Raw genomic sequence first — 176,486 nt, forward strand, 5'->3', positions numbered from 1 at the left:
TTACTTTTTGATGCCAAAAAGTAAGAGCCCTTCGGCGGCGGTGAGCCGAGGCAAGACTGTGCTGTATGGCATAAGAAATCAGTTACGTCATTTATATTGATTTTTATACCATAAATTATTCCTACCATTGACGTTATTTTGTAATTATTTGATAGTTAAACATTTATGAAATATGCATTTCCATCCAAAAAGGCCTTCGCACTGTGCCCCCCGTTCTACTTAAGTCCGGCCTAACAAATTTTTCGGATTCTACTGACCAAGCCCTATTACTTGCTTTAAAAGAAAAATTTTCAGCCGGCATTTTATTAATGTTTGTCTATTGTTTTTTATCTGTATTAATGAGCTCGGCAATGCCTCGGTTTTGTTACTTTTTGATGCCAAAAAGTAAGAGCCCTTCGGCGGCGGCGAGCCGAGGCAAGACTGGGCTGTATGGCATAAATAATTAGTTACGTCATTTATATTGATTTTTATAAAATAAATTATCCCTCAGGATGACAGGGTGACAAAAAGATTGCAGTGGAATGGCGGGACTACCGTAACCAACTGGCACAGAACCCTGCTTTCCAAAAAACAATGAATCTTTTAAAAGTGAATCGTGGAAACCTATACCGACGGGATAATCTTATCCAACTTACTATAATCCATTACCAGTTTACCTTCTTCGTTATGGTAAAACATTTTTTCAAACTTTGCATCCATTTCTATATCTTCATCCTGGTAGCTGGTGCGCGTATGAATGGTTTGGGAAAATGTATCATCAAATGCCTTAAGCATGACGAAAACTTCGACCTCTGCCTGTTGCAGTTCCATTAACGATTTTTCGTATAAAGGACTTTCTTCGGTGATAGGGTGTACCAAAGTCCAGTTTAAAGAGAGGATGCCGATTTTATCGCGTTCTAATGTCAAAGGATAAAACCTGCGCACATTTTTGCCATCTACGGTTTCATTGTACGACATTACCATCTGCACTTCTACCTCGATAAGTTGGTTACGGCGTAAATTAACCAAACGGCACATTAAACCATGACCTTTTTCGTAAGGTGCAATCACCATTTTTTTACTGAAACTCACTTTAGAAGTAGGCCGGCTAAAGCGCCCATACAATAATCCTGTAGCCAATGCGAATGCCAACAGCCCAAGCATACTTTCGAAAGCAGCTAAAATACTGGTTGCAAATCCCTGTGGAGAAATATGGCCATAACCCACCGTAGAAATGGTTTGGGCCGAAAAGAAAAAGGCATCAAAAAAGTGATCACGAAAGGTAAGACCTTTAGCACCTTCTAAATTTTCAATCCCGACAACGTTATATAACACTGCAAATATGGTATTTACAACCAGGTAAGCTATCAGAATGACAAAGAAAAACCTCGCCCAGCTCATCGTGACCAGGCGGGTGTAGGTATCATCGAACTTAAACCAGGGCAGGCCGGTACGCTCGATATTTGCAGAACCATCCGGGTTTAGCATGCGCTGATTTTTGGTCACGGGATTGGAACCGAAACCGAAATCATCATTAAACTGTACTTTTCTTTTAAAGAAAACCATATATTTTTAGAAAGATTTTGGAATATTAAAAAACAATGTCAATATTTGCTTTATACAAACATGATCATTAAAAACTTAAATAACAATTGGTGGTGGCATAACGAAATTCGTTAGGCAAGTTCTATTGTTATATATTTTTAAAATATTTTAAATACAACGAAGAGGATTGCCCAAAAAGCAATCCTTTTTTTATGCAATTTTTTAAAGATCGCCATGGCTCACGTCTCCAGAGACCGGAACGGACACAGATGGTTTGTGGAAACATAAACTATGGCTTAGATAAATTTTTGAGTGATCGTCATGCTGATCCGATAGCTATCGGATTTATTTCAGCATCCGGACTGAAGATTCTGAAACAAGTTCAGAATGACGATAAGAAGTAAGAAACATGAAAAAAATATTAAACCATTTATTCGAGAACAAGAGCTTTAGCAGGGAAGAAGCCAAAAATATTTTAATTTCCATTTCTGAGGGAGCATTTAATTCTTCGCAGATTGCCGCTTTTATTACTGCTTATGCCATGCGGAATATCACGGTACAAGAGTTACAGGGCTTTAGGGACGCCATGTTGGATATGTGCGTAAAGGTTGACCTTTCCGCTTACGATCTGATCGATCTTTGTGGTACCGGTGGTGACGGGAAAGATACTTTCAACATTTCTACCTTGTCCTCATTTGTGGTAGCAGGGGCAGGGCATCATGTGGCTAAACATGGTAACTACGGGGTTTCATCGGGCTGCGGATCATCAAATGTGATGGAATACCTGGGCTACAGCTTTACCAACGATGAAACTACTTTAAAGCGCAATCTGGATGCGGCAGGCATTTGCTTTTTGCATGCACCGCTTTTTAACCCCGCCATTAAAATTGTGGCACCGATCCGGAAAGAATTGGGCGTAAAAACATTTTTTAATATGCTTGGGCCAATGGTTAACCCAGGGCAACCAAATTACCAGATGGTAGGCGTTTTTAGTTTGGAACTGGCTCGTTTATATGCTTATTTATACCAGGATACCGATAAAAATTATACCATTGTACATGCACTGGAGGGTTATGATGAGATTTCGTTAACCTGCGATGTGAAAACCTTTTCGAATAAGGGAGAACAGATTTTAACCCTTGGCGATATGGGCTTTGAAAAAGTGGATGTCAATGGAATTAAAGGTGGTGATACCGTAGAGTCGTCAGCTAAAATATTTGTGGATGTGCTTAATGGCGAGGCGACTGATGTGCAGAACAATGTGGTATTATGCAACTCTGCACTCGCTATCCGGACCATCAAGCCTGAACTTTCATTTGCCGATTGCTACTATGAAGCAGAAGAATCGCTGATGAGCAAAAAAGCTTTAAACAGTTTTAAACAGTTACTGGCATGCTGAAATTAAAGGTTTGCGGCATGCGTTTAGCTGCTAACATTGCGGCCGTCGCTGAGTTACATCCGGAATATCTGGGTTTTATCTTTTATGGTAAATCGCCCAGGTTGATCAGCGATGTTTCTGCCGAACTGATTAAATACATTCCTGCAGAAATTAAAACCGTGGGTGTTTTTGTAAATGAAGACCTTAAAAAAGTAAAAGATAAAGTAAACTTACTGAAGTTAAAAGCTGTTCAGTTACATGGCAGCGAATCGCCTGAATACTGTGAAGCATTAAAATCAAGCTTCTCATCGTTAGAGGTTATCAAAGCGTTTGGAATAGACGAAGATTTCGATTTTTCGACTTTGGAAGCTTATTTAAAGGTGACAGATTATTTCTTGTTTGATACCAAGACAAGAGCACATGGCGGATCAGGAAAAACATTTAACTGGTCTGCTTTGGACCAATATACATACACAAAACCATATTTTTTAAGTGGTGGGATTGATTTGGAACATACCACTGCGATTAAAAGCATAAACGATGATCGTTTATATGCACTAGACATCAACAGCCGGTTCGAAACTGAACCCGGGTTGAAAGATGCTGAAAAGATTAAAGAATTTATTAAAGAAATGAATACAAATTAATGTCATCCTGAGCCTGTAGAAGAAATCCTAGTAAAGAATTTCGACGAGCTCCATGTGACAGACTAGTTGATAGATATCATGAAATACAAAGTAAACGAAAAAGGATATTACGGGGATTTTGGCGGTGCGTACATCCCTGAAATGCTTTATCCGAATGTAGAAGAACTGCGTCATAATTATTTAAAGATCATTGCTGATCCTGATTTTCAGAAGGAGTTTCATCAGCTGTTAAAAGATTATGTAGGGCGTCCTTCGCCTTTATACCTGGCCAAAAGATATTCGGAACGCTACGGCGCCAATATTTTCCTAAAAAGAGAAGATTTAAACCATACCGGGGCGCATAAAATCAACAATACCATCGGGCAGATTTTACTGGCCGAAAAACTGGGGAAAAAACGGATTATTGCCGAAACCGGTGCCGGCCAGCACGGTGTGGCTACCGCGACGGTTTGTGCATTGCGCAACCTGGAGTGTGTGATTTACATGGGTGAGGTGGATATCGAGCGACAGGCACCAAACGTGGCCCGCATGAAAATGTTGGGTGCAAAAGTAGTTCCGGCAAGTTCTGGGAGTAAAACTTTGAAAGACGCTACCAATGAGGCCATGCGCGATTGGATCAACAATCCGGTTGATACGCATTATATTATCGGTTCAGTTGTGGGGCCACATCCTTACCCTGATATGGTGGCGATTTTCCAGTCGATTATCTCCGAGGAAACCAAAAAACAGCTTCTGGAACAAACCGGAGGCGATCAGCCTGATTATGTATTAGCCTGTGTGGGTGGTGGAAGTAACGCCATGGGCATGTTCTACCACTTCATGGATGATGAACATGTAAAACTGATCGCTGTTGAAGCAGCAGGAAAAGGTGTTTCAAGTGGATTATCAGCAGCCACTACCTATCTGGGCAATGAAGGGGTTTTGCATGGCAGTAGAAGTATTTTAATGCAGACGCCAGACGGTCAGGTAGTAGAGCCTCATTCGGTTTCGGCTGGACTGGATTATCCAGGCATTGGTCCTCAGCATGCACATTTGTTTAAAACCGGTCGTGGGCAATATGTTTCCATTACTGACGATGAAAGTCTGGAAGCAGGTTTATTGTGTACCAAACTGGAAGGCATTATTCCTGCGATAGAAAGTGCACATGCCCTGGCTTATTTGGAAAAAATGGAATTTAAAGGTGGCGAAAATGTAGTGGTTTGCCTTTCCGGTCGCGGCGATAAGGATCTGGATACTTATATTAAATATTTTAATTTATAATCCCTAAATCCCCTAAAGGGGACTTATGAGGTAATTTTTCACACAATTAATAAAGCCCCTTTAGGGGTATGGGGTATGAACAGAATTAAACAACTCTTTCAGGAGAAGAAAAATATATTATCAATTTATTACACTGCCGGTTATCCTAACACCGGCGATACCATTCAGATTGCTGAAGCACTGCAGAAATCAGGCGCAGATATACTGGAGATAGGCTTTCCATATTCAGATCCTGTTGCCGATGGACCAGTGATCCAGGCCAGTAGCAAACAGTCTTTAGATCAGGGCATGACCCTTAAACTGCTTTTTGAGCAACTGAAAGACTTACGTAAACACGTAACTATCCCGGTTTTGTTAATGGGGTATGTAAATCCGGTTTTGCAGTTTGGCGTAGAGAATTTTTGTAAAGCTTGTGTCGAAGTTGGGGTAGACGGCTGTATTGTACCGGATTTGCCAATGGTAGAGTATGAGGAATTTTATAAAGATTGCTTTGAGAAATACAATTTAAGCAATGTGTTTTTAATTACTCCTCAAACCACTGAGGAGCGTATTCGTAAAATTGATGGTTTGACGAATGGATTTATCTATCTCTTGTCATCTTCTGCTACAACAGGTAAAAACTTAGAGGTAGGTGATACCACTGAAGCTTACTTTGGCCGCATCAAAGCCATGAACCTTAAAAACCCAACCATGATCGGTTTCGGGATCAGCGATAAACAAACTTTCGATAAGGCATGTTCTTATGCAGATGGAGCCATTATTGGTACGGCTTTCGTTAAAGCCATTGCTGATGGGAATTTAGAAGAAAGTATAAGCAATTTCATGAAGAAATTTAAGGATTAAAATTCTAATTCCTTTAACGATCGTCGTCTTACGGAGTAGCGCAGTAGTGAAATTTAAAAATGGATATCTCACCAGGTGTTCTTCAGGAGATGACGATCATTTATAACCGTCATTTGATAGATTTTAGTTGATTCCGTGGTTCAATATCAAATCGTCAATAATGCCAGAAATTATCTTCGCATTTTGATAAACCATAAAATGCGTTCCATTTTCGATTACGAAATCAGGCATTGCCTTTGTCGAATAGAGGATTTTATCATTCGTGCCGTGGATGTGAAAAATCCTTTCCGGTTTAGTTTTATTTTGCCAGCTTAAAATGCTTCCAATTGCCCATTTAAGAAAATGAGGATCAGTATCTTTTATAATCCTGCCCAGCAGTGTTTTCTCACTACCAGACCGTGTGCCAAAATAATAATGCTGCGTAAGTTGGTTAGATGCTTTTAAAAGCCTGGCCGGGATAAACTTTAACAGTTTAAGCTTTCCGGCAAAGCGGTATAATGCTGGTAAATGTTGACTTAACATGGTGCTAGACACAATAATCGTTGCTACAGGCTGTAATATTTTAGCAATTTCCACTGCAATCATCCCACCAAACGATACACCTACCAAAGCAAACGGCTGGCAGGTATCAATAACCCGGCTTAGTCGTTCAGCATAAGCTTCAAGTGACTCATTTTTATGAGGATCAATCCAGTCAATATGGATAACTTTGATCTTTTCACTAAGTTTTAATTTGGAAAAAATCCGCCGATCAGCTCCGAGGCCGCTAATAAAGTAGGTATTCATTAGGCCGGTAAATTCCAGTCGATCGGTTTTAAATTATTCTGCACCAACAATTGATTGGCTTTAGAAAAATGTTTCGATCCAAAGAAACCATTATAGGCTGAAAATGGCGACGGGTGAGCAGCTGTTAATACATAATGTTTTTTCTGATCGATTAGTGCAACTTTTTGCTGTGCATATCTGCCCCACAATAAAAATACAATATGTTCGCGTTTCTGAGATAAAGCCTTGATCACTTCATCAGTAAAAATTTCCCAACCGCGGTTTTGGTGTGAGCCAGCTTCTGAAGCGCGAACGGTTAAAGTCGCATTCAATAACAATACACCTTGTTCTGCCCAGTGCGTTAAATGACCGTGGTTTGGCGTCTTAAAACCTTCAATATCAGTTTCCAGCTCTTTGTATATGTTTTTTAACGAAGGCGGAACCGCAATACCGCGTTGTACCGAAAATGATAAACCGTGTGCCTGTCCCACACCATGATAAGGGTCCTGGCCCAAAATCACAACTTTTACTTTATCAAATGGCGTCGTATTTAATGCATTAAAAATATCCGCACCCTTGGGATAAATAGTTGCACCCCTCTGTTTTTCCTCCTGTAAAAAAGACTTCAGTTTAATCATATAGTCTTTTTCAAATTCTTCTTCTAAAACGGCTAACCATCCCGGTTCTAGTGCTGCTGACATAGTGCTGATGTATATTAAATGTAAGATGTATGATTTAAAATGGATTATGGGTAATGTCTGTAAATAAATTTTAGTCAATGGTTTGACAGACTATAATCAATCGTCAGGGTAGATCGACATAGGCCAATAGGTTGTCTGTTATCAAATACTTCCGCAATCAACCATGAACTATCAAACTATGAACCATGAACCAAAAAAAACTCAGAAAAATTTAAGATTTCTTCTTGTATATTTCCAATAAATCTCCCTCTAATGTGGTCTTAGGTCCTTCAATAATCCGTCCCAATTCTTTGTCTTTTTTATCAAAAACAATGAAAGTTGGTACCATTTTAATATCCAGGCCATTCAATAGTCCATTCTCGGCTTTTTTGTTTCCATCAACAGCAATAATCTCTACGTTTTTCTCTTTAAAGTGCAGGGCATCTAATATTTTAAGAAAATTGGGTACGTTAGCCTTACTGTCGCCACACCAGGTTCCTAAAACAATTTTGATTTTTTCGTTCCTGACTAATTTTTTTAGTTCGATCATTGTTGCGGCATCAGGCACATATGCCTCATAAAGTGGATCATACATTTCCTTAAATTCGGGGAAAGTAGTAATGCCTTCTCGCGTACAAGCGTTAATTAGTATATCCTTGTTGTGGACTTCGTCGTGTATTTTTTTATTCAAATCTTGTGCAGAAACGTTCATTGCAAGTATGATTAGGGTTATGGATAAGAACATTTTCATAGTTTACAGATGTTTTTTTTGAGCTTTTAAATTTTTATTGAAATTATTGTTTTAAAATCTAATTTGTGCCATTTAAACACGATATTTGCAAAAAAAATAATTAGGATAAAATTTATGCCAAATATCATCAGATTAATTGCGGGGTTTGCTTTACTGGGTGGCGCAGTAGCTTTATTTATTTTCGGTTTCTGGCCTTGGGGTATTATTGCCATTTTATTGGGGATAATTGTACTGGTAACATATTTCTTTAATGAAAACATGCTTTTAGCACAGTGGTTTCTTAGAAAAGATAACATGCCCAAAGCAAAAATGTTTTTAGACCGCATTACCAATTATGAAACCCAGTTGATTAAAGTGCAGCACGGTTATTATAACTTATTGATCGGCTTGATTGAAAGTAGAACAGCGCCGATGCAGAGCGAGAAGTATTTCAAGAAATCACTTGCATTGGGTATGCAGATGGATCATAATATTGCGCTCGCAAAATTAAGTTTGGCAGGTATTGCCATGGCTAAACGCAATAAACGTGAGGCAACCATGTACCTGGCTGAGGCTAAAAAAGCAGATAAGAATAAATTGCTGGCCGATCAGATTAAACAAATGAAAGATCAGATGGGTATGATGGATAAACAGCAGCAGGTCCGTTACAGATAGTCTTGATTGTATCGTATACAGAGCCATTTCAGAAATGAGGTGGCTTTTTTTTTGGTGTCTAATCTTTATGTATCTGGTGTTTTACAGAGCGCTTCTTTGATGATAATATTTTGGATTAGGAAATGAGCGTTCGTTAGTTCTTGGCGGCTTGCAGCCCCGCTTTCGCTTATAGTCCTCGCTGCGCTCCGGGCTATTCCGCTTAATCGTGTTTAGGAACAGGGGTTTGTGCGACATACAGCCCGATAAATGGAATACTGTTGTAGACACTTAGCAGCGGTTGCAGCTATGATTTCTTATACAGTTTAATATCTTGGGAGATGATCTGTATGTAGTTGGCGGGTCGCTGATACAGTTTCCGATCGTTCCTTCTCGCAATGACGACTTTTTTACAGCAGATCCGCCATAGTCAAAAAATCAAAACCAAACTCAACTTTCCATTGTAGTTTATATAAAATTTCAAAATTATGGCAATATCACAAGAGGGGAGTACAAACAATACTCAGGAAGAAAATAATATCCAGGATTTAGGCGGTAAAGAAGCTGTCGAAAAACTGAGAACGCTGGCTGAGAAAGCTGAAAGCTGCTTTTTTTGTACCAATATCAAAACAGGCGTGCCGCTATCAGTCAGGCCAATGGCCATTCAGCAGGTTGATGATGAAGGTAATATCTGGTTCATGAGCATGAAAGACAGTCATAAAAATGAAGAGATTTCGGCTGATCCTTTTACACACTTATTATTTCAGGCCGGCGCCCATTCAGGTTTTGTAAACATATATGGTATTTCAGAAATCAGCAGGGATCAGGCTAAAATAGACGAACTTTGGAGTCCGTTTATTAAAACGTGGTTTCAGGGAGGGAAAGACGACCCGAATATTACGCTGATCAAAGTAATTCCATCAGAAGGCTATTACTGGGACACCAAACATGGCACCGCTGTTGCCTTTTTAAAAATGGCTGCATCCGTAATTACCGGAAAAACGATGGATGATTCAGTAGAAGGATCTTTGGATGTTGACTAGAAAGGTTAATTGTTCAAACTGGTTAATCGGTTAACTGTTTAAAAAAAGTTAACTGGTTAATCGTTATTTGAACCTTTAACCGCTTACTGCCAATTGCGAACTGACTATTTATCACCCAAATAATCAAAACCTTCAAAGTCTTCTCTTTGGGCTCTTTTGCTTAAGATATCATCTTCTTCAACCTGTTTTCTGGAGAAGAACAAAGCTTCGGCCTGGATTCTTTTGATTAATTGACGAACCAGTGTTAAATCGAATGCATCTTTACTCAATTTTATGCAGTACTCTCTTTCGTTGATTTCTAAACTTGATGTATTCATATCGCAAATGATTTTATTTATCGATTGCTGTAAATATAGAAAAGGCTTGCTAAACAATTATTAGCAAGCCTTTTAAGTTTATGTTATGTTTTTGTTAAAAACCAGTCCGGTATTTTACCGGTGGGTTAACAAATGCTATTTATGTGATAGGAATAAGCCGTCGTCTGTTTTGGCAACTTTCAAAATACCTTTACCTGTTAATGCCTTTAAGGTGGTATCCCATTTTTTATTGCTCCAGTCGGTCAATTTTGCTTTTACGTCAGTTAACAGGTACTGTTCGTTTTCTTTTACCAATGCATACAATTCACTTTCTTCAGCGCTCATCTCAATTTTCTTTTTCTCCGGGCGCATCTGCGGGAAGAAAAGAACTTCCTGGATCGTACTTTGGTTAGTCATTAACATCACCAAACGGTCTATACCAATACCTAAACCTGATGTTGGCGGCATGCCATACTCTAACGCACGTACAAAATCATCATCCATCGCCATCGCTTCATCATCACCTCGGGCAGCTAATTTTAACTGATCTTCCAAACGTTCTTTCTGGTCAATCGGATCGTTTAATTCTGAATAAGCATTGGCGATTTCCTTACCATTCACAAATAGCTCAAAACGCTCCACCAAGCCTTCAGCCGTACGGTGTTTTTTAGCCAGTGGCGTCATTTCGATCGGGTAATCGGTAATATAGGTTGGCTGAATTAAATTTGCTTCTACTTTCGCACCGAAAATCTCATCGATTAATTTACCACGCCCCATGGTATCATCTATTTCGATACCAAGATCTTTACAGGTTTGTGCAATCTCATCCTCGGTCATTGCAGACACATCAATACCCGTATATTTTTGGATGGATTCGTACATGGTCAGTTTCTCGTAAGGCCCTTCGAAATTTATTTCATGCTCACCTACTTTAACCAATGCTGAACCTGTTGTTGCAATAGCTACTTTTTCTAAACATTCCTCAACCATGGCCATCATCCAGATATAATCTTTATAGGCCACATAAATTTCCATTGAGGTAAATTCAGGATTATGGGTACGGTCCATGCCTTCATTGCGGAACATTTTACCAAACTCATACACTCCATCAAAACCAGCCACGATTAATCTTTTTAGATAAAGCTCATTTGCTATGCGCAGATAAAGTGGCATATCTAAAGTATTGTGGTGTGTGGCAAACGGACGTGCCGCTGCACCACCATGAATAGGCTGTAGGATTGGGGTTTCCACTTCCATCCAGCCCTGGTTATCAAAATAACTGCGCATGGTATTAATCACCTTGCTGCGTTTGATGAAAATCTGTTTGTAATCAGGATTTACCGTTAAGTCTACATAACGCATACGGTAACGCAGTTCCGGGTTGGTAAATCCGTCATATACGTTTCCTTCATCATCACGTTTTACAATTGGTAATGGGCGTAATGACTTAGAAAGTACTTTAAATTCAGTTACATGTACGGAAATTTCTCCGGTTTGCGTAGTGAAAACATAACCTTTAACGCCAATAAAATCGCCGATATCCAAAAGTTTTTTAAATACCGTGTTGTATAGTGTTTTATCTTCCCCCGGACAAAGTTCATCACGTTTTAAGTAGATCTGAATCCTGCCGGTAGAGTCCTGTAACTCCGTAAAAGAGGCAGCGCCCATAATATTTCGGCTCATAATTCTACCGGCTAATACTACTGTCTTGTATGCTGTCTTATCTACTTCATAATTAGTTAATATGTCTGCTGCATAAGCATTTACTTCATAAGCTTCTGCAGGATAGGGTTCAATGCCTAATGCACGTAGTTGTTTTAGCGACTCACGTCGTAATTGCTCTTGTTCTGATAATCCTATACTCATCTCGGGTATTTTTTGCAAAAGTAAGAATTTGCAATGTGTTTATTGTAACAGATATCATTTCAAACATCATTCTTTGAAAAGACACCTTCTGGCAAAGATAAGAAAGGTATTGTAATTAATAAATGCTTTGTTTAGATAAAAATGGCTTTTAGGACGTGAAAAAACAAGGAGATAAAAACGTGAAATTTAAGATACCCAAGGTATTTATTCTACGATGATAGAATGGAAGCAAGAATGCTTTTAAGGTGAATCATTGCAATTTTATGGGTACGCGATATGAATTTAGTGCTTTATGGATATTATATTTGCCTGAATGATTTAGCCCTTAAAAACTATGCCCGATATAAAACAAATACCACTTTCTAGTTTTGAGTTTTTAAGATTGTTAAAAAATAACAATGAACGCAATTGGTTTAATGATCATAAAATGGCCTATCAGAAGGAGCTAGGCTACATAGAATCTTTTGCGCAGCAGTTGTTGGATTTAATGAATACCCATGATGTAATTGAAACAGCATCCGGAAAGAAGAGTTTATACCGGATTTATCGGGATACGCGTTTTTCAAATGATAAAACGCCCTACAAAACACATTGGAGCGGAAGTTTTAAACGTGCTGGCAAACTAAGGAGAGGTGGCTATTATTTCCATATCGAACCAGGCAATAGCTTTGTGGCAGGTGGCTTTTTCGGGCCTTCGCCGCAAGATCTAAAACTAATAAGGGAGCAGATCAGTTTTGATGCCGCGCCTTTGCGGGAAATACTAAGTGTAGAATCTTTTGCTTCTTTTTTCGGGTCATTGAAAGGAGAACAATTAAAAACAGCTCCAAAAGGCTTTGATGCAGATCATCAGGACATCGATTTGCTACGCTACAAACAATTCTTGTTGATTCATCAATTTACCGATGAGGAGGTTTTGAGTACGGACTTCCTCGGCTACTGCAATCAGGGATTTAAAAATATGCGCCCCTTTTTTGACTACATGAGCGAGATATTATCAACTGATGCAAATGGAATGGATCTGTAACTGATGCTTTATAAATAAAGGGCCACAATTAATTTATAATGATGGCCCTTTTAATTATGATTCCGCTTCCACGCCTTCCTCGTACATTTCGTCAATCGCTTCTGCATATTTCTTCTCAACGATACGGCGTTTAACTTTCAGGGTAGGGGTGATTTCTCCCTCGTCTATATTGAAAGGATTGCGCTTGATCTTAAAGTTTTTGATGCGCTCAAATTTGGCCAGTTCGTTAGATATTTTTTTGATGTCCTGTTCCATCCAATCTATAATTTCCGGATTTCGGATAAAAGGATCGGCTTCTTCAAAAAATGAAGGTTTAAGTTTAAAGGTTTCTTCTAGAGTTTCGCGGTTGGGAATAATGATGGCGGTAATAAACTCACGTTTATCGCCGATCAAAAACAATTGATCGATTTTCGGACTCTTTAAGTAAATGTTTTCCACCGGCGTAGGATATACGTTTTTACCGTAGGCATTTACGATCATATTTTTTAAACGATCCGTGATCTGAAGATTACCTTTATAAAAACGGCCAATGTCACCCGTGTGGAACCACATATCCTTATCTATCGCTTCGGCAGTTTCTGCAGGTTTATTAAAATAACCTTTCATCACGCAATGGCCACGTACAATTACTTCCCCTTCAGCACATTCGAAATCTTCGCTGAACGTATGGTGGGTTTGGATACTGATCATTTCTTTACTATCCACATCCTGTATGGCTACTTCAATGCCAGGGATAATGCGGCCAACAGTACCATAAACCTGTCTGTGGTATTCGGTAACCGACATTACCGGCGATGTTTCGGTCAATCCAAAACCTTCCAGTATTTTTATCCCCAGATCGCCAAAAAACTCGCCTACATTTTTGGGCAGTGCAGCACCGCCCGAAATCATGAATTTTAAACGTCCACCGGTTTTTTCTTTAATTTTACTGAACACCAGTTTCTCGGCAATGCCTTTTTTTGCCGATAGGATCAGACCTGGGTTTTCACCTGCTTCTTTTACTAGCCTATACTTATTGCCAATTTCCAGTGCCCAGGTAAATATTTTCGCTTTTGTGCCGCCGCCTGCAGTACCACCTTTAATTGCTTTGTCATGTATGCGTTCCAGTAATCGCGGCACACAACTCATTACAGTAGGACGAACTTCGCCCATGTTTTTGGCCAGTAACTCTAAACTTTGTGCAAAAGCTATCTTACAGCCCTGGGCGCAGCAAACATGGTAAGTTGCGGTACGTTCGAAAACGTGCGATAACGGTAAGAAAGAAAGGAATGTCTCCGTCTGATCGATTACCGGAATCTGCTGCAGACAAACCTCTACATTTTTTACAAAATTATAATGGGTAAGCATTACGCCTTTAGGCGTTCCGGTTGTTCCTGAAGTGTAAATTAAGGAAGAAACATCCTCAGGTAAAACTAAACTTCTACACTGCTCAATTTCAGCCCTTTCTGCGGCCGTAATCTGATGTTTGAGTGCCAGAATATCAGAAAAGGCGATCACTTCTACCTCTACATCTGCAGGAATGGTCACTTTTTCAAAATCTTTGAACGCAGGGATAATATATTTTAATTGCCTGCAGTTGGCCGCTACCTTTAATACTTTGCGATAAAGGAAGTTATTTCCAACCAGAATAGCTTTTATACCAGAGTCGTTAATGATATAAGCTACTTCCTGCTCAGAGAGTGTAGGATAGATGGAAACATTGATTACGCCAATCTGCTGGATGCCCTGGTCATAATATACATATTCCGGAGAATTCTCAATCATCAAACCTAAACGATCGCCTTTTTTTATGCCTTTTTCCAGAAAGAATGCAGAAACTGCATCGGCTCTTTTTAAAGTATCTTCATAGGAAATTTCAGTCCATTCCGCGCCCTGTTTGTGGATCAAAAAGGTTTCCTGAGGTTTATGAATATTTTTTACAACATTCCGCAATAAGGTAGGAACAGTTGAAAATTCGTTTATTAATGGCATGCTCGTAATTTGGTCTGCTGATTATAATTAACAATTATAAGGCTTTTTGGTTTAAAAATGGCAACAGGATGATCAACCTGTTCTAAAATTAGATAAAAAGTAAAATTAGTCGTGTACACAGACTGTAAAAAACAGGCAGTAATCTCTTTAAAAGCTAAACTCAACTACTTGATTTTAGGTAGCTCTATATAGTGGTTTGTCGTTATTTTTCGTCCATTAGCCTTAAATAATTGCTAGTGGCACTACAGTTGCAACGGGCTTTTTACAACTTAAAATTAAAAAATTGCAAGATGAGAAAAACAATAACAAAATTAACGATGGTAGCAAGAGGATGCGCATTTGCTTTAATAGCGGGTGACGCTGCAATTTACGGCTTGCTCTAAAAACAACGATGTTAATCCGAGCGATGAAGAAATCTTGACCAAGAAAATAGAAGACATTATCCCGCAAAAGTATGTAGATAGCCTGACCAAACTGGGATTTACTGTAAATAAGGGGACCACGCCTCCAAATGTAAATGGCGCTTATCTATTTAAACCTTTTACCATAAAAAGCAGTAATATACCCTACGATACCTATCAGCCTGGTTATGTGCTTAATGATGGCGTGGTTAAACTTTATGAGCAAAGTACCAGCGATTTTAGCATAAAAATGTTGGGTAAAAACTTTATTGGTGCGGCAGATACGAGTGTTGTAACCGCGATTAGTGGCAATGGAAATAGGTTTACCGTTTACGGAAAGGTAAAAGCGTACAGAAACGGTGGTTACAATTTTTATGCTTTTTTAATGTCAGGAGAAAAAGACGGCATTAATATTAAAAACGGAATCGCAGGTATTATTAATATTGATGATTCTCATTCAGGACCAAATACCATCAAAGAGGGGCAGGGCAGAGTTGCCTATGATGGCGATTATACTTCCGGACCTACAGATTTTAATAGCAAAACTGTTGCTGTTAGCGAAAGAAATACTTTTAGCAGTAATCCATCTCTATTTAAATAAAGAAAGCGGCTTCGGAAGGATCCAAAGCCGCTTTCTTTTTTGCTTTTAAAATTTACACGGAGAAACTTTCGCCACAGCCGCAGGTACGGCTGGCATTCGGATTTACAAAATTGAAACCTTTTCCGTTCAAACCATCAGTGAAATCGAGTTCAGTTCCGGCCAGGTAAAGGAAAGATTTCATATCTAAAGCAATTTTAATTCCTTTATCCTCAAAAAACTGATCTCCTTTTTGTTCCTCGTTATCGAAATCTAAATTGTATGATAAACCAGAGCAACCACCACCTTTTACTGAAACACGTAAAAAGTAATCAGAACCCATTTCCGAATCCTGCATTAGGTGCTCAATTTTGTCTTTTGCTTTATCTGTTATCGTAATCATAGTAATAAAGATTTGTGATTTGAGAGATGAGATTTGAGAAGTATCTGTACGCCTAAGTTAGCTGGCCTCACATCTCAAATCTATTGTCTCACATCTAGTCTAGTGGTGTGATTTTTCCAGCGCAATTGCTTCTAAACCATTTTTAACACGGTAATCGTTAATAGCAGATTTGATTGCATCTTCTGCCAAAACTGAGCAGTGGATTTTTACCGGAGGCAAAGCCAATTCTTCCACAATATCCATGTTATCAATAGCCAATGCCTCATCTATTGTTTTGCCTTTCAACCATTCTGTTGCTAAAGATGAAGAAGCAATAGCTGAACCACAACCAAACGTTTTAAATTTGGCGTCGGTAATTACGTTATCTTCTCCAACCTCAATCTGCAGGCGCATTACGTCGCCACACTCAGGCGCACCAACTAACCCGGTGCCTACAAATTTACTGTCTTTATTTAAAGTACCTACATTACGTGGGTTATTGTAATGATCAATTACTTTTTCTGAATATGCCATGTTTTTATTTTTTAATCTCCTTACGGAGTAAATTTTTAATTAATTTTCAATTATCAGTTTTCAATTGCCAGTTTAGTTATGCCAAACTGCAAACTCCCAACTGGCTTAGTGTTCTGCCCACTCAATTTTACTCAAATCGATTCCTTCTTTAAACATTTCCCAAAGTGGAGAAAGTTCTCTGAGGTGATTTACCGCTTTTTGCGTTACTTCAATGGCCTGGTCTATTTCTGCTTCAGTAGTAAACCTTCCTAAACCATAACGGATGGAAGAGTGTGCCAAATCATCAGATAAACCCAAACTTTTCAATACATAAGATGGCTCTAAAGAAGCCGAAGTACAAGCTGATCCTGAAGATACCGCCAAATCGCTCATCGCCATCATCAAACCCTCACCCTCAACATATTTAAAAGAAATATTGGCTACATGCGGTAAACGGTGTTGGGTATTACCATTAACATAACTTTCTTCCATTTTGCTTAAAGTAGACTCTAATTTATCGCGTAAAGCCGATAAACGAATAGCTTCACTTTCCATTTCCAGGCGGCAAAGTTCGCAAGCCTTACCTAAACCTACTATACCTGGAACATTTAAAGTACCAGAACGCATGCCGCGCTCGTGGCCACCACCATCCATTTGTGCAGTAACTTTAACCCTTGGGTTTTTACGGCGAACGTAAAGTGCACCAACACCTTTCGGGCCGTACATTTTGTGAGCCGAGAAAGCCATTAAATCAATACCATCGGCATTTACATCAACCGGGATTTTACCTACTGCCTGCGTAGCATCGGTCATAAATAATGCACCATGTTTATGTGCAATAGCCGCAATTTCTTTAACCGGTTGAATTACACCGATTTCGTTATTGCCATACATGATTGAAACTAAAATCGTTTCAGGCGTCATGGCCGCTTCCAATTCAGCTAGGTCAATTAAACCATCTTCTTTAACACCTAAATAAGTAACGCGTGCGCCATTTTTTTCTAAGTGTTTGCAGGTATCTAAAACTGCTTTATGTTCAGTAACCGCGGTGATAATGTGGTTACCTTTTTCTTTGTACATTTCAAATACACCTTTAATCGCCAGGTTATCGGCTTCGGTAGCACCTGATGTAAAAATAATTTCTTTTTCAGTACAGCCGATTAATTTGGCTACCTCCTCGCGGGCGTAATCTACACCCTCTTCAGCCACCCATCCAAAGGCATGGTTACGGCTTGCGGCGTTTCCAAATTTTTCGGTAAAGTAAGGTAGCATGGCTTCCAGCACACGTGGATCTAACGGTGTTGTAGCATTATTATCTAAATATATCGGCTGTTTCATCTCTATTCTGTTAATTATACCACAAAGATACGAAAAAACTTATTTAACAATTATAAATAATAGCTATGAGCTTATAGAGAAAAGCTGCATTTTTACATTAACATAACCTTATATTCTATGAAAAAGATAGAACACATCGGTATCGCGGTAAAAGACCTTAACCGTTCCATTGCCATTTATGAAAAACTGCTTAATACCGATTGTTATAAAACGGAACAGGTGGCATCCGAATTGGTCAATACCGCTTTTTTTAAAACCGGCGAGAACAAGGTAGAGTTGCTTCAGGCTACTGCTCCTGACAGTGCAATTGCGAAATTTATTGAGAAAAAAGGAGAAGGCATTCATCATATCGCTTTCCTGGTTGATGATATTCTGGCCGAAATGGAAAGGCTTCACCAGGAGGGGTTTGTATTGCTTAGCGAATCGCCCAAAAAAGGAGCAGATAATAAAATGGTATGTTTTGTTCATCCAAAAGATACCACTGGCGTGCTGATTGAAATCTGCCAGGAGATTAAATGGATTTAGAGGATGTAAGATGGAAAAGGCAAGATGGAAAAGGCAAGATGGAAGATGGGAAAGGTAAAAGGGAAAGTGGCTTAATTTGTCGTCGAGTTTATATTATTTTCGAATTTGGTACCCGCGATAACCGAAAGTATCTCTGCATCATGCGATCTGCTACCTGGCCTGGCAGATTTCCGCCGGAAAAAGCACGAAAATCTTTGCAGTTTCCCTCTCGTAGCCTACAGCCCGAGGCAGGATCAAAGCGGGAGCGGTGGACTAAGCAAAGGGTAAAAGCCTCGATGCTGCCGTTATCGAGATTTCCGTAGCTTTTTACAAGGAATTGCGCAGCAATCTTTTATACCGATAAAAACAACATTAGCGAATAAAAAACGCTGCAAGCCTTGATCTTTTGTTGCTTTTGGATCAAGCCAAAAGTAAGAGCCCTCTCGGCGGCGGCGAGCCGAGCCAAGACCGGGCTGTATGGCATAAGGAATCAGTTACCTCACTCATATGGAAATTCAGTATTTTATATATAACCTCACTTGAAAACGAACGGTTCCGCATTTTATAGCATCTACAGCCCTGCTAACCGCTATAGTCCCGATGAAGAATCGGGTGCTGCCGCTTTTATCAGGTTTATTTAAATTTGGCCTGTGGTTCTAGGGCGGAACAATTGCATAAAACAGATAATTTTAAAGCTCCTGATCCTGAAATCCTGTAATCTTAAAAATCCTATTCTATGTCACTAATCAATATCATCAGCAAAGATTTCGATATTCCAGATCAGCTTTCCGAAAATCAATTGCGTACGGTTCTGGTTGATGCCTTTGCTTACCTCATCGATAACGATTTTCCTAAACTGATCCAGATTTTATATAAAGCGGATGTGGATCAGTATAAATTAAAGGAATTGCTGGAGACGGTTGAAGACTCCAGTTCAGCTGAAGTCATTGCTGATGCTTATATTGCCCGGCAGAAGGCCAAAATAGAAACCTGGAAGAAATATAGTCCGAAAAAGGATTAAATTCGCTTCGTCGTGCCTTTTCCAATAATGTTTTATCTATAACGATACCTTAATGATAAACCTGATGGGACGGAAGCCGATCCTTTAATCGGCAGGAGGTACAGCAGGGAAAACCCACTTCTATGAAACATAGTTCTTTCATTTCCAAAACAAAAAAATGAAATATGTTCCGTTATCTTTAGCTGATCTTGGCACGTGTCTAATTTTTATAAAACACTATGTTTACAATATTTGGATGGTAGAGATATCCGTTTTTTATCGTCAGTGAAAACTATATCATTTCTAAACGTGTGCTTATTCTTGCGAAGGATTAAAGCGGTTATACATATCCATATCGAAAAATGAAACCGAGTTGATCTTATCTGCTTTCAGCACAAGATCCGTTTTCAGCTCATCGGTATTTGCTACGGATCCATCCTCAATATAACTGGCATAAACGGTTAGATACTGCGTGGTAAAAACCAATTCCCTATCATCAGCCTTGCGGTAACCGCTAAAGGCAGGGGTAATGCGGATATAACTGGTGGTAAACGGTTTTGGCAATTCTTTTACCCATCCAATATAGAATTTGCCGCTATCCATGGTAAACTGTAAAAGATGGGCATCAAAAAAAGACGAACTTAGTAGCAATTCAAACTCATTTCCTGAAGTCGCTATCGCTTTTTTAATGGCTTTAAGGCGATTGATAAATAGATTAGCTATTTCTGTGGCCGCAACTGCAACGAATAATGACAAGCTTGTGGTGCCGAAATAAGGTGCATGGATGGGGAGTAATTTGCTAAGGTATTCAACTGCTTCTGGCCAGATGGCAATAAAAATTGCCCTTAATATAAAACATGCGCCAAGTAATAAGATGCCTGCAAAAGCGGAATTTAATAAGATACGCTGACTTTCGAGCCGGTATTGTACATAGCGTAAATACCTGAACCTGATTAATATATAATAGCCGCCTACAAGAGGAAACAAAAGTAGGTTAAAAGGCATTTATCAGGCTATTTTTTGTTTTTGTCCTTTTCTATCTTTTTGAAGATATTTGATTGCATTAATGCACCCACCATCTGGATAACTCTTGGCTGTGCAAAAAAATCAGGACTTTTTATATAGAGCTTCCCGCTGCTATCTGCATGGATGATGCTCTCTAATTCGCCGTGTTTTCTCATATCTCAAATTTACATATATTTTTTAAATATCTGAAAAACAATATTAAACTTTAAAAGTTTACTTTTGCCCCATTCGGCTACGGTATGTTTTTGCTCCTCCGCAGGCGGAAAAAACATATAATTTAAAATTCTTTATTTAGGCTTGTAAATCAAAAATAAAATTAGGATATTTGCATCCTCTAAAATAGAGGTAGAAAGACTAATAGGAAATGTCATAAGCGTTGTTGCCAGCAAATTGCAAGAATGTTCTTGATGCTTTCACACAAATAACTAAAAATAATATTCAAATGAAAAAAGATTTGCACCCATCAAGCTACAGACCAGTTGTTTTTAAAGACATGTCTAACGAATATGCTTTCTTAACAAAATCTTGTGTAGATACTAAAGAAACAATTAAATGGGAAGATGGTAACGAGTATCCGCTTTATAAATTAGAGATTTCTCACACTTCACACCCTTTTTATACTGGTAAAATGAAATTGGTTGATACAGCAGGACGTATCGATAAGTTCAAAAACCGTTACGCTAAGAAATAATTTTAGCAACAAAAAGCATTTTTTGAAGTCCCTTTGCCAAAAGCATCGGGACTTTTTTTATTTTTGCTGCTTATGACAATCAATTTATTTGATGATGCTTCCTGGATGTCCTTACGTCCGCTTACGTTTACCAGGCCTGTGGCCGATTTACGGATTGGTATTCTAACCATTGCCGAAAAATGGGCAAGATATTTAAATGCTGATTTTGGTTTTTATACCCAGGATTACCTTTCCATTAAATTTGCACCAAAACCCAATGCCGATTTATTTATAAATGGCGCTGTGTGTCCTGATGAATCCTTAATTGAGGCAATTTCTGGGCTAAAAGCAGGTGAAGCACTTCATAAAAATGATATTGTTGTAGCTTACATTTCTGATCAGCACGATCCCGAAGCCGTTAAGTTGTTAAAACAGATTGAATATCCCGGAGATTTTACCCGGATTGTTTATCCGGAGCATATTTTTGGAAATAACCCGGCAGAGATCAGAAAAGATTTTAAACTGTTAACCGAAGGACGCAGCTCTGCAAAACTAAGCAGTACCAATCAGTTGTTAGGCGACGATATTTTTATGGAGGAAGGTGCAAAGGCCGAATGCTGCGTGTTTAATAGTACTTATGGGCCAATTTACATCGGTAAAAATGCAGAGGTTTGGGAAGGCTCTTTAATCAGGGGATCTTTTGCATTATGCGAAAATTCGTCCATAAAAATGGGTTCGAAGATATATTCGGGTACCACAATTGGTCCCAATAGTCGTGCCGGTGGTGAAATTAACAATGCTGTAATCTGGGGTAATTCGGCCAAAGGCCATGAAGGGTATCTGGGCAATTCGGTAATGGGCGAGTGGTGTAATATCGGCGCCGATACCAACAATTCAAATTTGAAAAATAATTACGCAGAAGTGAAACTTTATGATTATGAAGATCGGAAGATGCGGAATACCAGCCTGCAGTTTTGTGGCCTGATTATGGCCGACCACGCTAAAGCTGGCATAAATACCATGTTTAATACCGGTAGCGTAGTAGGGGTTGGGGCCAATGTTTTTGGAGCTGGTTTTCCACCAAATCACATCGCCGATTTTAGTTGGGGCGGTGCCGCCGGTTTCGATACCTATAAATTGCACAAAATGTTCGAAACAACCGGAAAGGTATTTGCAAGAAAAGATGTGGCTTTTGATGAGGCAGAAAAAAACATTTTGACAAAAGTATTTGAATTAACCGAATCGTATAGGCGATTTTAATATAAAACCTGATCTAAAAAGATCAACCAACCATTAAATAATACAAAATGAGAAAAAAGATTGTTGCCGGTAACTGGAAAATGAATTTAGATTATAATGAAGGTGTTTCGTTGTTCAGCGAAATCGTAAATATGGTTAAAGATGAGCGTAAAGGCGATCAGCTGGCCATCATTTGCTCGCCATTTATTCATTTGAACAGTCTGGCAAAATTGGGTGGTAACGATGTTAAAATTGGCGCTCAAAATATCAGCGATAAGGAAAGTGGCGCCTATACAGGCGAAATTTCGGCTAAAATGGTTAAATCCGTTGGCGCAGAATATGTGATTTTGGGTCACTCAGAACGCAGGCAATATTTCGCCGAAAGCGATGCTTTATTGGCTGAAAAAACTAAAATTGCTTTAGCCAATGGTTTAACCCCAATTTTCTGCATCGGCGAAACCTTAGACGAGCGTAATAACGGCAGTTATTATGAAGTGTTGAAAAAACAATTAGTAGGGGGGATCTTTAGCTTAACTGAAGAAGATTTCAAAAAAATTGTGATCGCTTACGAACCTGTTTGGGCTATCGGAACGGGATTGACTGCTTCGCCGGAACAGGCACAGGATATCCACGCTTTTATCCGCAGTGAAATTGAAGCCAATTATGGATTCAATGTGGCTGATGACACGACTATTTTATATGGTGGCAGCTGTAACCCGGGCAATGCAGCAAGTTTATTCGCGCAAAAAGATATTGATGGTGGACTGATTGGTGGTGCATCGTTAAAATCACGCGATTTTACAGATATTATTAAAGCATTAAACAGCTAATGCAATACATAAAAGCAATATTTACTTTCAAAGGTATCGAAGATTATCAACAGGATCTGCTCATTAGCGATCTTGCTGACCTGGGTTTCGATACTTTTGAAGATAGTGATGGTGGTTTTACGGCTTTCGTCATCAGGGATAATTTTAATGAGCAAGAATTAAAGAATTTATTAGGCAATTACAGGGAAGAGTTTGTAACAGAATACACTTTAGAAGATGTTGCCGACGAAAACTGGAATGCCGAATGGGAAAAGAATTTTAGTCCGTTGATTATTGATGATGTGTGTTATGTAAGGGCAACCTTTCATGAACCACAACCGTCATATCCTTACGAGATTGTGATTGATCCCAAAATGTCTTTCGGCACTGGTCATCATCAAACGACTACCATGATGATGCAATATATTTTAGCCGCCGATTTAAAGGATAAAAATATCCTGGATATGGGCTGTGGAACCGGAATTCTGGCAATCCTGGCGGCAAAACTCGGTGCTAAAACTTTAATGGCCATTGATTATGACGATATCTGTTACGAAAGCACTGTAGAAAATGCTGAGCTTAATCAGGTGTATAATTTAAAAGCACTTTGTGGCAGTAAGGAAGTCATTCCGGATGATGAATACGATGTGATTTTTGCCAACATCAACAGGAATATCCTTTTAGATCAGATCCATCGCTATGCGGATGTTTTAAAAGGCGGAGGACGAATTTTCTTCAGCGGTTTCTATTTAGATCCTGATTTAGGAATGATTACTGATGAATGCGCTCAATACGGAATAAAATACGTTGACCATAAACAGAATGGTGATTGGGTAGCCGCACAGTTCGAGAAGAGGTAGAAGGGTGGAAGGTTTAGGGTTTAAGGTTTAAGTTTTAGGGTTTAGGGAATGGTTTCCATGTTTCAAATGTTGTATATCCTATCGTATTTTCAATCCAGCATCTCACCCCTGATGTCTCCAATCTCATATCTCCTGTCTCACACCTAAAATAAAAAAATATGCGTATACATTTTATCGCGATCGGTGGGAGTGCCATGCATAACCTGGCCATCGCCCTACATAAAAAAGGTTACCAGATTTCAGGATCCGATGATGTGATCTTTGAACCTGCAAAATCACGTCTGGATAAATACGGTTTATTGCCAATTGAAATGGGCTGGGATGAAAACCGCATTTCAAATGATCTGGATGCCGTGATTTTGGGTATGCATGCCCGTATCGACAATCCTGAGTTATTGAAAGCACAGGAGTTGGGTATTAAAATCTATTCTTATCCTGAATACATTTACGAGCAGAGCAAAAATAAACTGCGGGTAGTAATTGGTGGAAGTCATGGTAAAACGACCATCACCAGTATGATCCTGCATGTGCTTAATTATTATAAACGTGATTTCGATTATTTAGTTGGTGCGCAATTGGCAGGTTTCGAAACCATGGTAAAGGTTACGGAAGAGGCACCTGTAATGATTATAGAAGGAGATGAATATTTGTCTTCACCAATTGACAGAAGACCAAAATTTCATCTGTATCAAGCAAATGTTGCGGTAATTAGTGGTATTGCCTGGGATCATATCAACGTGTTTCCGACCTATGCTGATTATGCCCTGCAGTTTGATAAATTCATCGATACCATTGAACCAAAAGGCGTATTGATTTATTGTAAAGCGGATGCTGACCTGAATGAAATGGTATCGCGTTCAAAATCTGGTGTGACGAAGATCGGTTATGCTATTCCTGAACATGCGATCAGAAACGGTATCACATACCTCCTGCCGGAAGAAACGGCGCTTAAGATTTTTGGCGATCATAACCTGATGAACCTTAATGCTGCGAAATTGGTTTGTAAGGAATTGGGCATCAATGAAAATGAATTTGATGCTGCAATTGCTTCGTTTACAGGTGCTTCCAAGCGTTTAGAAGTGATTTCAGCAGATGAATCGACCAATGTTTACAAAGATTTTGCACATTCACCATCAAAATTAAAAGCTACGATTGATGCAGTTAAAGCGCAGTTTACCGACCGTAAATTAGTAGCCTGTATTGAATTACATACTTTTAGCAGTTTAAACAAAGATTTTTTGAAAGAATATACGGGTGCGATGGATAAAGCTGACGAGGCCATTGTGTTTATCGACATTAAATCTTTCGAACAAAAACGCATGGAGCCGTTTTCTGAAGATGATGTACAACAGGCTTTCGCCAATCCAGAACTGAAGTTTTTTAACGATGCAGTTAAGTTAAAAACTTATTTATTGAGTTTGCATTACAAAGATACCAATCTGTTGATGATGAGTTCTGGTAATTATGCAGGTTTTGATCTGCCTGAACTGGCGGCTGCTCTAAAGAAATAGACATGAAATATTAGACGTGAGATTTGAGAGGTATCAGTCTCCGATTTCAAGTCTAATATCTCAAATCTAAAAAAGGATGAAAAGCATTGGAGATCATATCAAACAAACTAGATTGTCTCTGGGGTTAAGCCAGGCTGATGCTGCTAAAAAATTAAATATCTCTACGCCGGCTTTCTGTAAAATAGAAACCGGACAAACCGACATCAATATCTCCCGCTTACTGCAGATTTCTAAAATATTTAAGGTTCCGGTAATACAATTAATTACGGGGCAGCCGGGGGTATCAGAATCTGATTTCTCGCAAGAGCTCATTGCACTTAAAAAAGAACTGATCGAAAAGGAAGAAGAACTTAATAAACTAAGAAAAAAAGTAATCGACCTGTACGACAAACTTGGGATGTAAGATTTGATATCGTCTATTGAACCGATTTATTATCATTAAAAAGCTATTTAATAGAATAAAATTCATTTTTATTTAAAATATTTTGAATTATATTCTTACTATCAATAGCTTTGAAGAATGGTAATTGAAAGCAATTTTAATCTGGATCATATTGATCTGGCGATACTCAGACTCATGCAGGATAATGCCCGGATCTCAAATGTAGATTTAGCGAGGGCGTTAGATCTTGTTCCATCGGCAGTACTGGAACGTGTAAAAAAACTCGAAAAGAAGAATGTCATTACCGGATATCATGCGAAGGTAAACCCCGCTGCGGTTGATTTAAAATTATTGGCGTTTATCTCCATGAAATCATCACAAAGTTTTAGTTGTAATGATACCGCAAGCGAGCTGGCTAAAATTCCGGATGTGCAGGAAGTACACGTCATTGCTGGCGATGATTGTTTCCTGGTGAAAGTGAGAACAACTGATTCAGCATCTTTAATGGCTTTGCTACGCGATGAATTTAGTAAGGTTCCCAATATTTTATCCCTGAAGACTACCATTGTGTTAGAAACAGTAAAGGAACAGCAACAATTGATCATCCCCGAAAATTAAAAATGGCAGATTTAAGTAAAAAAGCATCTCCGGTAATGGTTTACCTGGCTTTTGCGATCGTATATATTGTTTGGGGTTCTACCTATTTTTTTATTCAAAAAGCCCTGGCCGGTTTTCCACCTTTTATTTTAGGTGCATTTCGTTTTTCTATTGCAGGCATGCTGATGTTGACCTGGTGCAAGCTCAAAGGAGAAGATATTTTCAATCTGAAAACCATCAGGATTGCTGCGGTAAGCGGTATTTTAATGTTGGGTTTAGGTAATGGAATCGTAATCTGGGTAGAGCAGTTCATTCCTAGCGGTTTAGTGGCTATTATGGTGGCTTCGGCAGCCATATGGTTTGTTATTTTAGATAAATCGCATTGGAAAGAAAACCTAAGCAATAGGTATATCGTTTCGGGTCTGATCATTGGATTTTTAGGTGTGTTGCTCTTGTTTGGTAATCAAATCAGGCAAGCACTGGATAAACCGCAAAGTAACCTGCAGATTTTAGGCATGATACTGCTGGTGTTTGGGCCGATTGCCTGGGCCGGAGGATCGCTTTATTCAAAATATAATCTTACTACACAGCGTTCAGTTTCGGTAAATACAGGCTGGCAGATGTTAATAGCGAGTTTGGCTTTTTTACCCGGTGCATTATTGAAATCAGAATTTGGATTATTGGATTGGGCTGGCATATCGCCGGATGCCTGGCTATCTATTATTTATCTCATTTTATTCGGTTCCATTGCAGGATTTAGTGCCTATGTGTGGTTGCTGAAAGTACGTCCGGCCACACAGGTGAGTACTTATGCTTATGTAAACCCTGTTGTTGCTGTATTGTTGAGTTTAATATTTACCAATGAAGTGATTGGCTTAATACAAGTGGTTGGATTAGTCATAATTTTAGGCAGCGTACTGTTGATTAATTTGCCGAAGTATAGAAGTGTAGATTAATTATTTAGTCGAGCCTTAAAAAGTCAATAAAGAAAGCTTGATACTGTAATAGTGTTGTTGTGATAATGTTTGGACAAGCTGAATAAAGTGTAAAATGTAAAAACAGTGCCAAAAGATTGTCTTTCCAGATATTCATCATTCTTTTGAAGTTCATTGCAGCAGCAGCCAGCATCACATTGATGTTATCGCCTTTAATTCCTTTGTAAAAGTTGCGGCTTAGACGGTGATCTGCTTTCAGATGACCGATTTTAGGCTCGATGGCGGCTCTTTGGGTGAAGCCTTCCTTTAATTTGGTTTTTCGATATCTTGTTAGCTTGCTGCTGAAGGTTTTGGGGGTATGGATAGTGGTTCCCAATACATCTTTCCTTCCCCGGTAGCCCCGGTCAACGAAGGCTTCTTTGAGTTTATGGCCGGTAAGCCTTTGCTGTTGTTCAAGGGCTGCATCCAGCGTATGCCCGTCGTAATCATTTCCTGCGATGTTCAGCGCCCCGATGATTACGCCACTTTTTTGGGTAACGGTGATCGACACTTTACTTCCAAACTCGTATTTCTTATGCTCTTTACCTTTGCTGATGCATACCACCTCCGGCTCATGGAGGCTATAAACCTTGTTTTTGTCCTGACGTTTTTGACGAAGTACACGCCCGAACAGCTCCAGGTCGGTCTGGTAACTCTCTGCTGGTAATTTCCTTTGGAGTTCCCTTACCAGTCTGCCGGCTATAGTCTTTACTTTCTTATCGGCTTTCCTTGCTTTTGCCCCGTTTTTGGGATGATTCCTGAAGCGCTGGTCGATGCCCAGCTTCTTTAAGGTACGCGTATAACGCTGGCGAAGTTCCAGCCCTTCCCTGTCGGCTATCCCAATACACTTTTTGATGATCTTCCGGTGAAGTTTGCTATCGGTAGGATAGGTAATGTTCTTCTCCTGGACGGTCGTATCTATGCTCGCCTTATCTTCTTTGCCGCATTTGCCGTTGATGCGGATACTCTCCCTGAAGATCAGTTCCACTCCTTCTGCACCGATCCGGTTACGGAAATGCACTAATTCGGATGCTTCGCAGGGGGCTTTTGCGGTAAATACCAGCGCTCCACTAAAGTATTGATAGTAACCATTTTCAGCCCATTGCTCCACTACGCTTTCATCGCTCAGGTTACGAATGTGCTTCAGCATCAAAAGTGCTACCATCAGCCGTATCGGCTTGGCCGGGCGGCCAAAGTCTTCCCGGTAATGCTTCCTGAAAGCGTCCTGAAATAATTGCCAATCAAGCGTTTCCGCTAAAATGTAAAGCGGATGTTTATTAGATAATTGTTCTTTCAAGCCAGGCTGTAAAAAACTCAATTGCGTAGTGATTATCGGTTTGTTAAGCATAAATATCTGCAAGCTTTTGACACTAATATCAGGAAAACCTGCAGATATTTATACCTGATTTTACCAACAAAGTGTTGGTAATCAAATTTTTATACACTTTTTAAGGAACAACTATTTAATCTAATGTCATTTCGACTGCAGCGCAGCAGAATGGAGAAATCTGCTGAATAAAATTTAGAAAGGTGAAATCTGGTTACTCCATGTTTTAGTGGATCCATGACAAAAAAGGTTCGTGGAGACACGAACCTTGGCAGGTGGAAATATTATGTACCGTAGAGTTTCTTCAATTCGCTTACGGTTATAAATCAATATAATCCGATCGAAATTGGTGACGACAAATCAAAAAACTTTTCGCATGGTTAAATGCTTTTTGCCAAAAGTGGCACCGGTAGCTTTATGGATGGCAATCATCTGTTCGTTGAAATCGCCCACCCAGCTCAATTCGAGTTCTTTGTACTGATTTTTAGGTAAAACATATTCTCCTAAGCGTATAAAAAGTACCGATTCTAAACCGTGTTTTTGGAATTTAGGTTTAGTACCCATTACAATCGCCCTCATGCGGGTAACGCCCACCCAACGGCGGTAAGCAAACTTTAATTTTTCAATTAAACCCAGTTTCCCGTTAAAACCTTTTATCATTTGGTTTGCATCCGGAATCAATACGACAAATGATGCCGGTTCGCCGTTAAAGTAAGCAAACTGAATCAGATGTTCGTCCATAATGGGTTCCATACTTTTAAAACTCTCTTCGAGGGTTTCTCTTTTAATGGGAACAAAGTTTTCAAAATTTTGCCAGCCATCATTGTAAATTTCCATTAAATCATTGATGTATTTGCCGGAATTGGCTTTGCTGAAATATTCGAAGGTATAACCTGGCTTGTTTCTTACCCAGTTGGCAATTTTTGTAAAACGCTCCGGAAAGGGAATGGTCAGGTTAATATGATTGGTTAACTGCTCATATTCTGTAATAAAACCATACTTCTCGAAAAATTGATGATAATATGGAAAGTTATAGTTCATGCCAAAGGAAGGAGGAGTGAAGCCTTCAACCAACAGCCCCCAGAAACTATCATTCTCGCCAAAATTAATCGGACCATCCATCGCTTTCATGCCGTTTTCGGTTAGCCAGTTTTTGGCCGTATCGAATAACATAAAGGCAGCCTTTTCATCATCAATACATTCAAAAAAACCCATGCCACCTGTTGGTTGGTCGTAATGGTATGCTTTTTTCTCATTTATAAAAGCCGCTACTCGTCCAATTAGTTTTCCTGCATCATCTTTTAATACCCAACGTGTGCATTTTCCGTGTGTAAAAAAGGTGTTTTTTTCAGGATCGAAGACATTTTCAATTTCACTATCCAGTGGGCAGATCCAGTTTTTGTCGTTTTTATATAAGATTTTGGGGGTATTTAGAAAGTCTTTTTTTAATGATGAATTGCTTACGGGTATTACTTGCATGGGCAGATTTTAAAATTAAAAAGCATCCTACCAAGCGGGCGGATGCTTTTTCAAATATATGTTTTTTAAATATTAATAATCGTCGTCGTCATCGTCAAAATTATCGAAGTTGTCAAGATCATCTAACGGCATGTCAAAATCATCATCGTCATCATCTTGAGGCTTCTTTTTTGTTGTTTGAATATCGTCATCTTCAAAATCATCATCTTCGTCTACCTGTTTTTTGGCAGTCGGTTTAGTTGGGAGTTTCTTTGGCGCTGTCATAACACAAAAATAAAAATTGCTTTTATAGTTTAAAAATACAAAAAAACTTTTTTTAATAACAATCTGTGAATAAATAAATTAATTTATTTACTCTGCATTTTCTCCTACAGAATTTTCTTCTTTAACGATATCTTTTAACTGCGGAAGCTGATTTAGGTTATTTAAACCAAAATAATCCATAAATGATGTGCTGGTACTATAGAGGATAGGCCGGCCCGGAGTTTCCGCTTTTCCATCAATACTGATCAGCTCTTTCTCCAGCAGGCGTTGTACCGAATAATCAGAGTTTACCCCTCTGATCTGTTCAATTTCCAATTTAGTAATGGGCTGGCGGTAGGCGATAATGGCAAGCGTTTCCATCGCCGCCTGGCTTAATTTTTTTTTGGAGCGATGTAACTGCAGTTGGTTAACCGTTTCATGGTAATCTTTTTTGGTTAAAAACTGATAACCATTATTCAAAAATACCAATCCGATTGCCAAATCATCATGGCTATATTTTTCCTTGATCTGCTCGATACTTTCGAAAACCTGTGCTTCTGTAAATTCCTCATTAAAAACTGCATTCAGGGCAAGTATAATTTCTGACGTGCTGATGCTCTGGCTGGAAGAGAATATAAGGGCTTCGATGTGTTTGGTGATGTTATGATTGGGCATATACAAAAATAAAATTTTCGACATAAAAAAAGCGGTCTCGCTTTTAAAAACAAGACCGCTTTCAACACACAAATGAAACCTGAATTAAGATATAGTTTTAGGTTAGGTTATTAAATATCTATATCAATTCTATAAGAACGTCTTTGATAAACACTATCGTTTATTTCTAACACAAGTTTAAGGCAAAATCGGGTTCGGCCAAGATTCTATTTAGTAAGTGGTATTAATAATTGAGTAAACGGTAAATTACCTGTTTAACGGTATGGAAATAGATACGGTTGTGCCATTTGTGGCATTCTGCCTTACCTCCAGGTGTATAGGTTTTGCTCCAATCTGACCTAAAAGGTGTAACCTTTCTTTGGTTAGCTGCATGCCCTTACTAATATGTGTTTCTTTTTTATCTTTTAAAGAATTGTCTATTCCAATCCCATCGTCAATAATTTCGATGTTAAGATAGAATTCATCCATTAATTTAATATTGATCAGAATTTTTCCGCCGGTTTCTTTTGGCATAATGCCATGCCATATGGCATTTTCTACGTAAGGTTGTAATAACATAGAGGGGATAAAAGTTTCTTCCCGGTCTATATTTTCATCCACATCGAAAATATAGCCTAATTTATCACCAAAACGGTTCTTTTCTAACTTCAGGTAGAGGTTTAAGTATTCTAATTCTTCTTCCAATGAGATATAACTTTTGGTACAGATTTCCAGGTTTTTTCTGATCAATCTGGCAAATCCGGTTAAAACTTTATTAGCAGAGGCTGTATTCTGCGTATTAATATAATGCTGAATGGAATTCATGACATTAAATACAAAGTGCGGGTTCATCATCGCCTGCAGCGCTTGTTGTTCTAACATCAATACTTTGTTTTTTAACAGCAATTGTGCTTGCTCCTTATCTTTTTGCTTGCGGGTAATGTAAACAGCTACCTTGTAAAAAATATAGGCCACAAGTAAGATCAAAATGGATAAAAACCACAGGCTTTGCCAAAAGTGCTTTTTAATGGTAAAGGCAATTTTTGCCGGTTCGCCCCAATTGCCATTCTGCCTTTTTGCACTTACTTCGAATACATAATCGCCAGATTGGAGTGAAGAAAAATCCAATCGTCTTGTACGTGTTTCTACCCAGGCCGAGTTCCCGTTTAAGCGGTAGCGATAGGTAATATCACTCGTGGTAAAATCCACCGCGCTAAACGTAAAAAGAATGGTGTTGTTACCCGTTTCGAAAGTAAAATTGTCCTGGTCAACAGGTAAGCGCTCATTATCTTTGACAATGGAAGTAACATATACCTTGGGAAGATTCTTAACAAAGTTTTTATTGTTGTATTTAAATAAAATCAAGCCTTTATTTGTGGCAAAATAAGCGGTGCTGTCATCAATGAATAAACTGTTTACATCATCACTTAAAAGGTCTTTTCCATAGTCGAAATTGGCTACAGTGGGGTCGTTAGGATAATCGGCTATTTTATTAACGCCTTTATTGGTTAACACCCAGATTTCGTTGTTTTTAATAAATATCCTGGTACATATATTATTGGTCAGCCCATCCTTTTGGGTAATTTGCCGGGTAATCTGGCTGTTTTTATAAAATATTAAGCCATAGCCATCAGTAGCCAGAATCAAGGTGCCATCAGCAAGCTGTTGAATATCGTTTATCCTTTTGGTAAGCAGGGGATGATTTTCATAGTGTTTGACCAGTTTACCTTTGGAAAATTGAGAAAGTCCGTTAACATTTGAAAACCATAGATTACCTTCGCGATCATAAAAAACATGGTAAGATCTGTCTTTAAAAAAATCTTCTTTTTCTTTGTATTTTGCCGCGTTAAATTCGAATTTATTTCTTCTGTCTGATAAGAAAACAACACCCGAGGATAGGGCCAAGGCAAGATGATTGTTGTTTTCACCGACGCTGAAGTGTTTAATTACAAACATGGAGTTATTAGACTCCCTCAAATAACTTACATCATTACTGCCGTTGTAGATATTATTGAAAACACCCATTCCATAATCGGATGCGAAATATATAGATTGGTCTTTTGGGTCGAAAGTAATTTGTTTAATGGTTTTGTACTTTTTAAAATCATCTAACCCAATTTCATCAACCTGGTAATTGTTAATGGTCAGTACATCAATTACTGCATCGTCTGTACCCAGCCATAGCCTGTTTTTGCCGTCTTTGGTGATGCTTTTGATTACATTGCTGCTCAGGCCAGATTCTGCATCAATAATTGATAAACGGTTATTCGCATTGGGCAGCATGTATATGCCCTGATTGGTGGCAAACCACATGTTCTGATTATTGTCTTTGAGTACCTGATTTACCGAAATGTCCTGGAGATACTGCACTGTTTTTCCGCTTTTATCCAGTGCAAAAGCCCCGTTGGCATTAGATAACCAAACCTCTTTAGCGGTTACATCATAATAAAAATATCCCGACATGTTTTTGATCAGGTTCTGCGGAATGGGGATTAGTTCGTTAATGTTTCCATGCCTATATTGTTTTAGCCCTTCACTATCCAGGTAAAATAGTGATCTGTGGCTGCTATTTGCAGCAGTCATGTAAGAGAGCGGCTGCACTTTTGACCTGATCATGGAAAAAGTTTTTCCGTTAAATTGCTGCACGCTCATATCGCTGTATGCGAATATATTACCTTGTTCATCTTCATGAATGAAGGCATTGATAAATTTATCTTTAGGATTTGGCGAAATATATTTTTTAATTTTTTTTCCGTCCCAGCATACAATCAGGTTGGCATTTGTTCCTAGCCAGATCCGACCTGATTTATCGATCAGAAAGGAAACAATTACAGTATTGAAGTTGAGCTTTTTTAGCAGTTCGTCGTTGCTCTGGTTGTAAAATTTGCCTTCTTTTAAATAGCTCAGCTGACCATTTAGCGCAAAAAACCACAGCCGGCCCGCTGCATCTTCTTTCATCTGAAGGATCTGGGTATCGGGCAGGCCATCTTCAATGGTGAAATTTTGGAAGTTTGTACCGTCAAAACGGCTCAATCCATTATCGGTAGCGATCCATATAAAACCTTTTTTATCCTGTAAAATGTAATAACAGTTATTGCTGGCAAGCCCGTTTTTGGTGTTGTAATGAGGAAGGTAAGTGGTTTGCGAAAAAAGTTTTTGAGGCACACTAAAAACCAGCATCAAAACTAAAAAGACCATAAGAATATGGTTGAAGCGGAGCTTCAGCATAGCGTTTTGCGCTAATGGTTGCACGCTTATCTGCTGGTTAATGATCACTGTTGGCTTTAGTAAATAACTTTATTTTTTCAAAAAAATCGCTTGCCCTTCTTCTTGAAATGTTGATGCTTTCGCCATTTTTCAGGAAAACCTGCAGTCCGTTTTTGGAGTTATATTCCTTTAAATGGTTCAGGTTAATAATACTTGATTTGTGGATCCTGACAAACTGATCTGTGGGTAATAATTCTTCAAACTCTCTTAAAACTTTAGAAACGGTAATTTTTTCGTGATTGTTTAAGTGTACTATAGAATAATTACTATCAGCTTCAATGTAAATGATATCATCAATATCAATCATTTTGAAACCTTGCCCATAAGGAAGGGTAAGTTTCCTAATCTCTGATCTCGAACTTAAGCTGGAAGCCAGGTTGTTGATTCTTTCATCATTTTCGTTCTGGCTTTTAGATAATCTGATGTGTTGCGAAACTTTATCTACCGCTATCGTAAGTTCATCAATATCAATCGGTTTTAAAAGGTAATCCAATGCATTAGCTTTGATCGCTTTTAGCGCGTATTGATCGTAGGCTGTTGTAAATATAACGGCGGCATGGTGTTTCTGTGCGTCAGGAATTAATTCAAAGCCATTTCCTCCGGGCATGGCAATATCCAAAAAGATGAGATCAATAGGATGGTGGGCCAAAATATCTTTTGCTTCGGCCACAGATCTTGCAATACCGGTAATCTCTACCTGTGTACAGTTCTGCTGCAACAAAAAAAATAATGACGAACGTGCAAACTCCTCATCATCAACAATAATGGCCTTTAATGTAGTCATAGTTATAGGTTGGTGAATGTATTAAAATGGTCTTATAAAAAAAAATGCAAATTGAAAAAACCAGTAACCAAATTGTCACGTATGTATCATCAAACGTATTCAAAACCACTAAAACATAGATGACTATGAAAAACAATGAACTAGAAACAAAAAGCGAGCTTCAGGAGAAGAGTTTGTTTGACAAAACTGTGGGCAGAAGATCTTTTCTGCAGTATGCAGGTGCAGGTGCTGCAGGTATTGCTTTAGTTGCTGCTGGTTGTAGCAAAGATCGCGGTTACGGTAACCCAACAATGAACGGTGCAACACTGGATTTTAAAGATGATTTCGGGGTGTTAAATTATGCTTATGCTTTAGAGCAACTGGAAGCTGCATTTTATATCAAGGTTGCGAACAGCAATACTCAATTTACAGGAACAAATGCTGCTGCCAAAAAAGCGTATTTCCAGGATATCCAGTTTCATGAAATAGCGCATAGAGAGTTTTTTAAAGCTGCTTTAGGAACTGCTGCGATTGGAAGTTTAGAAGTTGATTTTTCATCAATTGATTTTACCAGTGAAGCAAGCGTTTTAGCTACTGCGATGGCTTTTGAAGATTTAGGTGTTGCGGCCTACAATGGTGCAGGACCAAGACTTAAAAACGGCACATTTTTATTGTTAGCAGGTAAAATTGTTTCAGTTGAAGCCCGTCACGCTGCTTATGTTCGTGACATCATTTCAAATGGATCATTTGCAGATTTGAATAGCTTGGCTTCATTGGGCGCAAACAACTCAGGTGGTTTGGACGCGGCCTTAACACCGGATAAGGTTTTAGCTGTTGCTTCAAAATACATCAAAACCAAAATTAATGTAATCAATCTTTAAAACTTTAAACTAGAAATCATGAATATCGTAAATATATTAGAAGAAATTGAAAAAGTTGATGCTGAGGTTTATGAGCGTTTAAACCCGAGAAGGGCTGCCATGAAAAGCTTTTTCAACATCGGCAAAAAAATCTCTCTGGCTGCTATGCCGCTAGCTTTGGGTTCTATGTTTCAAAAAGCATACGGACAATCAACTTTACCATCAGGTGTTGCTGATGTACTAAACTTCGCTCTGGCGTTAGAATATTTGGAATATCACTTTTACAACCACACTATTGTTGGTATAACCAAGAAAAATCAAGATGGTAGTACTAACAACAGTGTAACCGATGTTACATTTGCATTTCCTAATGCAGCCAGTCAGGCTGCCATCACAACTATTCGTGATCATGAAAAAGCACACGTAGATTTATTGGTAGGTGCTTTGGGAAGTTCTGCACGTACGCCAATTGCCTATGCGGATACTGATTTCAGGGCCGGTGGCGCATTTTCAACAGTATACTCTGATTATAATACCTTCTTAGCTGTAGCACAGGGTTTTGAGGATACAGGTGTTAGGGCATATAAAGGCCAGGCAGCGAATTTAATGGCGGCTCCAGGTGTATTACAAACTGCACTTCAGATCCATTCTGTTGAAGCCCGTCACGCTTCACATATCCGTCAAATGCGTACTGCTGCGGGTTCTGCCGTTTATAAACCTTGGGTAAGCCTTGGTGCTTCCGGACAGGCGAACGATTCAGGTGTAGCAGCTGTTGATGCTGTTTATGCAGGTGAGGATTTAACGGTACAAGCCGGAGCAAATATTGTTGGGATTGGTGGTTTCTCAGGTATCACTAAGGCAGCTGCTGTAGAAAGCTTTGATGAGCCTTTAGATAAGGCTAGCGTGGTAACCATTGCCAACCTGTTTTTACAGTCAGGTAAAAAGTTATCATAATCATCCAAAATACTGACATTATTAATGAAATAATGTTTCGTTTAAGGTAGGGGGAGGTAGAACTTATGTTTTACTTCCCTTTGTTTTATCAGAGTTTTTAGGATTACCAGATCTTAAGATTATTAAAAGAGAACTTCCTTTGCTTCTTGCAAGATTACGGAATTAAAATTTACTAAGTAATCTGTTGCCAACTGGAGTTCGATTGAAAATTTAGTTTTAAATGGCTTCTCTGAGATACCTTCAATTCAGAATCGTCACCTCGACCTGTAGCGCAGCGGAAAGCTAAGTGGTAAATTCATTTCCGGGTCTTTCATATTAAAAAGATGCTGACCATATGACAGCTACGAGGCCATGGAAAATACTATTCCTTGCTTTTAAATATATTCAGCAAGATAAATAGCGCAAAATCAATTGCCGTTAAAGCAGTATTTTTGACAAATAAATATAGAATTCGGGTTAATTGATCACTAATAATCGGCAGTGATCTTTTCCCTCATCCATTCGCCATTTTACCTCATCCCTTTAATAAGTAATCACTTGTTCTTCCAAATGTTCTGGCAAATCCCTGTAATTGTATTTTTGTCCGCGTAACTGTGGTTCAAAACCAGCAGCTTTGATGGATTGCTGGATGCCACTGGCTGTAAAACGGTGTGGTGCACCAGCAGCAGATACTACATTTTCTTCGATCATGATTGATCCAAAATCGTTTGCTCCGGCATGCAAACATAATTGAGCAGTCGTTTTACCAACGGTTAACCAACTGGCCTGGATGTTTTTGATATTTGGCAACATGATGCGGCTTAAAGCAATCATCCGGATGTATTCATCAGCAGTTACGTTGTTACTGATTCCACGGAGCCGTTTTAATAAAGTACCGTCGTCCTGGAAAGGCCATGGAATAAAGGCGAGAAATCCATTTGCATCGGCTGGTTTTTCGCTCTGTACCTGACGGATCCATACCAAATGTTCAAAACGTTCCTCAATGGTTTCTACATGCCCGAACATCATAGTGGCAGAGGTGGTAATATCCAACTGATGACAGGCGCGCATGACATCAAGCCATTCCTGGCCGCCGCATTTGCCTTTAGAGATTAAACGCCTTACCCGGTCATTTAATATTTCGGCACCAGCACCTGGTAAAGAGTCCATTCCGGCTTCTTTTAGCGTTTTTAATACTTCCGTGTGCGTTAGGCCTTCGAGCTTGGCTACGTGTGCAATCTCTGGCGGGCCTAAGGCATGAAGTTTTAAATCAGGGTATAATTCCTTTAATTTTTTGAATAGATCGGCATAAAAAGCCAAACCCAGATCAGGATGGTGGCCGCCTTGCAATAATAACTGGTCTCCACCTAAACGGAAAGTCTCTTCTATTTTAACCTTATAGGTCTCTATGTCGGTAATATAACTTTCCTCGTGGCCGGGCCTGCGGAAGAAATTGCAAAATTTGCAGTTTGCAATACAAACATTGGTAGTATTTACATTACGGTCGATCTGCCAGGTTACTTTACCGCTGGGCACTTGAATTTTTCTTAGCTCATTGGCTACAAACATTAAAGATGCAGTATCGGCATGGTGATATAAGTGTACACCTTCCTCTTGCGTTAAAAACTCAAAATGTAGCGCCCGTTGCAGTAAATCGGCTGTATTCATGAAGCAAAAATACTCGAAATAAGTATCACTATAATCACAGTTTTATAAAAAAACAGTGTAGTGTTAATTATTTTTGGTGGTATCAGCCTTGCGTTTGAATAGGTTTAGCAGATCATTGCCCTGCTTTTTTATCTCTTCTAAACGTTTTTTAGTGCTATCATTAACTTTTTTCAAGCCTTCATTGGCCTTTATAACATTATTCCTAACGGTGTTTTGGCCAACAGCAACTGCATCTGAAACCTGTTTAACCTTGTTTTCACCGGTCGCGATAGCGCCTACAACCTCCTTTACTTTTTTATCAGCATTAACTTTGGTGCTATCCATAAATTTCTCGGCAGCAGCGGCCACAGTGGTTGTATCTTTAGCTGGTTTACCTAACGATGTATTGGCTTTGGCAAGCAGTTGATCATCTTCTGCTTTAACGACGCCTCCATTGGCCGTATAATAGGTTTTACTGGTTAAATAATTGGTTTTGGCAGTTTCTAACTGGATTTTTGCAGCAGCTATTCTTGCAGTATCCTTACTCGCTACTGCAGCATCATAATTTAGCTGGGCATCGGTAAGTGCAAGTGCCGCAGTTTCATAAGATTTAGTGAAATCAATTTTTTCTTCTTTTTTTGTAGCTGTATTGCAGGCTGTTAAGCTGAAAGATAATAAACAGATTATAATTACATTTTTCATATTATTTCGATGTCGTAAATTGGTCAACTATTTTCTTTAAAGAGCTGGTTTCCTGCTCTTCTGTGAGGTTTCCACCAAGTCTTTCAATCTCTAGATTATTAATGCTTTTAGCAAATTCCAAATACTTCAGATACCGGTTAAGAATCTCAATTTTTGTTCCATTGTTGTTCTGTTCGGTATTGCTTAAGTTTTTAACAAAGGTTTCCATGTTATCTATACAAACAATATAAGCCTGAAAAGCATTTGGCGTAAAGTAATCATTAACCAGATTATTGGTTGCCAGTTGTGGATATAACTTAGGCAGTTCCACAGGTGTTTTCTTTAAAGTTTCAGTTAAGTTTAATCCAGAATTTGATGTATTTAAATACATTCCCTTTGTCTTCATCTGGCAGTTTTCTATCGCTAAATTAGTTGTGTTCAAGAGCTTAATCAAGTTCTTCTTTTTATCGATATTATCTAAAAAAGTATTTACTGACAGGGCAATAAATAATCCGGTAAAAGTGGAAATTAGCGAGATGATAAAACTAAATGTATCATTATTGTTTTTACGCCATTTACTTTCTCGTCTAAAATTGAGTAAAAAAAGACTTGTAGCTACTAAAATCAGTGATATTACAGCATAGGTGAGCATATTTTTTTGGTTTAAATTTTTTATAAAATTATATAATTACAGGTAATAAAAAAATTACAAATTAGTTTTGCGACATTTTTTAAAAGATAAAAAATAAATAATAATCAGTTCACCGGATTAAATTGATTAAACAATTTAGCAATTCAACAATTCGATTATCTTTGTCACTTATGGTAGATTTTAATCGTTTTACACTTGCCAATGGGTTAAAAGTTTTGGTGCATGAAGATGCTACGACCCCTATGGCAGTTTTAAATATTTTATATGATGTAGGTGCGCGTGATGAGGATCCTGAAAAAACGGGCTTCGCACATTTATTCGAACATCTGATGTTCGGTGGATCGGTAAACATTCCCAGTTATGATGAGCCTTTACAACGGGTAGGAGGAGAAAATAATGCTTTTACGAGTAATGATATTACGAATTACTACATCACTTTGCCTGCAGAGAATATCGAAACTGCTTTTTGGCTGGAGAGCGATCGGATGCTGAGCCTGGCGTTTTCTGAAAAAAGCTTAGATACGCAGCGTAATGTGGTAAGTGAGGAATTTAAACAGCGTTATCTTAATCAGCCTTATGGTGATGTTTGGTTAAAGCTCCGTCCTTTGGCATATAAAAAGCATGCTTACCGTTGGGCAACCATAGGCAAAGAGCTTTCGCACATTGAAAATGCCACCATGGATGATGTAAAATCATTTTTTAAGAAACATTATACGCCACAAAATGCAATTTTGGTTGTTGGTGGAAATGTGAAAACTGCCGATGTGAAAAAACTGGCCGAAAAATGGTTCGAACCAATTCCTGCAGGTGAAAAATATCACCGGAATTTAATTCAGGAGGAGCCTCAAACCGAACCCAGAAAAGAAACAGTAAAGGCAAATGTGCCTCTAAATGCGATTTATATGGCTTTTAAAATGCCCGGGCGGTTAAGTCAGGATTATTATGCTTTCGATTTACTGTCTGACATTTTATCACGCGGGCAGTCTTCACGGTTGTACAATAGCCTGTTAAAAGAACAGCAGCTTTTTAGCGATATCAATGCCTATATTTCGAGCAGTTTGGATCCGGGTTTATTTATTGTTGAGGGCAAATTGGTGGAAGGGGTAACCATCGAAGCCGCGGAAAAAGCCATTTGGGCCGAACTTGGAAAATTAAAAACCGAACTGGTTTCTGAAACTGAATTAACAAAAGTGAAAAACAAGGTAGAATCTGTACTTGTTTTTTCTGAGATGAACCTGCTTGATAAAGCAATGAACCTGGCCTACTATGAGCTGTTGGGCGATGCAGCCATATTGAACCGTGAAACCGAAGCGTTTTTAAAAGTAGCGGCAGAAGATATCAAAAGGATATCCAATGAAACTTTTAATCCTGATTCATCATCTACTTTATATTACTTAACCGAAGAAAATGCTTAACAGACAACAGGCACCTGATTTTAAGCAGGTATCGACCATAAATTTTATCCAGCCGGAAAAAAAAGTATTGGATAACGGGGTACCCGTTTACACCATTTATTCCGGAGAACAGGATCTGGTGCGAATCGAATTTATTTTTGATAATGTAAACTGGAATCTGGAAAAACCATTGCAGGCTATTGCGGTTAGCGCATTAATAAACAATGGAACAAATAAATTATCAGCAAAAGAAATAGCTGAACAGATTGATTTCTATGGTGCATTTTTTCAAACAGAATATATGCAGGATCAATCTTCTGTAACATTGTACACCCTCAATAAACATTTGCACTCGGTATTGCCTATTGTGAAAGATGTTTTATCAGAAAGTCAGTTTCCGCAGTATGAACTTGATATTTATGTTCAGAACCAGAAGCAAAAGCTACAGGTTAACCTGAAGAAAAATGATATCCTGTCGAGAAAGGAATTTGCCCATGCTTTGTTTGGCGATACTGCGTATGGTGTAAATATCAAAGCCGAACATTATGACGCTTTGAAGCGCGAAGATTTGCTTGATTATTTTAAGGCTGCTTATGCCCCGAATAATTGCACGGTAGTCATATCAGGAAAGTTTGATGATGCGGGATTCGATCTGTTGAATGAGTTTTTTGGCCGCAATTGGGAAAAAAGCGAAGCGGTAAAGAATAGTTTTAGTTTTAAGGCCACTGAAAAAAAGGTGGTTTATACGGAAAAACCGGACGCATTACAATCCGCTATCCGTATTGGCCAGCTGGCCATTAACCGTAAACACGAGGATTTTTCCGGACTTCAGATCCTAAATACAATTTTAGGTGGATATTTTGGTTCGCGTTTAATGAACAACATCCGCGAAGACAAAGGTTATACCTACGGAATAGGTTCTGGTATTTCTTCGCTGCAGCAGGCCGGTTATCTTTTTATTGCTACAGAGGTTGGTGCTGATGTATGTTCGGCTGCGCTGACAGAAATTTACAAAGAAATCGAGCTGCTTAAAAACGAACCTGTAGGAGCAGAAGAGCTGGATCTGGTTAGGAACTACATGCTGGGATCGATGTTAGGTAGTTTGGAGAATGTTTTTTCGCATGCAGATAAATTCAAGAACATCTATTTTGCGGGACTCGATTATGGTTATTACACCAAATATATTGAAAAGGTAAGGACCATTACTGCCGAAGAGTTATTGGTATTGGCCAATAAATACCTGACTACAGAAAATTTTACGGAAGTAGTGATCGGGAAGAAGTAAGGCATATTTCCCTCCCGCTATTCATCATATCGATTAAAGCATAGTTTCGCTATCGGCGCCAGTTCATTAGCGTAATCGTCATTTCTGCGCAGGCGGGAATCTTAACGTAATAACATTAAGATTCCCATCCGATAACCATCGGATCAAGTTGGGAATGACGATTCATCGCAACCTGTCAATTCTTTAAAATCATAGTGTCATCCATATTGTTTTTATGAAATAAATTCAAACTTGGCTGACCCTAAAGTCAATCTATCTATACTGGCACAGATAAGCGGTTTGCACAACCGCTTTTAATTTAAATGAAGCATTGGCTGGCACTTCGAAAAAGTTTCCTGCAGTGATGCTGATCCATTCGGTAGCATCTGGTAAAAGTACTTCCAATTCGCCCTCTATAACATGCATCATTTCTTTTTGAGCAGTACCGAAGGTATATTCTCCCGGATTGATCACACCAATGGTCGATTTTCCTTCAGCAGTTTCATAGCCTAACGATTTCACTTTGCCATCAAAATATTGGTTTTCAGTAATCATTGCAATTTATAAAGTTCTAGTCAAAATAGCTTTTTGTTTATCAGCCTGGTAAATCTTTCTGTAAAAAAATCTCTAAATCCTGGCATTTTCGCTTTTTGTATACAAGCCTGATCAAATTTAATTAATTAGGCTGTTAAAACTAAAACTTAAATATTTTTAACCTGATCAGGTTGTGTAATTGCAATTGTCAGGCGAAGTCAATATTTAAGCATTTTCAATTTAACCCTTTTAATTTCATTCAATTTTCGTATCTTTGCCTGGCAAATAATAGATCCTAATTTATTTGCTATGCAACTCGATTCCACAAAGTTTATTGCCACAGGTTTAACGTATGATGATGTACTATTGGTACCTGCATATTCTGAAATTCTGCCACGTGAAGTAAATACAACCACTTTTCTAACAAAAAAAATCAAACTTAATGTTCCATTGATTTCTGCTGCAATGGATACCGTAACCGAAGCTGAACTGGCCATTGCCATTGCGCAGAATGGTGGGATAGGTATGTTACATAAAAACATGACGATAGACAGACAGGCTGCTGAAGTACGGAAGGTTAAGCGTTCAGAAAGTGGCATGATCAAAGATCCGGTAACCTTATTGGAATCAGCTGTAGTTGCTGATGCTTTCAAAATTATGAAAGAGCATAAAATAGGTGGTATTCCGGTAGTAAGTAGCGATAATAAACTGGTTGGTATTATTACAAACCGGGATCTGCGTTTCCAAAAGGACATGAAACGCCCAATTTCGGAAGTAATGACCAAAGAAAATTTAATCATTGCTCCGGAAGGAACTACTTTGATTCAGGCAGAAGAAATTCTGCAGAACCATAAAATTGAGAAACTTCCTGTTGTGAGCAAAGATGGTTACTTAAGTGGTTTAATTACCTTTAAAGATATTTCAAAAGTTAAAAATTATCCGGTAGCCTGTAAAGATGAACATGGCCGTTTAAGGGTAGGGGCCGCTGTAGGGGTAACTGCCGATACTTTGCAACGTGTAGATGCTTTGGTGCACGCTGGTGTTGATGTAATTACCATTGACACTGCTCATGGACACACCAAAGGGGTAGTAGATAAACTAAAAGAAGTTAAAGCAAAATATCCTGATTTACAGGTTATTGTGGGTAATATCGCTACCGGTGCAGCTGCGAAGTTTTTGGCAGATGCCGGTGCAGATGCCGTTAAGGTAGGTATTGGCCCGGGTTCTATCTGCACCACCAGAATTATTGCTGGCGTCGGTGTTCCTCAGTTATATGCGGTTTACGAATGTGCCAAAGCCCTGAAAGGTACAGGAGTGCCCGTTATTGCCGATGGTGGTATCAAACATACGGGTGATATTGCAAAAGCAATTGCTTCAGGTGCAAGCACCGTGATGGCAGGTTCTTTATTTGCAGGAGTAGAAGAGTCGCCAGGTGAAACCATTATTTATGAAGGACGTAAATTTAAATCTTACCGTGGAATGGGCTCAATTGAGGCAATGGAACAAGGTTCTAAAGACCGATATTTCCAGGATGTAGAAGATGATATTAAAAAACTGGTTCCGGAAGGTATTGTTGGTCGCGTACCATTTAAAGGTACTTTGGCAGAGGTAATGTACCAATATATCGGCGGTTTACGTGCAAGCATGGGCTATTGTGGAGCAGCTAATATCGAAGCCTTACAGGAAGCGCAATTTGTACAGATTACCGCTGCAGGCATGCGCGAAAGCCATCCACATGATATCACCATTACCAAAGAGGCACCGAACTACACCAGATAGGGTTTAGGGTGTAAGGTTTAAGGCATAGGGTAAAGTATAATATCCTGGTATTTAAAATAATAGGACGGGGCGTCAGTTGATGATAGCCCCGTTTTTTTGTGCTGATCGTCATGCTGAGGAATAATTTATGGTATAAAAATCAATATAAATGACGTAACTGATTTCTTATGCCATACAGCACAGTCTTGCCTCGGCTACCGATGAAAAATCGGTACAGGTCCACCGCCGCCGAAGGGCTCTTACTTTTTGGCATCAAAAAGTAACAAAAAATGCCGGCTGAAAATTTTTCTTTCAAAGCCAGTAATAGGGCTTGGTCGGTGGAGTCCGAAAAATTTGTTAGGCCGGACTTAAGTAGAACGGGAGCACAGTGCGAAGGCCTTGTTAGACGGAAATGCATTGCGCACAAGTGTTTAACTATCAAAAGATAACAAAATAACGTCAATGGTAGCTTGTCGAAGGATCTTTTTTAAATGTCTTAAGTTGTTTCGATACTTCGTCAAGCTCAGCACAGGCTAAGCTCAACGTTACAAATTCGATTGAATAAAAATTTGTAATAAAGCTTAATGACGACCAATCTCAAGATGCTTTATCCTAAAATATTTATTTTAGCCTCATGCTTAACCATTCCTTGCTCGAAACCATTAAAACCACTCTCCAAAAAAGTAAAGTAGAAAAATTAGCGGCTATCGCCTCAGCAGATACCTTTTCGGTAAAAGACCTGATCGATTTAAGTTTTTATCAGGAGGAACAGATCGGATTTCGGGCAGCATGGATTTTGGAAAACGTATTTACTAACCACCAGCAGCGGTTTTTGCCCTATGCACTTTATTTTTTAGAGAAGTTTCCGCAACAAAGCAATTTATCGGCATTAAGGCATTATGTAAAAATCTTAGCACTCATTACCAAAAGAAACGCTTCTATAGACAGCAAAAGTATTATTGACGATTATAATACTGATCATTTGGTTGAAGTTGTTTTTGCCTGGTTGATTGATGAGAAAATCCCTGTGGCCATAAAATCACATTGTCTGAATATTTTAGCTAATTTAACAATTAAACACAGCTGGATTAGGGAAGAACTTTTTCAAACCATGGATTTTCTGGTGGATAAAGAAAGTATAGGTTTCTTTGCCAAGGTTAAGCAGATCAGGAAACAGTTGTCAGTTGGCAGTTAACAGTTGGCAGTTAATAATTTTCAGTTACCAATTAACCAATGACTAATTAACCAATGACCAATGACCAATGAACCAATGACCAATGAACCAATGACTAATGAACCAATGTCTAATCACTAATTTTCAGTTAATAAAAAGTCAAATCTTCAGGGCTTTAGCCTTAAACCCTACACCTTCAACCCTACACCTCACCAAACCTTCGGCCTTTTACCTTATCTTTACCACATGAGTAACACATACGATATCATCTCGAAAGTTATAAAAGAACGTCGCAGTATTTTCCCGGCAAGCTATATTAAAAAAGAAATTCCGGTTGAAGTTATCAACCATATTTTGGAAACGGCCAATTATGCTCCTACACATAAATTAACCCAGCCATGGCGTTTCGTCGTAATCAGGAAAACCGGACTGGCCAGGTTGGGAGCGGAATTGGGTAAACTATACAAGGCATTAGTTTCTCCACAGCAGTTTTTACAGAAAAAGTATGATAGCTTTGCTGAGAAAACAAGTCAGGCTGATTGTATTATTGCTATTAATATGCAAATAAGCGGTAAAATACCCGAGTGGGAAGAGCTTGCTGCGGTTTCCTGTGCGGTACAAAATATGGCCTTAACAGCAGAGAGTTTGAAAGTTGGCGCCTATTGGAGTTCGCCACCGTTGATTGATCAGCTAAGCGATTTCTTAAGCCTTGGCGAAAACGAAAAGTGCATCGGTTTATTCTATATGGGATACCATAACGAAAAACCCTGGGCGCCAAACCGCACACCGATGGAAGATAAGGTGAGGTGGATAGAGGGATAGTTTTAGTCCAGAGTCATCAGTCTTTTAGTCTTCAGTCCCTAGTCTATAGCCTCAAGTCTGGTTAAGGGTTTGATCATTCATGGCTATCGTGCTGTGAACCATTGACCATTATTCCCATCTATTGACCATTTTATATCATTAATCATCCATCACCTATGTCTGCTTTAAAATCTAAACTTTACCAGCTTTGTTTTGCTTTCATCCAAAAAAGGATAGAAAATATCGAATATTCCTTACAGCAGGCCAGGCAGGCATCTAACGATGACACCAAAAGTAGCGCGGGCGATAAATATGAAACCACACGCGAAATGATGCAGCAGGAAATGGACCGTAACAGCAAACTATTGTACGAAGCAGGGCAGCAGAAAATTGCTTTGCAGCAAATTGAAAATGTAACGTCAGACCGATTGGTTAAAAACGGGAGTTTGGTGCTTACTTCCGGAGGTAACTTCTACATTAGCATTAGTGCCGGGGAGTTAAATACGGACGGCCAAAAATTCTTTGCGGTCTCACAGGTTTCGCCTATTGGCAAGCTTTTGATCGGAAAAGCTGTAAATGACAGTTTTAAGTTTAATGGGAAAGAGTATATCGTAAAGGAGATACTGTAGCAGTTTTCAGTTGGCAGTTTTCAGTTGGCAGTTTTCAGTTGACAGTTTTCAGTTGACAGTTTATATTATACCGATTAACCAAAAATATGAGCTCAATAATTTTTATGAATACTGCTTTATAAATGCATCTGACTAAATTAATTCGTCGTGCTGAATTCATTGCAGCATCTTTTTATCGGGCAAGACCCTGCCATAAATTACCTTCGGTGAGCTCGCTAAGGCTCGGTTCAGGGTGATGACATATGAATTATCAAAGTCAGATTGAGACATCTCCGCTGATTTAAGATGATCTACACAGAAGGTTTTAATAACCAGGTTTCAATTCACAGTTAACCAGCAATTATTGCAAATTTATTTGATTTTCATTCTTTGCTTAAATGCCGGTACTAAATAATTCTTCACATCCGAATAAGGAATAAATATTACAATCTGTCCTTGGGCATAACTGGCCACTTCATACGGATTGTACATAAAGGCAATACCATTGGCATTGAAGTAGAAGTTGTTATTGGGCTTAATAAAATCATCAAAAAGAAAAGTGCTTAGTGCATCTTTTGCTTTGATATTATATTCCTTACGTAGATTGCGTTCCAAAATGCCTGACAAAGCATTTGAATCTATTTTGATGATATCATTTAGTTCGAGCTGTTTTTTGTTCGGCACATCTAAACAGATCATGCTGCTGTTGTAATTTCCGTGCGCACCGCCAGTGTAAGTGTCGGTAAGGAAATCAACTACCACATAACCATTATCATTGTAATTAACCGTTTGCTGACTATTGTCTGTATAATTCATCCAGGCTTCAAATTCACTTCCCCGGCCATCTTTTTGCTGTTCGGCAACGTCGGTTTTATAATCGCTGAAATAGGTAGCTGCCAGATTTTTGAAACCGGTTAAGCGATCAACTTTTTCCAGACCGAAGATTTTTTTTAGTTCTGAATCCAGCCATTTGCCATTTTCATCCCGGTTTTTGCTTTCAAGATATTGAAAACTAATTTCGGCGGTAGGAGATTTTGCCCGGTTAGCAAATGCATTGACTGAATCTCTGTAAATTCCGATGCTGAACGGATAGCTGCCTTCCGGATATTTTTCTGTCAAAATTACCGGGTATTTTTTTGTTTTATCGCCACTTTCCCATATACCATCAAAACCGTTCCCGGTCCATTTCAATTTTAAGAGCGGTGATTTTGAATTTTCATTAAAGTATGATTCATAGAAATTATATTCCGCCAGTATTATACTATCTTTTCCTATCACCGTATCAGTAGAAAGATTAAGCCATGATCCATCATAATAATAGGTGCCACTTACCTCATCATCATCAACTTTTTGCAGGTGCATTACTACTTTTTTACCGGCTATTGTCCCTTCTAGTCTTTTGTAAAAGCTCTTTCCAAGCGCTTTTTTGGTCACGTTTTCACCATCAGTCGTTACACTGCTATCGTTTCCGTTTTTAGGATTATTACAGGCGAACATTATTGCACATCCAAAAAGCAGAAAAAGAGAAGAATACTTCATAAGGTCATAATTAATGGGTTTAAATGTCGGGAAGATTGTGGCGCAGCATCAATTTCTCCAACCTTTAACCTTTTAATACTTAATTTTAATCATTAACCCCTTTGCTAAGATTTTGTTTTATTAAAACTCTTATTGATGCTGTAATAAAGGTTTTTCGCAGTGTATCTTCCCGGATCGATAATTCTCCTGATGGTGTAAAGCGGATAATTTTCATCTCGTGCGGTCGAAAGGATAAAAGCAGCCTTAAAACCATGTTCTTTCAGTTTATGCAGGGTAGATGATTTGTAAACACCATAGGGAAACGCAAAATATTCTACTTTTTTACCTGTAATCTCTTCCAGTTTTTTGGTAGGTTCATCAATCTGTGTCGTCCAATCTGCGTCAGTAAATTGTGCAAAATTTTTATGGTCGTACGTATGGCTTGCAATGGTATTTCCTTCGTCAGATAGTTGTTTGATCTGCGCTTTGGTCATGTAATTGATGCGCCCCTTTCTGCCTATGGATACTGTCATGATAAAATAAACCCCTTTAAAGCCATATTTTTTCAATGTAGAATTGCCAACTGTAAATTGGTCTTCATCTGTATCATCGAAAGTGATCATAATGGGTTTTTCAGGTAATTTAGCGCCGTAAACCAGGTAATTATACAACTGATCGGGCAGAATAGTATGGTAGCCACTATCGGCCAGCATTTTCATGTGTTCCCTGAATTTTTGGGGTGCAATGATATCATCATGTGCTCTTTTGCTATCGCTGGCAATGTTGTTTCTGATCTGATGGTAACACAGAACGGGTACCTCTCTGCGTGCCAAAATGGTTTTATTATCGGCAGGTTTGGTGTTTGCAGAATCTATTTTAACTACAGACGAAGTGTTTTTTGTGATGGCCTTTTCTTTTTGCTTATTGCCCGAACAGGCAAATGAAAATAATGATAATCCCAGAGCGTATAACAGGCTGGTTGCCATTGGCTTTAAATGTGAATTCAAGGTTTTTAACTATTTATTTAATCAAAGATACAGCGTTTTCAGAAATGATAAAGTTTTTTTCGTAAGCATCCCACTCTTTATGAGTCACACCAGATTTCAGCGCGTTCCTTTTAAAGAAACTGTAATCGGTTAATTCATTTGTAGAAGTTAAGCAGGTATTCAAGAATTTAAACATTCGTTTTTCGCCGATCATCTGCTCTAAACCACGGAGTAAAAACGGGCCGTAAGAATAACGGTAAGTTCCGGAGATTTCATTGGCATCTTTAATATCATTTAAAGGTTTGGCCTTAAAGTTTTTTAATTGCTTGCCTCTGTCTGCAAAGTATTTGGTGCTGAACGTTTTTCCAAATTTTTCTTCAGCCGCTTTAACTGCCAGATATTCGGCAGTTGATTCTAGAAAGAACCAAAATAAAGTAGAATTTGGCTGCAGCACATTTCCGAAATAGTAATGGCCAATTTCATGTGCGATAAATGGATAATCGGTTGAGTCTTTAAGTTTGTTTTGCTGTACATCAATCATATCGCCCAATTTGATACCCGCAAAGGCAATTGTTGGGAACGACACAAAGCCCCAGCTTCTGCCTTTATTAAATTTTTCAACAGGTGAATGTTCTATAAATACATTTCTGGTATCATACGGAATATTTAAGACATTGAAATAATAGGCTTTCATTTCCGCTATGCTATTTTCGAAAACTTCCAGTTGTTTATCATCCATCTGGCTGTTTAAGAATAACGCTCCCTTGGTTTTTTGCACACCATAATCCCCCGCAAAAATCATGGGCGCAATAGGCACTTCAGATTTAAAACGCGCAACTGGTCCTGCTTTTGGCTGGTCGCCGTTGATGAAGATCATTTTGGCATCTTTGCTGGTTACCTGAATATCAAAGGTCATCTGCTCAATTTGTCTGTCATTTTTGATGTCGTAAATAACAGGGTACCATTTGGATTGATCGGTGGCGCGCATTGTTTTACCATTAAAGGCAATCAAACCCTTAAAATCAACAAAGTTTAAGGTGTCGGTATAAATCGGAAAAGCACCGGTATAGGTAATGTGCAGTTTTCCCGGATTGATCAGTGTGCTGTCTTTATACAATGGCGTGTAGGTTAAACCTTCGCCGCGCATGGCTCCGCCATAAAAACCACTGTATTTTAAAGTCTGATTGGCAGCATCTTTTATGGCTTTAATGTTAAAACCTTTGTTCAGTAGTATTTGGTAGTCTTTACCAAGGTTAGGGATATTGCTTAAAACAAAATCGCAGGTAATTTGCCCCGTAGCCATAACCACTTCAACTTTTCCACTTAGATGGGGTGTCTGGGCATTGAGCTTAATAATCTGGGATAACAATAAAACAATCAAGGCTATTTTTTTCATGTTGATGCGGTGGTTCATGTAAAAAAGAAAATCCCGATTTTAAACCGGGATTTTTATTAGAAGCTGTTTTTAATGCTGTTGCTTAATGTTTTCGGCGACCAGTAGCCACTGGCGATAATCCGGCGGATGGTAAACAGCGGGTCTTTTTCATCACGTTTGGTTGATAATTGGAAGGCCATTCTAAAACCACGTTTTTTAAGCTCGGGAATACCTTCAGCATTCCATAAACCAAATGGATAAGCAAATTCGGTCATTTTTTTGCCCGTAATTTCTTCCAGTTTTTTGGTTGGTTTGTCTAACTGTTCTTCCCAATCCTTACCGGCGTATTTTTTGAAGTTTTTATGATCGTAAGTGTGGCTGCCAATCACATTTCCTTCGTCAGCAAGTTGTTTAATCTGCTCTTTCGTCATGTAATCTACAAACTTACCTTTTCTGCCGATGGAAACGGTCATGATGAAATACACTGCCTTATAACCCAGTTTTTCTAGAGTGGGGCGCACAACGGTAAACTGATCCATGTCGGTATCATCAAAGGTTAACATGATGGGTTTACTCGGCAGGGCGGCACCCGTATTGAGGTAGGCGTAAAGCTGATCGGGTAGAATGGTATGATAACCGCTATCGGCCAGCATTTTCATCTGATCTTTAAAATTCTGGATTTCTACGATATAGTCTTTACCTACTTTTCCATCGGTCGGTTTCCAGTTTCTTACCTGGTGGTAACATAGAATAGGAACTTGTTTTCTGGCCAGGATGGTTTTGGCATCAGCCACTTTTATTTTCGATACATCAACGGCTGCGGCTTTGGCATCCTGGCTCGTTTGTACTGTTTTTTCAGTGGAGTTTTCGCCTGTTGAATTGTCTGTTTGTGATTTAGATTTGCAGCTGGCCAATAAGATGGTGCCTGCCGTGAGTAAGGTTAAAAAGCTGTATTTCATTGTTAGTATATATGGGTACAAAACTATAAAATCCTTCAGTTATTTATCCATCAAAATAAATGGTGTTAATAATTAATGCCGGTTGTAAGAAATTACACTAACTATCGCATTTATTACACATGAAAGCTTATTTAATATCCTTTAATTAAATAATTTAGCAGCTCAAACAAATTTTAATGAACAAATTCTACAAATTTCTGCTGGGCGCGCAGTTTTTATCCTTAACTGTTGCTGCACAAAATAAAACATTTACCATAACCGAAAATATTCAGCCACAGGCTAAAGCAAATTATCAGCTTGCTTCTCGCTTTTCGCCAAATAAGCTGAAAAAAATGGTTTATTCTACCGCTGTAGATCCACATTGGCTAAAGTTGAGCAACCGTTTTTGGTACACTTTCGAAAGTCCTAAAGGAAAATTCTGGTATTTGGTAGATCCTGCAGCCAAAAGCAAAAGGTTGATGTTTGATAATGCTAAACTTGCTGCAGATATTACGCTGATTGTTCGCGATCCGTTTGATGCGGAACATTTGCCACTTGAAAACTTAAAATTTGCCGCCGACGAAAAAAGTATTTCCTTCGAAGTTAAAAGTACGGTTGAAGAGCTAAAAAAAGATAGAAAAGATAAAAAAGCCGCAGATTCTATGCAGAAGAAGATATTTTCTTTCAAATATGAACTGGCCAGTGCAAAATTAACCGAGATTCCAAATTTTAGTAAACCCAAGCCCAAACCTTCATGGGGATCTGTTGCGCCCGATTCTTCTGCAATTATCTTTTCCCGCAATTACAATTTGTATTGGATGGATAAAGAGAACTACAAAAAGGCCGTTAACAACGAGGAAGACAGCACCATTGTAGAACATCAGCTGACTAAAGACGGGGTAAAATTTTATTCTTATGGAAGTGATGGCGATGGTGAAAACAACGTAGAAAACGAAAAAAACAATAAAAAACGCCGTGGCGCTTATGTGCTCTGGTCACCCAATTCGAAATATTTTGTATTAGACCGGACTGATTCGCGTAAGGTGAAAGACCTTTGGGTAATTAACAGTGTTACACCAGGTCGCCCGACTTTAGAAACCTATAAATACCAGATGCCGGGAGAGGCAGAAGCCCCTCAGGATGAAGTTTTGTTGTTCGATTTTGCCGCAAAATCCTATAAAAAACTAAATGTAGCTGCATTTAAAGATCAAAGTGTATCTGTTTGGAGCAAACCTGCCTTAAATAAAGACCGCGATAACGAATTCCGTCCGTCTATTTGGCTAGGCAACAATAACAGGTTTTACTTTTCGCGTACCAGTCGCGATTTAAAGCGTATCGACATTGGTACCGTTGATATTGCCACAGGCAAAGTTACGCCATTAATTGATGAACGTTTCAATACCTACGTTGAAGTGAACCGCCCTGGTTTGGTTAATGATGGTAAAGAATTAATTCACTGGAGTGAACGCGACGGTTGGGCACATTTTTACCTTTTTGATGAGAACGGCAAGCTGAAAAATCAGATTACTAAAGGCGCTTTCCACTGCGAGAGCATTGTAAATATTGACGAGAAAAAACGCATCCTTTATTTTACTGCAAATGGCAGGGAAGGTAAAGAAGATCCTTATTACTTGCATTTATACAGCATCAATTTCGATGGCTCGAATATGAAATTGTTAAATGCGGGAGATTTCGATCACCTGGCCAATGTGAATGATAACAATACTTTTTTTGTTGATAATTACTCGAGGGTAAATACTGCACCAAAAGCTACACTTTATGATGGAACGGGCAAAAAAGTAATGGATCTGGAAACAACAGACCTTTCATTGCTCATGGCTGCGGGCTACAAATTTCCTGAGCCTTTTAAAGTAAAAGCGGATGACGGCATAACTGACCTGTATGGTGTGATGTATAAACCTTTTGATTTTGATCCGAATAAAAAATATCCAATCATCGAATATGTTTACCCAGGGCCACAAACCGAAGCGGTGAATAAGGCTTTCAGCAAAAGCATGGACCGTACCGAACGTTTGGCTCAATTTGGCTACATTGTGATTACGGTAGGTAACCGTGGAGGAAACCCTTCGCGTTCTAAATGGTACCATACTTATGGTTACGGCAATCTCCGTGATTACGGATTGGCAGATAAAAAAACAGCTGTGGAGCAATTGGCAGCCAAATATTCGTATATCGACGAATCAAAAGTGGGTATCACCGGTCACTCTGGTGGTGGTTTTATGTCTACTGCAGCTATGCTGGTTTATCCCGATTTCTTCAAAGCGGCTGTGTCAAACGCCGGGAATCACGACAACAGCATTTACAACCGCTGGTGGAGCGAAAAACATCATGGTGTAAAGGAAACCATTTCTTTAAAAGGCGATACCTCATTTAAATACAGCATTGATAAAAATCCTGATCTGGCAAAAAACCTTAAGGGGCATTTATTACTGATGCATGGTGACGTAGATAACAATGTGCACCCGGCCAATTCGATCCGTGTAGCCAATGCTCTGATGAAAGCGGGCAAACGTTTCGATTTTCTGATCATACCAGGGCAGCGCCATGGTTTTGGAGATATGACAGAATACGCTTTCTGGAAGCTGGCCGACCATTTTAACAAATATTTAATAGGTGATTTTTCTGAACCTGGCGATGTTGATATGGTAGAAATGGACCGGGATATTGAGCAGAACGGTAAGTAATTAACCACAGATGAAAAGGATAAGCACAGATCAATATTGTTAGCTGTGTTAATATCTTTTGTTGGAGTTCATAATAAAGCCGTGGTTCGTGTCCTCACGAACCACTCATCCATTAAATGATTGTCTTAAGCAATCAGCATCTTTTGCAATGATCCGTATCTTCACTAACCATCTGTTTTTAAACATTGTTGTTTTTCGGAAAGCAGGCTTGGGTGGTTCTTGGGCTATTCCAGTCCTGCTATTGCCCATAGTTTGGCGCTATCGGGTTTATATAACTATCGCCTTGGTTCGAGTCCTCACGAACCATTAATTTTAATCATTTCTATTTTAGGTAAAGCAAGCTCCGGTGTTCTTCGGTTAGTTCAGTCCTGCTATTGCCCATAGTCCCGATTGAGTTTTCTTGAATATAATTTTTGCTTTAAATCGGGAGCTATTTGGCGCTATCAGGTTTATATAATTGGGGTTTGTGTTCCAAAGGGAAACGGTTTCGATAGCAAAAAACTGTCTCCCGTCATGTAGCCGTAGCAAAATTAACAGATTTTGAGCTGGCAAAATAATTACGTTGGCGGTGTCAACATGCTACGCTTAACATGGTATCTTTTTCGCCATGGTTCGCGTCCACTATCGCCATGGTTTGTGTCCACTATCGCCATGGTTCGTGTCTTCACGAACCATTATTACTGCTACACAGCCAGGCGGCTTTTCTACCTCAAAAATGAAATGATGCCCTGGCCACCTAGCCCCCTAGCCGTTTCAGGCGGGCGGTTGAAGCGATACCCTGCAGCAACGAGGCAGCGAAGCGTATAAGCGTAAAACAGGAAGAAATTAACTGTTTTGCACTGGCTGCGCGATGCAACCCCAACATTACCAATACCTGACTTTTGGAGCGTCTGGTCCGTAAACTTCCGATCATCTTTAATTTTAAATGAAAAGAGCCTTCCGAATGATTAAATCGGAAGGCTTTTCATATCTAAAGTAATCCTTTTATTTGATCTTATTTGTAAAGGTAATTCACGGCAATGACATCATTTGAATTGAAGGTACGGTTGCCGCCGTTAGAGCAAGCTAACATAAATGATGCTGCATCAGGACTTGATGGAGTTCCAGGGATTCGGATTGCACCCACATTTGATGCACCTTCATTGCCTGCACCGCTCGAACCACAGCTGAAAGCACGGTTCATGTAATCAGTATGACGGAAACCAATGCAATGACCAACTTCGTGCTGGATCACTGATGCCAGATACAATAAATTAGGGTTAGAGCCATAGGCCGCCGAATTGGTATTCATTCTGATCTGGTTATAAGGCTGACCTGATGAAGTTGGGAAACCAGCAGAGCCCAAGGTAATAAAACCACCGCTCGGACCTTCGTTGAAACCTACAACGTCGATATTTCCGGTTGTGCCGGCATTTGCCCTTTGGAAAGTGATCCGTAAACCTAACGAGTTGTATCTCGAAATCATGGTGTTTACCGCATCGCTATATACCTGCGGCAAGTTGGTTACCGAGACTGTGATTACGCGTGGTAAAGATTTAACAATATTTGTGGTTCTGTATTGTTCGGTTTCGGCAATATTTAAATTTGCGCCGGTAGCAGGTTCAGCTAAATTATCGTCGGTTAAAAGGATATCTCCCTCTACCAGATAACCTTCATCTATTTTACGGATATTATCGGTACTGAAACCTAGTGCTTTGATCTGTGATAATTTGTTTGCTGAAATCTCAGTCTTGTTTTCTACTGCGTTTTCTGTATTATTACTTTTACAAGAATATAAGTTTGTAAGTAGAATGCAGGCTGTTGCAATCGATAAAAAATGGGTTGTTTTCATCTTAGTTAGAATAAAATTAGTTTAGGTTGAATAAGTTAGTTAATAATGTTTGTGGATTACCTTATAAATCCTAATTTAGTGAAGATATATGATGTAACCAAAATTTTATAATAAAATAATTATTGAAAGTCAGTACTGTATTTTTAGTTTTATGTTTTTGTCTGTTTGTTTTTAGTTTAAACGCACAGGTACAACCTGGTGGAATAGATAAAAAAAATGAAAAATATATTTCAAAAACGGGCAATATTTCAAATTTAAGCAGCGATCAGTCTGTTTTGGTCAGGTTCAACCATTCGCTAACAGCAGCCGAAATTCAATTGTTAAAACCTCAGAAAAGCCTCTCAGGGGATTATTACATTGTTCAAAAATCAAATGTTTCTAATTTTTCGAACAGTATCATTTATCAGGAAAAAGCTAACGGACTTTGGAAGCTTAGTGATAGGTTGATGAAAGTGCTGAGTAAAGGCAATAAAAAAAATGATTCGGTGCTGGTGAGACTGGCCTTCAAAAATATAAATGCGCTCCCAAAAGCTGTTGCAGGTTTAAATATTAAATCCACTGATCATATCAATCAAATTTGTACTGTTTACCTATCTCCAGGTGATTTTATGTGGCTGCTGGAACTTGATGATGTTTTATACGCAGATGTTTTGCCTGTGGCTAAAGAGGAGGTGGTGATCAACGGTCTCGATCTTAGCCTGAACCAGATCTCCAATGCCCGAAACCTTTATCCTGATATTGATGGTGGAGGCATCAATGTTTCTTTTAAAGAAGGAATGTATGATGCCGCCGATCTTGACTTGCTGGGAAAAACTGTTCCCGGCGCCACTATTGGTAAAACGCCAACTACTCATGCCACCATTATGGCGACCCTGGCTTTGGGAAAAGGAAATTCCTTTATCCGTGGCCTGGGTGCAGCACCAAAGGCCAGATTGGCTTATTCAGATTTTACTAACCTGATGCCCGACCTGGCTACCGATTTAAACAAGCTGCAGGTTAAGGTTCAAAATCACTCTTATGGTACCGATATCGATAACGATTATGGGATGGAGGCTGCGGCATACGATAAACAGATTTTTGAAACCGATACGCTGATCCACGTTTTTTCAGCCGGAAATAAAGGAACTGCTACGCCAACCGCAGGCTTTTATCAGAACATTACCGCCCGTGCCAATTTAACCGGCAATTTTAAGCAGGCCAAAAACCTATTGGTGATAGGGGGGATCAACAGAGAAAACATTGCTGAAAATTTGAGTAGCAAGGGACCTGCGTATGATGGACGCGTAAAACCTGAATTGGTTGCCTTGGGTGAAGACGGAACATCTGGCGCTGCAGCCATTACCAGTGGATCTATTGCTTTGGTAGAACAGTTTTATCAGCAGAAATACAAAAAACCGGCATCCGCTTCGCTCATCAGGGCCACCTTAATTAATGCTGCGGATGATTTGGGAACCCCACAGGTTGATTTTATATATGGTTATGGAAAACTAAATGTGGCCCAATCATTAAAAACGTTAGATGAAAACAGGGCATCACTATACGAAGTGGCTAAAAATCAGGATATGCTCATTCCATTGACTATTCCGGCTAATGTGGCGGAAGTGAAAGTAACCATCGCCTGGAATGATCCTCCTGCTATTGTAAATGCCGCGCAAAGCCTGGTAAACGGATTAGACTTAAGCCTCGAAACGCCTGCGGGGAATTTAATGCTGCCCTGGGTATTAAGCAGTTTTCCCCATTTAGATTCACTTTCAAAACCAGCGGTTCGCAAGGCAGATCTGCTCAATAATGTGCAGCAGGTTACGCTCGATCAGCCATCTGCCGGTGCTTATACTGTTCACGTTAGAGGGAACCGGATTAATAGCGGCAATACGCAACCTTTTGCATTGGCTTATCGTTACACATTTAAAAACACTTTTTCCTTTGTTAGCCCTGTAAAAAACGAATACTTTTTTGCCAATGAAGATAATTATATCCGGTGGGAAAATACTTACACGGGAAAAACAGGAAACCTGTCGGTTAGTTACGATGAAGGTAGTACCTGGAAATCTATTGCCGCCGGTGTTGATTTAAGTAAAGGCGTTTACCATTGGGTTCCACCAGATCTGTTTGTTAAGGCCATAATAAAAATGGAAGTGGGAGACAATGTCATACTGAGTCAGTCGTTTGTTATTTCCCGCCCGAGGGTGTTGAACGTTGGTTATGCCTGCAAAGATGGCCTGGTACTCAGCTGGAATCCACAACCTGGGGCAAAAGATTATACATTGTATAATATCAAAGATGATATCCTTTCGCCGGTTTTAACGCTTGCTGATACCATCGTTAAGCTTGATGCCAGCAAGATCAATAGCAACTATTTTGCTGTAGCCGCAAATGGCGCAGGTTTTACCGGATTAAAAAGTTATACGATCGATTATACACAACAAGGCATTGCCTGTTATATCAAAAACTTATCGGCATCTGTAAACGAAGATCAGATCAGGCTTGATCTGAATATCGGAACGACCCTTGATTTAAAGAACATTATCTGGGAAAAACAGACCGGACCAAATACTTTTAGCGTTTTGCAGCAAACCAAACCCATTTCAAATCAGCTGGATTATACGGTTTTTGATGATAAGCCAAAAACCGGCATTCAATTTTACCGGGTTACGTTCGAAACGGCCGGCGGTCGGGTACAGAGCGATCTGGTATCGGTAGTGTACCTGAAGGAGAATGAATTTTCGTTTTTTCCTAATCCTGTAACTGATTATCTTACAATTCTGAGCGGTTCATTTGAAGATTACAGCTTGTCCATCTTCAATATGCTGGGACAGAAAGTTTTCGAAGAAAAAGCCACCAGTTCGAATAAATTTGCGCTTAATGCTTTATCAACAGGGGTGTATGTGGGAGTGATCAATAAAAATGGCCAGCAACTGAAAAAAATTAAGCTGATTAAGAAGTAATTAATGATAAAACTTGTTCTCTGTAGACAGTAGTCATCCGGATTTGAAAAATCAGGAACCGACACGCTAAGCTATCATCCTAGGTAAATTAAAATCTAAGTCAAAATGAATGCTGATATTTTTTACTACATTGGCCATAGCTAAATTAACATTCTTAATGCGTATCCAAATTAAATTCCTGATCACAGTAGTTGTTTTCTACTTTTTTGCCATCAATGGTTATTCACAGCCAGCTCAAATTACGAACAGTATCATATCGGCTTCAGAAAATACGGTTAAAGCCTATCATAAGAACACGCCGAAGACCAATAATGTGGTTAAGGTGGTGTATTTTTATGGAAAAGACCAAAAGTTGTCTGCCGATTTGCAAGAGCGCTTAAACCGCGTATTGACCGCTGTGAGTGATTTTTACAGAGACGAGTTCCAGCGATACGGGATTAAATGCGATGGCGTAAATTTTGATAAATCCGGCAACAGGTATCTGATCACTCCAGTTGAAGGAGATTTGGATTCAAAAAGCTATAATGTCAACTCCGCTAATCAGCTGCAAGCGGAAATCTCAAATAAAGCAGGTGGAAAAATTGATTTTTACAAAGATCATGTGCTGATCATAACCGGGTTATATTATAGGAAAGATAGTATAACCTATGTTTTTGATTCTCCGTATATGGGAATCGGTTCATCAGTTAACGGAGTAAGTTTTGCCGCCGATTGCCCGTTGCTTGATCCAAAGTTACTTACGGATAAGGCCGATCGGATTAAGTATGCCGAACCGGGCAGGACCGACAGGGAATGTAGTGTAGCAGAGTTTAACAGCTGGTACATTGGTGGTATTGCGCACGAAATGGGACATATGTTCGGCCTGCATCACGATTTTGGTAACCCTTCCGAATTAAAGCCGTCATCAATATCCTTAATGGGGGAGTATGGAAGCCGTCATTTTAAGGGCAGCGTTTGGGGCGATACCCAAACTTCTTTTATTTCAGCAGCAGGATTATTGCAGCTGCTCAGCCACCCCGTATTTACCGGATATGCAAAATACAATAAGACAGATACGCAACTAGCATTAAATAACATTGCTTGCAGCGATACTGGTAATGGCATCCTGTTGAAAGCTGACATTGTCGGTAAATTAGCCCCTTACGCGCTTTCAGTCCTGATTAGTCCCTTAAATCAAACAGAATATTTCAATGAAAGCACGGTTTACTCCATTAACAGTACCGGATCGATCGCTGTGCCTTTAAAAAAATGGAAAGAAGGAAATTACCGGATGTATTTACTTTTTATGCTTCCTAATGGGATGGTGTATCCTTTTTACAAAATTTTTGCAGTTGGACCTACCCATGCACAGGTCTTAGAAATTCCAACAGGAAAGGCAGTAGACCTTAAAGAACTTCATACTCGCTTATCGGTAATGGAGAAGAGTGAGGAGGTAAAGAAAAAGCTTAGCATTCTGGAGGGTGTGATGAATCCCATCGCACCCGCCGATCCTGCGACTTATAGCGGTGACAGCCTTTACCTTTCCGACGCAAAATGGGAAGTGGCCAAGGTTGGTTGGGAAAAACCTGCCCGCAATTATTTTACCACGGAGTCAGAAGATGTTTTTTTTCTTGCTAATATGGAGGAGCTTTATGAAAAAGGATTATTTGCGCATTCGCCTTCAGTTTATTCATTCCTGTTAAATAAGAAATGGAAACGGTTTTCTGCTATTATTGGTTTGAGGGATTATGCTCACCAGCAGGGGTCGGCGAAATTTACCCTCATCGGCGATGGTAAAGTGCTTTATCAGTCGCCGGCACTTAGAGTAGGACAGCGAAGCAGGGTAGACATCAGTATCGGGAATGTAAATAAAATCGAGCTTCGGGCTGAAGGAACAGAAGGGCACAACTATAATTCGTGGGCGATCTGGCTTAATCCATTGCTTAGCCGTTAAAGTTTTTAGCTACTGGCCTGCCTACCGTAACGCATCTTTACACCAAATGGTCTGCAAAACAAAAAGCGTCCCGATTTAACATCGTGACGCTCTTTGAAAAAAGTCATTTATTAATTGTCTCCTTAGGGAGAATTAATTAAAAGTAGAATTGTACACCTAATCTTGGTGAAAAAGTATCAGCGTTTAAGCCAAATGTATTGGTTTTAACTTTAGCACCGGTTCCTTCAGCTTTAACAGTATAATTGTCGTAGCTTAAACCTCTAACTGAAAGTTCAATACCGATCTTTTTGGTTGGAAAGAAAGCAAAACCTGGGGCAAGTTCTACGCCGATATTGGTAGTAGTACCTAATTTTACTGCGTTATCGCCGTTAGCATCAGTTGCTTTTAACTCACCGAAAGCCAAAGGCACTGATAATTGACCGAAGAATTTAAACTGATCTGATAAACCAACATAGTAACGGCCAAAAGGGGCAACTTTAAAAGCGCCGGTCTGTGTTCTGTTGCTTACTTTTTTATCGTATTCGTAACCTACACCTGTACCAATTGCAAAGTTGTTGCCAACAAAATAGCCAACACTAGGTACTACGCTGAAGTTGAAATCGGCTTTTGGAGCGCCATCTACTTTTGTAGAGTTTACACCTACGTTACCACCTAACATAAAATTTCCTTTTTCAGTTTGTGCTTGTGCACCATAAACTAAACCAGCTACTGCTACTAAAGATAATAATAATTTTTTCATCTTTTTTATTATTTATTTGTGATTAAAATATAGTCAATTTTACTATTTTAATTTCTGACTATATTTGCTTAAAAGTCAACACTTGTGCCAAAAAGCTTGCTTAAAGTCATCAAAAATTCAGTTTTTGATTAACTTATTAGCTTACAAACAGATGTAAATTCAGTGTTAATTCAATATTATTTTCGTGTGACGAAAAATCAATCGATTGATTAATTTTTTAGGTATGACAAATTGACAATCTGACTTTTTTTGTAGAAATGTCAGATTGTTGTGTAGCAAAAATGGCAGGTTTCAGAAAAGGGTTTACCCGGAGTGGCTTAAACTTTACAGGCTGAAATGAGGTTGTCTATTTTCTTTTGAATAATGGAAATCGTTTTTTCGTCATTCAGATTTCCGTCGCTATCGAATTTATTCTGGGCCTGTGCAATCAAAACTTCTGGTTGTAAAACCGGATTCATATTAAGGAAAGTAAAAACAGGCGAAAATGCATGCTGCATTCTAACCGTTCCCCACATGCCCTGCGTTGCGCCCATAATAGCAACCGGTTTGTGCATCAATGGCGAATCTTTCCCTCGGCTGGCCCAGTCAATTACATTTTTTAGTCCACCGGGAATAGAATAATTATATTCGGGAGAGGCAATGATAAAAGCATCTGCAGTAGCCAAGGCATCCCTGAATTTCACCACACTTGCTGGTCGTTCCTCCACATTTGGTATATCGTGATCTTCATTGTAAACAGGAAGGTCATCAAAACCAACGATTTCGAATTCGATATCTTTCGGGATCAAGCTTCCTGCAACTTTAAGTAACATCGCATTAAAAGAGCCTTTCCTTAAGCTTCCACATAAGCCAACAATTTTTCTGTTTTTTTCCATGTTTATAAAACCAGCACTTTATCAAAATGTTTGCTTTTACGAGGCAAAACAGGAACTGTTAAAAAATATAATCGCTAATTTTGACAGATAAGCTAGCCGTTATGACTGAAAATACATCTACCGCCTCCATTATTGAAAAAACCGTTTTCCCGATACTTTTTGCACTGAGTTTTTCGCATTTGTTAAATGATACCATACAGTCATTAATCCCTGCTATTTATCCCATTATTAAAAACAGCTATCATTTAAGTTTTTCGCAGATCGGGCTCATCACCTTGACCTTTCAATTGGCCGCATCACTATTACAACCATTTGTGGGCTTGTACACTGATAAAAAACCTCAGCCCTATTCTTTGGCAATAGGTATGGGCTTTACCCTCCTTGGTTTAGTTTCACTTTCGCTATCCAGTCATTTCTACACCATATTAATTTCGGTATCGTTTATCGGGATCGGTTCATCGGTCTTTCACCCTGAAGCCTCCAGGATGGCACATGCCGCATCAGGGGGGAAGAGGGGACTGGCGCAATCCGTTTTTCAGCTGGGTGGTAACGCAGGTAGTGCTTTGGGTCCGCTATTGGCAGCCTGGATTATTGTTCCCTATGGACAGATCAGCGTCATCTGGTTTTCGGTTATTGCGCTTCTGGCAATTGTGATTTTAACTTATGTTGGCAATTGGTACAAGGGATTTATGCTTTCAAGAAGCAAAAAGATCAATATTCAAACGGTTGTGAATCAGTTTTCAAGAGGAGAGGTGGTCTTTTCCGTGTGTATTTTACTCTTGTTAATTTTCTCGAAATATTTCTACATGGCGAGTCTAACGAACTATTTTACCTTTTATCTGATCGATAAATTTAAAGTTTCAGTACAAACCTCGCAGCTTTATTTGTTTGTATTCCTGTTTTCGGTAGCTGCCGGAACGTTATTGGGAGGACCGATAGGCGATAAGATCGGGCGAAAATATGTTATCTGGGTATCTATATTGGGTACCGCGCCATTTGCTTTATTGCTTCCGCATGCCAGTTTATTCTGGATCGGTGTCCTTATCGTTCCCATCGGGATGATTTTAGCTTCGGCTTTTTCAGCTATATTGGTTTATGCACAGGAATTAATCCCCGGGAAGGTAGGTTTGGTTGCAGGATTGTTTTTTGGCTTTGCCTTTGGCATGGGTGGCATCGGATCAGCCTTATTGGGCAAACTGGCAGATTCTACCAGTATCGAATATGTATTTAATGTTTGTGCGTTTCTGCCTTTAATCGGTTTATTAACGGGCTTTTTGCCTAATATAGAAACGAAGAAAAGATAAAATAATATGATGACAGGAAGTTTTAACGATCGGAGTACCGCAAAAGATCGTTATTCCCAACCCGATCCGATAGTTATCGAATAGGAATGTTTTGATTATCAGTGTTAAAAAAAACACCGACCTTATGATTAGATCGGTGTTTGGTGATAATAATGAATAGTTTGTATTTTACTTTAAATTTGCATTCAGGATAAAGTAATAAAGTTCAGTAGGAGAGAAATTGACATCGCCGCCTATCTTACCTGTAATTGATTTGAGCTTCCCATTTTCTTCTGGAAAGATGCTTCTGTAGTATTCAATCTGAGCACCGCCAATTGATTTGATTTTCCCGTTTTCTTCGGGGAAAATACTTCTGTAATATTCGATCGTAACATGACCAATTGATTTTATTTTTCCATCTTCTTCAGGGAAGATGCTTCTATAATATTCGATAGGCGTATCTCCGATTGATTTGACTTTCCCATTTTCTTCTGGAAAGATGCTTCTGAAATATTCAATTTTTTGATCACCCACAGATTTAATTTTACCATTTTCCTCGGGAAAAATACTCTTGTAGTATTCAAATTTTTTATCTCCAATAGATTTAATCTTACCGTTTTCTTCGGGAAAGATGCTTTTGTAGTATTCAAAATTGGTGTTGCCAATTGATTTGATCTTTCCGTTTTCTTCGGGGAAAATGCTTCTGTAATATTTTATTTCTGTATTTGCTTCGGTTTGTGCTTTTACATTAAATGGATAAGTTAAAAGCAGGGCTAAGCTTAAAACAATTAATTTTAGCCAGGTAAATCTATTTTTCATTTTATTGCAGGTTAAAAATGGTAATTGAAGGTAAACGTTGGTGTAAAATTTTGTAGGGCGAGCCTCAAATTATTGGTTTTATCGTAGTTGTAAAGCGATTCTTCAGCGTAATAATTTTGATGGAAGAAAGAGACAACAGGTACGGAAAACTCCAGGGCCGCATGTTTCGATATAAAATAACTAAAGCCAGGGCTGATGCTTGCGCCCCATCCTTTTATTTTGGCATCGGTACGGATCAGGTAACCTTCATCATCAATGCGGTTGAAGGTATTGATCTGTAAAAGCAGGTTGGCCTGCATGAAAAACTTAAAACGATCTTTAACATCGATGTATTTGCGTAAGAAAGGAGAAATGCCAAAACTAAATTCCTTTACCCCACGCTGTTCTTCGTAATAACCGTATTCATCATTCCATGCGATATAACTTTCGCCCCTGAGCTTCGAAAGATTTAAGGGGAGTTCTAAACCAAGGGCAAAATTATTGGCTAAAAAATAACCTCCTCTTGGCGTTAAGGTAAAAGTGTTTAAGCTGGGAGATGAACTGTTTTGTCTGGAGGTTCCAAAACTCAGGCTTCCGCCAATAAAGCCGGAGCCTTTTTCGGTTTGGGCATAGCTGCGCCAGCTAACGGCACATAGCAGTGCCATAATGATTAATTTAGGTTTCATTTTATTTGTGTTTTTGTGTGTAATCAATAATAATCATTATTGAAAAAAAAAGCAAGAAAAATGAACTGCTGGGTTAGTTGATTTTTTAAACGGAAAATCCCACAGTAATCGCTTCTGTGGGATTTGATATTTTGGCGATGATCAAACTAGTGCGGCAGGTATATAGCAAACTCTTGAGGGATCCATGTTTCATACTTTTTCGTCGCTGTTTTTGCTTTTTCACTTACCGGTATTTTCCATATTTCGAAAAACGAAGATAGATTGGCATTGGTCGTTTTACAGATGGTAGTATACCAGAGATCAATCCGTTGTTGGTTACTCAGCGAATGGCCGTAGTATTTTCTGGGATCCATTTCGCGGTATATTTTATTGGCTTTGATGATAGACTCCCATCCGAAATGTTCAATAATCTGGATATACATGCACAAAGCGGTGAAGGGTTCCTTTCCCCATTTTTCAAAGGTAGGCTGGTTTTGGAGATAGCTATTAATTTTCTGCTTTACTTTATCCTTGCTCTCCATACCCTCGTGATTATAGAGACCCTTTTTTAGTACTTTATCATATACATACATGGTATAAAGGTTGGTGGTTACTTCACCAACTTCATCCATATCAAGCCCCCAAAATTGATGGCGATGGCCGAGCTCGTGGAAATGGCCCCAGCTTCCTTTTTCTTTCAGCATTTTATCATTAAGCATTAATCCACAACTTTCATCGTTGGGGACCACAATTTTATCCCAAACCGTAAACATATAACCATAGGCAACCTGATTATCAACGACAATCCTTTCAGGATGTGTTCTGGTACGATTAATGATAGCTAAATCGGCATCTGCATCCATTATCTGGTCCCATAACTTTAGTAAGTAATCAGGATTTTCCAAATTTTTAATGCGATAGGTGGGTACCGTGAGTATAATTTTATCTGTCGCTAGTTCTGTCCATGGCGCAGGATTATTTTTGATGTTTGCCCACTCGGTCAATTTATTTTTTTCCAGTTTGTAATAAGGCGCTTTTACCACACCATTGGCGGTAATACTGATTGATTTAAGCGTAGAACTGTCTGGAATTCTAATGTATAACAATCCGCCATATGGTGAAAAAATGGTTGTGGTATCTTTTTCCAGTTCAAATGATCTGGTGAGGTCAAAACCCGATCTTTCCAGCTGATCCAGATGTCTTAAATCATCATTATGGATACCGATCTGTGCCTTTAAATATTGGCTTTTATATTTTGGGTCGATCACGATGTTTACTTTTTCGCCGGCCGGAACATAAACGCCTGTACTGTGTAACCTGAAATAATTTGGATAAGGATCAGCTAAGCCTTGCGAACCTACCTGTACGGCTATATCAATCAATTCTGTGCCTCGCCTGGCATTTTTGGGTACTTCTCCTGGAAACGACTTACTTTCCGGATAAATAAAATCGCTTGAATTTTCTTTATTGTGAGATTTTTCGAAGAGATATTTTGAAAATTGATAACCTGCTTTTTTGGCTGCTGTTGAAATATCCAGTGGTTTTTTCAATGTTGGTATCGGAAGGGAATCGCTTATTGAAAGTACCGATTTTATTTTCTTAATCATCCTGCTCGTATCTGGATTGTTTGAAAAAGCCAGGTCGAGTGTAGGCTCTATTCCATAAGCATACTCGGTGGGGCTGGTCGCTTGAGGAGAAGATTTTCCAAGCTCACTCAAAATATTCTTCAATAGCAGGTAAAAAGGTTCTTTTGTTAGCGTCAAACTATCTTTGGCTTGCTCAGTCATTAATAGGGTATAGGAATTAAATATTCCGGCCTTACTTAATAAAGCATTAATTTTTATCAGATCATTTAAATATGATTTATTGGGATCTCTGTTTTTGAAAATATTTGGATATGGTGAGCCATAAACCAAACTTCCTCCATCAGCTATGTATTTTTCAATGACTTTAAGCGCTGCTGTATCCTTCACATCGTTTGTTAAAAAGTAAATGTCTGTATGGGGCTGTAATTTATTGCTATCGGCTATATAAACTTTAGCTTTGTTTGCCTTTAATGCATTGATCAATGCTGCATCAGCTGTTTTGGTAACAGCTACTTTAAGTTTGTTGGCATGAGTCCGTGCGTTTTGGATAATATTCTTTAATAATTTTTGGACATTTTGATCGCTCAATAATTTACTCTCGAAATATTCGGATGAACCTATGGCAAAAATCTGTCCCTTTCCGAGAGCACCTGTCATGATTATCGTAGCCGAAACTTCTACTTGAGCAGCCAGGTTATGCGTAGCTATGATATGAGGTTCTTCATTAGTGCTAAAGAACACTGAAACGAATTTACCCGTATCAGGCATGGGTAAGGTATTAATGCCTTTCAAAATCGCGGATTTTTGAAATTTTTGAGCAAAACTTTGAGTAGCAAAAGATACCAAAATAAGAAGCAGAGTAGTTTTTAGATTCATTTTCAGATATTTATATCCGCAATTTTAAATATCTAAAATCGTTGCAACAATATGCTTTATGTTAAAAAACGCTAAATAAATCAGGTTTTTAGTGGAACAGATCAATTTTGGTAACAAAAAAAATCCCGTCCTGAAACTCTGGACGGGACTTAATCGCTATATTTAATCCGCTTTTTGGTTCAGGAACACAAATTTATGATCGAACATGTCTAATTTAATTTTGCTGTCCTTATCAACTTTTCCGGCCAATATCTCTTTCGAGAGCTCGTTTAAGATTCTTTTTTGGATGACCCTTTTCAATGGCCTTGCACCAAACTGCGGATCGTAACCCAGTTGGGCCAGCCAATCTAAAGCTTCGTCGCTGGCCTCCATTTCTATGCCCATTTCGGCCAGGGTTTGCTGTACCTGTTTAAACTGCAGGCTTACAATATTTCTGATTTCGCTTCGGTTTAACGGCGTAAACATAATCAGCTCATCAATCCTGTTCAAAAACTCCGGACGAATGGTCTGTTTCAGTACCTCGAACAATTCGTTTTTGGTTTTCGCTATCACCTCCTCGCGGTTATCGTCGCTTAAATCTTTAAAGTTATCCTGAATTAAATGTGCACCAATGTTTGAGGTCATGATGATAATGGTGTTTTTAAAGTTCACCGTTCTACCTTTATTATCCGTTAAACGGCCATCATCCAATACCTGCAACAGGATGTTAAATACATCCGGATGTGCCTTTTCAATCTCATCGAGCAATACCACTGAGTAAGGTTTACGTCTAACGGCTTCGGTTAATTGTCCACCTTCATCATAACCCACATATCCCGGAGGCGCTCCGATTAATCGCGAAACGGCGTGTCGTTCCTGGTACTCACTCATATCAATACGGGTAAGTGCATTTTCATCGTTAAATAAAAATTCGGCCAGGGCTTTGGCAAGCTCTGTTTTACCCACACCGGTAGTACCTAAGAAAATAAAGGAACCAATAGGTTTGCGTTTATCCTGCAAACCGGCACGTGAACGGCGGATGGCATCAGAAATGGCTTCAATGGCCTCGTCCTGACCAGCTACACGTTGGTGCAGCTCTTCTTCCAGGTGTAATAGCTTTTCGCGCTCACTGGCAATCAGTTTGGTAACCGGAATACCGGTCCAACGGCCTACCACACCTGCAATATCATCTGCCGTAACCTCTTCTTTGAGCATACGGCTGTCGGTTTGCTGGCTTTCTAGGTCGGCTTTCAGTTTTTCAACCTTATCCTGGGCTTCTTTGATTTTACCGTAACGGATTTCGGCTACCTTGCCATAATCTCCGGCACGTTCGGCTTGCTCGGCCTCTAATTTATAATGCTCAATCTGCTCCAATTCGTTATTCACTGCATCTACCAGGTCTTTTTCGCCCTGCCATTTCGCCTTAAATTCATCCCGCTCTGCAGATAAATTGGCTATTTCTTCTGAAAGCTCTTTAACTTTCCTGTCGTCTTTTTCGCGCTTAATCGCTTCGCGTTCAATTTCCAGACGCATAATCTCGCGGTCCAAAGCATCCACATGTTCAGGTACACTGTCCATCTCCATGCGCAGTTTGGAAGCGGCTTCATCCATCAAATCGATGGCCTTGTCGGGTAAAAAGCGGTCAGAAATATAACGCTGACTCATTTCTACCGCTGCAATAATGGCTTCATCTTTAATCCTTACCTTATGGTGGGTTTCGTAACGTTCTTTTAAACCACGAAGAATCGAAATGGCATCCTGGGTATCGGGTTCCTCAACCATCACCTTTTGGAAACGGCGCTCCAACGCTTTGTCTTTTTCTAAATATTTTTGATATTCATCTAAAGTCGTTGCACCAATAGCGCGCAGCTCTCCACGGGCAAGGGCAGGTTTTAAGATGTTCGCCGCATCCATGGCACCCTCACCGCCTCCGGCACCCACCAGGGTATGGATCTCATCAATAAATAAGATAATATCGCCATCACTTTGGGTAACCTCTTTCACCACAGCTTTTAAGCGCTCTTCGAACTCACCTTTATATTTGGCACCAGCAATTAATGCGCCCATATCAAGCGAATAGACCACTTTACTCTTTAAGTTTTCAGGTACATCGCCTTTGATAATCCTAAAAGCAATTCCCTCTGCAATGGCGGTTTTACCAACACCAGGTTCACCAATCAATATCGGGTTGTTTTTGGTTCTGCGCGATAGAATCTGGATCACACGGCGGATTTCCTCGTCTCGCCCGATTACCGGATCCAGTTTTCCACTTTCCGCATATTCATTCAGGTTACGGGCATATTTGCTCAATGCCTGATATGTGGCTTCGGCATTTTGATCGGTTACCCGGTTGTCGCCACGTAATTCTACAATGGCTTTTTTGAGGTCTTTCTCGTTAACACCTTGTTCTTTTAATAACTTGGAAGTGCTGTCATTAACAGCTAAGATGCCTAATAACAAGTGTTCTACAGATACGAATTCATCTTTAAATTCTTTTAAAAAAGTTTGCGCTTTTTGCAAAACGCTATTGGCATTAGATGACAGGTATACATTGCTTCCGCTCACTTTCGGGAACCTGGCAATCTCTGTATCCAGATTTTGATTTAACACATTTAGATTCACGTTTAGTTTCTTTAAAACATAAGAAACCACGTTTTCATCAACAGTAAGCAAACCTTTAAGCAGGTGTGCCGTTTCAATAGCCTGTTGCTGATTGCCTTGGGCTATTTCAGAAGCCTGTTGAACTGCTTCCTGGGCCTTTATGGTAAAATTGTTGAAGTTCATACCCCTTTTCATTCAAAACAAATGCCATATTAGTTTTGATTTTTAAATCGGAAATTTTGTCGTTAGGTGTTATTTTTTAATGACTAAATTGCTGATATATAGTGTTTTGTGCTGAAAATTTGTCTTGTTTTGCTACTGTCACCCTTAACGTAGTGAAGCATCTTTAAAAGATGGGTTTATATTAAGAATCTGTGACTGTTAACTAATTTGGGCGTTCCCTAATCCAGATGAAAAATCGGGCAAGGGGCGGGCTCATACAGAAAAGATTTTTCACTGCGTTCAGAATGACAAGTTGTGGACTTTTACGCATAAAAAAAGACGAAGTTTAATTCGTCTCTTTATCTTTTTTACTAAGTAAATATTTAATTAAATACTATCCCAAGATTTCTTTAAGTTTCGCTGTTTGATGATCAGCCAGTTTTTGAAGCGGGCCGGATGCCAACATTTTCATCATCATGTTCAAATCAGCTGAAATGATGTGTTTTGCTATGGTAGTTCCGTTTCCATGATCTGCTATTGTCCACTTTAATTCTACATCAAAAGGCGCTTTTTCGCTTGGGATTGCTGTTATTTCCTGGTTCTCTACACGGCTCGAAATTCTGATGGCCAATTTGGCCATGTTCTGGATGGTAAACCGTGCATCATCTTCTGTTGATTCCCAGTTGTAGATGTTTTCCGGCATCAGCTGCTGATGATTATTCATGTTGGATAGAAAAGCATAAACCTCAGCAACCGGTTTATTAACTTCTACTGTGCTCTCGATAACAGTCATGATATATTTATATAGATTTTATTTATTCCGACCTAAGACTCTGAACTCAAAATTGGTCCTTTTCCCCATTCTGATGGATTTAAGCGCCATTTGCCTAATAATTCCATATCACTTTTGGCAATAATGCTGTGTTCTGCAGCATAATCGATCAATGCTCCATAGTTTGATAAGGCTAAATAACGACATTTAGCAGCTGCGAAGTTTTCGTCTGCTTTTTCGAAACCGTAGGTAAAAATTGCTGCTAAGCCAGCTACCGATAATCCGGCAGCTCTTAATGCTTCAACGGCCTGCAAACTGCTTTTTCCGGTTGAAATTAAATCTTCGATCACCACTACGCGTTGTCCTTCTACTACTTCGCCTTCAATTAAACTTCCTGTACCATGTTCTTTAGCTTTCGCCCTCACGTAAATAAATGGTAAGCCAAGTTCCTGGGCAACTAAAACGCCCTGTGGAATTCCGGCTGTTGCCACACCTGCAATCACATCTACCGAACCAAATTCTTCCTGTATGGCTTGTGCAAGTTTCTGACGGATGTAGGTTCTAACCTGAGGATGGGAAAGGGTAATTCTGTTGTCGCAATAAATTGGCGATTTCCAACCAGATGCCCAGGTGAAAGGATTGTTTGGTTGTAATTTAATTGCTTTTATCTGTAATAAAAATTCCGCTACCTTTAATTCAATATCACTTTTATTATACATGGCTCAAAATTACAGATTTATTTGTGTTTGTCATAACGTTTATTAAGCCCCAATATTTTGCATTGAGGGAAAGAAAATATAATAATCGGGATTCGATTCCGGCATTTCAACCATACAAATATTGTAAATTTTGACGGATGCTAAAAGCGGTTTCTCATCACTTACTGTAAATCAGTAGGATAAAGAATAGTCGAGTTTAAAAATAGATTATAATCAACCATGATCAGCTTGAAGAAATGTGAAAGAGCCCGTCAGTCAAGGGTAACGTTCTCAATACTCGTTTATCAAAGCCTTACCGAATATACAGCTATCCCTTTTGATTCAAATTCCTTTATTTCTGGCCCACTGAAGTTGGTTACCAAAATATTCACCATTGATAAATCATTAAATTTCAAATAAGATGTTTTTCCTACTTTGCTGGCATCACAAAGCATGTAAATGCAATCACTTTGCGACGCCATGGCCATGGTATTGGACGCCTCATGTTCACTGCCGGCATATAATCCTTCAATAGTGATCCCATCAACACCCAAAAAAGCTTTTGAAGCCCGATATCGCACAATGTGCTCGTGAGCCATGCTGCCATGAACAGCTTGCCTGTTGGGGTTAACTTCGCCACCAATCAGGTTAATGCTTACAGCGCTATGCTGCAGCTCATTTACCACAGGTAATGAATTGGTAATGACCTTTATCTTTTTATTTTTGATAAACTGGCATAATCTAAAGGCTGTGCTGCCACAATCTATAAATATAACATCGCCTTCTGCAATGTCTTCTGCAGCCTTTTTGCAGATTGCATCTTTTGCTTTAATGTTAACTTCAGCTTTATTGGCAAATGAAACGGGCTTTATCAGGTCGCTTGTTTTCATTGCTCCACCATGAGTACGGTAGAGCAGTTTATTAGCCGCCATTGTGCTGAGATCTCTTCTAATCGTCACTTCAGAAGCTCCGGTTTTTTGAGCTAACTGCCGGATTTCTACTTCGCCATATGCCTCTAAAAGTTCGAGAATTTTTTGCGCTCTTTTTTGAAATGTCATATGTAATGATGTAATTCGATCAAAAATAATCATTATTAATCAAAAGTAATCATTCATGAAAAATATTAATATTCTGAGCACACAAATTCTATCCGATAACTGGTATACGCTTAAAAAAGTAACTTACGAAATGATCAGTATGAACGGGCAAAAAACGATGTTAGAGCGAGAAGCCTACGATAGGGGTAATGGCGCCACCATCTTATTATATCATAAGGAAGCTAAAACAGTGATCCTCACCCGTCAGTTCAGGATGCCGACATTTATTAATGGAAATGATACAGGGTACCTGATTGAGTGCTGTGCCGGGTTATTGGATCAGGACAATGCGGAAGATTGTATCAGAAGGGAAACTGAAGAAGAAACCGGATTTAGGATTGATCAGGTAGAAAAGGTTTTTGAGGCCTATATGTCGCCTGGTTCTGTTACCGAACTGTTGCACTTTTTTATCGCAGCGTATTCGGGGGATATGAAACTGCATGAAGGAGGAGGATTACAGCAGGAAAATGAGGATATAGAAGTTTTGGAATTAGGCTTCGAAAAAGCATTGGAAATGATAAAAACCGGTGAAATAAAAGATGGTAAAACCATCATGCTGCTGCAGTACGCCCAGTTAAAAGGATTGATGTGATAGCTGATTGTTTGAATTTTGCAAGGTTTTATTTGATTTCTGTAACTATTCGCAACAAACAGCTATCTACATTTGTTAAAGTCTAATTAATTTAATTTTTTTTATGATAGCAACTAAAGGATATGCGGCACAAAATGCTGAAACGGATCTCGCGCCCTGGAATTTTGAACGCCGGGATGTAGGGCCTCATGACGTTCAGTTTGAGATACTTTTTTGTGGAGTTTGCCATTCAGATCTGCACCAGATCAAAAATGATTGGTTTGAGGGAATATTTCCTATGGTTCCTGGTCACGAAATTGTAGGTAGGGTAGTAAAGGTTGGAGACCATGTAAAGAAATTTAAAGTGGGCGATTTGGCCGGGACAGGATGTATGGTAGATTCCTGTCAGGTGTGTGAAAACTGTAAGCAAGATTTAGAACAATATTGTTTAGAAGGCAATACGCAAACTTATAATAACTTAGCAAGAGATGGTAAAACACCAACTTATGGCGGGTATTCGGATACGATTGTAGTAAGAGAAGAATTTGTACTTCATGTATCAGATCAATTAAATCTGGCTGCTGTAGCACCACTTTTATGCGCCGGTATTACCACTTATTCTCCATTAAGACACTGGAAAGTTGGTAAGGGACATAAACTAGCGGTATTAGGCTTAGGCGGTTTAGGCCACATGGCGGTAAAATTCGGTGTGGCCTTTGGCGCTGAAGTGACGGTATTAAGCACTTCTCCAAAAAAAGAAGAAGATGCCAAAAAACTGGGGGCACATCATTTTGTAGTCACTACCGATGCTGAACAGGTTAAAGCAGCAAGAGGTACGTTTGACTTTATACTGGATACGGTATCAGCTGAACATGATTTTAATATGTATCTGTCCCTATTAAGAACAAACGGCGTGCATATCTGTGTGGGTGTGCCGCCTAAACCAGCAGAAATTGCAGCTTTCAGTTTAATTGGTGGCAGAAAAAGCCTGGCTGGATCTGGTATTGGCGGTATTGCCGAAACTCAGGAAATGTTAGATTTCTGTGCAGCAAATCATATTGTATCGGAAATTGAATTGATTGATATGAAGGATATCCATATCGCTTACGATAGGATGCAGAAAGGCGATGTACGTTACCGGTTTGTGATCGATATGGCTACATTGTAGTTCAGGTCTTAACAAAAGTGAAGGGGATTTAGCAAATAGTCATATTTCTAAATCCCTCTTTGTTAAGTGTAGCTAATCATTTAAAGCCTGGCTACTTTCCTTGATAAATTCGGACAGGGAGCTGTGGTATTCTGACTCTATTTTAGCCAGCTGCCTTTTGTTTTCATTGAAAAGATTATCCAATATGTTCAGCGAATCTTTAAGATAAGTGAGGGATAACATCCATGAAATCCTGTTTCTGATTTTATCGGCAAGGAATAATTCGATTAATATCAAACTGATCAGAAAGATGTAATGATTGAAGATGATGTTATTTGAACTTTTGGAGAAAGTAAGGAAGCCTATTATGCCAAAAAATAAATCTATAATTAAAGGAATACCAATAATAGCAAGGAGCGAAAGTCCCCGGGTTTTTAACGTAATTCCTTTTTCAGCATTCCTGATCTGTTCATTAAAAGCGGAAAACTTGCCTTTAAACGGAGTTTCTCCGTTTTTCTGTTGCTGTTCTAACTTTTGAAGTGCTTTGCCATGTTCAATATCGATTTTTCTTACTTCCTCTACGATATGTGTTTCGGCATTATTCAGCTTTTCCTGGTCTTCTACAATAGATTCCTGTTCGGCAATAATTTTGTCCATCACCACCAGGTCATCAGGAATACCATGTCGAAGTTTCTGATCTGCCGCTACAATCCGGTTATCTAATTGTTTAAACTGTTTTTTAAGCTCAGCAATTTCTTTGTTAAAAAGTTCTTTTTTGGAGATATAGTTACTCTCGAGGCTGTTAAGTGCCGAAACATATCCGAAATCTGCCAGCAGCTGTTCATTATTGGCAAAACGTTGATAGAGCCCATTTAAAGTGATAAAGAGCTCACCTGTTGATTTCTCCGGATTGGAAAGATCATTTCGGTATGCTTCCAGATCTTTTTCTGATAGTGAAGGTAAGGGCATAGTAAATTAAAAAGTTAAAATTATAAAAAAAATATTATCGTTGGTGAAATTACTAACCATCATTTCCGTCTGAAAGTTCTAATATCGGATATGCCTTATGCTTTTAATTTTAATTCATTGATTTTCATATACATAAAATTATAATGAATTAAATATTATTTTTTTTTCTACTCTTTAATAAATTGTTATATATTTGTATCAAGCAAGGGGTGAGAGCCTTGCATCAATCTTTGATTGAGAGCGTTAATTTAGATAAGGTTACAACATTAATTGTTGTAACCTTTTTTTTATACCTTATAAATAACTCCACAATTTTTCTACTTTAGGCAAAGCAAATATATCATACCAATAAATAGCCTTTAATAAGGTTATAGGAGAGAGGAGTATCTTTGCTACAGACGCCATTTATGCTCCAGTTAAATATGCTTTAAACTATATGCCAAGAAATTATAGAATCTATATCAACGATAATACTTTGTTTATCTCAGATTTTTTGCCTGAACAAAAAGAAAAAATTCAACAATTGGAATTTCAGGATTTCAATCTGGAAACCTTTTATAAAAAGTTAAAAAATGGTTCCAGAAAGAGCTATATCTTTTTGACAAAAAATCCAAAAGAAACCTTTCAGAAGTTAAAGAAAGACTGTACCATTATTAAAGCTGCAGGTGGTTTGGTAGAAAGTGCGAAGGGCAATTACCTGTTTATTTTCAGGAACAAAAAATGGGATCTGCCAAAAGGAAAGTTAGAAGAAGGCGAAAAAATGAAAGAAGCTGCTGTTCGTGAGGTAGAAGAGGAATGTGGAATCAGGGTTTTTAAACGGGAAGAAAAGCTTTGTAAAACTTACCATGTTTATCCGGTGGGCAATAAAATGGTCATCAAGAAAACGAACTGGTATAAAATGAAGGTTAAAGGCGAACCTAAACTGGTTCCTCAAAAAGAAGAGGGTATTGAGGAAGCGGTTTGGCTGGATCAAAACCATATTTCGCCGGTTGTTAAAAACACTTTTCCATCTATTATGGATGTGTTGAGGGCCGGTGGAATATTGTAGTTCGAATGAAATCTGATCGTGGTGTCAGGTATTTCTATCTGACACGGATCGGAATAAACCGATGAATTGATGGAATTGCTATCTTCAAATTATGCATATGCCTTGCTGTGAGATGTTTACGTCTGACAGCACCCGGCAGCCAATCATGAAAAACTATAAAAATCCAATTGCCTCTTTGGGAACAAAGGGACTTACATCACCTTGGTTTCGTAAAATATCGCGGACTATTGTTGAACTAATAGCTGAATATTCGGGTTTGCTCAAAAGTAAAATGGTTTCTACTTCTGGCATCATGGTCTGGTTTATTTGTGCAATGGCACGTTCATATTCAAAATCAGCTGCCGAACGGATACCACGTACCATATAGGTGGCATTTATCTTTCGGCAGAAATCAACAGTTAAACCTTCGTAAGTTTGGATATCGATGTTCTGATAACCTTTGAAAACTGTTTGCAAGATCTGAAGACGCTGCCCGGCACTTAAGTAATTTTGTTTAGCACTGTTTAGTCCGATGCCTACAACAATTTTATCGAAGAGTGGGGTAGCACGTTGTAATATATTGACGTGCGCAATAGTGATCGGATCAAATGAGCCTGGAAAAAGCGCTATCTTCATGGTTCAAATATAAAGTATTAATGTTAAAAGAGGAATAGTTTAGCGCCGGGCGTTTGGCGGGGGTTAGCGTAATGCATATAGCAGAAGTGAACTACAGTATAGAATAGATGATGCGAAATAAATAAATGATCTAAGATAGCCCGGGAAAAACGCAAAGATAGGTTATGGAGGTGGCAGAAGAAACTATAGGAGACTAAGGAAAATCGGAGCAAAAGGGTTAGGGAACTAAAAGAGGTTTGACAATGAAAGGGGGAAGATCGTTGGGGAGGTTCAGTCCCGCTCTCTGCTAAACCCGGCTGAAAAAAACTTCGTACCGCTGAAGATCGGGTTTATAAACAAAGGTAAGTTCCTTTGAGGATACATTGTTTAGATCCGGATTCCTTCGGGAGCATGGATCATTTGAATAAGTCAGTTATCAGTTATCAATTACCAATGACCAACAAACCAATGACCAACAAACGAATGACCAATGACTAATGAACAATTTCACTAAACTCGAAAAAGCTAAAGGAAGAGTTTCCGTATTTTCTGGTTTCAATATATCCTGGCTGGGTGTTCAGTTTCATATTGCTCTGGTGTTCTACAATAAGCAAGCCATCGGGTTTAAGCAAATGTTGCGCTGCAACCATTACCGGAATCTGCGGAATATTAGGCATATGGTAGGGAGGGTCGGCAAAGATCAGGTCGTAAGTTCCGGTCATTTGTTTTAACAGTTTAAAAACATCTCCTCTACGTACATCGATCTGATCAAATTGATGCTGTTTAGCTGTATTTTTTACCCAGTTAATGCAGCCATAATCCATATCAACCGCTAAGATACTTTCAGCCCCACGTGAAGCAAATTCAAAGGTTAAATTTCCGGTTCCGCAAAATAAATCCAATACCGCACAGGTTTCGAAATCGTATTTATGGTTTAGGATATTGAAGAGTGCTTCTTTAGCCATATCCGTAGTTGGGCGTACCGGTAAATTTGCGGGAGGTTGCAAACGGATGCCTTTTAATTTACCACCAATTATCCGCATAAATCTAGAGCAAGGAGACCGCTAAAATAGTGTTTAGGCATATCCGCCAGTAATTCACTATTCTGTTTTCCGGCCGGAAGGAAGAAATAGAGTTGGTTAAAATATTTTAATAAGCAGTTATAGTGCTCATCATCTTCATTGATAATGCCTTGTAAATAAACAGGGATACCATCATTTAGTCCCAATTGTTCAATCATCAGCAACAGAAAATAGTTGAATTCTTCTGCATTTTCTGATTCGTAGTGGTTTTGGAAAATAACCTTTTTATCTTTTACATAAAGTACATTAAAAGATACTGCAGTAAAATCGATTAATAAAGATTCGTCTGCCAAATGGTTAAATAAAACTATTAATGGTTCAGATTGTGGAAATAAATCTGTTTTTTCAGGCAGGTTTGCTTTTAAATTGTCATTTACACAAAACACAGTGTTAAAACCAAGCTGCTCATTGTGTTTGGTATAGACCTTTGCATCAGACCCTAGATATTGGCTGTAAACAGCAAGACTGTCTTCATCAAACCATTCGTTAGGGATAAAAATGAAATTGGACGTATGGACGGCTGCCTTTATTTTGGCATAGTTTAATGATAAATGACTATCCGTTTCAAACGCAGCTTTTAGTTCTTTCTGTACATCCTCGCAACCTTGCTGATCAAAAATGACATAAATTTCTGCTGTATCCTGATTTACCACAGCATAAGAAAAGCTATCATTTGTTATTTTTAATAATAAATGGCATTGAGCGGCTGTGGAATTAAAACCTGGGTCGACCAATAAGAGACTATTGTTACGCATTGAAACAAAAATAGACTTTTTTGAGGATTAACGCTAAGATGTATTGAATTTTTTGGTTTTGCCACAATTGATTTAGTCTTTCGCCACGGAAACACGGAAGAACATGGAATAGTTATTTTAACTTATTTTAACCAGGTTTTCGATGAACAAGTTAACTCATGAACCACATTTTTTTACCAAAATCAAACCTTTCATCTATCCAAAAAACGAAATATTCAGCTTAAATTCGGAACATGAGTTATAAGCCTACCTATAGAGCGGCAAACACCATTGCAGCAACTATTGAGCAACATTTTATTAAACTTCATCAAAATGCCATTGCCAAGGGTGAGGTAGATCTGGCTACTCAACCAGATCAAAAAATAATTGAAGCCATTATTGACGTAGCCTTTTGGAGCAGTTTACGTAAGGAGGAAGGGCATTCGCCACGGATTTCGATTGCTTTTTTACCTCCAGAGCAAACCTCTAAACCATTGCGTTTTGCCAAAAAACTGGCATTGAACGCCAATACTTTAACCAAAATAGCTCCCGGGATTGAACGTTCCGGAATTCATTTAGGCGTGTGGGAAGAAGATGGTGAACTTTACATCTGGGGTACAACCCTTAACATTCCGAATTTTTGTTTTGTGGTTGATGTTTCTGAACCGGGATTAATTGTGATTAAACACCGCAGGATTTATGGCATTGGCAAGTTTACCAACGTAGCGGTGCTAAAAGGTGAGCAGATCCGAATAGTAGATGATCGGAGCTGTAACAACAGAGATTGCCCTCCAATTTTGCAGGCCTTATTAGATTTAACCGTTTTGGCCAGCTGGAACGATCCGATCAATATTTTGATCCAGTTTTCGGTTTCGATGCGTGCGCATGGCAGGGGCGGGGCCTTATTAATTGTGCCGAAAGATGATACGAAATGGGAAGAATCCATTATTCATCCTATACAGTATTTGATTGAGCCTCCTTTCTGTGGATTATCGAACCTGGCGAAACAGAACGGCAACCAGAGCGAAATTTTCTCGCAGGGAGCTGTACGCCGTGAGGTAGAGCATTTGGCAGGTTTAACTGCGGTTGATGGTGCAACGATCATCAACGAAGAATTTGATCTGATTGCATTTGGTGCCAAAATAGGACGTGCAAAAGGGAAGCCTACCGTAGAGCAGATTGCATTTTCTGAGCCGATTGTTGGTGGAGAAGATAAAATCCTTTATCCCGGACAGCTTGGTGGGACACGCCATTTTTCTGTTGCCCAGTTTGTGAACGATCAACCTCAGGCTATCGGCTTGGTAGCCTCCCAGGACGGCCACTTTACGATTTTCAGCTATAGTAAAAAACAAAATATGGTTATGGCACATCGTATTGAAACGCTGCTTTTGTAAAAGCAGGAAGCATAGGGCATAGCGCGATTGCAATTATTTGGAAAGGTACCTTACTGCTAATCGGATACTGTATTCCGCCTTTCCGCTAAATTCCCGATCACACTTTTGCTAAAAAAAAAAATGACTATTGAGATCGGGAGATATCACTTCAATACGGTTTAGTTAAATAGGGCTGTGCTGGAAACCCCCATTACTGTTTCATGTATACTAAGCAGTTAACCGATTAACCGTTTAAACAATTAACCATTAGAGATGATCTACGACAAAAGCCAGCTTATCGCTGCAGCATACGAACATCAACCTACCAAAGAGCAAATGCTGTTTTGCGAAAGGATGTCGGCATTTTTGCAACAGGAAGATGAGTATCGTTGTTTTGTATTGAAAGGTTATGCAGGTACTGGTAAAACTACTTCCGTAGCAGCGCTGGTAAAGGTGTTAAGGCAGTTTAACCTGCGCAGCGAACTGCTTGCGCCAACGGGAAGGGCGGCAAAAGTGATGAGCCAATATTCCTTTCGTAAAGCTTTAACCATACATAAACGCATTTACCGGAAACGTTCGGCCGCATCGCCCGAAATGCAGTTTCAGCTTGCACCAAATCTTTCTGAAAATACGCTTTTTATCATTGATGAGGCTTCGATGATCGCTGATGAATTTAATGAAACAGGCTCTTCGATTTTACGTGATCTGCTGGAGTTTGTGTATAATACCAAAAACTGTTTACTGCTTTTCGTGGGGGATACGGCTCAATTACCTCCGGTTGGAAGTTTGGATAGCCCGGCACTAAATGAACAGTACTTAACAGATACATTCGCCTTAACGGTTTCGTCTGTTGAGTTAAAGGAAGTGGTGCGTCAGGGAAAAAAATCCGGAATTCTGGCCAATGCCACCATGTTGCGGAACCAGATTGCCAAAAATCCTGAACATCCTTTCCCTAAATTTCTGACTAAAAACTACACCGACATTTACAACATGGCCGGTGCACGTTTAGTAGAGGGCCTGGAGTATGCTTACCGGAAGTTTGGTATGGAAAATACTTTGGTCGTTTGCCGTTCCAATAAATCGGCCAACGTATATAACCAGCAGATCAGGGCAAGGTTGCTTTACCGTGAGGAGGAATTAACGGGTGGCGATCAGATTATGGTGGTGCGGAACAATTATTTCTGGCTGCCTGAGAACGAGGATACCGCCTTTATAGCCAATGGCGATATGGCGAAAGTGATCCGCGTGAGGGGAGAAGAAGAACGTTATGGTTTCCGTTTTGCGGATGCTACCCTGGAGTTTATGGACTTTCCGGCGGCCGGGCAGATTAGCTGCAAGGTAATGCTGGATACTTTGAACTTAGAAAGTGCAAACCTGCCTTACGAACAAAATAAAAAGCTTTTTGATGGCCTTAATGAAGATTATGAACATATTGCCAATAAAAGGCAACGGATGTTGGCCATAAAGGCCGATCCGTTTTACAATGCCCTGCAGATTAAATTTGCTTATGCGGTAACCTGCCATAAAGCACAGGGTGGACAATGGGATGCTGTTTTTGCTGACCAGGGTTATCTTACGGAAGAAATGATCGATCTTGATTTTCTGCGCTGGTTATATACTGCTGTAACCCGGGCAAAAAAAGAGTTATATTTAGTTAATTTTGCGCCACAGCTTTTCGCAAAAACAGCACAGGAGGATTATTTTTAGCGTTTCTCGTCATGCTGAATTTATTTAAGCATCTTTCCATCATAAATCCTAAAATGAATCCTATAGCTGCTGAGTCAGACGACGATTAAACAAAATGAAGCCAAAAGAATTTAGAAACTAACCGGTTGTTATATTATGAAATTTGCTTTTAGCCTGAAAAATAAATTGAAAACTGCTTTTTTGCTGTTCTGTATCATGTGTTGCACGCTGATGATCCGTTTTTTAGAGGACAAAAGTGTAGAGAAAATCAATAATTCATTTATCTCGATGTATAACGACAGGCTTGTTCCGGCTACAGATTTATATTTAATTGCTGAAAATCTATACCATAAAAACGCAATCCTTCAGGAAGTCTTGCTCGGAAACGATACTGCAAAAGGTTCAACTGTACTTATAAATATGAACGCTTTTGACCGGAAAATAGATTCAGTAATTAATAAATATGAACTTACTTTTTTGGTAAAACAGGAGAAAAATTATTTAAATGAGTTTAAAAAAGCCTTGTTTGTTCAGCAACGTGTAGAAGCCAAAATGCTGAGTATTAGCAGTGAAGATGAGGGAAGAACAATTTACGAATCGACAGGAAAACACGCAGTTAATCAAACCCTGGCTAGGCTTTCTGCACTGATTAAAATACAATCTAAGGTGGGTAATGATTTGATTAAAGATTCAAGGATTTTTGTTTCGGGAACGAAAGTTTACTCTACATTGCAGGTAATTCTGGCTATTGTGATCGGAATTATGATTGTGAACATCATTTCGGCTTCGAATATGGTTAAGATTACAAACGATAAATTTAATCTGAATTAGATTCTCCTGTCGGCCGGTGCGACACCAAGCAAAAAAAATTGCTACTGGTTGGTGTCGCACCAACCAGCAGAAAATAAGGTTAGTCAGCGTCTTCGTCGGTTAGCAATCTAATCGAATCGTCAGAAAGCATAATCAGGCGTTCCTTGTACAAGGAGCCGATCGTTTTTTTGAATGCACTTTTACTGATCTGAAAGCGGTGATAAATATCTTCAGGAGAGCTTTTGTCGCCCAGTTCAATCACACCGCCGCTTTTTCTAAGTTCTTTTAATATCATCTCTTTCGAATCGAGGATATGCCCATAACCGCTGGGTTGGAGTGTCAGATCAATCTTTCCCTCCACGCGGATTTTCTTGATCCAACCTTTACGCCTGTCGCCAGGCTGGATATCATCGAAAACCTCATTATTGTAAAGTAAACCGATGTAGGTATTGTTGATGATGGCATTATAGCCAAGGTCAGTCTCCTCGGTAATCAATAAACTCACTTCGTCACCCTCCTCAAAATCGAAACCATCTTCTTCCACAAAATCGTACAATTTCGATGAAGCCAAAAGTCGGTCGTTATTTTCATCCAGGTACAGGTAAACCACATACTTGTAGCCTTTTTGCATGGGCCTTTTTTGTTCGCGTTTAGGCACATAAACGTCTTTATCAATTCCCAGATCCATAAAAACGCCCTCATCGCCGTCAGAAACCACTTTTAAGAAAGCAAAATCGCCCACTTCGGCATATGCTTTTTGAGTAGTTGCAGTCAAACGGCCATCTTTTTGTATAAATACAAAAACGTTAATGTTATCTCCAATTTCTATACCATTCGGAACGTATTGGTAGGGTAGCACCACCAGTTTATCGCCGTCAGTTAAGTTTAATCCGGCTTCTGTTTTACTTTGAATCCTTAATTCGTTGTATTTTCCTATTTCAATCATTAATTTTGGGTTTAACCATTCTCTCCAATGGCTTTTATTACAAAGGTAGTAATGTTTAATGGCAAATTGGTTTTAAATCATAAGCAAACAACCTGATGTGCTCGTTTATGAATATCTTTCTTCTTTAGTATCTTTCTTACAAATGATATCAATTAATTCGGCTAAATTTGGAAACTACAACTAAGGTATCTTCATTGATATGAAAAAAACCAAAGAAGCCAAAAAGCCGGGTATTTTCAGTTTGCTTGGAAATTACAAGGGCTTAATTTTTATGCTGATCCTGTTTGCATTGCTCAGTAATGGCATCAACTTACTTTTGCCCAAGATTATTGCCAGCGGTATCGATTCTTACACCAATAAAACTTTCGATCTTCAATCCACTCTGCTTCAGTTTTCGCTGGCCATTGTGCTGGTTTTTATCTTCACTTATTTACAAAGCATTGTACAAACCTATGCTTCTGAACGGGTGGCCAGAGATTTACGAACGAGGTTATCTGATCAGATTTCGCGGCAAAGCCATGCCTACATTATTCAGGCTAATCCGTCAAAACTGCTAACCAACCTTACCGCTGATGCCGATTCGATCAAAATGTTTGTTTCGCAGGCTATCGTTTCTATCTGTTCGTCTGTTTTTTTAATTGTTGGAGCAAGCATCCTGTTGCTTACGATCAATTGGAGACTGGCCCTTTGTGTAATCGCTATAGTACCTATTATTGGCGGTGCATTTTTCTATGTGTTAAGCAAGGTGAGAGTACTTTTTAAAAAGAGCAGGGAAGTAATCGATTGGCTGAATAAGGTGATTAGTGAAAGTATTATGGGTTCAGCTTTGATCCGCATCATCAATTCGCAGATGCTGGAATACAACAAGTTTTTAGATGCGAATGCGAAGGCGAGAGATTTGGGCATATCCATCCTCAGGATGTTTGCAGCTTTGGTTCCGGTTATCGTTTTTACGGCCAATTTGTCTAGCTTATGCATTCTGGTACTGGGTGGTCATTTCGTTATTACCAATTCAATGACTTTGGGGGAATTTACTGCTTTTAGCAGCTATCTTACGCTTATTATATTTCCCATTTTAGTGATTGGTTTTATGAGCAATGTTATTGCACAGGCTACAGCTTCGTATCAAAGGATAGAAACCGTACTCAACGCCATGGAAATTAACCATCCCGGAACCTTAAGTTCCTCCTTAAAGGGAGACGTGGAAGTGAAAGACATCAGCTTAAGCTTTGGTCAAAAACCAGTTTTGAAATCAATTTCATTTTCCGCAAAAGCAGGCTCCAGAACGGCCATTATTGGTCCTACAGCTGCTGGAAAAACGCAACTGCTTTATGTTTTAACAGGTTTGATTGATGCTGATGCTGGAACTGTATTGTACGATGGGCAAGAGATTAAAAAGTATAAACAACAAGATTTTCACAAACAGGTTGGTTTTGTATTTCAGGATAGCATTATGTTTAACATAAGCATTAGGGAGAATATTGCCTTTAGTGATACCGTCACAGATGAATCGCTGGCTAAGGCCATTGCTACAGCTGAATTGAAAGATTTTGTAAATGCTCTGCCCGATCAGCTGAACACGGTTATTTCAGAACGGGGAAATAGCCTTTCTGGCGGACAAAAACAACGGATTATGCTGGCCAGAGCCCTGGCGTTAAATCCCAGGATTTTGTTACTGGATGATTTTACGGCCCGTGTTGATGCTCATACGGAGAAAAAGATCCTGGAAAATATCCGGCAAAATTATCCGGGTTTAACTTTGCTTTCCATTACCCAAAAAATAGCTTCTGTAGAACGTTACGACAAAGTGATCCTGCTGATGCAAGGCGAAATCATTGCAGAAGGAAACCACCAGGAACTGTTGAAAAGCAGTCCTGAATATGTTCAGATTTACCATTCACAACAGAGCACCAGTAATTATGAACTACAATCTTAATCAGCCTGGCACCGGGCAGGAAAAACAGTCGACTTATAAAGCGCTGAAAAGCCTGCTAAAATTGATTTCTGCTGAGCATAAGACACTTTGGCTGGCGTTGGCTGCTATTTTGGTGAATTCAGGCTTATTGCTTCTGGGGCCTTTACTGGTAGGCCATACGGTTGATACCTATATCCGTACCAAACAATTTCACGGTGTACTTACTTTCGGCAGTATACTATTGGTTATGTATCTGATTGCCATGGTTACAGGTTATATACAAACCAGGTTAATGGGAGGAGTGGGGCAGCGGATGTTGTATACCCTACGCAATGCCATTTTTAATAAATTGCAGGAATTGCCCGTTTCTTTTTTTAACCAGAATAAGGCCGGCGACCTGATTTCGAGGGTAAATAACGATACCGATAAACTGAACCAGTTTTTCTCGCAATCCTTAATGCAGTTTATCGGCAGTATTGTAACCATGATCGGTGCCGGTATTTTCCTGCTTTCCATTAACATCGAATTAGGTTCAGCTACGCTTGCGCCTGCTGTAGTGATCGTACTTTTTACTGTGGCTTTATCACCCTGGGTGAAAGGAAAAAATGCCAGAAATTTAAAAAGCGTTGGGGGAATGAGTGCTGAAATACAGGAAAGCCTGAATAATTTTAAGGTGATCATAGCCTTTAACCGCAGAGATTATTTCAGGAGACGTTTTGACGAGGCTAATGCCGAAAATTATAAAACAGCAATCAGCGCGGGGTTAGCCAACAATATTTTTGTGCCTGTTTACGGGCTGTTATCGGGCATTGCGCAATTAATTACGTTGTTATTTGGTATTTATTTAATTGCTAATGGCCATTTTACCTTGGGTTTATTGGTCAGTTATATTTCTTATACCACCAATTTTTATAATCCGCTACGGCAGTTGGCTGCACTTTGGACCAGTTTTCAGGTAGCCATGGCCAGCTGGGACAGGATTTCGCAGATTTTATCTTTAGAAAGCAATTTAAAACAAACAACATTAACTGAAAAGATTACTTCCAGTGCCTTGCTGGAATTTAAAAACGTTCACTATTCTTATGATAACAGTAAAGAAATCTTACATAATATCAATTTGAGGTTCGAGAAAGGCAAAACTTATGCGTTAATCGGGCCAACTGGTGGTGGGAAAACCACAACAGCTTCACTTATTTCCCGTTTGTACGATCCTACCAGCGGAATGGTTTTGTTAAACGGTAAAGATATCAGGACGTTTTCTGCAGCAGAAAGGACACAAAAAATTGGTTTTATATTGCAGGAGCCATTTCTATTTACCGGAACGGTAAAGGAAAACATTTTATATGGTAACAGTCGATATGAAGCGGTAACTGATGCCGAATTAGAAAAAATAATTGAAGAAGCGAACCTGAATGCGCTTTTAGCCATATTTGATGAAGGATTGAATACACAGATTACTTCAGGAACAGACGGTATCAGTTTAGGACAGAAACAGCTAATTGCCTTTATGCGTGCGGTACTCAGAAATCCTGAATTGTTGATTCTTGATGAAGCTACAGCGAATATTGACACAATAACCGAGCAACTTTTAGGGAGTATTTTAAATAAACTTTCTAAGGAAACCACATTGGTGATTATTGCTCACCGTTTAAACACCATCGAAAATGCAGATGAAATTTATTTTGTAAACGAAGGTGAGGTACAGCAGGCAGGAACACTTAACGATGCATTGAATATGTTACTAAAAGGTAAGCGCGTAAGTTGATATATTTACTTTAGGTTGTTTAAAATTTGCAATTTCGAACTGATCAATTATGAATTTGCAATCCACGTAAGGGATTAGCAATTCTTAAATGGACGGGATTATAAATCCCGATTCATACGGACTCGCATTAATAACAAACATAAATGAAAAAATATTTTCTTTCTCTGGTCTTTTCGGCTTTAAGCATTACTTCTTTTGCACAAAATGCAGAGCTTCTTTTTGTCCAGGATAGTTTGAAATTGATTTCTTCACAGTTTAAGTTTACCGAAGGTGCTTCGGTTGATGAAGAGGGAAATGTTTTTTTTACCGACCAACCAAACGATAAAATCTGGAAATACGATATCAATGGTAAACTGAGCTTGTACATGGACAAATCAGGCAGGGCAAACGGGACTTATTTTGATAAAAAGGGAAACTTAATTGTATGTGCCGATGAAAATAACGAGATCTGGTCTATCGATAAAAATAAGAACATCAAGATACTTTTCAGTGATTATGAAGGTAAAAAAGTGAATGGTCCGAACGATATCTGGCTGGATGCTAAAGGTGGAATATATTTTACCGATCCTTATTATCAGCGCGATTATTGGACACGGAAATCGCCCGAAATTCAGGGCCAAAGAGTGTATTATTTACCGAAGGGGAAGAAAGAAGCGACGGTAGTTGCTAACGATGTAATTAAACCAAACGGTATTGTCGGTACTCCGGACGGGAAATTTTTATATGTAGCCGATATGGATGCAAATAAAACTTATCGTTATCGTATTGGTGCCGATGCCAGATTAACCGATAGGCAGCTTATTCTTACCCAGCATTCTGACGGAATGACTTTAGATCATAAAGGCAATATTTATGTAACGGGCAAAGGCGTGACTATTTACAAACCAACAGGAGAAAAGATTGCGCATATTGAGGTTCCGGAAGCTTGGTGTGGTAATATTTGCTTTGGTGGGAAGCAGAGAAATATGCTGTTTATCACGGCTTCAAAATCGATTTATACCATTCCGATGAATACGAAAGGAGTTGAATAGTTTTTTTATTTTCAGTAAATATTGAAAGTTTAATATTTTTATTCGATATTTGGCAGTACAAATATTAAATCATGAAAGCAGTTGTAAATAGAAAAATTTTAGGTTTTCTGGTCCCCAATTTTTTAATTATCGGCATCATCGGGGTAAACAGATTCGTACTCCAGGCTGAGAGTGGGGGTATTTTAGTTTTTTCCGAATTTATAATCCTCCCGATATTGATGGGGATATTAGCTGCTTGGTATTGGCGCGATTTAAAATTAAACAGTAAAAAGTTGATCTGGTATTCGATATTAAACGGCTTTTTTGCTATTATACTGAGTTTTTTATTTCTTGGTGAAGGAACCATCTGCCTGATTATTGTATCTCCGCTTATTTTTGCTTTTGTTACTACGGGTGCTTTTATTGGAAAGGTTATGTTTAAAAAGAACAAACAAACATTAAACATAAGCTTCGTTTCATTGTTGTTTGCTGTTTTTGTAATAGACTCGATATCAGATCACCACTATGAAAATATGGTTTCGGATGAGGTGATTATTAGGGCCAGACCTGAAAAAATCTGGAAAAATGTGGTCGCTTTTGATAGAATAAAGAAACCAAACAACTACTGGCTTTTTAGAATAGGGATGCCAAGCCCTATGCAAACAACAGTTTCGGGATATAAAAACGGCGCAGCTCGTAAATGTATTTTTAGCAACGGCTATACTTTCGATGAAAAGGTTATAACCTACGAAGAAAATAAAAATCTAACTTTTGATATTATTAACCAACCAAAAGATCCCGAAATAATGGGGCATATTGATATTGACCGCGGGCAATTTTTATTACATGATAATGGCGATGGGACCACAACATTGATTGGAAATAGCTGGTATAAGCTACACGTTTTTCCAACCTGGTATTACGATTTATGGGCCGAAAGTATTACCAGGAATGTACATCTGAGGGTAATGGAACACATTAAAGCCCTTAGCGAAGAATAATGTTTCATTTTATTGTTTATCGGCTGAATTTCCTCAAAGGCGTACCTTTGTTTGCACTGATTTATGATAGCTGTTTAAAAATTGCCATGTTTCTGGCTGCGCCTGAAAGACTAGGCTGGTTTGACGACATTGAAAATGAGGTGCTGAGTTGGGACGGGACAAACGTAAGCTTACACAAATTTGGCGGAACGCAGTTTAATTACGGACGAAAAGAGATCGGTCATTTACACAGTAACGGGTTATTAGATATTTTGGTCGGCCGGCAGGTTAAGCAAGAGCTACTGGCTTCAGGAAAGGCAGAAGTGCATCATATTTTTAAAGAATCTGGCTGGATCAGTTTTTATATTTTAACTGAAAAAGACCTGATAAATGCGAAGTGTTTGTTGAAAGAGGCTTATCAAAGCAGAATGTAGCTGCCTTTACGATAACTGCAAATAGTAAGATAATTTTTATTCTGTTCAGTTTATTCATCCTCCTAAAATATGAATCACATTAGTTAGTTTTGAGTTTCCTACTTATAGGGATAGACGACTATGAAAAAGCCCGCTCAGGATTGAGGGGCTTTTTTACTTTACTCCGCTACTAAAAAAAGCGGATCTGATACTTTCTGCGTTTACAAAACCACTGCGTTCAGGTTTGTTGGTGCTAATTTATCTGGACTGTAAAAGTTTTTTTGATTTTCCTGGCTCTTGGTATTGACAGCGTGCCTGGTTAAAATCCGTGCTTTATTAAAGTTGCTTAGCAAAATGCCTAAACTTTTCTCAAAAAGGTGTGTCCACCAGGTAGGACCGCGCGGGAATGATATGATGGAAGAGCCCTCTATAAATCGGAATCTCGTTTTTTCAGCATATTCTAATGATTTAATTAATTGTATAGGTACTGTTACATTTAATTTTGCCTGGAATAATTTCTTAAATTAGCCTATATCAAAAACCTGATGAGCTTATGGAAAATCTAAAAGAAGAAACCAAAATCAAAGCTTTTCTTACCAGGATCAAAGCGGAGTGGCCAGGAGTGGTAGAGCGCTTTGAGTTTAAAACTGGCAGTGTAATATATGTTCATTTAAAAGAAGGCATATCAAGCGTGGATTTTTTAGGTAAACTTTCCAGACAGGTAGAGCGTTTTGTCGATTTCAGTAAGCCTATCATCTTATATCATATTGAAAGTGATGGCATGAACTTAAGATCGCATCCCATTAACTGGTACTCGACGCTTAGATAGGTAATCTTGATGTTCACCAATCTTTCCGGAGCCCACTTGTACTGTAAATGTTTATTTTTATTTCTAGGGTTTTGAATCTTTTTACAGATAAAACGTAATTTTATCTGTCAGTAATTTTGGTTTATGGGTTTTAATCCTATTTTTGATTTTTAATTTAAAACATCCAGTATAATGAAAAACGGAACAGTAAAATTTTTTAACTCAGAAAAAGGCTTTGGCTTTATTAAAGAAGAAGGCGGATCTGAGATTTTTGTGCATGCATCAGGCCTGATTGACGAAATCAGAGAAAATGATACAGTTGAATATGATGTTCAAGAAGGCAAAAAAGGCCTTAATGCAGTGAAAGTAAGAGTTGTTTAATTCTTTCTCCAAAAGATTTTGAGCAGGATTTATTCCTGCTTTTTTTTTGGCCAAAATTTTTGGGATGATTTAATTTAGCCGTTACCGATAATGAACAAAAAGGTTGAAAAAATTTCCTGCTCATTTCTAGCTGATTACTTTTTTGAATATTTTTATCACCAAACCCTTATTGTAGTTTTCTGAATGGATTTTTATTTTTGCCGATGTCGACACAGTCGGCCCGAACCAAACAAATTAAATATTTTTGCAACTTTCTATTTTTTCAATCCAGGAACCTGTTACTCCTAACAAACCTGCCGACCGGGGTACCTTTATGGCGGCTGCACAATTTGTAATGGCGCTGAACTTTGCTGATGAATTTGAACTTTTAAGTTTATCGGCTATTCATATCCAATCTGGTGTTGCTAAAAAAGGCGGACTGGTATTTGTACGTAATGGCAAACTGAAGATGCATCCCGGAATTTATGACCATTTGGCGCTGATATCGATATCGTCTATCTGTGCCGGAAGTATTTATACACATGGTTTAGCTACAATAGCTGCAGAAATTGTAAATCTGCCTTACCATGATGGCTTTTTAAATTTAACAGGTGCAGAAGAAGATTATATGTCATTTAAACGCTTATGCAGCCCGATATCACGATTTTTTTTGCTGCATACCAAAAAAGTCCAGTGGTCTGCAATCCTATCGGTCTTTCGGTTTTTTATGGTAGATGGTATCTGGGATGTGGTTAATTTTGTTGCAGCGGAACTCCAACAGTCTGATGCAGACGTACTGGCTTGTGTACAACTTTTAGAAAATATGCAGAAACAAGCGTGGTATTCTGGATTTTATCAGTCGCTGCGGGATTTCCATGCCTCACGTTACCCTCTAAGTAAAGTTGGCTTAGCGTCAGAATTGCCCGAAATGGCCTAAATTATTTCAGATAATTTTCCAATAATGCATTTAGGTCTTCCCCAACAGCTCTATTGCCCATGTTATTGAGTTTTTGTTGTGAAGAATTATGCTTTTCGATGTAGGTAGCTTCTGTTTTATTAAATTTAAGATAACCTTGTTCAAAGTAACGTTCTTCTATTTCTGTAGACGAATCCATCGATCGAAACCATAATTTGATTAATGATCCTGTAATTTTATCAAAATAAAGCCAGTGGTAGGTCGCCTCTGCATCGGCATGATCAGCCAGGTCAAGACGCTGAATTTCTATGATGGTAGTATCGGAATTTTGGAAAAAGTATAAAATCTTATATTTAGGCAGCATGGCGCAAAAATAGAACTTAAATTTGATCACAAAAAAGAATTTTGTGGTTTAAATTTAATTGTGGATGATGGTGTTCGCTAGGATCTGTGATCTTGACCTTTCATCTTCTTAATTCTTCCGTCGGAACTAAAAATCATAGCTGACACTACAATATTCTTTTTCTTTGAAAGATTCTTCACTGTGTTCAGAATGACAGCCGTTACGATTTACGATCCTGATCTTTGACCCCGGGATTTTTAATCCGGTATATCATTGAGGTTATTGCTTAAAAAGATTACAACTCTCCGGACGGGCTTATAAAGCCCGGCGAATTAATGTTTCTCACCCTTAATTACCTTAAATAAATGCAAAACCTGTGGGAATAGTGCATCCATACTTTCTTCTGCGCCACTTTTGGAACCTGGGAAAGTAAGTACCAGTGTTTCTCCGATAAAACCAGCTATCCCACGCGAAAGCATGGCATAGGGCATACGTTCTTGTCCATAACGTCTGGCAGCTTCCATAATCCCTTCAATATTTCTGTCCATTAACGGTGCAATAGCCTCCGGGGTTACATCGCGCGGGGATAGGCCGGTTCCTCCCGTAAAAATGATCAGGTGATAACCATCTTTACTTAATTCAGTTGCTTTGTTCCTGATCATATGGATTTCATCGGGAACGATCTCATATTTCTCCGTATGAATTTCCCATTGTTCCAGGCGTGCGATAATGGCTTTGCCTGCCGTATCCTGGGCCTTATTTTCGAAAATAGAATCTGAACAGACGATGACTGCCGCTTTTATTTCAGGGAATCTGGCGTGTTTAAGGTCTGATTTTCCCCCTGATTTTTTTAATAACCTGATGTTTTCGATCTCAACACCTTTGTCAATGGGTTTTAACATGTCGTACATGGTTAAAGCGGTAACGGATGCACCATGCATTGCTTCCACCTCTACGCCTGTTTTGTAAATGGTGTGTACTTCAACCTGAATAATGATGGTTAAACCCACAATCTCATAGGTAATAGCCGTATATTCAATGGGAAGCGGGTGACAATCAGGAATCACATCACTCGTTTTTTTTACCCCGAATAAGCCTGCTGCACGGGCAAATTCAAATACATCTCCTTTGGGTATTTTGCGTTGTTCAATGGCATCAATGGTTTCCTGCTTTGATACCTTAACAGTAGCTCTTGCAATGGCGATCCTTAAGGTATTGGATTTTTTTGTGATGTTTACCATGTTAAATATTTTCTTTCCACTGATGGGTTTCGTCTTCGAATATTTCTTTGCCCCAAATTGGCAATTCTGCCTTTAATCGGTCTACGATTTCACTGCAGGCAGCTATTGCGGGTTTACGGTGCGCTGAAGAGGTAAAAACGAAAAGGCAAATTTCGCCTGTTTTAACTGTGCCTAAGCTATGGTAAATATGCATACAACTGAGTGGGTATTGTTCGAAAATTTCTTCCCTGATCTGATGCATTTTTTCAAGGGCGAGTTCCTCATAGGCCGTGTAGGCTATCGCGGCGACAAATTTGCCGTCAATTTCATCTTTTCTCACCTGGCCCATAAAAATACTATGGCCACCAATAGCCGTCTTGCTATTATGTTTGGCAATGCTATCGGCTATAAAAGCGGGTGTTATGGGGCCCTTGACGAAGATATTTTTTATTTTTTTTTCGCTCATGTTAAGATTTGAGAAAATGATCCCTCCATTTAATGATGCCACCTTTTAAACTGTAAATCTTTTTGGTATCACCATATCTTTCCTGCATGGCCTCTGCTGCAGCTACACTTCTAACGCCATGCTGGCAGATTAAAACGACCTGTTTTTGGTAAAATTCTTTGCCCAAAAAAGTGCCAAACTCCGACATTGGTACCTGTATAAAGATTTGTTTATCCAATACCGGTACTTCGTGTCTTTCGCGTACATCAATTAGTATCGTCGATTCCAACTGTTGAAGTTTCACCAGTTCGGCAACATCAATTTCTGTGTAACCTTGCGGGCCTTCGCTTGTGTCCTGATAATCCATATTTAGAAATTCATCAACAGTTTTAGGCAGCGTATAACCGTCGCCATGGGTGATGCTGACGGTATATTGTTCTTGTGTAAGTAAATTGTAGCTTAATATTTTATTAGTCAAAGGTAGTCCGATTTTGGCGATCAGTTTGATGGTTTCTGCCGCTGCCATCGTACCTAAAATACCGGGTAATACGCCGATAACACCATTTTCGGCACAATTAGGTACTTCATCTCTATGGGGTGGAATAGGAAAGATATCGCGGTAATTGGTGCCTGGAGTGAACTGATCAGGAACATTAAATAGGGCTAACTGTCCCTCAAAACCTGATACTGCAGCAAATATAAGTGGTTTATTCAAGAGCGCACAGGCGTCATTAATCAGGTATCTGGATTCGAAATTGTCTGTACCATCTAATATGTAATCATATCTGGATAAGATATCAAGGATATTATTTTTCTGCAACCGGATGGGGTGACGGACGATTCCAATCTGGGGATTCATTTCCTGCAGGCGCTTTGCCGCTATCTCTACTTTCAGCTTTCCGATATCAGCCGTGGTAAAAAGAATTTGTCTGTGTAAATTGGACAATGAAATAGTATCATCATCAACAATACCAACATGGCCGATACCTGCAGCAGCCAAATATTGCAATGCAGGGCAGCCTAAACCACCGGCACCAATAACCAGAACTTTTGACCTTAAAAGCTTTTGCTGTGCTTCCTCGCCAAATCCTTTTAGGATAATCTGCCTGTTGTATCGCGCTGTACTCATATTTCTTAACCACCAGAAAATGGCGGCATAATGGCTATTGTAGCCCGGTTTGTAATTTCTGTATTTTGTTGAACAATGTTCTTGTTCAGGGCAAGTTTGTATTTTATATCCTTTAAAGCTGGAAACCTGTTTTCGAGGTATTGTTTAAAGGCATTGGTGTCAGCAATACCATCAACTTCAATTTTTTGATTATTGATGAATTCGGTAATCTGGCCAAAACTGATAATTTCAATTTCCATGCTGCTAATTTACCTTTAAGATGCTACTTTATGTAGTATAAATTGATTGAAAATTGTCATACTATCTCAACTAACGGAGTTATAGGCGCTTAAATTGTTTATGGAGATGGTGAACGGGCTTTAGCCTTTCCTTTAAAATAAACTGCCTGCTTTATTAAGCATTAACAGCAAAACTTAAAAATAATAAAACAATGGTAAGGTATTTCCTGTCAGGCGTGCGTAAATAATAGTTTATAAGCAGCCAGAGCCAATACACAAGCCAGCACATTTTTTAAAACAGTTTGTGGAAATTTCAAGGCACCAAAGTAAGCGCCACAAATGCCTCCAACAAAAGCTACTCCCACATAAGCGAGCATATGACCGTTAAATTCGAAACCTTTAATCAGCTGACCACCTAAACCAGCAACTGAATTCACAAAAATAAATGCTGCACTGATGGCTGCGGTCTGTTTTTGATCTGTCCACTTTAAAAGCAATAGGATAGGAGAAAGGATAATCCCCCCACCAATACCGATCATACCCGAAAGTAAACCGATGATGCCTCCAATAGTCAGCGATAAGGGAATATTTGATGATCTGAGATCTTTAGAGGCAGTGTTTTTAAAAAAGAAAAAACGGATAACCGGGATCAGTAGAAGTAATCCTAAAATCTTTTTATAAATCGCACTTTGAATAACCATCATACCACCAATAAAAGAAAGCGGGATGGAGACCAGTGCAAAAGGCCAGAAGATTTTCCATTTAAAATGGCCACCACGGTAAAACTGGATAAAAGAAGTGGAAGAAACAAACAGGTTGAGCAATAGCGCTGTGGGTTTCATAATGGATGGCGAAATGGCAAAAATAGCCATAAGTGCAAGATAGCCGCTGGCCCCGCCATGCCCAACCGAAGCATATAAAAATGCAACTATAAAAAGTAAACAGTAAAAGAGGATAAAGCTTTCTTGCATGGTTTAGCCCGGTAAAATCAATACGGTTATCATTTCGTTTTCTTTGAATTGATCTTTTGCTTCATCAAGGCAGATGAGGCAATTGGCCTGCGCGAAAGAGCTTAATCGGTAAGATTCCTGCGCGTGAAGTGGAGTAACCAGTCCATTTTCATATTTACCTTTCAGAAAATGTGTTAGCCCCAAAGGTTTAGTATAATCATGAGTAAGCCTGGCCTCAATAGCTATTACATTGTTGCTTTGATGAGATAAAGCTTTAATTGCCGGCAATACATAATTATAATAACAACTGAGTACGGATGAAGGATTGCCGGGGAGTCCGAATATGAGTTTTTGATCCTTTGTTCCAAAAAAAAGCGGTTTGCCAGGTTTCTGTTTCACTTTATGGAAAATCTGTTTGATGCCACAACGTGAAGCTGCGTCAATTACAAAATCATAATCGCCTACACTTACGCCGCCTGTAAGCAGTACAATATCGCTGTTCGTCAGTGCAGTTTGTAATACTTTTTTAAGGATATCAAGGTTGTCATCGGATGCGCAAACTTCAATTTGTTCGATACCTTCCTGTTTTAAAGCAGCAGACAGCGAATAAGAATTTGATTCGTACACCTGCCCAAATCCCAAAACCTCCCCGGGTTGTTGTAATTCCTTTCCTGTTACAATAATCGAGATTTTGGGCATGGGATAAACACTAACTTTATTTATGCCGATCCCGGCCAGAAAGCCAATAGCTGCAGGACTAAGAAAATTACCTTGTTCCATTGCCAATGCCCCAGCCTTAATTTCCGAACCCTGGTCCCGTACATTTAATCCTATTTTTAAATCCGGATCATGTAAGGTGATTTTTCCATCTATTCTCTTGACTTTTTCCTGCATTACAACGGTATCGGCACCTGTAGGTAGCGGAGCACCGGTAAATATCCTGCTGGTTTCTCCATTTTGTATAATGATTTTGGTCGTTGTTCCGGCAGCCATTTCGCCAATTAAGCGGAGTTCTTGTGCATGATCTTCAAACTTTAATGCATAACCATCCATTGACGATTGGTTAAATGCCGGGATGTCGTATTTTGCATAAACATTGGCCGCAAGAACATGTCCCGATGCGTTTGCCAGATCAACTGAAATGGGATTTAGCGTAATGATGTTTTGAGAAATTAGATGTTTTGCTTCTTTAACGCTAATCATGAAAATATTATCCTCCAATGGTAATCATACTTCTGTTTTGAATGGTAGTTACATCAATTTTTTCGAAATCACTTACCAACTGTCCGCCTAATGTTTTCTTTTTGCTCCAAATGGCCGATTGGATGAGTGGAACTACATCTTCATTTTGACGCAATTTGCTCAGCAGATCGGTTTCGCTATCCGAAAACAGGCAGTTTTTTAATTTTCCATCCGCAGTCAGGCGCATGCGGTTACAGGTGTTACAAAAAGGATGGGTCATGGTGCTGATAACGGCAAAGGAACCTTCGTGGCCAGGAATCATGTAACTTTTGGCCGTATCATGAGCTTCGCCCTTAACAGGTAATATCGAAAAATCTTTTTCAATCACAGCCAGTATTTCACCCAAAGAAAACACCTGGTTGCCCGTCCATTTATTACCACTAAAAGGCATAAATTCAATAAACCTGACCTGGATGGGATTAAATTTGGTCCAACTGATGAAATCGTTGATCTCATTATCGTTAAGGCCTTTCATCACAACCATATTTATTTTTACCTTTATTTTATGTTGCAAAAGAAGTTCGATATTGCTGCGTATCTGATGGAAAACATCCCGTCTGGTGATCATAAAAAACTTTTCAGGTTGTAAGGTATCCAGACTGATGTTAATGGTTTTAATGCCCGCTTCTTTTAATACGGGCAACATTTCAGCAATGCGGGTTCCGTTTGTGGTCATCACCAGTTCTACCGGAAGTTTGCCCAGCGCCGCCATAATTTGGGCTGCATCCTTTCTTACCAAAGGTTCGCCACCGGTAAGCCTGATTTTTTTTACGCCGTTGGCCACGAAAATCTCCGCCAGTTTGATAATTTCGTTGGTTTGCATGAGTCGCGACGAAGGAGTAAAATCGTACTCTTCTTCGGGCATGCAATAAAAACAGCGAAAATTACAGTTATCGGTAAGCGATATCCGCAGGTAATCGTGTATTCTTCCAAAAGAATCTGTTATCATCGCCGGCTAATTAAATGATTATAATCTGTTTCTGTATCAATATCAATCCCTCCCCACTCAAAAACCACTGTTTCCAGATCTTCTGAATATTGTTTTAATATATTTTTTGCTCCCTCTGCGCCTTTGAGCAATAAAAGCGCTTCAAAATAGTTTTTTTTGAAAAGAACAGGGGTTCCTATTGCATTGTTGTACGTACTGGCAATAATATTTTTACCTGTTTCTTTCTGCTTTTCAATTAAGTTATTAAAGTTACTCTTTTTTATAAAAGCCTGGTCGGCCACAGCAATAATAATACATTCTACATCGCTATTGTTTTTGATTAAGGTAGATAAGCCAGCAACAATACTTGAGCCCATTCCGCTTTCCCAGCTTTCATTTATAACAATTTTGATTTCATTGTGCCTGTGGTGTTCAGCAATTTCTTTTGCGTATGCGCCTAAAACAGTAATAACGGGTTTGCAATCTGTTGCTAAAGCTTCATCAATTACTGTTTGTAAGAGTGTTTTTCCTTTATAATCCAAAAGCTGTTTTGGTTTTCCCAAACGGGAGGAATTGCCCGCTGCCAAGATGATGATGCCCGTTTTCAATGCTCATTACAATTTATTCGTAAACATGAATCGGTTTTTTCTTATCTTTTAAAAACATAACCGAAGCACCGGTAAATACAGATTTGATCTCTGCCAGGATAGAAATACCAATTTCTGCTGCAGTTTCTGCACCAATATCAAGCCCGATCGGACCATGCACCCGCATTTCATTTTCGGCTGTTGCCAAATTCAGTTCATCTAACATCCTGAGCAGCTTTTGCCTTGGCCCTAAAGTACCCACATATGGTGCGTTTGTACCTAACAGATAATGAAGCAGTTTGAGATCATAATTGTAATTATGTGTCATGAGTACGAAAGCCGTTTGATCATCTATATGAATATGAGAAAAAAGGCTTTCCGGTTTACTCACTAAAATTCTGGTTGCATTTGGAAAACGTTGAGGTGTAGCATGTGTTGGCCTGCCATCGATTACCGTTACTTCCCAACCCAACTGGTCAGCCATTTCTGCCAAAGGCTGTGCATCATTGCCTGCACCGGCTATCATTAATGAAAGGGGTGGTTTTATAAATTCCAAAAAGGCGTCAATCTGCTGATTGTTTTGTTTATAAACATTAAAGGAAGAAGTTTTATTTTCAAAAATTTCCCGGATATCTTCAATTACTTCATCGCTGATTGATTCTGGGATTTTAGAAAGAACAGGTTCATTTCTGAAAAGCATCCCTGTACCCAGTTGATGCCTGTTGCTCAATGAAAAAAATGTTGCCAATACAGCACTTTCCCTTTTGCTTTTCAAAGCAGTTAAAATAGCCATTGGATTTAACTTATCCGTTTCTATAATCGGTTCGAACAAGATATGGATAATGCCATTACAGCCCAGCTGGACACCAAATTTGGCATCATCTTCATCAGTGGTATCATAAGTGATAAGCTTATTTTCCTGTTGTACGATCGCTGAAAGTGCTTTCCGAAGAGCATCTCCCTCTAAGCATCCACCGCTAATGGCACCTGTTAACTGGCCATCTTCAGTAATGAGCATCCTGGCGCCGGGTCTGCGATAGGCAGAACCTTCTACCTTAACTACAGTTGCCAGAGCAGTTTTTCTATTTTCTTTAGTCGCCTTTTGGTATGCCTTTACAATATCGGTAATTTCTTTCATTAGGAATCGATGCAATAGAAGAGGCAATGTAATGATAATCTATTATAAATTGGTTAAAGCTATAAGGGAAGCTGCAAACTTTAAAGTATTGTGACTGGCAACCTTGCCGTAAGATGTTACCATCTGACGGATAAAATGAAAGCTGATGATCTTGAATAACAGAAATCTAAATGCTGTGGTTAAAAAGGCGCTGAATGAAAAACCTCAAGATTGGTACAATGTAAACCAATGCTGTTGAAGAGTTCAGTAATTTCTTTTGTCCAATCTTTTGTCGAATCTACCCGAAGAATTTTATCGGCATCCCACAAATCAATATTCCATTTAATTTCTTTGAAGTGGCTGTTTAGCAACGGACTGATTACGCTTAATTCGCTGTCTGTAGATACATTTGTTTTGAAAACGGCTATCATAAAGATAATTTTTAGGTTTGTTATGAGCTGTAGACGGACAACTTTAAAAATTACTTTACATCGAAGTGATTTTTTTAAATTTTCGGGCAATCGGTCAATAAACCGCTTAAAAAGTCTGAAATAAACTGTAAGGATATTTCAATTTTTACGACTAACATTATATTTATAGGAGTTAATACTAAAATATGCAAGACGAAACCGATAAGCAAGATGTGGTTCATAACCTCCATTTGCATCCATTAAGCTGGGTGGAAAAATATGCCGATTACCTGTTTGGCTTCGCAATGTCGAGAACGAGGGATGAAAATACAGCTAAAGATTTAGTCCAGGATACCTTTTTGGCAGCTTTGCAGAAGATAGATGAATTTAAGGGCAACAGTAAAGAAAAAACATGGCTAACTGCAATTCTTAAAAACAAAATAGCCGATTTTTATCGAAAGCGTTCAGGTAACGGCTTAACGGTAGCGGGTACCGCAGGTGAATTGAGTGATTTTTTTGATCGAGCATCAGGGCATTGGACCGGAAAAAATTATCCGAGAGCATTTGGTTTAGAAACGTCTAATCCGCTAATGATGAAAGAACTGGGAAATGTATTGAATGATTGCCTGACCAAACTTCCTGGTTTATGGTTTTCCGTGTTTTCAATGAAACATATGGACGATCTTGCCTCAGAAATGATCTGTAAAGAATTGAAGCTTACCAATGCTAATTTTTGGGTAATTATGCACCGGACGAAAACTAACCTAAGAGCCTGTCTTGAAAAAAACTGGAATTAATATGATGTGGGCACTAAAAAATATAATGAACAATTGCAGGAGGGCCACTTTTTTAACTGAAAAGAAAATAGCCGGAAAAATTACCACAATAGAGCGCATACAGTTGAATTTTCATTTGGCTGCTTGCCCTTTATGCAGGATTTATCTGCAACAAAGTGTATTGATTAATGAAGCCTTTGTAAGCTTTCAGCATACTAGCTTTACATTGGATGATGCCTTTAAGAAAAAATTAATCGAAAAAATTGAATTGGAAATAAAAAAAAATAATTTTTTGCTGTAAGGTTAATGCTTTAAGTTCGACTAAGGGATAAAAAATATAAAAACATAAATGAAACAAACTATTTTAATTGCAGCAATAGCCGTTGTGCTATCGTTACAAACAAAGGCACAACAGGGTTTGAAAGCGGGTGATAAAGCTCCGGGGTTTAGTGGAGTAGATCAACACGGCAAAACAGTGACCTTACAAAATGCACTCAAGGCGCACCGCAATGTGGTATTATTTTTTTACCGCGGGCAATGGTGTCCTTATTGCAATAAACACATTAAGGAACTTCAGGACTCATTAAACTTGTTAACCGAGAAGGATGCTTGTGTTATAGGTGTTACACCCGAAACAAAAGATAATATCGCCAAAACCGTAACAAAAACAAGGGCTGGTTTTTCTATCCTTCAGGATAAAGACGACGATATTATGAAAGCCTACCATGTTAACTTTGTTATGGACGAAGCAACATTTACAAAATATAAGGGGTATGGGATAAACTTAGAAGAAAACAACGGGAATACCAGGCATACGCTGCCAGTACCAGCAACATATATTATTGATCGTTCGGGGAAAATTAAATATGTGCATTTCGATCCCAATTATCAAAAAAGGGCTTCCGTAAGGCTTTTGCTTTCGAAACTTTAGGCCAACTTGGTATTAATACCTCTTCGGAAAGGGATAAAGTTAGTATGCCAATTAATTATTGTTGAGTTATTACAACCGTTCGATATTCAAATGGCTATTGATAAAGGTTGTCAGCATCAATGGATCTTGCCATGGTTAAATGATTAACATCTCATTGTAACATGTGTATTCGCTTTACTTACGGGTAAAATCATCCATTAATTTCATGGTAATTAAGGCATCCTCACCACTACATGGATTTGGTCCTTTATCTAAAAAATAATCAACTACCTTTTCGATCATGGGTTGTTGCACGTGCGCTAAAGGCTCAAATGTATATTCATCGGTTTTTTGATCGGTTGTAACCGTAATCTTATTCCCAAAAACGGAGAACCTGATCTGACCTTGGGAACAATAGATGATACAGCTATCGGCCTGGTCTTGTGGCGCTACAGAGAAACACCAGTTGCCGCTGAAAATAACTCCGCTTTCAAAGAGAATATTCCCTACAACAAGATCATCAGCTTTAGTATTTTCCTGTTGCCTGGTGGCCAGGCCCATGGCGTTTCTTACTGCGCCGAAATAGTAAGTCATCAGGTCTAATTGATGTGGTGCCAGATCATGAAACAAACCACCACCAGAAATAGCTGGGTTAATCCGCCAATTATCGGTTGTTTTTGCAACGAGAGCCGGATTAGGCGATTGAAGCATTTTTAACCGGACAAAACGTACATCGCCGATCAAATGTGTATCTAACAGCGCTTTAATTTTTAAAAACATGGGTTGAGCACGCCGATAATGTGCTACACAAAGCTTTACTTTTAATTTGTTGGCGGTATCAGTCATGCGTTGGGCAGATGCAGCATCAAGAGTCATTGGTTTCTCCACATATACCGGCTTTCCTGCTTTTAGGGCCTGAATAGTGTAAGCTTCATGTGATAATGGTGGAGTAGCAATATAAATGGCATTCACCTCCGGATCGTTAATCAGTTGATCCGCATCATCATACCATTTAGGTACATGATGCCGTTGAGCATAATCAGCAGCTTTTGCACCGTTCCGGCGCATTACCGCAACGAGTTTGGACTGGTTTACCTTATTAAAAGCAGGTCCGCTTTTAACTTCGGTCACATCTCCGCAGCCAATAATGCCCCATCTGATTTCTTTCATTTTATTTGATTTTAAGAGGCTGAATTTAAAATATTTTCAGATCAATCTTCTGATAGACAATTTTGTAAAAAAAAAGGGATTCACTTTGAGTGTGATCCCTAATCAACTAACCAAACAAATCTATTCCGGAAACCACGCCGGAATCAATGTATAAACGAGAGAACGAGGGGATTGTTTTAAAATATTTGTCTTTTTTTATTTTTTCAAAAACGGAAAAAATAAAATGAGTTAATCTGAAATTCATCTCTGCTTTTTTTAGCTTTGTGTTATGCAAAACCTGTCAGAAAAGCTTCAAATCGATCTTATAGAACTTAAGGCAAAGTACGCCTTTATCATGGAAGAGCTTGAAGTAACATTCGCAGAAGCTTATTTAGCGAAATTACAAGCCAAACAACGGCTGGCCGAGCAAATGATGATAGAGATGGAACGCATACTAACCGGAGAGGCCGGCGCGCATGAAAATTGATCTGTTGGGATAATGAGATCAGTTTCTGATATTGACCTTAACGAAGTCTGCTTTTATTTATGAGTTCAATCAAAATGAAATTATACGCTTTTTTAATCTTAAGTATTTGTTTTTTAGGTGCTTGTTCATTTAAAATCAACAAGCAGGTTGAATCCAAACGCAGTAGAATATTGCGTGTTATGTCTTATAATATTCACCATTGCAATCCGCCATCAAAACAGAAAGAAGGCCTGATCGATGTTGATGCCATTGCCAGGGTAATCGCAAAGCAAAAACCAGATCTGGTAGCCTTGCAGGAGGTAGATGTGAACACCAAAAGATCGGGTAATGTTAACCAGGCTGTTTTACTGGCAACCCAATTGAAGATGAATTTCTATTTTGGCAAAGCAATTGAACATGATGGGGGCGATTATGGCGTAGCCATTTTATCACGTTTTCCTTTATCTGAACAACAGACTTTTAAGCTGCCCAAAAATAATGAAGCCAAAGCAGAGCAAAGGGTTTTGGCTATTGCAACAATAAAAATTGCCGACGGGCTTTTTGTCCGTTTTGCTTCTACCCATCTTGATGCACAACGTTCTGAAGATAATCGTATCCTTCAGGCTAAAGAGATCAACCGGTTAACCGCAAAAGAAACCTTACCTCTAATTCTTGCCGGTGATTTAAATGCTGAGCCAGGTGCAGAACCTGTTAAGATATTTGATTCAAGTTTTACCAGAACATGTAGCGATTGTGGTTTTACCATTCCGGTGGTTAACCCGCGGAAGACCATTGATCATGTTGGTTTTAAAACCGGAAGTCCTTTTAAAATTGTTTCCCACGAGGTTATTCCCGAACGTTATGCCTCAGATCATTTGCCGATCATTGCCCTGCTCGAACTGGAAAAGTAAGAGAAACGAGATGACTTAGGCTACCTTTTTATTAAAGCAGGGGGAATGTTAAACGTGGGTTTTTTGTCCGCATCTTTAAAATCTACTTCCATAAAGTAGCGTTTGTGTTTAATAATGTAATTGTCTATAAACCAGAGGATATCAGGTAAGTTTTCAACCATTGGCGAACCGGCTATTTCATGGCCCATGTTTTGCACATACTGGAAATAATAGGGGTAGTCATTTTTTTTAAAGGTTTTGGCAAGATATTTTGACCCAAAAAAGCCTCTGTTTAACAATCTTACTTTATTGTACGGTACAAGTTTATCGGCCGTGCCGTGGAAAAGCATTGTGGGTGCTGGTGCTATGGCATATTTTGGGGCACCACGATAACTTAATATTGCCCCGGCAAAAGAAATCACACCTTTGTATTGAAAATTTCCTGGTAACTTGGCAGATAATGCAGTGGCATTCCGCTTGTTATAGTCGGTATGCAGTGCCGTAATGGCGCCCGCACTTGATCCTGATAGGATGATCATGGCTGTATCGATACCCAGGTCTTTAGCATTTCTGATCAAATAAGCTGTTGCATCAAAAACATCTGCTGTAGCGGTATCGATTGCCGCTTTTAAGTTAGCGGTATTAAACGGACCTGGAAATTTCTTTCCCTTTAGGCCCAATCGATAATCAACTGAAACTACCTTGTATTGATGTGCAATTAGCGCGTTAAAATACTGATCGAATAGTTTGCTATCTCTGCGTCCCATTACAAAACCACCGCCAAATATGAAAAGCACTGTTGGTTTGGTTTCTGTTATTTTTCCACTATAATAAATATCCAGTTTCAGTGAGCCGGAATCCGTTTTTGAAAATACTTTAGTGTCTAAATGAAAGTTCTTATCCTGGAGTATAATTTGTCCGCTTGAAGATAGAGAACTGAAAAAAAGTACCAGAAAAAGCGAGCTTAGCGGATATATTTTATTATTGCACATCGTTTATTATGAGAATGAGATTTGCTATCAGCCATCGGATCAGCTTTTCTATGCTAATTTATTGCTTTTTTAGCTGATGTGCAATTAATATACAAGATATACATCAAGAGTTTGCTGTTATAATCGCTATTATGTTATTTTTTATAGCCATTTAACTTAAATAATAAAATGTTTTTGCATACAGCGCCATTTCTGAAAATGGGAAGGATGATTGGTGATGTACAACGCTTAAATTGAGACCTGACAAAACTGATGCTGTTTTCATCGTAAAGATTAGAAGGTAGAATGTAATACGCATTGTCGCCCGCTGTTAATTTTGGTTTGCTTTGGTTAGACCAGTAATATTCATGAAGATCGAATATTTCTCCAATGCCATAAGTATGCAAACCAGTTTTGCAGCCAACATAAAAATCTAAATGGGCTGCAGGAAACCATTTTGTAACTACAATGGTATGGACTGGTTTGTTCTTTGCTAATAACTGATCCACGTAATAAATGGAATCAATCATTTTCCCCGTTTCCTTCCAGCCGTATAAATCCAGAGTGGGATCGCCGGTACCCAATTGTATAGCATCTTTATGTGTTGAAAATGTACCTTTATAAAAATTAATCGCAAATAGCCCCGTACACACCACCAGTAAGAAAAACAGTAGCCCTGCGCCCATAACGGTTTTTACTTTTGGCAGGCTAAAAGATTCCAGTTTCAATGCAGAAAGAAATATTAAACAGCTGTATGCCGGACCAGACCAGTGCGGTAAAGTATCTCTGAAAATGGAAAGAAAAACAAGCGTTACAATAAGTGGAAGTGCGCAATACACTAATAATTGTATTTCGTTCTTATGATGTTGATTTTTGGTTTTGATGAAATTAAAAACGGCCATCCAGGCCAGAATGGAAACAACGGGATTGTTGTAAAATAGTTGTCCGCCGATTTCTCTGGCAAAAGCTAACGGGTTTAAACCGGCATGGAACAAACTAACCCGGTTGCTGTGGTAGGTATAAGTAATAAAATGATTCCGGATGTTCCAGATGATCACAGGCGATATTATAATTAAGCTGATGAGCATAGCAATATAAATGCCCTTTTGTACCCATAATTTCCTATCGCTCACCATCGCGAAGAGGATAATACCCACCCATAAATAAACACCATGGATCTTACACATCATGCAAAGCCCTGCAGCCAGCCCAAACCAGCACCAGAGGTTTAAAGTAGGTAAACCTTGTTTAGCGTATCTGATTATTTTGAGTAATAAAAAAATACTCCAAAGCCAGAAAACCATTTGCGGACTATCGGGCAATATAAATGTTCCGGCAATGATGCTGCAATAAAAAGACGATGAATAAAGTAAGACTGCATACCAGCCCACACGGTTGTTTAGGAGAAGTTTACCCGTTTGATATACGATGATAATACCAATTGTTGAAGATATTATGGCTCCAAGCCGGACTGCCAATTCGTTGTGGAGATATAAATCTGCGGTTGTTGTCCTGATCAGCCATGCTACGAATGGAGGATGGTCGAAATAATTCCATTGGAGATTTAAAGCATATGTCCAATAATATACCTCGTCATTTCCAAGCGCTGTTGTAGAGGCAATGATCAGTTTAATCAACGTCATTGCCATTATAAACAACCATAATTTACCAGGTATGTCTCTCATTTACCTGGAATTATGATGATTGGCCATTTTGAGTTGTTGATACCTTTTTCTGATCTGAGCTGATTTGAAGATTTTAAGATCGTATACCTGATGATAGCTTATAATTGCACAAATAATACCGGTTATTGCACCAAAAATTACGTCAACAAGGAAGTGTTGAGCCAGGTATATCCTTGAATAACCAACTGATAATGCTAAGAATAAGCAATAAAAAGAAATTTGCTTTTTCTTAAAAATCATGACCAATGCTGTTGCCAGCGCAAAAGCTGATGCAGTATGTCCTGATGGAAAAGAATTTTGATTGTGTGTGCTTAGCCCTTCAATAAAGTGGGTATAATGAAATAAGGTTTGCTCAAAAAAATATTTTGGCCTGGGCAGGTGAAATATTCTTTTCATAAGCTGAACAAGCAATCCGGAATAGATATAAGCAAGAGCTACTGTCATTGCTTTTTTCCTTTTTTGGAATAAAAGGAGGGCGATTGCTGCCAGAATACTGATTAAGCCATCTCCGAGATTAGTGAAATATTTGAAAAATATATCCAGCCATGTTGGATGGAACTGATTAAAAATCAGGAATCCATTTGTTTTCGAAAAGCTAAAATTAAAAATAACGGCCAGGAGCAGTATTGATGTTGCAGAAACGAAGTAATAGCGTAATCTGTTCAGTCTTTTTATGGTACGCATGAGTTTTTATTTATGCAAAACTATTAGCTGTACATGATCTGAAAGTTAAGCAAATATGATGTTTATTTCAGCGAAGGTTATTGGTAATTAGCAGTTTGATAAAAAACGCGGTTTCACGGTGTTGTAATCAATTGAATTTGAAAAGATCCTTCATTAACATTTTTTAATAAGTTAACACTGAACTGCTCATAACTTAAAACAGATTGTGTTGCTTTGCGGCCATAAAACTGAATTAATTATGCAGAGCAATCAGGTAAAAATCAGTCCAGACCTACAGCAGTTTATTGATAAATTTGAACCCAGCAAATTTAAATTAATACCCGGTGGTATCGAAATCAGGGGAATAAATGATATACACCGGAATATTGCACAAGCCAGAGAAATTATAGCAAGATTAAAGCTCCGTTTAATTGTTTCGCATAACGCCGAGATGCTTAGTTACAGAGGATTTGAGGTAAATAACCTTTAGTTTGCCTGAAAATGAGTCTTTAGAGAAAAATTTTGTGAAAATGGTATACGGTCTGATAATCTTGATTTACAGTGATGCAAGAAAACTGCACTGTAAATTTTAACGGCTAAGAACCAGATTAGCGGATACTTGTTTTAAATTCAAGCCTTATTTAGCTCTAATACTATACAGTCTTAATCGGTTTCAAGTAAGTTAATGGTGATGTGCACTTCAAAATACTTGCCTCTGAGATTTGAGGAGAGTGCGGCCTTTTGTGCATAAGTGTAAAGTAATCTCTGCCTGATATTTTCCAGACCTGTATGAAAACCAGTATCGTTGAGGCCGGTGTTAATCAGGTTACTTGTCTGGATACTAAAGAGGCCTTCCTGCAACGTGACTGTAATTTTTCCAGGATCTTCGGGCTGGCTAAGATTTCCGTGTTTAATCATGTTTTCGGTTAGGGAAAGTACAAGTAATGGAATTACCCTGGTCGATTCGATTTTCTGATCATAAACAAAGTCTACAAACAAGTCTGGCTGTTTAGTTCTGCAGAGCTGAAGAAGATTTTCCACCTGGCGGATTTCTGCTTCAAGTGGCATAATTTCCGGGCCATGTTCACATTCCAATGCATAACGCATCAGCTTAGAAAGATATCGCACCGCTTCTGCAGCACGCGGCTCACTTTTGTGGGTACTGTTATAAATATAGGTTAAGGTATTGAATAAGAAATGTGGATTAATTTGTGCTTTGAGATAGGCATTTTTGGCATTGGCCAATTCAAGTGTTATCTGTTTCTGCTTCAACATTTCTTCAATTGCTTTTTTTTCCAGCTCGGTTGTTCGGTTTTTCTGATGGATATAACTTTTGATAAAATAATATGCTGTTGAGAACAACATAAAGTAGATTCCACGCCAAAGTGTTGACGACATAAATTTCCAGTCTGTTAGCCTATTAATAGGAGCTATAGCAGATTTTGAAAGAAAATGGTCTGTATAGTATGCGATTACAGTATACGACAATATTTCAAGGATTGTTAGGATGATTATACTTAGGTAAGCAGGTTTTTGTGCTTTCAAACCTTTTCCCAGTACCCATTCAGCATGGATGTAGAAAAGTGTTATATTAATAATGTAGTGAATACAATAGCTTAATATAGTGGCATTTATTTTAAGAATTAAGGAGACCAGTATATATTCATAAAGAATGAAGGTAACCCATGCAATAATATGCCAGCGATAATTTCTGAGCCAGGTTTTCATTTTTTCTTTGGTTAAAATTTGGTTTCACAACAGTCAACATTTGCTTTGCGTAATATAGTCTTTTGACGGTTTTGAGGCGGCTAATTTTCGCTTATGAAAAAAATAGCAGACCTAAAAACGACCCGGAAAACTGTGTTTGTTTTCCGTTCACAAAAAGCAGCAAATATGCGCTTTCAAAAGAGTGATCCGACTACGAGTACAATGACTGTGATCACAACAATGACTACTCATTCAGATATGCAAATGTTAGTCCCTTAAACGTTTTGAGATCAGGGTTTGGTTTTCAACGTAATCCATAAACGCCTCTTTGTATTGTGGAGTCATGAGCACTTCATACTTGCCAAGGTCGATTTTATGCCCATTGATTTCCTTTACATAGGAGGTGTTTATCATGTATGATTTGTGAACGCGGTAAAAGTGCTCATTTTCCTGGAGTTTTTCTTCCATTTCCTTGATGGTCATGTACACAGAATAATCATTTGTTGGGGTGTAAATGTGTACATGGTTGTTTGAGCCCTGTAAGTATATGATATCCTTTTTGAGCACTTTGGTCAATCTGCCGCGTTCACCATTGGTTCGCAAGAAAAATGCCCCTTCATTTTCGTTTACAATGTGCTGTGCACCATAACACTCCGAAAGCACTTCATTAACAACTACTGCAAAATCTCCCATGTTGAAAGGTTTTAACAGGTAGTGTTTTGCCCTCACCTTAAAAGCTTCCAATGCAAATTCCGGGTAAGATGTGGTAAAAATAATATCATGTAACTTGTGCTTGAGGTTTTCAGCGAGCCTCAGGCCAGACATTGCCGGCATATCGATATCTAAAAAAATCAATTGTTTATTACGCTCTGTACTGATTTCACTAAGTGCTTCTATTGGTTTTGTAAAAACACGGTTAACCTTTAACCTGGGCATTTCTGCAATATGATCTTGCAAAATGTTAATTGCGGTAGGATCATCATCAATAATGATGCATGAGATAGGATTTTTCATTAAGATCAGTTTAAATTAGATAAAGGCAATTTAACAATTTATCCTTAAATGAAATAGTGAAATATTCAGAACATCATAAGCAAAATCTGAGCATAGTTTGATGCTGTTTTAGCAGAAGCAAAAACATACATCCAAGAGCGTTCGTGAAGGACATTAAGTTGCTTATTAGCTCAACCTTGCTGTCATTTCTAAAAGCTGTAAATAATTTTTCGAATTTTTTACCTACCGAAAAATCCTGGCAAGGGCTTTTAGCGATTTATCATTGCCTGGCATGATAAATCGCTGGTAAATCACCTCATCTGGTTTACATTTCTCTGTCATTGATCCGCACCGGCATCATTTTATCTACTTTTTTGCGGTACGACCAATAAAATACGATCGGATAAACAAAAAGATTAAACAAAGTATTGGTAATCAATCCGCCGATCACTACGATGGCTAATGGTTTTGAAGCCTCTGAGCCAATTCCGGTAGAAAGTGCTGCGGGCATCAAACCGATAGCGGCCATTAAAGCCGTCATCAATACGGGTCTGAACCTGCTGGCAATTCCATCGCGCATGGCATCGGTAAAAGTCCAGTTTGGATGGTATTTCAGTTCGGTGATGTTGGTTTTGAAACGGGTAATCAGAATTACACCGTTCTGCACACAGATGCCAAACAATGCGATAAAGCCAATCCCGGCAGAAATATTAAAGTTTACACCAGCAGCAAGGAGGGCTAAAATGCCACCAATCATAGCAAAAGGCACATTATTTAATACCAATAGCGCATCTTTGATGTTTCCAAAAAGCACAAATAGGATAAAAAAGATCAGTAATAAACTTACCGGAACGGCCTGCGATAACCTTGCAATAGCCCTTTGCTGGTTTTCAAAATCGCCAGCCCACTCCAGCTGATAACCCTGAGGCAATTTGATTTTTGCATTTACCTTTTGCTGTGCTTCGGCAATTACACTTCCCATATCCCTTCCGCGGATTGAGAATTTAATGGCCCCATAACGTTTATGTTTATCACGGTAAATCATACTTGGCCCCGTAATCTTACTGATGCTTGATATTTCGCCTAATTGAACATTTGAACCGGAAAGGGTTGGTACACGTAATTTACCGATCGAACTTTCATCGTTTCTAAAATCTTCAGGATAACGGATAATGAGATCAAATTTACGTTCGCCTTCATAAATTTGTGTGGCGGATTTACCGCCAATGGCCATTTCAATTACGGCATTGGCATCTGCAGTACTTACCCCATATAAAGCCATTTTTTTCTGATCGAGGTTGATCTGCAGTTCGGGCTGGCCAAGATTTCTTAAAATACCCAGATCTTCGATACCATCAACCGTTTTTAAAATATTTTCTATTTTCTCCTCTTCCTGTTCAATGTATTCAAAGTTTTCCCCAAACAATTTTACCACAATGGAACCCTTTACACCCGAAACCGCTTCTTCTACGTTATCTGAAATGGGTTGAGAAAAATTGAGGCTGATACCAGGAAAACTCTTTAATTTCTCCTGCATGCGTTCAATCAGCTGTTCTTTGCTTTGTTTACGTTTCCATTCTTTCCGCGGATAGATATCCACATGAAACTCCATGTTATAGAAACCGGTAGCATCCGTTCCATCGTTCGGACGGCCGGTTTGCGACATCACCTGTTTTACTTCCTCAAAACTTAAAAAGATTTTCCTCATCTCGTTTGAAAGTTTTTTGGTTTCATCCAACGATATACTCAAAGGCCCGGTAGCACGAACATAAATGGAACCTTCATCCAAACTGGGAAGGAATTCGGTACCCAAAAATTTAAAACTGATAGCACCTAAAAGCAGTACAACAATAGAGAGGCTAAAAACAAGCCTCTTTTTTTTGAAACAGCTATCATAAAATCTGAGGGTTGCTTTGGTAATCCACTCTAAAAAGATGTTATGTTTCTCTTTTACATTTTTTTTCAAAAGTACGCTGGCCATAGCAGGAACTAAGGTAAAGGTCAAAATTAGCGCACCCAGTAAGGCAAAACTTAAAGTCCAGGCCAATGGAGAGAACATCTTACCTTCAACTTTTTCAAAAGTAAAAATGGGTAGTAAACCAGTAATAATGATTAGTTTAGCAAATAAAATTCCCTTTCCGTTTTCGAGACTGGCTTTTTTAATAAAACCGAGTTTGCTCATTTTATTGAACTTTTCCATACCCAGTTTTTTGGCCTGGGCATCTAATACCACAAAAATTCCTTCAACCATCACCACAGCACCATCTATAATAATTCCGAAGTCGATGGCACCCATGGAAAGCAGGTTAGCCGGCATACCTTTCAGTTTAAGGCAGATAAAAGCAAAAAGCAGGGCCAATGGGATAATAATCGAGACGATCAGGGTAGTGCGCCAATCGGCCATGAAAAGAAATACAATCAGGGTAACAAACAAAATTCCTTCCAGCATGTTGCCCATTACTGTGTGTACAGAATAATTGACCAGGTCTTCCCGGTCATAAAATGGTTTGATTTTTACATCGTCTGGCAAAATGCTGCTGTTGATGGTATTGATCTTGTCTTTTAATCTCGCGATTACCTCAGAAGGATTACCACCTTTTCTCATCACGATAATGCCTTCTACCACATCCGGATCCCGATCGCGGCCAACCTGACCCAATCTTGGCAGGGCAGATTCGGCTACATCAGCAATGGTCTTGACATAAATAGGTGTGCCATTAATGTTGTCAACTACTACATTTCTGATTTCGTCGATATTGTTGAGTACGCCTATACCCCGTACCACGTAGGCCTGTCCGCTCTGCACAATCACGTCACCACCCACATTGATATTGCTTTTCGATACCGCTTCGAAAAGTTCGGTTGCACTTACACCGTATTGAATTGCCTTCTGCGGATCGACTGTGATCTGGTAGGTTTTAACCTCTCCACCAAAGCTCACTACATCGGCAATGCCCGAAACGGATAAGAGTTCGCGCTGGATTACCCAATCCTGTAAGGTTTTTAACTCCCTGGCCGATTTCGTATCACTTGTTAAGGTATAGCGGAAAATTTCTCCGGTTGGTCCATATGGCGGCTGCACTTCAGGGCTGATCCCTTCTGGCAGGTCGGCTTCATCCAGATGATTATTTACCTGAACACGTGCCTCGGCATAATCTACATCATCTTCAAAACTAACCTTGACGATGGATAAGCCAAACAGGGAGGAAGACCGGATGCTGGTCCGCTTCTCGGTGGGGTTCATGGCAATTTCCAATGGTCGGCTCACAAATTTTTCTACCTCTTCGGCACTACGTCCCGGCCATTGGGTTATAATGGTAATGTTGGTATTGGTTACATCAGGGAAAGCATCAATTGTAGTATGTTTGAAGCTTAAATAGCCGGCAAGTATTAAGATAAAAGTGGCAAAAAAGATGAAATATTTATTCTTCAGTGCAAAGCCAATAATGCTTTTTATGAATTTATTCATTTTTAAAATCTAGGATGATGAAAAGAAATTATTGAGTTTTCAGGCTTTCGAACAGGAAAACCTGTTTGGAGGCAATAATGCGGTCGCCAGCCTGCACACCTTTACTGATGTAGATTTTGTCTGCAGTTTTACGGCCAATTTCGATTTCCCGGATCTTCACTTTATGATCCTGCCCCAAAACGAGTACATAGTTCTTGTTTTCATCGAAAATTACCGCCCTTGCGTTTAAAACGGGAAGATCAACTGCGGAATTCGCGGAAACCTTTACCGTTCCAAGCATGCCTGGTTTGAGCAAAAATCCCGGATTTGGGATCACAACCCTGGCATTCATTACTTTACTGTCCTGATCAACCTGGTTATATAATTTCTCTATTTTTCCTTTAAAAACCTGGTTTGGATAGGACAGGGTTGATAAACTCACCTCATCACCCGCTTTAACCCGTGAAATATCCGATTCGTAAATATTGATCATGGCCCAAACATTGGATAGATCGGCAATAGTGAAAAGGCTTTTGTCGTTATCGCCACGCAACTGCATGTTCTGCGTCACATTTTTTTCGATCACAAAACCGCTAACCGGCGATTTAATCGCGTACAATCCTGTACTGCTACCACCGTTGAGTGTTAATACGGAACTGGCCCTTTTTGCCTCTGCTTTTTTGATCTGATAGTCATTTTTGGCCTCTTCCAGTTCTTTGGCTGATGATAAGCCACTTTGGAAAAGTTGTTCGGCCTGTTTTACGGCTCTTTCTGCATTTTTAAGTTCGGCATTTGCGGCTATCACATCTTTATCGAAACCTGCCATTTCCGAACTGTTGAGCGTAGCCAGTGTCTGTCCGCTCGAAACCTGATCGCCCAACCTTACCGCAATATGGTTTACCGTTCCACTTACCATAGGGAAAAGTTCCGATCTTCGTTCTTCATTTGCAGTAATTTTAGCCGAAAACATCAGTTCGGTTTTGCCATTTGCCTGTTGCACCGTATCAATGAGTAATCGGCTGATCAAAGAATCGGTAATGGCAAATTTATCATTTGTTACGGCCGTTTTGTGTTCGCTACAAGCCAATAACAAACTGGTTGCAGTAATGATTACGGTATATTTATAAAGATTTTGCATGAGATTTATTTAAAAATGTTAGAACCAGTTACATAATTGATTTCAGCGCGTGTACTCATTCTTTCGTATTGAAGTTTATTAAGCTGAAGCGTATTTTCTTTATAGGCATCGTAGAGGTCCAAAAATTCGATCAGACTGATGTTTCTTGCCTTAAAGTTTTTAATCAGGCCAGAAATAAGTGTATTAAAATCAGTACTGAAAGCAGGATCAATCTCAGCATATAGTTTTTCATTGCGTAAAGCAGTCTTGTAACTGTTAAATACCTCATGCTCCAATAAGGCTTCCTGTTTTTTAATATTTACATCTGCTGCGTTTATGCCAATCTGAGCCTTTTTAATTTCTCCCTGATTTCTGGAGAAAAGCGGAATGGGAATTTTAATGCCTAAACCGGTATATTTCTCCGGATAATTCCCTTTGAGGTCGTAGCTGAGTCCAATTTCTATATCAGGAATTGCCATTGCTTTCTGAAGCTTTAAATTACGTTCGTTGTAAAGCAGATTGGTTTTGGCCACTTTCAGGTCAGCACGATTGGCTTTTGCTGAATCTAGCAATGCCTGGTAGGGGATTTTATCAATGGCAGGGGAAGTGAGGGCTGATTTATCCAAAACCAAAGAGACCGACGTGGAAGCACTGATGCCACAAAGTAACTTCAGGTCTTTATAGTAATCTTCCAGGTCATTCAGTAATTCAGCCTGTTCTGCTTTGAGGTTAATCAATAACGATTTAATCCTGATCACATCCTTTGCAGCAACATTGCCCATCTTTAACTGAAGATCATAAGCTTTCGCCAGCTGATCGGTAGAGCTGATCTGTTCCTGATATACTTTAACGGATTGTGCGGCGAAATAAGTTTTGTAAAAAGTATTCTCAAGTTCAAATTTGAGTGTTCTGATCAGGTCAAAATATTCGTATTCGGCCATCTTAACTCCGGTTTCGGCCAGTTTTATATTTTTGTTGCGCTTGCCTGCAAGTTTAAAGAGTTGGGAAATTGATCCGGCATACTGGCCATAGGCATAAGAAGTTTGCAGGAATTTTTTTGTTTCGTGATTGTAAAAAAGATTTTCGTATTCTAGCGTTGGATTTTCGAAAAGTTTGGCTGTAATAATTTCTGCCTTGGCCTGATCAATTTCATAATTGCTGGTCAGCAAATCGAAATTGTTCCTTAAAAACAGGCTTTCGGCCTGGCTTAAATTTAAACTTAATGTATCGCTTTGTGCGAAAGTTGCACGGATTGTTAATGCCCAAAAAAGAATGAGCCATGAAAATATCCTTATCATAACGGCAAAGCTATTTTTACCACATTAAAAGGGGATTAAATCGGGCTTAAAAAGGGATTAAAGTTGGGGTTGACCTCATTACTCATCACAATCATTTCGAGCGGAGTGCAATGCAGTCGAGAAATCTGTTTTGAGGTAGATCTCTCCCCGCCCGCACAGGCGGGCACTCCGCTGCATTTCGGTAGAGATGACGACTTTTTTATGGAAGAGGGAGAGTAATTACTAAAGTTTTCTCAACTTCACCGAAAAAATGCTGCCCCCTTTTTCTGGGCTGCTAAGGGTAATCTCACCTTTAAGCAGATCGATAATTTTTTTGGCCATGTAAAGTCCCATGCCTTCGCCATGTTGGCCCTGCTGTTTTGCACGGGTATAGAAAGGTTTAAAGATAGCTGTCTGATCATCTGGCAGAATACCCGATCCATTATCGGTAATATGGATGAACAACTGGTCGTTAATGGTTTCTATCAGAACATTCACTTGCTGGTTATTGGAAAATTTAAAAGCATTGGAAATGATATTATCCAGGGCAATCTGTAGCAGAGTAGCATTTGCCAGTAGCTCAGGTTCTGGATCAATGGGGTTTTGATAAGAAATGTTAAGGTCAAGGTTTTTTTGTGCTTTCCATTCGGTTTGGATCTTGGAAAGCAGATCATCAAGTTTGATCGGAGCAAGTTGCGAGTTGATCAGATCAAGGTCCATTTTTGCGAGCGCCACTAAACCCGTAATGGTATGTTCCATTTTTTCGGCATCATCAAGCATCGAAGCGATCACTTTTTGATAGGCAATCTGATCTCTTTCTTTCGATAGTGCCAATTCGGCATTCATCATGATCCGGGTAACAGGTGTCCTAAGTTCATGCGAGGCGTTGGCTACAAAGGTTTTCTGCAGGATAAAAGCCTGTTCCAGCTCTTCCATTAAATGGTTAAAACTTTGGGCAATGAGGTTAATCTCATCTTTATTCTTTTTTTCTTCTACCCTGAATTCCATGTTGTGAGCACTGGCCTGCTTTACTTCGATCATAAATTTCTGCAGCGGTTTCAGCATTTTTTGTGCAACCCACCTGCTCAAAAGTAATACCAGAAGTGAAATAAGAATAAAGATAAAAATCATGATCTTCAACAGTTTGTCGAGCCTGTTGTGCGAACCCTGGTCGTTAGCCGAAGCAAGGATCACAAAGTTGCCCTGATTATCTTTATAATAAATACCCACTACCTGTCGCTGACCATCCGTATATTTTAAACGGCCTTTCCGGCGTACCTGATCAATCGTTGCAGGGGTCCAATATTGAGCAGTATCGCCGATAAAAGTAGCATTGTTATTCTCGTCATAAATACGGATTACTTCACTGTTTAATTTTTGAAGGTATTTATGGCGTACCGTGTTCAATACATCGCGACTAATTTCATCAGCTTCGAGGTACAGTTTAGCGGTAACCATCGTACGGTCGGTAAGGCGTTCGAAAAAGTCGGCCTCCAGAAATTTCATAAAAGTAAAGTACACTGTACAAAGCACTGCAAAAAGCATCGAAGTGCTGATTAGTGTAAAATATAGTGCTATGCGATCTTTAATTTTCATTTACTTCAGGATATATCCCATATTGATTTTGGTATGGATAAGTTTCCGTTCAAAACCTTTTTCGATTTTTTTTCGCAGAAAATTGATGTAAACATCTATCACATTGGTCCCGGTTTCGAAGCTGATATCCCAGGCTTGCTCAGCTATAAATTGTCTGGAGAGTAAACGGTTTGGGTTGCGCATAAAAAGTTCCAGCAGGATAAATTCTTTAGCACTTAATTCGACCGGTTTACCTGCGCGGCTAACTTCTTTGCTGTAGGTATCAAGTATAAGGTCTTCAAAATATAATTTATGGGCTGTTTTCGTTTCAATAGGTGGCTGCCTTCGCAATAGCGCGGTAACCCGGGCTAAAAGTTCCCTCAGGTGAAAAGGTTTTACGAGATAATCATCGGCACCGGCCTCTAAACCGATAACTCTATCATCAATGGTACCCATGGCGGTAAGCATGAGTATCGGGGTTTGCAATGCATTTTCTCTAAGGTGCTTACAAAGCTGGATGCCGTTTAAGCCTGGCATCATGACATCGATAATCAGGAGATTAAAACTTTCACTTGAAAAAAGATTTAACGCATCAATCCCATTGGCTACAGTAAGTACCTGATAATCGTTTTCTTCAAGTGCCGACTTCAAAAGTTCAGCAATTTTAAGGTCATCTTCAGCTATTCCAATCTTAAGCATCTAACAAAAGTAATTATCTCATCTTAAATTGGGATTAAAATTGGTTTTTTCCGTTTTCTCAGGAGGATTTGAGTCTGGATTTAATTTTCCACACCGGATGGGAAGCTTGCGAAGGAATAAAGCTATATTGCATGCTGTTGACCAATGTTTTACTCAGGGCAGCCAATTTTTTTATCAAACATTCCCTTTATATTTGAATAAAACATTTATGTTCGAAAAATTTGATCAGGCTAATTATCATCAGCTCTGCGATTTATCAGGTAGCCTTCACCCGGAATTACAATTGATTTTGGATCGATACGGTTATCCGCCCTTTTGGTCGCGGCCAAATACTTTCGAATCATTGGTGCATATTATTTTGGAACAACAGGTCTCTTTGGCTTCGGCACTCGCCGCATTGAATAAGCTGAAAGAGAAAATTAAAGAGGTTACGCCTGCCAGGTTTCTATTACTTACCGATCAGGAATTAAGAGACTGCTATTTCAGCCGACAAAAAACAGCTTATGTCCGCCATTTAGCCGAAAATATTGTTAGCGGAGAATTGTCTCTAAGCGAAATGGAGGAAATGGATGATCGGACGATTAGAAACCAGCTTAAAAGTATCAAAGGCATTGGTGATTGGACTGTTGACATTTACCTGATTTTTATGCTGCACCACAGGGATATTTTCCCGATAGGGGATCTGGCTGCGGTAAACTCGTTAAAGAAAGTAAAAGGCTTGGTAACAGGAGTGACTAAAGAAGAAGTGTTATTAGAGGCTGATCAGTTTAAACCTTATCGTACCATTGCAACCATGATATTATGGCACGCATATTTAGCAGAGAGGAAGCAGAAATAGGCAAAAGACAACACGGCGGGATTACTGTATATAGTTAAGTTTCGGTCTGTGGGGACACAGACCGAGGGGTGGAGGAAATAGATTACTGAAACGTGTTAAGTCATTCCCAACTTGATCCGATGGCTATCAGAGGGGAATCTTAAGAAATGCATTAAAGATCAGCTTCGCGGGGCACTTTGTGGTTCCTGGCTGCGCTCGAATGACATATCTTGTGGAACTGAACGTACATATTTTACAACAGCGCCCTATCCAGATGTACATAACCGCCATCTACATGAATCAGTTGTCCGGTGGTATGACTCGATTTATCTGACAATAAGAACACGGCGGTATTGGCAATTTCTTCTACAGTGGTCATCCGGTTTTCAAAAGGGATTTTATCAGTGATATTTTTCAGCTTTGCATCACGATCATCAAAAAAATTTATCCATTTCTCGTATAGCGGAGTCCAGGCTTCGGCAACAATAATGGCATTTACCCGGATGCTAAAGGGCAATAATTCTACGGCCCATTCGCGTGTTAAAGCATTCCTGGCACCATTCGATGCTGCATAACCGGATGTTCCGCCTTGACCGGTTTCTGCTGTTTTGCTCCCGATATTTAAAATTGAACCTTTGCTTTGTTTTAACGCAGGCAGGGCATATTTGGCCAAAAGATAATAATGTACCACGTTTTTATGTAGTGATTCTATAAAGCCTTCGTAGGTACCATTCTCCAAACCTACACCGTCATTAACACCTGCATTGTTCACCAAACCATCAATTCTGCCATACTTGGTTAATATGGCATCGATAATGTTTTTACAATGCTCTGGCAGGGTGAGCTCAGCGGTGAAATAATCGGCTTTTAAACCTGTATCTGTTATTTCCTTCAGCATTTTTATATTATCATTTTCACTGCGGCCAATAATGATCGGAAAAGCATTTTCAATAGCCAGGGCTTTAACAATTGCTCCGCCGATGCCTTTTGCTCCACCACTTACCAGAATTATCTTATCGTTTAAATTTAAATTCATATTCGGTTATGTTTTTCTTTTATTACTTAGTCATTGTGCATACCGCTTTTTGCAGAGGGCATAGTGATGGACTTAGCGATGTAGATTTCCTCATTCCTTTTTACTCTACTTGCTCTACTTGATAGCTTAGGGAGTTAATGATGGTTTTTATTATTAACTTTTCCATCTTCCATCTGACATCTCACCTTTCCTTATAAGCTAACCCCTCTTTTCCAGGGGATAAAATCATCCTGGTTGAGCTGTACGGCTTTTGGCATTTCTTCTCCACTGGCTACTTTAATACAGTATTCCAATATATCTTCGCCCATTTCGTTTATGGTTTTTTCTCCGTTAATTACAGGTCCGGTATCGATGTCAATGATATCACTCATTCGGTTGGCCAGAACAGAATTGGTAGCGACTTTAATGGTCGGGCAAACCGGGTTTCCTGTCGGTGTGCCTAAGCCCGTGGTAAATAAAATTAAGGTCGCTCCGGCAGCGGCTTTACCCGTAGTGGCTTCCACATCATTTCCCGGGGTACATACTAAACTTAAACCGGGTTTGGTTACAGGTTCAGTATAATCTAAAACATCTACAATAGGCGAGGAGCCTGCTTTTCGGGCAGCACCTGCTGATTTGATGGCATCGGTAATTAAACCGTCTTTGATGTTTCCCGGAGAAGGATTCATATAAAAGCCGGATCCAACTTTATGTGCCAAATCATCGTATTCAGTCATTAAGCGGATAAACTTTTCAGCAGTTGCCTGATCAACAGATCTGTCGATCATTTCCTGTTCTACACCGCAAAGTTCGGGGAACTCTGCCAACAAAACTTTCGCACCCAGTGCAACCAGCAAATCTGCACAATAACCAACTGCCGGGTTTGCGGAAATGCCACTGAAACCATCGCTGCCGCCGCATTTAACCCCTACGCACATTTTGCTGAGCGGTGCTGCTTTACGTTCCTGTTTATTAATAAACATCAATCCTTCAAAAGTATTGCGGATTGCATTTTGGATCAATTGTTCTTCACTTTGTGCTTTTTGCTGCTCAAAAATTAAAAGGGGTTTATCAAAATCCGGATCCAGGGCAAAAAGATCGCGTTTAAAATCCGCTACCTGCAAATGCTGGCAACCCAAACTTAAAACGGTTATTCCGGCCACATTGGGGTGATGGGCATAAGCTGCCAGTAATTTGCTTAGCGTATCAGCATCCTGTCGTGTTCCGCCACATCCACCATTATGCGTCAGAAATTTAATGCCGTCTACATTTTTAAAAGTGCGGTTGGGCCGATTTACCTTAGGCTCAAAAGTAATCTTATTGATGTCCTCTCCATTTTCAAAAGCCTGAACCAGTTTGTGTGTATAAGATTTATACTTATCGCCCACAGCATAACCCAATTCACCATAAAGCGATTCTTTGATGATATCTAAATTCCTGTTTTCGCAAAAAACAGTAGGGATAAACAGCCAATAATTAGCCGTACCCACCTCGCCATTTTTACGGTGATAACCGTTAAAGCTGCGGTCTGCATATTTGTGCACATCAGGTGCATTCCATTTATAGTCAAAATTGCGATAGGCAAATGGTTCAGCAGCATGTTTGGTATTATCAACGTTCATTCGCATACCCGCTTTTACGTCAAACTGCACTTTTCCAACCAGAACGCCATACATCACTACTTCATCACCAGCTTTCATGTCATGCATAAAAAATTTATGTTTGGCTGGAATTTCATCAGCAATAACATAGGTATTTTCTTCATGCAATATTAAGGTACCCGTCGGCAGGTCTTGTAACGCAACTAAAACGTTATCAGCATGGTTAATTTTGATGACTAATTTTTTCATTGTCAATTTATACTTCTAAACTTATTTCTTTTTCTACATGATCGGGTTTCCATCCTTTCCAGCCAAAGTAAAACACTACCAGAAAGCATACAAAAGGAACCAGGTAGCCATACTGGATGTTGTGGGCCGCGTCAGATATAAGGCCTAAAACCGGAGGCAAAAATGCACCACCAACAATAGACATTACGATTAAAGAGGAACCCAGTTTTGTATCCTTACCCAAACCGGCAATGCCCAACGAAAATATGGTTGGAAACATGATCGACATAAAAAAGGCGACACCAATCAATGCATAAACGGTAATCATTCCGCTTCCAAAAATGGCTAAAAGGGTAAGCAAAGCACTGATTAATGCGTACAACATCAATAACTTATGTGGCGCGATACACCTCATAAAAATGGTGCCTGCAAATCTGCCGATCATAAAAGCTAAACCTGCTGCACCAGCATACCACTTTGCTTCGTACTGACTTATACTGGCTGATGAGGTTACGAAACTGATGAATAAACTCAAAACGCAAACCTGTGCGCCTACATAAAAAAACTGACCAATAATTGCCCAGCGTAAATGGCTGTGGCCTAATACATGGCGAAAGCTGCTTTTTTCCTCAACATTTTCTTCTTCCTTGATGTCAGGCAGTTTGGTGAAAATGAATAGGATAGCGACTATTATAATCAGGATGCCTAAAATTAAGTACGGTGCCTTTACAGTCGACGCTTCTTCGAGCATATAAGCCTGTTTTTCCAAAGGGAACATTTTCGCCAATTGTGCATCGGTATACTTTACTTCGGTAAAAATAAATTTACCTCCGATTACCGGTGCTAAAAAAGCCGCAAAACCATTAAAGGATTGAGAGAAGTTTAATCGCTGCGTAGCAGTTTCGGGTGGCCCCAGTACGGTGACGTAAGGGTTTGCCGCCGTTTCCAGAAAGGTTAAACCGCAAGCGATGATAAAAAGAGCACCTAAGAAAAAAACATATTGTGCAGTATTGGCCGCAGGTATGAATAGTAAACAGCCAATGGCGAATAAAAAAAGTCCGAGAATAATACCGCTTTTGTAACCGTATCTGCGCATAATATAGCCTGCAGGTAGTGCCAGTAAAAAATAGGCAATAAAAACAGATGAATCGACCAGGGTTGATTCGAAGACATTTAGTTGAAACGCCTTACGTAAATGTGGAATCAATATCGGATCGAGATTGTGGACGAAGCCCCAGAAGAAAAACAAACTGGTAACTAAAATTAGGGGGAATAAATATCCGCTGCCATTTTTTGATTGACCGGATACTTTAAAATTTGCAGGTGTAATTTGGCTCATGTTTATTTGGTTATAAAATGGTTTAAGCAGTTGTTGCTAAAATAAAAATAGTTAAACTTTGGGAACCTCCGGCTATTAACTACCAACTGATTAAGACCAGGCAAAGTTTTTTCTGACCGGGCTGTGGAGCTAAAGGCAAATTTAGCGTACAATTTATTTATATAACAAAACGAAAATAATCCAACTTCATATGGCGTTTCTGGTGAATTGCAGCTTTACAAATTAAACCGTTCAGCATTAATAAAAATTTAACCTTATCATCTAATTATTAAATGATATTAGCTTGATTTTTCGCATTGTAAATTAATTTTGCATATTAGATTGATTTTTTAGATTTTATGAAACCGCATTTACTTAATGTATCGACCAATTCTGTAGATTCTTTTAGCGCGAGAAGAGATGTTATGCCCGACGTAAATAACCGTTGGCATTACCATTCTGCTTTGGAATTGATTTACATTAAAAAAGGAAGGGGTACGCAGTTTATCGGCGATAGCATCAAAAATTTTAAGGATGGCGATGTAATTTTGCTGGGGAGCAATCTGCCGCATTACTGGCGTTTTGATCCGGAATTTTTTGATGATAAAGTTTGTGAACCAGTTGATGTTTACGTGATTCATTTTAAAGAAGATTTTTTGGGAAGAGACTTTCTGGAACTACCCGAAAATCAGGAAATCAGAAAGGTTATGCTGCAATCAACACAGGGAATTCAGCTGCAAGGTGTTTCGAAAGAAAAAATTGCCGGTTTAATGCCGCAGATTATTGACGCAAAAGGCACCATGCGGATTATCAAAATACTCGAAGTATTAACAGAAATAGCCAATTGTGAAGAAAGAAACACGTTGGTATCATTGGGTTTTAAACCTAATTTTTTAGATAATGAAAAAGACAGGATCCAATCTATTTATAATTATACCATTAGCAATTACAAGAATAAGATAGAACTAAAAGAAATCGCTGCAGTAGCTAAAATTAGCCCAAATTCGTTCTGTAAATTCTTTAAAACCAAAAGTAGAAAAACCTATACGCAGTTTCTAAATGAGATCAGGGTAGGGCAGGCCTGCAAATTATTGATCGAAAATAACCTGACTGTGAAAGAAATCTGTTATGATTGTGGATTTTACAATTTCACCAGTTTCCACAAATATTTTAGGGAAATAACAGGTAAAACGCCATTGAAATATCAGCAGGCTTTTTCCAGGCAATAATGTATCTTAATGAGTTTTTTAATATCATTTTCCTGTTGGAAATACCGGAAGTTAAAAATATTCGCACAAATATTGTTGATGTCCGGTTAAATCAGGTTCTGTTCTTCGATTGAAAACTGATGCAGCCGAATGTTGAAACTTATTTTTGATAATAATAGGTTTATAACTTAAGTTTGTACTCTAACCGAATATTTTATGAGCAATACCTCTAATCCGAAACCCAAAGAAAAAGGTGATTGGATAGACAATGACCATAATAACCTTAATAACCCTTATACGACTGGCTCCAAACACAAGTTTGAAGGATGGCCGATTTTATGGATTCTCATTGCTATATTTTTAATTGCCGCAGTTTTATGGTATACAGGAGCTGCTCCCTATTTAATTAAATGGCTGGCCGGATAAATAAAATTATTGTTGAGCTATATTGAATGCAGATTTGATGAAAGACATAGATAGGTTTTTCTAAAAGTTGATGTGTAACTTAAGGGAGAGGCTAACTTGGATGACAGAGAAAGGCTAATTAAAATTTTTCATCATCGCTGGGAATCTGTTCAGCGGAAAAATAACAGTACAACATTAATCCAAAAGAAATAAAGTAAAATACCGCAATGACTAAAAGGAATGTGCTCATAAAGTTTGTTATTTGGTTAGTGTAATTATAACGTTAAGTTATCCTTAATATGATATTATTGTGCATTTATTTGACGCAAATTATCAACAAAATTGATTTTTCGTGTTGAAAACTATTAATTTAGTTTTTGTGTAACATGCTTTAGCCTTCAATTAAGTTTTATTTCGGCTGAAATTTATCCCGGTATTGGGATGGTGTCATCCCTACAGATTTTCTAAATACTTTCCTAAATGCTTTTGGGTCATTATACCCCGAATTGTAAATAACCTCTGTCATTTGCTGTGCGGTTTGCTCCAACAGTTTTTTAGCGGCTTCGATCCGGGTTTGTTGAAGATACTCAATAGGGGTAATCCCAATTACCTGCTTAAAGCGGCGTACTATATTTCTTCTGCTGGAAGGAATATCTTTGATCATCTCTTCAATAGTGGCTACATCCTGATAATTATTTTCAATTTTCTGCTGAGCAGAAGCAACAAGTTCGTCATTATGGTGGCGCAACGGTTGGAAGGTGCTAAAATAAGACTGGTTTACGCGGTCCATATCAATGGCAAAAATTTTGGCTACTTTAACGGCCATATCTTTTCCGCAATGAAGCTGTAACAGGTGCAACAACAAATGAAAAGTAGAGGTAGCGCCGCCGCTGGTAAATAATCTGCCGTCTTGTGTTACCGTTTTATCAGCCTTTAAATGCACCAATGGAAATGCAGTAGAAAAAGCAGCACAGGCATCTACATGTGTAGTGGCCGTTTTGCCATTCAGCAATCCAGATGCGGCCAGTAAAAATGCACCGGTGCAAAAGGTGGCGATTTCGGCTCCTTCGGTATATTGTTTAGTTAACCATGGGAGGTATTCACTGTTGGCGTGGATACAATCTTTTATATCAGGGTTGGCAAATGACGGGATTAAAATTAATGCCAGCCGACCTGTATCTTCCAAGGGTAAATGGGGATGTGTGCTAAAGCTATAATGATGATGGCCGAGGGTGATTAAATTAATGTTAAATGGGGCTTCCTGACCATCTTTTGTGTAAAAACCATTTACGGTGTCAAATACATCTAAAATTGCTGCTATGCTTAAGAGTCTGAAATTATGGGGCAGTAAAATACCAACTTGCATCATTTGGTTAAAATTTAGGTATCGTAAATATATATACAATTTGTCTGAAATGCCCCTCAAAATTGACTTTTATGGCAAGGGTGTTCACTTAAATTAACCACTAACTTTATTGCAGGTAAATGATCTGGTTCACAATGCCTGTAGGGTACTATAATTATGCTTACCTCATAAAATAGCATCAATATGTTACGTGCCGATGGAAAGCATATCATTTTAAATGATCGGTTTTTGCAACTACATCAAGCCTATGGAGATATGGTGAATTGCCCAATAGATAACCAGATACGAACTAATTACAGTTGATCGGAAATAATAGTATAAGAAGCCAATGAAATATATTGGCATTTTGAAAAATTTATGAGAAACAATAAGCTTGATCTATTAAATCCATATATCGGCAAATGGAAAACAGAAGGTTTAACAAAATCAGGGGTGGTAATTGCCGGGACAGATACCTATGAGTGGGTTGACGGCGGCTTTTTCCTGAAACATGAGGTTGATGTGAAGTTTGGCAACAAAACTATCCGCTCTTTGGAAATTATGCACTATGATGATATGGAAGATGTGTTTCGGTCGCAATCTTTCGATAATGTAGGCCGTACTTCAATAGCTACCCTTAAAATTTATGCTGATATCATTTTAATATTTGGTGATGCGGAAAGATTTAAAGGAAATTTTAAAACCCATACAATTGAGGGTACATGGGAGCAATTTGATGGTCAAGACTGGGGGTGTTGGATGGATGTAAAGTTGACGAAGATTTCCTTGTAACGTCTTGCTTAACTTCCGACCGGCCGGTGGAAATTAAGCAAGACGCCCTTTGTTCACAAGAATATATATATAGATAGAACCAAATCATAACAACCCACATTAAAGGAATTAAAACAAAAAACAATGGCAACACTTAACACATATTTAAATTTTAATGGCAACACCGAAGAGGCATTCAACTTTTACAAGTCGGTTTTTGGTGGCGAATTTTTGGTTGTACAACGTTATAAAGATGCTCCGGGATGCGGCAGCATGCCAGTAAGCGATCAGGAAAAATTGATGCACATTGCCCTACCTATTGGTGGCAATATGCTAATGGGTACTGATGTCACCAATCCGATGCCGCCGGCAACATTTGGTACGGGCATATCACTCTCTGTTGACGCCACTAGCGAAGAAGAAGCAAAACGTTTGTTTGATGGTCTGTCAGCCGGGGGTACCGTAACCATGGCCTTAGAGAAAACCTTCTGGAATGCACTGTTTGGCATGGCCACTGATAAATTTGGTATTCAATGGATGGTGAATTATGATTATCAGTAGAGTTTTAAATCTCAAGCTCAAAGTGTAAAGCCTGGAGTTTCTGGTCGAATATTGCCGGTAGATTAAAGATCAATTTATCCTTAATCAACGGCTAGTGATTAATTTCAGGATGAATTATTTGACAACAAATAACCAGATCATCAGGCGGTGATGAATGTTAGGGTTTGATTCATTATGCTAAGATATCTGGCCATGAACAAGCAACCTATAACACTAAAACGGCGGCTTGAAATTCTGCACTTATTGTCAATCAGCTAATAACCAACAACCAATGCGCGAATGACTAATGACCAATGAACTGATAACCGGTTGAATCAATAGATTTTATTATTTTTAAAATACAAACTAAAACTTAACCCTTATGAAAATAGCAGTAATTGTTGTACGCGTACTTCTGGCCGCCATGTATCTTTTCGCCTCAGTAAGCTTTTTCTTTAATTTAATGCCTAAAGAGGCTCCTGCGATGTCGGCAGCTCAAACTACATTTATGTCGGGTATTATGGCATCTGTTTATCTAATGCCTTTAATCAAGATAACAGAGCTGATAGGTGGGATACTCTTGCTGATTAACCGTACCGCGCCATTGGCTGCGCTGATCATTTTTCCGGTTACCCTTAACATTTTTCTTTATCATGCATTTTTGGATCCGAAAGATTTACCGATGGCAGGCGTCATGCTTTTATTTAATTTGTTCCTGTTTTATGCCTATCGGGCGAAGTATCTGCCCATAGTTTCCAGATAATTTGCAGTTTTAAAAACTTTCTCATACTTTTTCCCTTTATTTACTGTTTCGATATCAGGCGTAATGATTATCTTTAAAAACTAACTAGAAATAAAAAAAATATGAGAAAGTTTCCATTTTTGATGCTACTCTTTGTAGCCCTGTCATTTTCTGCTTCGGCGCAGAATAAAGATGCAATTATTGGCAAATGGCTTAATCCATCAGGTGAAGGACAAATAGAAATCTATAAAAAAGGTGATAAATTCTATGGAAAACTGGCCTGGATGAAAGAACCAAACCTAAATGGTAAACCTAAACTGGATGCCAAAAACCCTAATGCCAATCTGCAGAAACGCGCTTTGCTAAACCTGGAAATATTAAAAGATTTTGTTTATGAAGATGGCAAGTGGACTGACGGGACAATTTATGATCCAAAGAGTGGTAAAACCTATAGCTGTAACATGACTTTAAAAAGTGCTGATGTACTTAATATCCGCGGATATGTTGGTATCTCGCTTTTAGGAAGATCAGAAACTTTTAAACGGGTAAAATAAGCTATCAATGAGAAAAATGATATGGTGCCTTTTATTGGCACCTTTTTTTTGCGCTGCGCAGTCGTATTCTTTAAAGCCTTTAAATGAACGTGCCAAAACCAGTTTACGTGGGTTAAGTGTGGTATCAGATCAGGTGACCTGGGTAAGCGGAAGTAATGGTACGGTTGGCAAAACCACCGATGGCGGCATCACCTGGAAATGGGTAAACCCGAAAGGTTACGAAAAAATCGATTTCCGGGATATTGAAGCGTTCAATGATAAACAGGCCATTATTGTAGGAATTGCCTCTCCGGCCTTCATTTTAAAAACCATCGATGGAGGTGAAACCTGGACAGAAAATTATAAAAATATAGATTCGGCAATATTTTTGGACGGTTTAGGCTTTTGGGACAAAAATAGAGGAATCATTTTCGGTGATCCCATAAATGATAAAATGCAATTACTTAAAACCACTGATGCAGGTAACAGCTGGCAGGATATTTCTACAAATTTGAAAGTCAGTATGGCTAAAGGTGAAGCTGGTTTCGCCGCTAGCGGAACTACCATTAAAACATTACCCGGAGGTAAAACCTGGGTGGCAACCGGTGGTATGGTATCGAATATTTATTTTTCTCCTGACTATGGAAAAACCTGGCAAGTGTTTAAATGCCCGATTTTACAGGGTGAGGGAAGCACAGGCCCTTTCTCCATTGATTTTTTTAACGAGAAAACAGGTATAACCGTTGGCGGTAACTATTTAAAGGATAAAGAAAATGCCAATAATGTACTGTTCACGAACGACGGAGGCAAATCCTGGCAAAAGTCGGTTACACCGGTTTCAGGTTTTCGGTCGGGTGTAACTTATATTGATGCTAAGACTTTAGTTGCAACGGGTACTTCGGGCACTGATATTTCTGCCGATGGGGGGCTGAACTGGAAACACATTTCCGATAAGAGTTTTAATGCTGTTCAAAAGGCAAAGAAAGGTAAGGCGGTTTTGTTGGCCGGGAATAATGGTGTCATTTATCAGTTAGATGCCGCTCATTAATATTCGGCTCCAGATCTGTAACAATTCTAATAACTGTCGTTCTAACCATAAAACACAATATAACTAGCAGAAATGATAAAATTTTGTTTCTTTGCTTTTAACTAGAAGTTTAATTTAAAACATACACACAATCGCTCCATGGATTTTTTGCACACAATTTTAGGTGATGATATACAAGCTGGATTATTAATTATTTTAAATTTAATTGTAATAGAAAGTTTATTATCCGTTGATAATGCTGCCGTTCTGGCAACTATGGTCATGGACCTGCCGAAATCTCAAAGAGAAAAAGCATTAAAATATGGTATTATCGGTGCTTATGTTTTCAGAGGGATCTGTTTATTTCTGGCAGCATGGTTAGTAAAAATCTGGTGGTTAAAACCACTTGGCGGTTTATACCTTTTATACCTGGCTTTCGATTATTTTAGAAAAAAGAACAGTAAAAAGAATGAGGAAGAGGAGGAAGTAGATAAAAGTAAAAGCTGGATTTATAAATCTACCGTTGGTTTGGTTGGCAATTTTTGGGCTACAGTTGCTTTAGTAGAGGTGATGGATTTAGCTTTTTCCATTGATAATGTTTTTGCTGCGGTAGCTTTTACCGATCATATCTGGTTAATTTACATTGGTGTTTTTATCGGGATTTTAGCTATGCGTTTTGTAGCACAGGCCTTTGTAAAACTAATGGAAAAATTTACCTTTTTAGAAACGGTGGCCTTTATTGTAATTGGTGTTTTGGGTATTAAACTCACCTCCTCCATATTTACGCATTTTTATCCCGAGTCGCCGGTTTCTCATGCCATTGAAGGAGAACAAACAGATCTTTTTGTTTCTATTTTTACGGTAGCCATTTTCCTCATACCGGTATTAACCTCGCTTCTGTTCAATTATCCTAAAAAACACAAAAGTGATGTCATGATCTCTGAACAAGCCGAAGACGTATTGGATAAATCATAATCAAAGGCTTATCTGTCATAAATCTTACAATCAACCGCTTCTAATTGTACAATCAAATTTGTAATATTAGCACTTATTAAACAGATTATGAAATAGAAGGCGATGGCTTTTTACAAACACTACTCATTCGATCTTTGGTTAACGTTAATTAAATCTAATCCAACTTACAAGCAGGAGCGGGTAGCGTATTTTTTCAGAAATTTTAACAGTAAGCATAAAAGCATTGACGAAATTGCCATTACTTTTCGCCAGGTAGATTTGATGGTAAATGCCATTAATGAAAAAGCAGGTAAAAATGTTGATGCGGATGAAATGTATTTAATGATCATCAGTATGATCAATGATCACGATTTTAACTTTAATGATGTCGATCTCGAAGTGCTCGATAAGGATATGGAGCAGATCGTATTTAACCATATGCCGCAACTTTACTGTGATAATTGTTTAGCCGTATTGGCCAAGATTAAAGACTCAGGAAATTGCTCTACCAACATATTGAGTAACACCGGTTTTATTAAAGGTAAAACCTTAAAAAAAGTCATTGAACATTTAGGCATTGGCCAGTATATCGATTTCCAGCTTTATTCTGATGAAGTACGCATGTCTAAACCCAACGCAGGCTTTTTTCAGCTGATGTTGGATCGTATCGACAGAGCCAAACACCCTGAATTATTATTAACGGACGTTATCCATGTTGGAGATAACCCCCATGCCGATATCCGTGGAGCGCAAGCAATAGGGATTAACAGTATGCTCATCAATTCCAATAAATTATCTATTTTAAACCTACTCTATGATACCGTATAACTTCTCTCTTCATAAAATAGACAATACAGTCGACTTCGGTTTTAATGCCGATGATTACAGCCGCTTTAAATTTGGCGACGATCTGGTGGCGCGATCTTTTGGTAAAGACCTTGCCGACGGCTTTATCAGGTATTACCTGGCGGATAATTTAATTACTGACCAGATTGTGGTGATATCCAGTCCTTATAGCTTTATCCCAACGGCAACTTTTGCCATGAAAAACTATTTCGTTTGCCAGCTTAACCGTTGGCTGGTCGAAAACGGTGGTTTAGCCGTACAGGAAACAAAAGTGCATAGAACCATTACCTATAAAGAGGATTACGGCGAATTGAGTGCTGAAGAAAGGCTTTCGCTGATCGGTAATGATTCATTCCATATCGATAAAGAGTTTCTTACCGGCAAAACGCTTTTATTTCTGGATGATATCAGGATTACCGGGAGCCATGAGCGGATGATCTTAAAAATGGCAAAAGAGTATGGTCTAAAAAATGAAATGCACATGCTTTATTTTGCCGAACTGGTGAATAAAAATATCCATCCCAATGTAGAAAACTTCCTTAATTACCATCAGGTCAAATCTATTTTCGATCTGGAAGAGATTATCGATAGTGGCAATTTCAGGTTCAATACCCGTATGGTGAAATACATTTTAAATGCGACATCGAGCAGTTTTACCATCTTTTTAGAGCGCCGGAGCACTGATTTTATCAATGAGCTTTACGATCTTTCACTAGGGAATAATTACCATATGATAGAGGCATATTCGAAAAATTTACATCTCATAAAGGACTATATCAAAAACAACAACTATAAATTAATTTAAATATGGCTATTAATTTGCAAAAGGGGCAACGTGAAAACATCGATGCGCCTAAATTTACAATAGGTTTAGGTTGGGACACCAACAGCTCTTCAACAGGTTCTGCATTCGATTTAGATGCATCAGTTTTTATCTTAAATGATCAGAAGAAATTGATTTCTGACGAGAATTTTGTTTTTTACAATAACCTGGTTTCACCAGATGGAGCAGTAGAACATACCGGCGACAATTTAACCGGCGATGGTGATGGCGATGATGAACAGATCAAAATTGATTTAACCAGGGCCGATTCAAAAGTAAATGAGATGTGTATTGTAGTCACCATCCATGAGGCGGATAGCAGAAGACAGAATTTCGGTCAGGTTAGAAATTCTTTCATCCGTATTTTTGATGCGGTAACCAATGAAGTGATCTTAAAATATGAATTAGAAGAAGATTTCTCTATTGAAACAGCAGTAGAATTCGGCAGGATTTACAAACGCGAAGGCAAATGGAAATTTGAAGCCGTTGGCGTGGGTATGAAAGGTGGTTTACAGGATTATTTAAATAAATATCAATAATATTATGGCAATCAATCTTCAAAAAGGACAGCGCATCAGTCTGGAAAAAAGCAATGGAAGCACACTTCAACAAGCTTGCGTAGGGATAAACTGGGGTGCAATTGAAAAAAAGGGTTTATTTGGCTTTGGATCATCAAAAGAGGCCGTAGATTTAGATGCAAGCTGTGCTTTATATAATGAAAACAAACTGCTTTTAGAAGTCGTTTACTTTGGCAACCTTAAATCCAAAAATGGCTCGGTAAAACACAGCGGTGACGATTTAACCGGCGATATGGGGGGCGATGATGGTTTAGATAACGAAATTATCACCATTGATTTTTCACAACTGGATGCCAGTGTGAGTTATGTTGCCTTTGTATTGAACAGTTTCAGAGGGCATGATTTTGGTACGATCCCGTTTGCTTCTATCCGCATTTATGAAGGCACGACTAAACGGGTGAACGAGGTATTTGCCAAATTCGACATTGCCAACGGAGCCAATTTTAAAGGCCATGTATCCATGGTGATGGGGGTTTTTTATAAGAAAAACGGCGAATGGAAATTTAATGCCATTGGCGAACCAACCAGAGATAGAAAACTGGAAGATACTGTTAAAACTGTAACCCAAAACTATTTGTAAGCTGTAAAGCTGGTAATTGATCAAACTATGGAAACCAACCCAAACGTTACTCAGGCCCTTACTCCGGTTAAGCTGGATAAGGACGGAAATGTTGACCTCGAAAAAATAACAGCTGAAGAAACGGCTAAATACCAGGAAATTGGCAAATCGTTAGAACCATCGGATGTAAATTCGATCCTGAATTATGGAAGCGATGCCCAAAACTCCATGGAAAAATACAGTAACGATTTTCTATCGTCTGTACGTACCTATAACAGTGGTGAGGTTGGCGGTTTAATTAACGAGCTGCTAACCGAACTGAATTACATCGATGTATCTGAACTGGAGCAGAGCGGCTTTAAGAGTTTCATCTCGAAGATTCCGTTCTTAAAAAATTTAGTGGTTGATGTGAAAAAGCTTTTCCAGAAATATGATGTGGTGGTTAATAACATCGATAAGATTACCAACAAAATTAAAGCTGGAAGGTTAAATTCTATTAAGGATAACAGTTCGCTGCAAACCATGTTTGATAGCAATGTTGGGTACATCCACCAAATGGAAGAACTCATTATTGCCGGACAACTAAAATACAACGAACTGAGTATTAAACTGGCCGAAATGGAAGGGCGTCCGGCTGATTATCAGGATTATGAAATTGCCGATTTGAGGGATTTCATCAGCCGGTTGGATAAAAGACTGGCCGATATGAAGATTGTGCGTTTTATCATGTTACAATCTTTGGCACAGATCCGTGTGGTTCAGAACAACAACACTTCCATTGCAGAAAAAGCGCAGTCGATAGTTTCTACCACCATTCCGGTTTGGAAAAATCAACTGACAATTGCAGTTGCGCTACAAAGGCAAAAGGCCAATGTAGAGATGCAGAAGAAAATTTCGGATACCACCAATACCATTTTACAGAAAAATGCAGAGATGCTGAAACAAAACAGTATCGATGTAGCCAAGGAGAATGAAAAAACAGTAGTATCTTTGGAAACCCTGAAACGAACCACTTCATCGCTGATCGAGACACTGAACGAGGTAAAACAGATCCACGAAGCAGGCGCACACAGCAGAAGGGTATTAGATGGCGAACTTAAAACGCTGGAAGCAGAGCTGAAAAAGAACGTAACGAGGGTGAATTAATTAAAGTATGGATGAATTCCGTTTAAATATTCTCAAGAAATCAAGCGCAGAGATCAACCGTTTACAGTTGCTCTCTGTGTTTTTTGATGATGAGGTGATTTATAAAATTTACTTACGGAGCCAGGTTATTCATCAACTTTTTGCCAATAACGAAGAACTGGAGATCGAAAAATTAGATCTCTTCCACCTTCAGTTTACCGATAGCGTAATCGATCTGCTCAGAAAGATTAAAAAGAGCAATGAGAAAAACGTATCGCTTATCTACGATGAAATTGACCTGAATGAAGAACTGATTGACCGGATGACGGGTACGCTTGCTGGTCAGAAAAACTTTCAGCAGGATAAACAAAAGCAGTCGCTTAAAATTAATTTATCGCTGCGGAAGTTATTTAGTGTATTGTCTGAGCTGAGTTCAGATTTTCCTTTTTCTAAGAACATCAACGTTTTTAGTTCCAGGTACGCCAACGATTTTTATTTCGATCTTACCACAGATCAATTTTCAAAATTGATTGATTTTCAAAATAGGCAAGTATATACCAATGTGTATGCAACCATCGAGAAGAAATTAATGGGCAAGCTTTGCAAACATGATTTCAGGACTGAATTTTATATTGGTTTAAAATCAGGCGAACTCGTGATTGAGGTTTATAGATTTTTGGATGAAGATTATTATTATCTGTTTTTCCCCAGTAGAAATCTCTTCCTATTCTGCGATTTAACGATTTTGAAAAACCTGGACACAACAAACAACCTATCTGAGAGGGAGCGGATTATACAGGAACTACAATATAAAAACGATAAGTTGAAAAGCAACGCTGCGGTTTTAAAAACAGCCATTCCGAATGAGGTTGTTCAATTATTGGAAGATAGCTATGCTAAAATATCGGATATCAACTTCCTCAATCACCTCAATAATTTTGATGTTCAATCAAATATTTTAAAGACTATGCTGAAAACGGATTTGTTTTAGATCTAGAACCGCTCATCATTTCAACTGAAACTTACCAATTTTCATTGGTAGCGAAACGTCTGCCTGTACAGGCGGGGAGAAATCTTTGAACTGTATTATCAGCAACTTTAAAAGATTTAGCTTCGCTGAGTCTTCGGGTTCTCGACTGCGTTGCACTCCGCTCGAAATGGCGGGTATGCGAAAGGCATCATTTCGACTGAAGCTCACCGAGCTTACGTCCGCTATGCTTCATTCGAAAGGACGGAATCAATTAAAGAACCCTGGTCGCAAAAGAAGGATTTACCTAGTCAATACCGCCAATTTGTGTTTAAACAAGTCAATCGTTCTGTTCCAGGCGAGTTTTGCTGCGGCCTCGTTATACCTGGTGGGTGAAGTATTGTTATTAAATGCATGATTTACACCGTCATAGATGTAAATCTTGTAATTAATTTTATTGTCTTTTAGAGCCTGCTCGTAAGCTGGAATCCCGGCATTAATCCTTTCATCCAAACCAGCGTAGTGCAACATTAAACTCGCCTTAATTTTAGGAACATCGGCAGCATTGGCCTGCGCACCATAATATGCCACAGCGGCCTGTAGTTTCGGGTCGTTCACCGCTAATTTATTAGCCATGCCACCGCCCCAGCAAAAGCCAACACAACCTACTTTGCCGTTACCATCTTTTCTCTTTCGTAAATAATCAAGTCCCCTTAAATAATTCTCCAGATTTTTTTCAGGATCTAATTTACCGATTAGCTCGCGTCCTTTATCTTCATCTGCTGGCGTTCCACCAAGCGGGGAGAGCGCGTCAACTCCCAAAGCCAGAAAACCTTCACTGGCAACACGTTTGGTAACCTCAATAATATGTGGATTTAAGCCTCTGTTTTCGTGGATCACCAGTACACAGCCCAGATTCCTTTTACCTTTTGGCTTAGCCAAAACTCCCTTCATTTCACCTTCAACACCCTGATAGGTGATATTTTCCACTTCGATATCATCACGGTTAAAATCTGCTGCGGCGGCATAATTATTCTCCAGCATTGGGAGGATCGTCATGGCCAATGCTGTGCTGCCAGCCAGGACGGCCAGCTTTTTCATAAAATCTTTTCGGCTTAGCTGGCTGTGGGTATACTCATCGTAAAGGTTTATTATTTTCTGATCCATCTTATTAATTTTTGAAATTGCTATACAAGATAAAAAAGCCTATCGACATTAAAGCCGGATTGCCTAAAAGTTACAATATGTTTCTTCCCATTTTTTAATCAATGCCACGCGGTGTTTGGTATATCGGGGGGTTAAAAAACCATTTGACCAATCATCGTAATTGTCATAAAAGAACTTTAAAAAGAAAATATGGAAGGTAATACCCAGATAAGGAATGGCATTTAATTCATCATTTGTTAACGGTCTGACTTTTTGATAGGCATTTAAAAAAGTATCGAAATCCTTCTCTGCCTGTTCTTTGGAAATTTGGTTATTCAGCTGGTGGAAGAAATAATGGTTCAGGAACGACATCAAATCGTTAATTAAATAACCTTGTCCCGCAAAATCGAAATCAAAAAAGGTGATTTTCAACTCTTCATCAAAATGGAAATTTTTCGGGAAGAAATCATAATGACAATAACCATAACTGAATGTTGAAGTATCGAATTCTTTAAACTTTTGAACTACTTTTTCTGAAACGTTCTTTAAGTACTCATATTCTTCCTTCATTTCTGAAAAATGAGGTTTGAAGTCTTTTAAAGGCTCAAATAGGGTGGTTTCGAAATTGAATATCGGCCGCGGATTGCTCAGTTTTATCGATGAAGTACTTTGATGTAATTTAGCTATATCATGCCCCAATTGATTGAGGTGCTTATCCTCTAGGTCTAAAACTACTTTCCCCTCTGCAAAAGAAAATAGGATACCATTTCTTAAGCCTTCAATAGCATTAAACTGTTGGATCTGTTTTCCTTCCACATCCCGGATTGGATAAGAAACTGAATTTCCATTTGCGTTTAAAATGTTTAATAATTCTACTTCAGCTTCAATTTCGTTGCGTTTACGGTGCGCACCGCGGTAAATTTTGAAGATATATTTCTGGTTCCGATTTTCCAGGATATAGGTGTCGCTTACATTTCTGATGAGTAACCGGCAGGTTGTAGATGGATCCAGCCCATAAGCTTCAATTAAATAATCTTTTAATACGGCTGCTGATAAAGTGGAATATTGAGCGGGAAAGAAATTCTGCATGGAAATAAAGGTATTGTAACGATAAATATAAATTTTTAAATAGAAATCTTATCCCGGCTCGTTCAGTCAGATTAAAACTAAATGCTGTTAATCCGCTATATCAAGTAATTGTTTAATTATACCTTTATAATTTTTACCGACTGGAACTTCCTGGCCATTCTTAAGTACAATGGTACTTCCTTCCAAATAGTCGACATACTTTTTATTAAGTATAAAAGATTTATGTATCCTGACGAAATCTGTTGATACCTGATCTTCAAAACTGGTCAACGTTCTGGGCGTTAACAGAAAATCACCGTTTTTCCAAACTTTTACAAAATTACCCAGGCTTTCCAGATATTGTATTTCGGCTAATTTGATTAAGATGTGCTTTTTGTCAACCTTAATCGAGATTAGCTCATTGTTTATTTGTACTGGTTTTTCAATTAAAGCAGGCTGAGCTTTTTGCCCTTTAAGTTTGTGCAATTCAAGCGCACGGTTTACCGCTTTGATAAAACGATCAAGCCTGAAGGGCTTTAAAAGATAATCGCAAACGGCCAGATCAAAACCTGCTAAAGCATATTCTTCGTACGCAGAGGTGATGATTACCAAAGGTTTATGTGCTAAAGTCTTTAAAAATTCCAAACCATTTAGTTTCGGCATCCGGATATCCAGGAAAATGAGATCTACTGGTTGTTTACTTAAAAAATCCAATGCTTCTGTAGCACGGTAACAACTGCCTATGATGTTAATAAAAGGAAGATCTTTTGCATACTCCATAATTACACCATGTGCAAGTGGTTCATCATCTACTATCAAACAACGTAAGCTCATGTTAGCTGAAGTTTAAGTTCTGCCTTAAAGATATGATCAGTGGCGGTGATATCCAACGTATGCTTATTAGGATAAAGCAATTCGAGTCTTTTTCTTAAATTATCAATCCCAATCCCTTGATGATGGACATTTTCTTCAGGATCGAAGGAATTTTCGCAGGAGAAATAGAGCGATTTATGGTTAGCAGATAAATATAATTTTAAAGAAGCTTCGTCTTCAGCAGGTTCAATGCCATGTTTAAATGCATTCTCTACAAATACAATCAGCAGAAGAGGAACAATCTCCAGCTGCTCATCGTTAACCTTTTTGTTGAATTCAAAATTTAAGTTTTTCTGCAACCGGATCTGTTGTAATTGAATGTAATCGTTAATATAATCAATTTCCTGCGAAAGTTTGACTGATTTTTCCTGCCCTTTATAAATCGTATAGCGCATCAGTTCTGATAATTGTAAAATGGTTTCAGGTGTTTTATCCGATTTTTGCAAGCTTAAAGCATAAAGGTTGTTCAAAGTATTAAAGAAAAAATGTGGATTGAGTTGCTGTTTCAGTAAATCGAGTTCACGTTGCGAGTTTTCCTTTTCTAAAGAAAGGATTTTATTGTTCTGTTTGCCCCATTGCAGGGCCAAAACTATTGGTAGACTAATGAGCATAATAGCAAGTGCGCCTAATGCATTTTCAAGCTCAAATGGATTAGTTTCGAAAATGCTCCGACCGAAAACTGTGTTAATAGGTAGTGAAATTAATAACTGAGCCAATAGGGGATACAGCAATGCAATTGTGGTAGAAAGTGCTAACAAATAAATTAAAAGTCCTTTTTCTTTGAGGATTTTAGATACCAGTAGGCGGCTATTGACCAAAAAAAGCAGGTATCCGCATAAGTACATGATCAGAAATTGTAAAAAGAAGCTAAAAAATATTCCAATATTAAACCAAAGTGCTTTTAAGTCGAACTCGAAACCTACTAAACGGAAACCGTTTCGTTGGTAAACGGGGTTATTTAAACTCGAAACGGCCATTATGGAAATGGTTGCAGCAAGTAAAACAATAGTGATGAGCACTGCATGCTCCAGGCCAATTTTTTTGATCCATTTAATATGCCTCACTTTTTTCTGATAATAATGATTGGCCTTCAACATCATTTCGAGGGAAATTGCCAGTAGCGCTGTCGAAATCAATACAGTGTACTCAAGCTTCGCAATTTGCAGGTAAAATGCAAAATTCGTAAAAAGCGGAAGCAGGATAAAGAAGAAAATGCACCAGCAGGAAATGTATCGTTTTCGGGTTAGGGCGTTTTTTAGGCTGACTTTAAAAAAAGAAAAGACGAGTACAGGTAGTAGACATAAACCCAGCGCCAAAATGCAGCTGGCATAATTAAGCCAAATTTTGCTGGTTAAGTTGTAAGTATTCAATATGGCTATCCATAACAACAGGCCGATATTTAGGAAAAAATCCTGGTATCTATAATTTAAATTCTTGGTGTTAAACATTTTGGTAACCTATAATAGGAGTAAAATTGTCATCATGAGGAATAATTATGATATAAAAATCAATATGATTAACAGATAAAATTTACTTAGGTAGTATCCATCAGGAAATCGTCATTCTAACTTGATTGGGAATCTTAAAACGTGCATTAAGATTAGCTTCGCTGAGCACTTCGTGCTTCCCTCATGCGTGAGAATGACGACCGAACTAGTGGATTCTGTCAATGTTAGCTTGTCGAAGGATCTTTGCTAAAAGGGTTAAAAATGTGTTTTGATACCTTGTCAAACTAATTTCTAAAGTTATTAAAGTTTTAAGTCATGCTGAAATATAGATGACGAAAGGTTCATTTTTCATGATCAAAGGAATATCAACTTATTTTTTCCTTTCGTCACCATTTATATTTCCTTCGTCACTTAAAATTAATTGACTGATTTTGTTGTTCTAATTTGCGGCCATCTTAATTAGTTAATATGGTACGGCTTAAAATACAGCAGCTTACAAAATCTTACCAAAATGGGGTGAAAGCCCTTGATGATATTACCCTAAATATAGCAAATGGCATGTTTGGTTTACTGGGACCAAATGGAGCAGGCAAATCTTCGCTAATGCGTACGCTGGCTACCTTACAACTGCCAGACGCTGGGACGGTATATTTTGATGAAAACAATGTATTGGAAAATCCGCAGGAGATGCGCAACAAATTAGGTTATCTGCCTCAGGATTTTGGCGTATATCCGAATATATCGGCTATAGATCTACTACATCATCTTGCGATTTTAAAGGGTGTGCAAAATAAAAGTGAACGAGTTGAACAGGTAACTTCATTGCTTCAGCAAACTAACTTATTTGAGGTCAGGAAGAGAGCCGTGAGTACTTTTTCTGGTGGTATGCGACAGCGTTTTGGAATAGCACAGGCTTTACTGGGTAATCCGCAATTAATTATTGTGGATGAGCCTACCGCGGGGCTTGATCCTCAGGAGCGGAACAGATTCCATGATCTTTTAAGTGAAATTGGAGCGAATCGTGTAGTGATTCTTTCCACCCATATTGTAGAAGATGTGAATAACCTCTGCGCTGAAATGGCAGTATTGGCGAATGGAAAATTGATTTTACAGGGCAAGCCGTCCGACCTGACTAAAAAATTAGAAGGAAAAATCTGGAGAAAGGCAATTGATAAGGTGAATCTGGTACAGTATTCATCCATATTTAATGTCATTTCTACCAGGATTATCTCAGGTAAGCTGCATCTGTTTGTACTGGCAGATCAATTACCAGCAGCAGGTTTCGAACCTGTTGATCCAGGATTGGAAGAGGTATATTTTTCTTCCTTATGTGGCGCAGTTAACTTAAATATGGAGGCAAAGTGATGATAACAGATTTATTAAAATTTGAACTGAAATATCATTTCGGGCAACTGTCTTTCAAGGTTGCGACACTTCTGTTTTTAATGCTTGGCTATTTTTGTGCCTTAAAAGGCGGTTTTGGCCCTGTTGAGGTACATAAAAATTCACCCTATGTCATTACCAATATTATCGCCTTGCTATCTTTATTCTCCATTTTTTCGGCTACGCTGTTTAGTGCAAATGTGGTGCTAAGAGATAGTATGTTTAAAATGGAGGCGGTTGTTTTTACCACATCAATTAAAAAGCCGGCATATTTTGGCATCCGATTACTGGGCTTGATCATCGCAGTTTTTAGCTTATTGCTACTGGTAGCCCTTGGGATTTATGTCGGTTCTTTTTTTATCGATAAAGATCGCTTAGGTATCTTTCAACTGAATTATTATCTGCATGCACTGTTGATTTTTGCATTGCCAAACGTGTTGTTTTCTGCCGGAATCTTATTCTGTACCGCCATATTGACCAAAAGTGTACGGGCAATTTATGTGGCTGGCGTGTTGATTTACATTTTATATATGCTGGCTTCGATATTGGGCAATTCACCATTATTGGCCACCTCAACTATGAAGGCCGGCAGTGCTGATATTTTGCCAATACTTTTAGACCCTTTTGCCCTAGCTTCTTTTTTTGGAGAAACTAAAACCTGGACTATCTTTCAACGGAATCACCAATTATTTCCACTTTGCGGCGCCTTTTTACTCAATAGAATCTTATGGACTTGTTTTACAAGCTTAATCATCGTGATAAGCTACCACTTATTTGATTTTAGGTTAACACGCCAAAGGCAGTTGAAGATTAAATCAGACAAAACAGTATATTCAGCTTTGATTTCATATCGTACTCTAAAGGTTTTACCTGGTGGTACCGCTTATCGTTTCAAGGCCCTTATCGCCCAGCTTAAATTAGAACTGATCTTTCTGTTTAAAAATATTCCCATCATGGTGATGCTCTTATTATGGATATTTCTGTTTGGAATAGAATTAAAAGACAGGCTGTTTAGCGGCGTTTACGGCATTCATAGTTATCCGGCCACTGGCATTATCATCGAAGAAATACGCACTATGAAATTTGGACTGATCTTAATCATTTTTTATGCCGCAGAAAGCGTTAGCAGGGAAAAAATGTCCAATACCCATTCCATCATTTACAGCAGTCCTGTGCCAAATTCGGTATTCTGGATGGCAAAAACTTTGAGTCTGTTTGGACTTGTTTTCGTTCTGGTAACCTTAAATATCGGAATTGGTATTTTTTTGCAGCTTACTCATGGTTATTACCTGATTGAGTTACGATCTTATTTGTCGTTATACTATTATAGCGCGTTTCCTTTGCTGCTTTTTGTGGTACTCATTGTTTTTATTCAAAATTTGAGTACGAATAAATACCTCGGAATGTTATTGAACATGATCATGATTTTCCTGATTACGTATGCAGAACGCTTTGGATTCGAACACTATCTTTTTCGTTTCGCCACGACTCCGGATCTAAAACATTCTTATTTCAATGGTTTTGGCTACTATAATGATGCTTTTAACTGGTATATGCTATACTGGTCGGCCTTTACAATGGTTATTGCTGTATTAACCATTGGGGGATGGCAGCGTTTGGCTGAAATAAAGGTTAACACGAGGATGAGGTTTATGCGGGTAGCTCTGATGCAACATCAATTGATTGTTATCCCTGCAGTATTAATTTGGATTTGCTGTGCAGCCTTTATTTATAACCAGACCAATCTTGTTGGAAAATATAAAAATAAACAGGCGTTGTTAAACTGGCGCCTGGCTTACGAGCGAAAATATAAATCGATGGCCAATCTTCCGCAACCTATGATCAAAGCGGTTAAAACCAATGTAGATTTATACCCAAACGAACAAAAATATATGGTTGAAGGAACGTATTTGCTTAAAAATGAAACAAATAAGCCGCTTTATAAAATATGGACATCTATTGATCCGGCTGTTTCCTCATTTTCGATAAACGTTGCCGGAGTTAGAGGAAATGAACGGGATGAAGTATTCAATCAACAGTTTTTGACGCTAAAAAAGCCATTAAACCCCGGTCAAGAGATCTTGATGAATTTTTCTATTGTGGTTATCAGGAATGGATTTACGTCTTTCGACACAGAGAATTCGGTTGTTGCAAACGGTACTTATGTCGAATTAGAGAAATTTATACCACTGCTAGGCTACTCCTACCACTTTGAAAGTGATGATAAACGGGAACGGAAAAAAGCAGGACTCCCTGGAATTGCCATGAAGCCACCATTTAATAAGACCTACCAGCTGGTCGACTTTGAAACAACTATTTCTACCACTATCGATCAGCAGATAGTTACTGTGGGGGAGTTGCAGCGAAGTTGGAGTGCCAATAACCGGCAATACTTCAAATACAAAACTCCCGGTCCAGTTAATTTCATGTTCGCACTGAGCAGTGCAAAATATGCTTTAAAAAAAGAAAAACATAAAGGGATTGAGCTAAGTATTTACTATCAGCAAGGTCAGGAGTATAATTTAAAAAGTATGTTTCGGGCCCTTAAAGCTACTTTAGATTATGGTAACAAGTACTTTGCAAAATACCCCTTCAAACAATTAACTATTGCTGAAATTCCGCAGTATAAAGGTGCTGCTACAGCTTATCTGGGCCTGATCTTCAGTGCGGAAAACATTAGTTTTTTAGGAAATTTTAGTCAAAAAGGCATTATTAATCAGAGTTATGCCATCACCGCACATGAAACTGCACATCAGTGGTGGGCAAACATACTGACGCCTACCGACGGTGCTGGGTATGCCATGCTCACCGAATCGTTAGCTAAATACACTGAAAATATGTTGATTGAAAAGGCTTTTGGAAAGATGTATTTAAGAAAGTATCTCGCTTATGATAACCACCTTTACTTTTTGAATAGGAACTATAATGGGGAAGAATTGCCTCTGGCTAAAACCTTGGATCAGCCTTATGTACATTACCAAAAGGGCGGATTGGCGATGTATGCCATAAAAGAGACAGTGGGGGAGCATCAATTTAATGCCGCACTGCATCAGCTTATTTTAGAGCATCAATACCCTAAACCTAAAGCAACAGCTGAAGATCTGGTAAATGCACTTTTACGCCAGGCGCAGCCTGAAGACAAAACGTTTATCAACGATTGTTTTAATAAGGTAGTTATTTACGATCTTGGTATTCATGTACTCGATTGTAAAAAACTGAATAACGGAAAATATAAAGTTGAACTGGAAATTGCTGCTGAAAGAATAAGTGATGGCAGTAAGCAGCTGCCTGATCTGAAAATAGACCTGGCTTGTTTTGATGCATTGGAAACAGATTGGAAATCTTGTACTAAACCAATTTATTCGCAAAAAGTCCATATTACGCAGCATAAAACCAGGCTTTCATTTATAGTTAATCAGAAACCGAAAACAGTAGCTATCGATCCTTATGGATATATATTGGATGAAAATAGAAGCGATAATGTAAGGGTGGTTGATTAGATTTGAAAATTCGTACTGCTGAACTTATTTTTAGCATTCAGGTAGAAATCATCCCAAACAAGACCCTGAAAAAAGTTGACGACGGTTTTCGCTGGATTTGTTTATGCCACGTATCCGTCCTTTTAGTTCATGTTCGAGGAAATCTTTTTAATATAGTTTAAAGGTATTTCCCCTCGTGCATAGGCAGGCCTGTAGGCGAGGGGACTTCTCTTTGCTTTAGTAAAGGGAGATTTTTTATTGGAACCTGCCAATGATAGGCTGTCTGTGATTCGTTATCTCGAAAGCTATTATTACAACTCACTATATTTTTTAAAATTATCAATGATGGCCTGCCTGCCGTCGCGTTGCATTCTTTGGGATGAATGGATTCGGCCTCAAAAGTTCCGGTAATCCTGGTTTTTTCGCCTGATGAATCAAAAAAAATATTTACTATCCGGCCATCTTCAATGGTATATTCAATTTTTTGATACTCATCAACCGCAGTATAAGTTCCGGCAAAATCAAAACTCGCGCTTCCGTCTTTCGCTGCCATGGTATTCTTAACTTTCCACCGACCTTCAAATCATTTTCAGCATAAGGCAATGCCAACCGGGAGAAGCAAAGTTCCATTTAGTGATATTAATGTATCTCGTTATAAACAAAGGTCACGGTATCTTTAGACATTAAACCGCTCATGTTTCCACCCGTGTAAATCGCTTTATAACTTGATCCCTTTTTTAGATCGTATGCTTTAAGTAAGTCGGCATTTGCCACCAGACTGTCGCCAGGATTTACCTGCGTATAACTGGAGGCTGGAGGTGGCATAACCCTTTTGGCCATAGCACCTATATACTGCGCTTCTTCTCCTTTATCATTGATGATGCTTAAATAACTACTCATTAAAGGTTCGAATGGAGTATGCCAGATACAGAATCTTTTAACACTGTCGGTATTGTTAAGCACTACAAATCTCAATAACAAGGGCTCGCCGTTTACTACATTGCCATTTATTTTTAGTTTGACTTCCATTGAATCACTTTTGTTGGCAGCAGTCTGACTGGCATTTTCGCTTATAATGTTCGATGTGTTTCTTGTGGCTTCGCTACAGGCCGAGAATAGGATTATAAGGGCTGGAATAATTAATCTTATGTGTTTCATGAGCTGTTTTTGTTTTTATAAGCAAATGAGATTTAATATTGTTTGATGGAAATTAATTTAGCTAAAACGATTAAGTGATGCTTTCGTGATTGGATCCTTCGATTCGGTTTGATCGGTCCGGATCTTCGTAATTTTTTAAATTCAAATCTTCAAAATGCAAAGGCATAAGTGTTTATTTTATAAATTTAGCACGGTCTTACAATGATTATTAAAAATCACTTTATGAAAAATTACCTTTTGATAATTGCCTGCCTGTTCTTGTTTAATCAGGTAGTTAATGCAGCAGAAGTGGATACTGCTTTAACCTATAGCAAATCGATGAAAAAAAATATTAAGGCTGTAGTGATAAAACCTGATAACTATAAAACAGGAAAAGCTTTTCCGGTGGTTTACCTGCTGCATGGAGCAGGGGGGAGTTATGCCGAATGGGCTAAGAAAGTGCCGGGCATAAAAAATCTGGCAGACCAATATCAATTTATTGTGGTATGCCCTGATGGAAATGTAACCAGCTGGTACTTCGATAGTCCGGTTGATCCAGCCTGGAGATACGAAACTTATGTGGCCACAGAGCTGGTAAACTATATAGATGAACATTACAAAACCATTGCCGGCAAAAGGGGAAGGGCGATTACAGGTTTAAGCATGGGTGGACATGGGGCATTTTATCTGGCCATTAAACACCAGGACGTATATGGTGCAGTTGGCAGCATGAGCGGGGGCGTAGATATCAAACCTTTCCCGAATGGGTGGGATATTTCGAAAAGATTGGGCAGGCAGGATGAATTTCCGGAACGCTGGAAACAAAATAGTGTAATTGACCTCATTCACCTGATTAAGCCAGGATCTTTGGCAATTGCCTTTGAATGTGGCGTTGACGATTTTTTCTATAAAATGAACGTCCGCTTGCACGATGAGCTATCGTACAATAATGTTGCGCATGATTTTACTACCCGGCCTGGTGTACACAACTGGGATTACTGGGCAAATGCAATTAAATTTCAAAGTGTTTTTTTTAGCAATTATTTTAACCAAAAACCTTAAGTTAGTTTTTGGAAGGCAATTAACAGTCTTCTCTTTTTTGAACGGTTAAGCAGTTTTTTTAAATCGTTTGCGTTGCATATCAGAATGTGGATACTCAAATTTGGGGATTTAAATTGATGCAAGTACTGACTAAAAAATTAACTTTTAAATTACACACAAGCTAAACCGTTACTATATTTTTGGCCTTTCTTGAAATCTTATTTATTAAACAGGAAACGGAGATTTAAAACCAAAATGAAATACTTAGTCAAAGAAATCAGTGAAGGAAACTGCGATATTACTTTATTGCCTGAAAACCTGAATGATAGAAATCTTTTAGCAGAAACTACGAAGGGTTTGCAGAATGATTACCAGGCAACGATCCAATCGCATTATGAACATGCACTGAAAAATGAAGTTCATGGCAATGCCGCCTTTGTTTCGTTAAATAGTGAGCAAAGTAATTATCCAAAAAGGGTGAATGTAAATTACCAGATTGTTTTAAGCTAAAAGCTTTATTTATGGTAAAAAGGGAGTACTAAAAAAGCACTCCCTTTTTTAACATAGGCCGGTTACGTTTGATGGTGTCTCTTTTCAAGGTATCCCTTTTCAAGGTATCCCTTTTCGTGGTATCGCGTTTTTGGGGTTCCTGCCTTTGTTTAGATTTTTTTTTTCAGTTTTTTTCCTGGTGGTGTCCTGGCGGGTTTGTGCAAAAGTGCCGAAACAAAGCACTGATAGCAACAGTTATAAAATGATGTTTTTCATAATGATAGCTTTTTATTAAAAAGCAATACCAGATCAGGTAAAGTTTGGTTAAATAAGTGATTAATCGGATTTTTAAGTCTATTTAATCAAAACCGGTATTTATACTTAGATTAGCGTGGTGGTATGCCTTTTAACAACCGCGTCAACTCATTTATGTGTCGATATTTCTATTTCTACCCCAGTCAGGGCCATGAGACAGACCATTCGTCGAAACCCATTGAACCTTTCTTCTGATCTTCTTTCTTTTTATCTGTTTCTTTTTTGCCGGATTTCTTATAGCCTGCTAAGGGGTCAATCTGCCAGTCGTCATGATGAGGCTCCTCAACTTTTGAACTTTTTACTTCTGATGTACCTTTTTTGCTTTCCATGATATTAGTTCCTGTTTAGGTCAGATATTGTCAATGCGATGTCCATTTAGGCCTCCTTAAAATAATTTTAAGATCGCTATGTTACCGGATATTCATTAACGTTTTAGCTATAGCTGTCCATGATCTGATCCCTTAGCGGTAGATGCGCAGGTATTTTTTTAAACTTTGGCGCGCCTGATAAATATGGGTTTTCACTGTTCCCAGCGGGATGTTGAGTTCAAGGGCGATCTCATCGTAACTGTAGCCCTCAAAATATCGCTGAAAGGCAGCCCTGTAGTCTGTCCGGAGGGTATTCATTGCTTTTTGTATGTCTTCCAGTACCATCTTGGTTTCTGATAGGTTTTTAACAGGATTGTTTATCAGTTGCTGATCGTAAAGGCAATCATCACTTTCCCAAATGGCGGTGCGTCTTTTTTGCTTGCAACAGTTGTTGTAAAAGGTATTTTTCATGATGACGTACAACCAGCCTCTGATGTTGGTCCCTTCAGAGAAGCTACTACAAGATCCGACAGCTTTGATCAGGGTATCCTGTACCAGATCTTTTGCATCATCTTCATCAGCTGTAAGTTTAAGGGCCTGTGCCAGTAATGACTGTTTGTGATATTCTGCTGCCACGCAGAAGTTCTCTTGTTCCATGATCTTTTTTTTAATAACCGGTTCGACAAAATGTTCAGCCAGTGAACGTTTATTACCTAAAGAGAACCACCTTATTTTTTTTTGGTTTTGCACATTAGCCGGCTGTTTTAATAATGGGTATTAATAACAATAAGAGCCCGTATTATACGTATAGCTAAACCGTATAAATGGTTTGGAAAGATAAAGCGTTATTCAAAATCGGGAAGAAATGGCTTTTATAGCTATTATTATCGCCATTACTCTATCGATTGTTACACAGCTGTGGCCAGGAATTTGTACGGGAATAAAAGGTGATACATTGTACAAAAAATGTTGACCAAACATGGGTCATCATATAATTAGCCATAAAATCCTGATCTGTGAAGCGTGTGAAGCAAACTCCGATAAGTTTTGGAGGTGTTAAAACATCCAGTTTCAGAGATAAACTCACTCCATTTGATACATAGGTTTTGGGACAGATGTTTTCCGGCCTTTTTTTACATGATGGCAAAAATAATATCCTAATCTATAGATGATAATGACTTAATAAAGGGCGATTTAATGAAAAACTGATTACACGATGTCACTATTGGGATTTGATATTGAATACGTGGATTGCGTGATCTTGGGGGAAAGACCCTGAAATAAATTATCTTCGGTGAGCTCGATAAAGCGCGGTTCAGGGTGACAATCCCGTTGGAATAAATCGGTTTGGCTTTAAAACGTTTAATATTTTTATAGAACCAAGATTCCTGATAAACTGTGATGCATTTCATTAATTTAAATAACCATTTACCACGGCAAATCGGATCAGTGATGCGGTGTTTTTAGACCCTGTTTTATCAATCAGCATCTGGCGGTGCCCTTCGATTGTACGTTTACTTAAAAATAATTTATCAGCCATTTCCTGGTTGGTGTAACCTTCGGCCACCAGATTTAATACTTCAATTTCCCGCATGGAAAGATCTACCTGGACTTCCTCCTGTTCTGATTGGGCAGACGCTTCATGGATACAACGGTTAAGCATTGTTTCGGTCAACTCTACACAAAGGTATTTCGCTCCGCCGGCTACCGTTTTAAGGGCAAAGAGCATCTCGCTTTCATTTACGTTTTTTAAAATATAGCCATAGCTTCCTTCCATAAATGCCTGCATTACATATTTTTCATGATCCAGCATCGAAAGGATTACCACTTTAATATCAGGATGTGATGATTTAACGGCTTTTATCAGGCTGATACCGTCCATTTCCGGCATATTGATGTCAGCAAGTATAATGTCGGGAATCAATCCGGATGCCATGTGTTCCAATACCCGCGTACCATCATCAGCTTCAGCAATTACTTCAATATCAGCCTGCGATTCAAGTAACATTTTAATCCCGTTTCTTACCAGGTTATGATCCTCCGCAAGGATTATTTTTAATTTGTCCATATTAATTCCGGTTGATGTGACTTAAACTGGTTGATGTGATCGCATAAGAAATATGTATTCTTTCATCATTGTATTTTGCACATCTATACAACTGCCCTTCCAGCTTAAAAGTTTTAAGCTATGACGGGCGGGTAGAGGTGTTGTTTTTTTTAACGTCATATCAAGTATAGGGAAACAATTTTTACAATCAAATAAAAACATCATATACGATCTGGCTGTTGTATCATAAATAATTACATCATTATGGAAGAAGATCATAAAAATAAAAATCTTGCTGATCCGAAAGCAGATCATACCGCAGAGCATTCAAATATGCCCGACAATCAGGTTCCCCGCCACCGGAGCAATGATAGCAGTGAAATAGAAAAAGTGAAAGATGGGGCAGGTATGCTTGGCCGCGAAATGGGCGAGGGAGATTACGGTGCTGAAGAGGCCAGGGCCGATCCGGAAAAGGGTAATCCTGGCGAAGCCGGAAATATGCCAAATTCCACCTCTAAAAGTAAGACTGAAGAGAATAATTGATTTGGATGATTACAAAATGAAAAATTGTTAGCAGGGTTAAGCATGCATTGGTGCTTAACCTTTTTCTTGAAAGTAAAGATTGGTTTGCCGGGAAGGATGCTTACCTGTACCTTTATGGATCAGACCATTAATTTCACCTTATTCTGAAGATAGGATAGCAGATTGACTTAGGGTCAGGTTTAGACTTCTGAAATATGGAACCTGCAACATCAGCAGATGGTTCATAGGAGAAATTAGATTCCAGGTATAACTATACCGATAAATTTAAGTTTCCTACAACTCTGGTTTGTAAAACAGGAATCTCTGTCATTATTTTATTAACTTGTTAGCTAATGCTTTGCCTATGCCTGCAGGAATCTATTATTTAGTATACACCAGTATTGCCTCACACCTCATGAGCGATGAAGATCTTTTATTTCTTTTAGAACAATCGCGGCGTAACAATACGGCGCTTGGGCTCACGGGGATGTTGCTTTACATGGAAGGAAGATTTATTACCAAAACTGAAGGACGATTTATCCAGTTCCTGGAAGGGAAAAAAGAAAAAGTATCGGCTATGTATGACAGTATATGTGCGGATGAACGCAATAAAAGTATACTGCTGCTCGGATCGGGTTTTTGGCATAAAAGAAGTTTTCCGGCATGGTCTATGGGCTTCAGCCCGCTAAATGCCGATCAGCATCATAACATCGCTAATTTTTTTCATCTTGATGACGATACCTCTTTAACCAGACATTTATCAGATGCGAATGACACTGCTGACTTTCTTCGTTCTTTTTATATTATAAATGCTGATGTTATGGAAAAGGATTTGTAAGTGTGGTTTGATGACTGCAAGTTATTATAATCACCTCGATATAAGCAGTGACCGCTTATAGCTCATTTCTAATTTCTTATTTTGATCGCGCTGCGCAATACTTTCTTCACTTTATTAACCAGGACCGTATAGTCAAAAGGTTTAAACATAATGGCATCCGCTTCGCAGGTGATTTTGCCTATCTGCGATTCTAACATGGCCGTAATCAACATCACTGGAATATGACTCGTACTTTGATCTGCCTTGAGATCATTGCAAATATCACGTCCGTCGTGCGCATCCAAGAGAATATCCATTAAAACTAAATCGGGGCAGAATTTGGCTATTGAAGGTTCAAGCTGTATAGAATGGCAAATCCGTTCAACCTCAAAACCTTCATTTTCCAATACCAATTGGATTACCTCAGCATTACTGAAATCATCATCCACTACAAGAATTTTAGTCATAAGCTTTAGATTTAATTCCAATCTAATTTACTGTTATTTTATGTGAGATTGAATTTACAAACAAATTTTGGGGGTTTAACCATTAAAAATCGTTGCAACTACTTATCGGATAAATGACACAGATTGTGCTAAAGATTGTTTTTTTGTTGAAGTATACTATTTATATCAGTATGACGATGTGCAAAGCTTTTTTTTATTATAATGAAGTGGGTATAAGTACGCATTGGGAGATGTAAATACGTGTATTTTGTTCGCAGTAAACAAAACGAAGAAGGGCTTGTCTTGTAGCTAATTAGGTTCAGGTTTTATGGAAAAAAATAAATGAGGTGGCAAGCTGGTTCCGGCTGCCAAACTGGTGGTTGTTGGCGGGCATGAAAATAAGAATGGGAGGCCCGAAACAGAAATGCAGAAGGAAGAAAATAATCCTTTAGAAATGCTTAAGCGGTAGTATCACAGAGTGGTAAATCCTCTCCGGTAATTGAAGTAATTACTACTGCTAGTGGAGCGCATGAGAAGAGCTTTCCTGATTATCTGAAGATTTTTAACCATTGAATGTCAGCATTTAAAAAGACGGCGCAGTATGGGAAATTCCGGCACTCGAGCCCATTTTCATTTAATAGAAGCAAAACTATATTCATTTTCATCATGTTCTTCATTAAAAAAAGTTATGATGACAACGAACGTAGATCCGAACGAGGATGAAAATCAGAAAAATGAACAGCAATCAGATGTAAGTCCAAATGATGAGGAAAAAGCAGATGATAACGATGTACAACGTGGCCTAACCGGCGAAATTGATGATGAGGAAGATGTAAGCGGCGATCTTGCCGGTAATGCTGGTGGAAATACCTAAGCGCATCAAGGGGGTGGCTATTATCGCTATGATTCCGCTTACCAAAAAGGGAAAGCATTGCGTTTAAGCGAGATGGAAAATAAAACTTTTATCTCCTGAAATTATATCCTTAGAAAAATCGTCATTCTCAACTTGATCAGATGGCTAGTGGATGCGGATTTTACGACATGCATTAAGGTTAGCCTTGCTGAGCACATCGTGGTTCCGGCGGGTGCGAGAATGACGATCATTCCATTAGCGTTTATTAATTGTTGCTCCGTGAAGCACGACGACTTTTCTTTTAAGCCTATGAGGTAAATACGTTTAGCGCAGTGCAAACTACCCCTTTTGAATAAAAACGCAACTTTTGGCTTGTTAAGCAGCTTAATATTGGGTAACCCTTTAATTCAATATCATATGAAAAAGTACCTATTTATAGCTGTAATGGCTACAGCAGTTTTAATTTCATGCAATTCAGGCGCCAGATCGGAAGGTGCGGATTCGACCGGCACTGATACCACGATGAGTAATGGTGGCTCCCAGCAGGAAACAGTTGGGCAGGAGGATAGTACAACGAAAGATTCTACAACAACAGATAGCACTTCATCCAGATCCACAACTCCCCAATAATTAACTGTACATTTCAGCAATGGCGCATGCAGGTGAATATAGGTTCATCTGCGTGCGTCTTTTATTTAATATGATTTTTTGAATAGTTAATTGGTATACAGAATCGACGCTATGAAATTTTATCACTATTGCCCGCCGATGATATTGCTATTGGTAATGTTTACCGGCTGTGCAAAGCAAACAGGCGAATACAGGCTGGAACGAAATGATTTTTTGCATCCTTTAGCCGCTGTAATAGCATATCAGCATGCCCTGGATTTGGAAATAGCAAAAGTTCAGGATCAGCTGGAATTTGCATCTTTTCTGGCACAGAGAAGCGACAGTATGGCAAGGTATATTGCCGAACTACAAGCTATATGTCCGCTCCCTGAAGCTGATCTTACAACAGAGGCGAAAACAAAGTTGTTAAATCTACAGAATAGCGAGGGACCTGGTTACGATAAATTGCTTTTGCACTTGGTGATGCAGGCAGATGAAGATTTGATTGGCCTGCATGTTAAAGCTTCCGGATCAGCCGGATTAAAGGATGCGGTATTACGAGGGTGGACTGCAGAAAAACTTCCCATGCTCATCAAACGGCTCAATGCCAGTCAAACCATGTGGCATACGAAATAACAATACTTTCGTGATCCGGTTATGCTGATGGGTAACTTTTAGATCCCAAATCAAACAGAGGTGGGTTACCAGAACTTATTGGTTTGGCAAGCCAGATGTGGATAAAGTATCGCACACCTGACTGCCAAAGATCTTATCTTTTTTTTCGGGTGAAATAACTTAATAGCACGAGACTGACTACACCAGTAACCAGGATTTTTTTGGTCAATGCTGCGCGATTGTATTTCAATTCCGACTTCCATCCGCGTTCGGCAGGTATATTGGGAATAGTGCCGCTTTTAAAGTCATCTAAAATTCCTTCCCAGGCATTTATACGGTCGGCTAAAATCAACGGGATCCAGTGCCGGTAGCGGTCTTCGCTATGTTTAAAGGCATAACGGCGTATCATACCACTCAGGCCTGAAGGAGGCGATGCGTTACCAAATACGGCGCTAATTGCAGGGCGTTCAGTAGATTTAAGTATTTCTACATCAACAGGTTGTTTCGGAGGTTTTTCATACTCCGAACGTTTGTGGTCATCACCGGTGTAATTTTTCATCGGATAGGTGGGTTCATTCCGCTCATCGATATCCATTCCCCAGCCGGGAATATTTTTATAATCAAAATTGTTATTTTCCATGTTTTAAGATTTAGTTGATGGGATAAGTACCACCTTGATACATTCATCAAGCTTGGCTGAGAAGATGTGGTAAGCGTCTGATATTTCTTCCAGTGGGACTTTATGGGTAATAAGTCCTTTAGGATCAAGCCTTCCGGCCTGTACATGTTCAATAAGTTTGGGCAGCAGCCGTTTTACCGATGCCTGGTTAGCCCGAAGGGTAATCCCCTTGTTCAGTATATTGCCAATGGGTACATAATTGAATGGCGGACCATAAACACCTACTACCGAAACAATTCCGCCTTTTTTTACTGAATTGATTGCCCACTGCAGCGCCGTGGCGGCACCGGCCTGCATCAGTGTTATTTTACCGGTAAAAGTTTGAAGGGCATTTCCTTCTGCCTCACAGCCTACGCAGTCTATGCACACATCTGCACCATACCAGTCCGTGATCTTTTTTAGAAACACCACCGGATCTTCCATTGATTTAAAGTTGTAGGCTTCACATTTCGAATAATTTCTGGCAAATTCCAGTCGATAGTCGATGTGGTCGATAACGATTACCCGGGCTGCACCAAAAAACCAGGCACATCTGGCTGCCATAATCCCGATTGGTCCGGCTCCAAAAACAACTACCGTATCTCCCTCTTTAATTCCGCCCATTTCTGCCGCCTGGTACCCGGTAGGTACAACATCGGTCAGCAGAACGGCATCGTCGGGATCCATATCCGGTGGGATTACGGTAGGGCCTACATTGGCATATGGAACACGCACATACTCCGCTTGTCCGCCATTAAAGCCTCCGGCTGTATGCGAGTATCCAAAAATACCGCCAACAGCAGTAGCCATGGAGTTAGATTCATGACAGTTTCCATAAAGCCCCTGTTTACAGAAATTACACCTTCCGCAGGCAATGTTAAATGGCACTAATACCTGATCGCCAATTTTTACATTGGTTACCAGCGGGCCGATTTCTTCTACAACGCCAATAAATTCATGTCCAAAGGTCGAACCCACACGGGTATCAGGTACCATTCCGTGGTAAAGGTGTAGGTCTGATCCGCAAATGCAGGTACGGGTTACCCTTACAATCGCGTCTTCCGGATGCAGAATTTCAGGCATCGGGCGCTGTTCAGTTCTGACCCTATAAGGGCCTCGGTAGTTCATGGCTAGCATATTTTCTGGTTTTGTATAAATGATATTGTAAGTTTATATAAGCATTTTCTGGCGGACGTATCCGAAAAGTTTATTTTTTTGTCTCGCCCTTTTTCGGTTCGCGGCCTGCATCAGGCGATACACCAATCATCTTATGTTTTTCAGGATGCCGGGCTGCGTTTTCTTCAAGCCCCTCCAGCTGATCCTGATTGCCTGCTCCGCTTATGATATTTTCAGCAGGCTTTCTTACCGGTGTTTTACCTGCATTTACGATTTCAGGGCCGTTATCAGTACGTTTTTTTTTCATATTTTTATAATTGATGCTGAAATAAATTGAAGTCTTTTTTTGTTGATTATCAGTATTTTATGCGTGATAGTAAGGTGGTAATGATTACAATTATTTACTTTCCACCCATTATGTTTTGCTCTTTACTTTTTATAAAACCTAAGCGCTTTTATAAAAGTTTAGGTGTTAATTACGTGTTTTTGATGTATTAATACTCGAATTAATAACATGCCTATATCCATTAAACGCCTGGCTTAGACGGGTATATTGCCTAGGGTAAGCTACGTAATACGTTTTTTTTGAGTTTGGGAAACTTTAATCCGGTGGATATGAACTAATGTTCAAAAAATAGAGGCGATGGATAGAAATGCAACATTTTAATGTGATTCATCAATAGATGTCCTTGTAACATCATTGTGAGTAGTTGCGGCTAAACAATCTGAATTCGATTTTGTTTTTCCGGTTGTAACGTTAATGTAACCACACACATCTATCAATGTTTCAATAAATATTGTGGAATTATGGCCGATAAAAAAGAATATGAAGAACCCGGGCAGAGCGCTTGGAAAGAGCGACAGGCATTTTTGTTGCGGTTTAGCGATACCCTTAGGGCCTATAATAATCAGGATGATATAGGTAAAGCCGCAGTGAAAATGCTGGCTAAAGAATTAGAACTTGACCGGTGCTATTGTGCAATGATGGATTTCACTAAAGACAGGGCACAGGTGATGTATCAAAGTGGTAACTCTTTAATTCCAATCACTCCTGATAAACTTTCTTTGGCAAATTTTCCTGAATTGCTTCTTCGGTCGATTGAGTGTTCACTTCTTATTAATGATGTTCTTTTAGACGACAGGTTAAGCGCCAAAGACCGCGCGAACTTCGAGGCAATTTCATTTCGGGCGCTAGCCGCCTGCACCATACGCCGGGGTAAAAAACATCCCGTATGGTCGCTTGTGGCCGTCCAGTCGGCGCCGAGAAATTGGACAGAAGTGGAAACCATGTTACTAGAAGAGGCTGCCGAACGTGTGTATAGCGCCATTGAAAATACCCGCGCATTAGCGGCTTTGGCTGAAAGTGAAAAGAAATACCGAACGCTCTTTACTTCTATCGATGAATGTTTTTGCATTATTCAAATGATATTCGATGAAAACGGAAAGCCTGTGGATTATCTCGTTCTTGAAGCTAACCCGGCATTGTATGCGTTAACCGGACTTACAGACGCTATAGGGAAACGGATGCGCGACATGGCACCTTCTCACGAACAATTTTGGTACGATAAATATGGCGAAATAGTCCTAACTGGTAAGCCTGCGCGTTTTCAGCACCAGGCCGACGCTTTGAACAGGTGGTACGATGTTTACGCATTTCCTATTGATGAGCCACAAGAGCTGAAACTCGCTGTCTTGTTTAAAGATATTACGGAGCGTAAACACTTAGAGGAGCGGCAAACGTTCCTCTTAAAACTAAATGATTCCTTGCGGCCTTTAACCAATCCGCTCAATGTGCAAGATACCGCTATGAAATTGTTAGCTAAAAAGTTGGGGGTGATGTACGCTGGTTATTTCGAGACGGAGGAGGATGGAGATTCTTTTTATGTTGCGGGACGCTTCGAAGATCAGACCATGCCTCTGCCTGAGCGTATGCGCTTATCGGATTTCTCTATGTCGCTGGCAGCAGCTTTCCAGTCCGGCCGCACCGTGGCTGTAGCGGATACGCGTATAAAAAGCGAATGGGTGAAGTCGCCCGAAGCCTATTCCGGGATTGGCGTGGCTGCCTGGGCTGCTGTTCCTCTCTTGAAACATGGAAAGCTGATGGCCTGGATTGGCATAAATTCAAGCAAACCCCGGGCATGGAGTAAGATAGACCTTCAAATCCTGAATGATGTTGCCGAACGTACCTGGGATGCCCTCGAACGTACGCGGGCAGAGCAGGCCCTGCGTGATACCGAATTAAAATATCGCCTTCAACTGGAGAATGAGGTAAAAAAGCGTACCAGAGAATTACAGGAAAGCCGCGACAGTCTGCAGACTATTTTTGACGAACAGATCAAAGCAGAAGAGGAACATAATAAGGCCTATCTGTTGCTGCAGAAATCGGAGGAAACAGCCTTATTGGGCAGCTGGGAGTTCAATCGTATTAGTGGTCATTTAATCTGGTCTGATGGAATGTACCGGTTGTTTAATCTGAAAAATGGAACGCGGATCACACCAGCTGTTTATTTGAAATACGCAATTGAAAAAAGCCTGGCCAAAGCTAAAAATGTTATTCAATGCATCCAAAACAGTAATGCTGATTTTGAGGAAACATTGGAAATGAATATTTTGGGTAAGATCAAAGTGTTGCGCATTAAAGGAATTCCAGTACGAAGCAATCAAGGTGTTATTGAACACGTGTTAGGAGTAGATCAGGATATTTCAGCGATGCGCGAAGCGGAAGATAAAATCAAAAAAATGGAGCAGGAGCAACAATTGAAGATCTTCCGGACTTCGCTGAGTACTTTGGAGGAGGAACGCCACAGGATATCTGAAAGTTTGCATAACGGGATCGGACAACTTCTTTATGGTATAAAGATCAACATGTCTAGCCTGCGCGCTGGAGCACCAGAAGAAGAATTCAGGCATAATAAAGCCTACATTAATGAACTATTAACCCAGGCCATTGCAGAAACGAGGCGGGTTTCGCATGAGCTTATGCCTACCACGCTTGACCAGTTCGGATTAAAAAGCGCAGTTGATGATATTTGCAGGCAATTGTCAGGAAAAATTGAATTCAATTGCCACATCTCCGTTCAGCATAACCGGTTAGAAAAGTACATGGAACTGGCGGTTTACCGTACCACTCAGGAACTCATGACCAACGTAGTTAAACATGCAAAGGCGACCAGCTGTGAAGTAATGATTATTGTTGGTACCGACCAGGTAAAAATTGTTGTCAGTGATAACGGTCAGGGGATGTCGGAAGGGCCAGAAAAAGTTAACGGCATAGGCCTGGCATCGATCCGCAGTAAGATTGAATTGTTGGATGGGCAGCTTACCATTTCCTCAAATCCAGATAAAGGAACGCATGTAGAAGTAATTATTCCCCATCAGGGGCTAACCGATAAGCCAAGCAGGTAATGATAAAATTAATGATCGTAGAAGATAATGAAGTTGTTAGGCAGGGCCTTTTTAATATGCTTGCGGGACAAGCAAATATTGCCATTGCTACTGATGCTGAAAATGGAGATAATGCACTAAAAAAGCTGGAACATGGTGTATCGATCGATGTGATGTTGATCGATTGGAATATGCCAGGTATATCGGGCTTAGAATTAACTAGATGGGTGAAATTGCAAAGGCCTGAAATTAAAATCATTATACTAACCATGCACAGTAAAGAGGAATACAGGGTACAAGCTTTTAATGCCGGAGCTTCTGCCTATGTGCTTAAAGATCTTGAAATTGAAGACTTGGCCAAAATCATTCACGAGGTTTATGCAAAAGTTTGATTTGGGTTATTTTCCATCAGAATCTTCACTATATCACCGTCTTGTATTCAGCCTTAATCTTGAATGGTCCAAACCAAATCGTTGGTTTGGTAGCCGAGATCCGCTGCTTTTTTTAGGTAATTTGACTTTGTCGCATTAGGAATGCTTTTCGTCCTGGAGAGTATCCAAAGGTAATCCAGGTTATTTCCGGCTATCAGGGCGTACTGGTAGTCTTTATCGATTTCAATTATATTATAGCCTGCGTAAAAAGGACCAAAAAAGGAAACTTTTAGCCTGCCTTCATCATTACCTTTTACAAATTTAGCTTTCCCAATGCTCTGCTTCCATTTGTTGTTAGCCATGTCGTAGCCCTTATTATCAACCTTGATAGATCCGTCGTCATTTTTTGAATAGGTAGCGGTCACATTCTTGAGGTTTTTTTCGAACTTGAAATCCATTCTGGCAATTTCATACCAGGTACCTAAGTATTTATCCTGGCTAAAGGGCTTAACTGCAGTCGCGCCATTGGGTATTGAAACTTTACAACTGGTATAGGTTGCTGCTACGATGGCCAATGTGGCGAACAAAAAAGTATTTCTATATATTTTTTTCATGTTGTAATCTTAATAACTGCAACAAAGGAGAAGTGCAAATGTTTGGATGCTAAAGATGCGCATGATTTATATCGTTTTTGTCAGGCTTTTTGTGCGCCTGCATTTTTGACTGCAATAGATCACCTCATCCCAATGCCTCGCCCACTTGGCGCGCCACATAAACGGACGGTTGCAAACGGGGCATATTTTTTCAGGTAGATGCTGTTTTTTTACCTCTTTCATAGCAGTCTAATTGACGATTTTGTTGATCATGCCATTAAAAATAAAATAATGGAAGGGTAGCACAGCGTACCAATACAATCGTCCTGCTAAGCCAAGCGGTCTAAACGTGGCTGTTTGATAAACGCAGTTGTCTACGATTTTAAACTCCAGCCAGGCTTCACCAGGTAATTTCATTTCAGCATATAACAACAGCCGGCTTTCCTCAGTATTGGAGTAGATTACCCGCCAAAAATCAAGCCGGTCGCCTGTACTGATGGATGTTGGATTTTTTCTTCCGCGGTTAAGGCCGACCCCGCCAAATAATTTATCCAGAAAACCACGAAAGTTCCATAGCCAATCAGCATAGTACCATCCTGAACGCCCGCCAATGGCAAAAATTCTTGCTGCAGCCAGTTTACGATCACTCGTGTGGGCCGATTTTCGATCTACAAATACGCCATTAGTGGGAACAGCGAGCAGCTTTTTAATCATTTCCTTCGAATAGGTTTTTCCCATGGCATCATACCAGCTGGAAAGTACCATATTTTGCTCGATCTTCTGAAAAGCAAGTTCAATAGCTTGCTTGTAAGGGATTAATTTAATATCAAGTTGTTCTGGTAAATCATTCGGTTCTGCCACTACATCTACATGCATGCTGTCTACCAGATTCCGGGCAAGGCTGTAAGAAGTTGAGGTTACAAAATATAACCAATAGGAAGAAAGTCTGGGCGTCATAACCGGCACGATTAAAATGCGCCTTTTCAGCTTCCTAACCGCTGCAAATTGCAACAGCATGTCTTTATAGCTTAATATATCCGGACCATAAATGTCGTAATGTTTACCGAATGTGAATTCTTTTAAGAGTACTTTAAATAGAAACTCGATCACATTGCGGATGGCGATTGGCTGGCATTTGGTATGTAACCATTTAGGTGCGATCATTACAGGCAGTTTTTCCACCAGATCGCGGATAATTTCAAATGACGCACTTCCAGATCCCACAATAATGCCAGCCCTCAATGTGGTAAGCGGTACTTTGCCTTCGCCCAATAACTGCTCTACTTTTTTACGGGAGGCCAGGTGTTTAGAAAGCTCAGTACTATTTACGATTCCGCTTAAAAATATAATTTGCCTGGCTGCGGTTTGCCCAATTGCTTTTGAAAAGTTACGGGCAGATGTTGCCTCACTATCACTAAAATTTTTGTCGCCGCTCATAGAATGAACAAGATAGTAAGCAGCATCAATATCTTTTGGTAGTGACTGTAAACTTTCCGGTTTCATCAGGTCAGCTTTAATCACGTTGATCTTAGCATCAGGGCCAAACTTATTCTGATCGAAACGAACGGCATTTCTAACCAGGCAAAAAACAGTGTGGCCTTGTTCTAGCAGGACGGGAAGCAATCGCTGAGCGATATAACCGGTTGCCCCGGTGAGTAGTATGTTCAAGTTGTAGTTTTAATATAACAACAGCTATCTGCCTATTTATGTTTGCCGGGGGGGAGATAAGTTTAAGGTAAACTTTGATATTATATAAGCATGCATATTTTTGAGATATACATTGCTCTAAGGGGTGGTCTTGATGTTAGTTTTTTGAAGATTCTGCACGTATTTTTTAGGCTTCTTTCCGATATGCTTTTCAAATACCCTGGTAAAGTGTCCAAGGTTCTCAAACCCCATTTCATATCCAGCTTCAGAAACTGAGAGTTTTTCCTCTCGCAGAAGACGTGCTGCCTCCTTCATTCGTAAATGTTGGTAGTAGTCGTACACACCCATGCCGAACACCTGTTTAAATATTTTGCGCAGTTTAAATTCATTCATTCCGGCAATCTGCTTTAATTCTGCTATCGTATTAAAATTACTTAATGAGGATACGATCCTGTCTCTTACATTGTAGACCGCCTGAATTTCTTTTGCGTTCAATTTCAAATTTTCAGCACTTTCCCGTTTCTTTAAACTTTCAAACAGGTAAAATAGTAATTCCATGGCCTTCACTTTATAATAAAAACTTTTTAAGTGGCCTGGCTCTTGTTTTTTAGCAATTTCATTTACAGTCCTCAAAATATCATCCGTCATCAGCTCTTCTATCCAAAAGCTGTTGGCACGATCAAACAAATAAGCAAAGTGCTCCGCCTCTTCCTTTAAAAAATCCTTCAGATATTGCGCACTGATGCTAATGGAAACATGAGATACCTGTGTGTTTTTTTTAAATTGCAAAGTTTGGCTTATTGTATATGGAAAGATGCGCACATACGGTGCTTCCATAGTATGTCGTGCTTTTCGGTTTTCCGGTTCCTTGTTTCCATAGTGTTCAAATATATTATGGAATATAATTCCGATACCATCAACGAGATCAGATTGGCCGGTTACACGGGTAAAATCTTCTTTTACAGCAAATGATCCGAAATGCATGGCCATGTCAGGTAAAAAAGTTAATCCTTTAAAGAAAGTGACCTCAAAATTCTCCAACACATTTTCCAAGACCAGTCCGAGTTTGTTGGTGAACTGCTGCATATCGCTGTCAACATATTCATTTTTTTTATCTTTCATTTTTTCGACTAAAAATGCTAGTTTATTGAATATTTTAATCGTAAAGATACGATTAGTTTTGTGGTAAATAAAATGCATATCAGCAAAAATAAAATGTAAAAGCGATGAAAAAACAAGTATTGATATCAGGTGCAAGCTTTGCGGGACTAACGTTGGCCTATTGGTTAAACAAATTTGGTTATGAAGTTACGGTAGTTGAATTGGGGAATGATCTCAGAACAGGCGGTTCGCCAATAGACGTACGTGGTGCAGCTCTGGATATAGCCAGGGAAATGGGTATTTACGATCAGATTAAAGCCAACGAATTTGTTCATACAGACGAGATCGTTGATGCTAAAGGAAAAACATTGGTACACTTTGCCATTAATACCTTGCCAGAATATCTGGGCGACATAGAGATTCACCGTGGTGATCTGGTAGAGATTATCTACGATGCCATTCCTAAAGATGAAGTTCACATCATTTTTGGCAATAGTATTACTGCATTGATTCAGCACGATGATTACGTGAAAGTATCTTTTGAGAAAGGAGGTGATCAAATTTACGATTTGGTATTTGGCGCTGACGGCACACATTCTATGGTGCGAAGACTCGTTTTTGGTCCGGAAGACGACTATAAAAAGTTTTTGGGGGTTTACTTTGCATTTGCGGCGGCAGACCATATCCAAACTGGCAGGCCAAAATCTACCGGCATGGTATATCGCGAACTGGGAAAACAGGCTGTCATCTTCCAGTTTAAAAATGCTGCAAACGCTATTTTGGTGTTCCGGGCACCGAAATTGAATTGGGATTACCGTGACCGTGACCGGCCGAAGCAAATCCTGAAAGATTACTTCGGTGGGAATGAGAACTGGAAAATTCCGGAAATTATAGAAGCCATGCAGACTGCCGACGACCTTTATTTCGATGAGGCCTGTCAGATCAAAATGCCTTCATGGACAAAAGGCAGGGTAGGGCTAATTGGTGATGCGGCTTATGCCCCAAGCTTTTTTACAGGGATGGGTACCAGTCTGGCCATGCAGGGTGCAACCATGTTGGCAAAAGAATTATCTCACCATCAGGATTACCAGACCGCTTTCGCAAAATATAACCAGCGATTCAAATCATTCGTAGAAAGCGTTCAGGAGAGGGTTGATGCTTCACTCAAAGTTCAGCTACCTGAAACCGAAGAGGAATTACAGGCGTCTTTTTTGGCCTGGAGCAATAATCAGTAATACTTATGGAGAGCAGTCTTCAGGTAAAAAAATAAGCGGACTCCACAATTTATAAAAAAAAGGCCTGCTAAGTGCTAACTTGCAGGCTTGTTATCATTTTTATGATTTGCGTACTCGGGGCGGGAAATCATCAGAACAATTTCATCCCTTCGCTGCTTTAGTCGAAATGAAGTCAAATAGCAACGAATTTGATTGATTATGGCTATTTTGCAAGTTTATACTTACGCTCATGAAATTAACATTATTAGCCTCTTATTCATCTTCATTCTAAATTTATGTACATTTAGTGTGTTGGCGGATGCCTTTATTGTGATTAACAATAACGACAGTGGAACCGGGAGTTTACGCGAAGCGCTAATAAAAGCTAATACAAATCCGGGAAACGATCTGATCTCATTTAATATTGGTAGCGATACAGAAGCTTCTAGAACCATTTCGCTATACACCCAGCTTCCGGTGATTACTGAAGGACTAATAATAGACGGTACTACTCAGCCAGGAAACCCATTTGGAAGGAGTAACGCGAAAATTATCATTCAACCCGCCCCCAACATTGCACCCCAAAATCTCTTCGTGATTAAAAAATGTAGATGGTAGTTTTGTTATCAGTGAGCGTTTACTTTCAGTTAATACCCCTGTTATCACTCCGGTTAAACTGTGTTCGGCAGCAGGGGCTGAAATCATGATTAGTAATTTTGATATTGACGGTGAATACTGTTTGTATAATAATTTGCATGCGGTTGTCCCTGTTCGGGTCATTAAAAATCAAAAATTTATCCAATTTTTAGCGCCGGATAAACCACTTTATATCAGTAAAGAAGAAGATGATGTGAAAGCGAGCGCGTAAAGGTTGAGGTACATTGTGGAATATTGTCTGAGGCAATTCCCAGTGCATTTACCCCTAATGGTGATAACCAAAACGATAAATGGGAAATTAAGGGCATTGAAAATTGTCCGAAAGCTAAGGTGCTGATTTTTAATAGAGCAGGTATCAAAATATTTGAATCTATAGGTTACAAAACTCCATTTGATGGAACCTTTGAAAATACACAGCTTGGTGTTGGTGTGTATTACTATGTGATCAACTTTGGTTCCGAATGTAAACAAATTAATGGAAGTTTAATGCTCATTCGTTGATGTATTTGAAGGGCTAGCACTTGGATAGGTATACCATGCTGTATTTTTCGATCCTTTTTTGCTTGATCCCCGACACTCATTTTTTTGTTCATATCGAAAAAATGTGTTAAACTAAAAAACCTTTCATCTCTGAAAGGTTTTGTTCGATTTTATGAGTACTCGGGGCGGGAATCGAACCCGCATGCCATTGAAAGCATCCCGACTTAAAGTCGGGACGTGTCTATCAGTTCCTTATCCTGAATTAGCCTTCCGATCTATAAACAAAAATGAGTGAAAAGCAAAAAACCTTTCATCTCTGAAAGGTTTTGTCGATTTTTTGATGTACTCGGGGCGGGAATCGAACCCGCACGCCTTTGAAAGCACAGGATTTTAAGTCCTGCGTGTCTACCAGTTCCACCACCCGAGCATTAGCCGCTGCCAATCTCCATCGGCTTGGTAAATTTAAAAATAAATGCCTTCTGGCAGGAAGGCATTTATTGGAGCGAAAGACGAGATTCGAACTCGCGACCCCGACCTTGGCAAGGTCGTGCTCTACCAACTGAGCTACTTTCGCAGAATTAACACGTATATTGTGTTCCTTTGGGGTTGCAAATATAGAAATATAAATATCACTATCAAAAAAATAATTTTATTTTTTTGCTTTAAACAATGTTTTCAGTCGCTTTTTAGTGTGAGATGATCAGGATGCCCTACTTGTTCTTATCCTTAAATTTCAACATTATCAGAGAGTTAAAATCAGATTTATGCATTCAGATGGAGAGATTTAATTCCGTAAAAAAAATGAAAATATTCAACTGCTCATGGTACAATTCATTCTTTTAATCAATATCAAGCTATCAAAAAGCTAATACTGTAAAGTAAAAACAACCTCATCCGCTAAGCGTACGCATCATCAATAGTATTGAAAGTATAGAAATTTAAAGGTCGGATTTGTACAAAATAAAGTCTGATGGAGACAAACCAAAACTTTAAAATTTATCTAATTTCGTTCAATCACGACCATAAAATAGCTTTTCACAGGCGATTACTATGGTTTGTTTAACCAAATATGATAGCTATTTCTTAATTAAACCTGTTATTTCTATATCAGATGAATTTTAAACAAAAAATAAAAATTACTGCAAGTGGACTTATATTGATGTTGCTTGGGAATGCCCTAATCGTAAAAAGCCAGGTGATGGGCGAGGCAGAAAAAAAATCAATGGAGAAAGGCGCACTTTACCCGTCGTTAAAAGGTGGTGGAGAAGGAGTTTCAGGGCCGGGTTCGAACCTTTCGCCAGAAAAGATGAAATGGTGGGAAGATCAGAAATTTGGAATGTTTATCCATTGGGGCTTATATGCCATCCCTGCCAGTGGCGAGTGGACCATGTTTAATGAAAAAATACCGGCAGAAGAATATGCAAAACTTGCTGATCAGTTTAGACCGAAACATTTCAGCGGAGCAGCATGGGCAAAGGTAGCTAAAGAAGCCGGAATGAAATATATGGTAATGGTAGCGAGGCACCACGATGGTTTTGCGCTATGGAATAGCCCTTCGAGTTATAAACATTTTAATAGTTGGGAAACGGCTGCCCATCGTGATTTTGTAAAAGAATATACCGATGCATGCCGTAAGGCCGGCCTTTATGTAGGTTTATATTATTCGCCGCTGGATTGGCGCTTTCCCGGTTATTTTGACCCAAAAGGACTCCCTGAAAATGCTGCTCTGCTTAAGAAACAGACTTATGGACAAGTAGAAGAGCTGATGAAAAATTATGGCAAAATAGATATTTTATGGTACGATGGTGGTTGGCTGGCACATAAGGGCAGCGATGCAGATGCAGCCTGGTTTTGGGAACCGTTAAAGCTTAATGGCATGGTACGCCGTTATCAACCTGATGTGGTGATTAATCCCAGATCCGGAATGGTTGGCGATTTTCAGACCGACGAGGGTGGAGGAGACGTTAAAGGCCCGATTATTCCTTTTCCGTGGGAAAAAAACTTGAATCTTAACGAAACAAGTTGGGGATACAACAAAGTTCAAAATTTGATGCCTCTAAAACGCGTAATAGATATGCTGGTGAATACGGTAGATCGCGGTGGAAATATGTTATTAAATGTTGGTCCAGACCCTGATGGCGTGATTCCGCCTACCCATGTACAGCGGCTTAAAGAGGTAGGTGCATGGCTGGCCAAAAATGGTGAAGGTATTTACGGAACTCGTCCTGGTCCTTTTCAGCCCGTTGATCATTTTTATGGTTCTACGCATAAGGAAAATCGTATTTACATTCATCTCCTAAAAGCACCTGAGGAAGGTAATACAATTAAATTGCCTGCAATTAAACAGACTATTTCAGCATGTTCAATATTACACGGCCAAAAAATTAAATTCCAGCAAGATGCTAACGGTATTACGCTTAATCTGGCTGGGGTACAATTAGACCCGGTGGTAACAACCCTGCTGTTAAAAACCAAAAACGAATAGCAGTTATGAACTTCTGTAATGGTAGAATTAGAGTTTTGCTCATGGTAATGTAATAAGCTGTTGTAATTTGTCATTTTCAAAAAGTATCTGCAAACCAACTGATATCCTTTTAATTGCAGCAGATTTATAGATACGAATGTGAGACACATGAATGCTCATGGTGCAGTGTGCCACAAAGGTATTTACAATCTTTTCGGTGAAGTTAAAAAAGTATAGCATGGCTTTTTCCCAAACAGAACCAGAATATTACCGGGTTACTGCCCTAGTGCGTCTACCGATTTCAAACACTCTAAAAATAGTGGTGTGGTCGTTGGCCGATAAAAGGAATAAAACGGATCTGGAGAAACTTACCTGTTTATGGCTTCCGTATTATATCATTAAAGGTAAAATAACGATTTGTAATCATAACCAGCAGTGATTTAATAGCCATAAGTTTTTATTATCTTGCCCGGACCTACTGATTGGTCTAAATGATAATGTTGTATGCCCGGTTTTAACTGCGCATATCAGGTTTATTATTGAATAACCTCAGATAAACATATTTACCGAATGAAAAAACCAATAATTGCATTCATCATTACAGGGTTATGCTTGCTTTTGGCCTGCCATTCTAAAACAGAGAAGCGGGGCTCTGTAAAGCTAACTGCTGCTCCGAAACAGCCAGTCGCCGGCCAAAAACAAGATCACCATCATGAGCATGTTGACCAGATGGCCTTTGTGGAATATCTTGATGATGGTGATTATTTTCAAATCCTGGCTAGAAAGGGTGATAGTACGTTTTGTTTCATCAACGAAACGGATACGAATAGAAACCTCAACCGTGGTGACCGGATACAGGTGGTTTGGAGAAAAGGTACAGTTACTGTTCCTGGCGACAACGATTCCGAAATGCCGGCCTTGTTATTGCTTTACATAAAAAAAATGGGTAACGGTCCGGTAACTGCATTCAGAAATGCCTATGGCAAAAAATTAAAATACACCTGGTCTACCGATGAGGAATTGACCACATCATATCTCAACAAGGTTTATCAGTTGACCGAATATTATCTCACTCAAACAAAAAATCCTTTATTGCTTGCGGCAATAAAGAAACGGGACGAGCTGACCTATTCTATCGAGTCGGCAGAAAGAAACGGTCAGCACTACCGGTTAATTGGTATTGCGCCCGTAGGACAAAACGGCAGTAATATTGTTCAGTGGCTTTATATTGGAGAAGAGAATGGCCGGATTTACGAATATAACCTTCCGGAGGATAAACTGGTTGCATTTGATTAAATTACCTGTTAAAGCGATTGACAGAAGTGATGACTAAATTTATTTTAAAATACTGGATGATCGATTTGCTGGTAGGTATTGTTCTATATATAGCCTATGTGATGGCTATTATGGGTTCATCGGCGTCAGGTAATGGCTTTGGCGCGACTATTCGTTATATTGCAGATCTCGTTTTAAACATAGGTTTTTCACTGTTATACCTTGTTGCAGCGATCATTTGCTCTTTTACTATTTTTTTAAATTTCATTCGTGAAATCAGGTTTAGTCCCTTTTTTTCCTGGCTTAGCTTTTCTGGTGCACCGATTTTGCTGATCGGGATGTTTATTGCCAGTTTATCACTAGATGGTTATCACTATAGCGGAAATGTAATGACCAAACTTTGGATCTTTGTGATACTTTACCCGTGTATCACAACGATTTTATATTTACAGTTCAGAAAGCAATATAGAAAACTGAACAAAGGCATTGGCAAAGCCACAATATACACCAGCAACAATAAGCAAGTATGAACAGCAGGATTTAACCAAAAAATGATTACAAACGAAAAAACCTTTCATTTCTGAAAGGTTTTCGTCCGATCTATTTGATGTACTCGGGGCGGGAATCGAACCCGCACGCCTTTGAAAGCACAGGATTTTAAGTCCTGCGTGTCTACCAGTTCCACCACCCGAGCATTAGCCGCTGCCGATCTCCATCGGCCTGGTTAATTTTAAAATAAATGCCTCCTGGTAGGAAGGCATTTTGGAGCGAAAGACGAGATTCGAACTCGCGACCCCGACCTTGGCAAGGTCGTGCTCTACCAACTGAGCTACTTTCGCATTTACAAAACTGATGTTGTTGTTTCGTTTTGGTGATGCAAATATAGGCAGATTTATATTTCTGTCAAGAGATTTTTTATTAAAAAATTAATATTTAATTTAAATTGCTGGCTTTCAGTACCACTAAAATTAAATCAGTTTCAAATCCTTTTGTCTGAAGGTAGCTCATCAGCTTATTTTTCCTTTTAAACGGATCATTTTCACCCAAGCTTTGCGCTTTTTTCGATGCTAATTTTTCTATTGTCTGTAAATAATCATCCTCATCAATACTGTAAATTGCCTTTTGTAAAATTTTATCAGGAACCCCTTTCAATTTTAGTCCCTGTTTAATTTTAATCCGACCCCAATGTTTGATGTTAAATTTACCCGATGCATAATGTTTGGCAAACCTTTCTTCATTTAAAAAATTGTTTACAATCAGTTCTGTAATAATTTCTTCCAGTTCATCTCCACGCATACCCCATTCCAACAACTTGTACCGCACCTCTTTTTGCGAGCGTTCCTGGTAAACGCAAAAACTTTCGGCTTTGGCCAAAGCTTGCTTTTTATCCAATAATACTGCTTCTTGTTTACTGCTTTTCATAATTAATTACTGAAATTCGTAAAAATAAAAGCGATTACCGTATTTTTCTGAATATAACAGCATGCAAAATCCAATATATACCGTTTCCAAAATAGCTGAAATTTTAAGTGCCAATAGCAAAATAATTGATGGAGAGGTGATTATCCGGTACCTGGTGGTGGATAGCCGTTCGGTTTTGGTGCCTGAAAGCTCCCTGTTTTTTGCCCTGTCTTCGCACCGCAATGGACACGAATTTATCAAAGATGCCTATGCGAAAGAAATCAGGAATTTTGTGGTTACCGAAGCAAAATACATTCAGAAATATCCTGACTGCAATTTTTTACTGGTACAAGATGCCTTGGCAGCACTACAAAAGCTAGGTGTTTATCATCGAAATCAATTCCATTTAAAAACAATAGGCATTACCGGAAGCAATGGGAAAACCATTGTCAAAGAATGGCTATATCAGCTTTTGGCAACCGATTTTAATATGGTTAGGAGTCCGAAAAGTTATAATTCACAAATAGGGGTGCCGCTTTCGGTATGGCAGATTGAGGCCGACCATAGCCTTGGCATTTTTGAGGCTGGTATTTCTGCAGTTGATGAGATGGAACGTTTGGCCGAGATCATCAGACCTGAAATCGGAATTTTAACCAATATCGGGGAGGCACATGCGGAAGGATTCAGTTCCAAAAAGGAAAAACTTACCGAAAAACTAAAACTTTTTGCCGCATCCGAACTATTGATTTACTCGCCTGAATATGTAAGCGAATTGGATACGAAAGATCTGCCCGGTAAAAAAAAGTTTAGCTGGAGCAGTAAACAGAAGGCAGATCTTCAGATCATTACTGTTGAACCGATAGAAGGGAAATGCTATTTAAGGGCCATTTATCAAAACAGGGAAATTGAATGCATGCTGCCTTTTAAAGATAAAGCATCCATTGAAAATGGCATGATCTGCTGGGCAGCTTTACTAGCGTTAGGTTATACACCAGAGCAGGCCGATCTTCGTTTAGAGAAACTAAGTCCCGTAAGCATGCGTTTGGAACTGAAAAACGGCATCAACCAATGTTCCGTTATTGATGACTCGTACAGTGCCGACATTTCTTCTTTAGCCATTGCGCTCGATTTTTTAAATCAACAGAATCAGCATCCTCAGAAAACTGTCATCCTTTCTGAATTATTCGAAACCGGAAAAAACGATTTTGATTTGTATACGGAGATAGCGGGGTTGCTTTCGCAAAAAAAGATAAACCGATTGATCGGCATTGGTACAAACATAGCCCGTTATGCCCATCTGTTTAAGTTCGAAACACAGTTTTTTGAGGATACCAACGCTTTCGTAGAGGCTTTTCCAGGTTTACACTTTAACCACGAAACCATATTGGTAAAAGGGGCCAGGCGTTTTGAATTTGGCCGCATCAGCAAATTACTTACCCAAAAAATCCATGATACAGTTTTAGAGATCGACCTGAATGCTATGGTGGGCAACTTGCAGTTTTACCGGTCAAAAATTAAGCCTGGGGTTAAAATAATGGCCATGGTTAAGGCCTTTTCATATGGGAGCGGAAGTTTCGAAATTGCGAATTTATTGCAGTTTCATAAGGTAGATTATTTAGCTGTAGCTTATGCGGATGAAGGTATTGCGCTACGTAAAGCCGGAATTACATTGCCGATTATGGTGATGAGTCCGGAGGAATCTGCATTCGAAGCGATTATCAAACACCGTCTCGAACCCGAAATTTATAGTGTGGAGATTCTGAATAGTTTTTTGAATGCGCTATCAGATTATGACTTCGATTACCCCATCCACCTTAAGATAGATAGCGGTATGCATCGCCTGGGCTTTGATCATGCCGAAATAAATGCCTTATCTATCTTGTTAAAAGATTCGGCCAGGCTAAAAGTACAAAGTATTTTTTCTCACCTGGTAGCCAGTGATGCCGCAGAGCATGATGGATTTACACAGCAACAGATCGATAAATTTACGATCATCGCCAATCAATTGGTTAACTTATTAGGTTATAAGCCGTTATTGCATATTGCTAATACTTCTGGTATTTCACGCTGGCCAGATGCGCAAATGGATATGGTACGTTTGGGCATAGGTCTGTATGGTTTTGATTCTGCTTTAGCCCAAAATAGTGGTTTGCAGACGGTAATGGTACTTAAAACTACCGTTACTCAGGTGAAAACACTTGCTCCCGGAGAAACCGTAGGCTATAGCAGGAGAGGGGTAATGCCAAACGGTGGTAAGATAGCAACCGTAAAAATTGGGTATGCGGATGGATACACCAGATATTTTGGTAATGGCGTTGGTAAAATGCTTATCAACGGCCATTTAGTGCCTACAATTGGCTCAATCTGTATGGATATGACTATGCTGGATGTTACCGCGATTGAGGTGAAACCTGGAGATGAAGCCATCGTTTTCAATCAAAAGCACACCATTATGCAGTTGGCTAAAGATATTGGTACAATCCCTTACGAAATCCTCACCAACATTTCGCAGCGGGTAAAAAGGGTTTATTTCTATGAGTAAGTTCAATGGTCAATGGTTAATTGGTCATTAGTATAGCGGATTGCCTATTTGTTGCTGGTTAAAGGTTCGTAGTGTGCGCTAACGGCCAATTGCAAAGCTATGCACCTTGCATAAGTGAACCAGAGACTAACGACCAATAAACCCTCGTTCAAAAGAAATGAACTTGTGGCTAATGACCAAATGAACTAAAAAAACACTAATTTTGCGACATGAATAAAGTTGGGAAAGCCATTTTAAACTATCTGATTAAAGGTTTATTAATTGTGGTACCCATTGCCGTGAGTATTTTCATTGTGGTTTGGGCAGTTACAACGGTTGATAGCTGGTTGAATGTAAAGAATGTATTTGGTGTCAATCCACTTACAGGCGAAAGTAGAAATATCCCGGGCCTGGGGTTGCTTACCGTGGTTACCATTATTTTACTCGCCGGTATTTTTGTAACTAATTTGGTTACCGAACCGATGTACAATTGGTTCCAGCGGATGATGCAGCGTTTGCCGCTCCTGAACTTTATCTATTCATCTATCAAAGATTTAACAGAGGCTTTTGTAGGTGATGAGAAGAAATTTAACCACCCGGTGCTGGTTGAAGTAGAGGGTGGCTTAAAAAAGATTGGTTTTTTAACGCAGAACGATCTGCATAAACTTCAGCTTCCGGATGAGGTTGCTGTATATTTTCCACTTTCCTACTCATTTGCCGGTCAGCTTTGCATTGTAAGAAGAGATAAGGTAATTGATTTGAATATGACAGCAGCTGATGCCATGAAACTGGTGGTTAGTGGTGGGGTAAGCGGACTTTAAACATTTTTAAAATGATTACGATCTACCATAATAACAGCTGTACCAAAAGCCGGTCTGCCTTATCAGCGATAGAAAACAGTGGAAAGGCTTTTAACGTGGTTTATTATCTGGAAACGCCACCCAATAGAACTGAGCTGGAAGAAATAATCAGTAAGATGATAATCAAGCCATTAGAGTTGATTCGCAAAGGTGAAAAGGTTTTTATTGAAAATTATAAAGGAAAAAACTTAACTGATGAAGAATGGATTGATGCCCTGGTTGCGCATCCCATTTTAATTGAAAGACCGATTATTATTTTTGAAAACAAAGCGGTAATCGCAAGGCCAACAGAAAAGATTAAGGAGATATTGGGCTAATCCAATCTTCATTTCGAGAGGAGCGCAGCGCAGTCGATAAATCTAGCTAGGGAGTGCTTTTTTGGGCATAGATCTCGCCATTCCGCTTCACTTCAGTCGAGCTGACGCATCTTTTTATCGCTAAAAAATGCTTTTTAAAGTAAGCATGCAAAGTGTAAAAATAATCAGGCCAAAAATCAATCTAACTCTTGTCGTAGCTTCCCGCTACGATATGGAATAGTGCCGTAATTTAAGTTTGGTACTTTTTAATGTCTTAGCGAGACACTAGGAACAGGTTAGACAAAAAGATTCTTCGCTTTGCTACCATTGACGTTATTTTGTAATTATTTGATAGTTAAATACTTATGAAATATACATTTCCATCCAAAAAGGCCTTCGCACTGTGTCTCCGTTCTACTTAGTCGTTCCTTAAAAAGTCATTGAACAAAGATTGTATCATATTTTGGTTGTTTGATGAATGTTTTTACGAGCTGAACAAAGCTTAAAAAAAGCGCCCAAAGATGATCTTTCCAGATATTCATGATC

170 protein-coding genes, 4 tRNA genes and 1 pseudogene are annotated in these 176,486 nt (G+C 39.1%); 86 read left to right on the top strand and 89 right to left on the bottom strand.

The features are described 5' to 3' along the window. Positions 1 to 603 precede the first annotated feature (603 nt). Positions 604 to 1,545, bottom strand: a complete 942-nt coding sequence (locus tag QZ738_RS17700) for an ion channel (protein WP_293789061.1) — start codon at positions 1,543 to 1,545, stop codon at positions 604 to 606. A 388-nt stretch (positions 1,546 to 1,933) separates the two neighbouring features. Here QZ738_RS17700 and trpD point away from each other — a divergent pair, with 388 nt between their 5' ends. The 4 genes from trpD to trpA all read left to right on the top strand — a co-directional run bounded on the left by trpD (position 1,934) and on the right by trpA (position 5,652). After that, positions 1,934 to 2,923 (top strand): anthranilate phosphoribosyltransferase, encoded by a 990-nt coding sequence (trpD, locus tag QZ738_RS17705; protein ID WP_293789062.1) that lies wholly within the window; start codon positions 1,934 to 1,936, stop codon positions 2,921 to 2,923. Further along, entirely contained in the window at positions 2,917 to 3,549 is a 633-nt protein-coding gene (locus QZ738_RS17710) for a phosphoribosylanthranilate isomerase (RefSeq protein WP_293789063.1), read from the top strand. The genes trpD and QZ738_RS17710 overlap by 7 nt, the downstream gene beginning before the upstream one ends. 78 nt (positions 3,550 to 3,627) lie before the next feature. Next, a complete protein-coding gene (trpB, locus tag QZ738_RS17715; protein WP_293789064.1) occupies positions 3,628 to 4,809 on the top strand; it encodes a tryptophan synthase subunit beta in 1,182 nt (393 codons plus the stop codon). Positions 4,810 to 4,884: 75 nt separating this feature from the next. Beyond that, entirely contained in the window at positions 4,885 to 5,652 is a 768-nt protein-coding gene (gene trpA, locus QZ738_RS17720; protein WP_293789065.1) for a tryptophan synthase subunit alpha, read from the top strand. A 123-nt stretch (positions 5,653 to 5,775) separates the two neighbouring features. Here trpA and QZ738_RS17725 read toward each other — a convergent pair whose 3' ends face one another. The 3 genes from QZ738_RS17725 to QZ738_RS17735 form a co-directional block, all read right to left on the bottom strand. Beyond that, complete coding sequence (locus QZ738_RS17725) at positions 5,776 to 6,438, bottom strand: alpha/beta hydrolase (protein ID WP_293789066.1); 663 nt, start codon at positions 6,436 to 6,438, stop codon at positions 5,776 to 5,778. Next, positions 6,438 to 7,118, bottom strand: coding sequence for a uracil-DNA glycosylase (gene ung / locus QZ738_RS17730; protein WP_293789067.1), 681 nt, complete (start codon positions 7,116 to 7,118; stop codon positions 6,438 to 6,440). The genes QZ738_RS17725 and ung overlap by 1 nt, the downstream gene beginning before the upstream one ends. Before the next feature lie 211 nt (positions 7,119 to 7,329). Further along, positions 7,330 to 7,809, bottom strand: coding sequence for a thioredoxin family protein (locus QZ738_RS17735; RefSeq protein ID WP_293789068.1), 480 nt, complete (start codon positions 7,807 to 7,809; stop codon positions 7,330 to 7,332). A 153-nt stretch (positions 7,810 to 7,962) separates the two neighbouring features. On the opposite strand from QZ738_RS17735, the gene QZ738_RS17740 reads away from it, so the two are divergent. Together QZ738_RS17740 and QZ738_RS17745 are read left to right on the top strand one after the other, a co-directional pair. Further along, positions 7,963 to 8,502 (top strand): hypothetical protein, encoded by a 540-nt coding sequence (locus QZ738_RS17740; protein ID WP_090496042.1) that lies wholly within the window; start codon positions 7,963 to 7,965, stop codon positions 8,500 to 8,502. 464 nt (positions 8,503 to 8,966) lie between these two features. Beyond that, positions 8,967 to 9,521 (top strand): pyridoxamine 5'-phosphate oxidase family protein, encoded by a 555-nt coding sequence (locus QZ738_RS17745; RefSeq protein ID WP_293789070.1) that lies wholly within the window; start codon positions 8,967 to 8,969, stop codon positions 9,519 to 9,521. A 104-nt stretch (positions 9,522 to 9,625) separates the two neighbouring features. Here QZ738_RS17745 and QZ738_RS17750 read toward each other — a convergent pair whose 3' ends face one another. Continuing rightward, positions 9,626 to 9,838: a hypothetical protein gene (locus tag QZ738_RS17750; RefSeq protein ID WP_293789072.1), complete on the bottom strand. Its 213-nt coding sequence runs from the start codon at positions 9,836 to 9,838 to the stop codon at positions 9,626 to 9,628. Positions 9,839 to 9,973: 135 nt separating this feature from the next. Beyond that, positions 9,974 to 11,683 (bottom strand): lysine--tRNA ligase, encoded by a 1,710-nt coding sequence (gene lysS / locus QZ738_RS17755; protein ID WP_293789073.1) that lies wholly within the window; start codon positions 11,681 to 11,683, stop codon positions 9,974 to 9,976. Between the two features lie 334 nt (positions 11,684 to 12,017). Here lysS and QZ738_RS17760 point away from each other — a divergent pair, with 334 nt between their 5' ends. Further along, entirely contained in the window at positions 12,018 to 12,707 is a 690-nt protein-coding gene (locus tag QZ738_RS17760; protein WP_293789074.1) for a DUF2461 domain-containing protein, read from the top strand. A gap of 54 nt (positions 12,708 to 12,761) precedes the next feature. Here the strand turns inward: QZ738_RS17760 and QZ738_RS17765 are convergent, their stop codons facing one another. Beyond that, complete coding sequence (locus tag QZ738_RS17765; RefSeq protein WP_293789076.1) at positions 12,762 to 14,678, bottom strand: long-chain fatty acid--CoA ligase; 1,917 nt, start codon at positions 14,676 to 14,678, stop codon at positions 12,762 to 12,764. A 354-nt stretch (positions 14,679 to 15,032) separates the two neighbouring features. On the opposite strand from QZ738_RS17765, the gene QZ738_RS17770 reads away from it, so the two are divergent. Further along, entirely contained in the window at positions 15,033 to 15,680 is a 648-nt protein-coding gene (locus QZ738_RS17770; protein ID WP_293789089.1) for a hypothetical protein, read from the top strand. A gap of 52 nt (positions 15,681 to 15,732) precedes the next feature. On the opposite strand, the gene QZ738_RS17775 is transcribed toward QZ738_RS17770, so the two are convergent. The 3 genes from QZ738_RS17775 to QZ738_RS17785 all read right to left on the bottom strand — a co-directional run bounded on the left by QZ738_RS17775 (position 15,733) and on the right by QZ738_RS17785 (position 17,889). Further along, complete coding sequence (locus QZ738_RS17775) at positions 15,733 to 16,059, bottom strand: iron-sulfur cluster assembly accessory protein (RefSeq protein WP_090987437.1); 327 nt, start codon at positions 16,057 to 16,059, stop codon at positions 15,733 to 15,735. A gap of 99 nt (positions 16,060 to 16,158) precedes the next feature. Beyond that, positions 16,159 to 16,572 carry a Fe-S cluster assembly scaffold IscU gene (gene iscU, locus QZ738_RS17780; protein WP_039476200.1) on the bottom strand — a complete coding sequence of 138 codons (414 nt, stop codon included), beginning with the start codon at positions 16,570 to 16,572 and terminating at the stop codon, positions 16,159 to 16,161. Positions 16,573 to 16,677: 105 nt separating this feature from the next. Beyond that, positions 16,678 to 17,889, bottom strand: a complete 1,212-nt coding sequence (locus tag QZ738_RS17785) for an IscS subfamily cysteine desulfurase (RefSeq protein WP_293789091.1) — start codon at positions 17,887 to 17,889, stop codon at positions 16,678 to 16,680. A gap of 117 nt (positions 17,890 to 18,006) precedes the next feature. On the opposite strand from QZ738_RS17785, the gene mce reads away from it, so the two are divergent. Beyond that, positions 18,007 to 18,414 carry a methylmalonyl-CoA epimerase gene (gene mce, locus QZ738_RS17790; protein ID WP_293789093.1) on the top strand — a complete coding sequence of 136 codons (408 nt, stop codon included), beginning with the start codon at positions 18,007 to 18,009 and terminating at the stop codon, positions 18,412 to 18,414. A gap of 715 nt (positions 18,415 to 19,129) precedes the next feature. Continuing rightward, complete coding sequence (locus tag QZ738_RS17795; protein WP_293789094.1) at positions 19,130 to 19,414, top strand: hypothetical protein; 285 nt, start codon at positions 19,130 to 19,132, stop codon at positions 19,412 to 19,414. A gap of 294 nt (positions 19,415 to 19,708) precedes the next feature. Here the strand turns inward: QZ738_RS17795 and QZ738_RS17800 are convergent, their stop codons facing one another. Together QZ738_RS17800 and QZ738_RS17805 are read right to left on the bottom strand one after the other, a co-directional pair. Then, a complete protein-coding gene (locus QZ738_RS17800; RefSeq protein ID WP_293789095.1) occupies positions 19,709 to 20,398 on the bottom strand; it encodes a hypothetical protein in 690 nt (229 codons plus the stop codon). 8 nt (positions 20,399 to 20,406) lie between these two features. Further along, positions 20,407 to 20,574: a hypothetical protein gene (locus tag QZ738_RS17805; protein WP_293789096.1), complete on the bottom strand. Its 168-nt coding sequence runs from the start codon at positions 20,572 to 20,574 to the stop codon at positions 20,407 to 20,409. Between the two features lie 287 nt (positions 20,575 to 20,861). Between QZ738_RS17805 and QZ738_RS17810 the strand changes: the two genes are divergently transcribed. The 8 genes from QZ738_RS17810 (at position 20,862) to QZ738_RS17845 (ending at position 27,443) form a co-directional block, all read left to right on the top strand. After that, on the top strand, positions 20,862 to 21,110 hold the full coding sequence (locus tag QZ738_RS17810; RefSeq protein WP_010601831.1) for a type B 50S ribosomal protein L31: 249 nt from the start codon (positions 20,862 to 20,864) through the stop codon (positions 21,108 to 21,110). A 72-nt stretch (positions 21,111 to 21,182) separates the two neighbouring features. After that, a complete protein-coding gene (locus QZ738_RS17815) occupies positions 21,183 to 22,349 on the top strand; it encodes a putative sugar nucleotidyl transferase (RefSeq protein ID WP_293789099.1) in 1,167 nt (388 codons plus the stop codon). A 47-nt stretch (positions 22,350 to 22,396) separates the two neighbouring features. Further along, a complete protein-coding gene (gene tpiA / locus QZ738_RS17820) occupies positions 22,397 to 23,158 on the top strand; it encodes a triose-phosphate isomerase (RefSeq protein WP_293789101.1) in 762 nt (253 codons plus the stop codon). Then, positions 23,158 to 23,997, top strand: a complete 840-nt coding sequence (gene prmA, locus QZ738_RS17825; protein WP_293789103.1) for a 50S ribosomal protein L11 methyltransferase — start codon at positions 23,158 to 23,160, stop codon at positions 23,995 to 23,997. The genes tpiA and prmA overlap by 1 nt, the downstream gene beginning before the upstream one ends. A gap of 158 nt (positions 23,998 to 24,155) precedes the next feature. Next, on the top strand, positions 24,156 to 25,508 hold the full coding sequence (gene murC / locus QZ738_RS17830; RefSeq protein WP_293789105.1) for a Mur ligase family protein: 1,353 nt from the start codon (positions 24,156 to 24,158) through the stop codon (positions 25,506 to 25,508). Positions 25,509 to 25,584: 76 nt separating this feature from the next. Continuing rightward, positions 25,585 to 25,911: a helix-turn-helix transcriptional regulator gene (locus tag QZ738_RS17835; RefSeq protein WP_293789107.1), complete on the top strand. Its 327-nt coding sequence runs from the start codon at positions 25,585 to 25,587 to the stop codon at positions 25,909 to 25,911. Positions 25,912 to 26,028: 117 nt separating this feature from the next. Next, positions 26,029 to 26,508 (top strand): Lrp/AsnC family transcriptional regulator, encoded by a 480-nt coding sequence (locus QZ738_RS17840; RefSeq protein ID WP_293789109.1) that lies wholly within the window; start codon positions 26,029 to 26,031, stop codon positions 26,506 to 26,508. A gap of 2 nt (positions 26,509 to 26,510) precedes the next feature. Continuing rightward, the gene (locus QZ738_RS17845) at positions 26,511 to 27,443 is read left to right on the top strand and encodes an EamA family transporter (protein ID WP_293789110.1); all 933 of its coding nucleotides are present in this window, start codon (positions 26,511 to 26,513) and stop codon (positions 27,441 to 27,443) included. A 133-nt stretch (positions 27,444 to 27,576) separates the two neighbouring features. Here the strand turns inward: QZ738_RS17845 and QZ738_RS17850 are convergent. The 6 genes and pseudogenes from QZ738_RS17850 to QZ738_RS17875 all read right to left on the bottom strand — a co-directional run. Further along, a pseudogene (locus QZ738_RS17850) lies at positions 27,577 to 28,809 on the bottom strand (IS5 family transposase); the annotation flags it as partial. Between the two features lie 339 nt (positions 28,810 to 29,148). After that, entirely contained in the window at positions 29,149 to 30,267 is a 1,119-nt protein-coding gene (locus QZ738_RS17855) for a GNAT family N-acetyltransferase (RefSeq protein ID WP_293789112.1), read from the bottom strand. Positions 30,268 to 30,339: 72 nt separating this feature from the next. Beyond that, on the bottom strand, positions 30,340 to 30,531 hold the full coding sequence (locus QZ738_RS17860) for a hypothetical protein (RefSeq protein ID WP_293789114.1): 192 nt from the start codon (positions 30,529 to 30,531) through the stop codon (positions 30,340 to 30,342). An 87-nt stretch (positions 30,532 to 30,618) separates the two neighbouring features. Next, on the bottom strand, positions 30,619 to 31,209 hold the full coding sequence (gene scpB / locus QZ738_RS17865; RefSeq protein WP_293789116.1) for an SMC-Scp complex subunit ScpB: 591 nt from the start codon (positions 31,207 to 31,209) through the stop codon (positions 30,619 to 30,621). A gap of 222 nt (positions 31,210 to 31,431) precedes the next feature. Next, positions 31,432 to 34,362 (bottom strand): two-component regulator propeller domain-containing protein, encoded by a 2,931-nt coding sequence (locus QZ738_RS17870; protein ID WP_293789118.1) that lies wholly within the window; start codon positions 34,360 to 34,362, stop codon positions 31,432 to 31,434. A gap of 67 nt (positions 34,363 to 34,429) precedes the next feature. Beyond that, positions 34,430 to 35,215: a LytTR family DNA-binding domain-containing protein gene (locus QZ738_RS17875; protein ID WP_293789120.1), complete on the bottom strand. Its 786-nt coding sequence runs from the start codon at positions 35,213 to 35,215 to the stop codon at positions 34,430 to 34,432. A gap of 125 nt (positions 35,216 to 35,340) precedes the next feature. Between QZ738_RS17875 and QZ738_RS17880 the strand changes: the two genes are divergently transcribed. Further along, entirely contained in the window at positions 35,341 to 36,075 is a 735-nt protein-coding gene (locus tag QZ738_RS17880; RefSeq protein WP_293789122.1) for a ferritin-like domain-containing protein, read from the top strand. Between the two features lie 18 nt (positions 36,076 to 36,093). Beyond that, positions 36,094 to 37,008 carry a ferritin-like domain-containing protein gene (locus QZ738_RS17885; RefSeq protein WP_293789124.1) on the top strand — a complete coding sequence of 305 codons (915 nt, stop codon included), beginning with the start codon at positions 36,094 to 36,096 and terminating at the stop codon, positions 37,006 to 37,008. A gap of 522 nt (positions 37,009 to 37,530) precedes the next feature. On the opposite strand, the gene QZ738_RS17890 is transcribed toward QZ738_RS17885, so the two are convergent. From QZ738_RS17890 to QZ738_RS17900, 3 genes are all read right to left on the bottom strand, one after another. Next, the gene (locus tag QZ738_RS17890; protein WP_293789126.1) at positions 37,531 to 38,655 is read right to left on the bottom strand and encodes a CofH family radical SAM protein; all 1,125 of its coding nucleotides are present in this window, start codon (positions 38,653 to 38,655) and stop codon (positions 37,531 to 37,533) included. Between the two features lie 63 nt (positions 38,656 to 38,718). Continuing rightward, on the bottom strand, positions 38,719 to 39,336 hold the full coding sequence (locus QZ738_RS17895; RefSeq protein ID WP_293789127.1) for a hypothetical protein: 618 nt from the start codon (positions 39,334 to 39,336) through the stop codon (positions 38,719 to 38,721). Position 39,337: 1 nt separating this feature from the next. Continuing rightward, the gene (locus tag QZ738_RS17900) at positions 39,338 to 39,967 is read right to left on the bottom strand and encodes a hypothetical protein (RefSeq protein WP_293789129.1); all 630 of its coding nucleotides are present in this window, start codon (positions 39,965 to 39,967) and stop codon (positions 39,338 to 39,340) included. A 170-nt stretch (positions 39,968 to 40,137) separates the two neighbouring features. On the opposite strand from QZ738_RS17900, the gene QZ738_RS17905 reads away from it, so the two are divergent. Continuing rightward, on the top strand, positions 40,138 to 41,382 hold the full coding sequence (locus QZ738_RS17905) for a pitrilysin family protein (RefSeq protein WP_293789131.1): 1,245 nt from the start codon (positions 40,138 to 40,140) through the stop codon (positions 41,380 to 41,382). Continuing rightward, positions 41,375 to 42,646 carry a pitrilysin family protein gene (locus QZ738_RS17910; RefSeq protein ID WP_293789133.1) on the top strand — a complete coding sequence of 424 codons (1,272 nt, stop codon included), beginning with the start codon at positions 41,375 to 41,377 and terminating at the stop codon, positions 42,644 to 42,646. Before QZ738_RS17905 ends, QZ738_RS17910 begins: the two co-directional genes overlap by 8 nt. Positions 42,647 to 42,898: 252 nt before the next feature. On the opposite strand, the gene QZ738_RS17915 is transcribed toward QZ738_RS17910, so the two are convergent. Beyond that, a complete protein-coding gene (locus tag QZ738_RS17915; protein WP_293789135.1) occupies positions 42,899 to 43,180 on the bottom strand; it encodes a pyrimidine/purine nucleoside phosphorylase in 282 nt (93 codons plus the stop codon). Between the two features lie 288 nt (positions 43,181 to 43,468). Between QZ738_RS17915 and guaB the strand changes: the two genes are divergently transcribed. The 4 genes from guaB (at position 43,469) to QZ738_RS17935 (ending at position 47,521) form a co-directional block, all read left to right on the top strand. Next, positions 43,469 to 44,938, top strand: coding sequence for an IMP dehydrogenase (gene guaB / locus QZ738_RS17920; protein ID WP_293789137.1), 1,470 nt, complete (start codon positions 43,469 to 43,471; stop codon positions 44,936 to 44,938). Positions 44,939 to 45,551: 613 nt separating this feature from the next. After that, positions 45,552 to 46,112, top strand: coding sequence for a hypothetical protein (locus QZ738_RS17925; RefSeq protein WP_293789139.1), 561 nt, complete (start codon positions 45,552 to 45,554; stop codon positions 46,110 to 46,112). A 225-nt stretch (positions 46,113 to 46,337) separates the two neighbouring features. Then, on the top strand, positions 46,338 to 46,913 hold the full coding sequence (locus QZ738_RS17930) for a nitroreductase (protein WP_293789140.1): 576 nt from the start codon (positions 46,338 to 46,340) through the stop codon (positions 46,911 to 46,913). A gap of 155 nt (positions 46,914 to 47,068) precedes the next feature. Then, complete coding sequence (locus QZ738_RS17935; RefSeq protein ID WP_293789142.1) at positions 47,069 to 47,521, top strand: 3-oxoacyl-ACP synthase; 453 nt, start codon at positions 47,069 to 47,071, stop codon at positions 47,519 to 47,521. 351 nt (positions 47,522 to 47,872) lie between these two features. Here QZ738_RS17935 and QZ738_RS17940 read toward each other — a convergent pair whose 3' ends face one another. From QZ738_RS17940 to QZ738_RS17955, 4 genes are all read right to left on the bottom strand, one after another. Next, positions 47,873 to 49,039, bottom strand: coding sequence for a DUF3298 and DUF4163 domain-containing protein (locus tag QZ738_RS17940; protein WP_293789144.1), 1,167 nt, complete (start codon positions 49,037 to 49,039; stop codon positions 47,873 to 47,875). 104 nt (positions 49,040 to 49,143) lie between these two features. After that, positions 49,144 to 50,025 carry a polysaccharide deacetylase family protein gene (locus QZ738_RS17945; protein WP_293789145.1) on the bottom strand — a complete coding sequence of 294 codons (882 nt, stop codon included), beginning with the start codon at positions 50,023 to 50,025 and terminating at the stop codon, positions 49,144 to 49,146. A 13-nt stretch (positions 50,026 to 50,038) separates the two neighbouring features. Then, on the bottom strand, positions 50,039 to 51,400 hold the full coding sequence (locus tag QZ738_RS17950) for a M1 family aminopeptidase (protein WP_293789147.1): 1,362 nt from the start codon (positions 51,398 to 51,400) through the stop codon (positions 50,039 to 50,041). A 56-nt stretch (positions 51,401 to 51,456) separates the two neighbouring features. Next, positions 51,457 to 52,338: a polysaccharide deacetylase family protein gene (locus tag QZ738_RS17955; protein WP_293789149.1), complete on the bottom strand. Its 882-nt coding sequence runs from the start codon at positions 52,336 to 52,338 to the stop codon at positions 51,457 to 51,459. Between the two features lie 176 nt (positions 52,339 to 52,514). Here QZ738_RS17955 and QZ738_RS17960 point away from each other — a divergent pair, with 176 nt between their 5' ends. Beyond that, positions 52,515 to 55,022 carry a DPP IV N-terminal domain-containing protein gene (locus QZ738_RS17960; RefSeq protein WP_293789151.1) on the top strand — a complete coding sequence of 836 codons (2,508 nt, stop codon included), beginning with the start codon at positions 52,515 to 52,517 and terminating at the stop codon, positions 55,020 to 55,022. A gap of 994 nt (positions 55,023 to 56,016) precedes the next feature. Here the strand turns inward: QZ738_RS17960 and QZ738_RS17965 are convergent. Then, positions 56,017 to 56,853, bottom strand: coding sequence for a M57 family metalloprotease (locus QZ738_RS17965; protein WP_293789153.1), 837 nt, complete (start codon positions 56,851 to 56,853; stop codon positions 56,017 to 56,019). A 122-nt stretch (positions 56,854 to 56,975) separates the two neighbouring features. Between QZ738_RS17965 and QZ738_RS17970 the strand changes: the two genes are divergently transcribed. Together QZ738_RS17970 and QZ738_RS17975 are read left to right on the top strand one after the other, a co-directional pair. After that, on the top strand, positions 56,976 to 59,798 hold the full coding sequence (locus QZ738_RS17970) for a S8 family serine peptidase (RefSeq protein WP_293789154.1): 2,823 nt from the start codon (positions 56,976 to 56,978) through the stop codon (positions 59,796 to 59,798). 109 nt (positions 59,799 to 59,907) lie between these two features. Beyond that, positions 59,908 to 61,731 carry an NPCBM/NEW2 domain-containing protein gene (locus QZ738_RS17975; RefSeq protein ID WP_293789156.1) on the top strand — a complete coding sequence of 608 codons (1,824 nt, stop codon included), beginning with the start codon at positions 59,908 to 59,910 and terminating at the stop codon, positions 61,729 to 61,731. Between the two features lie 136 nt (positions 61,732 to 61,867). Here QZ738_RS17975 and QZ738_RS17980 read toward each other — a convergent pair whose 3' ends face one another. Together QZ738_RS17980 and QZ738_RS17985 are read right to left on the bottom strand one after the other, a co-directional pair. Continuing rightward, positions 61,868 to 62,470 (bottom strand): outer membrane beta-barrel protein, encoded by a 603-nt coding sequence (locus tag QZ738_RS17980; protein WP_293789158.1) that lies wholly within the window; start codon positions 62,468 to 62,470, stop codon positions 61,868 to 61,870. 317 nt (positions 62,471 to 62,787) lie between these two features. Beyond that, complete coding sequence (locus QZ738_RS17985) at positions 62,788 to 63,345, bottom strand: NADPH-dependent FMN reductase (protein ID WP_293789160.1); 558 nt, start codon at positions 63,343 to 63,345, stop codon at positions 62,788 to 62,790. Positions 63,346 to 63,446: 101 nt separating this feature from the next. Here QZ738_RS17985 and QZ738_RS17990 point away from each other — a divergent pair, with 101 nt between their 5' ends. After that, entirely contained in the window at positions 63,447 to 64,649 is a 1,203-nt protein-coding gene (locus tag QZ738_RS17990; RefSeq protein ID WP_293789161.1) for an MFS transporter, read from the top strand. A 168-nt stretch (positions 64,650 to 64,817) separates the two neighbouring features. Here the strand turns inward: QZ738_RS17990 and QZ738_RS17995 are convergent, their stop codons facing one another. The 7 genes from QZ738_RS17995 to QZ738_RS18025 all read right to left on the bottom strand — a co-directional run bounded on the left by QZ738_RS17995 (position 64,818) and on the right by QZ738_RS18025 (position 73,823). Then, positions 64,818 to 65,447, bottom strand: coding sequence for a hypothetical protein (locus QZ738_RS17995; RefSeq protein ID WP_293789163.1), 630 nt, complete (start codon positions 65,445 to 65,447; stop codon positions 64,818 to 64,820). 11 nt (positions 65,448 to 65,458) lie between these two features. Continuing rightward, positions 65,459 to 66,112, bottom strand: a complete 654-nt coding sequence (locus QZ738_RS18000; protein ID WP_293789165.1) for an outer membrane beta-barrel protein — start codon at positions 66,110 to 66,112, stop codon at positions 65,459 to 65,461. Positions 66,113 to 66,258: 146 nt separating this feature from the next. Continuing rightward, entirely contained in the window at positions 66,259 to 68,469 is a 2,211-nt protein-coding gene (locus QZ738_RS18005) for a M60 family metallopeptidase (protein WP_293789167.1), read from the bottom strand. A 246-nt stretch (positions 68,470 to 68,715) separates the two neighbouring features. Further along, entirely contained in the window at positions 68,716 to 71,316 is a 2,601-nt protein-coding gene (gene clpB / locus QZ738_RS18010; protein WP_293789169.1) for an ATP-dependent chaperone ClpB, read from the bottom strand. 373 nt (positions 71,317 to 71,689) lie between these two features. Further along, positions 71,690 to 72,088: an SRPBCC family protein gene (locus tag QZ738_RS18015; RefSeq protein ID WP_293789170.1), complete on the bottom strand. Its 399-nt coding sequence runs from the start codon at positions 72,086 to 72,088 to the stop codon at positions 71,690 to 71,692. A gap of 32 nt (positions 72,089 to 72,120) precedes the next feature. Beyond that, a complete protein-coding gene (pyrE, locus tag QZ738_RS18020; RefSeq protein WP_293789172.1) occupies positions 72,121 to 72,786 on the bottom strand; it encodes an orotate phosphoribosyltransferase in 666 nt (221 codons plus the stop codon). Between the two features lie 284 nt (positions 72,787 to 73,070). Continuing rightward, a complete protein-coding gene (locus QZ738_RS18025) occupies positions 73,071 to 73,823 on the bottom strand; it encodes a DeoR/GlpR family DNA-binding transcription regulator (RefSeq protein WP_293789174.1) in 753 nt (250 codons plus the stop codon). Positions 73,824 to 73,878: 55 nt separating this feature from the next. Here QZ738_RS18025 and nudK point away from each other — a divergent pair, with 55 nt between their 5' ends. Together nudK and QZ738_RS18035 are read left to right on the top strand one after the other, a co-directional pair. Further along, a complete protein-coding gene (nudK, locus tag QZ738_RS18030; RefSeq protein ID WP_293789176.1) occupies positions 73,879 to 74,454 on the top strand; it encodes a GDP-mannose pyrophosphatase NudK in 576 nt (191 codons plus the stop codon). Between the two features lie 103 nt (positions 74,455 to 74,557). Then, positions 74,558 to 75,601: an NAD(P)-dependent alcohol dehydrogenase gene (locus QZ738_RS18035; RefSeq protein WP_293789178.1), complete on the top strand. Its 1,044-nt coding sequence runs from the start codon at positions 74,558 to 74,560 to the stop codon at positions 75,599 to 75,601. A gap of 72 nt (positions 75,602 to 75,673) precedes the next feature. Here the strand turns inward: QZ738_RS18035 and QZ738_RS18040 are convergent, their stop codons facing one another. Then, positions 75,674 to 76,549: a hypothetical protein gene (locus tag QZ738_RS18040; RefSeq protein ID WP_293789180.1), complete on the bottom strand. Its 876-nt coding sequence runs from the start codon at positions 76,547 to 76,549 to the stop codon at positions 75,674 to 75,676. A gap of 436 nt (positions 76,550 to 76,985) precedes the next feature. Here QZ738_RS18040 and QZ738_RS18045 point away from each other — a divergent pair, with 436 nt between their 5' ends. Further along, positions 76,986 to 77,597 (top strand): NUDIX domain-containing protein, encoded by a 612-nt coding sequence (locus tag QZ738_RS18045; protein ID WP_293789182.1) that lies wholly within the window; start codon positions 76,986 to 76,988, stop codon positions 77,595 to 77,597. Between the two features lie 153 nt (positions 77,598 to 77,750). On the opposite strand, the gene coaD is transcribed toward QZ738_RS18045, so the two are convergent. From coaD to QZ738_RS18060, 3 genes are all read right to left on the bottom strand, one after another. Next, positions 77,751 to 78,212 (bottom strand): pantetheine-phosphate adenylyltransferase, encoded by a 462-nt coding sequence (coaD, locus tag QZ738_RS18050; protein ID WP_293789184.1) that lies wholly within the window; start codon positions 78,210 to 78,212, stop codon positions 77,751 to 77,753. 473 nt (positions 78,213 to 78,685) lie between these two features. Next, positions 78,686 to 79,234 (bottom strand): 16S rRNA (guanine(966)-N(2))-methyltransferase RsmD, encoded by a 549-nt coding sequence (gene rsmD / locus QZ738_RS18055; RefSeq protein WP_293789186.1) that lies wholly within the window; start codon positions 79,232 to 79,234, stop codon positions 78,686 to 78,688. Beyond that, positions 79,225 to 80,028, bottom strand: coding sequence for a DUF3822 family protein (locus QZ738_RS18060; protein ID WP_293789188.1), 804 nt, complete (start codon positions 80,026 to 80,028; stop codon positions 79,225 to 79,227). Before QZ738_RS18060 ends, rsmD begins: the two co-directional genes overlap by 10 nt. A 233-nt stretch (positions 80,029 to 80,261) precedes the next feature. Here QZ738_RS18060 and QZ738_RS18065 point away from each other — a divergent pair, with 233 nt between their 5' ends. The 3 genes from QZ738_RS18065 to QZ738_RS18075 all read left to right on the top strand — a co-directional run bounded on the left by QZ738_RS18065 (position 80,262) and on the right by QZ738_RS18075 (position 83,897). Continuing rightward, entirely contained in the window at positions 80,262 to 81,401 is a 1,140-nt protein-coding gene (locus tag QZ738_RS18065; RefSeq protein WP_293789189.1) for a putative sensor domain DACNV-containing protein, read from the top strand. A gap of 252 nt (positions 81,402 to 81,653) precedes the next feature. Next, positions 81,654 to 83,087 (top strand): ATP-dependent RecD-like DNA helicase, encoded by a 1,434-nt coding sequence (locus QZ738_RS18070; protein WP_293789190.1) that lies wholly within the window; start codon positions 81,654 to 81,656, stop codon positions 83,085 to 83,087. 135 nt (positions 83,088 to 83,222) lie between these two features. Further along, positions 83,223 to 83,897 (top strand): MCP four helix bundle domain-containing protein, encoded by a 675-nt coding sequence (locus QZ738_RS18075; protein WP_293789191.1) that lies wholly within the window; start codon positions 83,223 to 83,225, stop codon positions 83,895 to 83,897. Between the two features lie 79 nt (positions 83,898 to 83,976). On the opposite strand, the gene QZ738_RS18080 is transcribed toward QZ738_RS18075, so the two are convergent. Next, complete coding sequence (locus QZ738_RS18080; RefSeq protein WP_293789192.1) at positions 83,977 to 84,822, bottom strand: S1-like domain-containing RNA-binding protein; 846 nt, start codon at positions 84,820 to 84,822, stop codon at positions 83,977 to 83,979. Positions 84,823 to 85,021: 199 nt separating this feature from the next. Between QZ738_RS18080 and QZ738_RS18085 the strand changes: the two genes are divergently transcribed. The 8 genes from QZ738_RS18085 (at position 85,022) to QZ738_RS18120 (ending at position 93,010) form a co-directional block, all read left to right on the top strand. Continuing rightward, on the top strand, positions 85,022 to 86,758 hold the full coding sequence (locus QZ738_RS18085; protein WP_293789194.1) for an ABC transporter ATP-binding protein: 1,737 nt from the start codon (positions 85,022 to 85,024) through the stop codon (positions 86,756 to 86,758). Then, positions 86,742 to 88,502, top strand: coding sequence for an ABC transporter ATP-binding protein (locus tag QZ738_RS18090; protein ID WP_293789195.1), 1,761 nt, complete (start codon positions 86,742 to 86,744; stop codon positions 88,500 to 88,502). The genes QZ738_RS18085 and QZ738_RS18090 overlap by 17 nt, the downstream gene beginning before the upstream one ends. Positions 88,503 to 88,645: 143 nt before the next feature. Next, entirely contained in the window at positions 88,646 to 89,533 is an 888-nt protein-coding gene (locus tag QZ738_RS18095; protein ID WP_293789197.1) for an SMP-30/gluconolactonase/LRE family protein, read from the top strand. A 71-nt stretch (positions 89,534 to 89,604) separates the two neighbouring features. Then, the gene (locus QZ738_RS18100; protein WP_293789199.1) at positions 89,605 to 90,513 is read left to right on the top strand and encodes a hypothetical protein; all 909 of its coding nucleotides are present in this window, start codon (positions 89,605 to 89,607) and stop codon (positions 90,511 to 90,513) included. Beyond that, positions 90,513 to 90,926: a luciferase family protein gene (locus QZ738_RS18105; RefSeq protein WP_293789201.1), complete on the top strand. Its 414-nt coding sequence runs from the start codon at positions 90,513 to 90,515 to the stop codon at positions 90,924 to 90,926. Before QZ738_RS18100 ends, QZ738_RS18105 begins: the two co-directional genes overlap by 1 nt. Positions 90,927 to 91,458: 532 nt before the next feature. Then, entirely contained in the window at positions 91,459 to 91,734 is a 276-nt protein-coding gene (locus tag QZ738_RS18110; protein WP_293789203.1) for a hypothetical protein, read from the top strand. 171 nt (positions 91,735 to 91,905) lie between these two features. Further along, complete coding sequence (locus tag QZ738_RS18115; RefSeq protein ID WP_090982267.1) at positions 91,906 to 92,094, top strand: cold-shock protein; 189 nt, start codon at positions 91,906 to 91,908, stop codon at positions 92,092 to 92,094. Between the two features lie 244 nt (positions 92,095 to 92,338). Next, positions 92,339 to 93,010, top strand: a complete 672-nt coding sequence (locus QZ738_RS18120; RefSeq protein ID WP_293789205.1) for a hypothetical protein — start codon at positions 92,339 to 92,341, stop codon at positions 93,008 to 93,010. Position 93,011: 1 nt separating this feature from the next. Here QZ738_RS18120 and QZ738_RS18125 read toward each other — a convergent pair whose 3' ends face one another. The 11 genes from QZ738_RS18125 to QZ738_RS18175 form a co-directional block, all read right to left on the bottom strand. Beyond that, on the bottom strand, positions 93,012 to 93,383 hold the full coding sequence (locus tag QZ738_RS18125) for a hypothetical protein (RefSeq protein WP_293789206.1): 372 nt from the start codon (positions 93,381 to 93,383) through the stop codon (positions 93,012 to 93,014). A 281-nt stretch (positions 93,384 to 93,664) separates the two neighbouring features. After that, on the bottom strand, positions 93,665 to 94,573 hold the full coding sequence (moaCB, locus tag QZ738_RS18130; RefSeq protein WP_293789207.1) for a bifunctional molybdenum cofactor biosynthesis protein MoaC/MoaB: 909 nt from the start codon (positions 94,571 to 94,573) through the stop codon (positions 93,665 to 93,667). A 1-nt stretch (position 94,574) separates the two neighbouring features. Beyond that, positions 94,575 to 95,018, bottom strand: coding sequence for a molybdenum cofactor biosynthesis protein MoaE (locus tag QZ738_RS18135; protein WP_293789208.1), 444 nt, complete (start codon positions 95,016 to 95,018; stop codon positions 94,575 to 94,577). Between the two features lies 1 nt (position 95,019). Continuing rightward, complete coding sequence (locus QZ738_RS18140; RefSeq protein ID WP_293789210.1) at positions 95,020 to 96,126, bottom strand: HesA/MoeB/ThiF family protein; 1,107 nt, start codon at positions 96,124 to 96,126, stop codon at positions 95,020 to 95,022. Between the two features lie 5 nt (positions 96,127 to 96,131). Then, the gene (locus QZ738_RS18145) at positions 96,132 to 96,365 is read right to left on the bottom strand and encodes a MoaD/ThiS family protein (protein ID WP_293789212.1); all 234 of its coding nucleotides are present in this window, start codon (positions 96,363 to 96,365) and stop codon (positions 96,132 to 96,134) included. A 209-nt stretch (positions 96,366 to 96,574) separates the two neighbouring features. Continuing rightward, on the bottom strand, positions 96,575 to 97,315 hold the full coding sequence (locus QZ738_RS18150; protein WP_293789214.1) for a sulfite exporter TauE/SafE family protein: 741 nt from the start codon (positions 97,313 to 97,315) through the stop codon (positions 96,575 to 96,577). A 3-nt stretch (positions 97,316 to 97,318) separates the two neighbouring features. Then, positions 97,319 to 98,497: a gephyrin-like molybdotransferase Glp gene (gene glp / locus QZ738_RS18155; RefSeq protein WP_293789216.1), complete on the bottom strand. Its 1,179-nt coding sequence runs from the start codon at positions 98,495 to 98,497 to the stop codon at positions 97,319 to 97,321. A 7-nt stretch (positions 98,498 to 98,504) separates the two neighbouring features. Beyond that, positions 98,505 to 99,485 carry a GTP 3',8-cyclase MoaA gene (gene moaA / locus QZ738_RS18160; protein WP_293789218.1) on the bottom strand — a complete coding sequence of 327 codons (981 nt, stop codon included), beginning with the start codon at positions 99,483 to 99,485 and terminating at the stop codon, positions 98,505 to 98,507. Further along, on the bottom strand, positions 99,482 to 100,072 hold the full coding sequence (locus tag QZ738_RS18165) for a nucleotidyltransferase family protein (protein WP_293789220.1): 591 nt from the start codon (positions 100,070 to 100,072) through the stop codon (positions 99,482 to 99,484). Before QZ738_RS18165 ends, moaA begins: the two co-directional genes overlap by 4 nt. A 13-nt stretch (positions 100,073 to 100,085) precedes the next feature. Continuing rightward, the gene (locus tag QZ738_RS18170) at positions 100,086 to 101,189 is read right to left on the bottom strand and encodes an XdhC family protein (protein ID WP_293789222.1); all 1,104 of its coding nucleotides are present in this window, start codon (positions 101,187 to 101,189) and stop codon (positions 100,086 to 100,088) included. A 179-nt stretch (positions 101,190 to 101,368) separates the two neighbouring features. Next, positions 101,369 to 101,599, bottom strand: coding sequence for a hypothetical protein (locus QZ738_RS18175; protein WP_293789223.1), 231 nt, complete (start codon positions 101,597 to 101,599; stop codon positions 101,369 to 101,371). Positions 101,600 to 101,784: 185 nt separating this feature from the next. Here QZ738_RS18175 and QZ738_RS18180 point away from each other — a divergent pair, with 185 nt between their 5' ends. From QZ738_RS18180 to QZ738_RS18190, 3 genes are read left to right on the top strand one after another with little or no spacing between them, the layout of a single operon-like run. After that, entirely contained in the window at positions 101,785 to 102,375 is a 591-nt protein-coding gene (locus tag QZ738_RS18180; RefSeq protein WP_293789225.1) for a sigma-70 family RNA polymerase sigma factor, read from the top strand. Positions 102,376 to 102,400: 25 nt separating this feature from the next. Next, positions 102,401 to 102,655: a hypothetical protein gene (locus tag QZ738_RS18185; protein WP_293789226.1), complete on the top strand. Its 255-nt coding sequence runs from the start codon at positions 102,401 to 102,403 to the stop codon at positions 102,653 to 102,655. Positions 102,656 to 102,703: 48 nt separating this feature from the next. Beyond that, complete coding sequence (locus tag QZ738_RS18190; protein WP_293789228.1) at positions 102,704 to 103,285, top strand: peroxiredoxin family protein; 582 nt, start codon at positions 102,704 to 102,706, stop codon at positions 103,283 to 103,285. Positions 103,286 to 103,459: 174 nt separating this feature from the next. On the opposite strand, the gene QZ738_RS18195 is transcribed toward QZ738_RS18190, so the two are convergent. Further along, positions 103,460 to 104,434: a Gfo/Idh/MocA family oxidoreductase gene (locus QZ738_RS18195; RefSeq protein ID WP_293789230.1), complete on the bottom strand. Its 975-nt coding sequence runs from the start codon at positions 104,432 to 104,434 to the stop codon at positions 103,460 to 103,462. 268 nt (positions 104,435 to 104,702) lie between these two features. On the opposite strand from QZ738_RS18195, the gene QZ738_RS18200 reads away from it, so the two are divergent. Together QZ738_RS18200 and QZ738_RS18205 are read left to right on the top strand one after the other, a co-directional pair. Beyond that, a complete protein-coding gene (locus QZ738_RS18200) occupies positions 104,703 to 104,900 on the top strand; it encodes a hypothetical protein (protein WP_293789231.1) in 198 nt (65 codons plus the stop codon). A gap of 179 nt (positions 104,901 to 105,079) precedes the next feature. Further along, positions 105,080 to 105,790: an endonuclease/exonuclease/phosphatase family protein gene (locus QZ738_RS18205; protein WP_293789233.1), complete on the top strand. Its 711-nt coding sequence runs from the start codon at positions 105,080 to 105,082 to the stop codon at positions 105,788 to 105,790. 20 nt (positions 105,791 to 105,810) lie between these two features. Here the strand turns inward: QZ738_RS18205 and QZ738_RS18210 are convergent, their stop codons facing one another. The 3 genes from QZ738_RS18210 to QZ738_RS18220 form a co-directional block, all read right to left on the bottom strand. Next, a complete protein-coding gene (locus tag QZ738_RS18210) occupies positions 105,811 to 106,761 on the bottom strand; it encodes an alpha/beta hydrolase (protein WP_293789235.1) in 951 nt (316 codons plus the stop codon). 134 nt (positions 106,762 to 106,895) lie between these two features. Further along, complete coding sequence (locus QZ738_RS18215; protein ID WP_293789237.1) at positions 106,896 to 108,425, bottom strand: glycosyltransferase family 39 protein; 1,530 nt, start codon at positions 108,423 to 108,425, stop codon at positions 106,896 to 106,898. Beyond that, positions 108,426 to 109,109: a phosphatase PAP2 family protein gene (locus QZ738_RS18220; protein ID WP_293789239.1), complete on the bottom strand. Its 684-nt coding sequence runs from the start codon at positions 109,107 to 109,109 to the stop codon at positions 108,426 to 108,428. A 238-nt stretch (positions 109,110 to 109,347) separates the two neighbouring features. On the opposite strand from QZ738_RS18220, the gene QZ738_RS18225 reads away from it, so the two are divergent. After that, entirely contained in the window at positions 109,348 to 109,578 is a 231-nt protein-coding gene (locus QZ738_RS18225) for a hypothetical protein (RefSeq protein ID WP_293789240.1), read from the top strand. A gap of 173 nt (positions 109,579 to 109,751) precedes the next feature. Here the strand turns inward: QZ738_RS18225 and QZ738_RS18230 are convergent, their stop codons facing one another. The 7 genes from QZ738_RS18230 to QZ738_RS18260 form a co-directional block, all read right to left on the bottom strand. After that, complete coding sequence (locus QZ738_RS18230; protein ID WP_293789241.1) at positions 109,752 to 110,816, bottom strand: sensor histidine kinase; 1,065 nt, start codon at positions 110,814 to 110,816, stop codon at positions 109,752 to 109,754. A 246-nt stretch (positions 110,817 to 111,062) separates the two neighbouring features. Next, entirely contained in the window at positions 111,063 to 111,809 is a 747-nt protein-coding gene (locus QZ738_RS18235; RefSeq protein ID WP_293789243.1) for a LytTR family DNA-binding domain-containing protein, read from the bottom strand. Positions 111,810 to 112,113: 304 nt separating this feature from the next. Further along, positions 112,114 to 115,257 (bottom strand): CusA/CzcA family heavy metal efflux RND transporter, encoded by a 3,144-nt coding sequence (locus QZ738_RS18240; protein ID WP_293789245.1) that lies wholly within the window; start codon positions 115,255 to 115,257, stop codon positions 112,114 to 112,116. Positions 115,258 to 115,285: 28 nt separating this feature from the next. Then, positions 115,286 to 116,374, bottom strand: a complete 1,089-nt coding sequence (locus QZ738_RS18245; protein ID WP_293789247.1) for an efflux RND transporter periplasmic adaptor subunit — start codon at positions 116,372 to 116,374, stop codon at positions 115,286 to 115,288. 5 nt (positions 116,375 to 116,379) lie between these two features. Beyond that, complete coding sequence (locus tag QZ738_RS18250; RefSeq protein ID WP_293789249.1) at positions 116,380 to 117,651, bottom strand: TolC family protein; 1,272 nt, start codon at positions 117,649 to 117,651, stop codon at positions 116,380 to 116,382. 222 nt (positions 117,652 to 117,873) lie between these two features. Beyond that, positions 117,874 to 119,226, bottom strand: a complete 1,353-nt coding sequence (locus QZ738_RS18255) for a HAMP domain-containing sensor histidine kinase (RefSeq protein WP_293789251.1) — start codon at positions 119,224 to 119,226, stop codon at positions 117,874 to 117,876. Further along, positions 119,227 to 119,904, bottom strand: coding sequence for a response regulator transcription factor (locus QZ738_RS18260; RefSeq protein ID WP_293789253.1), 678 nt, complete (start codon positions 119,902 to 119,904; stop codon positions 119,227 to 119,229). Positions 119,905 to 120,112: 208 nt separating this feature from the next. Between QZ738_RS18260 and QZ738_RS18265 the strand changes: the two genes are divergently transcribed. Beyond that, positions 120,113 to 120,742, top strand: coding sequence for a DNA-3-methyladenine glycosylase 2 family protein (locus tag QZ738_RS18265; RefSeq protein ID WP_293789255.1), 630 nt, complete (start codon positions 120,113 to 120,115; stop codon positions 120,740 to 120,742). Positions 120,743 to 120,974: 232 nt separating this feature from the next. Here QZ738_RS18265 and QZ738_RS18270 read toward each other — a convergent pair whose 3' ends face one another. The 3 genes from QZ738_RS18270 to fucP all read right to left on the bottom strand — a co-directional run bounded on the left by QZ738_RS18270 (position 120,975) and on the right by fucP (position 124,904). Next, on the bottom strand, positions 120,975 to 121,757 hold the full coding sequence (locus QZ738_RS18270) for an SDR family oxidoreductase (protein ID WP_293789257.1): 783 nt from the start codon (positions 121,755 to 121,757) through the stop codon (positions 120,975 to 120,977). 191 nt (positions 121,758 to 121,948) lie between these two features. Continuing rightward, complete coding sequence (locus QZ738_RS18275) at positions 121,949 to 123,586, bottom strand: UxaA family hydrolase (protein ID WP_293789259.1); 1,638 nt, start codon at positions 123,584 to 123,586, stop codon at positions 121,949 to 121,951. Positions 123,587 to 123,593: 7 nt separating this feature from the next. Next, positions 123,594 to 124,904, bottom strand: a complete 1,311-nt coding sequence (fucP, locus tag QZ738_RS18280; protein WP_293789261.1) for an L-fucose:H+ symporter permease — start codon at positions 124,902 to 124,904, stop codon at positions 123,594 to 123,596. 338 nt (positions 124,905 to 125,242) lie between these two features. On the opposite strand from fucP, the gene QZ738_RS18285 reads away from it, so the two are divergent. Continuing rightward, positions 125,243 to 126,112, top strand: a complete 870-nt coding sequence (locus tag QZ738_RS18285; protein ID WP_293789263.1) for an AraC family transcriptional regulator — start codon at positions 125,243 to 125,245, stop codon at positions 126,110 to 126,112. A 195-nt stretch (positions 126,113 to 126,307) separates the two neighbouring features. Continuing rightward, positions 126,308 to 126,517 carry a hypothetical protein gene (locus tag QZ738_RS18290; protein ID WP_293789264.1) on the top strand — a complete coding sequence of 70 codons (210 nt, stop codon included), beginning with the start codon at positions 126,308 to 126,310 and terminating at the stop codon, positions 126,515 to 126,517. 388 nt (positions 126,518 to 126,905) lie between these two features. On the opposite strand, the gene QZ738_RS18295 is transcribed toward QZ738_RS18290, so the two are convergent. After that, the gene (locus tag QZ738_RS18295) at positions 126,906 to 127,865 is read right to left on the bottom strand and encodes a GlxA family transcriptional regulator (RefSeq protein ID WP_293789266.1); all 960 of its coding nucleotides are present in this window, start codon (positions 127,863 to 127,865) and stop codon (positions 126,906 to 126,908) included. 354 nt (positions 127,866 to 128,219) lie between these two features. Here QZ738_RS18295 and QZ738_RS18300 point away from each other — a divergent pair, with 354 nt between their 5' ends. The 12 genes from QZ738_RS18300 (at position 128,220) to QZ738_RS18355 (ending at position 137,330) form a co-directional block, all read left to right on the top strand. Further along, on the top strand, positions 128,220 to 128,633 hold the full coding sequence (locus tag QZ738_RS18300) for a hypothetical protein (protein WP_293789268.1): 414 nt from the start codon (positions 128,220 to 128,222) through the stop codon (positions 128,631 to 128,633). A 123-nt stretch (positions 128,634 to 128,756) separates the two neighbouring features. Next, on the top strand, positions 128,757 to 129,173 hold the full coding sequence (locus QZ738_RS18305) for a VOC family protein (protein WP_293789269.1): 417 nt from the start codon (positions 128,757 to 128,759) through the stop codon (positions 129,171 to 129,173). Positions 129,174 to 129,534: 361 nt separating this feature from the next. Further along, positions 129,535 to 129,915 (top strand): DoxX family membrane protein, encoded by a 381-nt coding sequence (locus tag QZ738_RS18310; protein ID WP_293789271.1) that lies wholly within the window; start codon positions 129,535 to 129,537, stop codon positions 129,913 to 129,915. 101 nt (positions 129,916 to 130,016) lie between these two features. Further along, the gene (locus QZ738_RS18315) at positions 130,017 to 130,448 is read left to right on the top strand and encodes a DUF2147 domain-containing protein (RefSeq protein WP_293789273.1); all 432 of its coding nucleotides are present in this window, start codon (positions 130,017 to 130,019) and stop codon (positions 130,446 to 130,448) included. A gap of 7 nt (positions 130,449 to 130,455) precedes the next feature. Continuing rightward, the gene (locus QZ738_RS18320) at positions 130,456 to 131,475 is read left to right on the top strand and encodes a YCF48-related protein (RefSeq protein ID WP_293789275.1); all 1,020 of its coding nucleotides are present in this window, start codon (positions 130,456 to 130,458) and stop codon (positions 131,473 to 131,475) included. Positions 131,476 to 131,613: 138 nt separating this feature from the next. Continuing rightward, positions 131,614 to 132,429: a DUF475 domain-containing protein gene (locus tag QZ738_RS18325; protein WP_293789276.1), complete on the top strand. Its 816-nt coding sequence runs from the start codon at positions 131,614 to 131,616 to the stop codon at positions 132,427 to 132,429. Positions 132,430 to 132,531: 102 nt separating this feature from the next. Then, positions 132,532 to 133,236, top strand: a complete 705-nt coding sequence (locus QZ738_RS18330) for an HAD family hydrolase (protein ID WP_293789278.1) — start codon at positions 132,532 to 132,534, stop codon at positions 133,234 to 133,236. Continuing rightward, positions 133,223 to 134,059, top strand: a complete 837-nt coding sequence (locus tag QZ738_RS18335; RefSeq protein ID WP_293789280.1) for a phosphoribosyltransferase family protein — start codon at positions 133,223 to 133,225, stop codon at positions 134,057 to 134,059. Before QZ738_RS18330 ends, QZ738_RS18335 begins: the two co-directional genes overlap by 14 nt. 2 nt (positions 134,060 to 134,061) lie before the next feature. Further along, entirely contained in the window at positions 134,062 to 134,616 is a 555-nt protein-coding gene (locus tag QZ738_RS18340) for a TerD family protein (protein ID WP_293789282.1), read from the top strand. A 4-nt stretch (positions 134,617 to 134,620) separates the two neighbouring features. Beyond that, positions 134,621 to 135,235, top strand: coding sequence for a TerD family protein (locus tag QZ738_RS18345; RefSeq protein WP_293789284.1), 615 nt, complete (start codon positions 134,621 to 134,623; stop codon positions 135,233 to 135,235). A 27-nt stretch (positions 135,236 to 135,262) separates the two neighbouring features. Beyond that, the gene (locus QZ738_RS18350; RefSeq protein ID WP_293789286.1) at positions 135,263 to 136,360 is read left to right on the top strand and encodes a toxic anion resistance protein; all 1,098 of its coding nucleotides are present in this window, start codon (positions 135,263 to 135,265) and stop codon (positions 136,358 to 136,360) included. Between the two features lie 7 nt (positions 136,361 to 136,367). Next, positions 136,368 to 137,330: a hypothetical protein gene (locus tag QZ738_RS18355; protein ID WP_293789288.1), complete on the top strand. Its 963-nt coding sequence runs from the start codon at positions 136,368 to 136,370 to the stop codon at positions 137,328 to 137,330. A gap of 279 nt (positions 137,331 to 137,609) precedes the next feature. Here the strand turns inward: QZ738_RS18355 and QZ738_RS18360 are convergent, their stop codons facing one another. From QZ738_RS18360 to QZ738_RS18375, 4 genes are all read right to left on the bottom strand, one after another. Then, on the bottom strand, positions 137,610 to 138,473 hold the full coding sequence (locus tag QZ738_RS18360) for a dienelactone hydrolase family protein (protein ID WP_293789290.1): 864 nt from the start codon (positions 138,471 to 138,473) through the stop codon (positions 137,610 to 137,612). 63 nt (positions 138,474 to 138,536) lie between these two features. Beyond that, positions 138,537 to 139,541, bottom strand: coding sequence for a phosphotransferase (locus tag QZ738_RS18365; protein ID WP_293789292.1), 1,005 nt, complete (start codon positions 139,539 to 139,541; stop codon positions 138,537 to 138,539). An 87-nt stretch (positions 139,542 to 139,628) separates the two neighbouring features. Further along, the gene (locus QZ738_RS18370) at positions 139,629 to 140,354 is read right to left on the bottom strand and encodes a LytTR family DNA-binding domain-containing protein (RefSeq protein ID WP_293789294.1); all 726 of its coding nucleotides are present in this window, start codon (positions 140,352 to 140,354) and stop codon (positions 139,629 to 139,631) included. After that, positions 140,351 to 141,841, bottom strand: coding sequence for a sensor histidine kinase (locus QZ738_RS18375; RefSeq protein WP_293789296.1), 1,491 nt, complete (start codon positions 141,839 to 141,841; stop codon positions 140,351 to 140,353). Before QZ738_RS18375 ends, QZ738_RS18370 begins: the two co-directional genes overlap by 4 nt. A gap of 468 nt (positions 141,842 to 142,309) precedes the next feature. Between QZ738_RS18375 and QZ738_RS18380 the strand changes: the two genes are divergently transcribed. Next, complete coding sequence (locus tag QZ738_RS18380; protein WP_293789298.1) at positions 142,310 to 143,206, top strand: ABC transporter ATP-binding protein; 897 nt, start codon at positions 142,310 to 142,312, stop codon at positions 143,204 to 143,206. Beyond that, a complete protein-coding gene (locus QZ738_RS18385; protein ID WP_293789300.1) occupies positions 143,206 to 146,724 on the top strand; it encodes a M1 family aminopeptidase in 3,519 nt (1,172 codons plus the stop codon). Before QZ738_RS18380 ends, QZ738_RS18385 begins: the two co-directional genes overlap by 1 nt. A gap of 157 nt (positions 146,725 to 146,881) precedes the next feature. On the opposite strand, the gene QZ738_RS18390 is transcribed toward QZ738_RS18385, so the two are convergent. Continuing rightward, positions 146,882 to 147,256, bottom strand: coding sequence for a hypothetical protein (locus tag QZ738_RS18390; protein WP_293789301.1), 375 nt, complete (start codon positions 147,254 to 147,256; stop codon positions 146,882 to 146,884). Positions 147,257 to 147,342: 86 nt separating this feature from the next. Beyond that, positions 147,343 to 147,861 carry a protease gene (locus QZ738_RS18395; RefSeq protein ID WP_293789303.1) on the bottom strand — a complete coding sequence of 173 codons (519 nt, stop codon included), beginning with the start codon at positions 147,859 to 147,861 and terminating at the stop codon, positions 147,343 to 147,345. A gap of 222 nt (positions 147,862 to 148,083) precedes the next feature. Between QZ738_RS18395 and QZ738_RS18400 the strand changes: the two genes are divergently transcribed. Beyond that, the gene (locus QZ738_RS18400; protein ID WP_293789305.1) at positions 148,084 to 148,902 is read left to right on the top strand and encodes an alpha/beta hydrolase family protein; all 819 of its coding nucleotides are present in this window, start codon (positions 148,084 to 148,086) and stop codon (positions 148,900 to 148,902) included. 234 nt (positions 148,903 to 149,136) lie between these two features. Then, entirely contained in the window at positions 149,137 to 149,391 is a 255-nt protein-coding gene (locus QZ738_RS18405) for a hypothetical protein (RefSeq protein ID WP_293789307.1), read from the top strand. A 437-nt stretch (positions 149,392 to 149,828) separates the two neighbouring features. Here QZ738_RS18405 and QZ738_RS18410 read toward each other — a convergent pair whose 3' ends face one another. The 3 genes from QZ738_RS18410 to QZ738_RS18420 all read right to left on the bottom strand — a co-directional run bounded on the left by QZ738_RS18410 (position 149,829) and on the right by QZ738_RS18420 (position 152,061). Next, positions 149,829 to 150,014 carry a hypothetical protein gene (locus QZ738_RS18410; RefSeq protein ID WP_293789308.1) on the bottom strand — a complete coding sequence of 62 codons (186 nt, stop codon included), beginning with the start codon at positions 150,012 to 150,014 and terminating at the stop codon, positions 149,829 to 149,831. Between the two features lie 132 nt (positions 150,015 to 150,146). Next, a complete protein-coding gene (locus QZ738_RS18415) occupies positions 150,147 to 150,650 on the bottom strand; it encodes an RNA polymerase sigma factor (protein ID WP_293789309.1) in 504 nt (167 codons plus the stop codon). A 754-nt stretch (positions 150,651 to 151,404) separates the two neighbouring features. Beyond that, the gene (locus QZ738_RS18420; RefSeq protein ID WP_293789310.1) at positions 151,405 to 152,061 is read right to left on the bottom strand and encodes a response regulator transcription factor; all 657 of its coding nucleotides are present in this window, start codon (positions 152,059 to 152,061) and stop codon (positions 151,405 to 151,407) included. Between the two features lie 243 nt (positions 152,062 to 152,304). Here QZ738_RS18420 and QZ738_RS18425 point away from each other — a divergent pair, with 243 nt between their 5' ends. Both QZ738_RS18425 and QZ738_RS18430 read left to right on the top strand, forming a co-directional pair. Further along, a complete protein-coding gene (locus tag QZ738_RS18425; protein ID WP_293789312.1) occupies positions 152,305 to 152,583 on the top strand; it encodes a hypothetical protein in 279 nt (92 codons plus the stop codon). 343 nt (positions 152,584 to 152,926) lie between these two features. Continuing rightward, the gene (locus tag QZ738_RS18430) at positions 152,927 to 153,400 is read left to right on the top strand and encodes a BLUF domain-containing protein (protein WP_293789314.1); all 474 of its coding nucleotides are present in this window, start codon (positions 152,927 to 152,929) and stop codon (positions 153,398 to 153,400) included. Between the two features lie 68 nt (positions 153,401 to 153,468). On the opposite strand, the gene QZ738_RS18435 is transcribed toward QZ738_RS18430, so the two are convergent. Continuing rightward, positions 153,469 to 153,846 (bottom strand): response regulator, encoded by a 378-nt coding sequence (locus QZ738_RS18435; protein WP_293789316.1) that lies wholly within the window; start codon positions 153,844 to 153,846, stop codon positions 153,469 to 153,471. Between the two features lie 667 nt (positions 153,847 to 154,513). Here QZ738_RS18435 and QZ738_RS18440 point away from each other — a divergent pair. From QZ738_RS18440 to QZ738_RS18450, 3 genes are all read left to right on the top strand, one after another. Next, positions 154,514 to 154,699 carry a hypothetical protein gene (locus tag QZ738_RS18440; RefSeq protein ID WP_293789318.1) on the top strand — a complete coding sequence of 62 codons (186 nt, stop codon included), beginning with the start codon at positions 154,514 to 154,516 and terminating at the stop codon, positions 154,697 to 154,699. Between the two features lie 396 nt (positions 154,700 to 155,095). Then, a complete protein-coding gene (locus QZ738_RS18445; RefSeq protein WP_293789320.1) occupies positions 155,096 to 155,308 on the top strand; it encodes a hypothetical protein in 213 nt (70 codons plus the stop codon). A gap of 111 nt (positions 155,309 to 155,419) precedes the next feature. Beyond that, on the top strand, positions 155,420 to 155,923 hold the full coding sequence (locus QZ738_RS18450) for a hypothetical protein (RefSeq protein WP_293789322.1): 504 nt from the start codon (positions 155,420 to 155,422) through the stop codon (positions 155,921 to 155,923). Between the two features lie 133 nt (positions 155,924 to 156,056). Here QZ738_RS18450 and QZ738_RS18455 read toward each other — a convergent pair whose 3' ends face one another. From QZ738_RS18455 to QZ738_RS18465, 3 genes are all read right to left on the bottom strand, one after another. Beyond that, positions 156,057 to 156,542 carry a hypothetical protein gene (locus tag QZ738_RS18455; protein WP_293789324.1) on the bottom strand — a complete coding sequence of 162 codons (486 nt, stop codon included), beginning with the start codon at positions 156,540 to 156,542 and terminating at the stop codon, positions 156,057 to 156,059. Positions 156,543 to 156,545: 3 nt separating this feature from the next. Further along, the gene (locus tag QZ738_RS18460) at positions 156,546 to 157,688 is read right to left on the bottom strand and encodes a zinc-dependent alcohol dehydrogenase (protein WP_293789326.1); all 1,143 of its coding nucleotides are present in this window, start codon (positions 157,686 to 157,688) and stop codon (positions 156,546 to 156,548) included. A 79-nt stretch (positions 157,689 to 157,767) separates the two neighbouring features. Continuing rightward, positions 157,768 to 157,983, bottom strand: a complete 216-nt coding sequence (locus tag QZ738_RS18465) for a hypothetical protein (RefSeq protein ID WP_293789328.1) — start codon at positions 157,981 to 157,983, stop codon at positions 157,768 to 157,770. Between the two features lie 500 nt (positions 157,984 to 158,483). Between QZ738_RS18465 and QZ738_RS18470 the strand changes: the two genes are divergently transcribed. Both QZ738_RS18470 and QZ738_RS18475 read left to right on the top strand, forming a co-directional pair. After that, a complete protein-coding gene (locus tag QZ738_RS18470; RefSeq protein ID WP_293789329.1) occupies positions 158,484 to 161,081 on the top strand; it encodes a GAF domain-containing protein in 2,598 nt (865 codons plus the stop codon). An 11-nt stretch (positions 161,082 to 161,092) separates the two neighbouring features. Then, on the top strand, positions 161,093 to 161,452 hold the full coding sequence (locus QZ738_RS18475; RefSeq protein WP_293789331.1) for a response regulator transcription factor: 360 nt from the start codon (positions 161,093 to 161,095) through the stop codon (positions 161,450 to 161,452). A gap of 53 nt (positions 161,453 to 161,505) precedes the next feature. Here QZ738_RS18475 and QZ738_RS18480 read toward each other — a convergent pair whose 3' ends face one another. The 4 genes from QZ738_RS18480 to QZ738_RS18495 all read right to left on the bottom strand — a co-directional run bounded on the left by QZ738_RS18480 (position 161,506) and on the right by QZ738_RS18495 (position 164,793). Continuing rightward, entirely contained in the window at positions 161,506 to 162,045 is a 540-nt protein-coding gene (locus QZ738_RS18480; RefSeq protein WP_293789333.1) for a lipocalin family protein, read from the bottom strand. Between the two features lie 66 nt (positions 162,046 to 162,111). Further along, a complete protein-coding gene (locus tag QZ738_RS18485; protein ID WP_293789335.1) occupies positions 162,112 to 162,267 on the bottom strand; it encodes a DUF2256 domain-containing protein in 156 nt (51 codons plus the stop codon). Between the two features lie 6 nt (positions 162,268 to 162,273). Further along, positions 162,274 to 163,692 (bottom strand): SDR family oxidoreductase, encoded by a 1,419-nt coding sequence (locus tag QZ738_RS18490; RefSeq protein WP_293789336.1) that lies wholly within the window; start codon positions 163,690 to 163,692, stop codon positions 162,274 to 162,276. Between the two features lie 117 nt (positions 163,693 to 163,809). Next, a complete protein-coding gene (locus QZ738_RS18495) occupies positions 163,810 to 164,793 on the bottom strand; it encodes an AraC family transcriptional regulator (RefSeq protein ID WP_293789337.1) in 984 nt (327 codons plus the stop codon). Positions 164,794 to 164,897: 104 nt separating this feature from the next. Between QZ738_RS18495 and QZ738_RS18500 the strand changes: the two genes are divergently transcribed. The 4 genes from QZ738_RS18500 (at position 164,898) to QZ738_RS18515 (ending at position 167,144) form a co-directional block, all read left to right on the top strand. Next, positions 164,898 to 166,007 carry an FAD-dependent monooxygenase gene (locus QZ738_RS18500; protein ID WP_293789339.1) on the top strand — a complete coding sequence of 370 codons (1,110 nt, stop codon included), beginning with the start codon at positions 164,898 to 164,900 and terminating at the stop codon, positions 166,005 to 166,007. Between the two features lie 309 nt (positions 166,008 to 166,316). Further along, positions 166,317 to 166,604: a hypothetical protein gene (locus tag QZ738_RS18505; RefSeq protein ID WP_293789340.1), complete on the top strand. Its 288-nt coding sequence runs from the start codon at positions 166,317 to 166,319 to the stop codon at positions 166,602 to 166,604. A gap of 85 nt (positions 166,605 to 166,689) precedes the next feature. Continuing rightward, positions 166,690 to 166,854 (top strand): hypothetical protein, encoded by a 165-nt coding sequence (locus tag QZ738_RS18510; protein WP_293789342.1) that lies wholly within the window; start codon positions 166,690 to 166,692, stop codon positions 166,852 to 166,854. Between the two features lie 23 nt (positions 166,855 to 166,877). Continuing rightward, complete coding sequence (locus QZ738_RS18515; protein ID WP_293789344.1) at positions 166,878 to 167,144, top strand: gliding motility-associated C-terminal domain-containing protein; 267 nt, start codon at positions 166,878 to 166,880, stop codon at positions 167,142 to 167,144. Positions 167,145 to 167,466: 322 nt separating this feature from the next. Here QZ738_RS18515 and QZ738_RS18520 read toward each other — a convergent pair. Next, positions 167,467 to 167,550, bottom strand: a tRNA-Leu gene (locus tag QZ738_RS18520). A gap of 71 nt (positions 167,551 to 167,621) precedes the next feature. Beyond that, positions 167,622 to 167,697, bottom strand: a tRNA-Gly gene (locus QZ738_RS18525). A 537-nt stretch (positions 167,698 to 168,234) separates the two neighbouring features. Between QZ738_RS18525 and QZ738_RS18530 the strand changes: the two genes are divergently transcribed. From QZ738_RS18530 to QZ738_RS18540, 3 genes are all read left to right on the top strand, one after another. Beyond that, a complete protein-coding gene (locus tag QZ738_RS18530) occupies positions 168,235 to 169,608 on the top strand; it encodes an alpha-L-fucosidase (protein WP_293789346.1) in 1,374 nt (457 codons plus the stop codon). Positions 169,609 to 170,157: 549 nt separating this feature from the next. After that, positions 170,158 to 170,883, top strand: a complete 726-nt coding sequence (locus QZ738_RS18535; protein WP_293789348.1) for a hypothetical protein — start codon at positions 170,158 to 170,160, stop codon at positions 170,881 to 170,883. A gap of 29 nt (positions 170,884 to 170,912) precedes the next feature. Then, positions 170,913 to 171,392, top strand: a complete 480-nt coding sequence (locus QZ738_RS18540) for a hypothetical protein (protein ID WP_293789350.1) — start codon at positions 170,913 to 170,915, stop codon at positions 171,390 to 171,392. Between the two features lie 80 nt (positions 171,393 to 171,472). Here the strand turns inward: QZ738_RS18540 and QZ738_RS18545 are convergent. The 3 genes from QZ738_RS18545 to QZ738_RS18555 form a co-directional block, all read right to left on the bottom strand. Beyond that, positions 171,473 to 171,556: transfer RNA gene (locus QZ738_RS18545), tRNA-Leu, on the bottom strand. A 69-nt stretch (positions 171,557 to 171,625) separates the two neighbouring features. Then, positions 171,626 to 171,701 (bottom strand) — tRNA-Gly (locus tag QZ738_RS18550). 94 nt (positions 171,702 to 171,795) lie between these two features. Beyond that, positions 171,796 to 172,284, bottom strand: coding sequence for a regulatory protein RecX (locus tag QZ738_RS18555; protein WP_293789352.1), 489 nt, complete (start codon positions 172,282 to 172,284; stop codon positions 171,796 to 171,798). 61 nt (positions 172,285 to 172,345) lie between these two features. On the opposite strand from QZ738_RS18555, the gene QZ738_RS18560 reads away from it, so the two are divergent. The 3 genes from QZ738_RS18560 (at position 172,346) to arsC (ending at position 175,961) form a co-directional block, all read left to right on the top strand. Then, positions 172,346 to 174,805, top strand: coding sequence for a bifunctional UDP-N-acetylmuramoyl-tripeptide:D-alanyl-D-alanine ligase/alanine racemase (locus tag QZ738_RS18560; protein ID WP_293789353.1), 2,460 nt, complete (start codon positions 172,346 to 172,348; stop codon positions 174,803 to 174,805). A 209-nt stretch (positions 174,806 to 175,014) separates the two neighbouring features. Further along, a complete protein-coding gene (locus tag QZ738_RS18565) occupies positions 175,015 to 175,605 on the top strand; it encodes a DUF502 domain-containing protein (RefSeq protein WP_293789355.1) in 591 nt (196 codons plus the stop codon). An 11-nt stretch (positions 175,606 to 175,616) separates the two neighbouring features. Next, on the top strand, positions 175,617 to 175,961 hold the full coding sequence (arsC, locus tag QZ738_RS18570) for an arsenate reductase (glutaredoxin) (protein WP_293789357.1): 345 nt from the start codon (positions 175,617 to 175,619) through the stop codon (positions 175,959 to 175,961). Positions 175,962 to 176,486 lie beyond the last annotated feature (525 nt).

The sequence above is a fragment of the uncultured Pedobacter sp. genome, from assembly GCF_913776295.1.
Classification (GTDB): domain Bacteria; phylum Bacteroidota; class Bacteroidia; order Sphingobacteriales; family Sphingobacteriaceae; genus Pedobacter.

Coding starts and splice junctions, on each gene's coding strand:
- nudK (WP_293789176.1), top strand. CDS start 73,879: ATGAAAAATATTAATATTCTGAGCACACAAATTCTATCCGATAACTGG.
- QZ738_RS18430 (WP_293789314.1), top strand. CDS start 152,927: ATGCCTGCAGGAATCTATTATTTAGTATACACCAGTATTGCCTCACAC.
- QZ738_RS17985 (WP_293789160.1), bottom strand. CDS start 63,345: ATGGAAAAAAACAGAAAAATTGTTGGCTTATGTGGAAGCTTAAGGAAA.
- QZ738_RS17700 (WP_293789061.1), bottom strand. CDS start 1,545: ATGGTTTTCTTTAAAAGAAAAGTACAGTTTAATGATGATTTCGGTTTC.
- QZ738_RS18275 (WP_293789259.1), bottom strand. CDS start 123,586: ATGAAAAAATTAGTCATCAAAATTAACCATGCTGATAACGTTTTAGTT.
- QZ738_RS17910 (WP_293789133.1), top strand. CDS start 41,375: ATGCTTAACAGACAACAGGCACCTGATTTTAAGCAGGTATCGACCATA.
- QZ738_RS18295 (WP_293789266.1), bottom strand. CDS start 127,865: ATGATGCAAGTTGGTATTTTACTGCCCCATAATTTCAGACTCTTAAGC.
- moaCB (WP_293789207.1), bottom strand. CDS start 94,573: ATGGTAAACATCACAAAAAAATCCAATACCTTAAGGATCGCCATTGCA.
- QZ738_RS17735 (WP_293789068.1), bottom strand. CDS start 7,809: ATGAACGTTTCTGCACAAGATTTGAATAAAAAAATACACGACGAAGTC.
- QZ738_RS18485 (WP_293789335.1), bottom strand. CDS start 162,267: ATGAAAGAGGTAAAAAAACAGCATCTACCTGAAAAAATATGCCCCGTT.
- QZ738_RS18495 (WP_293789337.1), bottom strand. CDS start 164,793: ATGAAAGATAAAAAAAATGAATATGTTGACAGCGATATGCAGCAGTTC.
- clpB (WP_293789169.1), bottom strand. CDS start 71,316: ATGAACTTCAACAATTTTACCATAAAGGCCCAGGAAGCAGTTCAACAG.
- QZ738_RS18085 (WP_293789194.1), top strand. CDS start 85,022: ATGAAAAAAACCAAAGAAGCCAAAAAGCCGGGTATTTTCAGTTTGCTT.
- QZ738_RS18435 (WP_293789316.1), bottom strand. CDS start 153,846: ATGACTAAAATTCTTGTAGTGGATGATGATTTCAGTAATGCTGAGGTA.
- rsmD (WP_293789186.1), bottom strand. CDS start 79,234: ATGCGGATAATTGGTGGTAAATTAAAAGGCATCCGTTTGCAACCTCCC.
- QZ738_RS18215 (WP_293789237.1), bottom strand. CDS start 108,425: ATGAGAGACATACCTGGTAAATTATGGTTGTTTATAATGGCAATGACG.
- QZ738_RS18100 (WP_293789199.1), top strand. CDS start 89,605: ATGAAAGCAGTTGTAAATAGAAAAATTTTAGGTTTTCTGGTCCCCAAT.
- QZ738_RS17710 (WP_293789063.1), top strand. CDS start 2,917: ATGCTGAAATTAAAGGTTTGCGGCATGCGTTTAGCTGCTAACATTGCG.
- QZ738_RS18425 (WP_293789312.1), top strand. CDS start 152,305: ATGGAAGAAGATCATAAAAATAAAAATCTTGCTGATCCGAAAGCAGAT.
- QZ738_RS17805 (WP_293789096.1), bottom strand. CDS start 20,574: ATGAGAAAACACGGCGAATTAGAGAGCATCATCCATGCAGATAGCAGC.
- QZ738_RS18365 (WP_293789292.1), bottom strand. CDS start 139,541: ATGCAGAATTTCTTTCCCGCTCAATATTCCACTTTATCAGCAGCCGTA.
- QZ738_RS17975 (WP_293789156.1), top strand. CDS start 59,908: ATGCTGATATTTTTTACTACATTGGCCATAGCTAAATTAACATTCTTA.
- QZ738_RS18325 (WP_293789276.1), top strand. CDS start 131,614: ATGGATTTTTTGCACACAATTTTAGGTGATGATATACAAGCTGGATTA.
- QZ738_RS17725 (WP_293789066.1), bottom strand. CDS start 6,438: ATGAATACCTACTTTATTAGCGGCCTCGGAGCTGATCGGCGGATTTTT.
- QZ738_RS18190 (WP_293789228.1), top strand. CDS start 102,704: ATGAAACAAACTATTTTAATTGCAGCAATAGCCGTTGTGCTATCGTTA.
- QZ738_RS18040 (WP_293789180.1), bottom strand. CDS start 76,549: ATGCCCTTACCTTCACTATCAGAAAAAGATCTGGAAGCATACCGAAAT.
- QZ738_RS18350 (WP_293789286.1), top strand. CDS start 135,263: ATGGAAACCAACCCAAACGTTACTCAGGCCCTTACTCCGGTTAAGCTG.
- QZ738_RS17980 (WP_293789158.1), bottom strand. CDS start 62,470: ATGAAAAAATTATTATTATCTTTAGTAGCAGTAGCTGGTTTAGTTTAT.
- QZ738_RS18360 (WP_293789290.1), bottom strand. CDS start 138,473: ATGGATCAGAAAATAATAAACCTTTACGATGAGTATACCCACAGCCAG.
- QZ738_RS18355 (WP_293789288.1), top strand. CDS start 136,368: ATGGATGAATTCCGTTTAAATATTCTCAAGAAATCAAGCGCAGAGATC.
- QZ738_RS18340 (WP_293789282.1), top strand. CDS start 134,062: ATGGCTATTAATTTGCAAAAGGGGCAACGTGAAAACATCGATGCGCCT.
- QZ738_RS18105 (WP_293789201.1), top strand. CDS start 90,513: ATGTTTCATTTTATTGTTTATCGGCTGAATTTCCTCAAAGGCGTACCT.
- QZ738_RS18320 (WP_293789275.1), top strand. CDS start 130,456: ATGAGAAAAATGATATGGTGCCTTTTATTGGCACCTTTTTTTTGCGCT.
- QZ738_RS18205 (WP_293789233.1), top strand. CDS start 105,080: ATGTCTTATAATATTCACCATTGCAATCCGCCATCAAAACAGAAAGAA.
- QZ738_RS17905 (WP_293789131.1), top strand. CDS start 40,138: ATGGTAGATTTTAATCGTTTTACACTTGCCAATGGGTTAAAAGTTTTG.
- QZ738_RS18315 (WP_293789273.1), top strand. CDS start 130,017: ATGAGAAAGTTTCCATTTTTGATGCTACTCTTTGTAGCCCTGTCATTT.
- QZ738_RS18380 (WP_293789298.1), top strand. CDS start 142,310: ATGGTACGGCTTAAAATACAGCAGCTTACAAAATCTTACCAAAATGGG.
- QZ738_RS17840 (WP_293789109.1), top strand. CDS start 26,029: ATGGTAATTGAAAGCAATTTTAATCTGGATCATATTGATCTGGCGATA.
- QZ738_RS18210 (WP_293789235.1), bottom strand. CDS start 106,761: ATGTGCAATAATAAAATATATCCGCTAAGCTCGCTTTTTCTGGTACTT.
- QZ738_RS18410 (WP_293789308.1), bottom strand. CDS start 150,014: ATGGAAAGCAAAAAAGGTACATCAGAAGTAAAAAGTTCAAAAGTTGAG.
- QZ738_RS18310 (WP_293789271.1), top strand. CDS start 129,535: ATGAAAATAGCAGTAATTGTTGTACGCGTACTTCTGGCCGCCATGTAT.
- QZ738_RS18470 (WP_293789329.1), top strand. CDS start 158,484: ATGGCCGATAAAAAAGAATATGAAGAACCCGGGCAGAGCGCTTGGAAA.
- QZ738_RS18015 (WP_293789170.1), bottom strand. CDS start 72,088: ATGACTGTTATCGAGAGCACAGTAGAAGTTAATAAACCGGTTGCTGAG.
- scpB (WP_293789116.1), bottom strand. CDS start 31,209: ATGTCGAAAATTTTATTTTTGTATATGCCCAATCATAACATCACCAAA.
- QZ738_RS18075 (WP_293789191.1), top strand. CDS start 83,223: ATGAAATTTGCTTTTAGCCTGAAAAATAAATTGAAAACTGCTTTTTTG.
- QZ738_RS18180 (WP_293789225.1), top strand. CDS start 101,785: ATGCAAGACGAAACCGATAAGCAAGATGTGGTTCATAACCTCCATTTG.
- QZ738_RS18465 (WP_293789328.1), bottom strand. CDS start 157,983: ATGAAAAAAAAACGTACTGATAACGGCCCTGAAATCGTAAATGCAGGT.
- QZ738_RS18035 (WP_293789178.1), top strand. CDS start 74,558: ATGATAGCAACTAAAGGATATGCGGCACAAAATGCTGAAACGGATCTC.
- QZ738_RS18405 (WP_293789307.1), top strand. CDS start 149,137: ATGAAATACTTAGTCAAAGAAATCAGTGAAGGAAACTGCGATATTACT.
- QZ738_RS18255 (WP_293789251.1), bottom strand. CDS start 119,226: ATGAAAATTAAAGATCGCATAGCACTATATTTTACACTAATCAGCACT.
- pyrE (WP_293789172.1), bottom strand. CDS start 72,786: ATGTATAATAAAAGTGATATTGAATTAAAGGTAGCGGAATTTTTATTA.
- QZ738_RS17845 (WP_293789110.1), top strand. CDS start 26,511: ATGGCAGATTTAAGTAAAAAAGCATCTCCGGTAATGGTTTACCTGGCT.
- QZ738_RS18250 (WP_293789249.1), bottom strand. CDS start 117,651: ATGATAAGGATATTTTCATGGCTCATTCTTTTTTGGGCATTAACAATC.
- QZ738_RS17900 (WP_293789129.1), bottom strand. CDS start 39,967: ATGCTCACCTATGCTGTAATATCACTGATTTTAGTAGCTACAAGTCTT.
- QZ738_RS18480 (WP_293789333.1), bottom strand. CDS start 162,045: ATGAAAAAAATATATAGAAATACTTTTTTGTTCGCCACATTGGCCATC.
- QZ738_RS17740 (WP_090496042.1), top strand. CDS start 7,963: ATGCCAAATATCATCAGATTAATTGCGGGGTTTGCTTTACTGGGTGGC.
- QZ738_RS17880 (WP_293789122.1), top strand. CDS start 35,341: ATGAAAAACAATGAACTAGAAACAAAAAGCGAGCTTCAGGAGAAGAGT.
- QZ738_RS17800 (WP_293789095.1), bottom strand. CDS start 20,398: ATGCCTTTTAACCTACTTTTGTTTCCTCTTGTAGGCGGCTATTATATA.
- QZ738_RS18265 (WP_293789255.1), top strand. CDS start 120,113: ATGTTCGAAAAATTTGATCAGGCTAATTATCATCAGCTCTGCGATTTA.
- lysS (WP_293789073.1), bottom strand. CDS start 11,683: ATGAGTATAGGATTATCAGAACAAGAGCAATTACGACGTGAGTCGCTA.
- QZ738_RS17760 (WP_293789074.1), top strand. CDS start 12,018: ATGCCCGATATAAAACAAATACCACTTTCTAGTTTTGAGTTTTTAAGA.
- trpB (WP_293789064.1), top strand. CDS start 3,628: ATGAAATACAAAGTAAACGAAAAAGGATATTACGGGGATTTTGGCGGT.
- QZ738_RS18240 (WP_293789245.1), bottom strand. CDS start 115,257: ATGAATAAATTCATAAAAAGCATTATTGGCTTTGCACTGAAGAATAAA.
- QZ738_RS18045 (WP_293789182.1), top strand. CDS start 76,986: ATGCCAAGAAATTATAGAATCTATATCAACGATAATACTTTGTTTATC.
- QZ738_RS17750 (WP_293789072.1), bottom strand. CDS start 9,838: ATGAATACATCAAGTTTAGAAATCAACGAAAGAGAGTACTGCATAAAA.
- QZ738_RS17875 (WP_293789120.1), bottom strand. CDS start 35,215: ATGACTACATTAAAGGCCATTATTGTTGATGATGAGGAGTTTGCACGT.
- QZ738_RS18235 (WP_293789243.1), bottom strand. CDS start 111,809: ATGAAAAATCCTATCTCATGCATCATTATTGATGATGATCCTACCGCA.
- moaA (WP_293789218.1), bottom strand. CDS start 99,485: ATGATAACAGATTCTTTTGGAAGAATACACGATTACCTGCGGATATCG.
- QZ738_RS17965 (WP_293789153.1), bottom strand. CDS start 56,853: ATGAAAACAACCCATTTTTTATCGATTGCAACAGCCTGCATTCTACTT.
- QZ738_RS18145 (WP_293789212.1), bottom strand. CDS start 96,365: ATGGAAATTGAAATTATCAGTTTTGGCCAGATTACCGAATTCATCAAT.
- QZ738_RS17860 (WP_293789114.1), bottom strand. CDS start 30,531: ATGACAGCGCCAAAGAAACTCCCAACTAAACCGACTGCCAAAAAACAG.
- QZ738_RS18270 (WP_293789257.1), bottom strand. CDS start 121,757: ATGAATTTAAATTTAAACGATAAGATAATTCTGGTAAGTGGTGGAGCA.
- QZ738_RS18390 (WP_293789301.1), bottom strand. CDS start 147,256: ATGGCAGCGAAAGACGGAAGCGCGAGTTTTGATTTTGCCGGAACTTAT.
- mce (WP_293789093.1), top strand. CDS start 18,007: ATGAAAAAGATAGAACACATCGGTATCGCGGTAAAAGACCTTAACCGT.
- QZ738_RS18260 (WP_293789253.1), bottom strand. CDS start 119,904: ATGCTTAAGATTGGAATAGCTGAAGATGACCTTAAAATTGCTGAACTT.
- QZ738_RS17940 (WP_293789144.1), bottom strand. CDS start 49,039: ATGAAGTATTCTTCTCTTTTTCTGCTTTTTGGATGTGCAATAATGTTC.
- QZ738_RS18395 (WP_293789303.1), bottom strand. CDS start 147,861: ATGAAACACATAAGATTAATTATTCCAGCCCTTATAATCCTATTCTCG.
- QZ738_RS17895 (WP_293789127.1), bottom strand. CDS start 39,336: ATGAAAAATGTAATTATAATCTGTTTATTATCTTTCAGCTTAACAGCC.
- QZ738_RS17935 (WP_293789142.1), top strand. CDS start 47,069: ATGTCTGCTTTAAAATCTAAACTTTACCAGCTTTGTTTTGCTTTCATC.
- QZ738_RS17885 (WP_293789124.1), top strand. CDS start 36,094: ATGAATATCGTAAATATATTAGAAGAAATTGAAAAAGTTGATGCTGAG.
- QZ738_RS17765 (WP_293789076.1), bottom strand. CDS start 14,678: ATGCCATTAATAAACGAATTTTCAACTGTTCCTACCTTATTGCGGAAT.
- QZ738_RS18185 (WP_293789226.1), top strand. CDS start 102,401: ATGAACAATTGCAGGAGGGCCACTTTTTTAACTGAAAAGAAAATAGCC.
- QZ738_RS18025 (WP_293789174.1), bottom strand. CDS start 73,823: ATGACATTTCAAAAAAGAGCGCAAAAAATTCTCGAACTTTTAGAGGCA.
- murC (WP_293789105.1), top strand. CDS start 24,156: ATGCGTATACATTTTATCGCGATCGGTGGGAGTGCCATGCATAACCTG.
- QZ738_RS17835 (WP_293789107.1), top strand. CDS start 25,585: ATGAAAAGCATTGGAGATCATATCAAACAAACTAGATTGTCTCTGGGG.
- QZ738_RS18225 (WP_293789240.1), top strand. CDS start 109,348: ATGCAGAGCAATCAGGTAAAAATCAGTCCAGACCTACAGCAGTTTATT.
- trpA (WP_293789065.1), top strand. CDS start 4,885: ATGAACAGAATTAAACAACTCTTTCAGGAGAAGAAAAATATATTATCA.
- QZ738_RS18555 (WP_293789352.1), bottom strand. CDS start 172,284: ATGAAAAGCAGTAAACAAGAAGCAGTATTATTGGATAAAAAGCAAGCT.
- QZ738_RS18070 (WP_293789190.1), top strand. CDS start 81,654: ATGATCTACGACAAAAGCCAGCTTATCGCTGCAGCATACGAACATCAA.
- QZ738_RS17745 (WP_293789070.1), top strand. CDS start 8,967: ATGGCAATATCACAAGAGGGGAGTACAAACAATACTCAGGAAGAAAAT.
- QZ738_RS17785 (WP_293789091.1), bottom strand. CDS start 17,889: ATGAAACAGCCGATATATTTAGATAATAATGCTACAACACCGTTAGAT.
- QZ738_RS18530 (WP_293789346.1), top strand. CDS start 168,235: ATGAATTTTAAACAAAAAATAAAAATTACTGCAAGTGGACTTATATTG.
- QZ738_RS18540 (WP_293789350.1), top strand. CDS start 170,913: ATGACTAAATTTATTTTAAAATACTGGATGATCGATTTGCTGGTAGGT.
- QZ738_RS18090 (WP_293789195.1), top strand. CDS start 86,742: ATGAACTACAATCTTAATCAGCCTGGCACCGGGCAGGAAAAACAGTCG.
- QZ738_RS18385 (WP_293789300.1), top strand. CDS start 143,206: ATGATAACAGATTTATTAAAATTTGAACTGAAATATCATTTCGGGCAA.
- QZ738_RS18450 (WP_293789322.1), top strand. CDS start 155,420: ATGAAATTTTATCACTATTGCCCGCCGATGATATTGCTATTGGTAATG.
- QZ738_RS18135 (WP_293789208.1), bottom strand. CDS start 95,018: ATGAGCGAAAAAAAAATAAAAAATATCTTCGTCAAGGGCCCCATAACA.
- QZ738_RS18290 (WP_293789264.1), top strand. CDS start 126,308: ATGAGCAATACCTCTAATCCGAAACCCAAAGAAAAAGGTGATTGGATA.
- QZ738_RS18150 (WP_293789214.1), bottom strand. CDS start 97,315: ATGCAAGAAAGCTTTATCCTCTTTTACTGTTTACTTTTTATAGTTGCA.
- QZ738_RS17795 (WP_293789094.1), top strand. CDS start 19,130: ATGTCACTAATCAATATCATCAGCAAAGATTTCGATATTCCAGATCAG.
- QZ738_RS18455 (WP_293789324.1), bottom strand. CDS start 156,542: ATGGAAAATAACAATTTTGATTATAAAAATATTCCCGGCTGGGGAATG.
- QZ738_RS18110 (WP_293789203.1), top strand. CDS start 91,459: ATGGAAAATCTAAAAGAAGAAACCAAAATCAAAGCTTTTCTTACCAGG.
- QZ738_RS18370 (WP_293789294.1), bottom strand. CDS start 140,354: ATGAGCTTACGTTGTTTGATAGTAGATGATGAACCACTTGCACATGGT.
- QZ738_RS18175 (WP_293789223.1), bottom strand. CDS start 101,599: ATGATAGCCGTTTTCAAAACAAATGTATCTACAGACAGCGAATTAAGC.
- QZ738_RS17995 (WP_293789163.1), bottom strand. CDS start 65,447: ATGAAAAATAGATTTACCTGGCTAAAATTAATTGTTTTAAGCTTAGCC.
- QZ738_RS18335 (WP_293789280.1), top strand. CDS start 133,223: ATGATACCGTATAACTTCTCTCTTCATAAAATAGACAATACAGTCGAC.
- trpD (WP_293789062.1), top strand. CDS start 1,934: ATGAAAAAAATATTAAACCATTTATTCGAGAACAAGAGCTTTAGCAGG.
- QZ738_RS18330 (WP_293789278.1), top strand. CDS start 132,532: ATGGCTTTTTACAAACACTACTCATTCGATCTTTGGTTAACGTTAATT.
- QZ738_RS18560 (WP_293789353.1), top strand. CDS start 172,346: ATGCAAAATCCAATATATACCGTTTCCAAAATAGCTGAAATTTTAAGT.
- QZ738_RS18345 (WP_293789284.1), top strand. CDS start 134,621: ATGGCAATCAATCTTCAAAAAGGACAGCGCATCAGTCTGGAAAAAAGC.
- QZ738_RS18245 (WP_293789247.1), bottom strand. CDS start 116,374: ATGCAAAATCTTTATAAATATACCGTAATCATTACTGCAACCAGTTTG.
- QZ738_RS18220 (WP_293789239.1), bottom strand. CDS start 109,109: ATGCGTACCATAAAAAGACTGAACAGATTACGCTATTACTTCGTTTCT.
- QZ738_RS18200 (WP_293789231.1), top strand. CDS start 104,703: ATGCAAAACCTGTCAGAAAAGCTTCAAATCGATCTTATAGAACTTAAG.
- QZ738_RS17815 (WP_293789099.1), top strand. CDS start 21,183: ATGACAATCAATTTATTTGATGATGCTTCCTGGATGTCCTTACGTCCG.
- QZ738_RS17950 (WP_293789147.1), bottom strand. CDS start 51,400: ATGAAAAAAATAGCCTTGATTGTTTTATTGTTATCCCAGATTATTAAG.
- QZ738_RS18115 (WP_090982267.1), top strand. CDS start 91,906: ATGAAAAACGGAACAGTAAAATTTTTTAACTCAGAAAAAGGCTTTGGC.
- fucP (WP_293789261.1), bottom strand. CDS start 124,904: ATGAGCCAAATTACACCTGCAAATTTTAAAGTATCCGGTCAATCAAAA.
- QZ738_RS17925 (WP_293789139.1), top strand. CDS start 45,552: ATGCTTAACCATTCCTTGCTCGAAACCATTAAAACCACTCTCCAAAAA.
- glp (WP_293789216.1), bottom strand. CDS start 98,497: ATGATTAGCGTTAAAGAAGCAAAACATCTAATTTCTCAAAACATCATT.
- QZ738_RS17960 (WP_293789151.1), top strand. CDS start 52,515: ATGAACAAATTCTACAAATTTCTGCTGGGCGCGCAGTTTTTATCCTTA.
- QZ738_RS18475 (WP_293789331.1), top strand. CDS start 161,093: ATGATCGTAGAAGATAATGAAGTTGTTAGGCAGGGCCTTTTTAATATG.
- QZ738_RS17955 (WP_293789149.1), bottom strand. CDS start 52,338: ATGAAATACAGCTTTTTAACCTTACTCACGGCAGGCACCATCTTATTG.
- QZ738_RS18400 (WP_293789305.1), top strand. CDS start 148,084: ATGAAAAATTACCTTTTGATAATTGCCTGCCTGTTCTTGTTTAATCAG.
- QZ738_RS18065 (WP_293789189.1), top strand. CDS start 80,262: ATGAGTTATAAGCCTACCTATAGAGCGGCAAACACCATTGCAGCAACT.
- QZ738_RS17810 (WP_010601831.1), top strand. CDS start 20,862: ATGAAAAAAGATTTGCACCCATCAAGCTACAGACCAGTTGTTTTTAAA.
- QZ738_RS17915 (WP_293789135.1), bottom strand. CDS start 43,180: ATGATTACTGAAAACCAATATTTTGATGGCAAAGTGAAATCGTTAGGC.
- iscU (WP_039476200.1), bottom strand. CDS start 16,572: ATGGCATATTCAGAAAAAGTAATTGATCATTACAATAACCCACGTAAT.
- QZ738_RS17870 (WP_293789118.1), bottom strand. CDS start 34,362: ATGGTCTTTTTAGTTTTGATGCTGGTTTTTAGTGTGCCTCAAAAACTT.
- QZ738_RS17775 (WP_090987437.1), bottom strand. CDS start 16,059: ATGATTACGATAACAGATAAAGCAAAAGACAAAATTGAGCACCTAATG.
- arsC (WP_293789357.1), top strand. CDS start 175,617: ATGATTACGATCTACCATAATAACAGCTGTACCAAAAGCCGGTCTGCC.
- QZ738_RS18510 (WP_293789342.1), top strand. CDS start 166,690: ATGATTAGTAATTTTGATATTGACGGTGAATACTGTTTGTATAATAAT.
- QZ738_RS18140 (WP_293789210.1), bottom strand. CDS start 96,126: ATGAGTACAGCGCGATACAACAGGCAGATTATCCTAAAAGGATTTGGC.
- QZ738_RS18080 (WP_293789192.1), bottom strand. CDS start 84,822: ATGATTGAAATAGGAAAATACAACGAATTAAGGATTCAAAGTAAAACA.
- QZ738_RS18415 (WP_293789309.1), bottom strand. CDS start 150,650: ATGGAACAAGAGAACTTCTGCGTGGCAGCAGAATATCACAAACAGTCA.
- QZ738_RS18535 (WP_293789348.1), top strand. CDS start 170,158: ATGAAAAAACCAATAATTGCATTCATCATTACAGGGTTATGCTTGCTT.
- QZ738_RS18565 (WP_293789355.1), top strand. CDS start 175,015: ATGAATAAAGTTGGGAAAGCCATTTTAAACTATCTGATTAAAGGTTTA.
- QZ738_RS18500 (WP_293789339.1), top strand. CDS start 164,898: ATGAAAAAACAAGTATTGATATCAGGTGCAAGCTTTGCGGGACTAACG.
- QZ738_RS18230 (WP_293789241.1), bottom strand. CDS start 110,816: ATGAAAACCTGGCTCAGAAATTATCGCTGGCATATTATTGCATGGGTT.
- QZ738_RS18095 (WP_293789197.1), top strand. CDS start 88,646: ATGAAAAAATATTTTCTTTCTCTGGTCTTTTCGGCTTTAAGCATTACT.
- QZ738_RS17890 (WP_293789126.1), bottom strand. CDS start 38,655: ATGAATACAGCCGATTTACTGCAACGGGCGCTACATTTTGAGTTTTTA.
- QZ738_RS18460 (WP_293789326.1), bottom strand. CDS start 157,688: ATGAACTACCGAGGCCCTTATAGGGTCAGAACTGAACAGCGCCCGATG.
- QZ738_RS18305 (WP_293789269.1), top strand. CDS start 128,757: ATGGCAACACTTAACACATATTTAAATTTTAATGGCAACACCGAAGAG.
- QZ738_RS18285 (WP_293789263.1), top strand. CDS start 125,243: ATGAAACCGCATTTACTTAATGTATCGACCAATTCTGTAGATTCTTTT.
- coaD (WP_293789184.1), bottom strand. CDS start 78,212: ATGAAGATAGCGCTTTTTCCAGGCTCATTTGATCCGATCACTATTGCG.
- tpiA (WP_293789101.1), top strand. CDS start 22,397: ATGAGAAAAAAGATTGTTGCCGGTAACTGGAAAATGAATTTAGATTAT.
- QZ738_RS17855 (WP_293789112.1), bottom strand. CDS start 30,267: ATGCAAGTAATACCCGTAAGCAATTCATCATTAAAAAAAGACTTTCTA.
- QZ738_RS18375 (WP_293789296.1), bottom strand. CDS start 141,841: ATGTTTAACACCAAGAATTTAAATTATAGATACCAGGATTTTTTCCTA.
- QZ738_RS18420 (WP_293789310.1), bottom strand. CDS start 152,061: ATGGACAAATTAAAAATAATCCTTGCGGAGGATCATAACCTGGTAAGA.
- QZ738_RS18060 (WP_293789188.1), bottom strand. CDS start 80,028: ATGCGTAACAATAGTCTCTTATTGGTCGACCCAGGTTTTAATTCCACA.
- QZ738_RS17990 (WP_293789161.1), top strand. CDS start 63,447: ATGACTGAAAATACATCTACCGCCTCCATTATTGAAAAAACCGTTTTC.
- QZ738_RS18300 (WP_293789268.1), top strand. CDS start 128,220: ATGAGAAACAATAAGCTTGATCTATTAAATCCATATATCGGCAAATGG.
- QZ738_RS17930 (WP_293789140.1), top strand. CDS start 46,338: ATGAGTAACACATACGATATCATCTCGAAAGTTATAAAAGAACGTCGC.
- QZ738_RS18000 (WP_293789165.1), bottom strand. CDS start 66,112: ATGAAACCTAAATTAATCATTATGGCACTGCTATGTGCCGTTAGCTGG.
- ung (WP_293789067.1), bottom strand. CDS start 7,118: ATGTCAGCAGCACTAGAACCGGGATGGTTAGCCGTTTTAGAAGAAGAA.
- prmA (WP_293789103.1), top strand. CDS start 23,158: ATGCAATACATAAAAGCAATATTTACTTTCAAAGGTATCGAAGATTAT.
- QZ738_RS18440 (WP_293789318.1), top strand. CDS start 154,514: ATGATGACAACGAACGTAGATCCGAACGAGGATGAAAATCAGAAAAAT.
- QZ738_RS18445 (WP_293789320.1), top strand. CDS start 155,096: ATGAAAAAGTACCTATTTATAGCTGTAATGGCTACAGCAGTTTTAATT.
- guaB (WP_293789137.1), top strand. CDS start 43,469: ATGCAACTCGATTCCACAAAGTTTATTGCCACAGGTTTAACGTATGAT.
- QZ738_RS18195 (WP_293789230.1), bottom strand. CDS start 104,434: ATGAAAGAAATCAGATGGGGCATTATTGGCTGCGGAGATGTGACCGAA.
- QZ738_RS18170 (WP_293789222.1), bottom strand. CDS start 101,189: ATGAAAGAAATTACCGATATTGTAAAGGCATACCAAAAGGCGACTAAA.